The organism is Marinobacter sediminicola (assembly GCF_031157525.1).
Classification (GTDB): Bacteria; Pseudomonadota; Gammaproteobacteria; order Pseudomonadales; family Oleiphilaceae; genus Marinobacter; species Marinobacter sediminicola.
Map to the genome: position 1 here is coordinate 1 of NZ_JAVIXR010000008.1, position 189,413 is coordinate 189,413.

The window sequence follows — 189,413 nt, forward strand, 5'->3', positions numbered from 1 at the left end:
GAAATAGTTCCGCCAGGATTCGAAAGTTTCTCTTCTTCGCACTGGATACCCTTCTGAAATCATTCACACATGAGAATTTCGGGGAGGGCTTCATGACATCCGTTAACGCCGCAACTTGGATCGGATCGATTTCCGTTCTGTTATGGGGCACTTTGGCATTGCTGACCAAGCTTTCCGGTGGTGAGATTCCAGAGTTTCAGCTCATGGCCATGACCTTCGGCATCGCTTTCCTGTTGATGTGCGGTCGTTGGATTCTCTCGGGGCATTCTGGTGTGCGTTATTTACGGCAGTCGCCACTTGCATGGTGCATCGGCATCGTTGGCTTGTTCGGATATCACTTTGCCTACTTCAAGGCCATGACACTGGCGCCGGCCGTCGAAGTCAGCCTTCTTGCTTACCTATGGCCGCTGCTGATCGTCCTATTGTCGGCCTTCCTGCCGGGCGAGAAACTACGAGCTCAGTACATCTTTGGGGCTCTAGTTGCCCTAGCAGGTTGCTGGTTGTTGATCAGCCGTAATGCAGACGGATTTGCCTGGGAGAACCTGCCGGGTTACCTGGTGGCTCTGTCCTGTGCACTGATCTGGTCATCTTATTCCGTTCTTAGCAGACTGGTTCGCTCGGTACCGACCGATGCAGTGGGCTGGTTCTGCGGTGTTACGGCCATTCTGGCGTTGATTTGCCACCTTTTGTGGGAGGAATCGGTATGGCCAGAAGGCCTACTCCAATGGACTGCAGTGATCGGGCTGGGCCTCGGACCGGTGGGCGTAGCGTTCTTTACCTGGGACCATGGTGTAAAACACGGAAACATCCAGTTACTGGGAGCCCTGGCATACAGTGCGCCACTCATTTCAGTGATCCTGTTGATCCTTGCCGGATTCGGCGAGGCTACATTTGCCGTGTTGAGTGCCAGCATTCTGATCGTCATTGGTTCTTTGATCGCGGGTCGTGCGAAAAGCCGGGCGGTTGCCGAGCCAGAAATGTTAAAAGACTAACTACCTCGAAGGAGCAGCGTGATGATTACTTGGGACGATTTTGAAAAAGTTGAACTGCGGATCGGACCCTTTTTATCGGAGTGCCTGGTCACTGGTGTGCAGACGGAGAAGGGCGCAGTTACTCTGGTAAGACCGGAGGCTCCAGTGGATAACGGGGAACGCTTGTTCTGAGTTTTGGCGGATTACACATCACTGGCCAAAGTCTCTTGTGCTGCAAATGGTGAGCAGATAGCTCACCGTTGCCGCGCTCCAAAAAACTTTCCGCCGATTCGCTGCCCCAAAAAAGTCGCAAAGCTCCGTTTACTAGACCAATGCAAATGTCCGCTTTGCGACCAAAGCGCCCAACTCATGGTGCCAAACTGTGGTCAACTTATGATGTAATTGCCTGCACGCCGGTAGCTTCCCGGGCCGGAGTTTACGGAGAAATCCCATGGAAACGTTGTTGATAATTCTCGCTGTTCTGTTTGTGGCGCTTATCGTTATTTTGCCGCTCGTGGAAAAGTATGCACCGAAAGATGATGGCCAAAGCTACGGCAACCTGACGCGGTATATTTTCCCGTTGGTGGCGGTGTTGATTATTGCGCAGATTGTTCGCTACTACTTTTTTTAAGGAAGTTCGTGAAGGCAACACTCGTCAGCCTTTTTTACACATTATTCAGCCGCAGTGCGGCTTGCGGCTCGCAAGTTCTAGCCGCTAACGCATAAACAAGCTTCCGGAACGAATATCGCATGCATCAGTGCAGGATCAGCCTGAAAGGATGCACGACTCATGAGCCAGTTCCACCCCATCATTTACGTTCGTGGCTATGCCATGACCGCCAGCGAAATTGCCGATACTGTCTCCATGCCCTATATGGGCTTTAACCTGGGCGCCACCAAGGTGCGCCAGTCATGGGACGGAAGTGTTTACAAGCAGGTTTTCGAATCCCCGATGATGCGCCTGATGAAAGACTACGGTTATACAGATGCGTTTTCCGATGGCGCTGAGGTCGACCGGGACATCACCCCCAAAACCGTTGTTATCTACCGTTACTACGATCAGGCAGACAGGGACTTTGGCGAAGGCAAACCGCTGTCTATTCCCGCAGCGGCGCTGCAGCTGGGGGATTTGATTCTGAGTATTCGTGATCAAATATGTGGTGACGACCAGAAGCTTAGGGCGGCATTCAGGGTAAATCTGGTGGCGCACTCCATGGGCGGCCTGGTGTGTCGGTGCCTATTGCAGAATGGTGGAATCAGTAGCCCCGCCGTTCGGCAGATGGTGGACAAGGTGTTTACCTATGCCACTCCACACAATGGCATTGAAATGGCCGGTATCAACGTGCCGGCGTTTCTCGGGCTTTGGGATATCAACAACTTCAACCGCGCCACCATGGCCGACTACCTGGGTTTTGACGGCAAGCCTTCCCGTGTGGACTCCCTGGATGGCAAATTCGATCCGGACCGGTTTTTCTGCCTGGTGGGAACAAACCAGCAGGATTATGGCGCGGCCAAAGGTGTATCCAAGTGGCTTGCGGGCAAGATGAGCGATGGACTGGTTGCGATCGAGAATGCGGCCGTTCAAGGTGCACCCAGAGCCTTTGTATATCGCAGCCACAGCGGCCCCTATGGCATTGTTAACTCTGAGGACGGGTATCAGAACCTGGTGCGGTTTCTGTTTGGGGATGTGCGCGTAGATGGGGTGATGGATGTGGAGTCCTTGCCACTGCCACCTTCAGTCGAAAAGGCCAGAAAGGAAGGTCGCCGGGTTCGTGCCTCTTATTATTTTGAAGCGACAGTGTCGCCCCGGGGGGCGCGCAGTTTTCGGCTGACGGAAAGGCGCAAGGAAACCTTCAGTGCGGTGTTGCGCAAGTTCGATGAGATGATGAAGCCACAGCAGGCAGGGTTGAATTCTGCTCGCTCCCCGGTATTGTTTTCTACCTTTCTTGATAGCTCGAAAATCACGGTTGACCGGGGGCGAACCATGGTTATGACCGTTGAGCTTGCCGTTTCCGCTACAGATTACTTTGTTGATGGAGCCCTTTGGACAGAGCACCGGGTGGAAGGAGAGTATCTTTACCGCGATACGCTCACGCTTAAAATGACGCCAACCGAAGATGGCTGGAACCTGCGTTATGTCACCACGGATGAACAGTGGAGCGAGCGCGGTGGCAGTAAGGCCGAGCAGGATGGCGACAGCTATCTGATCCCTTTGTCGTCAAAGAAAGGTTTCAAGGGCCAGTTGCGGATGCAGCTCCGGCACAGAGGCTGATGAACCGGGCAATAAATGTGCTCAGAGTGAATAATGATTTGTGGCTGCAGGCATAAGCTGGCAAAGTTCTGCGAAATCAGACTAATCCCCACCAAGAGGAAACGCCGGTGACCGACTTAGTAAGCTACTCACTCAATGATGGTGTTGCGACCGTAGTGCTCAACAACGGCAAGGTAAATGCCCTGAGCCACGACGTGTTTGAACAGCTGCACAAAGCCCTTGATCAGGCAGAAGAGGATAAAGCAGTCGTTATCCTGACCGGACAGCCTGGTATTTTTTCCGGCGGCTACGATCTGAAAGAAATGCAAAAGGGCATGAAAGAAGCGGGTGCCCTGGTGACAGCGGGCTCAAAGTTCACCCGCCGTCTGGCGGCATTTCCATACCCCATTATTGGTGCTTGCAGTGGTCATGCCCTCGCCAAAGCAGCGTTTGTTCTGCTTTCTGTTGATTACCGTGTAGGTGTTGAGGGCAGCTTCAAGCTGGGCCTGAACGAAGTGGCGATCGGCATGACCATGCACCATGCAGGTATTGAGATTGCCCGCCACCGCCTGGCGCCAGCGCACTTTTACCGTTCGGTGATCAATGCCGAAATATACAACCCTGAAGGTGCTGTGGTTGCAGGATACCTGGATGAAGTGGTTGCTCCGGACCAGCTGATGAACCGTGCGAACGAACTCGCCCAAGGCTTCCGTAAACTGAATATGAGAGCCCACGCCCAAACAAAAGTGAAAACCAAAGCGGGTTATCTTGAGTTGCTGGACCGCAGCATCGAGAAGGACGCGCAGAGCCTGGGCCTTAACGGTTAAAATTTCGCCGCGCAGGATCAGCTTGGGGCCAACGCTCCAGGATCGATTTTGTAGAAATCCCGCAGTAGGTCATACACTGCCGGCTGCTGTTCTTTCAGATGTTGCGGCTGCTGATAGAAGGTTTCTGTCAGCACCGCAAAGAACTCAGCTGGCTTTGTTGCGCCATAAGGATCAAGCCAGCTTGTGCTCCGATGCATCAGGGAGTGGCGAAGGTTGTCGTAAGCAATGGTCATAGTCTCCTGCCACTCTTTGGCCTGCTCGCCGCCAAGGGGCGGAGCACCATCTGCTGATCCATCCAGGTAATCAAGTTGATGGGCAAATTCGTGCAGAATCACATTGTGTTCGCTGCCAGCACGCATCGCCCCGTTTTCACATTCCGACCAAGCTAATACTACCTGCCCCAATGATGATGCTTCCCCGGCCCTGATCTGATCGCTTACGCCAACCACCATGCCATCGCGCTCTGATGTCTGCGCTCGGTATACATCCGGGTAAACAAGGATGCTGCGAACATCATCAAAGTCCCCATAAGATCGCTTCACCGTGAGAAGGCATGCGTGCCCCGCAATGGCTACGCGAACGCGATCGTCTACCTCAAAACCGTCGCACCCGTAAAAGTTCTTTTCGGCGATGAATAGCTGAACCTGATCCCTTAGGGCTTTCTGCAGTGGTGTTGGCAACTGGCGATACAACGGCACCGTTGATTGAAGGTGTTTTCGCCAAGCTTTGGGGAAGGGCTGTTGCAGTTCTCGCTCGCGGCGCCAGGTGCGATAGAAGAACAGATAGAACACGGCCAGTGCGATGAAACCCACGGCGAATAGTGCAAATACAGAGGCTGACGACATTGTCTTGGACCTGCTTCGTGCGTATGTGCCGGCTGATTGCTGTAATCTCAAACCTGTAGTGTCGGATCAGAGCAAATTCAGGCTGCGGAAAAACTCTCGGATTGCTAGCATACGCTAGTTGGCGAGATGCTTAAATCGCACCTATCATCAAACACTTAATCGTAAAAATAACGATGGCACAGCGGCAGTAGCAGGGGTGACATGCTTCACGAAATGAGTCTTGGTGGAATGCTGTTCAGCCCCTTTGTGCTGCTGCTGCCCTTGGCGTTCATTATGGCGGCGATCACGCGGGGTGTTTTGCACTATATGGGCCTGCGTACCTACATCTGGAAGAAAGCCTGGTTTGATGTGGCGATGTTCGTCTGCTGGTTGGCTGCTATTGTTTATCTGTTCGCGAATTAAAGGGCACTCATGGGAAAGCTAGGGCGTATTGGACTGACATTGCTTGTGGTGGCTGCCGCGGTTGTTGCCGGAACCTGGGTGTGGGATCACTATCTCTATTCGCCCTGGACGCGGGACGGACGAATTCGTGCGGATATCATCACCATCGCTCCCGATGTGTCCGGCTGGGTAACCGAGTTGAGCGTTAAAAATAACCGGCTTGTGAATAAGGGGGATCCTCTGTTCACAATTGACGACACTCGTTACCGGGCAAAATTTGCCGAGAGCAATGCGCGGCTTGCTCAGGAGCGAACGGGTTGGGACTTGGCCAGACATCAGTATGAGCGCCGACAGCGCATGGCTGATCTTCAGTCGATCAGTGAGGAAAGTCTGGAGGCTTACCGCATTCGCGCCGAGGCGGCGAAGGCCAGTTACCTGCTCGCACAAGCGGAACTCGATACGGCCCGGATTGATTTGGAACGCACTCAAGTGCTGGCGCCGGAAAGCGGCATCGTTAATAACCTTAGCCTGCGCCGGGGAAATTATGTGTCCAGAGGTGAGGCGGTTTTATCGCTCATCAATAATGATTCCTTTTATGTGACCGGGTATTTTGAAGAAACCAAGTTGCAGCAGGTGCACGTAGGGCAAAAAGCTCGAATTACCCTGCTTTCGGGCGGCGAAAAACTGAGCGGTGAAGTAGTCAGTATTACCCGTGGAATTGCCGATTCAAATACTACGAGCGACAGCCTGATGTTGCCGAAGGTGCAGGCAGCGTTTAACTGGGTGCGGCTGGCTCAGCGCATACCTGTTGATATTGCACTTGATCCCTTCCCGGAAGATCTCAATATCAGTGCGGGCATGACGGTTTCCATTTATCTGGAAACAGACATGGAAAAAGCGCCGGACAAAGAGTAGTAACGTGGCATCTCTGGCGCTCCCGCAACTTGCGACACAGCTTTTTACCCCGAACAGGCACGCGGTAATATTTGCCCTGAAAGGGGTGATATCCATGGCGCTGGCGTTGTTCGTGTCTATGTATTTGCAGCTCGATCGACCCTACTGGGCAGTGGTGTCTGCTGTCTTTCTGCAGATTCGCCCCGAAAGCGGATTGGTGATTGAGAAAGCCCTTTGCCAGATCTCCGGATCGGTGGTCGGCGGCGGCGCAGGGATTTTAATTCTGGCGTTGTTTATGCCGTATCCGCTGCTGGCGCTCGCCTGCCTCACCCTCTGGATAGGCCTTAACTCTGCAGCATCGTCTATGGTGCATAACGCCAACTTTATCTACGCCTTTGCCATGTCCGGAATGACGGCTGGCCTTGTCGTAATTATGGTTGTGGCGGATCCCAATGCGAACGATGGCCGTGCGGTGTTTGATATTGCCCAGTCCCGTATAAGTGAAATCAGTGTGGGTGCCCTCTGTGCCATGTTGGTTAGCCGCCTGCTGTGGCCGGTCACAGTTAAGGAAAGCCTTCGCGACCATGCCCGGAATGTCATTAACAAAACCCTTGAATACCTCTCGCTGGAACTGGACCCGAATAGTACCCATGAACAGCGCCACCAGCATGCGGATCAGATCCTGGAAACGCTGATTGTGCTGAACGATGACTCCAGTGCAGTCGCCTACGAAGGCCCGGAAGGGCCGGGACGCAGCCGGGCTGCACACCTGTTGGTTAACAAGGTGATGTCGTTGCTCGCGGTCACACAGATAATGGGGCGCTTCCCCCGTAACCATCCGGAACTGGTGTCGCCTGCATTTGGTGTGTTGCTCAAAGATATGCGGATGCTCTTCATCGCTATTGCCGAGGCCCCCAGTTACGAAGAATCCTACAACCAGGCCCAGGAACTCAGGCGGGCGCTTTTGGAACACAAGGCAGCCTATGTAAACGAATCTGCCATCGTTATACGCCTCACCCAGACCGCAGTGGAGTTGGTGGCGGATCTGGTTATGGTGCTGCGGGCTTATAATGCGCTGGAGAATCGCGACCAGACCCTGCTCAAGGCGTCCAAGCTGAAAACCCACAGAGACCCCTTGATAGGCGTTGTAAATGGTTTCAGGACCGCCGTTGTGTTCGCAGTTGGGGCCGGGGTATGGATGAGCACAGGTAGCCCGGCGGCCATAATGTTGATGATCATGCCCGTTGTGTTTTCCATTGTGTTTGCCCGGTTTTCGCTGGCGGTGTTGATTAACATGCTGCGGCGCCTGTTGCTCAGTGTGGTGGTGGCTATTCCGGTGGCGCTGATTTACGGGTTGGGATTGCTTGCAAAAAGCAGTGGGGATTTCGAAATACTGGTGCTGGTGCTTGCCGGCCCATTTTTTATTGGTTTGCTGGCCCTTGCAGAGCGGCCGACCTTGCCCTATGGCCTGGGCATTTGTATCCCGCTCACACTGATCGTTCAGCCTGGAAACCACATGGCATTCAATGCTGACACGGCCACCAGTAATGCTCTGGGGTTGTTCGTGGGCATCAGTATTCTCTACTGGGTGTTCAAGCTGATCACCCCTCTGGATGGGCAGTTCATGCAACGGCGGCTGCTGAAGGCAACGGCCCGCGACCTTACCAGCATTGATTATCAGAGACGCCCGGAGAACTGGCTTAATGGGCGCATGGGCGAGCGCCTGTTGCGGCTGGCCAATTACGATCAGGGGTCGGGCAATCCAAACCGTCACATGACAGACTTGGGCTTCACCGGCCTGAACATTGGCCACATGTCCATTCGCCTGAGAAGGCGCATCGAGAACCATCGTAGTGCTGAGGTAGACGCAAAACTCGCCGAGTGGCAGCAGGTACTTGCAGATACCTATCTGGTGAGTTCCCGAGGTAAAAAGAACCCTCGGTTTAGAGAGGTGAGTGCGGAGTTGTTGACGGCGATTCACGCCGCCAGAGAACCCGATGCACAAACTGCAACCGTTGAGGGCATGTTCGAGCGTATTGCGCTGACCTTTGAACGAACAGCGAAAGGCATTGCTGAAACCAAAAGCCAGAGCATTTAACCACCCGATTGAGGAGTGTTGCCGTGTCACGGTCAGAACAGTTTGCCAGCGATAATTACAGTGGTGTTTGTCCGCAGGCCTGGAAAGCCATGGAGGCGGCAAACCGCGTAGACGAGCCAGCATACGGTGAGGACAGTTGGACACAGCGGGCGGCCGATGGCCTGCGGGCTTTGTTTGATACAGATTGTGATGTCTATTTTGTATTTAACGGTACGGCTGCCAACTCGCTGGCATTGGCATCTATTGGGCAATCTTTCCATAGCGTGATCTGCCATGAGTTGGCGCACATTGAAACCGATGAATGTGGCGGGCCGGAGTACGCCTCCAATGGTGCCAAGCTATTGCTGGGGCAGGGTGAAAACGGAAAGCTGACCCCTGAAAGCATTGAACACCTGGTGACCAAGCGCACGGATATTCATTACCCCAAACCCAAAGCGCTGAGCCTCACCCAAGCAACGGAAGTTGGCACAATCTATACCCCGGATGAGCTTCGGGAAATCCGCACGCTGGCGGATCAGTACAAGCTGAATATCCACATGGACGGTGCGCGCTTTGCGAATGCAGTGGCGGCGCTGGATGTGCATCCATCCGAAATCACGTGGAAAGTGGGTGTTGATGTGTTGTGTTTCTCCGGAACCAAGAATGGTTTGGCCCTTGGTGAAGCGGTGGTTTTCTTCAACAAGGCACTGGCCGAGGATTTTGAGTGGCGCTGCAAGCAGGCAGGGCAGCTGGCCTCCAAAATGCGGTATATCTCTGCGCCCTGGTGTGGTTTATTGGAGAATAACGTGTGGCTGGACAATGCCCGCCACGCGAATGCCAGTGCAAAAAGATTGGCTGACGGGTTGGCGGGGTTGCCGGGCATCACGCTCCGATACCCACGGCAAATAAACGGTGTTTTTGTGGAAATGCCCGAGCCTCTGCAGGCGGCTTTGCGGGCAAAAGGGTGGCGCTTTTATAACTTTATCGGCGGTTGCGCTCGTCTTATGTGTTCCTGGGCGACAACCTCGGCGGTGGTTGACCAGTTTTTGGCGGATGTTCGGCAGCTACAGAAATAGGCTTGCGGTTTACCTGTCGGATAATTTCCACCACAATCGGCGCCATCCCGGATCAGGACTCATATCATGCTGATGTACTCAACAACTTCACAGGGGGCTATCTGATGAGGGCCCTTTTTAACAAGTATCTGAATTCCTCCCTCATTCTTCGCGTAAGCATAGCGTTGGTACTGGGCGTAGCGGTGGGTTTGATCGGTGGCCAGCAAGCGGCAGATTGGTTGGCGCCTTTCGGCGAGCTTCTGTTGCGACTGCTCAAGTTTCTTATTGTGCCTATCGTACTGTTTACGCTGATGGTTGGTATCAATCAGGCGAATATTGGAAGCATGGGGCGTGTAGGGCGGAAACTGTTCGGGTTTTACGTGATGACATCAGCCTTGGCCATTGTGGTCGGCTTGTTGGTGGCAACGCTTCTTGAGCCGGGAAGCGGCATTGCTCTGGACGAAAACGCTGAAGTAAACGTGCCGGACAACCCCGGGTTCGTGAGTGTGCTGCTGAGAATTGTGCCCGACAATATTTTCACGGCGTTTACTGAGCTGAACCTGTTGGGAATCATCTTCACTGCCATTGTGTTCGGTATTGCGCTGCTGAAGTTGCGAGAGAGTGAGGCACATGCAGAGCTTGGCGAGCATCTTTTTAAAGTTGTCGAAGGGCTCAACGAGATCACCTTGAAGGTTATGGCTGGCGTTCTTCAGTACGTCCCCATCGGTGTATTCGCGATTGTAGCCAAGACGGCAGGTGAGCAGGGTATGGCCACCATATTGGCGTTGGGCGACATGGTGATGGTGCTCTATATTGCGCTGGCTGTGCATCTGGTTGTTTACTGCATTTTGATGCGGTTTTATGGGGTGGGTATTCGCGAGTTCTTCCGGGCAGCTCGCACACCTATGGCTACCGCGTTTGCCACTCAGAGCAGTTCCGGCACGCTGCCGCTGACGCTGGATGCTGCAAGAAGCCTGGGCATACCCAAGCGAATATACGGCTTCAGTCTGCCGCTGGGAGCCACCATAAATATGGATGGAGCGGCCATTCGTATCGCGATTTCAGCGGTGTTTGCAGCCAATGTGGTGGGTATTCCATTGGACCTGGTGACCATGGCGGAGATTGTGCTTATTGGCACGCTTACATCCATAGGTACGGCAGGGGTGCCCGGCGCAGGAATTGTGATGATCGCGACGGTGTTTGCTCAAGTTGGGCTGCCTATTGAAACAGTCGCACTCCTGGTATCCATTGATGCCCTGGTTGGCATGGGCGCGACCGGGCTGAACGTGACAGGAGACCTGGTGGGCACTGCAATTGTGGCGCGGAGCGAAAACAAGCACCAGGATGAACCGACTGCTTCAGGAACGGAGCCTGCCGCCTGAGCAAAACCAGGGCTGGTGGTGTGATAGAGTACCTTTCAGGCTTTCTTTATGACTGGAGGGCACTTATGAGTAAGTCGCAAAGTAAACTGATCGTTTTCTATGACGGCTCATGTCCCGTTTGTGTCAGGGATCGGCGCTGGTATGAAAAGCTCGCAGGAAGAACCGGAGACTCGGTTGAGTGGCTGGACATCACGGGCCGTGATGAGGAGCTACGACAGCAGGGCGTGGATCCCTACAAGGCACTTCGCGAGCTGCATGTAAAAGATGATCAGGGTGAAATTCACCGTGAGATGGATGCCTACATACTGCTTATGTCGCGAGTTTTCTTGCTGAAACCTTTGGCATGGCTAATTTCCTTGCCCTTGATTCGGCCTACGCTGGCGAGGTTATATCATTCCTGGGTTGGGCGCCGCCTTGGTGAGCGCGCCTGAATCCTTTTCAGAGGTTTTTATGGCTCGCTTTGAGTTGCTAGGCACTGCGATTATTCCCGGAAAGGGCTCCGAGCTGCGACTTCTGCAGCGCAACGAAGAATTTTCTATCCGTATTGCCGGCAAGAGCGGCGAGCTTATGAACACCCGCTTGCACGGCTCCGAGGATGCGTTGGCCACACTGGCCTGCGAACGTATTGCAGATCATCCCGCACCAAAAGTGCTTATAGGCGGGCTTGGCATGGGGTTCACCCTCGCAGCCGCTTTAGAGTCTCTGGGCGATACCGCCGAAGTAACCGTTGCCGAGCTGGTGCCGGAGGTGGAACAGTGGAACCTCGGCCCTTTGGGTAGTGCTTCTGGGTATCCGCTCAAAGACCCTCGTGCCAAGGTGCATATTGGTGATGTGGTGCAGCTTATCAAGGCTTCACCTGCCAGTTACGACGCCATCTTGCTGGATATCGACAATGGCCCTGAGGGGCTGACGCGAAAAGAAAATGACTGGTTGTATTCAGCAGCAGGCATTGCCGCAGCACAAGAGGCGCTGCGGCCTGAGGGAATTCTGGCTTATTGGTCAGCCGGGCAGGATCCTGCATTTACCGAGCGCCTGAAGCGCGCCGGGCTTTCGGCAGAGGCAGTAACCGTGCGCGCCCACCGCCCTGGCAAAGGCGCAAAACACGTTATCTGGCTTGCCTGGTAAGAGTTTGGGTGACGAGGGTTAATCCTCGTCATCATCCAGCATGCGCTCTATTCGATCCCTTTCTTCTTCTTTAGCGGCGTCAATCACCGCCATAAGCTCTTCTACATCGGCGCTGGCAGTATCGTGCTCAAAGCAGCCTGTCAGTTTGCTTTCGGGATGCAGATCGCCGCTTTCATAAAGTGCCCAGATCTCTTTGCCATAATCGGTAACCAGTAGGTCAGGTGCGAACTTGGCGAAATAACGGCGCATGTTATCCACGTCCCTTTCCAGCATGCGCTCGGCGTTGTTGTTTCCTGCTGCGTTGACCGCCTGGGGAAGGTCAATAATCACCGGCCCATTGCTGTCGACCAGCACGTTGAATTCTGACAAGTCACCGTGGATCAGCCCGGCACTCAGCATCCGCACAATTTCTGCGATTATCCGGCCGTGGTAGTCCCTTGCTTCTTCCGGAGTGAGAGTTACGTCATCCAGCCGCGGGGCCGCTTTGCCGTCGGCATCGGCAATCAGTTCCATCAGCAACACGCCGTCTACAAAGCCCTTGGGTTCCGGAACGCGCACGCCGGCTTCCGCAAGCCGGTACAGGGCATCCACTTCGGCGTTGAGCCATGCATCTTCCTGTTCTTTCTGACCGTAGCGTGTCTTTTTACTCATGGCCCGTGCCCGGCGGGTGTTGCGCACCTTTCTGCCTTCCTGATACTCAACGGCCTGCTTGAAGCTTCGCTTTTTTGCTTCCTTGAATACCTTGGCGCAGCGCACCTGGTCGCCACATTGCACCACGTAAACCTGTGCCTCTTTGCCGCTCATAAGCTGGTAAAGCACTTCGTCCACCAGGCCGTCGTCGACCAAGGGTTGTAATCTCTTGGGTACTTTCATAACACCTTTCAGTTTAGCCGTCAGCGTGCCGACCATGCGTGGTGCGTTGGCCTTCAATCAGGCCAATGCAAAGACGATGGTCACAATGGTGCATAGCTTACATCAAATTGCTATTTCTTATGCGAATCTGCTTGTCGCCTCAGGAAGCTTTTAACTGAATGGCCTATAGTATCGGCTTGCCCTGTATCAGCAGGGCACGTCTGAGGGTAGAATTACCGGGTGTAAAGCACGCCGGCTTTTGCCCGGTATGGATGCGTTTCGAGATTGTTTTGGAGCTTTAAAAGATGCCTAGAGCAAGTGAAATCAAGAAAAACTCTGCAGTTGAATATGAAGGTCGGGTTTATTTCGTCAAGGATATTGATCGCTCTGTTCCCCAGGGCCGTGCTGGCGGCAGTCTCTACCGCATGCGTATGTACGATGTGGTAACGGGTAACAAGATCGACGAGACGTTCAAAGATACCGACATGCTGAACCTTGCCGATCTTGTGCGCAGGCCAGCTACTTTCTCCTATTCCGATGGCGACGAATACGTCTTCATGGATAGCGAAGACTTCACCCAGTACAGCCTGAACCGGGAAGCCATTGCTGACGAGCTGTTGTATATCACTGAAGATACCCAGGGCATTTTGGTGATTCTGATCAGTGATGCACCGGTTGCACTGGTACTGCCACCGATTGTTGAGCTTGATATTGAAGAGACAGACCCATCAGTAAAGGGTGGGTCAGCAACGGCTCGTACCAAGCCCGCAAGAATGGCAACAGGCCTGGTTGTCCAGGTTCCTGAGCATATCTCCACCGGCGATCGCATCAAGATCAACGTGGAAGAGCGGAAGTTTCTTAGCCGCGCCTAAGCACGTCACAAGGCCGGCAAAACCTGCCGGCCTGCTTTCTTTTTTCCTGCTCCCCAACTTCAAATGGTCAATAGCTCGATTGAATACCGAGATGCTTTTCCCTTAAGCGAGAGAAACACCTTGATGCTATGGTATGGATATACCTCAATCGGAGCTGCAATCAGTTATGCCCATTTCAGAAGGCGCGAAACATTACGTTTTGATGCTGATGCCCAGCCTGCTAGGCGATATTGAAAAGCTGGGGCTGCGCAGAATCATCCGCACTTCTGACTTCTCGGAGCAGAAGGTGACGGCTCTGTATTTCGAGTTTGTGTCTATAAAACGGGTTCTTCCCGATAATCCCGAATCCATTGAACCAGCTATTTGGGAGCACCTGCTCCATTGCGTGCGAGTGATGAGTTCGCTGGTGAACCTGGCCACAACTGAAGACCTGGAGCGAGCGCGGGAAGCAGCAGTTCGCCGGTATTTCCCCCACGCAAAAGAGCGGCTGAAAAACGAATACGAACAGATGCGGAGTGAGGGTAAGGTGGACTTTCGGCTCGCTGGTCTTCTGCGCCAGGGCGACTTGCCGGAAAATTCCGGGCAGGTGTGCATGGAGGCTATCAGGCGTGAGCGGCACCAGCGTGTAGAATCCATCAAACACCTCGGAATAGAGCATTTAACCAGCCACGAAGCCTTCGTTGTGGAATCTGCCAAGGCTTATGTCATTGCCCGGATTGACGATGCTCCGGAAGACTTCGGCACTCTCGATCTGGTTATCCGCCTTCTGGATTTACTGCGGCTGGTGCTTGTTCTGGAGTCTCGCTCAACCGGTGGGGCCAGTGCCGTCTCTTCCAACTTTACAGTGGAGAACATTGTGCTGGGTATCGGCAACGCGATGTATCGCGGCGAGTTGGGGTTAACAGTGTCTGCATTGGGCCTGGCCAGAGTGAACAAATAGGGCTTTCAAAGCCCGGCATCCTTCACATTCTCCATTACCACAAAAGTGCTGGTTTGCAGCACATGGGGCAGGGTGGAAATTTGCTCACCCAATACCTGTCGGTACTCGGCCATGTTGCGTGTTCGCACTTTCATCAGGTAATCAAAATTAGCGGCAATCATGTGGCACTGCTCAATGGCGGATATCTTCTTTACCGCGGTATTGAACGCCTTCAGCGCCTCGCTGCTGGTGTCGTTCAGCGTAACCTGAGCGAAGGCGATATGGCTTTGCCCTAACTTTGTCTGGTTAACCAGCACGGTGTAGCCGGTAATAAACCCCTGTTCTTCGAGCCGCCGCATGCGCACCTGACACGGAGTTTTGGATAAACCCACCTTCGACGCAAGCTCAGTAACCGTAATTCGCGCATTCTTCTGCAACTCACGAATGATGGAGTGATCTATTCGGTCCAGCTCGTTCATGTTGATCTGTCCTCTACAAACGTAAATCCGCGACTTTTGGGCAAGTCTTGAGCAGGGGCACTATGCTGAAGGCTGTAAATGCCACATGCCGCAAGGGTTTTGGGCTGTTCCAAGCCACCGTGTATGGTCGAATTGGCTGAAATTGTATTTCATGTCAGAGAATTAATACATTTATTAAGGTCAATATGGCCATATTGGCGGGTCACTTCGGCGCTTACAGTCAAACAGTCTATGCTGTTGTCGGTAGAATGCGGTAAAGACAAACAACTGAGAGGGTACAACTATGATATCGCAGCAATCATTGGCTCCCGAGCTAGCCAACAGCCGGCAGGCGGTTCGCGATTACTATCTCGAAGATGAGTACAAAGTCATCCACGAGATGATTGCTGATGCTCAGTTGTCTGAAGCCGATCGCAAAATGATTTCTGCCCGCGCGGCTGATTTGGTTCGCAGTGTTCGGGAGAGTGCCAAATCCACCATCATGGAAAAATTCCTCGCAGAGTACGGCCTTACCACTAAAGAGGGCGTCGCGCTTATGTGCCTGGCGGAGGCGCTGTTACGAGTGCCGGATAACACCACCATCAATGCGCTTATTGAAGACAAGATTACCTCTGGCAACTGGGGTGCTCACGTAGGTAAAGCCACCTCGGCATTTATCAACTCCACCACCGTTGCGCTTTTGATGACCAGCAACCTGTTGAAGGACTCTGATCGCCATACGGTAGGTGACACGCTGCGCAAGTTGGTTAAGCGCCTCGGTGAACCCGTCGTTCGCACCGTTGCTGGCCAGGCCATGAAGGAAATGGGGCGCCAGTTTGTTTTGGGCCGCGACATTGAAGAAGCCCAGAGCGAAGCTGAATCCTACATGGCGAAGGGGTACACCTATTCCTACGATATGCTTGGTGAGGCGGCGCGTACGGATGCGGATGCCCGTCGCTATTTTGAGTCCTACTCACAAGCCATCGATAGCATTGCCAAAAACTGTAAGGGCGATGTGCGTAAAAACCCCGGTATCTCGGTTAAGCTCTCTGCGCTGCTGGCCCGTTACGAATATGGCCAAAAAGAGCGGGTAATGAATGAGCTGGTTCCCCGCGCACTTGAGTTGGCCAAAAAGGCGGCCGCCGCCAATATGGGCTTCAATATTGATGCTGAGGAACAGGACAGGCTGGATCTTTCTCTGGATGTCATTGAAGCCATAATGTCCGATCCCACGTTGGCTAACTGGGAAGGCTTTGGTGTTGTGGTCCAGGCCTTTGCCAAACGCGCGTCTCATACCCTTGACTGGTTGTACGCACTCGCTGAAAAGCTTGATCGTCGCATCATGGTGCGTTTGGTAAAAGGCGCCTACTGGGATGCGGAAATCAAGCGCGCCCAGGTCATGGGCTTGTCTGACTTCCCTGTGTTCACCCGCAAGGCGTGCAGTGACGTTGCCTATATCGCTTGCGCTAAAAAGTTGATTGGCATGAGCGACCGCATCTATTCGCAGTTCGCCACCCATAACGCCCACTCTGTGTCCGCGGTTCGTGAGCTGGCCAGCGCTGCGGGCCTGAAGAATTATGAATACCAGCGTCTCCACGGCATGGGTGAATCCCTGCATAACCAGGTTCTCAGCGAAAGCGGAGTGCCCTGCCGAATCTACGCGCCGGTAGGCAAGCACAGCGACCTGCTGGCTTATCTTGTACGCCGTCTGCTTGAAAACGGCGCCAACAGCTCCTTCGTCAACCAGATTGTCGACACTAGCATCACCCCCGAAGAGATCGCAAAGGATCCGATTGATACGGTTCAGGAGCTTGGGAAGAACCTTTCCAGCAAGGCAATTGTGCCCCCAACGGAGTTGTTTGGTGCCAAGCGTCGTAACTCAAAAGGCTGGGATATTACCGATCCGGTGACCGTTGCCCGAATTGATGAAGGTCGCGGAGCATTCCGCAGCCATCTATGGACCGGCGGGCCGTTGATCGCCGGCACCGTTACCGGCACAGACGTGCTGGAAGTAACAAACCCGGCCAACCCGGACGATCTGGTTGGGCACATTACCCATGCCAATGAAGCCGATGTTAATGCAGCCATTACAGCGGCAGAACAAGGTTTTGCCAGCTGGTCAGCCACGTCTGCGGAAGATCGTGCTGCGTGTGTGCGAAAAGTAGGTGATCTGCTTGAAGAAAACGTACACGAACTGTTCGCGCTGACGACCCGGGAGGCCGGTAAATCATTGCTGGATGGTGTTGCTGAAATTCGCGAGGCGGTGGATTTCGCACAGTTCTACGCCAACGAAGGTCTGCGCAACAAAGATAATGGCGAGGCTCGTGGCATTATTTGCTGCATTTCGCCCTGGAACTTCCCGGTGGCCATTTTTGCGGGCCAGGTTCTTGCGAACCTGGCGGCTGGCAACGTCGTGGTCGCTAAACCAGCAGAGCAAACATCGCTGTTGGCTTTTCGTGTGGTTGAAATGATGTACGAAGCCGGTATTCCAAAAGATGCCATTCAGCTTCTTCCGGGCACAGGCGCAACTGTGGGTACTGCCCTCACGTCTGATTCGAGAGTTGCAGGCGTCTGTTTCACCGGTTCCACGGCAACCGCTCAGCGGATCAACAAGGTTATGACCGAGAACATGGCGCCAGACGCACCTCTGGTGGCAGAAACCGGTGGGCTCAACGCCATGATCGTGGATTCAACAGCGCTCCCGGAGCAGGTGGTTCGTGACGTTCTGGCATCGTCGTTCCAGAGTGCAGGCCAGCGTTGCTCCGCACTGCGGATGTTGTATGTGCAGAAAGACATAGCCGATAACCTGCTGGAAATGCTCTACGGAGCCATGGAGGAGCTGGGTATTGGTGATCCTTGGGCGCTATCGACAGATGTGGGGCCGGTGATTGATGAGGCCGCCCGCAAGAAAATTGTCGATCACTGTGAAAAATTTGAGCGCGAAGGTCGCATGCTGAAAAAACTTCCGGTGCCTGACAAAGGCCTGTATGTGTCACCGGCCGTGCTCAGAGTGAACGGAATCGAAGAGCTTGAAGAGGAGGTGTTCGGGCCGATCCTGCACGTGGCAACCTTTGAAGCCAAAGAGATCGACAAGGTTGTCGATGCCATTAATGCTAAAGGCTATGGCCTGACCTTCGGTATCCACAGCAGGGTTGATAACCGTGTTGATCAGATTGTCGCCCGCATTAAAGTTGGCAACACTTACGTTAACCGTAACCAGATTGGCGCGATTGTTGGCTCCCAGCCATTTGGTGGTGAAGGTCTCTCCGGCACTGGCCCCAAAGCGGGTGGTCCACAGTATGTTCGACGCTTCCTGAAAGGCGCCACTGTTGAGCGCCCGGCTGAGCCTGGTGCAAAAACAATTGATGGGACGAAGTTGGATGGTCTGATCGCTAGCTTGGGCAAGCTTGCCGTTGCTGCGCCGAAGGCCAGAGTGGATGCTATGGAGCCTGTTTTTGGTAAGGTCCCAGAACCTCTGGATGCCAAGGCAGAAGAACTGCCAGGGCCAACTGGAGAGCTTAACCGCCTATCAAATCACGCCCGTGGAATCGTGCTGTGTTTGGGGCCAGACAAGGAAACTGCCTTGGCACAAGCCGCCATGGCATTGTCTCAGGGCAATAAAGTGGTGGTTATCGCCCCAGGTGTTGAAGATGTTGTAGCGCGGGCTGCCCAAGCGGGGTTACCGCTCGTGGGCATTGATGGGCTTTTGGACCCGGAAGCACTGGCGAGTGCTGGTGGCTTTGAGGCTGTTGTAAGCTGTGCCGATCAGGCCCTGCTACGCAAGTATCGTGAGGCTCTGTCCAAGCGCGATGGCGCGTTGATCCCGCTGATCACCGAGCATATGCTCGATCAGCGCTTTGTGATTGAGCGCCATCTTTGCGTGGATACAACCGCGGCCGGTGGCAACGCCAGCCTGATTGCAGCCTCTGAGTAATCTTGAAGTGAATCCCGGAAGCTCCCAAGGATGGGGCTTCCGGTGATCTGATCAATTACTGGCATAGCGCTCGCGCAATATGCCGACCCGCTCAACGTAAGCCTTGGTTTCAGCATAGGGAGGAACCCCTCCGTAACGGCTTACGGCACCTGGCCCGGCATTGTATGCCGCAGTGGCTAACCGGGTATCACCCTTGAAGCGTTCCAGCATTTTTGCGAGGTAGGTAACGCCACCACGGATGTTGTCTGCTGCCACCATGGCATTCTGCACGCCGACTTCCAAAGCTGTGCCTGGCATCAACTGCATAAGCCCCTGAGCACCGACAGGGGAGAGTGCTTTTTCATTGAACGCAGACTCCGCATGAATCACCGCACGTACCAGTGCCGGATCAACACCATACTCTTGGGCAGCTGTTTTGATTTCTGCTTCGTAGCGGCCAGCGAATAACGGGGTTGTGCGCCAGTTCACCCGGGAATCCGGGTCGCAGGCATAGCAGTGGAAGCTGATAACGTCGAAGTTGGCCACTGAAGGCCGGGTGCTGGTGTAGGCAACGACGCCATTATCGTCTTTATAGCGGAATACGGTTTCGCTTTTGCTGGAGGCTCGCCCGGGGCTGTTACTTTTTACGTTGGTAAATTCAACTCTGCCATCGGGATGGACAATACGCTTGATGCTGTCTGCTGCAACGGGTGCAGCAGACAGCATCAATGCGATACATATCGGCAGAGCGAGTCGTTGTGGGCTTCTCATTAGCTACTCACGGAAAGCATAATCAATAGTCGTTCTGCTCATCATATTAAATCAGGCAGATTAGAGATTATACGGCGCTACCCGGCAGAAATGATATTACGTCTTGTCGCTGAAATGTTATCAGGAGAGGGGGAAGGCCCGGGCGTGATGATGTAGGTGCCCGGGCCGAAACGCTGATCAGATGCATTCACAACGCTAGATCTTTGGTCCCCGCCCGCGAACAGCATTGGCAACCAGAGTGATTACTAGAAGAATCAGAAAGATAAAAAACAGCACCTTGGCGATGCCCGCCGCTGTGCCCGCAATGCCTCCAAAGCCGAGGACACCGGCAATAATTGCTATGATAAGACAGACTACAGCCCAATAAAGCATAATCATTCCTCCTTGTTTGGCTTCCATTTAAAAATGGCACAAATTTGGGGAAATGCACAAATATCAAGCAATGCCCGATTCCTTAAGAGGTGTTTTTTATACACGCCTTACGGGTTTAAGGTTATGTTTTTATTGATTTAAATCGGGTTTGTTGCCACCTCATTAAGCTTTTATAAGATAAGCTGACCGTCGGGATATGGTTATGGTGGCTCTACTGCTATTCTTTAAGAATCGGGTATCGGAGTAATTTATGACTTTGAAACAAAGTATCTGACCACTAAACCAGACAAGGAAATACCATGCCATTTTCTCCAGACACAATTGCCGAGCTTAATCTGTTGTCGCAATTCGAATCATCCTCAGGCCAAGCTGGAATCAAGGTACACAAAAGTGATGCGGCCCCCGAGACCGTAGATGCCGCGGAGCGCCTTTTTGCCAAAGGCCTGATAACGCGGGATGACGGAGGTTACCTGACTCCTATGGGCAGTGAGGCAGTAGAGCTGACACAGAAACTGCAATCTATCCTCACGACATAATCGCCGCTGACTTATCCCTCGGAGCCACCTGTAATGGTGGCTTGGCCGGGTGCCTGTATCTGTTTTGTTTGCGATTCAGGCTCTAAACTGCACTTTGTTCCAGATACCTGACCCCGGCAGTCGTTTATGCGATCTTTCTTTTATTCGTTCTTTGTACCTGCTTTGTTTGTATGGCTGTGGAGTACTGGCTTTATTGGCGCAAAATACGGCCTGCCCTATGCCGAGCCATTCACCCTTCTGCTGATTCGGATGCTTCTCACTCTTGGCTTGCTTGTGGTGCTTGCAGGCCTCCTTAAAGCCCGCTGGCCTGGCTGGCGGGCCGCTGGGCATCTTACTGTAACCGGTCTATTGGTCCATGGCTGCTATCTTGGCGGTGTGTATTATGCCATCCAGGACGGAATGCCCTCGGGAATAGTATCGCTAGTGGTCGGTTTGCAGCCGCTGGTCACCGCGGGTGTTGCGGTTTTTGTATTGAAAGAAGCCATTTCATGGCGGCAGTGGCTGGGTTTGGGGCTTGGCTTGGTGGGTGTCACTCTGGTTTTGCTTGAAAAATTTGGTGAGGCAGGCAACCCGGGGGCGGCGTTTCCATTATGGACGCTGATATGGGCTCTGCTAGCGCTGGCCGGCATTTCGTTGGGTACCGTGTACCAAAAACGCCATGGAACAGGTGCAGACCTGGTGGCTGGCACCATCATTCAGTACGGCGCCGCCGCCTTGTTTTTCGCCGCTGGCGCGCTAATGCTCGAAACCCGCGAAGTAGTCTGGTCTCTGCAACTTCAGCTTTCTATGGCCTGGCTGGTTTTTGGGGTTTCTATTGGCGCGATTCTGCTTTTGATGTGGTTGATTCGCCGAGGCGCAGCTTCCCAGGTGGCCAGCCTGTTCTATCTTGTCCCCCCGGTAACGGCTCTGGAGGCCTTCTGGCTGTTTGATGAGCGCTTGGGCGTATTGGCGATTGCCGGGGGAATTGTCTCTATCACCGGCGTTGCTCTGGTGGTGTCGCAGAAACGCCCCGGCTAGGGGCGCTCCGGCTATGCAGGTTGGCCACTTATAGTGCGGAGTACCTGAATAATCTCATTCTTATTCAGATATTTAGGCACCGCGTAGGTTCCGTGAGCTTCTTTCATGGCCGCTTGCGCCATTACAGAGAAGTGCTTCTCATCGATACCTTTCACCTCACGGGATATCGGCAAGGTTGCAAGTAGCGAATTCACACGCTGGATGAACTTGTCGGTTGCCAGAGAGTCTGCCTCTGTATCTGTGGCAAGACCACACAGCCTGGCCAGTTTGGCCATTCGGGCGTGTGCGCTGTGCCGGTTCACCTCAAGTATGTGCGGCAGAACAATAGCGTTAGCCCGGCCGTGAGGAACGCCATATTGGGTACCAAGCTGGTGAGCAATCGCGTGCACATAGCCCAGTCCCGTCTTGTTCAGTGCCAGCCCACCGTAGTTTGCAGCCAGCGCCATTGCATCACGGGCTTCGTAGTCCTGTCCGTTTTCGCAGGCTCTTTCCAGGTATTTGAACACGAGTTTCACGCCGGCACCTGAGTACAACTCAGTTTCAGGCGAGGAGAAATCACTGATCCAGGATTCAAGGCAGTGGGTAAGAGCATCAATGCCCGTGTCTGCCGTTACCGATTTCGGCATGCCAGCCATAATCTCGGGATCCAGCGCAGCCGCTAAAGGAACCACTTTTGGGTCAATTACCAGATGTTTAATGTGTGTGGTTTCATCAGATATAACGGCGCCAATTGTGACTTCAGAGCCTGTACCCGAGGTGGTCGGAATCGCAAACAGCGGAAGGGATGGCTTGCGAGCTTTGAGAATTCCGACCAACCCCTGAGGCATTTTTTTGTTTGAAGCTGCCAGCGCCATCACTTTTGCAGCATCAATGGACGACCCTCCGCCAATCGCTAATACAGCGTCACATTCATTCTGGCGGAGCACTTCCAACCCTTTCTCGACCACAAGAAAACCCGGATCTGGCGTGACACCACGGTATACAACAGTTTTAACTCCGAGTTCGTTCAGGTGTTCCTCTATGGGGCTAATAACGCCCAACTTGAACAACACATCGTCGGTCACAAGCAGAACCCGTTTGAAGTCAAAATGCGCCATGTGCTCAGCCAGCCGGAGTCGGGACTGCGCCCCCAGGAACATGTTGGGAATCGGGCTTGGAATGAGTTTCGTTATCAGTTTCAGGGCTGCGAGCTGCGCTTTGGAACGCACAGGCGTGATCAGATCTGTAATCATTGCTGGTTCCCGATAGTGATGTTTAGTTCAGGAGTTAACTATAGTCGGACAATATAGCAGTTGGAAGCAGTTCCTGTGTCCTTATGGTAACGACCACCATGGCATGTTTGAGGTATCTTTGGTGACTTGAGGTTCCCGGCTTTTTTATTTTGTTACAGAGAGCATGATGGTATGACCTATTGGCTGGTTGCAAACCCTGCTGCAGGCGATGGCCAGAAGGGACAAGAATTTTGGCTTGAAAAGTTGGCGAATGCTGGCATCACAGGCCCGGAGTGTTGCGACCTTCAGGATCAGAGTTGGACGATGCAACTACAATCCGGCGACACGGTGATGGTGGCTGGTGGTGATGGATCAGTTAATGCCGCCGCCCAGATATGCCTTCAACACAACGCAACACTTGCGGTGTTGCCGTCTGGTACAGCCAATGATTTCGCCCGAAACCTGGCCTTGCCGGAAGATCCTGCCGCTGTATGTGAACTGGTCCAGCAAGGCACTACGCAAAAAGTGGACGTGGCGGAGTTCGGGGATAGAATCTTTCTTAATGTGGCACACATAGGCTTGGGAGCGTTGTCGGCCAGCGAAGCTAAGGGCGCAGCTAAAAAACTGTTTGGCCGCTTCAGTTATGGGGTGGCGTTGCTGAAAAAAGTGAATGCCAAGCGGGGTTTTACTGCGGAAATATCGTGCGACAAGGCGCTGGTTCGCGGCCGCTGGTTGTCGATTGCTGTGTCCAGTGGCGCATTTTTCGGGGGCGGGAATGAAATTCCACAAGCGACAGCAGATGATGGATTGCTTGATGTGATTGCGGTGAAGCCACGCCCTTTGTTGCAGTTGCTACTCACTTTCCTGCTGGTGCGGTTGAGTGGAAAGTCTCCTGATCGTACCAGCACAGTGGTGCACCTGAAGGGAAAGCGTTGCGACATTCTTACTTCAAAACCAAAAACCATGACGGTGGACGGAGATGAAGCGGGCAAAACACCGCTCCACGCTGTGTGCCGCCAACACTGCCTCCGGGTAATAGGGGCAAACGTTGTGCGCACGGGTGAAGCTGAAAACAGTCGGGCCGGGCGCTTAAATGGCTCGTAAATCACTTCCAAAGAGAGCGTTTCGTGGTTTTGCCTGGGTGTTCATTGCTCTGGTGCTGCTGTTCCTTTCGATGCTGCTCTTGTTTCGGTTTATAAACCCGCCCACGTCGGCATTCATGCTCAGCTACAGCCTGGCGAACCCACACAAAGAAGTGCAGCAGCAATGGGTTAATTTCTCGGATATCTCGCCCTGGATGCCAATCGCGGTGGTGGCCAGCGAGGATCAGCGGTTTCCCGATCATTGGGGTGTTGATTTTGTCGCGATTCGCAAAGCATTAGCGGAGTACCATGCTGGTGACGGGCTAAGGGGAGCCAGCACCATCACGCAGCAAACCGCAAAAAACCTGTTTCTATGGAATGGCCGAAGCTTTGTCCGTAAAGCTCTGGAAGCTGGGCTTGCGCTCGCCGTTGACGGGGTTTGGCCCAAGCGCCGAATTCTTGAGGTGTATCTTAATATCGCCGAGTTTGGCCCCGGCATTTACGGCGTTGAGGCTGCGAGCAAGGCGTATTTCGGTATTTCTGCACGGCAGTTGTCGGCCAACCAGTCTGCACGGCTGGCTGCAGTGTTGCCCAACCCGAAGGTGTTGAGCGTTTCTTCGCCATCGCCCTACGTGCGGGATCGTGTTTTCTGGATTCGAGGCCAGATGGATCAGCTATCCGGGCTACACTACCTCAAGGATTTATAGAGAATTCGCAAAATAAAGAGAACCTTATGAAAGTGTTATTGCTGGGTGCTACCGGGTTGACGGGTGGGTTGGCTCTCACTGGCTTGTTGGCCTGTGACGAGGTTGAACGGGTGGTTGTGCCTGTGCGGAAGCCGCTGGAACTCATTCATGCCAAACTGCAGCAACAGGAAATGGATTTTGATCGCATGGCAGATCATCCCGAGCTTTTTAAAGTAGATGTGATTATCTGTTGCTTGGGTACGACGATCAAAAAGGCCGGCTCTCAGGAACAGTTCAGAAAGGTAGATTACGGCTACTGCCTGCAAGCGGCTGAGCTTGGGCGAGCAGAAGGTGCCGGTGCATTTATCTTGATGTCTGCCATCGGATCATCATCTTCTTCGACCATTTTCTACAACCGGGTTAAAGGTGAGCTGGAAGACGCGGTGAAGGGCCTCGGTTACTCGTATTTGTCGATATATCATCCCAGTTTACTGTTGGGCGATAGGCCAGATCACCGCCTCGGGGAAGCGATAGGTGCCAAAGCGATGCCGCTGGTTAACCGCGTGCTGTTGGGCCCGCTGGAAAAATACCGGGCAATCGAGGCACAAACCGTTGCGTCTGCCATGGTTAACGAGGCTTGCAGTCTGGCTGCCAAACCAGTTGCCGAGCAGGTTGTTCAGGTTCGCCAGTATGAGGACATTGTTGCGCTGGCGGGCGCCTCAGCCTAGGGTGACATCCAGGAACATCATCACCACAAAACCGATCAGCAGTGCGAAGGTAGTTTGGGCCTTGTAGCGGCTCCTGTGGGTTTCGGGAATGATTTCGTTGCTGATAATGAACAGCATGGCCCCGGCAGCGAAGCCCAGAGTCCAGGGCATTATCGGTTCTGCCAGCGATACCAGAGCGGCACCGAACAGGCCACCGATAGGTTCAGCCAGCCCTGTCAGAAGGGCAATAGTAAAGGCACGAGCCCGCGAGTATTGGATAGCCACCAACGAAAATGCAACGGCTAGGCCTTCCGGAATATTCTGAATACCAATGCCCAGTGCCAATATGTAGCCGTTGCGTACATCGCCGCCCGCAAAGCCAACACCTACCGCCATGCCTTCGGGAAAGTTGTGCAGCGTAATGGCGATAATAAACAACCATATACGGCGAATATGGGCAGCGTCCGGCCCCTCTGGCCCAAGATTGAAGTGCTCGTGGGGCAGGTTCTGGTGCAGGTAATACAGAGCCCCCGCGCCGGACAGAACACCGAATATCACAAGCAGTGCTGCCATCCAGGTTGAGCCCAGCAGTGTTTCTCCGTATTCCAGCCCGGGGATCAACAAAGAAAAAACCGAGGCCGCCAGCATTACGCCGGCAGCACCTGCCAGCATGTAGTCCTGCAGCCGGGCAGAGAGATCTTTAACGAAGAATACCGCCAGAGCGCCAATGCTGGTGGCCAGCCCCGCTAACAGGCTTGCCAGCGCGCCGAGCCAAACGATACTGATGTCGGCAGTCATTCCGTTTTGTACGTGGGGTATATCGAGCGGGACAGCGTTGGCTCACAACCAACAACTTGCCTCGCTTGCTTGTGTGCATGCAGATACCAACGTTGACCCGATTTGGTAAAGGTATCCGGGGTAACCAGGAAGTCAGTTGTTTCCATGGTGACAGGGATAGGTGAGCCATCAGCATGGCGATACACACAACTGACACCAAGGGTGGCAGATTCAGCCGCAGGCAATTCTATGAAGCCATCATCGCGGATCGTTGGTGTGTCGCCGTCCACACTGATAATTTTAAGGCACGGGCCGTAGTGAACCCTGTTCTGTTCTTTCAGATGTTCGCTCAGGCAGTGTTGGGAGCTCAGTAAAATGGCGCCACGGCCTATTGCTTCCGTACTTTCGCCTGGCAACGACTGGCAGCCAGCCAATACAAGAAAACAGGCCAGAAAAAGCGTGACGACAGGCTTCATGGTGACTCCTTGTTGCATTGAACAAGTGGGATTGTTCGGGAACAAGGCGTTAGTTTAGCGTAGCTATCCCGTTGGTACACGAGTGGATTTTCGAGCCTTTACATTCCGGCATTGGTGCTCTCGAAAATCTTGTCGGCAGAGGCCGCAACAAACCCGCTGTATAGGTTGCCGTCGGGCTTCTGGTAGCGCAAGGCGAACTCATAGAAGCAGCTGGGAATCGTCACTTCGCGGTCGCTGAACTGAATAGGAACACGGTCGGCCATTGTGGATGACTGTTCAAGCAGCTCTTCGGCAGAACCCTTCACTTCGCCACCGGCCGAGTTCACTGAAAAGCCCTTCTCGATCAAGAGCTGGTTTATGTCGGCCACTGTTTCGAAGTTGTTCAGGTGGTTTACGCTCACCGTGAAATGATTCGCGCGGTAACCCCAGGCCGCGAGCCAGGCTGCATACTCGCTCTCTTCCAGCAATTGGCGGTAGGTGCCGGAATCCAGATCCCAATGCCGTCCTGAGTACAGAAAGTTGTCTGCGGTAACCTCCTCTTTTGTGATTTGCCCAACCAGCTTTTTCACCACAGTCTGAAGCTCTGGTGAGCACTGTTCTGTCAGTAACTCAGAAATAAACACCTTCGGTGCTTCGGGATCTGCGTGTTCATAATGCCGGGCATAAAGCTTCTTGCCTTCGAAGTGGTATTCACCACCTTCCCGGTACCCCAGCGCCAGAAAATGCGCCGCGAGAGCATCCAGTCCAACCGGCTGCAGGTTGAAGGTGCGCAGGGCGATATGATCGTTGATGATGGCATGGCCTTCTTCTGCACCCAGAATGCGATGGATTTTGGCGGCCGAGGGTGTAACAGCTTTATAGTCCTGCCAGAGATTTTCGAACAAGACGTTGCGATCAGTATGCATAGCTTAGCTCCGTAGCCGTGGTTCTGTTTCGTGCCGTCGATGCTGCATGGTTCAGGGGCAAAATGCGTGACGGATCGCCGTTTTCAAGGCAAAGCTGTTTCGCCAGAGAGCGTGAAATAATCAGCGCATCCGAACCTTCGGAAACCTCAGATGTGACGGTAGCCCGAAAGTTTGCTGTTCCTGTGTTTGCGATCAGCGTTGGTTCGTGTTGTTCGTGGTTGGTGCGGCCAAAGAGTGCATTGGGGCCTGCAACGTAATCATCCACTCTAACGCGGTGCTCGGATGAGGATCTGACGCTTAGTATCTCTGCCAAGGCGCACTCTACCGTTGGCCCCGCATCAAACAGGTCTATCAATCCTTTGTGCGTAAAACCCTCTGCTTCCAGAATCTTTAGGGCTGGCCGGGTGTTGTTATGCACCTGGCTAAGAACAGCTCGGGCCTCCGGGCTCATCAGGCACGTATAGAGTGGATGCGAGGGCATCAGTTCATCAATGAAATCTGTGTAACCTGCACCAACCAGGTGGGTTGCCTGGGCAAATTCCATGTCAACAAAGTGCGTGCTCAGCCAGTCCCAAAAGGGTGACCGGCTAGCGGCATCCGAAACACCGCGCATTTCGGCAATGATTTTGTGTGAGAAGCGTTCCGGGTGAAGTGCCATAAAAAGAAAACGCACCCGGGAAAGCAGTTTGCCCGCATTGGCCCGGCGAAACTCGGGACGCAAATAAAGAGAGCAGATCTCGGAATAACCTGTGTAGTGGTTGCAGCGGGTGAGGGTTTCCACGCTCTTGCGAACGTCAAGGTCCCGCGAGTGGTGGGTTACAGTGTTTCGTCGGAAATGGTAGAGCGGCTGGGTATGGCCGGTGTTTGCCTCAATACCACTGGTGCCAAGGATGTCGCCGGTGGCCTCATCTTCCAGCACAAACAGGTAGTGCTCATCGCCAGGGCTGGATACTTTGCGCTCGAAGCTTGCCATGGAGTGAGCAATCTTTTGTGCTAAAGCGTCCCTGTCGGGCATTAGTGATGTGAAACCCGGGCCAGACTCTTCGGCTATCTGATAAAGGGTATCCAGATCTTTGTCTGCAATTGGGCGAATAATCATGGGCTGCAACCTGGCGTTGTTTCCGGACATTATGCATTGAAGCTTTGTCGGATTGCAGGTGCAGTTTGCTCAAAATGGGTTATGATCTTATCAAAATAACGGAGATATTTAGCACAATGATGAAAAGCAAAGATCAAAAGCTGCTAATGCTGCTGCGCCAGAATGCCAGAGCCAGCATTACGGATCTGGCCAGAGCTTTGCAGTTGTCCCGCTCAACGGTTCAAAGCCGAATCTCGCGGCTGGAGGCCAGCGGGGTGATAGTCGGGTATGCGGTTCAGCTGGGGGGGGCGTTTTCTGCCAGCCAGGTGGAGGCTCATGTCTCTATTAAAGTGGCCCAAAAGTTAACAGCGCGAACAAACAATGCACTCGAGGGCATTAGCCAGGTAGTGCAATTATTTTCCGTAAGCGGAGAGTACGATCTGATAGCGATCGTGCAGGCTCAGTCTCTTGAGGAGCTGAGCGCAGTGTTAGACGAAATTGGTAACCTGGAGGGCGTCGAGCGCACTAACTCAGCCGTGGTGTTGGAAACCCGCTTCCGGCGTTAGGCGTTTGTTCGCAGCCTTTTGCATTGATGCCTCAGGTGCCCAGCATTCCGGAAAAAGCGCTGTATAGGAACGCGGCAGAGCCAAGCAGGATAAATGCCCAGGCTGGGAAGATAAGGACGGAGCGGGTTGTCGACTGCCTCATGGCGGTCTCCTCTGAGAGGTTAAATTCGATAAGCTTCGAATTTCACTCTAGACCAATCTTGACGGATGTCATACAAAAAATGATCAACTTTTTTGGCGCGTGACCAAAGATGGGATGGATTGGTCATTGAGTGGGGTGTTTAATGCCATTGAGCTATCGCTAAATAACACTACTATTTGTGAAGCTGAATGAAAGTGCATTAGAGTGAATGTGTATTCATGTATTGGCCGGAATTCGTTAACGATAACAATAACCAGGAGTTTTTCATGGCATTGGATCCTCGCAAGCAGACCTCTTTGCACTGTTTGTATTATTGGGCAGAGAAAAGCCCTGAAAGCACATACCTCACCCAGCCTTATCCAGATGGAACACTAGAGGACATTAGTTGGAAACAGGCTGCCGACCAGGTGTCGCGCATGGCTGCTCACCTGAATAGTCTTGAGCTCCCTGAACGAAGCAATATCGCCGTTCTGGGCAAAAACAGCGCGCACTGGATTCTGTCGGATCTCGCTATCTGGGCCGCCGGCCATGTATCTGTGCCGCTATACCCCACGCTCAACGGGGATGCTGCTGCCTATGTTCTTGAGCACTCTGAGGCAAAGCTGTTGTTTCTGGGTAAGCTTGATGGCCTCGCAGATGGCTGGAACGATATAAAAGGGCACATTCCCTCAGACCTCCCCGTTATATCTCTGCCCATGTCGCCGCGCGAGGACACCCCCAAGTGGCGAGATCTTATTGCCAGGCATGAGCCTGCTGCTCCGAAGTTACCGGACCAGGATGCACTAGCCACGATCGTGTATACCTCAGGAAGTACTGGCCGCCCTAAAGGGGTTATGCAAAGCTTCCGAGCCATGATGGCGGTTGCAGATGGTTTGCAGCAGATGTTCACAGTGTCATCCGAGGACCGCATGCTGTCCTATCTGCCGCTTGCACATGTGGCAGAGCGGGCAGCGGTTGAGACTCAGTCTCTGTATTTTGGCTTCCAGGTATATTTTGCCGAGAGTCTGGATACCTTCCAGCAAGACCTTCAGCGTGCCAGGCCAACACTGTTTTTCTCTGTCCCGCGCTTGTGGATGAAGTTCTACCTTGGGGTGAACGCCAAGCTGCCCCCCAAAAAACAAAAATTGCTATTCCGCATCCCGATTCTGCGTTCCGTGGTGAAAAAGAAAGTGCTTAAACAACTGGGGCTGGATCATTGCCGGGCCGCACTGACAGGGGCCGCACCTTTATCGGAAGAAATCATCCTGTGGTATCGAAACCTTGGGCTGGAGTTGCTTGAGGTTTATGGCATGACTGAAAATTTCGGATACTCCCATGCCAGCAGGCCAGGACGAGCCAGGATAGGATTGGTCGGCGAGGCCAATCCGGGTGTGGAGCACCGCATTGGCGAAGGTGGTGAGCTGGAGGTGAAAAGCCCGGGAATGATGATGGGCTACTACCAAAACGAAGAGAAAACCCGCGAGGATGTTACTGATGATGGATTTCTCAGAACCGGTGACATGGGTGAAATCGACGCAAGTGGCTATCTGAAGATTACAGGTCGTGTAAAAGACCTGTTCAAAACGTCTAAAGGTAAATACGTTGTGCCGGTTCCTATCGAGAACCGGTTTAACCATCCTTCGGTGGAAGTTGTTTGTGTGGCCGGCGCCAACCAGCCCCAGCCTTGCCTGATGATCCTTTTGTCAGAAGACGTTCGGGGAGCGCTTGCAAAGGGTATGGATCGTACGGAGCTTGAGCAGGAACTGCTGAAAGAATTGGACGCAGTAAACCAAGGGTGCGAAGCCCACGAAAAAATATCCTTCGTGGTAGTCGTGAAAGAACCCTGGACCATGGAGAACGGCATGCTCACGCCAACCATGAAGATCAAGCGGAACGTAATCGAAGATACCTATAACCGCAAAATGGACAGCTGGTTTGAGCAGAAAAAGAAAGTAATTTGGGAATTATGATCGGGTAATGCAAAACGCCGGTGGCTCTGAGATCAGAACCACCGGCGTTTTCAGTTTGGCTACTTGTTCCAGAGCTGCGTTATAGGGTGCAGCTCTTTACGTTGGCCTGACTGGAATCAGTGTCCGCCTTGCATCTGAACGATATCGGGCGTTGCTTCTGCAGCCTTCCGGTTGAATGACCGCAGCTTGCGGCTCATGAACTGGACCGCCATCTTCGCTGCCGCACGTGTGTGCTGGCTTCTCACTTCAGCACCATTGTGGAGGATGCTGGATGGTAGCGGTTTAACGGTTGCCATATGTCTTTGTGCCATAGCGACTTCCTCCTTTTGGTGAGTTGCTATTTGTGATCGGTTAAAAACTATTAACCTGAATTTACATTGAATTGTAAGGGTATTTTTTTGCAGCGTAAATACGTTAAACTCCGTACTCATGTTGCAAATATGCAGTAGCTATGGACTGGGATTATCTTCGATATATACACGCTCTGGCAATAGGCGGAACCCTCGCGAAGGCCGGAGAATTACTGGGCGTGCATCAAACTACCGTTTTGCGCCGACTCGACCAGATGGAAGAGACGTTGGGCGTACAGTTTTTTGAGCGCAACCGGGATGGGCTTCAGCTGACACCAGTGGGGGAAACCGCTTTCCGTAATGCGGAAAAACTGTCAGTAGAAATGGAAAATCTTGAGCGCAAGCTGGTTGGACAGGATGCCGCGCCTGTGGGCAAAGTACGGCTGGCAGCTGAAGACACGATGATGAGCGAGTTGCTCGGGTCGGTTCTGGCTGAACTGGTGCGTGAATTTCCCGACATTGAGCTGGAAGTGCTCACCGATAACGACGTTACCAATCTTACCCACAGGGAAGCCGACCTCACTTTGCGCCCCGAGAACAAGCCTCAGGCAACGCTGGAGGGTGAGCGCATAGCGGCCATTGAATCGGCGGTATACGGCTCTGCCAGCTACTGTCGGCGCCACCGCAATATGGATATTGAAAACCAGCCAGAAGACTGCCTCTGGATTATTCCGGATGACACCTTCAGCCACCTGGCAACCGGTCGGTGGTACCGCAAGCACCTGAAACATGCCACGTCGGTCATTCGCTGTAACAGCTTGCACGCCATGCATGCGCTGGCGCGGTCAGGCGCTGGCCTTGCGGTTTTGCCATGCTATTTGGGGGAGGGCACCAAAGAACTCCGCCGCCTGTCAGATCCGCTCGAAGGCGAAAGTGTCGACCTTTGGGTGCATGTAAGCCAGGACACTCAGCAAATGGCGAGAATTCGAATTGTAAAAGAGTTTCTGGTGGACAGGCTGCGGGCTCAGGCCTCAGCAATCGAGTTTAACCCGGCACCCTGATCACCGGAGCGTTTGCACTCAGCCACAGAATGGCCAGAACTGATACCACCGCCAGCATTGGAACTCCTGCTCGCAGGATTTGAGCTGATTGTCGTACCGGAAAGCCCGTGACTGCACCCGTGAAGCCAAGGCTGTAATAGAAGGCTTGCGGGCAAATGATTTGCGGGCGTAGCCGCCGCGGCCTTCGTGGTATGCCAGGTAAAGTTGGCGCGGGCTATGAAAGGGAATGCCGAGTTGGCGATGGGAGAGGTGGTTGTACCATCCCACAAAATCCAGCGCGTATTCCATATCCGTGCGCACGGTGAATAGGCCATCGCCGTTAGCAGCAAGGTATTCGCCCCAGGCCGGGTCCAGTGCCTGGGCGTAACCGTAAGCGGTGGTTGGACGGCTCCAGGGAATGAAGCCCCATAAACGGGTTCTCGGTGGCCGGGCATGACTGCGGAACGAAGACTCGTAGTACACGAAAGCCATCTGGGTAGCGATGGGTGTTCCCCAGCGTTCCTGGGAGTCTTTTGCGTAGTCGTACCAAATCGTGTGCTCCCGAAATATCTCGCACAGATGGTTCGGGTTGATGGGTGGTTCCGGGGCGAGCAAGCTGAAACGCAGTGTTGCCCATGTGCCGATGATCAAGCCCAGAACCGGAAGCCCGTACCATTTCACGCGGGATCGCCACCGATCACGACGGGTCTGGCGCTTTCTTTTGCGTGGACGGGATCGCGTCCAGAGCTTTCCTACCAAACTGTCATCTCCGGAACCCATGGATTGCTTGCTCAGGGGAGGGTGTGCGTGTCATAAACGCAGCATCCATCAAACAGGATGATAGTTAAATGAAGCTTGGTACCCTAGTTAAACCTCTTTTAATCGCCGGCCTGGTTCTGGCTGGCCCCGCCATGGCAGCGCCTAGCGCTCAGCAGGTGCTGACGGCATCGCCTATCGACGATATTGTTGAACGCTACCCTGCAATGATGAGCGAAGGCATTCGCGAAGGCTTGAAACGCAGTCAGCAGCTGCCTCCCATGGTTGCAGACACCATTGGATACGTTGTCAGCAACAGTTTTCGTGCGGCGGATATAGAGCAACAAATAGTGAGAAACCTGGAGCGCGACCTCTCCGGGAAGCAGCTTGAAGCCGTGGACGGCTGGTACAAGACACCGGTAGCCCGGAAAATCTCCGCTGCGGAGATTGCGGCTTCAGACCCGGCCGCGTGGCAAAAGATTCAAGCCAAGGCTGCGGAATTGAACAAAAAGTACAAAGGTACGGATCGTGCCCTGATGTTCGAGCGCTTTGATCGGGCGGCCCGAGCCACCGAAAGTGCTGTAGATACCACCATTGCTGTACAGCTTGGATTGACGACAGCCATGGCTGCATTCAGCTCTGACTCAGCAAACTACGAAGAGCTTAAACGGAAGATAGAAAGCCAGCGAAGTACCATACGGGGCGTTGTTGAGCAGCAGGTATACAACAGTTATCTGCATACTTATGAAAAAATAAGCACTCAGGAAATGGGGTTGTATATCGATTTTCTGGAAAGCGGGCCGGGTTCTGCATTTTCGAAAACTGTCACCCAGAGTATTCAGCAGGCTATTACCGATCCGATTGAATCCATCGGCAATCAGATGGTTAAATTCCTCGCCCCTCAAAAGTGAAAGCGGTGCTGAAGAGGCTGGCTTCTGAAACAATCAGAAGCCAGTTTGCAAGCAGTGCCGGGGCGCTTAGCTGCGGCTGGTTACTTCCAGAAGGTGGTAGCCAAACTGGGTCTTGACCGGCCCGAGAACCTTATTGACTTCACCGCTGAACACCACTTTATCAAACTCTGGAACCATCTGGCCGGGGCCGAATGAACCCAGGTCGCCGCCGTTACGGCCAGACGGGCAAGAAGAGTGCTGCTTCGCTACTTCCGCGAAATCCTTGCCACCTTCAATTTCTTTCTTCAGTTCTTCACATTTTGCTTCGCTGTCTACCAGAATGTGGCGTGCGGTTGCCTGTGTCATGAAAACGTTCCTTAAATAAAATGAATGGGTAACTCTGAAAAGGAATGCTGCCTTTCCCCCGCGCTCTAGGCAAGCCCTTTTTATGCGTGTTTCTGCGGCCTCACGGTTACCATCGCAAACCTGTACAATGCCGGCTTTATTTAGCCGGTGCTGCGCTGGCCCTTACTTCTATAGGTTTGTTTCTTGATCTCTACTGCCAATATCACCATGCAATTCGGGGCTAAGCCCCTATTTGAAAATGTTTCCGCAAAGTTCGGTAACGGCAACCGCTATGGCCTGATCGGGGCCAACGGCTGCGGTAAATCCACTCTGATGAAGATTCTCGGTGGTGACCTGGAACCGTCTGCCGGCCAGGTTATGCTGGAGCCGAATGTTCGTCTGGGTAAGCTGAGGCAGGATCAGTTTGCCTACGAGACCTGCTCCGTCATGGACACAGTCATCATGGGCCATGAAGAACTGTGGAACGTTAAAAAAGAGCGTGACCGCATCTATTCGCTGGCCGAGATGAGCGAAGAAGACGGTATGGCGGTGGCAGATCTGGAAGTTCAGTTCGCGGAAATGGACGGCTACACCGCCGAATCCCGCGCTGGCGAACTGCTTTTGGGCCTGGATATTCCACTGGAACAGCACGAAGGGCCGATGAGCAGCCTGGCCCCTGGCTGGAAGCTGCGGGTGCTGTTGGCACAGGCGCTGTTCTCTGATCCAGATGTATTATTGCTGGACGAGCCCACCAACCACCTGGACATTAACACCATCCGCTGGCTGGAAAACATTCTGGTGGCTCGCAGCAGCACCATGATCATCATTTCTCACGACCGTCACTTCCTGAACAGCGTGTGCACCCACATGGCTGACCTGGACTATGGCGAGTTGAGGCTATTCCCGGGCAACTACGATGAATACATGACCGCGGCCACTCAGGCCCGCGAGCGCATGCTCTCGGACAACGCGAAGAAGAAAGCACAAATTGCAGAGCTGCAGCAGTTCGTAAGCCGCTTCTCCGCCAACGCATCCAAAGCAAAGCAGGCCACTTCTCGCGCCCGTCAGATCGACAAGATCCAATTGGATGAAGTAAAGCCTTCAAGCCGCGTTAGTCCGTTTATCCGTTTTGAACAAGGCAAAAAGCTGCATCGCCAGGCGGTCACCATCCGGGATCTGACCAAAGGTTTTGATGGCAATACGTTATTCAACAAGCTGAACCTGCAAGTAGAAGCGGGTGAACGTGTGGCAGTAATTGGTCCCAACGGTATTGGTAAAACCACTTTGTTGCAGTGCCTTGCAGGTGCTTACGAGCCGGACAGCGGTGAAGTGAAATGGACGGACAGCGCCGAAGTGGGCTATTACGCCCAGGACCATACGGACGATTTTGCTGACGATGACACGCTGTCGGAATGGATGGCACAGTGGACTACCGGTGGTGAGCAATTGGTTCGTGGCACACTGGGCCGCATGCTGTTCTCCGGTGACGATATTGGCAAGTCGGTGCGGGTAATTTCCGGTGGTGAGCAGGGGCGCATGCTGTTCGGCAAGCTGATTCTGCAAAAGCCGAACGTAATGCTGCTGGATGAGCCTACTAACCACTTGGATATGGAGTCTATCGAGGCGCTGAACCTGGCACTTGAGAACTATCCGGGTACACTGATTTTCGTGAGCCACGACCGTGAGTTTGTGTCTTCCCTGGCCACTCGGATTATTGAGTTGACGCCTGAGGGGATTACGGACTTTAGTGGGACTTATGATGATTATCTTCGTAGCCAAGGGCATCTTTGATCTGACATAGCTTAGAGGCTGGGCCGGCTGGCAGGGCTGTCCAAAAACCGCTGTGGATACGTCCGTGTACGCTTGGCTCCGCCATCCATGGCTCCGCACATTTTTGGACAGCCCTGCCAGCCGACCCGAATTAGGCTTAAGAGGTTGGATCAACAACTAGAGGGATTGAGTGTGAGCGATGGAACGGTAGTTCAAGCGACCCGGAAATGGGTTGAAGACGTTGTTGTTGGTTACAACCTATGTCCGTTTGCCAAGCGCGAACTGGTCCGGGACCGGGTTCGGTTTGTGGTATCCGAGGCTGATAACGAGGATTCACTTCTCCAGGCCCTGCAAACAGAACTTCTGCGTTTGGACGATGAGCCGGAAATCGAAACCACGCTCCTGATTCACCCTCACGTACTGCAGAACTTTGCGGACTACAACGAGTTTCTGGGTGCTGCCGACGGGTTGTTGACCTATCTGGACATGGAAGGCATCTACCAGATCGCCAGTTTCCACCCCGATTATCAGTTTGCCGACACCGAGCCGGATGCCGCCGAGAACTACACCAACCGTTCCCCGTTCCCCATGCTCCACCTGTTGCGGGAAGCCAGCCTGGAATCTGCGATTGATAACCATCCGGATGTGAATGGCATACCACCGCGTAATATCGAACTGATGAACGAACTCGGCGCAGAAAAAATGCGGACAGTTTTAGCCAATTGCGCTAAAGCATCTGAGAATAAAGGGGAGTAGACAGTAGCGCTGGTGGGGGCCTCTCTCCCAAAAATGTGCGGAGCCATGGATGGCGGAGCCAAGCGTACACGGACGTATCCACAGCGTTTTTTGGGAGAGAGGCCCCCACCAGCGCTTGCACAGTGCAGATGTAATGCAGGCCTGACCTTAGTTAAATAAAGAAGAGGCACCACAGTGGGACGACTGTTCGCACAAATTGATAGCCAGCCCTCCGAGATCGGCGAAATCACACTCCGCCGCCGGCGCATCCCAGCACTGGGTGACCGGGATATATTCGAGGTAAAACTCGGCGAAGAATTCCTCATGTCCAGCATGTTCGTAGACGCTGAAGTCGCACTTTCAGACCTCGGGTTGAACGAAACGGAAGGCGACAACCTGAGCGTTGTCGTTGGAGGCCTCGGGCTAGGCTATACCGCCGTGGCCGCACTCAGGCACGATCGGGTAGGGGAGCTGCTGATCGTAGAATACCTGGAGCCGGTTATCCGCTGGCACCAGCAAGAATACGTGCCCCTTGGCAAAGATATTAACGCCGATGCCCGCAGCCGCTACATTCATGGCAGCTTCTTTGATCTTGCCATTGCCGATCCCGAGTGCGGCGGATTTGATCCACAAGCGCTCGGCAAAGAGTTTGACGCCATCCTTCTGGATATCGACCACTCGCCTCGCGCGCTGCTGAGCGACTCCAACGCCAGCTTCTACACCACCGAGAATATCAGCCGTATGGCTCGGCAACTTAAACCACGTGGTATCTTCGCTATGTGGTCTAATGAGGGGGAAGACGCCGTATTCATGGAAGTGCTACGGGAAGTATTTACCGAAGTGGTCTGCCATGTAGTGAGCTTCTACAACCCGTTCCAGAACAGGGAATCGTTCAACACTGTATACGTGGCCCGCAAACCGGGCTGAAATAGCCGGCGAGTGTAAGGAGAGCGTATGCCCGTGACAACCTACCGAACTCGACCCTTCAGTTCGAACCAGCGCCTCCCGGAGTTGGATGCGCCGCCGGTTTTACATGAACCGGCGCAGGCTGGTGAGTTGCTGGCAGATTTTATTCACCGTTATCCCAAGCTGATGATCCTGACAGGTGCAGGCGTAAGTACAGACTCCGGCATCCCCGACTACCGCGATGGCGAAGGTGCTTGGAAGCGAAAGCAACCGGTTCAGCATCAGGAGTTCATGGAGAACCATGAAACCCGCCAACGATACTGGGGGCGCAGCCTGATTGGCTGGCCAGTCATTCGCAACGCAAAGCCAAACCCCTCCCACTTCCATATCGCAGAACTTGAGATGCGTAATCACGCCAGCCTGGTGGTCACCCAGAATGTAGATCGTCTGCATCAAAAAGCCGGCACACAAGGGGTGAGTGATCTGCACGGCCGTGCGGATGAAGTATTGTGTATGAGTTGTGGTTACAGATGCCCCCGAGACGAAGTGCACGAGCGCTGTGCAGATCTCAATCCGGCGTTTCAGGGCTTCAAAGCGGAAGCTGCTCCAGATGGCGATGCTGATTTGAACGTGGATTTCACCGGTTTTCGCCTCGCAGACTGCCCAAACTGCAGCGGCATACTCAAACCGGATGTTGTGTTTTTTGGTGATTTTGTACCGAAGCAACGGGTGGAATTGGCGAAGGACACGCTCAAGGCCAGTGACGGGTTGCTGGTTATTGGGTCTTCTTTGATGGTTTACTCCGGCTTTCGCTTTTGCAGGTATGCAAAGGAGTTAGGTATGCCGATAGCTACCCTCAATCTGGGCCGTACGCGTGCCGAGGAGTTGGCGGAATTGAAACTGAATGCAAGAATCGGGGAGACCCTGAGGGCCTCCCTCGATCACCTATAGGTCGGGCGCTGCTTACGCCCCTACAAGGTTGTACACAAATACCGTACCTACAGCTACCGGCGTAATGAACCGCACGGTAACGTACCAAAGATTGAACATGGGCTTGGAGAGCGCCAGTTCTTCCTCCATGGCCTTGCGGGACATAATCCAGCCAGCAAATACTGCAACCAGCAAACCGCCCAAAGGCAACATGATGTTGGCGGTAAAGAAATCCAGCAGGTCAAAGATGGTTTTGCCTTCCAGCATGGTGATCCATCCCAGTGGTGCAAAGCCCGACCACAGGTTGAGGGAAAGGATCGAGGCAATGCCCAAAGCCCAGCACACAAAACCTGCCCCCAATGCACTTTTGATGCGATTCATGCCTTTTTGTTCTTCCAGCCACTCTACAATTGGCTCCAGTAGAGAGATGCCCGACGTCCATGCAGCAAAAATTAACAGCACAAAGAACAATGTTCCGAACAGGCTGCCCATAGGCATCTGACCAAAGGCCAGTGGCAGAGTTTGGAAGATCAAACCCGGCCCCGCGCCCGGTTCAAGGCCGTTCGCAAAGACAATCGGGAAGATAGCCAAGCCAGCGAGCAATGCCACGCCAGTATCAATCACGCACACGGCAATCGATGTTTTGGCGATGGAAATATTCTTTGGCAGGTAAGAGCCGTAAGCCATCATTACCGCCATACCCAGGCTCAGAGTAAAGAAAGCGTGCCCCAGTGCGACCAGCACGCCGGCGGTAGTGAGTTTGGAGAAGTCTGGTTGAAACAGGAAGGTTACCGCCCGCCCGAACTCGCCAGTGGTCATGGCAAAGCCAACCACTGCAAGCAGCAAAAGGAAGAGGGCGGGCATGAGAATGCTGACAGCCCGCTCAAGTCCTGCGCGAACGCCCTTGGCTACTACAAGCACTACCAGGGCCATGAACAGGGTGTGCCACATCAAGAGCGTTTTGGGGTCTGCCAGAAGGCTGGAGAAGAGTTCGCCAATGGCATCCGCAGACTGGCCCGTGAATTGCCCACTAGCGGCAGAACCCACATAGGATACGGCCCAACCACCAATCACTGAATAAAACGACAGAATCAGAAAGCCGGCGATAACACCGATTGCGCCAACGGCTCGCCAGGCAGGGTTCAGCCCTTGTTGTTTCGCAATCTGTTTGAGGCTGTTTACCGGGCTTCGGCCGCCGCGACGACCAATAAGTACCTCAGCCATCATGATGGGCAAGCCTATGGCGGCAATACACAACAGGTAAACCAATACAAAAGCGCCACCGCCGTTTTCGCCGGTAACGTAAGGAAACTTCCAGATGTTGCCCAGACCAACAGCAGAACCTGTGGCCGCAAGAATAAATGCAAAACGGGAAGACCAAAGCCCCCGTTTTTCGTTCGAACCTTCCATTGTGGCTGAGCTCGGACCATTAAAATCAGACATGATTGTCTCCTGCCAGATACTTGTTTTTGTTTGGAAGAACCGGGGCCCGGAGTTGCATAAGGCCCCGTTAAAAATGTCTACGACTATTCAGGCACCGGCAAACTGCTCGCTCGGTGTTTGAACCGCGCTTGCGCGTTTCCGGAAACGCTCTTCTGCCAAGGTGTTGGCAACCGCTCCGGTGGGAATGCCGCTGCTGTCAGAGCGTTTGAAGATCTCTGAAAGCGTCCGACCAATGCCTTCTACGTGAGCTCGCACTTCTTCTGAAGAGGCTCCGGTGCGCTCACAGAACACATCTATGATGCCACCTGCGTTAATTGCGAAATCCGGCGCATAGAGGATGCCGCGATCCGTAAGTGCCTGATCATGATCCGGGCGTTGCAGGAGGTTGTTGGCCGCACCCGCAATAACCGTTGCTTGCAGCCGGGGGATACTGTCGTCGTTCAATACTGCACCCATGGCGCAGGGCGCTACTACATCGACTGGCAGGAACAGAATGTCCTCGGCCGTTGCTGCATGGGCGCCGAGTTCGTCTACGGCACGTTGCATATTTTCCTGGTGAATATCGTACACCCAGAGTTCTGCACCCGCCTCTTTCAAATGCTGGGCCAGGCGGTAGCCCACGTTGCCCACGCCTTGAACGGCAACTTTCAAACCAGTCAGGTCCTCACGGCCGAGCTTGTGCTTTACCGCTGCTTTCAGACCAACAAACACGCCATAGGCTGTGGTTGGAGAAGGGTCTCCGTTACTGGGCAGACCATCAAAACCCATGTGCTCAACAATGCCGGCAACGTGTTTGGTGTGCCTACCCATCACTTTGAGATCGGGCACGCTGGTGCCAGAATCTTCAGCAGCAATGTACTGGCCACCAAGACCTTCCAGATGCTTACCCATGGCTTCCAGCAAGGCTTCGCTTTTTTGCTTGCGCGGGTCGCCAATAATGACGGACTTGCCGCCGCCCAGATCAAGATTGGCAAGCGCGGACTTGTAGGTCATGCCCCGCGAAAGGCGCAGAACATCGCGTAAGGCTTCTTCATCGCTGGCGTAGGGGAACATCCTGCAACCACCGAGAGCCGGGCCACGGGAGGTGTTGTGTATGGCAACAATGGCTTTGAGCCCGGTTTCCGGGTCACAGAAAAAAGACAGGTGTTCGTGGTTATCAAATTCGGGATGGCTGAATACAGTCATGGGATCACCTCTCTTCCTTGGCCCGAGCGGGCGCTAAGTTGCGGAAACTAAAGGCGACTATCTTAGCAGGTAGGAACAAATGTGCACTGCACATGACGTCTCGAAGACGTGCTGATATTGGCATGTTGAAATCCTCTCCACGTGGCCGGATCTCGGCGGCAGTGGCAGTGTTGTTTTTGTCGTCCGGCTTGTGGCCGGCGGTTTTGATTTCAGGTGCCCGGACCCCTCTCAGGGGGTAGCCCTTATGAGGCCGAGCTAAAGCTAAACTAATCGCTGTTGACGTTAACGTCAATTCGAAAAGCGGCGTGGCATTATCTAATCCATGGTGAAATATTAGTTGCATGTGCAAAACTTCCTGTCAGATCAACAACTCACACCTGCGGAAACTACTGATACGCCCGGCACGTAAATTTCCTTAGCTTGCGTAGATGAAAAATGCCGCATATCCCTACCAGTTTCAGCCCGCGAAGGTTCGTTCCGAACTGATTCGCATGCTCCCTATTTCATTGTTTGTTGTGGCATTTGGTGCTGCTTTTGGTCTTGCCGCCGTGCAAGAGGGGTTGGGGCCGATCGAATCGTTGTTGATGAGCACGCTGGTTTTTGCGGGTGCGTCACAATTTGCAGCCATTGATATGTGGGGGGCTGAGGTTTCGGTCATCCCCGTTATGGTTGTTGTGTTTGCCATAAACTCTCGCCACCTGTTGATGGGTGCGTCGCTTTATCCAATGTTGAAAGACGTTACCCCCGCTAAGCGGTATGGCATTTTATTGCTCCTCACCGATGCTAACTGGGCCGTATCTGCTCAGGAATACCAAAGTGGCAAGCGCAATCTTGAGGTGATTCTCGGGGGTGGCCTGGTGTTGTGGCTTGCCTGGATTGTTGGCACCTGGCTAGGCGTGTATTTCGGGGGGCTTTTGCAAAACCCGAAAAGCCTGGGGATGGACATGGTACTGGGATGCTTCCTGCTGGCCATGGCTCTGGGCGGCAAAAAGAACCCGCGAGTGCTGGTGGCCTGGACGCTGGCGGCTGTTGCTTCACTGGCAGCCTGGAAATGGTTGCCTGCTAACACTCATGTGGTGGCCGGAGCTCTTGCCGGCGGAGTTGTTGGGTATTTTTGGCTTGAAAAGAAACCTGAAGAAGAGCCGGCAGAGGGGGCCTCCACATGACCATCGAAACCACCACTGGCGGCGTTCTTGCACTCATACTGATTATGACCCTGGTTACACTGGCAACCCGGTTCGGCGGTGTGTTTATCATGTCCTTCGTGCGCATAAGCCCTCGTATTGAGAGCTTCATCAATACCATGGCCAGCTCTGTGCTGATTGCCATCATTGTGCCTATGGCGTTTGGTGGCGATGCCGGAGCGCTTGCGGCGCTCGCCGTAACGGCTGTTGTTATGCTAACTCTCAAGAAGCCACTGCCTGCGATTGCGGCGGGTATTCTGGCGGCAGCGCTGGTGCGGTATAGCTTATAGAGTAATCTGCTTTGGCTTCACCGGCGGCACATTCGCCAGTTTGCACAAAATTCATTCAAGTTCATTTCACCTGAGCCGTTAAGCCAGTAGGTGACTAATGAACTTGGAGGCAAGCCCGCGCCATGATTGTGTCCAGCCAGATTTCGTTCTTGCAGGAAAATTCCCGCCACACAACGGCCTTTGATCAGAGCCAGCTTCGGATTAACCAGCAGCGATTGCCCGGTGCTGGCAATGGCAATTCGGCTGGCAACGCACAGCTGAATGTTATACGCGATGCGGCCTACAGATACACAAGCCAGGAGCGATTGGGTTTCAGTAGTTCCAGCACAGTCAGTGGTGGCGATCGCGATGGCGTGTTCACCAGCGCCCAGCTGGCTGAGAAAACCACAGAACTGATGCTTCGTGGGCAACAGGCCATCAGTATTAGCCGCGCCGCCCTGGGTGGTGAAGCCGGAGAAGCCAAAGGCAGCATGACGGTTGAGGCCAGCCGCTATATGTTCTACTCCGAGAGCGAATCCCGTTCATTTACATCATCCGGCAGCATTTCTTTGGAAAATGGCGAAACCATCGATTTCACCTTGTCACTTCGCCAGTCGCAATCCAGAACCTATGAATACTCCGAAAGCCTGCGCATCGAAGAGCGCCCGATGACAGACCCTTTGGTGATCAACTTTGGCAACACCACGGCGAAGCTCACCGACACCTTGTTCGAGTTTGATCTGGAAGGTAATGGGAAAACCGGGCAGTTTGCCGCTCTCGACAGTGGTAGCGGCTACCTGGTATTTGATCGCAATGGCAACGGAAAGGTGGATGACGGCACCGAACTGTTTGGCCCCCAAAGTGGCTCCGGGTTCAGTGAACTCGCTAACTACGATGATGACGGCAATCTTTGGATTGATGCCAACGACGAGGTGTTTTCCTCTTTGTCTGTTTGGGTGCAGGGAGCAGATGGCGAGCAGACCTTGAGGTCCCTTAACGAAGTGGGCGTGAAGGCGCTTTATGTTGGCAGCGCAGAAGATAATTTCACTCTGACCAACAGCCAGGGCGTGCCGTTGGGAGAAATTCAGGCTTCAGGTATCTACCTGACCACCGATGGTGACGTGCGCACACTCGAAGAAATCAATCTGTCTGAGCAAAATTCTGTGGACGTTCCTCCGACACAGCAGCGTCTTGAGGGTGGGGGTGGCAGTGGCCGTGACGGAAATATGGGTGAGGTCGGCGGGCTTGAGGGAGCCAGAATAGAGGCCATTCGCGGCGCGCTGGAAAAACTCAATGAATTGCGAGAGAAGCAGAAAGCATTTATTGAGGAAACCAAGGATTTAGGTAAATCGGACTCACCGCTGGATGAGTACATGAGCATTATTGACCGGCTACGCCTTGAACTGCTGAGTAGCCAGAATGAGAAGCAGCAGGCTGCGAGCCGGTACCTGGAATTTGCCAAATCCTGACCTGATGTGGCCGTTACTTCCTGTTCCGCTTGTGATTGAACGTGTTGGCGTTGCTTGGAAGCTGGATTTTTGGGTTAACCTGTTTAAGTGCACCGTATAAGTTCTTTCGAGAATAGGGGTAGTTCATGCACAGTTGGTGGACTTCCCCGTTTTTCATTTGCACGTTTATGTTGGTCATATAGCCTGAGCCAATATTCAGCTTGTGCTCGATGGCTACAATATCCAGAGGACGGATTCTGAAGCACCACTCCTCAAAAATAGGGTGATGGCTATAGAATTCCTTTTCCGTAACGTAGATTTCGAATTTGTCCCTTCTTTTCAGCAGCCAAGCCAGAATTACGGCCAGGACGACTGCTACAGCAATAGCTCCTTTCTCAACCATATCGAATATTTCTTCGAAGTTTGGCTGGTCTTTAAAAAAGTGTTGAAACATAAAGAGAATAACGGGTATCGCCAGTATATTGAGGGCAACACTTACGGCTTGTCGGGTTTGGCTTTTTTTGTAGTGGAAGAGCATGGGCGAGCCTGTTTTGCGCTGGGTAAGTGATAAACAGAATACTTGGTGCTCGCCTGCGGATGCCAGTTTTTTTGGAAGGTGGGCGGGGAGTCGGTAGGCCCGAAGGCCTACCTGAAAAGGTTGGAATCAGAAACCGTCGACAGGTGCTGTCATCCACCCCAGGCCACCTGCGCTGCTTTCACTCGTCGGGTTGTCCATGATATGTGTGAGTGAGTTGTTTTCACGAGTATTCACGTAGATAACTTCGTATCGGTCATCGTTGTCATCTTCATAGGTTACTTGTATCAAACGATGCGGCCCCGGTGCGGAGCGCCCCATGGAGATACTCTCAGCCGTTTCTGACAGGCGGCCTAATATCACTCGGCCAGCTTCTGGGTTGTTGGCATCTACGGCAGCAATGAGCTTTCTGCTGCAGGCCATGAATACTTCACTTGGCTCAAGGCTGCTGAAGTTTCCTCCGGTATAGTTTGCTTTGCCAGAAGTGGATGCTCCAATCCAAGTGCAGTCCTTTAGCTCCACGCGCTTGCTGCCATCCGTCTTGATGGCTGTGGCATAGACAGAACTGTTGGCCTCGCGATTGTAGAAGAACCATTCCTGTTGGCTGACGACGCTCACGGGAGTACTAAAAGCACCATTCAATAAGTTACCGCCATTGTTGCTCCGGCCATCCAGCAGCACTTCGCTTTGACCATCCAGAGAAATGGCGATTAAACGTTCGTTTATTTCCCAGATAAAATGAGTGCCTGCATCGACCAGGAAGTCACCAAGGTTCGCTTCCTTGTCTTCCATTAGCTTGCCACCCTCGTGGTACACAGCTTCCCAGCCCACGTTGCCAGCGGTTGTGGTGATCTTGATTAAGGATGCGTGCGCTTCAATATCCGATGGATTCGGAGCTCCGCCCCCTCCAAGCAGGCTGCCAATACCGCCGTCACTGGCTGCCAAATACAGTGTTTCGCCGCCTTTACTAACGGTGCGTCCGGCTTCATTTGGCCCGAACATGGGAAGAGCAGTGGTTACCAGATTGTCTCCATTAGCATTCTTGAGGAGGTGCAACTTTCCTGAACTATGCTCATAAAACCAGAGTGTGGTAGTCACTTCCAACGAGGAACTATTCTGGTTCACCTCAGGAAGCGCCAGAACCGCACCGTTGTTTAAGTGGTAAACACCGGCAATATAATTGAATGTGTTGTCACTATCATCCTGACTGAATATTACTGGGCCAGTGCCATCATTGTTGGGAATGCAGGTGGCATTCATTAGATTGGTGCCAGATACGAATGCCAGGCAGTCGTTCTGGTTCAGATCGGCGACGATCCAGCCATATGCGCTGCCGGCTTTGGCACCCTGGGTTTCGAACAAGGGTGCTTGAACATTAAAACCGGCACCGAAATCCTGAACCGGCGTGCTCGAGTCCGCATCAAGCGAGGTGAGGCGGTACTGCCTGCTGGACATCGATGAGTTTTTAGCGGGAAATACATACTGTGTCCGGTTGGCGTCATCCAGGTTGAAGGACACTATCTGGTGAGCTACTGCAAATCCCAAGTCTGCAGATTGGCCGCTTTCATTAGTGACTTGTTCCGGCATGCTACCCACCGACACACCAACTCTCATAAGGGCTGACGGCATGGGGAATCCGGGTAGGTATTGATACTCCTCTTCCTGAACATAGGTCACGCCAGTTACTTGGTAGTGCTCGACTTCGCCAGTGTTCGTGTCAATAGTTGCTTGGTGAAGCGCGAGTGGAGAAACGGCGCTGTTTACGGAGCCGACACCTGCAAGCTTTGGGTCAATTGTGTGGTTGGTTTTGAGCGCTGGGTCGTAGGCCATTAGCCAAGCCCCGGCAGGCTGATTGGGGCCTGTTTGACCACTGTGGTCAGATGCATCGATGTAGAATAGGCGGTGCTCCTGGTTAGCGTCGGTAGTCAGCCCGTATAACTCCGCCAGATTGGTCGTTGTTGGAATATTGTCGGTGGTGCTGGGGCCACCGTAATTTGGATTGCCTCCGCCTCCGCCTCCGTCGTCGCCGTCACCTCCGCCGCCACAGGCCGCAAGCCCTAGTGCCGCAACACCGGCAACCAACAAGGTGCGTAGTTGGGAAAAAGGCGTAGCCAGAGCCTGGCTATGCTCCAATTTGATCGAGTTAGACATTCCATATCTCCTATCACCACTATGTGATCTTGTTGTGTCGGTCGAAAGCCCGTCTGCCGGCCAGCGTTTGTGATTCAGCGTGTCGCTGGCGTAGCTGCTGGCGGCAGTTGGTCAACCTTATTGTGGGCGCCTGCATCAGAGAGGGGTATCACTCAAACGGGGGATGCCCAGTGCGCACCTTTTTCACAAGCGGGGGGGCGATTGAATTTATGATCTGGTGAACATTTATCGAAATAAGCTGCAGTTTCAGTTTGTTGCGTTTGGCTTTTGCCGCTATTGTGATGCCCGGATCATTAACAAATCTTTACGCTTCGGAGGCCGTCCGGCCATGCTTGATTACATCGCACTCGGCATTTTGATTTTTGCCGCCATAACCGTCTTTTACGGAATCATCGTAATTCACGATATTCCCTACGATATTGCTGAAAAGCGACATCACCCCCACGCTGACGCCATTCATGTAGCCGGGTGGATCAGTTTGTTAACGCTGCATGTTATTTGGCCCTTTTTGTGGATATGGGCAACCCTCTACAGAGAGGACAGGGGGTGGGGCTTTAACAAACGTGCCGCGGTAGCACAAGCCGACCCTGAAACGGAAGCAGCCAGCACAACGGATGCGTCTATTGCCGGGCTCAAAGCTCAAGTATCCGAACTGAGTGCGCAGGTTGCGCAGTTACAGCAGTCTGCTAACCAGCCAGCGGGAGATGAACGCTAATGGATCTTTTGCTAGTTCTTACCTATACCGCGCTGTGCATTGCTATTTTTAAGATTTTCAGAATCCCGTTGAACAAGTGGACGGTACCTACCGCGGTATTGGGTGGTGTTGTTTTGATTGGCGGGCTGATTTTCAGCATGAATTATAATCATCCGTTTTCCGAAGCAAGTCGCGATTACTTTGTTACCACACCCATTGTGCCAACCGTTAGCGGCCGAGTAATTGAGGTCAAAGTTCAGGGTGGCGTGAAGGTAAAAAAGGACGACGTGCTTTTCGTGATCGACCCCGAGCCCTTTCAGTTCAAGGTTGACTCGATTCGTGCACAGTTAAAATCCGCTAAGGTTGACCAAAAGCGGGCGCTGGAGTTGGTAAGGCGCGGAGCTGGCAGTCAGCGCGCAGCCGACCTCAGTACTGCGCAAGCAGACACATTACAAGCTCAACTCGCTGAAGCGGAATTTAACCTGAGCGAGACCGTTGTCCGGGCGCCAACCGATGGCTACGTGGCACAGCTGGCTCTGAGGCCCGGCATGATGGCAGTCTCTCTGCCACTGCGGCCTGTCATGGTATTTGTGCATGCGGAAGACTTGTATTTTGTAGGATGGTATCGCCAGAACAGCCTGTTGCGCTTGCAGGCGGGCAATGAGGCGGAGGTGGCTCTGAACGGGCTTCCCGGCCAAGTATTTTCCGGCAGGGTGAAAAGCGTATTACCGGCACTGGCCGAAGGCCAGGTTCAGGCAAGCGGTAACTTGATTAACCCATTGGCAGCAGTTCATCCGGGGCGGATACCGGTGTTGATTGAAATTACGGATCCAGATTTCCAGCAGTATGTTGGCACAGTGCCTGGTGGTGCCTTTGGGCAAAGTGCGGTTTATAGCGAGCATTTTCATCACGTAGCGATCATGCGGAAAATACTCTTGCGGATGTCTTCTTGGGTTAACTACCTGTTCCCCTTCCATTAAAAGACTGTTGTCTGAGCAATGCCGCTTGTGATGATGTTTGTCCAAGCGGCATCGATGCTCTGCGGAGCAGTCTTAGTTTTCCATATAGTGCTGAATCTCCGTGAACACCTGGTCCATAAACGGTTGATCGAGGGGTAACAGATGCCCGCTTTCAGGCAGTATGATCAGTGATGCGTTGGGTATTTCCTGAGCAAGGTGCCGTGCAAATTCTACAGGGACAAAGGTATCTTTCTCTCCCTGATAGATATGCACCGGCACCTGAATATCTGCCAGATGAAAAGGCCAGGCAGCCCATTGCACTTCGAGGTCCTGAATAGCACCTTTCACTCCCTGCACCAATGCTTCCTGTTGGTTGCGCACAAACAGCTCAGAGCGCGCCTTGTCATCAAGGAGAGCTTGGTCTGAAGCGGGCATCTCGGCTTCTGCGACGGCCATATAGGCACCCGGTAGAGTCAGGTCCGCCCAGCGGGCTACTTTGAGTGCTTGCTTGAACAGCGCGGGATGCTCTTCTGACAACTCAGGGCCACGTAACCCATAGTCACTCATCGCCTGGAGAGCCTTATCGTACTCGCCGAAGTTGGTGTATCCGGATATCGAGATGGCAAAGCGAACGCGCTGGGGCAAATAGTAAGCCGTCGCCAGCACAGGTGGACCGCCACTGGACCAGCCCATTAAACCAAACTCGTCCAGCCCCTTTTCATCCGCCAGTTTTTCCATGTCAGCGGCAAAGTCCAGCAAGCCATAATTCGAGACGAAACTGGATGCCCCTATTCCTGGCCGGTCCATAACGATCAGGCGGATTCCGTAATCCTTGGCTTTGGCATCCAAAAACAATAGCTCCAAGCGGGATCCAGGGTTGCCATGGGCATAAAGTACGGGAAAACCTTGTGGGTCTCCGCGCTCCAGCCATGCGACACGGCGCGAGCTCCAGGTCGAAAATTGGGGAGTTCCTTCATCGGGCTGCTTTGTTTCAACAACGCTTCGATCCGCTTTCGTGGATGCGCAGCCGGGCAGCGCTGCCCACAGCGATATTGAAATCAATGTAAATAAAATCCGTGACACGTTGATTACCTCATACAAACCAGAACTTATTGTAGTTGTTGCGCAGTTATTCTGCTTATTTAAGAGAAGGACGGGCCTAGACGCCTGACTCTGTGGCGGACGAATAACTAGCTGAAAAAGGTTGTAAAGCGTCGCATTTACACCGGTATCACTCATTTGGGGGATATACAGCTTAAATTGACACTGCTAATTTCGAGCATTAAATATACAGGTTAATAATGAACACTCTTTGCAATTAATAGAGTGATCAGAAACGACAGGGAGAGGTTGGGATGTCCGAAATAGTCGACTCTAAGAGCAGCCATGCAACGGCGTCCGTGATGGGAGGTGCGCGCGGTGTGTTGATTGCTGTAGTTGCTTCGCTAGGACTTATCGCCTGTGGCGGAAGTAGCGATGGCAACGACACTGATGATCAAAATCCCACCACTGCTACCCCTATGTCGGGCAGTGCTCAAAAAGGGCCATTTCAGGCTGGCGGCACTGCGACGGCCATTCAGCTACAAGCCGACGGTTCGCTTGGCAGTGCTTCTGTTTCGGGTGATATAGCGTCCAATGGTGGTTTTAGTCTTACGGACGCCGACTGGGCGGGCCCGACCCAACTTGAAATGACGGGTGTGTTTTTTAATGAGGTTGTCAACAATTTCACCAGCGATAGCGCCACACTCCATGCCGCCATCACATTGCCGGATGATGCCAGTGCCAACGTGAACCTGTTTACCCACTTTGCTGCGGCACGTACCCAGACGCTAATGGCTGCTGGTGCTGATTTTGGCAACGCTCGCGCTCAGGCACGTGGCGACTTGAACGCCATCATAGGCATTAGTGCGGCCCCAACCTCACTTGATCTTCACGAGGACAACGGAAGCACTGCACACCAGAGTGACAGTGCGAACTTGTTACTGTTCTCTGCAGCGACATTGACTGCAGGTGTAGACCAGGCCGGGATCGATGCGATTGCTGAAGATTTTGCAGATGACGGTCAGATCAACGGTGTTGGGCAAATCAAATTCGACGAAATTAAGCAGGCGGCAGCGGATCATCCAGACTTGCTCGCCACCGCACGTGCCAATATGCAAGCAACATATAGCGTTGTTCCACCGGATAACGCCACGGGTCTGAGCCCCGTTTGGGTTCCCGGTGCGCCGCCTCTGCCTGTTGCATCGTTCACTTTCAGCGGATCTCTCAAAGCCGGCGACCCCCAGTCGTTTGACGCAGATACCTCAACTGGCGATACGCTGACTTACGCTTGGGAATTCGGCGATGGTGATACGGCCACCGGCGCACAGGCAACACATGTTTACGGGGATGCAGGTAACTACACGGCAGTGCTTACGGTTACAGACAGAGGCAATCGTAGCGACACTGAATCTCGTGATCTGGCCATTACAGAAGGTTCAACAACGCCGGCGCCACCAACCGCAGCCTTTAATGTCAGCGGTGATCAAGTAGTGAATCAGAATCTGACATTTAGCGCGGGCAGCTCGGTGGGTGCAGACTTGGTATACGCCTGGACGTTTGGCGACGGCAATATGGCCAATGGCGCACAGGCAACTCACGCCTACACCTCTGCAGGGGATTACAGCGTTGAATTGACGGTGACTGACAGTGCAAGCCAAACGGATACAAAAGCGCAGACTTTAACTATTATCGCGTCACCGAGTACGGTGCAAAAGGTATCCGCGAGCGACCTCACGGATGGTGATAGTTTCGGCGTTTCGGTCGCGATGGACGGCGATACTGCCGTGATAGGGGCGGAGTTCGCCGAAATTGGTCGCAACAGGGATGCTGGTTCAGCGTATGTATTCACTCGCGTTAACGGTGTTTGGAGCGAGAGTCAGCAACTTATAGCGAGTGACCAGTCGGCTATTGATTATTTTGGCTCCTCCGTTGCCCTTGATGGCGACACCATAGTGGTTGGTGCGAGAAATGCTGACGGCGGGGGCGCGGCCTATGTGTTCACCCGCTCGAATAGTGCCTGGAGCGAACAGGCCAAACTCGTGGCAAGCGATCGAGAGCCGGGAGCGAGCTTCGGTAGCGCGGTCGCTATTGAGGGCGATACCGTACTAGTGGGTGCGAGTGGGTACTATAAAAATGGTGCAGGGCTACAGGGCGCTGCGTATGCATTTACCCGGACAGGCAGTTCCTGGAGCCAGCAGGCAAAACTCACTGCAATCGGTGGTTCTGAGCCTGAAATTGCAAAGTTTGGCCACGCAGTCGCTCTCCAGGGTGACACCGCCATGATTGGCGCGCCTTTTACCCGTCTCAGTGGTAACAATGCAGAAGGTGCGGTCCATGTGTTTACCCGCTCGGGTAATAGCTGGAGCCATGATCAGATGCTGGCAGTCGGTGTTAGTGAGGGCAAGGCGTTATTCGGTTACTCGGTTTCTATCTCCGGTGAAACTGCTGTGGTAGGGCAAAGCCAAGGCACCGTCGGCACCAAAACGTCGCAAGGTTCGGCCTATGTTTACGATCGGGTTGCGGGTGTTTGGAGCGAGAGCCAGCGGTTGATTGCAAACGATGGCGAAGCACGCGATGTATTCGGGAGTTCGGTTTCTATTCTCAACGACACCATTTTGATTGGGGCGGGTTTCGCAGATGCCTATGCCCGACTATCAGGTGTGGCATATGTGTTTACGCGCTCCGGTGGTGCATGGAATCAGCAAGACAAACTATGGGCCGAGCCGGCTTCCCAGGACGATCGTTTTGGCTACGCAGTCACCCTTGATGGCACCGAAGGCTTGATAGGCGCTTATACCTCAGGCACCTCTTACATAGATCCAGGCAAAGCATATTTTTACGATTTCAGTGACTTGGTATCGCCGTGAATGGCTGAGTGCATTGGCAGCGACTGTGCAAGTGTGGAAATGCAGCGCTCAGGGCCTCTGACTTGTCTTGGCGAACGTCTGGCAGCCCACTATTCAGGCTGCCTCACCTTAACGTTATGGGTTTGAGGTTTGACGAAACGGCAGCGCCGTTTCGGCCTCCTCGTAATATCCCATAATCTGCTCTGCTTCTTCACGGGTAAACGCCGCAATGGCATCCCGAAAGCCCGGGTGGGCTATTCCATGCCACGAGTGGGTGATCACCGGCTCAAACCCCCGCACTAGCTTGTGCTCCCCCTGCGCGCCTGCATCAAACATTTGCAGGCCCAATTCGATAGCCAGTTCAATGCCCTGGTAGTAGCAAGTCTCAAAGTGCAGATGGCTGTACTCTTCCAGGCAGCCCCAGTAACGGCCGTAGAGTGTGTTTTGCCCGGCTAGAAACAATGCTCCTGCAATCATTTCACCGTCTTTAACCGCCACAATCACATGCAGGTGCTCTGGCATGGTCTCGCGCATTTGCTCGAAGAACAGCCGGGTAAGGTAAGGTTGTTGCCCGCGTTTCAGGTAGGTGGCCTGATAGAAAACATAGAAGGCTGCAAGAACTTGGTCGGATATGTTTCGGCCATGAAATCGGGCAAAGGTAATATCTTGCTCGGCTACTTGGCGTCGCTCTTTGCGAATGGATTTACGTTTGCGGGAGGTGAGCTGGCCCAGAAAGTCGTCAAAACTGCCATAGCCTTTGTTGCGCCAGTGGAACTGGCAGCCTATTCGATGCAGCTGAGTTTCGTATTGGAGCAGTTGCTGGTCTTGTTCGTTCGGAAACAAAAGATGCCACGAGTGAGCACCAAGTTTGGCGATAAGGGCGTCAAAAAGGTCGTGAATACTTTGGGCATCAAGAGCGCTGCGAAGCTGTGGATCAAGTAGTAACCGTGGTCCCTGGGACGGTGTAAACGGGACGGCAATCAGTAGTTTCGGATAATAATCCATGTCATAGCGCCGATAGGCATCTGCCCAGGCCCAGTCGAACACATACTCGCCCATGGAGTGGGATTTCAGATAGGCCGGGGCAACGCCGGCAATCTCGCCGCCCATGCGGAATATCAAATGGCTGGGCTTCCAGCCAGTTGCTTCACTGGTGCAGCGGGTGCTTTCCAGCGCTTCAAAAAACTCGTACCGGAGAAACGGGTTGCCGGTGCCTGCCAGCCTTTCCCAGGTATCCCTGGGGATATCGGACAGGGCATGACAGGCCTCGAGTGTTATAGAAGAAACTGCGGGTTCTGACATGGTTGGGGCGTACTCCTTGATCGCTCCCCCTACCTTACGTCAAAACCCGGCTTGTGATCACTTCTTCAGGTTGTCACAGCGCTTTTTCATTTTGTCCTGCATTTTTTTCATGCGCTTTTCGTGCTTCTGGCGATTTTCTTCGTGAATTTCATTCCAGATTTCGCGCTGTTTATCGGTTAGTTTCAGACGCTCAGCCATGGCCTCTTGCCGCTCAGCCATTTCTGCCTGGCGCTCGGCTTGGTCAAAGCGACCCTTGCCTTCGCGCATGTCTTCGCACATTTCTGTCATGTCGCGCTGGTTGCCGTGGTGGCCGCCCCCGTGTTTCCCAGTCGAGTTGCTTGCCATCAAGGCCGGGCTGGCTGCAAACAGAGCTGAGGCCAGAAGGCCGGCAGTAATAATTGAAGATTTACGTTTGCTCATGATGTTTCCTCGCGTTGTTAGCTGCTTTTCAGCAGAAGGTTGATTCGTATGACAGCCATGGTACCGCCCGGCTTGGTAAACGAGCGTCAATGCCATGTAAAGGTTCTGCAAAGGACCATAAGCCAGAGCCAGCAGACTCTCGGGGCCGTGATAGACTTCAGCTAACACTTCAGGCGCAAATCAGGCGTTCAAAACCGGGCAGAGAGTCAGAATGCAGAACAGGGTTCTTTTGGTAGAGGATGACGATGAACTGCGTGAGTTGCTTGCTCGCTATTTGAGCGGCCAGGGGTTTACCGTACGTGAAGCCGCCAATGGAAAAGATGGCTTGGCATTAGCGCTTGGGCAGCACTGCGATATTGTTGTGCTGGATATTATGCTGCCAGATATCAATGGGCTTGAAGTCCTGCGAGAACTGCGCTCCCAAACGCATCTGCCGGTGGTCTTGCTGACAGCCAGGGGAGACGAGACGGACCGAATTGTTGGCTTTGAAGTGGGTGCGGATGACTATATCCCAAAGCCTTGCAACCCTCGTGAGCTGGTGGCTCGTTTGCAAGCGATACTGCGCCGGGTCGCCTGGGATCAGAAGACCGAGGTGAAGGCTGAGCAGCGGTACGGTGATTTGCGCATTGAGACCAATCACCGGCGCATTTACCAAAATGATGAAGCGCTTGATTTAACAGCCACTGAGTATGAAATTCTTCAGGTGCTGCTGGCCCATGCGGGCAGTGTGGTTCGAAAAACCGACCTTATGCAATGGGCTTTGGGGCGACGCCTTGAAGCTTTTGACCGGACACTGGATATGCACATCAGCAATCTTCGTAAAAAGCTTGGGAGTGACGATTCGCCAAGAATTGAAACGGTGCGCGGTCTTGGCTACAGCTATCGGGTGTCCGAATGAACGCCCGCTTTCAATCTCGTCTGATAGTGCCGTTGTTTTGGCGGATTTTTGTTCTGATCTGGCTGGCCATGGTGGTAACGGTCATCGTGAGTAGCCTGGCTTCCCGTGTGTTGCTGGATCGTGAGCGTGCCGCCATCGAGCGTCAACTTGAGTTACGGGATCTTGGTTTTGAAGTGTCTGCAATACAGCAGACCCGAGGGCGTAGAGATGCACATAGGTTCCTCAGGGCGCAGGGGGATGAGCTGGGCCTGCATCTGATGATGATCAGTGCGGATGACGATAACCGTTTACCTGCGGCTATTCGCTCGCGAATAGATTCGGGTTGGTATCGGCAAAAACCTGCCATTGTTGACGTTGGAGATGGCTACCGTTTGGTTGCCTGGCCGAAAATGCACGGAGAGGGGTGGTTGGAGCCTCGGGTTTTCCGCTTTTTGGAAATAGGCTTGGCGTTCATTCTGATCACCCTTGCATGTTGGTTAATAGCGCGTTACGTGTCGCGGCCGATGCGGCACATGGAGTCTACGGCGAAGGCGATTGCCGGGGGTGATACACAGTTAAGGGTGAACGAACGTATTGCGGCCAGGCGGGATGAAGTGGGCCAGCTGGCGACGGCGTTTAATGCCATGACGGATCAGCTTTGCACCCTGCTGGATCGACAGAAACATCTTTTAAGGGATATTTCCCATGACTTGCGAACGCCGCTGGCGCGTCAGCGTATTGCGATTGAACTGGCCAGCGAAGGCGGCGTAGAGGAAGAACTGATGGGCAGCATCCTGCGCCAGAATGAGCGCCTGGATACCATGACAGGGCAAATATTAACTCTGTATCGGGTGACAGAGGAGGGCGGCGGTATCGCGCGTGATCCGGTGCGCCCGGTGGATCTACTGAACCAGGTTTTGCGGGATTCTGCAGACTATGCAGAACATCATCGGGTGGCCTGTAAGCTGGTCTCAATGCCAGAGAGCACCGGTGTGACCGTTCTGGGTGATGCGGGTCTGTTGCAGCGGGCGTTTGATAATATTCTGCAGAATGCTCTGGACTACACGCCGCCAGGCAAGATCGTCCATGTTTCTTTGGCGTTGTCTTCAGGTTGGATAAGCCTGACGATTGAGGATGAGGGGCCCGGCGTTGCAGGGGACATTCTGGAAAACCTCTTTGAGCCGTTTTTTCGCGCTGATAAATCCCGGGGAGGCCAGGGTTGGGGGTTAGGTTTGGCCATAGCCAAAGATATAATTCAGGCTCACGACGGCGACATTACCGCGCGTAATAGTGAACATGCCGGTTTGCAGGTTGTCGCCCGGTTGCCCGTATTTGCGGCGGATTAAAAAATTACAGGCAATTCCATGAAAAAAGATTATCCCGTTCCTGCCGGCTACCTTGAGCGGGAGACGGAAATCAAAAAAAGCCGCTTCATTGCCCGGATTGCGCCTGTAGCTTCCCGGGAGGAAGTGAAGGTTTGGCTTGAAAAAGCCCATCAAGACCATCCCGATGCCCGTCATATCTGCTGGGCTTATCAGATAGGTCGCCCAGGCTCTGCAGCGGAAGCCGCCATGAACGATGATGGCGAGCCTTCCGGTACCGCAGGCAAGCCTATCCTCAACGTGATTCAGCACAAGGATATGGGCGACGTTCTGGTTATGGTTATTCGGTATTTCGGTGGCATAAAACTTGGCGCCGGAGGGCTGGTGAGAGCCTACGCAGGCGCTGCTGAGAGTGTGCTTTCGGAGGTGGGCAGGGTATTTCACAAACCGCTTAGCACAGCCAACGTTGTGATGGGGTTTGCGGATGAACAGCCACTGCGGCATTGGTGTGATGTTAATTCTGTAGAACTGGAATCAGTTATTTATGGTGCTTCTGTCACCGCGCGGGTTCTTGTTCCGGAAGATCAGGCTAATACCTTTAGCGCCTTTTGTGATGCACACAAATTGGATTACAGTTTCGAAACATGAATCGGCAAAAATGCATCGGACAAGTGTCTTGCGCGTATACTGATGTCAGGATTCCAAGAAACCAAGGGGTAGGCAATGGCTCGTATTCTGATGGCAGCACTGGTGGCACTGGCAATAACTGGGTGCGCCAGCAATGTGGTTACCGATTACAACTCCGCCGCGGCGTTCAGCAATTATTCAACCTGGGACTTCGTGTCCAACCCCGGCGAGCCCTCGTTTATTTCTCTCGATGGAAGCCGTGTCCAGAGTGCGGTTGAGCGGGAGTTGAACCTTAAATCCATGACCAAGGTTGCAGAACCGGAAGCCGACCTGCTGGTTAGCTGGCGGATTGTAGAAGAGGAGCGTCTCGAGCAATCTGGCGTTGGCATGGGTTTAGGCTTTGGTACCGGTAACTTTGGTTGGGGGATTTCGTCACCGCCACCGGTGCGTGAAGTAAAAGAAGGCAAACTGGTGATTGAGTTAGTCGATACAAGCTCGAAGGAAGTTGTTTGGCGTGCAGCTAGTCGCCGTTACCTCAATGAAAAGCAGTCCCCTGACAAACGCGGAAAACTCATTGACGAAGTGGTTGCCGAGATGTTCACCAAGTATCCTCCTGATCTGGACTAAAAAATACAAAGGCCCTATGGAGGCATAGCTTCAAGGGCCTTGCATAGGGAGGGTAAATGGCTAAGCAATCTACAGGTGGGTTGGTATTTTCAACCGAGCAGGGGCGGATGTGTCCCGAGTGCCGAAACCCGGTTTCAGGCTGCACTTGCCGTGAGGCTCAACGCCCTGAAGGTGATGGTGTTGTGCGAGTGAGTCGTGAAACCAAAGGGCGCAAAGGCAAAGGCGTTACTCTGGTAACGGGTATCCCCATGGATGACAAAGAGCTTAAAGCTTACGCGAAAGTACTCAAGGCCAAGTGCGGCACGGGCGGCACAGTTAAAGACGGGGTAGTGGAAATTCAGGGCGACCACCGGGATGTGCTTGTGCCCCTGCTGGAGCAAAAAGGCTGGATTGTTAAGCGTTCAGGCGGCTGAAGGTATCGATACGAACTCTTTTTGAAAGGAGGCAGGCATGCACATACTGGTTTTGGGTGCGGGAGTTGTTGGAACAACCACCGCCTGGTTTTTGCAGAAGCAAGGACACCAGGTGACGGTGGTAGATCGGCAGGGCCAAGCAGGCCTGGAAACCAGTTATGCAAACGGGGGGCAGATTTCTGTTTCCCACGCCGAACCTTGGGCGAACCCCTCCGCACCGTTAAAAGTGCTGAAATGGCTGTTTAAAGCGGATGCCCCCCTATTGTTCCGCCCAAGGATGGATCCTGCCCAATGGCGCTGGGCCCTGTCTTTTCTGACGCAATGCACATCTGCAAAAGTCGCCCATAATATTCGCCAGATGGTGAATCTTGGCACATACAGCCGCAGCCAGTTACAAGCTTTGCGCCAAGAGGCTGGGCTTGAATACGACCAGGTAGAAAAGGGTATTCTGCATTTTTACACCAATCCTGAAGAGTTTGATGCCGCGCTTGAGCCAACTCGAATCATGTGCGATCTCGGGTGTGATCGACAGATTATTGATGCGGAAAAAGCCGTAGAAATCGAACCAGCGCTTAGTCATATCCAGCACAAAATTGCGGGTGCAACCTATACCCCTGAGGATGAATCCGGTGATGCGCGCAAGTTTACCCAGGCACTGGCGGAGCGGTGTCAGGACGCCGGTGTGGAGTTCTGCTACCAAACCGACGTTCTTGGTTTCGAGCGCGCGGGAGAGCGAATTCTTGGCGTTCAGGTGTTGAAGGATGGGCATCACCAAACCATGAGGGCGGACAGCTATGTACTCAGCCTGGGAAGCTTCAGTGCAGTGCTAGCTCGTCAGCTTGGGTTGTTCTTGAACATCTATCCCGCCAAAGGCTACTCCATAACGGTACCGGTGAAGAATGACGAGGCTGCATTCAATGTGAGCCTTACAGATGACGAGTACAAGCTGGTTTACTCGCGCCTTGGCGATCGTATTCGCGTTGCGGGAACGGCCGAACTGAGCGGCTATACCCGCGATCTTAATTACACCCGCTGTCGTGCCATTGTGCGTAGAACAGCAGAGATAATGCCTGAAGCGGGTTATTGGGATCAGGCCGAGTTCTGGACAGGCCTGCGACCAGCAACCCCCTCCAATGTGCCCTACGTGGGCAAAAGCCATTTTGCCAATCTGTATTTGAATACCGGCCACGGAACGCTGGGTTGGACCCATTCCTGTGGCTCGGCGGCTGCTCTGGCGGATATTGTTGATGGTAGGAAACCGGAAGTGGATTTCACCTTTTCAGGGCTTTAACGTTTCTTTCTGACGTACAGAACCTTGTTAACCCGGGCGACCAACTCGCCTTTTTCATCAACAATGTCTACATCCCACTCAGGTAGAAACTTATCGCCGCCCGCAGTGGCTGTACGAATTTCCTCCAGGCGTTCGCCAGTCAGCTCAAAGTGAGCGGTCACCTTGCCTTTGCCGGGGCGGATAAAATCGATACAGGCAGACTTGTCCCAAACTATGTAGTCATTCCCCAGGCTGTTCATCAGCAGCAACATATACATAGGGTCGACCATACTGTAGAGCGAACCTCCAAAGTGCGTACCCACGTAGTTGGTGTTGTACCAGCGCAGATTCATTTCGACGGTTGCTGAGCTGTAGTCATCCGCAATATGGATCACTTTAACGCCTGCGCCTGCATAGGGGCCGTATACATTCATTATCTTACGTACGCCGTTCGGGCTGGCTATCCAGTTACGCAGTTTCGACATCATAGCGGTGAGGCTCTTTTGCAGGAGAAAGTTTTGAGGCGTGGGATTATACGTTGAAAAACAAAAATGGCCCGCAGGAAAGCCTGACGGGCCATTTGGGTGTTAAACCGGATTACTGCAGTTGGTCTCGAATCAGCTTTTTGTTGATCTTGCCGACACTTGTTTTTGGAATGTCTTCAACAAAATCCATCTGTTGGGGTATCGCCCACTTGTTGATCTCGCCGCTTTCGACGTGTTTTTGAAGGTGAGCCTGTATATCTTCCAGTGATGCCTGAACACCGGGTTTGAGAGTGATGAGTGCATAGGGCCTTTCTCCCCATTTTTCATCGGGAATGCCTACAACGGCCGCACCTGCCACCGCAGGGTGCTGGCTGATCAAACTTTCCAGATCAAGGGATGAAAGCCACTCGCCGCCTGTTTTGATCACATCCTTGATGCGATCCTTGATGGTGAGGGTATTGTTTGGTTCGATGGAGGCGACGTCCCCCGTATGCAGCCAGCCGCCCTGCCAGAGTTCTTCACCTTTGGCAGGTTCTTTGAAGTAACTTTGGGTTAGCCAGGGGGCGCGGGCAACGACTTCACCCTGGGCTACACCATCGTGGGCCACCGGGTTGCCGGAAGGATCAACAATTTCCAGTTCCACCATCGGGACGGCAATGCCGGTTTTGATCCGTGTGGCCGTTTGCTGCTCCAGGGGCAGTTCCAGTTCTTCCGGTTTTAGGTGGGTGGCACTGAGCAATGGGCATGTCTCTGACATGCCGTAGCCGGTGTACATGCGAATGCCCAGTTTGGCTGCGGCGTCGCACAACCCCTTGGTCATTGCACTGCCACCAATCAGCACCTGCCAGTTGCTCAGATCGGCGGTTTTAATGGAGTCGGTGCCCATCAGCATCTGCATGATGGTTGGAACACAGTGGGAGAAAGACACCTTGTGTTCCTTGATCAGATCAACCAACAGCTCTGGCTCATAGCGGCCGGGGTAGACCTGCTTTATGCCCATCATGGTGGCGGCATAAGGAACGCCCCAGGCGTGAACGTGGAACATCGGCGTTACTGGCATATAGACCGACGAAGAGCGCAGCAGCGGCATCTCATCGTAGGCCGCAAGTGAGCCTGTCATGGCCAGAGTGTGCAGCACCAGTTGGCGATGACTGAAGAATACACCCTTGGGATTGCCGGTTGTGCCGGAGGTGTAGAAGGTGGTTGCCACACTGTTCTCGTCGAAATCCGGGAAGTCGAATTTTGTGGCTGCATCGGCTAGTAGTGCTTCGTACTCTCCAGTGGTGGTGAGCTTCGTGGCTTTGGCTGTCTTTTCATCGCTAAGCTGGATGTATGTCTTAACGGTTGTGATTTCGCTCTGTAAACCTTCCAGAATCGGCAGGAAATCATCGTGTACCAGAACCACGTCATCTTCGGCGTGGTTCATGGTGTAGACAATCTGTTCGGGTGACAGGCGCACGTTGATGGTATGTAAAATGGCACCGATCATTGGAATGGCGAAAAAGCACTCCAGATAGCGGGGAGTGTCCCAATCCATAACTGCCACGGTGTCACCCGGTTTTACACCCGCGTCGGTGAGAGCGTTGGCGAGGCGATGAATCCGCTCAACCAGATCCGTGTAGGTGTACTTACTGTGGTTGGCGTACACAATTTCTTGATCGGGCGAATACCTTGGCCCGGATAGCAGTAACTGCTTTATCAGAAGAGGGTACTGATGGGCATTTTCAGCTGCGGGTAAAATTCGTGTTTTTGCCATGTGTCGAATCCTTATTCCCTGTTTTTAGTGTTGTCTGAGAAGTTGGGTCAATCTGACATAAATTGTTTAGGATCGGAAGCTTGCAAGGTCTTTTAGCCTCAGGCGACCGGCAATAGCTATTGCTCCCAAGGCTTGCCTTCTGTGCCTTCCATTGTTTTCACACCTATGTGCATCGCTGCTTTCGCCAACATGTTGGCGCTCACCGGGGCAGTCATCAGCAAAAACACAGTGATCAGAATTTCGGAGATGCCGATGTCTTCACCCATGGCACTGAAATAAATAACCGAGCTGAGCATGATGGCGCCAACACCAACGGTGGTTGCTTTGGTTGGTCCGTGCAGCCGTGTGTAAAAGTCCGGCAGCCTTGCCAGGCCGATTGCACCGATCAAAGTAAAAGCGCCACCGAAAAGCAGCAGGGCCGAGATAGCATATTCTGCAAATGGGCTCATAAATATCTCCGGTTGTTACTCAATGACGCTGCCGCGCTTCAAGTATTTCGCCATGGCTACGGTGCTCACAAAGCCCATAACCGCAATCAGCAAAGCAGACTCAAGGTACATGCGCGTGCCCAGAGTGATGCCCAGCAGGATGATCAAGGCAATGGCGTTGATATAGAGCGTATCAATCGCCAGAACGCGGTCGGGCTCATCGGGCCCTACAATCAAACGGTATACGTTCAACAACGCGGCCAGAGTCACCATGGCAATGGTCACATACAGGGCGGTGGTGATCATTTGAACATCTCCATCAGCGGTTTTTCGTAGCTGTTGTAAATGGCGTCGATAACTTCCTGATCGCTACCTGCGTCCAGCGCATGGATAAGCAGGGTTTGGTTATCATCACTCACATCAGCGCTGACTGTTCCAGGCGTGAGCGAAATAGTACTGGCGAGAATGGAAATGGCCAGCGGGTGATCAAGTGTAAGTGGGTAGCTGATAAAGGCCGGTCTTGGTGTGCGGGGGCTCAGGATCAGCCAAGCCACCGAAAAGCTCGCCACTATAATGTCTTTTAGAACTCGCAGTATGTAACCCGGCATGCGCCAGGTTTTCACAAAGGCCGGGCGCTCCGGCCAGAACCCGTGAGTTATCTGCGGAATCACCCAAGCCAGGATAAGACCGAGTACAACACTGCCACCAGATACGCCATCGCTGAGTATCTGCCATGTGGCAAACAGAATCAGGCTCAGCCAGGGTTGAGGAAAGCTCAGGCGATCAAACATCAGTTTATCTCCCCCACCAGCGGGTTCTGAGGTACGTGCACAGGCGTTTGTAGAATGTTGATATAACCCTGGTTGTCGTGCAGCTGTTCTGCAGTCGCGCGGGTGTAGTCACTGAGCGGACCTGCCAATACCACGATTAGCATGGTCAGGCAGGTCAGGATGCCGGTAGATACGGCGACTCTGTTATTCATGGGTTCCGGGGTTTCCAGATGGCCATCTACGTTCCACCAGAAAACGATGCTGCCAGCGCGGCTGTATGCGATGAGCGTGAGGAGGCTGCCTACCAGAAGAACACCCCAAAGCCAGGCCATCTCAACGCCAGGCTCAACAGACTGGAGAATCAGCAGTTTCCCGAAAAATCCGCTCAAAGGTGGGAGGCCCGCAGCGGCCACAGCGCCAATAAGGAACAGCACGCTCAGGAAGGTTCTGTGGTGCATTTTGGGTGCGGTAACGATGCTGTCACCTGCCGCTCCCCTTTGGCTTGCAACCAGTTCAGACACCAGAAATAGCGCGGCAACTGTCCAGGTGGTGCTGACCAGATAAAACAAAGCGGCAGACAACCCCGCTTCTGATCCCAGCGCGATCGGCGCAAGCAGTGTTCCTACCGAAATAATAACCTGCCAGGCCACCAGAGTTTTGAGGTTATCAGCGCCCAAAGCACCGATAACGCCCATGCTCAATGTGACCAGTGCCAGAGGGAAGAGCCAGTCCATACCCAGGTTGGCGAGCTCGCCAGCGTCTTCTCCGAACATCAGCGGGTATATTCTCACAATGGCGTAAATGCCCACCTTGGTCATGACCGCAAACAGGGCAGCAACCGGCGCCGTTGCTCTCGCGTAGGCTTTGGGTAGCCAGAAACACAGGGGAAGGATGGCTGCTTTGAGGCCAAAAACCACCAGTAGCATCATGCCCCCAGCCTTAACGAGGTTCAGGTTATTGCCAGTCACCTGCGGGATTTTTACAGCCAGGTCCGCCATGTTCAGGGTGCCGGTAACGCTGTAGATCATGCCCACACTGATCAGGAACAGGGCAGAGCCTGCCAGATTCAGAACAACATAATGTAGCCCGGCTACGGTGCGGGAGCTGCCGCCGCCGTGCATGAGCAAGCCGTAAAAGGCAATAAGCAGAACTTCAAAGGCAACAAACAGGTTGAACAGGTCGCCGGTGAGAAATGCAATGTTCAGGCCCATTAACTGGAACAAAAACAAGGTGTGGAACTGGCGATTGCCTTCATCGGCACCGCCACTTGCATATATATGGCAGAACAGCCCGAGAACCGCGGTTAGCACCAGCATCAGGGCCGATAGCCTGTCGAGCACCAGAACGATCCCAAAGGGAGGCTGCCAGTTGCCGAACGCGTAAACGCGGTAACTGCCATCGCTGGCAAGCGCTAACAAAACAATCGCGGATACCAGCATCAGAACGGTAGTGGCAATTGCCAGAGTGCGGCGCAGGCTGATTGGGGCGTAGCCCATAAACACCTGCAAAATACCGCCGAGCAGGGGGATCAGAATCGGGGCGATAAGCCAATGAGTCATTTATCGCTTACCTCTTGCTCAAGTTTTGACGGTGGCGTGGCGGCTTCACGCCGACCATCCACATGATCGTTTTCGTTGTCCGCCAGATTACGCAGCGATAGAACAACCAGGAATGCCGTCATGGCAAAACCAATAACAATGGCGGTGAGCACCAATGCCTGGGGCAAGGGGTCGGAATAGCTCGCGGCGGTTCCGATGACGGGCTGCTGACCTGTGGCGAGTCGCCCGGAGGCGAAAAGGAACAGGTTTACGCCATAGGAGAGCAGTGTCAGCCCCATGATGACGGGGAAGGTGCGAGCACGTAGCAGCAGATAAACACCTGATGTCGTTAAGGCACCTATGACCAGTGCAAATAGCAGTTCCATTACGCGCCCTCCATTTTGCTTTTGATGGCCGAATGAGGCGACAGCCGGCCGATACTGACCAGCGCCAGCAAGGTTGCACCGATCACCGCCAGGTACACGCCCAAATCAAACACCAGCGCGGAGGCTACTTCGAATTTGCCCACCACGGGCCAGGTGATATAGCCAAATGAGCTGGTCAGGAACGGATAGCCAAAGGCCAGACTGCCGGCACCGGCGATAGTAGCAAACAGTAGACCGAGGCCAATCACGATGTGGTACCTGAATGGAATGCGATCCTCAGTCCACACCATGCCGCTGGCAATATACTGCAGAATCAACGCCACTGAAGTAATCAGTCCGGCAATAAAACCGCCCCCGGGCAGGTTATGGCCACGCAGGAAAATATAGGCAGACACCATCAGTGCCAGCGGTAGCATGGGGCGGGCAATTTGCCGCAGCATCAGCGGGTAGTGGTCCCGCGTCCAGGCATGTCCTAGCCCGTCTCCCGGAGGGGGAGTCAGTGCGGTATTCTTCAACATGGCGTAAATGCCAAGCGCTGCAATGGCCAGTACTGTTATCTCACCCAGAGTATCGAAACCACGGAAGTCCACCAGAATCACGTTTACCACGTTGGTTCCGCCACCGCCGGGTTTGCTGTTTTCCAGGAAGAATTCAGAAATGGAACTGAATGGCTGGGTCAGCATGGCGAGGGTAATCAGAGTCATGCCGGTACCCGCAGCCAGAGCAATCAACAGATCCCGAATGCGGCGCCCTTTAGAGCTTTCCATGGGCGTCCAAGAGGGCATGTAATAAAGTGCCAGCATCAGCAGAACAATGGTGACGACTTCCACCGAGAGCTGCGTCATAGCCAGGTCCGGTGCTGAGAAACGGGCGAACGCCAACGCCACTATCAGGCCTACAACGCTCAGAAGTACCAGCGCGTAAAAGCGCTCTCGGTGCCAGAGGGCGGTTGCCAGAGCGGAGACAATCAGCACACCAGCCGCAATGCCCGTAGGCCAGTCAACTGGGCTTAGTCCATTCTCACCAATATAAAAACCGCTCTCCACGAGCGGCATTATTGCTACTGCAATGACGCTTACCACCAGAAGCATGGCGTAGCGTTGCAAGGAGCCGTTTTCGAGCCATCCGGTAAAGGTGTGGGCCATGTCTTCGATTTTTGAAACGGCATACTCGAATACCGCCTTGCCATCCACTTCCCGGAGTTGCGCATGGAAGTCGAAAAAGCGTTGGCGTTGTGTGTACATCAGCAGGCCACCAAAGAAGGCCAGGAAGCTCATCAGCAATGGCAGATTAAAGCCATGCAGGATCGCCAGTTGATAGTCCGGTACTTCGCCACCAAGGGTTGCAGATGCTGCAGAATACAGCAGCGGCCCGACGGAAATGGTTGGGAATACGCCAACCATGATGCAGGCAAACACCAGAATCTCCACCGGGAATTTCATGTAACGGGGAGGTTCGTGGGGCGGGAACTTGGGAAGATCAACCGGCTTGCCGTTGAAAAACACGTCGTGAACAAAGCGGGCCGAATAGGCAACGGCAAAAATACCCGCCAGGGTTGCAACAATCGGAGGCACCCATGCCCAGAGGCCAGGCAGGTTGAGCTGCAGGGACTCAGCAAAGAACATTTCCTTACTGAGGAAACCGTTCAGCAAAGGAACGCCCGCCATGGAAGAGGCTGCCACCATGGCTAGGGTGGCGGTATGGGGCATATAACGCCAAAGCCCGTTGATTCGGCGCATATCGCGGGTGCCTGTTTCATGGTCAATAATACCGGCGGCCATGAACAGTGAAGCCTTGAAGGTGGCATGGTTGATTACGTGGAATATCGCAGCAACAGCGGCCAGTTGGGTGCCCATGCCCAGTAGCAGAGTGATAAGGCCCAGATGGCTTACGGTTGAATAGGCAAGCAGCCCTTTCAAATCGTGTTTGAACATGGCGATATAAGCGCCAAGCAGAAGTGTGGCCATGCCGGTGAAACTGACCATATAGAACCATTGTTCGGTCCCCGCCAAGGCCGGATACAAACGCGCCATCAAGAAGATGCCTGCTTTTACCATGGTGGCAGAGTGCAGGTAAGCCGAGATGGGGGTAGGCGCCTGCATGGCATGGGGCAGCCAGAAATGAAACGGGAACTGGGCTGATTTGGTAAAGGCGCCAAGCAATACCAGAGTCAGTGCCACGGGATACATGGCGTGGGCTTTGATTTGATCGCCCGCGGCAAGCACATCGTCCAGCTCAAAACTGCCAACAATATTGCCGATAATCAGAATGCCGGCCAACAGGGCCAGCCCGCCGCCACCGGTTATCGTCAGTGCCATCCGTGCACCACGCCGGGCATCCTGTTTATGGGTCCAGAAACTGATCAGCAGGAAGGAGGTCAGGCTGGTGAGTTCCCAGAAAATGAGCATCAGAAGCAGGTTGCCAGAGAGCACAATGCCCAGCATTGAGCCTTTGAAGCAGAGCAGCAGGGAGTAGAACTTGGCTACATTCTCCTTGGCGCTCAGGTAATAGTGAGAGTAGATGATGACCAGCAGGCCGATGACCAGTATCAGCAGTGCGAAAAGGAGTGCTAGACCATCAAGGCGAAAACTGAAGGAAAGCCCGAGTGTCGGCAGCCACTCATAAGTGTGAAGCACCGTGCCACCCGCCGAAAGAACAGACCAGTGGGGAAATAGCGCCGCCAGCGCAATCAGAGCAGGGACGGATGATGCTATTGCGATAGCCGTTCGCCCGCCCTGGGCAAATAAGGGTGCTGCTATGGCCCCCAGAAACGGCAGTAGTACAACCAGCGGTAGCGACATCGCAGCCTCGTTAGCGGTTTTGTTTTTAATGAATGAAAATGGTTTATGTGCTTGAGTCTAGTTCCCCATTGGCCACCCTGCACAGGTCGCTAGAGGCGATGTGGTCGGGCGACGGGAGATGGATCAGCGAAAGGCTGGTGGATCAGGGAAGTAGGGTAAGCGCCCGCGATGCCGCGCGATGTCGGCGGTAAGAGGGGGGCGTTTGATCTGCTTGCAGCCGACGGACCTTGCGGTCATGGTTGCTCCGTTAGTAAAACCTGGCCAATGATAATACGTGCCCGGGCTCGCAGGTCAAGTCGGCTTGTGATCGATCAATTGTATTTTGGTACTTGGATGCAAAGCAGAGGGGGGCCGCCAGCGCCCTGTTTTGCAGTCTCTGCTTTGGATTCCAGCGCTTTATCTGCCAAATCGCGACCGGTAGGCACCCGGCGCCAACCCTGTTTGTTTTCGAAAAAGACGGCTGAAAGAGCTGACATCTTCGTATCCCACCAGCCGGGTAACGTCCTCCACGGGCAAACGTGAGTTTTCCAGATGGCTGCGGGCAGCCTCTATTCTTATGGATTGGAGATAGCTTTTGGGCGTTTCACCCGTGGCGGCTTTGAATCTTCGCATCAGCGAGCGCGTTGTCAGGCCACTGAAAGCGGCAAGAGACTGCAGGTTTATGGTTTCCCCGTAGTGCTCCTCCAGCCAGTTTTGCAGATCCAGAATGACTGGGTCTGAGTGGTAACGCCTGGTTTGAAGTGCGCTATAAGGTGCCTGGCTATTGCGCCCGGCATCAATCACAAAGGCCTTCGTCAGTTCCCGGGCAACCTGAGCGCCTGCTCGCCGCTCTATGAGATGCACACCCAAATCCCACCAAGCCATACCACCGCCTGCACAGGCAATGTGGCCATCTACTGTTACGAGCTTTTCGGCATTCAGCTTTACTTGCGGGTAGGTCTGACGAAATCGGTCGCTGAACCCCCAGTGCGTGGTTGCTTCTTTATTATTCAGCAGGCCAGCCTCAGCCAGTAGAAAAGCTCCAGTGCAGTTGCTGGCCAACTGAACTTGCCCGGTGATGCTTTTGTTCGGAGTGCTGAACTGGGTGAGCCAGGTAACCAGATCCGGATTTGCAGCCAGCACCTGATCAATTGGCGCTCCAATAGTTGGCACGATTACCAGATCAGCACTGTTTGCATCCAGATCCTCCCAGCTCCCGTCTGAAACCAGCGTTATGCCGTTAATGCATCTGCAGTGATCGCCGTTGCGCGTAAGCAACTGCGTAGTGAAGTGTCGCTCAGGCTGTTCGCCATGAATCCGCGCCCAGGTAACGCCGGCCAACCGAAATAAATCGATCACACCAGTGATGGCACTGGCTAAAGCGCCATCAAATCCAATAATTGAAACCTTTTGCACAAGTTCTCCAAGTCGAGCAACCCTGTTAGGGCGGTACCACCATCACCCGGGAGCCAACGCTCATAGGTGCTTTGGCAGAATTGGCCATGATTATGTCATAAATGCCGGTTCCCAGAAAAACCCGGTTGTGAGAGCCTGTACACAATAAAGAGATGCTCCAGCCAATCAACAGGAAGCTGCACAAATGACCGACACCCTGATAGAACGCCGTGATCTGGCGTTCCAGCTCTACGAAGTGCTTGATACCGAAAGCTTGCTCAGCCGCGACCGCTTTAACGAGCACAACCGCGACACCTTCGATGCCGTCATCGAAACCGCCGACAAAATGGCCAGAGAGAAGTTCGCCAACCACAACAGTGCGGCCGACAAAGACGAGCCAAAATTCGTCAACGGCCAGGTGGAAATGTTGCCTGAAGTGAAAGAGGCGTTTGATGCCTACGCTGAGTCCGGGTTTATTGCAGGGCGTTACGATTACGAGCTTGGCGGCATGCAACTCCCTGAAACCGTTATGGCCGCCTGTAACGGCTTCTTCACAGCCGCTAACCCGGGAACCGCAGGCTATCCATTCCTGACCACAGCCGCTGCAAACCTTATCCGTGTGTTCGGGAACGAATCCCAGAAAACCAGCTTCCTGCCCAATATGCTCAGCGGCCGCTATAGCGGAACCATGGCATTGACCGAGCCCCATGCCGGGTCGTCCCTGGCCGACATTCGCACTTCAGCCACGCCAACGGATGACGGCCACTACCTGATTAAAGGCGCAAAAATCTATATCTCCGGTGGCGAGCAAAGCATCACTGAGAACATCGTTCACATGGTGCTCGCTAAAATCAAAGGCGCGCCGGCGGGAGTAAAGGGCATTTCCCTGTTCATCGTTCCCAAGTTCCGGGTCGACAGTGAAGGTAACGCCACCGATCGCAACGGCGTGAGCCTTGCTGGCCTGATTCATAAGCTCGGATATCGTGGTACCACTTCCACAGCACTCAGCTTTGGCGATGATGCACCTTGCCATGGCTATCTGGTAGGCGAACCTCATCAGGGCCTGAAGTACATGTTCCAGATGATGAACGAAGCCAGGGTAGGCGTGGGCTTTGGCGCGGCGGTGATTGGCTATCGCGGCTACATGCACAGCCTGGAATACGCGAAAGACCGTCTGCAGGGCCGCAAGGCTTCTGAAAAGAACCCGGAAAGTCCCCAAGTGCCGATTATTGATCACGCGGATGTGCGCCGCATGCTGCTGGCTCAGAAAGCCTACAGCGAAGGTGGTCTGGCACTTTGCCTCTACGGTGCGCGCCTGATGGACGATCAGCACACCCATCCGGATGCACAGAAACGTACTGAAGCCGGCAAACTGCTCGACTTGCTCACGCCGGTCATCAAAACCTGGCCCTCTGAACATGGTCCGAAAGCTAACGATCTGGCCATTCAGGTATACGGCGGTGCCGGTTACACCCGCGAGTATCCAGTGGAGCAATGCTGGCGCGACAACCGCCTGAACCCGATCCATGAAGGCACCACCGGTATTCAGGGGCTGGACTTATTGGGCCGTAAGATCTGGCAAGATCAAAGCCATGGCTTGCAGCTGTTGATGCAGGAAATGCAGGTTGATCTGGAAGGCGCGACTACCGATCGCTGCCAACAATGGGCGCTGTCCTTGAGCGAGACATTGCAGCAGGCGGTCAAGGTTACTCAAAGCTTGGGTAAATCCCTGATGAGTGGCGAAGTGGACAAAACCCTCGCCAATGCCTCCTGTTACTTGCACCTGTTTGGTCACATCATCGTAGCCTGGATGTGGCTGCGCCAAGCTAACGCTGCGGCCAGTGCGCTGGCTTCTGCCAACACTGACGACGAGCGCAATTTCTATCAGGGCAAACTCCAGGCCGCCCAGTACTTTTTCCACTGGGAGCTCCCAACAGTGGCGCAGGATTTGGTGTTGTTGCGGAACATGGATGACACTTGTTTGAACATGAAATCGGAGTGGTTCTGATGGCTTTGGTTAATGTTGAAAAGAAAGGTCATATCCTGCTCATAGGGCTCAACCGCCCGGAAAAAATGAACGCCATGAACCGCGCCATGTACCACGAAATCGCCGCGGCTTATTACCAGTTGGAGCACGACGACGATTTGAGGGTGGGCCTGATGTATGCCGAAGGCGACCACTTCACCAGCGGCTTGCAGCTGGATGATTGGGCAGGCGTATTTTCAAATGGTGAGGGAATAGAACCGAGTGAAGGCGAGCTGGATCCGTTCCATATAACCGGCGACGGCCTCAGCAAACCGGTGGTGTTCGCAGCTCAGGGAATCTGCTTCACCTGCGGTGTCGAGATGATGCTGAACACAGACGTTCGCGTAGCAGCAAAAGGCACCCGCTTTGCCCAGTTGGAAGTCAAACGCGGCATCTTCGCCTGCGGTGGCGCCACCATCCGCCTGCAACGTGAAATCGGGTGGGGCAATGCTCAGCGTTACCTTCTGACCGGTGATGAATGGACAGCAGAGCAAGCCTACAAATGGGGACTGATACAGGAATTGGTTGAGCCCGGAGAACAGTTCAACGCTGCTCTGGCGATCGCCAAGAAGATTGCCAATGCCGCACCTTTGGGTGTGCGAGGCAGCCTGAAATCTTCCAAAATCGCAGTAAGCGAAGGCCAAGAAGCCGCAAAAAAACGCTTGTTCCCGGATCTGCAACCAGTCATGGCAAGCGAGGATGTAAAAGAAGGCATTCAGTCTTTCCTCGAACGGCGAGACGCAGTGTTCAAAGGAAAGTAAGCCAGGTAGCAGAGGCTTGAAGCTGCCGGTGGGCTCTGTCTCCCAAGACTGTCGGCAGCATGGATGCTGCCGTCAAGCGTACAGGGATGTATTCACAGCGTGTCTTGGGAGACAGAGCCCACCGGCGGCCCACTCCAGAGTCTGAAAACTAGGCAGCCTTCTCCGAAGCCGAACCAGCTTCTTCCTCCCGGCGAGCTGCCGCCTTGGCAGCCACCTCAGCCGCGTAATCCGCATACCTGGCCATCAACTCAGCCTTACGATCCGGATCCCAGTTGATCTTGCTCAGGTCGCCCTCGTAGTGATCAATCACCCGCTTATCCATGGTCTCGTACCACCACTGCGGTACATAAGCCGGCATCAGCATCGATGCATAGCCACCAGGTAACTGCGGAGCATTCTCGAAGTGACGCAAAGCCTGATAGCTGCGCTGTGGGTGAGCGTGGTGATCAGAGTGACGCTGCAACTGATACAAGAACAGGTTCGTCACAATGTGATTACTGTTCCAGCTGTGCTCCGGCTGAGTGCGAACATACTTCCCATTCTTGTCTTTCTGACGCAGCAACCCGTAGTGCTCAATGTAATTCACACTCTCCAACAAGCTCGCACCATAAACCGCCTGAGCCGCAAGGAACGGAACCGCCCGCGGGCCGCAAACCAGAGTTGTTGCTCCGAAGAAGCCTGCACTCATCGCCCAGCCTTGCAGTAACTCGTTGTCCAAGGTCCAGAAACTCTTGCCCTTGCGAGCCAACCGCTCCTTCTCGATCTTCAACGCAGACTTCATGCCGCCAAACACCGTGCGCGGCAAAAACTTCCAGAAACTCTCACCCATACGGCTACTTGCGGGATCTTCCGGCGTTGCGACGCGCTTGTGGTGACCAAAATTATGTTCAACAACAAAGTGGGTATAACCCGTAGGTGCCAGCGCCGCCATGGCCATCAGCTTGTTGAACTTATTAGATTTGTGACCCAGCTCGTGAGCGGTGTTAATGCCAACACCATTGATGGCGCCAACCGTCAGAGTAAGGCCGATCTTGTCTTCAATGGGCGTCTTCTTTCGGCTGGCAAGCCAGGCACCCATTACCGTCATTGCGTACTGGGTAGGAATAAACGCCTTAACAATGCGGTTGTAATACTTGTCTTGCTCCAGGGAGCTTACTGCCGATTCAGGCGGGTTGCTCTGGTCCTCACCTATGGCGCGATCCAGCGCCGGAATAACACCATGCACCAGCGCCGGTCCCGTCCATGCCAGAAACTTGAGCTTTTTAGGTGCTATCGCATAGCCGGTCAGTGCCGCCAGACCTATGCCCGGCAGAGCAGGGCCCAACAGCCAGAGGTAACGCTTGGGGTCCTTCCATTTTCCAGCATCAGGGGTTTTGGCATTCATGGTGTTTCTCCGTTGCGGTACACATACATCAAATTTATGTCGGACAATATTGCAATGCAACAAGATAGGTTGTTGGGCGAGAGGTTGGCCTTGAATGACAAGGGGCCCGAGCAGCAAGCCTGGCAAGCCCGCAACGAAGTGCCTATATGGCTTGAGAGTGGCTGGTTAAACAAAGGGTAATTCGCAGGTAATTGTGTGACGCCCGACATGTCCGTATTCTGTTTAGCGTTACAAATGTTTACCAACAGAGGGATATGTTATGAATAAATTGACTCTCAGCGCTCTACTCATGTTTTTGACTTTAGGTCTTGCTGCTTGCAGTTCCGATGACAACGAAGGAGCTGATTTTGAAAAGGCTGCAGACAACGCGGGAGAAATAGTGGACGACGCAGGTAATTCTGTCGAAGAGACCTATGAAGAAGCCACGGGTCAGGACGAAGGCGTTGTAGGCGAAATGAAAGAAGGCGTCGAAAATGCCGGTGAAAAAATGGGTGAAGCTGCTGAAGAAGCGGGTGATGCCATGGAAGAAGGTTATGACGACATGACCAAGTAATCATGTCTCAGCTCTGGCGCGTAGCATTTGCGCCGGAGTGTTCCGGTCAAAGTTCATCAAAACCGTTAGTCTTTGCCAGTAAAGATTAACGGTTTTGTCGTTTAACTGTCTCCGCATTGTCATGTCTCCAGCTGAAACTGTCCTCTCGTCAACACCCGTTTGTTGAATATCGAGAGAGACAAAGCGAGACAAAATATGGCCAAGCACGACCTTGATTCCAATTATCTGGACCCCAACTACGAGCCCGTTGTAAACCACTCTGGCAACAGCGCATTCCAGGAAGTGCTGGCTGCACGCATGCAGCGGCGCACATTGATGAAAGGCGGTGTTGGTGCTGCTCTGGCCAGCATCATGGGTTTTGGGATCGCAGGCTGTGGAAGTGACAGCGATAGTGAGATTGATGGCAGCAATGGAAATGGAGACTCGGGTCAGGGCCGTGCAACGGAACTTGGCTTTGCAGCAATAGCCGTTTCCACAGCAAACAAAGTGGTCGTGCCCGCTGGCTATTCCACCAAGGCATTTTTGCCTTGGGGAACGCCGATCACCGGCTCCTATCCCGCATTTCGGGCAGACGCGTCTAACTCCGGAGCGGATCAAGAGCAACAGGTAGGCATGCACCACGATGGCCTGCACTTTTTCCCGATTGATTTTAAGGCTGGCGGTAACTCTTCCGATGAAGGGCTGTTGGTGATGAACCATGAGTACATCAATCAGGCGGCTCTTCACCCCGATGGTCCCACTTACAACGCAAATGGAATGCGGCCTGCCGATGAGGTGCGCAAGGAAGTGGCAGCACATGGCGTATCCGTGGTCCATATCAAAAAAGACAGCGCAGGTGACTGGGATATAGTATTCGGAAGCCCTTTCAATCGCCGGGTGACGGGTAACACCGAGATGGATATTCGTGGCCCCCTGCGCGGTTACCAGAAGCTCTCGACCCGTTTCAGCAAGAACGGCACCCAAACGCGAGGCACACTGAACAACTGTTCTATGGGCCCGACACCTTGGGGAACCTACCTGGCAGCAGAGGAAAACTGGCACGGCTATTTTGCCAATAGCGCGCAAACCCAGCCTCGGGAACAGACCCGCCATGGCGTTGGTGGTGCCAGCCGTTACGATTGGGAGCTTGCTGAGGGCGGGGATGATCAGTTCGTGCGCTTCAATATTACCCCCACGGCACAAAGCGCTGAAGACGATTACCGTAACGAAGCCAACACCTACGGCTACATGGTAGAAATTGACCCTTTCACGCCGGAAAGCAAGCCTCAGAAGCGCACAGCGCTTGGCCGTTTCGGCCACGAGGGTGTGATCTTTGCGCCGGTAGAAGAAGGCAAGCCGGTTGTGTGTTATTCCGGTGACGATTCCCGCTTTGAGTACATCTATAAGTTTGTATCTTCGCGGCCTTACTATGCAGCAACCGCCAGTGGCTATTTGCTGGATGAGGGAACTCTGTACGTTGCGCGTTATAACGAAGACGGCTCTGGCAATTGGCTGCCTTTGTCCCTTGAAGATGCAGGCTTTGCGGCCAGTGTTGAGGCAGCGCAAGGCTCATTGGTTGGTAACGTGCAGTTTGACGGATTCGAGAATCAGGCAGATGTGCTCCTGAATACCCGGCTCGCAGCCGATATTGCCGGAGCAACGCCAATGGATCGCCCGGAATGGGGAGCGGTAGACCCTAATACAGGTGAGGTCTATTTCACCCTGACCAATAACTCCCGGCGCACTGAGGAGCAGGTAAACGCTGCGAACCCCAGGGCAGAAAACCGCACAGGTCATATCATTCGCTGGCGTGAAGGCGGTGATGACTTTGCGGCAACCGAATTCCAGTGGGATATTTTCGTGTTTGCCGGAGAGCAGGGTACAGAAACAGTTGTGGATGGGGAGGTGGCTGTGTCACTGACTGATGACAACATCTTCAACAGCCCGGATGGTTTGTGGTTTGACTACAATGGCCGCCTCTGGATTCAAACCGATGGTTCCGACGCCCCGCCGTATCAGAACAACATGATGCTCGCGGCCAATCCCGTAACCCGTGATATCCGGCGCTTCTTTGTGGGCCCACAGGGTTGCGAGGTAACCGGAGTTGTGACCACGCCGGATGTTAAAACCATGTTCGTGAACATTCAGCATCCAGCCAGGGACTGGCCCTTCGGTAACGAAGGCGATCACCCACGGGATGCGACCGTAATAGTGGTCCGTGATGATAAGGGCGTGATTGGCGCCTGAGCTACAAATTAGAGTTAGGTAAGACCGGAAACCTGATCGCCTGAGCAGAAAGGCGCATCGGGTTTTCGGATTTTTCGTTTAAGAAAAGCTCAATGTGGCCGATGCCTTAATCAACTAAACCAAACTATGAGTTATAAAACCGTTTCAATTCCTTAGTCTCTAAATTGGCCGGATAATTGTGTACCTATCAGAAATAATAACAACGAAGAGGTTTCTATGGGGTTGCTTCATCGTGCAGCGGTATTTTGGGCGATCGCAATCGCCATTGTTCTTGCGATTACCTGTGTTTTGGTGGCGCCCTTGTTAGGTCTGGATCCGGTATCTCTCTCTATCGGGCTCTTGATCGGCCTTGTCGCAGCAACCGCTTTTTTGATTGTGAAGGTTTTGGCGCCAGTGGATCACGGTTTGGATAGCCTGAACGATGGAACTCTGGAGGGCAATCACCCACTGAGAGCCCGGTGCGAGAAGCTGCTTGCGGATGCTCAAGCGGGTAAGGCGCTGGCTGGTGCGCTTTCTGGCAGTGCAGATAAAAGTGCCATTTCTGCAGCGCAGGTTTCTTATGCGGCCGATCAGCTCAAGTTGCGGCTGGATCTTCAGGTTCAAGAAACTGCACAGATGGCAGAGTATGCAGGCCAGATTACTGAAACGGTCAGGGAGTCTTCGCAGCAGGCTACAGAAGCGGCCACTATGGCGCTGCAAAATCGTGAAGCCAGCACCGAAGGGCGTCAAGCGCTCACCAGTGCTATCGATAGCATACGCCTGGTGCATCAGCAGTCCGGTGAAAACCTTCGCTTGATTCAGGAGCTGAACGACAAGTCCAACAAAATCCAGGGTGTAACCAGCACTATCCAGGGCATTGCGGAACAGACTAACTTGCTGGCACTCAACGCGGCCATTGAAGCGGCTCGTGCGGGCGATCAAGGACGTGGTTTTGCGGTAGTGGCGGATGAAGTTCGGCAGTTGGCGGGCCGCACTGCTCAGGCGACCGGTGAGGTGGCAGAAACCCTACAGGAGATCCGTTCTGATACGGCATTGATCGTCACCCGTATAGAGAATCTTGCCCGAAGCGTAGAAGAGGGATTGGTGTCTGTAGAAACCGTTGGTGAGCGGCTAGACCAGATACGCGATCAGTCCGATCGGGTTCAACAGCAGATTGCCCGTATTGCAGAGATAGATCAGAACAACGAGCTCAGCTTGGGCCATGTATTCACGGCCATTGAAACCGTTCGGGATCAGATCTCTGAAAGTGACTCCAGCGTTGCTTCGCTTGCCGAACAGGCTGCCACACTGATGGAGCTTGCGGAAGTGGCCAACGCTGCGTTTGCCATGAATAGCGGCTCCAGCTACCACAGGTTTTTCTACGATCAAGCTCTTACCGGTGCTGCGCAGATTAGCCAGATTTTCGAGCAGGCTGTGCGTGATGGAAAATTGCGAGAAGATGCTTTGTTCGATAAAACGAGAAGGGTGATCCCGGGCACTCAGCCTGCCAAGTACTCAAGCAGCTTCGATGCCTTCACCGATCAGTATTTGCCGGAGGTTCAGGAGAAGGTAAAAAGCTCTCATCCTGCATTGGTGTTTTCGATAGCTGCGGCCCCGGATGGCTATATTCCCACTCATAATCGGGAGTTTGCTCATGCGCCAACCGGGGACTCCGCCACGGATTTGATGCGCAGCCGAAGCAAGCGTCTGTTTAATGACCGAACGGGGATTCGTTGCGGCAGCCATACCGAAGACATGCTGCTGCAAACCTACCGGCGTGACACTGGCGAAATCATGCACGACCTTTCAGTGCCGGTATATGTAAATGGACGGCACTGGGGTGGTTTCCGGCTGGGGTATCGTCCGGATAATCACTGATCGAATGAGGGCCAAATCGCTTCCGGCGCCTGTGTTAAGCTCTCAGTTCATATTGAAAAAGGAGAAGTGCCTTGGCTGACCCGGAATACATACCCGCCGATACAGAAGCGAATGAAGTGTCGCGCCGATCTGATCCCGCACGCAACCTGGCGGTGGTTGTTTACATCCTCCAGGGGTTGTCGTTTTTTCTGGGGGGTATCACCGGTTTGGTGGGCGTCATTATTAATTACGTGAAGCTCGATGATGTTCGTAACACCTGGGTGGAACCTCATTTCCGCTGGCAGATCAGAACCTTTTGGCTGGGCTTGTTGTGGACGGTTATTGGCGTTGTCACCAGCTTTATTATTGTCGGGTGGTTCATTCTTATGGGCGCCGCCATTTGGGTCATCTACCGCATTGTGAAAGGTGCCTTGGCACTGAATGATGGCAAGGCACCTGTTTAACGCATCTTGAAGAATGGCTGGGCGGCTGGAGGATCAGTCGCCGGTTACCTCTTTCAGGCGAATGGCACTCAGTGTTCCCGCCAGCCCCATCAACCCAAGTACCACAATCACTGCCGCGTTGGATATCAGCGACAGCAATGCGGTTAATCCGCCGGTGGCAAGCAGCAAAAAGCCGATCACTGTATTGCTCACGGCCGTGTAATCTGTGCGTTTGTTGCCTCCCGCCATATCCACCAGATAGGTTTTGCGGCCCAGTCTTACGCCTGCGTGGGCAATGCTTAGAGCGAAGAACGCCACTGGGTAGAACCAGCCGTTGCCTACGCCTGTCCCCGCGAACATGGCGGTCAGTCCTACGGATAAGCACACAGCACTGGCGATAGCTGCACCACGAATCATTACCCGTCGGCTGGAAGTATCTGCCATCCAGCCCCAAAAGCTGGCGGATACGGAGCTGGCCAAACTACTTGCCAGAAGGAACACCCCAAGCATTAAGCCGGTATCAGATTCTTTCTGAGCCAGAACCACGAAATAGGGTGATGCCAGAGCCGAGCACAGCAAGAGGGCGCGGGTAATAACGAAGTTGCGAAATGGCGCGTCATCGCGCAGTAGTGACAGGCTTTTGAACGCTTCGGTGAGAGCGTTGCCGCCACCCCCGGTTTCACCTTTATGCTCTTCCACTCCGGCGAACAGGAGCCCTGCAATCACCCAGAGAGCGGCCGCAAGCAGGAGCAACAAGCTGTAAAATGCGAGTGTCGGGTCGCCCTGGTTCCTGAATAGAACAACGGTCAGTAAAACGGTTGCGGTGCCCCCGATGGTGGCGGCAAGACCGGAAAGTCTGCCCCTGCGGGTTTTCGGAATGCACTTTCCCTGAACATCTTTCATGGCCACGGAGCAGAAACCCCGTGACAGAGAGAATACAATCAGCGCAGCGACAATGCCGCCGCCGGCCGTATAGCCCTCAAGAAACCAGACGCAAGCAGCCATGGCAGTCACGCTGATGGCCTGTCCAAAACTGCCAAGCGTCCAGAACCACTTGCGCACCGGTTTGCGGCGAACCCAGGCTGCAATCATCATCTGGGGAACCATGGAGCCGGATTCCCGAATGGGAACAAGCCAGGCCACCAGAGCCGGCGCGCCAATGGCGCTCATGAGCCAGGCAAGCACGGTTTTCGGGCTGATTAACAAGTCACCCAGCTTGGTCAGTACGTTGGCTGCCAGAATCAGGAAGAAGTTGCGTGGCACCACATTGCAGGCTTCGGCTGGGATGTCTTTGCATACCCGGGCGTCTTCTTCGTTGGCGATCAGGCTGTATAGCCGGTCAACAGGTCGTTCGAATAGCCCGTTACCTGTCTGGTCGCTCGCGTTGGAAGAGGAGTTTTTCTGAATTGGTGTTTGTTGCTTGGACAAGCCGCTGCCCTCCGTAAAATGGATAGCCAAGGATACCAGCCGGGCCGGCACCCCAGTACCTCGGAATGCAGATTAGCGATGGTTCATACCAGATGATGATCCCACTGAACCGGCATGCCGGCAATTTCTTCCGCCGGTTTTCCCTTGCCCATGCGAACCAGCTTGCCGCGGCCTGAAGATACTAAAAAGTCTCCCCCAGCCAAAGCTTCAACACCGGCACAGTCCGGGATGGCAGCCTTTGCAACAATTTCACCAGAGTGGCCGTTGAAGAGCAAAGCTGTCCCACCTATCGGGGAGGCAATGGCAACCAGATCATTCTCCGGGTGAGCCACTATGCTGGCAATGTAATTGCCCAGCTCCCGGTGAACGGTCTCACCAAAGTCGATCTCTTCGTAGCGTCCGTTGCGGTAACGCGCGACCAGTGGTGGCAGCTCATGAGCTGGCCCTTGATATTGGTAGCCCGCATAAACAGTGCCCTCTGGTGCTACATCCACATGCCGGGTACTGAGTTGGTGGTGCGATGGCTGTAATCGGGCGAGGACTTCACCGGAGAGCCTGTCCATCATCACCAGTGCGGGTTTCATAGTGGGCAGGTTGAGCTTGATACGATCGTAATCCGGGTGGGTCCGAATGCCGCCCAACCCAACGATCAGTGTTTGGCCATCGGGGTGCATGGTGATCTGGTGCGGGCCTATGCCGTTCAGCTCAAAGGTGTTGGCTCGTTGATAGCCGCGCTGGCTATCGTACACCGCAATAATACCTTCCCCGGGTTCATAACGATTGGCTGGAGCGTACAGGAAACGGCCATCAGGTGAGAAGACACCATGGCCCACAAAGTGTTCGCCTTCAGCGGCTTCAATGCGGTGCAGCCGATCGCCTGATTCGCTATTGAAAACGTAGAAAGCCCAGCCTGGCCGGCGCTCAAAGAACACCACTTGTGCGGTATTCGGTCGGTTGCACCCACTGTGGCAGCGAGCGCCTACCGGGGATTGCCATAGCATCTTGCCATCCGGCGCTATGGCGCCTACAGCGAAGCGGTTGTCGGGCAAACCTATAGCGCCGGTGTATTGCTGAGGGCTCTGGCCACCCGCTTTGCGGGCCAGCAGGGTGCAGCCGGAAAGGGTGATGGCAGCACTGCCAGCGAGGACGGATTTAATGAGGCTTCGGCGAGTCAGCTCAGTCATTGGCCTCTCCTCAGTCTCCGTCGCTGGAATTAAAGCCACGTACCACACCAAGCTCAACGGCTGCCCGGTCATTCACCAGGGAGGTTAGCTGTGTGAGGTCGATATAAAGGCTTTGCAGTAATTTGTAGCCGTTATCGTCGGCAAGCAAGGGCGCCATCGGGCGATCGACTTCCGGAAAGTTAGCCAGCACTTCGTCAAACTGCTGTGCAATATGCTCAGCCAGATCGGACTGTTTGCGATCTGTGAGGAGTTTGGAGAATGCCGGCAGAAAACTCTGTTTGATTCCTTGAACACTGGCACCCATGGCAGCCAGGCTGGCTCCGCTTCGCCAGGCATCGGCGCTGTAAACTGAGCGCTTACCGTTACCGCGCAGCCCCATTGGCGTAGCCAGGCGCCGCTCCTCAAGAATCTCCAGCCCGGCCATGGCAGAGCGGATGGTTGTATCTGTGTACTGATCACTGCCAAGGTAGTTGCTCTGAAAGCCCTGCCAGTCATTTGCCAAGGATTGACCGTTGTCGGCGATATGTCGGGTTACGGCTACCAGTAGTTTACAGCTGCGCCCGGCTGGCAGCGCTTCTTCGCCGTTTGCGAAGGCCTGGTCGTACAGCAAATACTCCGCCATTGGGAAGCCCTGAACGGCGACGCCGGATTCACTGACTTTTTCAGGTGTGATCTGCGCTTCGTCTTTAAGCAGGTAGGAAGCCTTGCGGGCTACGAGGTTTTTCGGGTCCGGCCAGAACTGGAATTGCCAGGCCCGATTTCCTTGCTCTACCGGGCCAAAATCCACGAATCGAACCTCCTGCCAGGCTAAAAAAGCCTCCAACCAGGCCTGTTTTGTTTGCTCAAACCCTTCAGGCGAGGGGGCCTGACAATAGCCCGCTGCCTGGTTGGCCAGAGTTTGGCCTTGTGTCGCCAGGTTCTGATAACCGGTGAGAATGTCGCTGTGCCATTGCTTTCGGTATTCAGCGGTTTGCCTATCTACCGTATTGGCAGGTGCCGCCATCAGCGGAGAAGCGGCCACCGATGAGGCGAGTAAGAAGGTCAGTGTCAGTCGCGTCATGTCGGGCTCCATCAAAGGGAATTCAGAAAATCGATCAATGCCTGTCGGTGTTCAGCGCTGAACTCGCTGAAGCGCGCCACCGCCGGTGCGGCTTCTCCACCATGCCATAGGATGGCCTCTTCCAGAGTGCGCGCTCGCCCATCATGTAAAAAGCCGGCTTGCGGATTAACGGTTTGCGCCAGACCAATGCCCCACAGCGGTTGAGTGCGCCACTCGTTGCCATTGGCCAAAAACTCATCGCGACCATCGGCAAGGGCAGGGCCCATATCGTGTATCAGCATGTCGGTATAGGGCCAGATGGTCTGGTCGCTCAGGTCTGGGCGCTCGGGGTCTGTTCCTGTGATATGCCGAGGTGTGTGACACCCGGCGCATCCGGTTTCGTTAAATAGCTGGGCGCCCTGTTGCACTGATGGGCTTTCCATGTTGCGTCGTGCAGGCACAGCCAGACTTTTTGCATAGAAAGTAACAAAGTTAGCGATCTTGTCGCTGACTTCCGGCTGGCCTCCGTCGGAGAAGCGGTCACATTTCTGTTCAGGGGTGCAATCGGTGGTTGGTTTAAGGCTGGAGGTCAGCCCCATATCGCCGGCAAACGCGCCCATGCTTTGCTGGTGCACATTGGGTTCGGCGGCTTTCCAGCCAAAACGGCCGGGTACTGTCTGGTTGGTGGCAAGATCCCACACCTGATTCAGCTTGCCGGAAATGCCATCGCCGTCGTTATCTTCAGGGTCGGCCAGAGCCTCTATGTCAGCAATGGGAATGGCTTCAAGAAGTCCCATCCCTATCATGGGCGGGGCAACCCGGGGGGAGGTCAGAAGACCGTCGGGCAGAGGACCATAGTTGGGATTCTCTATTCGGTATACGGGCTCTCGCAGTTCCACTTTGGTGCCGTCGGCCAGGGTCTTGGTTACTTTATTCCACGTCAACACCATATCTGCTTCTGGCTTGGCTCCGGGCAGGGCGGCAGTTTGCAGTTGGCTGCCGTAAACCGGTGCTGGTTTAAAACCGTGGGTAAGTAAAATGTCTGCGTCTTTTTCCGGGTCGGCGGGAACCGCAAGGCGCAAGAATAGAGATACCGGTGGTTCATCAACTCCGGGCGGGTGGCCGCGGCCGTCTTTGATATGGCAGCCCTGACATGAGTTGGTGTTGAACAGAGGGCCTAAGCCGTCCCGCGCCGTGGTACTGGCCGGTGCTTCAACCCAGGGATTGCGGAAAAAACTGTTCCCAACGCTGAAATCCAGGCGTTTGGTCATGGAAAGATTGCCCTGGGGTAGGGAATAGGCGTTAGTGTCGAATTGCTCCACTGTGCCGTCACCGCCGGTGTTGGGGGTGTCCTGCAATGGAAAGTCTGCATGGGAGCCGGCATGAACGGGCAGGCTGATACCTAAAACCAGTAGCCCTGTTATAAGTCGTGTCCTGGACATTAATTTGTTCCACATAATTGAATAAGCCATGGAAAATCCGCTCTACTCAAAGCGGGCTTTCCATGGCTATATCTTGTTCCTTGTTGACCGGGGGCGGTGTTCGCCCCCGGGTATCGGTGTCTTTCTGGTTTACTGTCAGAAAGAGTGGCCCGCGTCGTCTGGCGAAAGGGCTTCTAGACCAAGTTGGCGAGCTGCTTGCTCAATGGAACCGGTTTGCTCTACCAGTGCCATAATCGCGCCGTTCACAATCTTTGCTCCTTTTGCATTGCCCGGTGCGATCATCATATCAAACGGCATGGGGTTCTGGCTTGATTCGGCCTTGGCCTTCATCATTCCCAATGCATTCATGGATGCCTCAAGCTGTGCATTCAGGCGGGCGTCCAGCTCGGGGTTGCTTTGTGCTACCAGGTCAGACAGGGACGGGCCGGATACCAGGCTGCCGTCTACACGGCGGTAGTTGCCGGTATAGACGTTCTGAATGCCCTGGCCATTGTAGTAGTGGGAATTGTGAGTGTTATCACTGAAACAGTCGTGCTCGTCTTCGTATGAATTGGCTTCAAGAGCTACCTTCATGCGCTCGCCCGCCAGTTCGCCAAGCGACAGAGAACCCATGCCGAACAGCATTTTCTGCACGCCTTCGTTGGCGTCGGCATTCATAAGTTGGCTGCGGTAATTCTCAGAGGCATTCGGAGCCCACTGGGCAGCCATCCACTCCAGATCAGACACCAGAAGGTCAGTTACCGCGTCGAGGAATTCACCCCGGCGCTCGCAGTTGCCGTTAGTGCAGTCGACGCCGGTAGCGTAATCAGTAACAGGCCGTTCGCCATTGCCTGGCTCAAAGCCTTGCAGGTCCTGCCCCCAGAGCAGAAATTCAATGGCGTGGTAGCCGGTAGCCACGTTTGCCTCTGAACCACCGATCTCATTCAGGTTGGCAAGCAACTCTGGCGTAAGGTTTGTCACATCGAGGGTCTCGCCCCCAACGTTGATGCTGTTGCTGCCAATGATATTGGCGGTTGCGCCTGCATTGCCCAGTTCATACTGGTAATCGTCGGCCTGCACGTAGTCGATCAGCCCTTCATCTAATGGCCAGGCGTTCAGCTGGCCTTCCCAGTCATCCACAATCGCGTTGCCGAAGCGGAAAACCTCTGTTTGCTGGTAGGGCACACGGGCTGCTAACCAGGCTTCCTTGGCGGCTTTCATGTTGGCTTCTGTAGGGTCAGAAATTAAACGGTCGGTAGCCTTGTTCAGCGCTTTGGCAGTAATCAATGCGTCTTCATATCCGGCGTGTGCTATGTCCGCGTAGTGCTCTACAACTGACGCTTTGGTGGCAGGTTGAGAGTCTGCTGCATCTGGAGAGGTGGTGTTGGCACAGCCAGCACTCATTAAGGCCGCAACAGTGAGCGCGAGAGGGGCCGGTCGGAAAAGTGTCTTCATTGAAAACTCCGGGATTGTGGAAATGAGTATGGTAATGGGAGGCATTATCGTTCGCAATTATGTTTTCTGAGTCGTCTCAGCGCAAGGGTTTTTTGTTTTGAGTCACGGTGTGATTTACAGAGGGCTTCTTGCGCTGAGCGTGTGTGCTCGGGCTTAATAGCTCCTGTTTATCGGGAGCTGATTTATGTTGAGTTATCTTCACGCCTTTCACGCCGGGAATTTTGCGGATGTCCAGAAGCATGCGGCGTTGACACTTGCTCTTACCATGATGCAAGCAAAGTCTTCGGCTATTGCTTGTTTTGATACCCACGCAGGCAGTGCCATTTACGACCTTGAGAGTGAGTGGGCACGAAAAACGGCAGAAGCCGATGCGGGCGTGCAAAAATTCTGGGCTAGCCGTAACGGTTTAGTTACCGAAGATTGGCAGCCGGTTATAAATGTCTTGTCGCGCTTGAACGCGGGTTCCGGCCGCTTGACGGTTTATCCTGGATCCCCCGCCTGGTTTCGCCAGTTCCTGCGCCCGGGTGATTCGCTGACAGCCTTCGAGCTGCATCCCGGCGAAAGCGGTCAGCTTGCCGGTTGGGCCGCAGAGCAGGGCGTGCGAGTTATGCACGAAGACGGTCTGAAAGGGCTGCTGAGGCGGCTGCCTCCGGCGCAGCCCAGACTGCTGGTGCTGATTGACCCCTCCTACGAGATCAAATCCGAGTACGCGGATGTTGCCGAGACCTTGCATAAAGCATGGCTGAAGTGCCGTCATGGTGTTTATCTTGTGTGGTATCCCGTGCTTACCAGCGGCTTACAGGCTACTTTGAAACAAGCGGTGAAGGATAACCCGCTGCGCAAAGTGTGGTGCAGTGAAGTTCACCTGAAAGCACCCCCGGAGCGAGGCATGACAGGTTCTGGCATGCTGGTTGTTAATCCGCCATGGGGGTTTGAAGACCGTTTTTCTGCCATGATTGACGATATTGCAGGCGAATCTGTGCTGGGCCTTTCCCACGAACACGGCTGGCTGGTGCCTGAGTAAACAAGTTAACCGTGGCCATGCAGGAGTTGTTTTTTGACGGACAAAGCCAACGACAATACAGCCGATTCATGCCTCCCCGGCGGGCTAATACCGGCTGAACAGTGGGCTCAGCCGCAAACCTCTGTGCAGCGCTCACTTAAAGATGCTGTCCGGCATGTTCTCACGCAACTACAGGCCGGGGTTTCTCAAGCTGAAGAACCGTTCGAAAGCATGGACGATTTACCAGAGCTGTCTGCCGCTCAGCAGAGCCGGCTCGCACCTGAGCCGGATTACTCGCGGCAGGTTGAAGCGATTGCCTGTAGCCTGAAACAGGCCCGCTCCGAGGGGGCGCTAAGCCGGGAGGTGGTTTGTCTGGTGGCGCCACCTTTTTCCGGGCTTCAGCAGGCGCTTGGCCGATTTCCAGAGATTGGAAAACCAGGGGTTGCTGACAGCGATGGTGAAGGGTGGAGCATTATTGAACCGCCGCATACGCTCTCATTTAGTGATCATGATGCCGGTGAATGGTGGGATGGTCGGGATTTGTCTCGCCCCTGGGTGATTCCGGAACTTGCCGATTTCTGGTTGCGAAGCCTGTCTGGCCTGGCGTTGGTTCGGGAGCTTTTTCGCAGGATCGCAAATGGTGATACAGGGCCAGGCATAGTGGGGTGCTCGAGTTGGTGCTGGCGATACTGGGGACACTATCTTGAGAACGCCCAGATGTCACCATGGACACCCGCAGCCATGGATGCTGAGCGTCTTGGTGTTTGGTTTTCGTATCTGGCATCGGGCAATGGGAAGTCACCAGTGGTTGCACGGATGACTGGTGATGGCCTGTATGTACTGCCCCCTGCTGAGGCGGCTGAAGTGGAAAAAACCAAAGGCAATAAAAAGCGCAAGTACAGCACGTTTTTGCGTGACTTGGCTGCCACCTCCCGCGGTAATCCCGGTGTGGCCCTCGCCATTTGGCAGAGATCTCTGCGTGCCCAGCCGGATGATGACACCAAGCTGGAGGAAGCCGACGATAAATCAAACACGCAGAACAAGGCAGCTGATTGCTGGATTGTGCCGCTGGGGCGCCTAAGCCTGCCGAGCATGCCCCAGAGTAAGGAAAGTGTCACCGGTTTTGTGCTGCATGGTTTGTTGTTGCACAACGGCCTTGATATGGACTCACTGGAAGCCGTTACGGGTGTCTCTGCCTATGAATTGAGCCTGGTGCTTTCACGGTTGAAGCGTGCTGAGTTGGTCACTTGCGATCAGCCCGAAGGGCGTTGGCAGGTAACACCTATCGGATACCCGACTGTCAGGCGCCACCTGCAGAGCTGGGGCTTTCCGCTTGATCAGTTCTAGGAGGTTTTATGATTGAAGACCTTGGCATCAAGGCTGCCTTTGCCTCGATAACCGGGCAGGCGCTGTTGAACGCGCTGCTGGTTATCGTCATCGCCTCCCTGATTACGGTGGCGGTTCAAAAAGTTCTTCCCCGGATTGCTGAAAAACTGGGCGGTAAGCCGCGGCTGTACTTGCTGGCTTCGGTGCCGTTGCTTCGGCTGTTAATTATTCTCGCCACGGTTGTGATTGTGGCTCCGATTTTGGTGGAGCCTTCATTTGAGAACATGGTGGCCATTTTCGGCGCTCTTGCTCTGGCGTTGGGCTTTGCGTTCAAGGATTACGCCAATAGCCTGATTGCCGGTATTGTTACACTGTATGAAATGCCTTACCGGCCTGGTGACTGGATTGAGGTTGATGGCCAATACGGCGTAGTGCGCGCCATCGGAACACGGGCTGCGGAAATTGTTACGCCGGATGATACGGTTGTCATCATTCCCCACAACAAACTGTGGAACTCTCTGATAGCCAACGGAAACGACGGCACGGATAACCTTATGTGCGTGGCTGATTTTCATCTGGAAGCCAATCACGATGTCAGCCGGGTGCGTGAATTGCTCCGAGACGTAGCCTTTACCAGCCCACGAACCAAAACCTGGCAGCCGGTGTTGGTGATAGTGTTCAACAAGCCCTGGGGCATGCACTATCGACTGAAGGCCTATCCATTTGATCCCAAAGAACAATTCCAGTTTATTTCTGAGCTTACGGCGCGGGGTTCGGCGGAACTGGCTCGCCAGGGAGTCAAGTTTGTTTCCGTTCCGGTTTCAGTGAGCTGAGCAGAAAGATAGCGGAACCGCCTGCGCCACAATGCAAAAAGCCCCGCTAGGCGGGGCTAAACTGACGAGCAGTTTGTCCGGAATCGACCGACGCTTACATTAGCGCGTCAACACGGTTGCGTACCTTTGGTTCGCTGCTGTAGGCGGTTGCGATAGCGTTATAGGTTGGGATGTCCATGCCTGCATCCTCGATAACCGATACCATTTCATCGTTGGCTTCAGTCTGCAGTTTCTGAGCTTCCTGCTGGGAATCTGCAGATTCAATTTTCTCGATATACTCTTCACGCACTTCCGAAATGCCTTCCTGCGCTTCAATGAAACTTTTCAGCTCGGCGTCGTTGTAATGGGTGTTCTGGGTACCCGCTGCGGCAGGGTTTGAATAGCCCTCAGAGTCTCCGGTGGCTACCGGGTTTTGCTCTGCCATGGCAGGCGCTGCCGCCAGTAAGGCGAGGGATGCGGTAATGGATACGAGTAGCTTGTTCATGTTCATAATCAACTTCTCCTGTCTGATTTGCGTTCACTAGAGACATAACAAGCGCCGTGCCAGCTTTCAGATTTATCTTTTTTTGTATATAAAACAGTAAGTTATTGGTTTTCTCTAGTTAATCTCACGTAATGAGTGTTGTGGCGAAATGCCACATGTGGCAAAGATGTGTGGCAATTATGCTAATGGAGCTTGAATGAAACCGTCTCTCAGAAGCGCCGGCCAAGTATTCGGGTCGATACAAATCACCCTGGTGTTGAGTATTGTTGTCCCCTTGCTGGCCATCAGTGGCCTGGCTATATATCTCGGGTTCGGGGCCGTAGAAAAGGCTCTGAATGAGCGCTTACAGGAAGATCTGGAACTGGTGGCTCGCGCTGCCAGCGGCCCGCTTTCCCGCGCCATGCAGGAAAAAGATGAGTTGGTTATTGGCGATTCTTTGAAATCGATCTTCCGGATTGGTCGCGTGTCCGGAGCATCGGTGTTCGATAAAGACGGAGCCCGAATTGCCAGTCTGGGCTTGGCGGACACAGACGTAGGAAACAGCGCCAGTGCCGAGCAGGTTATTAATAGTGGCGAGCTTGGAGGAGCCTTTCGGCGTGTGGATGGGCAATCCGTATTCTCGCACTTTACGCCCCTGGTGGCCGACGATGGCCGAATACAGGGGTTGCTGCAAATCACCCGCAAACGTAGCGATTTTCATGAGTTGCTGACCTCAAGCCGCCTTTGGGCCGCCTCTATCTGGTCGGCCCTTGCGATCACAATCATTCTGGTGGTGGTGCTTGGGCACTACGGGACTGTCGGTCGCCATGTCAGTCGGCTATTGGGTGCCATGGAAGAGCTTGCACCTGGTCACTGGCAGCTTCATGCGGAGCCCTCTGGCCCCCGTGAGTTGCGGCAAATTTATGGTGGTGTGCGGGACATGGGGCAGCGCATGGCCAGAGCAGAAGAGGAAATACAACAACGGGTGATCATTGAGCGTCAACTTGCTGAACGCCTGGAATATCAGGAAAAAATAGCCATGATCGGGCGGGTGGCTGGCGGGGTGGCCCACGAACTGGGCGCGCCTTTGAACGTGATTCAGGGGCGAGCCAACATTTTGGCCCGTCATGAACTGACAGATGAGCAGCGGCGGCAGTTGGACGACATCAGCTATCAGGTGGGGCGCATGACCACCATCATTCAACAGCTTTTGGACTGTTTCCGCCATGTGCCAGATTCAAGGCGGCCGATCAGTCTTGATACTGTCCTCAAGGATGTACTGGCGCGTGCGGGTGAAGATGAGAAATGCCGCGGGAAACGCATGCTAAGTCAGGGCTTTGATGTGGATGCTCGGGTCAGGGCTGAACCTGTGAGATTGGAATTAGCCTGCCTTAATGTGGTGCGCAACGCCTGTCAGGCCGCTCGCGCCGAGGTAACTGTGTCGTTGCATCGCTGTGGTAACGAGTGGGAAGTGCGGGTCGAGGATGATGGTCCGGGCATCGCAACGGAGAAGCGAGATGCGGTGTTTGAACCGTTTTACAGTACCCGGCCCGCCGGGGAAGGCACAGGGCTTGGGCTGGCGATGGTTAGCAGTGTACTTAAAGAACACAGTGGCCGGATTGAAATCGGAAGCAGTGAATCGGGAGGATGCAGAATGAGCCTGTACTGGCCAGAGGAGACAGTAGTATGAGCCAATACAAAGCAAGGATTCTGCTTCTGGAAGATGATGCCAGCCTCGGTCTGCTATTGAGTGAAGAGCTTGCGTTGGATGGTTACAGCGTAAGTCGCGCCGGAACCGTAAACGAGGCCTGTGGGATGCTACGCGCAGAAACGCCTGATTTGGTTGTATCAGATCTGCGCCTGCCGGATGGCGATGGGTTGGAGTTGCTCAAGGCGGCTCAGGCCGAGGGGCTCAGTCTGCCTTTTATCATCATTACCGCTTTCGGAACCGTTGATCAGGCCGTTGACGCATTGCAGGCAGGAGCGGATGACTTTCTCACCAAGCCTTTGTCTACTGATCATCTGCGCCTGAAAATAAGACGATTGCTCACACAGGCGGACCTCACAAAACAGCTGCAGCAGTTTCTTGCGAACAGTAACACCGATGAATCCCTGGGCCTGATTGGCGACCATGAAAGCATGGCGCGGCTCCGGTCCGAAATTCGCCAGATTGCTCGCAGTGAGGCCGCAGTATTGATATGCGGCGAAAGCGGAACCGGTAAGGAATTGGTGGCAAGAGCGATTCACCGCGTCAGCGAGCGCAGCTCCAAGCCGTTTGTGGCGGTGAATTGTGCGGGTATACCGGCAGAACTCATGGAAAGTGAGTTTTTCGGACATGAGGCGGGTGCTTTTACCGGGGCGCGCCAGGCTCGGAAGGGCCTGTTTGCGGAAGCACACGGTGGCACTTTGTTGCTGGATGAAATTGGCGAGATGCCTCTGGCCTTGCAGGCAAAGCTGCTTCGGGTATTACAGGAGGGAATGGTGAAACCAGTGGGCTCGGACCAGGAAGAGCCCGTGGACGTGCGAATTCTGGCAGCCACCCATGTAGATCTTCAGAAAGCTGTGAGTGAAGGCAGCTTCCGGGAAGACCTCTACTATCGATTGGAGACTCTGAGCCTGCGCATTCCGGCGTTACGTGAGCGGGGTGATGATGTTGACCTGCTTGCCATGCACTTTCTAAGGGAAGCTGCCCGTCGGCATCAGCGCGGATTTTTGAAACTGAGCGAGGTAAGCTCTCGCACTCTTATGGATTACCCGTTCCCAGGCAATGTTCGCGAACTGGCCAGCGCGATCGAGAGGGCAGTAACCTTTTGTGAAGGCGACACCATCCAGCCCGATCATCTACCAGAACGAATCCGCAAACGTCAGGGAGCTACGGTATCGTCACAGGCTCCATTAAGTGCCGATAGCATTTCGAAATGGCCAACACTGGATACCCTCCAGCAAGACTATGTGAGTAAGGTGATGAAGGCAGTGGGTGGTAACAAGCGCCGAGCCGCCCAGATTTTGGGTATAAATCGGCGCACCTTGTACAGATGGCTGGCCGCGGATGATCCTGGCCCTGAAGCAGGCGATGACACCGACGTGGTGAGCAGTGGTGTAAACGTGACTAAAGGAGGCGTGCAATGAAAGACCAGAAAACAGCCATGATGTACGGGCTGGGCACTGTGTTGCTCTGGTCTACTGTTGCCACGGCTTTCAAGCTGGCCTTGGCAGATTTGGAACCCGTGCAAATGTTGCTGGTCGCTTGCTCGGCGTCTGTGGTGGTTATGGCGATTATCCTGATGCTGCAAAAACGTTGGCATCTGGTATTTTCGCTAAAGAGGAAACAATACATACAATCGTTTGGCATGGGCTTGATAAACCCTTGTCTATACTATTTCTTTCTTTTTGGTGCATTCGATCGGCTACCTGCGCAAGAAGCCCAGCCGTTAAATTACACCTGGGCGCTGGTATTGGCGTACCTGTCGGTGCCATTTCTGGGCCATCGCCTGCGTAGGCTGGATATACTGGCGGGCCTGGTGTGCTATGCGGGCGTTGTGGTGATTGCCACTCGGGGTGCCGTGACCACCCTGAGCTTCTCAGACCCAATCGGGGTTGCTCTGGCCATAGGCAGTACTCTTGTGTGGGCGTCCTATTGGATTATTGCTACCCGTGATACCCGGGATCCGGTGGTTGGTCTGTTCCTGAATTTTTTGTTCGGCCTCCCGGTGATAGCTGTAATCTGTTGGTGGACAGAAGGCCTGCCCCTGCCGGTTACCGGCTCTTTGGTTGCCGCTATGTACGTAGGCATATTCGAAATGGGTATCGCCTTCGTGCTCTGGTCTTACGCTATGAAAAAGGCAGAAAACACCTCCAGAGTGAGTAACCTGATTTTTATTTCGCCATTCCTGTCACTCGTGTTCATTTATTTTATTCTGGGCGAACAGATTCTACCCTCGACCTATATTGGGCTGGTGTTGATTATGGCGGGGCTTTGGCTGCAGCAGAAAAAAGTGAAAGAACGTGAGCAGGGGCTGGCTGATGGCCAGTGATTGGTTTGTCTACATAATTCGCACCGCCCGTGGTGCACTTTATACGGGCATAACCACAGACGTAAATCGCCGCTTTGCCGAACATCAGGCCGGCGCGCCCAAAGGCGCGCGGAGCTTGAGGGGTAAAGGTCCGCTGGAACTGGTGCTAAGCTTGCCTGCAGGTGATCGCAGCCGGGCATCAAGGCTGGAGTGGCACATCAAGCAATGGCCAAAACAGCGTAAACAGGCGCTTGTTCAGGGCAAGGTCAGTCTGCCAGATGCTTTTTGATATGCTTGCCAGCGGCTTGCACTGCAGCGGAGGCTCGGCTTAGTTGTCCGCTATGCACCTGGAATACGTGCCAGAGGCTGTTGAACACCTCAAGTTGGGTATCTACTCCCGCATTTCTCGCCACACCTGCCAAACGCTCAGCATCGTTAAGCAGAATTTCCTGGCTGCCGACCTGTATCAGCAGAGGGGGTAATCCCTCAAGGTTTCCGAAAACCGGAGAGATAAGAGGGTTGGTCAAGGGCTCTCGCCCGGCGTATAGCTTTGCTGCCTTCTCTGTCCAGCGGGCCTGCAGCACAGGTTCGCATTCGGGGGAATACAGGTTTTTTTGGGTCAGATCTGTCCAGGGTGAAAAAACCGTAATCGAAGAGGGGAGTGGTTGATTGCTGTCACGCAGGCGCATGGCCAGAGCAATGGCGAGGCCGCCGCCCGCTGAGTCACCTGCTATAGCAATCTGCCCAGGCGTAAATCCTTCCTCGATGAGCCCCTGCCACGCCGCTTCTGCATCATCCAGGGCTGCTGGGAAAGGATGCTCGGGAGCAAGGCGGTACTCTGGCGTAATCACCATGCAGCCAGTGGCTTTGGCCAGGTGGCCGGTAAGGCCCTTGTGCGTGGTTGCAGAGCCGATGATATAACCACCGCCGTGCAGGTATAGCACAGCACCACGTGTGACTTTCCCGAAAGAGCTTTTGATTGTTGAAAGGCCTGCCAGAGTGTCTGTCTGAAAGCGGCAGTCACGGGGCGGAACAGAGCTCCGGTAAGCCTGGCTTATTAAGGTGCGCTGAACTGAAACCGGAACGGCCGGATGAAGGGCTGGCCTGACCAAACGAGTCATTGTTTGGCGTAGCGCGGTCTCAATTAGGTGTTGCAACATCTGTGTTATACCCCCGCTATGGGTTAGGATTGTGCATCTTAATTTGTATTATCTATTCATGACAGGCGTTTAACTCTACGTGTACTGGAAAACAGATACCATAGAAATACCTGACTGGGATCGCAGCTCTCTTTTGAAGAGGTTGGAGCCTTTTGATCCGGGTGGGCGTGAAAAACTCAGCGATGAGATGGTGGCCTATTGCCGCTTTTATGGCCTTGATCTTTGGGTAGAGCATCCCGAGGTTGCGTACCATCAAGGCTATGTGACGGCAGGCGAGCATGAGGTCATGGTGCACTATTTCAGGCTGCCGGAACCTCGGGTGAATCGGGGTACCGTGTTCATTTTGCACGGCTATTTTGATCACGTCGGCTTGTATAGTCAGTTGATCGACCGTTGCCTTGGGGCCGGTTTTGATGTGCTGGCGTATGACCAGCCAGGGCATGGGCTTTCCAGTGGCACACCCGCTGCTATCGGCAGTTTCCTGGAATACCAGGGAGTCTTGTCAGAAGTTCTCGCTCATGTGCGGGATAAAGTCCGCGGGCCCTGGTTTGCAGTAGGGCAGAGTACGGGAGGAGCCATATTGATTGACTACCTTCTGTCTAACCATCATTCCACGGAGACGTCGGAGTTCCAGAAGGTGGTTTTACTGGCACCCTTGGTGCGCCCCGCAGGATGGCTTGGTGCCAAAGTTCTGCACACGCTGGTTAAGCCATTTATGACCCGGTGGCAGCGTGTATTTGCGGCGAACAGCGGCAATACACGCTTTTTACGTTTCCTGCGTGAGTATGACCCACTGCAGGCGAGGGCTGTTCACGTTGATTGGGTGAGCGCACTACGAACATGGATACCGCACATTGAATCGGCTCGCCCTGTGAACTTTCCGGTAACGGTTGTTCAGGGCGAAAAAGATCAGACAGTAGATTGGCAACACAATCTGAGAATCATCCGCAACAAGTTTGCAGCGGTCGAGGAGGTGAGAATCGCCAATGGCCGCCATCATTTGGTAAACGAAGCCAAAGATCTACAGGCAACTGTGTTCAATACAATTATAGATACGTTTGAGCGTTCAATAACAGGCGCTTCCGAAAACTCCTGACGCCGTGACCTCAAGGCACTTGAGCAGGAAGGGTTCTCGTTGAGATGCGTTTGTAGAAAAACCGCTATAGGAGACATGTATGAAAAAAACAATGCTTGCACTAGCTGTGACGACCATGGGCCTTGCCGGCTGCATGACGTATGACCCTTATACCGATGAAGAGAAAACGTCGAATGCCACTAAAGGCAGCATTATTGGCGCCCTTGGTGGCGCTGCTATCGGTGCTGCAACCTCAAGCAAAAGCGACCGCGGCAAAGGTGCATTGATTGGTGCGGCCGGCGGCGCAGCGGTTGGTGGTGGCATTGGCTACTACATGGACAGGCAGGAAGCGGAGCTAAGGCATAAGCTGAAAGGTACCGGCGTTCGTGTTGTTCGCAACGGCGATCAGATTGAGCTGGTAATGCCTGGTAATATCACATTTGAAACGGATCAGACGTCCATTCGTTCTGGCTTCACAAGTACGCTTGAATCCGTTTCATTGGTGTTGAAAGAGTTCGACAAGACCATTATCCAGATTGAAGGTCACACCGACAGCACGGGTGCCGACAGCTACAATCAGCTGCTCAGTGAGCGCCGTGCCGGCTCTGTGCGCGACTTCTTGCTCAACCAGGGTATTGAGCCCAAGCGCACCCGCGCTGTTGGCTATGGCGAGCGCTACCCGATTGCCTCCAACGATACGTCAGCAGGGCGGGAGCAGAACCGTCGTGTGGAGTTGACCTTGGTGCCGATGCAGTGATCGGCGAATAGGCGGGGCCCCGGACATATCGGGGCATAAAAAAACCGGAGCAGCTGCTCCGGTTTTTTTATTGGCACTTGCTGCTTAAAACAGCACGCGAGCGCGTATGGTGCCTTTCACCTGGAGCAGCTTCTCCAGTGCAAGTTCACCGTAGGCTTTGTCTACGTCAATTACCACATAACCAATGTCCTGCTTGGTTTGTAGATACTGACCGCAAACGTTTATGTCGTTGTCCGAGAATACTTTGTTGATCTCGGACATTACGCCTGGCACGTTCTCGTGAATGTGCAATAAACGGTGCTGGTTCGGATGTGAAGGCAGAGCAACTTCCGGGAAGTTGACAGACGATACAGACGTACCGTTATCGCTGTACATTGCCAACTTCTCAGCCACTTCGCGCCCGATGTTTTCCTGAGCCTCGATGGTGGATCCACCTACGTGCGGAGTCAGGATAACGTTGTCGAACTCGCGCAGTGGAGATACGAATTCCTCATTGTTCGATTTGGGCTCGACCGGGAAAACGTCAACCGCTGCACCCAGCAACTTGCCGCTTCTCAGGGAGTCTGCGAGCGCATCGATATCAACAACCGTGCCCCTTGAGGCGTTCATCAGGATAGAGCCAGGCTTCATTTGCGCCAGTTGCTCGGCCTTGAACATATACTTGGTGGCCGGCGTTTCAGGAACATGCAGGCTCACAACATCGGAGATGTTGAGCAGTTCTTGCAGGCTGCCTACCTGAGTGGCGTTGCCAATGGGTAGTTTGGAAACCACATCATAGAAGTACACATCCATTCCCAAGCCTTCAGCCAGAACGCTGAACTGGGTACCTATGTTGCCGTAACCGATGATGCCCAGTTTCTTGCCGCGAATCTCGTAGCTGTCTTTGGCGGATTTTTGCCACTCACCACGATGTGCTTTGGCGCTCTTCTCGGGAACGCCGCGGAGCAGGAGAATGGCCTGGGCCAGAACCAGCTCAGCAACACTGCGAGTGTTGGAGAAAGGTGCGTTGAAAACCGCGATGCCACGGCGGGTAGCCGCTTGCAGATCCACCTGGTTGGTACCAATGCAGAAACAACCCACAGCAACCAGCTTCTTGGCTGCTTCAAAAACGTTTGCAGTCAACTGAGTACGTGAGCGAAGGCCGACAAAGTGCGCATCGGCAATTTTCTCAATCAGGTCTTCCTCGGCCAGAGAGTGACTGAGGTACTCAATGTTGGTGTAACCTGCGGCATTCAGGGTGTCCAGTGCGGACTGGTGCACGCCTTCCAGCAGCAGAATCCGGATTTTGCTCTTTTCGAGGGACGTCGTTGACATGGGCTTTGCTTCCGAACCTTTCGTGGCATGAAATCACCTGCAGCCAGTGATCGTCGGGGCTGGCTCACAGAACAGGAGCGGTATGATACCATAAAAGCAACTTTTCACAGTGCGCCGGTTCGCCTGGATCAATTGAATTTAAAATTCGTACCCAGAGCCGCCTGCCCAACCCTGACGAGACCGCCACACACATGAACACCGAACAGATCATAGCCTCCCTGAAAGAACTGTTAGCCACCGGTGACGCACCCGGAAAGATTCTGACTGACCCGGCTGATCTGGAGAGTTACGGCAAGGATTGGACGCGTATATACGCACCAAATCCCATTGCCATTGCTCTTCCGAAATCTACCGAACAGGTTCAGGCACTGGTGAGGTTTGCCAACGAAAGCCAGATTGCGCTGGTACCCTCCGGTGGCCGCACTGGCTTGAGTGCCGGTGCTGTGGCTGCCAATGGGGAGGTGGTGGTTGCGTTCGATAACATGAATCAGATCCTGGATTTCAGCGCCAGCGATCGACTGGTGCGTTGCCAGGCGGGTGTCATAACGGAGCAACTTCAGAACTTTGCTGAAGAGAACAGCCTTTACTACCCGGTGGATTTTGCTTCTGCAGGCTCCAGCCAGCTTGGTGGCAACATCTCCACCAACGCAGGCGGCATAAAAGTCATCCGCTACGGCATGAGCCGCGATTGGGTAGCAGGCCTTAAAGTAGTCACGGGCAAAGGCGACATCCTGGAACTGAACAAAGATCTGGCAAAGAACAACACAGGCTACGACCTGCGCCATCTATTTATCGGCGCCGAAGGCACCCTGGGTTTTATTACCGAAGCCACCATGAAGCTCACGCGCCAGCCCAACAATCTCACGGTACTGGTGCTTGGCCTGAACGACCTTGGCAACACCATGGACGTGCTGAAAACCTTCCAGAGTGGTCTGGATTTGACGGCCTATGAATTCTTCTCCCACGAAGCCATGGGCCACGTACTGGCTCACGGGCAGGTGCAGGCTCCATTTGAAACCGAAGCGCCCTACTACGCATTGCTGGAATTCGAAGCCACTTCGGATCAGGTAATGGACGACGCCATGAGCTTGTTCGAGCAGTGCATGGAAAATGGCTGGGTTCTGGACGGCGTAATCAGCCAGAGCGAAACCCAGGCCCAAAACCTGTGGCAGCTCCGCGAGCGCATTTCTGAGTCCATCGCGCCTCGCACGCCCTACAAAAACGACATTTCCGTTGTGGTTTCCAAAGTCCCCGGGTTCCTCAAAGAAATTGACGAACTGGTGGCAGAACAATACCCGGATTTCGAAATCATCTGGTTCGGCCACATAGGTGATGGCAACCTGCATCTCAATATCCTCAAGCCTGAAGACATGGCCAAAGAAGACTTCTTCGAAAAATGCCAGCAGGTGAACAAGTGGGTATTTGAAATCGTCGAAAAATACCAGGGCAGCGTCTCCGCCGAACATGGCGTAGGCATGACCAAAAAGCCCTACTTGCACTACACCTGCAGCGAAGCGGAAATTGCCTATCTGAGAGGGATTAAGCAGGTGTTTGACCCCAACGGTATCATCAACCCCGGCAAGATATTCGACTAATGCAACGGCATATCGTAGTACTCACCGGCGCTGGCATCAGCGCCGAAAGTGGTCTCTCCACCTTCCGCGATAACGGCGGGCTATGGGAGCAGCACAGCGTATACGATGTTGCCACCCCAGAAGCCTTCGCTCGAAACAAAGAGTTGGTACTGCGTTTCTACAACGAACGCCGCCGCCAACTCGCCAATGTGCAGCCAAACCGCGCCCACACATTGCTGGGTGAGCTGGAACAGCATCACCGCGTAACGATCGTTACCCAAAACGTAGACGACCTGCACGAACGCGGCGGGTCCAGCAACGTAATCCACCTCCACGGCGAACTCACCAAAGCCCGAAGCTCGGTTAACCCGGAACTGGACTACGACATAGGCTATCGCGACATAGAACTAGGCGAAACCTGCGAACACGGCGAACAACTCCGCCCCCACATCGTCTGGTTCGGCGAAGAAGTTCCCATGCTCGAAGCGGCCGCCGACATAGTTCGCACCGCCGACGACCTGCTGATCGTAGGAACCTCGCTGCAGGTTTATCCGGCTGCCGGGTTGGTTCACGAGGTGGAGCGAGATGTACCGATTACGGTGATCGACCCCGGCGAAACGGCGGGTGTTTCCCGCGCAAGGGTTATCAGAAAAGGTGCAGGAGAGGGCGTTGCAGAATGGGCAGCGAACTTTTTAGTCAGATAGGCAGTGTCAGGGCATTGTTCCCAAAACTGTGCGAAGCCATGGATGGCGTAGCCAAGCGTACATGGACGTATTTACAGCGTGTTTTGGGAACAATGCCCTGACACTGCCGTTAGCACTAAAGTAAGAGGCTAAGATGCCTCAGCAAGGTACTTCCGAAGCTCCTCACCAAAAGCAGCCTGAACCCCCAGGCGCTTCAGCATCCAATAGTGCCCCGCAATCATCCGATCAATAAAAATACTCTCTACCGGCGGCTTGAACGAATCCAGATACTTGAACACCGTACTTGTCTTCGCCGCCACACTCTTGTGAATACTCGACTCACCAAAATCATAGGGCTGCTCAGAATCAAACGGCACCACAAGAATATCCCGCCACATGGCGTAATAAGCCTCATCAATAGCCGGCTGACTCCCAACCCGCGCACCCAGATCAATCAAATAAGAATCCAGTGCCTTATAGTCCTCAGCCAGCGCCGCCGTAACCGCATTACGATACGCCTCAACAATCTCCGGCTTCAGCTTCTTAACACAGCCAAAATCGTACATCACAACACTGCCATCCGGCCGATAGGCAAAATTCCCCGCGTGTGGATCACCATGAATGCACTGAAAGCGGAATAGCTGATCCGCCATGGTCGTAAACATACGATGGCCGATCAGATTGATCGTAGCCTGATCGTAGCGCTCGGGCGTCACCTCGCTCACATGATCGCCTTCCTCAAGAATCAGGGTGAGCACATGGCGCGTTGAGTGACTGGGGATTACCGAAGGAATAACGACCCACGGGTCATTTTTGTGGAATTCGCGGAACAGACCAATGTTGCTGGCCTCATTCTCATAATCGAGCTCTTCCCGCAGGCGTTCGCGAATCTCATTGAACAGTTGATCAACCGACTCTTTCGGCATTTTCAGCAGGCCACCGAGCTTCAGCGCCAGCCGAAGTTGTTTCAGGTCTGAATCGCAGGATTCATCCACGCCCGGGTACTGTACCTTCACGATCACATCCGTGCCGTCATGCAGGCGGGCTCGATGCACCTGGCCAATGGAGGCTGCAGCGTAGGGATTTTCCTGCAGGTACTCGAACAATTCACCAATCGGCTTGCCCAGCTCTGTCTCTATCTGTTCAAGAATAATCTCGAACGGCATGGGCGGTGCCTCTTTCTGCAGTTTCTGAAGCGCATCGGAGAACTCGCGGGGCAGGAAATCCTGGGTCTGGGAGGCAATTTGCCCCACCTTCATGGCAGCACCTTTCATCTCACCGAGGGTATCGGTGATGCGGTTGGCCATGCGCGTGTAGCTTTCACTGCGAGCGCCTTCGTCGTTTTCCCCGTTGAACAGGCTGCGAGCTTTCTGGCCGGCATATTGCCCTGCCACCGAGGCAGTCATGCCAGCAAGCTTGAAGAAACGACCACTGCGTGAGGTAACCGGTTTTTTTGCCATGCCTGACTATACGAGCTCTTTATAAAGAAAGATTGTGTCAGCCAACGTTAACCACTTTGGTGGAAACGGACAACTGGTCTTCCAACTGTAACGCCAGCGTCTGCCCTGAAACCAATGGGCCAACACCCTTGGGCGTGCCTGTGAGCACCACATCGCCAGGCATCAGTGTGAAGTGACGGCTTATATGGGCAATCAGCGGAATGATAGGGAAAAGCATGTCACGGGAATCACCGCTTTGCTGGCGCTGCTCGTCAATATCCAGACTGAAGGTGATGTGGTCGTTGCGGAAGAGGTCTGCCGCTACAAAAGGAGACAGAGGGCAGGCGCCATCAAAGGCTTTAGCTCGTTCCCAGGGGTGTCCTTTTTCTTTAAGCTGGCTTTGCAGATCCCGAAGGGTTAAATCCAGCGCCAAACCGTAACCTAGAATGGCCGCCTGGGCTTCGCTGGCAGATGCATTGGTCAACGGTTTGCCGATCAGCACCGCCAATTCAGTTTCGAAGTGCACTTCGCCATGACTGGCCGGGAACTCAAGGGGGCGTGTTACATGGGCTGCCGAGGTGGCGGGTTTGATGAACAACAGAGGTTCAGAAGGCACCGGGTTATTGAGTTCTTTCGCGTGCTCCGCGTAATTGCGGCCAACGCAAACAATCTTGCCCAATGGCAGGTGCACCGGAGTGCCGTCTTTCCAGTGGTGCTGATAAGAATCCATGACGACCTCCCGGTGCTCTTATAAAAATTGAGGCTCAGTCTCTATTCGCCCTCAAACGAGCATACAGTATAGACCTTGAGGCCCTCTTCTTGCAGCTTGGCAGATCCGCCTAGATCGGGAAGATCGATCATGGCAGCCACTTCGATAATTTCTGCACCAATACGGCGAATCAACCGGCTGGCGGCGAGCATGGTGCCACCGGTGGCGATCAGGTCGTCCACCAGTATCACTTTGTCGCCGGGTTTGAACGCATCCTGGTGTAGCTCTACTGAAGCGGTTCCGTATTCCAGCTCATAGTCTTCCACCAGGGTATCGAACGGTAGCTTGCCTTTCTTGCGTACCAGTACCAGCGAGGCGTTTAGCTCATACGCCAACGCCGAACCGATGATGAATCCGCGGGCATCCACCGCAGCCACAGCATCAATATCGTGGCCATGGTAGCGGTGTACGAACGCATCAATCAGCTTTCGGAATGCAGTTTTGTCCTGCAGAACCGTGGTTATATCCCGGAAGTCGACGCCGGGCTTTGGCCAGTTTGGCACTGTACGGATGGCTTGCTTGATGCTTTGAGAAAAATAATCCATAAAAAGTCAGGCTCTCAGACTGGGCGTAGATTAACCTGCGTCCAGAAACATGAATTTCAGGATGAAAACAACAGAGATCACAATAACGCTCACATTCAGGTCAGACCAGCGTCCACTCAGAGCTTTGATCACGGCGTAAGTAATGAAGCCTAGCGCAATGCCATTAGCGATTGAGAAGGTCAGCGGCATTACCAGAGCGGTAACCACAGCTGGCGCTGCATCCGTGATGTCGTCCCAGTCTATCAGCTTGAGACCGCCGGTCATCAGCACAGCCACGTAAAGCAGAGCGGGTGCAGTGGCGTAGGCTGGAATAATGCTCGCGATGGGTGCCAGCAGCAGGCACGCCAGAAACAGCAGAGCCACAACCACAGCCGTCAGGCCGGTGCGCCCACCCGCAGAAATACCTGCAGTGGATTCAATGTAGCTGGTGGTAGTTGAGGTTCCGAGAGCGGCGCCAGACATGGTCGCAACAGAGTCAGACATGAGCGCGCGGCCCAGGCGTGGCAGCTTGCCATCTTTGTCCAGCAGACCACCGCGCTGTGCAGCACCGATCAGTGTGCCTGACGTATCGAAGAGGTCCACAAACAGGAACGCGAACACGATGCTGATCATGCCAACGTTCAGTGCGCCCGCTATGTCCATTTTCATGAAAGTGGGTGCAAGACTTGGTGGGGCAGAGACGAAGCCATTGTATTCCACCATGCCGAGCATCATGGCGATGGCGGTCACGGCAATAATGCCAATCATCACCGAGCCGGTTATGCGGCGGAACGAAAGTGCGCAGATCAGGACAAAACCACCAAAAAACAGAAGACTCTCGGCTGACTTCAGTTCGCCCAAGCCAACCAGTGTGGCTGGGTTGTCTACCACGATACCCGCATTTTTAAGTGCAATCAGTGCCAGGAAGAAGCCGATACCCGCAGAAATTCCGAAGCGCAGGGACAGGGGAATGCTGTTGATGATCCATTCGCGGATCTTGAAAATACTCAACAGGAAGAAGATCAAACCAGAGAGGAAGACCGCGCCAAGTGCAACTTCCCAGCTATACCCGAGGCTGCCCACAACAGTGAACGCGAAAAAGGCGTTCAGCCCCATGCCCGGAGCGAGCGCAATTGGATAGTTAGCCCACAGCCCCATGATCAGGGTTCCAATAGCAGCTGCGAGACAGGTTGCTACAAATACCGCACCGTAGTCCATTCCGGTGGTGGACAGCATGTCCGGGTTGACCACGATAATATACGCCATGGTCAGGAAGGTGGTGATGCCCGCTACCAGTTCTTTACGAACGTTGGTGCCGTGGGCCTGAAGTTTGAACAGTCGTTCGAGCATGACGGGTGTCTGCCTCTCAGGATGCCAATGAGTGTAAGGTTTGGGAGCGCGTTAAGAACGGAAAACAGTTGATATTCGAAAAAATATGCGTGAAAAAACGGTAATCTTACCGGTTGAAGGTGATCCCGCCAAGTAGTGATTGGCGTATTGGATCACGAGCCGCACTGGTGCTTCAGTTTTGCGCTGGATCGCGTTGTAACCGAATATCGAAACGTACGGCAGCCATCCGCACTATCACAATAAACAGAAGGCCAATGGTCAGCGCCAGAGTTTCGCTTTCAAGTGACCACTGACAGAGGAAATAGAGCCAGCAACCCGCAAATGAAATGGATGCGTAAATTTGATCCTTGCGGAAAATGAAGGGAACTTCGTTACAAAGAGTGTCTCGCAGAGCCCCGCCGAATGTGCCGGTCATAACTCCGAGCATGGAAGCGATAAACCACGAATGCCCCAAGTCCAGTGCCAATTGCGCACCCAGTATCGAGAAAATGCCTAGCCCTATGGCGTCTGGAAACACAATCCAGGATTCGCGCATACGTTCAGAGCGCTTCCAGTAGCTGAATACAATCGCCATGGCGAGAATCAGAATCGGCTGTTCTTCATGCTTGATCCAGTAAAGCGGGTGGTTTGCCATAATGAGATCGCGCAGGGTCCCGCCCCCCAGGGCGGTGATAAAACCAATAGCAAAAACACCGACCGGGTCCATGTTTTTGGATCGGGCAACCAGCATGCCTGAAATGGCAAAGGCAACAATCCCTATCATTTCAAGCGAATAGATTATATCTGGCATAGCGAACCCTGAAAGGTAGGCGGGTGGTTTTTGAACAGCTCATATCAGGAGCGCGAAGAATAACGGAAATTAGCGCTTGATTCATCTCTAAGACGGTGTCGAAGTTAAGAAGTGTATAAGCCGTGTTTATAGATATGGATAAAGGTTCTTTATTTGCTTCATGATGAGAGTCTGTTTAGCTTGATGTCATTCAATAAAAACAGATTTTTATCAAAAGGAGTCCCCATGAAAGCAATCCTCTGTAAAGAATATGGTCCTGCCTCGAGTTTGGTCATTGAGGACGTGCCTAGCCTGGAGGCGAAAGGTCGCGGTGTGAAGGTGCGCGTTAAGGCAGCCGGGCTGAACTTTCCCGATACGCTTATTATTGAAAACAAGTATCAGCTTAAGCCAACCCTGCCATTTTCCCCTGGTGGTGAGTTGTCTGGTGAAGTGATCGCGGTGGGAGATAAGGTCACCCGCTTTAAGGTTGGTGACAGGGTTGCTGGCCTGACGGGTTACGGTGCTTTTGCTGAAGAAGTAATTGTGCCTGAGCATAACTTGCTGCCGATACCGGAAGGCATGAGCGACGAAAAAGCGGCCGGCTTTACCATGGTTTATGGCACGTCTTATTACGCCCTCAAGCAGCGCGCAAACATTCAGCCGGGAGAAACACTGTTGGTGCTTGGTGCCAGTGGTGGCGTAGGCCTGGCAACGGTAGAGCTTGGCAAGGCTATGGGGGCTCATGTTATTGCTGCTGCCAGCTCCGCTGAGAAGCTTGAGGTTGCCAGGGCGGCTGGTGCAGATGAGTTGATCAATTACACAGAAGAGTCTGTGAAAGACGCTGTAAAGCGCTTGACCAGAAGCAAGGGCGTAGATGTCATTTACGATCCTGTAGGTGGTGATTTCACCGAGCAAGCTGTGCGAGCCATGGCCTGGAATGGTCGCCATTTGATCGTAGGCTTTGCTGCCGGCGATATCCCGAAAATTCCGGCAAACCTGACTCTGTTGAAAGGCTGCTCGGTTGTTGGTGTGTTCTGGGGCAGCTTCACCCAGCGTGAGCCGGAAGCGAGTGCCCAGAATATGGTGGAGCTGATGAAGCTCTACGCTGGAGGCAAAATTGATCCAAAGGTCAGTGAAGTTTTCGAGTTTGAGGATTATGCCAAGGCATTGGGTGCTCTGTCTGAGCGGCGGGCTACCGGGAAGGTAGTGCTTAAAGTTGGTTCCTGAGTACCGTAGCCTGATTTTTTGAGTGCAGAGCCGTGGCTGACAGGCCTCCCCAAAAACCGCTACGAGCACATCCATGTGCGCTTGTCGGTGGCCATCCTTGGCCACCGGCATTTTTGGGGAGGCCTGTCAGCCACGGCTATCCGACTTCTCAGATATATCAAAGATCAAATGAATTTGGCTTATGAAGCTCGTAGCGGTTTTTGGGAGGGGGTTCCCACCAACGCAGCCCCTCAAGCTTTATAGGCGCGGGCAGTAATAACTAGCCGGCACCACCATAATCAAAAACTAAACTGCCCAGAATCAATATCCGATACCAGCTCCGGAGTCAGCAGCGTGTAACCCTCAGTTTTAGGAAGCCACGCATAAATCGCCTCATCTGAACGGTTCAGCGAGTAACCGGCTTTCTGGATATCCACCTTGCGGTACTTGAAGGTACCCGTTTTCTCAATAGCGTCAGTCACACGCACAAACACAGGCACTGCATAAGCAGGCAGGTTCGTTCGCATATAGTCCAGCAGCTTGGCAATATCGAAATTGCTCATATCCGGAACCAGAGTCACCATACCGGCCTTGCCGTTGGTCTTCGGGATTTCCACACCATAGACAATGGCTTCTTCCACCATGCCGGAGCCGTCGATGATGTTCTCAACTTCGTTGGTCGAGACGTTTTCGCCTTTCCAGCGGAAGGTGTCGCCCATTCGATCCACAAACTGTAGATGTCCACAACCGATGGATTTCAAAACATCACCCGTGTTGAACCAGGCGTCACCTTTTTTGAAAGCATCCCGAATGAGGGATTTTTCGGTGGCTTCTTTCTGGGTGTACCCTTCAAACGTCCATTTTTTGGTATTTTCACCAATAAGCAGGCCTGGCTGGCCTTTTTCGGCTTCTTCCAGTGTCCCCTTCTCATTGCGAATCGGGTCGCGGGTGCCATCGTGGAATTTCACCAGTTTGTACGGCGCTGTAGACAGGCCGACGGTGTTATCCAGGTTGAAGAAGTTACTGAAGCCGATGTTGCCTTCACTGGAGGCGTAGAGTTCCGACACGGTTTTAATGCCAAAACGGTCTTTGAACTCATTCCATATGGAAGGCCGTAAACCATTGCCAAGCATTTTCGTCAGGCGGTGGTTGCGATCCTGATCACTTGGCGGATGATTCAGCAGGTAGCGGCAGAGTTCGCCAATGTAGCCGAAGGCCGTTGCATCGTAGCGGCGCACGTCGTCCCAGAAGGCGCTGGCGGAGAACTTCCGGCGCAGGGCGAAGGCAGATCCTCCCGCCAGGGCAGTACTCCAGCACACCACCAGGCCAGTACCGTGGTACAGGGGCAGGGTGCAGTAGAAGACGTCGTCCGGCGTCATTGAAAGCGCCATCATTCCAAAGCCGCCGTAGGCTTTTACGAACTTGGTGTGTGATCCGGGTGCGGCCTTGGGCAGGCCAGTTGTGCCGGAAGTAAACAGATAAATTGCAGTATCTCCGGTTCTGGGCGGGTCACTCAGCTCCGGATTGTTGCTGTTGAAAGTACTGACCTGCTGCGCCAAGTTGGCGTAGCCCGTGGGCGCATCACCGAAGGCATTAAGAGTGTTGGTGTCAGCAAGAAATAGATGGGGCGTGGGGTGGTCAAGCTGAACGCCGGCTTTGATGTCATCAAATGCAGATACCAGCTCCTCGCCAACCACGATCATTTTCGGTTTAATCAGATTGATGCTGTGTTCCAGCACTTTTCCTCTTTGGGAGGAGTTCAGCATGGCACAGGCAACGCCAATCTTGGCCGCGCCTGAAACCACTGCCAGAATCTCCGGGCGATTCTCAAGCAATACTGCAATTGAATCGCCCTTTTTCAGACCCTGAGCCTGAAGATAAGCCGCAATGCGATTGGACCAGGCATTGAACTCGCCCCAGGTTATGCTGCGATCCTCAAACAAAATAGCCGTTTTTTCCCGGTATTTTTCGGCATTCTTCTCTACGAGAGTTCCGAGGGTGAGAGGTTTGCGCGCATCCTTCACTGAGTAATAGTAATAGCCTTTGGCAATTGCCGGGAGTCGTTTGAAGACTCCTGGCAGGCTGCGCATCAGGTCCATCCCAGTAACTTTATCTTGGCTCATAGTCTTTCCGTCTGGTGTTATTATAAGTTTGGGCTAGTCCAGATAGAGGTCTGGCAACAACGGCTTGTCATTGGCCTCATAACGGTAGCCTTCAAAATCGGTTACGCCGTCCTGGCGCAGCACGTCTTCGTCTATCAGGTTTTGGCCTGTCATCTCTTCAATAGAGTGATTCAGGATGCTTACCGCTGCATCTGCCATGATCTCGGGAGTCCGGCCTTGTGCCATCATTTGCGCTCCGCCCGCTTCATGCTCAATGGCCGCGGTCGAGATAAGCGTTTTCGGCCAGAGCGTGTTAACGGCGATACCGTAGCGTTTAAACTCCTGGGCCATGCCAATGCTGATCATGGTCATGGCGTATTTTGTGGAGGTGTATGGCCCAAACTGAGCAAACCATTTCGGGTCAAGGTTCAGCGGCGGTGACATGCTCAGAATGTGGGCGCGCTTGGATTTTTTGAGCCAGGGTAGGGCGGCCTGACTGCAGGCAAGCACAGCGCGGGCATTCACTTGATGCAAGAGATCGAAGCGACTTACCTTCAGATTCTCTACGCCAGTCAGGCGAATGGCGCCGGCGTTGTTGATCAGGGCGTCAATGCCGCCAAAGTGTTCAGCGGCTTCATCGATACGCTGCTTGATCTGATCTTCATCGCGTACGTCGAGTACCACCGGCAGCGCCTGGCCACCGGCCGCACGAACTTCTTCCGCTACGGTGTGGATGGTGCCTGGCAGCTTGGGATGAGGTGTGTCTGACTTTGCCGCGATAATCACGTTTGCGCCCTGGCGTGCACAGGCGAGGGCGATGGCACGGCCGATGCCCCGGCTGGCGCCGGTAATAAATACGGTTTGGTTTTTCAATGTGTTCACTGTTGATTCTCCTGTTCGGATGCTTCGCCGGTGGTCACTTCCACCAACAATTGATTACGCTTGACCTGGTCACCTTTGGTGGTCAGTACCTGAGCTACGACACCGTCGCAGTCGGCTTTGACCGGGTGTTCCATCTTCATGGCTTCGAGTATGACGAGGGTGTCGCCCTGGCTAACGGTTTGGCCGGGTTCTACCAAAACGTCGATAATGGCGCCGTCCATAGAGGCCTGAATGCGCCCACTACCGGCACCATTAGCACCTGCCGCAGGCTGGTGAGTGAGATCAGTGACCGACCACGACTCTCCGAACGCCTGCAAATATAGGGAATCCCCAGCGCGGTGATATTGGCAACGCTGACGAATGTTGTTGTCGATAATGCATAAAATGCCGTTATTCAGGCTGGTCACGACCAATTCGTGATGTTCGTCACCGAGACTGCAGGACACTTTGTTGCCGCTGCTTTGTACCAGTAGCTCAACCGTTTCGTCGCCGACGGCCAACTTCATGGGTGTGTTCGTGGCGGGTGCGTTGCTCCAGGCTTTGTTACCGGCTGTATCGTGGGCCAGTACACAGGCTGCAATGGCAAGCTGGCGGATTTGCAGTTTGGCTGGCTGCAGTGACGGGTCTTCACTGAAGCCCTGTTGCAGGAATGCTGTGGTTGCTTCACCGGCGCCAAAGGTGCTGTCGGCAATGATGCGGCCGAGGAAGTACCGGTTGGTTGTGACACCAAATACGGTTGTATCTTCCAAAGCGCGAATCAAGCGGCGGCGTGCTTCATCCCGGTTTTCACCCCAAGCGATGACTTTTGCAAGCATGGGGTCATAGTGCGGTGTAACTTCATCACCGGAGCGCACCCCTGTGTCATAACGCAGGCCTTCGCCTTCCGCAGGCTGGAAAATATGCAGTGGGCCGGTCTGGGGCGTGAAGCCGTTGGATGGGTCTTCCGCGTACAGCCGGACTTCGATGGCGTGGCCGTTCAATTCGATGTCATTCTGAGCCAGGGGCAATGGCAGGCCTTCGGCAACGGTAAGCTGCCAAGCGACCAGATCCTGCCCGGTGATCAATTCTGTAACCGGGTGCTCTACCTGCAGGCGGGTGTTCATTTCCAGGAAGTAGAAGTTGCGGTCTTTGTCGACGAGGAATTCGACGGTGCCTGCGCCTTCGTAATTACAGGCCAGCGCCGCTTTTACGGCAGCTTCGCCCATGGCGACCCGGATTTCCGGTGTCACGAAGGGGGAGGGTGCTTCTTCAACGACTTTCTGGTGGCGACGCTGTACGGAGCAGTCCCGCTCGCCGAGGTATACGGCATTGCCGTGCTGATCGGCGAACACCTGAATTTCTACGTGGCGGGGTTCGATTACCGCTCTTTCGAGTATCAGTTCGTCGTCGCCGAATGCCTGCTTGGATTCGGAGCGCGCCCGTTTGATGTTGTCGGCCAGTTCGGATTCGCTGTGCACAAGACGCATGCCCCGGCCACCGCCGCCGGCAGAGGCTTTAATCATCAGCGGGTAGCCGATGTCAGCTGCTGCAGCAATGAGTTCCTCGTCGCTGGCGTTGTCGCCTTCGTATCCGGGAACAACCGGTACGCCGGCTTTTTGCATGGCGATTTTAGAGCGTCGCTTGCTGCCCATGAGTTCGATGGCGCCCGCTGGGGGGCCTACGAATACGATGCCAGCTTCTTTACAGGCGTCTGAAAAGCCTGAGTTCTCGGAGAGAAAACCGTAACCCGGATGGATGCAGTCGGCGCCTGTTTTGCGGGCGGCATCGAGTATGGCGTCGGCGTTCAGGTAAGACGCGGATACTTGGGCCGGCCCTATGCAAACGGCTTCGTCTGCCAGTTCGGTGTGCATGGCATTGGCGTCAGCCTCGGAGTATACGGCGACGGTGCGGTATCCGAGGGCTTTGGCGGTGCGAATAACGCGGACTGCGATTTCGCCCCGGTTTGCTATTAGTAACTTTTTCAACATGGCTTATTACTCTTAATCGGTGCTAGGCCGCAAGTGAGAGGGAAAGAGGCTTCCAGAAAACCGCTACGAGCACATCCATGTGCGCTTGTTTCCGGCCGTCCTTGGCCTCCAACATTTTCTGGAAGCCTCTTTCCCTCTCACTCGCTCCGCAATCATTTGAATCGGTATGCCTGATCGTGAATGGCCGACGGCATTTCCTGAACGCTCGCCCACCGGCACTCACTCCCACGAGCCTACTTCGTGTCTGCCCAGGCTGGTGGACGCTTTTGCATGAATGCCATGGTGCCTTCGTTGCCTTCATTGCCTCTAACGGCTGCGGCGAACATTTCGGCGGCGCTGTCGAGTAACCCGCTCATGGATTCGTGTCCAACTCGGTGAAGCAGAGCCTTGGTTTCAGCTGTGGCATTTGGTGCGCAGTTGCGAACACGCTCAACAGCGTGCGCCAGCATGTCCTCCAGCTCTACATCGGATGATGCGACCTGGTGAACAATGCCCAGTGAACAGGCTTCTTCGGCACCAATTCTCAAACCGAGAAGGGAAAGCCGGCGGGCCTGGGTGAGGCCGATTCGCTCTACTACAAACGGTGCGATCTGGGCCGGGATGATGCCGAGGGAGGTTTCCGGCATGCCGAATTTTGCGGTGGGCCCCGCGATAGCAACGTCGGAGACGCAGGCCAAACCAAAACCGCCGCCCATTACCGCACCTTCGGTGACGGCGATGACGACTTTGGAGGATTCGTTCACTTGCTGAATCATCGCCCCAAAGGCGCGGTTCAGAACATAGAAGGGGTCGGCCTCGCCTTCGCCGGTTTTCTGGCTGCGGGCACCGGCTAAATCCTTGATGTCGCCACCAGCACAGAAATGGCCGCCGGAGCCGCGGATGACCACGGCGCGGATGCTGGGATCAGATTCCACTTCGGTAAAGATTGTGGACAGCTCTGCCACCATTTGCAGGCTCATGGCATTCCGGGATTCCGGCCGGTTGATGGTGACGTGCAGGGCTGGGCCCTGTTTTTCCAGAAGCAGTGTTTCGCAGTGAGGCAAGGTTTCCATAAAACGACTCCAAGAAGAATGTCTGGAGCTGGCGGCCCGGCACGGCTGTTCAGGACTGTTGAGGGCCATGGATGGCCCGATTCAAGCCCTACAAGGATGTACTTGTGGGCGTGTCCTGAACAGCCGTGCCGGGGTGCCAGCTGTGCTCCGTGATTCAGCCTTTGGGCTTGCCAGGCAAGATGCCCATCATCTTGCTGATGATACCCAGCATGATTTCATCGGCGCCGCCGCCGATAGACACCAAGCGAACATCGCGGAATGCACGGGATGCCGGGTTGTCCCACATGAAGCCGTTGCCGCCCCAGTATTGCAGGCAGCTATCGGTAACTTCACGGCCCAGACGACCGGCTTTCAGCTTGGCCATGGAGGCGAGTTTGGTTACGTCTTTGCCTTCAACGTGCAGTTCGCAGGCTTTGTAGGTCAAGGCGCGCAGGGCCTCTACTTCTGTCTGCAGCTCGGCCAGGCGGAAGTGAATGACCTGATTGTCGATCAGCGGTGTACCGAAGGTTTTGCGCTCACGGCAGTATTCAATGGTCTGGTCGATGCAGTTTTCCAGCGCTTTGATAACGTTGGCAGCGCCCCACATGCGCTCTTCCTGGAATTGCAGCATCTGCATCATGAAGCCGGTGCCCTCGGCACCAATGCGATAACGCTGTGGAACACGAACGTCGTCAAAGAAGATCTGGGCAGTTTCCGAGGAGCGCATGCCCAGCTTGTTCAGGTGTGGGCTCATGGTGATGCCCGGGGAATTCATGGGTACGATGATCAGTGATTTATTCTTGTGGGGCTTGTCATCACTGGTGTTGGCCAGCAAGCAAATGAAGTCTGCCTGAGGGCTGTTAGTGATCCACATTTTGGAGCCGTTGATGATGTAATCATCGCCGTCTTTCTTGGCTGTGGTTTTCAGGCCTGCCACGTCGGAACCAGCACCTACCTCACTCACGCCAATGCAGCCGATCATGTCGCCGGTAATGGCCGGCGCCAGAAAGCTGCGCTTCAGTTCGTCTGAGCCGAAGCGGGCGATAGCAGGCGTGCACATGTCAGTCTGAACACCAATTGCCAAAGGTACGCCGCCACAGTTGGCCATGCCCAGTTCTTCAGCTGCAACGAGGTTGTAGCTGTAGTCCAGCCCCATGCCGCCATATTCCTCAGGTTTCTGGATGCCTAGTACACCAAGGTCGCCCAGTTTTTTGAATATTTCCCGGATGGGGAATTGGCCGGCTTCTTCCCACTCGTCGCAATGGGGGTTGATTTCTTTTTGCACGAAATCGCGGACGGTTTTTCTCAGAGCTTCGTGTTCGGCTGTAAATTTCACGGTGTTATTCTCCTGCTGTTTTTTGGTTCGTGCCTTCGTTCGTTTGAAGCACGTGTTCTATCTTTTGATTACCAGTATGTCGTCAGTCTGGATTAGCGCCGATCAGAGTCGGGCTACGCCAAAGGTGTTGGGTCGGAGCTGGCGCGTATCGGCTTCCCGGAACATGTCGAGTACCAGAGCCACAACTCTTCGGGTATCCCGTGGATCGATCAGGCCGTCATCCCATAACCGAGCTGTACCAAACAGGGCTGTTGAGCCATCTTCCAGTTTTTTGGCAGTGGCTTGTTCCAGGAAATCGAGGGTTTTGGGATCGGGCTCGACGCCGCTGCGGCGCTGTTTATCTTCCGCCACAATGCGCATAACCTTGCCAGCCTGGGCTGGGCCCATAACGGCGGTTCGGCTGTTGGGCCATGCGAAGATGAAGCGGGGGTCAAGGCCGCGACCACACATGGCGTAGTTGCCCGCGCCGTAGGAACCGCCAATCACAACCGCAACTTTAGGCACGCGACAGTTGGCAACCGCCTGGATCATTTTCGATCCGTTTTTAATGATGCCGTTCTGCTCGGAATGCGTGCCCACCATGAAGCCAGTGGTGTTGTGCAGGAACAGTAGCGGGGTGCCTGCCTGGTCGCAGAGCTGGATAAACTGTGCTGCCTTTGCGCTACCGGCCGGGGTGATCGGGCCATTGTTGCCAATGATGCCGACAGCGTGTCCTTCTATGCGAATGGTGCCGCATACGGTCTGGCTGTCGAACTCATTTTTGAAGTCCATGAACTTGGAACCATCACCGATGCGCGCCAGAATTTCGCGCACGTCGTATGGCTTTTTGGAGTCTGAGGGGATAACGCCCAGCAGCTCTTCAGCAGGGTAAAGAGGCTCATCCCATTTTAGTTCGCGCATAGGGGGGAGCAGTTCGTTCCATGGAAGGGCTTCCATGACGTTCCTGGCTTGGCGGATGCCATCTGCGTCGTCCTCGGCCAGATATTCAACGGTACCGGCAACCTGTGCGTGCATTTCTGCACCACCAAGCTCCTCGTCGTCGGCTATTTCACCGGTTGCAGCTTTTAGCAGCGGTGGGCCGGCCAGGAACATTTTGGCCTTGCCACGGATAGCGATTACGTAATCCGACAAGCCGGGCTGGTAGGCGCCGCCGGCAGTGGCGTTGCCATGTACAACGGTAACCTGCGGAATGCCCGCAGCGGACATACGGGCTTGGTTAGCGAAGCCCCGTGCACCCTGCACAAAAATATCCGTAGCGTAATTTAGGTTGGCGCCACCGCTTTCGGAAAGTGAAACAACCGGAAGTTTGTTCTCTTTGGCAATCTGCTGCAGGCGCAGGGTTTTATCCAGGCCTGCTGGCGTAATCGTGCCGCCTTTGATGGCGCTGTTGCTGGCGAGAATCAGGCAGCGGATGCCGCTAACGGTACCTATGCCTGCAATGATGCCGCCACCGGCCATGCTGCCGTCTTTGTCATCGTGCATTTTGTAGCCGGCTAGAGAGCATAGCTCCAGGAAAGGCGTGCCACGATCCAGCAAACGGTTGATGCGATCCCGGGGCAGGAGCTTTCCGCGCTTGGTGAACTTTTCCCGTGCTGCTTCTGCCAAGTCGAGAACTTTTTGTTCTACATCACGGAAGGTCCGGATGTGTTCTTCCATAGCCTCGGTGTTACCACGGAATTCATCCGATTGCGGGTTAACGCTGGTTTCCAGTGTTTGCATAAACGTATCCTCAATCCTCGCTGAGCACTTTGGGCGTTACAGCCCGGTGGAAGCCATTGAAGGGCTCATTGTTTTTTGCTTTGGGCAGTGGCCATATCCGGGTGCCTTGGGAGGCAGCGCCATCAATGCGCAGGCAATCGCCACTGATGAAGGACGCGCCGGGGCTAAGCAGGAAGCAGATCGCCGCACTGATTTCAGATTCAGTGCCCATGCGCTTGATGGGCACGTTATCGCCAAGGCTGCGAATCCACTGCTTCATGTGCTCGGGGTAGTTATCCATGCCGCTGGAGGCGATCCAGCCTGGCGCAACCGCATTCACTCGAACGCCGGAGGTGCCCCATTCCACAGCGGCGGTCTGGGTGAAGTTCACCATGCCCGCCCTTGCCGCACCTGAGTGACCCATGCCGGGCATGCCGCCCCACATATCTGCCACAATGTTCACGATGGAGCCGCCTGTTTTTGACAGGGCTTGGGTGTAAGCTTCTCGTGCCATCAAAAAGCCACCGGTGAGGTTGGTGCGAACCACTGTCTCCCAGCCTTTCTGGTTAATGCCGGCCAGAGGTGAGGGGAACTGGCCGCCAGCGTTATTCACCACACCGTGCAGGCCGCCGTGCTCTTCAATAATTGCCTTCACTGTGGCTTTAACCGACTCTTCTTCACGGATGTCGCACACGTGGGCCGAGGCAGTGCCACCGTCTTCAAGTATCTCTGCTTTTACAGCTTCAACTTTTTCGACTTTACGACCTACAAGCGCAACGTTGGCGCCCAGAGACGCGAGTTCGTGGGCCGTGCAGCGGCCGATGCCAGAACCGCCACCGGTTACGATAAAAGTCTGGCCCTTGAATAGGTCAGGGCGGAAAACCGATTGATAGCTCATAATTCCAAATCCTTCTTGACGACTCAGGAGGCCAATAGCCCGGCAGGCACTGGCACTGGAAACTCCAGTAACTGTTGAGCAAATGCCTTGCCTTGCGGATCAATGCGCAGGCTGGCTACGCCACCTCCGCCCAGGCTGTGCTCCAGCAGGAAGTTGAATGCGTAGAGCCCGGGCAGTGTCCAGCGGGTAACCTTGCCGGTTTCAGGGTTGAGTGTGTGAGCCATCCACTCCGCCACAGCTTCTTCACTCAATGCGGCTGCAATAAAAGGAACGAACTCAGGTTTGCGAGCAATAACGCCAATGTTGCTGTGGTCGCCTTTGTCGCCGCTGCGTGCCCAGGCCAAATCAATCAGGGGCACAGTGGTATCGGTCGCCGATGCGGCTTCGATTGAGGCTTGATCCTTGATCAGACCGGGCTGGAAGCCACCTGTGGAATCGACAGCAATGGGTGTTAGCTGTCCGTTCACATCAACAGAAACCGTTACGTCGCTCTTGGGGACCAGGCAGGAATAGAGGCGGATTTTGGGCCAAACGGCTGGCCGCCCACCCACGATGCCAGTCAGGCCAGGTGCCATGCCGGTAGCGGCTTGTGCGATCTCTCGGGAGAACAGCACCAAGGCTCCCTTCTTTGCGTGGGCTGCACTGATTTTCACAATGATTTCCCGCGTGCCCTGGCAGCGACCTTGCTTGCCATACGTGGCTTCCGTGCCCAGCAGTTCGATACTGGTTTCGGTGTAGTCTGGCAGGCCGCGCTCCTGGAACAGGCGCGATGTTTTCGTGAGAATGGCTTCGGCCACTGCCTGGGCTTTCTTAGGAGCATCAATGCCAGCAAGCAGGAAGGTTGCGGTGCATTTGAAGCCATCGGGCCAAGTGCCGGATACCTTGTAGCTGTCGGTGGGCGGCAACCCGCGGGCGCCACGAACGGTCACACGGTCCGGGCCGCTTTCGATCAACTCTACATCCGTAAAATCGCAGGTGACATCTGGCAGTAGATACGCGCGGGGATCGCCAATTTCGTAAACCAGTTGCTCAGCGACCGTGCCACGACTTACCAGGCCACCCGTGCCATCCGGCTTGGTAACAACGAACTCACCATTTTCGCTGACTTCAGCAATCGGGAAGCCCATATCGGCGAATCCATCAGCAACGTCTTCCCAGTCGGTAAAGTTACCGCCGGTAGATTGCGCTCCGCACTCCAACAGGTGGCCGGCAAGGCTGGCTTGCGCCAGTTTGTCGTAGTCCTTCCAGTCCCAGCCGAATTCGTGAACCAGAGGCGCGAGCACCAAAGCGCTGTCGACCACCCGGCCAGTAAGAACAATGTCTGCGCCCTGATCCAAGGCAGCCGCCAAACCAGATGCACCAAGGTAAGCGTTCAGGCTAACCATCATTGCGGGCATAGGTGCGCCGGTGGCCATTTCGGTAATACCCGCTTTGCTCAGGGCCTGTTTCTGGGGTAGCAGATCATCCCCGAGAACCAGAGCAATCTTCATGTCTACGCCGGCCTTTTCGCATAATGCTTGCAAAGCGTCACGGCAAGCGACCGGGTTCACGCCGCCGGCGTTGGTCAGTACGCGAATCCCTTTTGCTTTGATGTCAGCAAGGAGAGGGCCCATGACTGTTTCAACGAAATCCCGTGCATAGCCCTGGCTGGGGTCTTTCATCTTCTGGCCGGCCATGATCGACATGGTAACTTCGGCCAGATAGTCGGCGACCAGATAATCAATACCACCTTTGTGAACCAGTTGCGCTGCGGCCGTTTCAGTGTCGCCCCAGAAAGCGGAGGAACAACCAATCCGGATAGTCTTCGGTGAATTCGTCATGTCTGTGCATCCTGTAGCTGTGTTGCCTTGGGTATCACGGATGTGTGCCGGCAACGGTTGAACCGTTAACCAAACAATACCAAGCAAGCGCTTGGTTTGTAAACAGGCAAATCTCAGGTAGAATGCAGTTTCTCTGTAAAGCCGCTGGATACGCTCGTGAATCAAGAAAAAATACTTCAGTCACTTATCGCCGATAACCTGGTATCAGCATCAGACAGTGCCCGCGGACGGCTGCTTCGGGAAGCCGCGCGCCTGTTCCGTGAAAAAGGTTATGAGCGCACCACAGTGAGAGACCTGGCCGCTGCGGTGGGCATTCAGTCGGGGAGTCTTTTCCACCACTTCCGAACCAAAGAAGAAATTCTTAAAGCGGTTATGGTCGAAACCATCAGGCTGAACACGGCCGTGATGCAGGCCGCCATGGGTGAAGCGAAATCCAATCGGGAAAAACTCAGAGCACTCATAAGCGCAGAGCTGGAGTCCATTAACGGCCAGACGGGGGAGGCCATGGCCGTTCTGGTGTATGAATGGCGCAGTTTGTCTGAAGCCTCTCGGACTGAAGTGTTGGAGCTTCGGGATAGATACGAAGCCTTGTGGCTGGATGTATTGACCGGCCTTGAAGGAGAGGGCGCGCTAAAAGCCGATCCATTTGTGGTGCGCCGTATGTTGACGGGAGCCCTTAGCTGGACCGTAACCTGGTACCGCCCGGATCGTGGCGGCTTGACCCGGGATGGGTTAACCGACCAAGTGGTGGCAATGCTTGGCATGGGCTAGCGCCAGAATTGGCACTTTGTAGTGACTGCATGCATTTTGTGAGTAAATTAATTTCAAGGTGTGTGCAGGCGTATATTTTCGAAGTTATTGTTTTAAGTCAAAATATCACCAAAAAGAACCGGACATTTCAGGCCATTGGCCTGATCGGCATGGGCCTGCCGGCAAACGAGCCATTTTTGTAGGACAGCTTTCAACGCACTCTTGCTTCCGGAATGACAGAACCAACTGCATTCCACCCAGATAAAAACAAAGCAAAGCAGAGTGATTTAACATGTCCATATTGGCAACGTATGCAGGTCGTCTTGCGGCGACGCGCAACAAACTGGTTTTAATGGCAACGGCAGTAATGTTTGCAGGGTGTTCCGCAAACCCCATACACAAAGTCACTGGGACTGTGCTGGCGGGTTACGCTGAGAGTGAAGCCACTCCTTACGTTATGCAGATGTCTGACCCCAAAATGGCCTGTGCGCTAGGGGAAGGCGTTGACCCCCTGATCTACTCCTTTTCGCGAATCAACGATGCGCCAGATACGAGCGGGTCGTTGTTGATGCTGTTAGCGGCCAATTGCATGGAGTACCGTGCGTGGGAGGCCGAGCTTGATTACCTGCGGGCGGATTATGAAGGCGATGTGCCTTTAGCCAAAGACTCCCGCGAACGAGCCAAACGCTTATACGCCCTCACTGCTGAACGCCGCTTGATGGCTTTCAATAGAGCTATGGCGGCCTACGATTTCGACCCGGCCAAAGAACCCCTTGAATGCCCGTTCCTGTACAGCGAACAAGACGAGATTACGTTCCTTCTTGGCCTGTTGACCGGTTTGCAGGCCGTTGTAAATGATGCCAACTCAGGTGCCCGTGCTGGGATACCACGCAATATAGCTCCTCAGGCTGAGCGTGCAGCAACCTGTATTGATAACGAAAAAACAGGTGGGTTGCCCAATGCCGTTCGCGCCATGGTTTGGCTGCTGCTGCCAGACACCCGTCCGGATTTGTCTCCCGATCCCTGGGAAGTACTCGAAAACAGCTCTGCTATGGGCGTAAAAGCGGGTATGCGCGCGTCAATGGCACTTGAAGCTGTTGCCGCAGAAACTTTTGGGCGCACGGATGTTCTGGCTGACGTCATCCACCGCTTTGCAGAAGCTGACGACACTATTGAGGTGTGGGAAAAGTATCGCCTGGCTGACCATGTGGCTCGCGCCATCATCCAGTTTTCCTCAGACAAATACTGGACTGCCGAGTATGGCTATAGAACACCACAGGCGTTCTTCGGGAAAATGAGCTCTGAACGAAACAACGAAAACATTGAGACCATGAGCCTGGATGGCCTGCTCTGAGCGAGCAACTCCGGCGTCCATGGTCGGTCGCTTAATGAACTCACTATAAACACAACAATGAACCGGAGATTGTTATGATCCGCAGATCCCTCACCGCTCTTACTCTTGCTGCCATCGCACCCCTGGCATCGGCCCAAACCGTAAAAATGTGTGTTTTCGATGTGATTGGCGCGAACGGTGACATGTTTAATATGGTTAAGGACTATGCGCTTGAGATGAAGTCGCACGGTGTAGACTTTGATCTGAAACCCTACACCGATGAGGGTGTTGCTGTAGGCGATTTCAACGCTGGCCAGTGCGATGCCGTTGCCGCAACCGACCTGCGCACCCGTCCATTTAACGGTTTTACCGGAACCGTTAGTGCTGTTGGCGCACTCCCGACCTACGACGATCTCGAAACGCTTCTGGCGACACTGGCGCAAGCAAAAGCGGCACCGCTGATGAAACAGGATGGTTACGAGGTGCTAGGAATTGTCCCTGCCGGCGCCGGGTACTTGTTTGTTAACGACCGTAGCATGGATACCGCAAGCGCTCTGGCAGGCAAGCGAATGGCGACTCTGGACTACCAGAAAGACGCCATTCACATGGTGAACTACCTCAAGGCAACGGTTGTTCCTTCAGATATCACCAACTTTGCCGGCAAATTCAATAATGGCTCTGTTGATACAGCTTACGCACCTGCTTTTGCATACGAAGCACTTGAGCTATACAAAGGTATAGGCAGCAAGGGTGGCATTGTCGATTATCCCCTGGCGCAGCTGACGATCCAGGTTATTGCTCGTGAAGGTGTTCTGGACGATCAAACCGCTCAGGCGTCCCGACAGGTTGCCTGGGACATGTTCCCACAAGCTATGAACCTGATTAAAAAGCAGGAAGCGGCCATCCCTGAAGAAAAGTGGGTTCGTATTCCTGAAAAAGACATTCAGGGATATCAGGAAATGTTCCGCCAGAACCGGATTGAAATGCGCGACGGCTTGAATGGCGCGCCTGACGTGTACCACCCGAAAATGCTGGGTTTGCTGAGCAAAATTCGCTGCTCCAGTAATCCGTCTGCCTCGGAATGCACCTCGGAAAACCGGGAATAACAGGGCGGAATACGCATGAACTGGCAAGCGTTAACTGCCCCTGCTGTAAGAACTCTGTACCCCGTGCGGAAGATGCACGGGGCTATTCTTCTGTTGTTGCTGTTTGTTACCCTTTTGCTGGGAATGGGGAATTCTCTCCACTCCCGCCTGCTCTGGGTTGGCGAGCAGACATGGCCGAATTATTACTTGCTCAATCCAGATGCGATAGAGCCTTCATGTCGTATGGAAATGGATATTGAGGCAGAGGTCCGTAAGCGGGTAGACGCGTACAAGCCAGATCCCGACGACCTGTTCGATTCCCCGCCTAACCCGCAAGCCATTCGTACATCGCTGGAACGAAACCTTGCACTGTGTGCTGAGAAACATGCTGCTTACCAAAGTAATCTTGAGCATGCGACGCCTGCGCTGGGTGTGTTCAAAGCCTTTGAGGGCGGGCTGGCGACGTTTCTGCTGGATAATATCGAGCTGACGAAGTACCTGTTCATTGCGATTTTTGCGATGGCAGCGGCAATAGCAGCCATGGATGCCGATCATATAGCGCTTCGGCTGCCCAGAAACCGGTCCGAGTGGCGACTGAGCCAAGCTGTGCAGCTTATGGTCAATGGCATGATGGTGTTCTCCATGAATGCCTATCTGGGCCGGCTCGCCAGTTCGCCCGGGGCTGAATCTACGGTCATACTTCAGTATGCCTGGACGGTCGTGTTTGGCCTGTTCATGGTGATAAATACTCTGCGTTTTCTGAAGGTTCCCAAGCACGTAAGAGCGGGTGGGCTGGCGCTGTCTTCGGGTTTGGTTGTGCCGCTGTATTGCACCATGGGCCTGATTGCCATGGGCTACTTTTTCTTTGTAGATGGCTACGCTTCCGGGCTCGCGATCTACTTCGGCATGATGTCCAACCTGTCTTCGATGTTTATCAACATCGGGCTCTATGTTCTGGTGGGTATGGTTCTGAAGCAGACTCGTTTGCCAGAGTTGCTGTTGAACGTAATCAAGCCATACAACCTGCCGGCACCCATGTTGGCTTCCGTCATTATCTTTGCGACGGCTTTCCCGACCGCCTTTACCGGCGCATCCGGCATCTTCATTCTTGCCGTCGGTGGCGTGGTTTACGATGAGTTGCGCCGAGCCGGTGCAGGGCGGCAGTTGGCACTTGCGACGACCGCGATGTCGGGAAGCCTTGGTGTGGTGCTGAACCCGTGCTTGCTGATTGTCGTCGTTGCGGCTCTGAACAAGGAAGTTACCACCACGGAAATGTACGGCTGGGGCTTCTGGGTATTCATAATGTCAGCCTCGTTGTTCTCAATCATCGTATGCAAAACGGAAGGTAACTGGCGGCCACGTCCGGCTCCGGGTGCGTTCCGGGCATCGTTGCAACAGCTCAAACCCTTAATGCCCTATGTGGCCCTGGCTGTGGCTGTCATATTCGCTATCTATGTGGTCCTGGGGCTGTCGTTCAACGAGTACAGTGCGCCGATGATTCTGCCGTTGGTGATGCTTGCGCTCGTGTTCCTTGATGCCGATAGCAGCAGCCGTGAAGACAACGAATCTCGCGTACAGGCGTTCTGGGGGCGAAGCTGCGCAGCTGCCAGTGATTCGGCGGTGCACATTGGGGCTTTGCTGGCGCTGATTGGTTTCTCAATTTGCCTTGGGGGGATTCTTGAGCGGTCTGATATTGTTCACGCCCTGTTCCCGGAACACCTGACCAGCCCGTGGCTTGCCATGCTTGTGATTGTGCTTCTGTTGACGGTGATTGGCATGGTGATGGATCCTTTCGGCGCAGTCATACTGGTATCGGCAACCGTAGCCCAGCCAGCCATACAGTTGGGCATCGATCCATTGCACTTCTGGATTGTATGTCTGGTGGCGTTTGAGCTGGGCTATCTAAGCCCGCCAGTGGCGCTGAACCATCTGCTTACCCGACAGGTTGTGGGGGAGAGTGAAGTATTGGCAGCAGAGCGTGTTGGTTCTTTCTGGCATCGTTACGAGCGGTTGTTGTTGCCCGTAGCCGTCATGGGGCCAACGCTGCTACTGGTGGCCTTTGTGCCTATGCTGTTTTACGCCCTTTAAATAGAGTTGGTAACCCCCGTTCTGAATCCGAACTACAATGAGAGTGCGAGTATCTCATTAGATCGCGATTCGGAGCGGGCGTTATGGCGTATAGAACTAATCGGGTAGCTTCTGTCCTTGCAATCTCGCTGACATTGGGTGCCTGCGGCAGCTCATCGCCGCCTGATGAAAGTGGCGGTGGAGGCAGTGATGTTTTGCTACCCCCGGCCAGAATAGTTGTAGCCGGTTCCATCGATATTGAGGCCAATACCCGGGTTGACGCTGATACAGCGGACGGCCTTATTCTGGGTAGGCTCCCACTGACGGAGCCCCAGCTGCTTCCTGCTTCCTTCATACTCGCGGGATATGTCAGTTTTAAGGAAGATTCCCGTGGCACCAGCAGCCCTTTTGATGATTTCCCAAAGGATCCGGAAGACCACTTCCGGGTACCGTTCGAACCGGGTGAGCGTTTGTCCCTGCGCACCTTCAGCGAGGACGCTGACGGTCCCCTTGTAACACTGACATTGCGGCGCCTGGATGGGACAGAGCTGGAGTCGCAAACTACTGATCCGATTAACAAGCTACTTTCGGCCAGCGTTAGTCTGCCAGTAACCGAGACTCCAGGTGACTATATTGTGGTGGTGTCCGCCGGCGATTTTGACCCTCCGCCAGTCCGCTATGTACTTTCAAAAACAGCCGGTACTCAGTCTTTAGCGTTGAATCTTGATTGGCCTCGACATGCCTTTGTTCCGGGAAGAGCCATTGTCGCCATGGCTGGCCATGAAGGCACGCGCGTGTCCGCATCCAGCCAGGTCCCAGGTAATGCTGTCCGGTCGCTGGATCATCAGCATTGGCTGGTAGCTATGCCCGCCAATCGCCTGTCAAAGCAATCTGTAAACGAGCAGGATACCCTGGGCTGGATCGATACACTGAGACAACAACCCGGAGTTGTGAGTGCGACACCGGACTATCTCGTGTCGGCTCAAGGACCGCTTGATGAGCCGCTGTATCCGAAACAGTGGCATTACGATCTGATCAATATGCCCGCTGCCTGGCAGCTTGCTCCCGGCGGAGGGACAGGCATTAAAGTGGCGGTGCTGGATACCGGGCTGTTCAAAGGCGCTTCTGGCTGGCACCCGGATGTGGCAGCCAATGTGGTGGCCCCAGTCCCCGCCGGAGCTGATTTCGTGTCAGCAGAATTCGACAACGATGTTCCGCCAGGCCGGGATAACGACCCAAGGGATCCAGGCAACGCTGCGGGTAACAATGTGTTTCACGGGACTCATGTCGCAGGTACAGTTGTCGCCAGTGCCACGAACCAACTCGGTGGAACTGGTGTAGCCTTCGGCGCTGAACTCTTGCCAGTCAGGGTTCTGGGGGAAGGTGGTATCGGATCGTCCACTGACCTGATCGATGCGATCCGCTGGGTTGGCGCTAGCACACCGGTGAAGGCAGATATCATTAATTTAAGTCTCGGCGGTTTGCCGAAAATCCCAGCGTTGCAGAGTGCTATTGATGACGTCGTCGCCAATGGCGTGATTGTGGTGGCGGCAGCGGGTAATCAGGCAAGCTCTTCGCCGGCATACCCGGCTGCAGCGGAGGGCGTGTTTTCGGTAAGTGCAGTGGATGCGGGTGGCAGTCTTGCCAGCTATTCCAATTTTGGCTCCTGGATTGACCTCGCAGCGCCCGGGGGTGATGTGCGCAGGGACGCAAACCTCGATGGTTTGGCTGATCTGGTCATCAGCGCAAGCGCAAGCCTTGGGCCCGATGGGTTTGAGCCAGATTATACCGGCCTGCAGGGTACCTCCATGGCGGCCCCGCACGTTGCTGGTGTGTTTGCGCTCATGAAAAGCCTCAAACCTGATCTGAATGCCGGAACACTGGCTTCCTGGCTCGCCGCTGGCCAGCTCACCACGCCTGTTGCTGGAGGTCGGTCAGATGCGCTGGGGTATGGTGTAATTGACTCGGGCAAGGCAATATTGGCCGCCATCGAAAATCCTTCTGTTACCATTTTGTCCGCATCGCCTGCAGCAATCAGCTTGTCGTCGGAAACAAGGCCATTTCAGACCATTGAGTTGCAGGTGTTGGGTGACCAAACCAATAGTCTGGCCATCAATCCGGCCATTGCGAGCCCTGCATGGCTTGATGTGACTCTTTCTTCGGTCCCGCCGTTTTCAATTACTGTGGCGCTTGATGAGCAGGCACTCGAACCGGATGTTCCGGTGCGCACCAGACTGGAGGTGAACTACACAACCGATAGCGCGCGAGTTCTCGAAATTCCTGTGGTGGCTGAGCTGGTAACGGATGAAAGTGCACGCAACGCGGGCCGGCACTTCGTGTTACTGGTATATACGGAACCGAATGCGCAAGGTCAGCTTGAAGCGGCCGCTCAACTTTCCATGACGGCCATAAATGGAACGTATCAGTTTGGTTTTCGTCTGGATGATGGGCGGCAAGGCGCTAGTTTTGCGGATGTGCCTCCGGGCGATTACTATCTGGTAGCAGGTACAGACTTGGATAACGACGGTATCATTTGTCAATCAGGAGAGGCATGTGCAGAGTATCCGGTAACGGGCATGCGAGAAGTGATTACGGTCGATGAGAGTACCGACTTGACGGGTATCCGTATGGCAACAGGCTATTTTCGCCCGACTATTTCGGCTGCAACGCCTGATGTACTCCCCCGTCCCGGATTTACCGGTTACAAATTGAAAGAGCCACATTCGAATGATGTGGTTGCACCCAAAACAATCGGAGCTGAACGTTGATAGCAGTATGCAGAAAGGTAGGGTCAGGCGTGCCTGTGGTCATTTTGTTGGCCGGATATTTGTTGATGGCGGGCTGTGCATCTTCAGACGTTGTTGAAACCGAGCCCGGCGAGCTTTTGGCGCGACAGGTGATCCAGTCAGCTCATTGTGGCCTGAGCGGGCCCGGACTGGCTTATGTACAGACTCCCGAACGATTGCAACAGTTACTTGATCTACCGGCTCAGAATATAGCTGTTCAGCAGTTACGGCAGGTTGACCTTGAAAAAGAACATCTGCTGTTTGTCACCTTGGGTGAGAAACCAACCGGTGGTTACAGTGTTAGCCTGGTTTCGGCCAATGCTGAGAACACCAAGAGCCCTCTTCAGCTTTCCGTTGTCGTTCGCTCCCCGGCGCCGGGCACTATGACCACTCAGGTTATTACATCGGCCTGTGTGGTGGTGGCAGTTCCGGCGCATGATTGGCCGGAAATTCGGGTGTCAGGCATTCGGGACAAGGATCTGGTTTTAAATCCTTGAGGTTTCGTTTCCGGGTGCTAACTGCAATCAGCCGTTGATCTTTGGCTGTGAATCCATAAGCTAAGGACACGATTTTTTTCCTGCGGAGTCACGTCCATCCTATGAGTGAGCAACAATACAACGCCGATGCCATTGAAGTACTGAGCGGCCTGGATCCAGTGCGTAAGCGCCCTGGCATGTATACAGATACCAGTCGCCCCAATCACCTGGCCCAGGAAGTCATCGATAACAGTGTGGATGAAGCCCTGGCGGGGCATGCCCGCCGTATTGATGTAGTGCTTTATTCAGACGGATCCTTGAGTGTTGAAGACGATGGCCGAGGTATGCCAGTTGACCTTCACAAGGAAGAAGGACTCTCAGGGGTTGAGCTGATTCTCACCCGGCTCCACGCGGGCGGTAAGTTTTCTCAGGGTAACTACAACTTCTCCGGTGGTTTGCACGGCGTTGGGGTGTCGGTAGTTAACGCATTATCACGGCACCTTGAGATCAGCGTAAAACGTGATGGCCAACTCCACCACATGACGTTTGCCAATGGCGATAAGGCCACTGAGCTGGAAGTTATCGACACAGTTGGCAAGCGCAATACCGGTACGCGCATCAAATTCACGCCCGATGCCAAGTATTTCGACAGCCCGAATTTTTCTGTGAGCCGCCTGCGCCACAACCTGCGCGCGAAAGCGGTGCTTTGTCCTGGTCTGACAGTAACCTTTACGCAGGAAAAAACCGGCGAAAAAGATGAGTGGTTCTATGAAGAGGGGCTTCGTGATTATCTACGCTCTGCCTTGGTAGATGTAGAGGTGGTTCCTCTGGAACCCTTTATCGGGAGTTTTTCCAGCAAGAATGAAGCGGTTGACTGGGCCATTCAATGGCTTCCGGAAGGCGGCGAAGCGGTTATGGAAAGTTACGTAAACCTGATTCCAACTATTCAGGGGGGCACCCATGTAAACGGCCTGCGTACTGGTCTGCTCGAAGCTATGCGGGAGTTTTGTGAGTTCCGTAGCCTGTTGCCAAGAGGCGTTAAGCTTTCTCCTGAGGATATCTGGGAAAAAGCGGCTTATGTGCTTTCCTTTAAAATGCAGGAACCGCAGTTTTCGGGGCAGACCAAAGAGCGGTTGTCGTCGCGGGAGGCTGCAGGGTTCATTTCCGGTGTGGTAAAGGATGCCTTCAGCTTATGGCTGAACCAACATACTGATGTGGCTGAAGTGCTGGCGGAGCTGTTTATCAGCAATGCCCAGCGCAGGCTAAAGGCCAGCAAGAAGGTGGCCCGTAAAAGGGTAACTTCCGGCCCGGCTTTACCGGGAAAGCTGGCGGACTGCTCTGGTGGTGATACCGCTCGCTCTGAACTGTTTCTGGTTGAAGGGGATTCTGCTGGAGGCTCTGCAAAACAGGCCCGCGATCGTGAGTTTCAGGCGGTGATGCCTTTGCGCGGTAAAATCCTGAATACTTGGGAGGTGGATTCCAGCGAAATTCTGGCTTCCCAGGAGATCCACGATATTGCTGTCGCCATAGGCGTAGACCCCAACTCGGATCAGCTTGGCGGCCTGCGTTATAACAAAATCTGTATTCTTGCGGATGCCGACTCTGATGGTCTGCACATCGCAACCCTGTTGTGCGCGCTGTTCCTCAAGCATTTCAGGCCCGTTGTTGCTGCAGGCCATGTGTTTGTTGCCATGCCACCGCTTTACCGTGTGGATCTCGGTAAGGAAACCTTTTATGCCCTCGACGAGCATGAGAAACAAGGAATACTGGATCGTATTGAAGCCGAGAAGCGCAAAAGCAAAATTTCGGTCACCCGCTTTAAAGGACTGGGTGAAATGAACCCCTTGCAACTCCGCGAAACCACCATGGCGCCCGATACCCGTCGGCTGGTTATGCTGACCATTGAAGACGGCGACGACACAGACAGCCGGATGGATATGCTTCTGGGCAAGAAACGTGCGTCAGACCGAAGAGCCTGGCTGGAGGCATACGGCAATATGGCGGATGTCGGCGGCTAATTACCTTATATTCTATTTTAACCTATAAAAAGATGTAGTTATTCTTTTTAATTGATCTTCAGGCTCGTTATCCTGCCGGTTTTCTGATCGGGAAGAACCGTAATGGACTGGCAGGGATGGTTTGCGCTCGGCATGGCCGGCGCCGCGCTTGTACTTATGAGCTCAGGACGCTACGCGCCGCATCTGGTTCTGATGGTTGTGCTCATTGTGCTCAGTGCCAGTGGCATTATTTCGGCTGGCCAAGCCCTTTCGGGGTTTAGTAATACGGGTCTGATTACGGTGGTAGCTCTATTTGTAGTGGCCGCAGGTATTCATCATTCTGGCGGGGTTGATTTGCTGGTCAGGCACCTGCTCCGAAATCCCAAAACTGTTCGCTCAGCACAAGCGCGCATCACGCTGCCAGTTGCACTGTTGAGCGGCTTCCTCAACAACACCCCCGTTGTGGCCACCATGATACCGGCGGTTCATGCCTGGTCCCGGAAGATTGGTATCCCGCCGTCCAAGCTGATGATTCCGCTCAGCTACTCCGCCATCCTTGGTGGCACGCTGACCATGATTGGCACCAGCACCAACCTGGTTGTTAACGGCCAATACGAACAGCTCACCGGCGACGCCGGGCTGTCCATTTTCTCTATCACCGCGGTTGGCTTGCCTGTGGCGGTTCTGGGAATCGCCGCAATCTTGCTGTTCATGCCGCGGGCACTTCCAAATCGGGAAGACCGGCATAAATTTGGCTCCATGAGAGAGTTTACTCTGGAAGTGGCAGTAGCCATTGATGGACCATTAGTAGGCAAAACTGTTGGTGAAGCGGGCCTGAGAGAACTTGAGCGGCTCTACTTGGTTGAGATAGAGCGTGTTGGCAGCGTGGTGACGGCGGTGCCTTCTGAGGAGCGTCTGTGCGGAGGTGACCGACTCGTGTTTGCAGGGGATACCCAGGCAATCTCCGATCTGCTTCGAATTAACGGGATTGTACCTTCCGAACACGCGGATGAACCCAGTCTGAGTCAGCATCGTGCTGAGCGTTGCTTAATGGAGGCGGCTTTGTCTCCCCAGTCAGAGGTGCTGGGATTGACCATTCGGGATGCGCGGTTCCGGGAGCGTTACGGGGCGGTTGTTCTGGCGGTCGCTCGAGGCGGGGCACGCGTTGCAGGCAACCTTGGCAATATACGGCTCCGACCCGGCGATGTGCTGTTGCTGGAGGCCCGACCGGCGTTTGTAAGTCGTCAGCGTTACAACAAGGATTTTCTGCTTATTAATGATCTGGAAACTGAGGCGCCCAGGCACAACCGTGCCTGGCTGTCCTGGGGTATCCTGGTTGTGCTGGTGGGGTTGGCGGCCTGTGGTGTTCTCAGCATGCTGAACGCTGCTTTGCTGGGCGCTGCGCTGATGATTATGAGCGGATGTTGCTCTATAGGGCAGGCACAGAAGTCAGTGGACGTTCCGGTAGTGCTTACTATCGCTGCTTCCTTTGCGTTGGGTGCCGCATTGCAGGAGACAGGAGCGGCCACTTTCGTTGCAGGGGCTATTCTTGGCCTGAGTAAAGGGCATGTTCTGTTGGCTCTGTTCCTCGTCTATTGTTCCGTATCCGTGCTTACAGAGGTGATCACTAATAACGCGGCAGCTGTATTGGTCATTCCGGTAGTACTTTCAATGACCGGCACCATGGGGGTTCCGGCTGAGCCTTTTGTGATTGCGGTAATGATGGCAGCGTCGGCCAGTTTCGCCACACCGCTAGGGTATCAAACCAATATGATGGTGTTCGGCCCGGGGGGCTATCGTTTCGGCGACTTTGTTCGTGTCGGTTTGCCAATGAATGTGTTTGTTGGCCTGGCATCGGTGGCGGTGATTGCGATGGTGTATGGAATCAGCCCGGGTTGGTAGTCGCTACAGAGGGGCGTTTGCCAGAATGTCGCAGCAAAGCACCCGCTGTTTGTTGCGGTGGGTAAAACACAAGGACAATGTTACGCACATATAGGCGCCCGTTACACACAGGTAGGGGGTGGTAACGTGAAGCTTGCCAGGCTGAGCCAGCGCCTGCCGGAGATACTGCTGCCGGTACCAATCTGCCTTGCTGGTATTTTCCAGGGGCCTGAAGCGCGGGTCCAGCCCCCGGGTTCCGGTGTCAGATATCAGCGTATCTTCTAACTGAACCCCTTGGTCATCCGCAAGGTAACAGCGCGATACAGGGCTGTGATTCAACAGATCGTTGCACGCCTGGGCCATGGGGGTGTCAGCCTGCAGTAATTTAGTGACGTTCTGAAAGTCGTTCCAGAAGAAATCCGACAAATAGCGGGCCGGGTCCTGGGTGATTTGGTGTCTTGCTTTATAGTCTTGTAGCAGCTTATCGAAATCAGTGGGTGCATTTGAGAGGCTGGCCAGATCCATACTGGGCCGGCAGAAGTAAAATCCCTGAACAAAGTCCACGCCGGCATCGATGGCAATCATCGCCTGATCGTTGGTTTCAACACCTTCCAGCAAGACCAGACATCCTGACTGATGCAACAATGAAACAATGCCGTTCAGAATCTGTCGCGCCTTATGATCTTCAGTGGCCCGGGTTAGCAGTTTGCGATCCAGCTTCACTATGTCGGGTGACAAATTCCAGATGCGTTCAAAGTTTGAGTGTCCAGCACCGAAGTCGTCAATGGCTGTAAGGCAGCCAAGCTTTCGGTAATAGGCGACGGTTTCGCGCAGGCGGTCAGCGTCGTCGGTTGGCTGTTCAACAATCTCGATTACGATCCGGTGGGGTGGCAGCTTCGTCTTCGCCAGAAGGTTGCCGAAAAACGAATCTGTTTGGCTGCCGCTAGTGACAACCCGAGGAGAAACGTTCAGGAACAGCCAGTTGAGTTGATCTTCGATGCCGCTGTAATTCTGCATATGCAGGTATCGGCAGAGCCGGTCAAGTAGCAGGTTTTCCGCATCGGAAGAGGGTAGTTCGAACAGGTGTATTGGTAGAACGTTTGAAAGGTCCGGGTCCTGTGCCCGTATCAGTGCTTCGTAGCCAATGGTTCGCTTGTGTGAAATGCTGTAGATCGGCTGAAGGGCCGTTTTCAATATAAGGCCACGGAAGCACGCGGTCCAAGAGTCGCCGTCTCTTTGGAGCATCTGCGATATCAGATCAACCTCGGGATCCGTCAATGTTTCCGGGATGGTTGCTGGCTGCATAGTGTATTTCGAATCATTGAACGAATGCATCAAGTGCTGTTGCAAAACGCACTTGAACGATCACTGACCAGTGTTGGCTATGAACAGAAAAAGCCAGAGTAAACTGATAGTTGGAGGAGATTGCCAAAAAAAGCGCAGTATTACCACCGTTTCATGAATAAATCTGAAACAGGCTGTAAGCTTTGTGGAGTCATTGTTGTTGCAGGTGATTTTGGCGGCCCTTTAAAACAAGAGCCGCCGAATAATCAGTTGTTGCTAGGGATTACAACGGATTCGTCGAATTCGAGTTCCATGTCCTGTTCTCCATATTCAATGTGATCCCCCGCAGGGGCGTTCCAAGTATGAGGAAAGTGTACTCGATTCATGGAGTTCGACAATCCGTACAATCCGTATGCGACCAAAGTCAAGACTTTTTTCACGGCCGCGAAGGCATCATCAAAATATTTGATGATGGAGCGCAAAACATTCCGATTTCCTTTAAAGACGTGGCTTCTTATACTTTTAATCACAAACTGATAGCGTGGATAGGGAGGCCGTGGTTGCTATGCAAATAAGAAATACGTCTGCTGGTTATGGGTGGCTGGCTATTGTTGCCCACTGGGTTGTTGCTTTGGCGGTTTTGGGCTTGTTTGCTTTGGGCTTCTGGATGGTTGACCTGTCGTATTACGACGAGTGGTACCGGCGCGGTCCAGACATTCACCGCAGTGTCGGTATTCTGTTATTTGCACTGATGGTGTTCCGATTGCTTTGGCGGTTGGTTACCCCATCACCGGATTCGATTTCGGCGCACAAACGCTGGGAAGTTTTGAGTGCCCACGCAGCTCACGGCTTGTTGTATGTTCTGATTTTCGTAGCCATGGTGAGCGGCTATCTGATTTCAACCGCCGACGGTTCATCCATAAGCGTATTTGGCTGGTTTGAAGTGCCGTCGGTCACGGGCCAGATTAAAGGCCTTGAGGATACCGCAGGGTTGGTGCACTACTGGAGCACTTGGGCTTTGGTTGGGCTGGCCGCTTTGCACGCTGCTGGCGCCCTGAAACACCATTTCATGGATCGGGACGAAACCCTGCGCCGGATGTTGGTTCCGGCGCGACGGAATGATTGAATTTTTCGATGCTGCTCTGAGTTGGCGCATTTCTTTTTACTTAAAGGAGAATTTTATGAAGAAGTTACTGCTCGCATCTGCCGTTTCCATGGCTATGGTGGGAAGTGTTCAAGCAAGTGAAGCTAGTGGAACCTATGCTTTTGACAAAGAAGGTGCCCATCAGTTCATCACATTCAAAATCTCCCATCTTGGATACAGCTGGCTCTATGGCCGCTTCAACGATTTTGATGGTCAGTTCGTTTACGATGCAGAAAACCCCGAAAACAGCACGGTGAATGTAACTATCGATACTGCCAGCCTGGACTCCAACCATGCCGAGCGTGACAAGCACTTGCGCAGCAAAGACTTCCTGGACGTGAGTAAGTTTCCAGAAGCGAGCTTCACGAGTAAGCGAGTTAATGTTGATGAAGATGGCGAGGCGGATATTGTGGGTGATTTTACGCTGCACGGCGTAACCCGCGAGGTGACCTTGGAAGCGGAAATGTTGGGCCACGGAAAAGATCCCTGGGGCGGCTACCGCATGGGCTTTGAGGCAGAAACAGAATTGCGCCTTGAAGACTTTGGTATCCCTGCAAGCCTTGGCGAAGCCTCCGAGACTGTAGAGATTACTATCTCTATCGAAGGCGTTCGTCAGTAAGTTGTAGTCGTACTCCTGCCAAGGCAGGTTCCGGGGCTAAACCCGGAATCTGCCTGTTTGTTTCTCCAGCTCTCGTGCGTACCCGTCAAGTGATTGGCTGATGCCATCAATATCTTTTGATCTTGTCGCGCTTTCAGATGCCAGATCGTTGATTTCTGTGATGCTGCGGTTGATCTCGTCAACCACCTGGGTTTGCTCTTCGGTTGCTGAGGCAACGCTGGTGTTCATGTCGGTGATTCTGGTCATTGCTTCGAGGATAGCATTTAACTGATGCTCGGCTTCCGATGCCAGTTTTACGGTTTCTGTTGCTTCCCGGCTTCCGGTTTCCATCACTGACACGATATCGGCAACGCCGGTTTGCAGTGCCTCAATCATAGCCTGAATGTCCTCTGTGGATTGTTGCGTGCGCTTTGCCAGGGTGCGAACTTCATCTGCAACCACTGCAAATCCACGCCCCTGATCGCCCGCTCGGGCAGCCTCAATGGCTGCGTTCAAAGCCAGCAAGTTTGTCTGTTCCGCAATGCCCCGGATTACGTCGAGTACCGAGGCAATATTGTCGGAGTCATCGGAGAGTTTGCGAATAACATCTACCGCTTTGGTGATTTGCGCTGACAGGCGACGAACCTGATCTGAAGACTTTCGGATAATGTCTGCGCTGGTATTGCCTTTGTTCTCTGCCTCTCTTGTGACATCGGCAGCCAAAGAGGCATTGCCGGCCACCTCTTCTATAGCACTTTGCATTTCGTTTATGGCCGTCGCAACCATTGAAATGGCACCGGTTTGCTGGCTTACACCTTCATTGTTGTCGTTTGAGGCCTGACGCAGACTGTCTGCGCCCTGACTCAGTTCTATGGTCAGTTGTTGTATCGATGCCACCATGGACTGGAGGTTTTCCAGAACCTGATTGAAGCTCCTCGCCAAGGCGCCGAGATCGTCGTCCGTTTCGACAGGAATGCGGTGGGTCAGATCGCCTTCGCCTTGCGCGATGTTGTCCAGATGCTCCCTGAGCGTTGATATAGAGCGGATGATCATCCTCAGGACGACAATGAACAGCGCGATGCTGCCTGCAATTGCGATAACGGTAATTGTGAGAATTGCCACGGAGCTATTCTGGCCCTCATTCGATACAGCCAGTGCGCTTGCCTGAGCTTGATCATCTGCATGAGCACCGACTTGGTCAAAATAGTTGCGGAGGGCTTCGAAATGCCTGGTGGTTTCCGTTGCTGCAAGGCTTCTGGCTTTTTCCGGCTGGTCTTCTGCGGCCAGTTTGATGACGCTGCGTGCCGATTGCTCCCACTTCTTGAATGCAGTGTCAAAGCCCTGCTCAATGGCGGATACGCCCGTGCCTTCAAGTTGCTCCACGGTTTTCTCAAAACGCTCTCTGGCCTGGCCAGCATTTTCGTTAAACGCCGTAAGAAATCGGGAACCATCTTCGTTGTTGATTCTGGCGTCCACATACGACATTTGAGCCACCAGAGCCTGATAGAGGTCGCGATCTCCATTCAGGATGCGGCTAACGGAAGTCAGGTAGGTATCGGCTATTCGTTCCGTACCCGAGACGAGGTTGCGAGTGGTACTAACGCTAAATAACCCTATAAAAATAAGGGCAATAGCGGTGGTGGCGAAAGGGAGGGCGATTTTTGAGCGTAGCCCGAAGCGATTGCCGGTGGTCATAGTGAGCTCTTGTGTCTGCTGATGATTTATTCAAATCATAGCAGCGCTGAGCCGGGTGTCAGGGTTTAATTGAGATGCAGATTGGGATAGATCGAGCTTTCAGGGGGTCAGGCGTCGGAATGCAGGCTTTGGTGTGGGTTTGCTGGTGCTTCCTGGTCGGTGCTGCAAGAACGGCAAAGGTGGCGTTGACGCCAGAACTGAGCAGCAAAAATAACAAGTCCTATAAGCAGGCCAGCCCAAAGGTAGGGTGCAGGAACCTGAAAGCTGCCACTGATTGCAAACTCAACAAGGAGCATCAGTACAACGGCTAATGCCGCATTTACTATCGCCGTAGTCAGCGCTTGCCCGCAGGCCTTTAGATTGGGTTTCATAGTGTTCCGCTTGTTTGAAGGGAAAACGGTCTTCTATTCATCAGTGGTTAGGAGCATACGGTGCACCTTACAGACTCTCCATGCGGGAATTCCGCTATTGGAAGGGGCCATATAAGGCGCGCAAGAGCTGTTCTGGCCAATATATCTGCAGGTTGTTGGTGTATCAGCTCTGCGCTCCATATAATGTCCCACTGCACCGGCCCCGTGATTATTCCGGGTGCACAGGGTAGCATCACGAACGTATTTCAAATCAGGCAATACAGGCAACAAAAGAGGCATCCATGCCAGAGTTTCAGACCACGGATGAAGGCTTTGAGCGGGTATCACTCAGGGATTACACCGAAAAAGCCTATCTCGACTACTCCATGTACGTCATTCTTGACCGCGCGCTTCCCAATGTCGGGGATGGGCTGAAGCCGGTTCAGCGGCGCATTATTTACGCCATGTCAGAGCTGGGCCTCAAATCTACGTCCAAATACAAGAAGTCGGCCCGTACCGTGGGTGATGTTCTTGGTAAGTTCCATCCCCACGGAGATAGCGCCTGTTATGAAGCCATGGTGCTTATGGCGCAGCCTTTCTCATATCGCTATCCGCTTGTGGATGGCCAGGGTAACTGGGGGGCGCCAGATGATCCCAAATCCTTTGCGGCCATGCGTTACACAGAATCCCGGTTGGCACGTTTTTCTGATCTTTTGCTCACAGAGCTCGGGCACGGAACCGTAGACTGGGTGCCAAACTTCGATGGCACCATGGATGAGCCCTCAGTACTGCCTGCAAGGCTGCCCCATGTGCTGCTTAACGGCACTACTGGCATCGCCGTGGGTATGGCGACAGACATACCTCCCCATAACGTAAGGGAAGTCACCGCGGCTTGTATCCGGCTGCTGGACGAGCCTGAGGCAACGGTTGAGCAACTGTGTGAGCATGTTAAGGGGCCGGATTTCCCTACTAACGCGGAGATCATTACACCTCGAAAAGATCTGCTCCAGATGTACCAGACCGGCCGTGGCTCTCTGCGCATGCGTGCCCGTTGGGTGCGGGAGACCGGTGAGATTGTGGTAACCGATCTGCCGCATCAGGTTTCCGGGAACCGTGTTCTCGAGCAGATTGCTCATCAAATGCAAACCAAAAAGCTGCCCATGGTGGCGGATCTCCGTGACGAGTCAGATCATGAGAACCCGACCCGGCTGGTGATTGTGCCGCGCTCGAATCGAGTGGATCTCGACGGGCTCATGGCGCACCTGTTTGCCAGCACTGATCTTGAAAAAAACTATCGCGTGAACATCAACGTGATCGGCAATGATGGCCGCCCCGGTGTTAAAGGTCTGCACCAGATGCTTACGGAATGGCTGGCGTTCCGGCGTACCACCGTGACCCGTCGATTGCAGCACCGCCTGGATAAGGTTCTGGCGCGCTTGCACATTCTTGAAGGCCTGTTGATTGCCTACCTGAATATTGATGAAGTTATTCATATTATCCGTACGGAAGATAAGCCCAAGCTGGTGTTTATGGAGCGATTTGGATTGTCTCCGGAACAGGCTGAGTCGATCCTTGAGCTGAAGTTGCGGCACTTGGCGAAGCTTGAAGAAATGAAAATCCGCGGCGAGCAAGACGAGCTGGCCGCGGAGCGGGATGAGCTCCAATCCATTCTGGGTTCTGAAACTCGCTTAAGTGATCTGATTAAAAGCGAGCTGCTGGCCGACGCTGAAGAATATGGCGACGATCGCCGTTCGCCCATTGTTGAGCGTGAAGAGGCGAAGGCATTCAGTGAGAATGACCTGGTATCCAACGATCCGGTTACCGTTGTGCTGTCTGATAAGGGATGGGTGCGAGCGGCCAAAGGCCATGACATAGACCCGGACGGACTGAGCTACAAATCGGGAGACGGCTTCGCTCTGGCGGCCCGAGGGCGTAATAACCAGCAGACTATTTTTATCGATTCTACTGGCCGAGCCTACTCATTGATGGCCCATAGCCTACCATCGGCGCGGGGGCAGGGCGAACCGCTTACGGGCAGGATCAATCCACCATCGGGGGCCAGCTTTTCAGGTCTCTTGATGGGTGATCCGGCTCGCAAGGCGCTGCTGGTGACCGATGGTGGTTACGGCTTTGTGACGTCGCTTAATGACATGATCAGCAAAAACCGGAACGGCAAGGCGGTAGTCAGCGTGCCAAAAGGCGCCAAAATCATGTCGCCGGTCGTCATTCCTGCTACTGACAAAATGCTCTATCTGGGTGCAATCTCCAATGAGGGCAGGATGCTTGTGTTCCCCCTCAGTGAGCTACCGGAACTGAGCAAGGGCAAGGGCAACAAAATTATCAGTATCCCCTCCGCACGGGTGCAGAGCCGCGAGGAATATGTCGTAGCTGTAGCTGTGTTCGCTGAGGATGATCAGCTGGAAATTCGGGCAGGCAAGCGCAAGATGGGGCTGCAGTTTGCCGATCTTGAGCACTATATTGGGGAACGCGGCCGGCGCGGGCATAAGTTGCCCCGTGGCCTGCAGCGTGTTGATGCGATTGAGGTGATCCCCTCTGCCGCCCGGGCAAAGGAAGAAGAAAGCTCCAAGCTGGAGAGTTCTGAAAATGGAGATTTCCAATCGTGAGTGAGCTCGTTCTGATTAACGTATCCGGGCGCGACAAGCCCGGCCTTACGTCGGAAATTACCGGGATTATGGGGCGTTATGACGTACGGATTCTCGACATAGGCCAGGCGGTAATCCACGACCACCTTACCTGGGGCATTCTCATCGAGATTCCGGACGAGTCGAAATCCTCGCCGGTGATCCGTGATCTGCTGTTCCGCTTTCACGCTCTGGATCTTCAGGTGAGGTTTGCTCCGATTACCATCGAGGAATACCAGAACTGGGCTGAAGGCCGCAATCGAGCCTGCTATATCGTTACCCTGCTTTCCCGAGACATCAAGGCCGAACAGATTGCCAGAGTATCTGCCATTACCGCCCGGCATGGATTGAATATTGATAATATTTCCAGGTTGTCGGCCAGGCCATCACTTAACACGTCGAGTGACGGGATTGCCTGCGTAGAATTTTCGGTGCGAGGCACGCCATTAGACCTTGAACAGCTCAGGGCTGATTTCCTGCACATAGCAGGCGAGATGAATGTGGATATCGCATTCCAGGAAGACTCTATCTTCCGTCGTAATCGCCGCTTGGTTGTGTTTGATATGGACTCCACCCTGATTGAAGCCGAAGTGATCGATGAGTTGGCTCTTGAGGCAGGTGTGGGTGAGCAGGTCGCGGAGATCACCGAGCGTGCGATGCAGGGTGAGCTGGATTTCAGCCAGAGCTTCGCAGAGCGCCTGGCATTGCTTAAGGGCCTGGATGAATCTGTGTTGGAACGGGTTGCCAGCCGACTGAAGATGACAGAAGGTGCGGAGCATCTGATCCGGAGCCTGAAAGCCTTGGGCTACCGCACCGCAATTCTCTCCGGTGGCTTTACCTATTTCGCCAAGCACCTGCAGAACAAACTGGGCATTGATTATATCTATGCCAATGAACTGGAGATCCGGGATGGCAAGGTAACCGGTGAGGTTTCCGGCCAGATTGTTGATGGCAAGCGTAAAGCAGAGCTTTTACTGGAAATTGCGGGTAAAGAGCATATCTCCCGGGAGCAGGTTATTGCTGTGGGGGATGGTGCCAACGATCTTCCTATGTTGAGCCAAGCTGGCCTGGGCGTTGCCTTCCGGGCAAAACCCCTGGTTAAGGAGTCTGCCCGGCATGCTATTTCAACGCTTGGCCTGGACGCTATTCTCTATCTGATTGGGTTTCGTGAAAGTGAAACCAACCAAGGGTTGAAGAACGCCGGTTTGTGAGCCGGCGCCCTTCAGGCTCAGTGATCGCCGAAGTCGTAATTCATCTCAGCGGCAGGGGCTTGCAGGTAGTAGCCCTGAATGTAGTTCACGCCCGCCTGCCATAGGGTGGCAAGAATGCTGGCATTCTCTACCAGAGGGATAATGGTGAGTTTGCCCGCGCTTTGCAGGCTCTTTACCAGTTCCTTCATGTGCTCCTTGGCTTTGTCACTCTTCTGCAGTTCTTCCGTAAACGAGCCGTCTATTTTCACATAATCCGCATTTATGTGTTTCAGCGTCAGGAAAGGATCCAGTGCGCAGCCGAACTGGGCAATAGAGACCTTGCAGTGAAGCTCGTGCAGGGCTTTGGTTAGTTCCTTGGCCTGCCTTGTATAGTTGTTGGCATCGCCCTCGCGGATCTGAAAAATCAGTGCATCGCCAGGCAAGCGTGCTGCTTTCAGTGCCACGCTCAGCCAGGGTGTAAATGTTTTGTCTTGTATTGTCTCGGCCGTCACGTTAAGGAACATGCGCGTATCCTTGCCTCTGGCGCGATGGCTGGCCAACTGCTTTACGGACTGCAGGATAACCCATCGGTCAATTTTGATGGCGGTATCGCTTGGCCCCATAGGGGGAAGGAAATCGTAGGGTGAGACTTCTTTCTCATCCTTGTCGAGCATTCGAACGAAGGCTTCGTAATGCTCTTCGCCTTCACCGCGAAGGTTTATAATTGGCTGGAACAGGAGCTTGAACCGGTCTTCGTCCAACGCCTTCAGGATGGCGTCAATGGAGTTGCTGTCATCCAGTGATTCGTGATCTATTGGATTGTAAACCCCGATGCCATTGCCTTGAGAGCGGCCTTCCTGCTTGCGCACTTCTGAAGACGCAACATGGGCCCGCGCCAGAAGCTCTTCCGTTTTAGGTGAGTTTTCGGTAATGGATGCAATGCCAATGCTGACACTCAGTGGAACAGTACGGCCGTTAATATCGAACAGGTGCTCATCCACAGCTTTGCGGACTTGTTCACACCTGGCGATCATCGATTTTTCATCGCAGGGAAGACTCAGTAAGCCAAACGCGTCATCGCTCAGGCGTGCCAGCATGAAGTCGTCTCCAGCCTGCTCTTTAAGAAGGCTGGCCAGATCCCCTAGCAGTAGGTCAGCACCGGAGATGCCCACGTCGCTTTTCATGGACATAAAGTTGTCGAGAGCGATGTAGGCCAGCGCGCCGGTTTCATTGTCCTTGCCAGCTATGGCAATCGCCTGCTCGAGTTCTTTCATCAGGTATTGGCGATTAAACAGGCCGGTAAGAAGGTCCTGACTGCTGATCTCCCTCAGTTTCTCTTCCAGTTCCGCATCGCTGTGCTCGGGCTGAAGAACAATCTGGGTGCAGGTTTCACCGTCGTAGGTTGCCGCAGACACTGACATGGTTACATTCAGCTCATGGTCATCGCTGCGCCTGGTTGTGCAGTTAAGCGTCATGCTATCTTCGCTGTTCTCGGTAAACGACTTCATGAACGACCTGTAGTCTGCCTGGCTCTCGGACGTCAGAGTGTCCAGAACCGGGGTGCACATCAAATCATCAATATCGTCGTAGCCGAGAAATTCCAGATAGGACTGGTTGGCATAAATATGCATGCCGTCATTAATATAGGCGATAGCGTCTTTAGAGCTTTCCAGAAGGAGTTGGCACCGCTGCTCCGCTTCGCGCAAGTGAGACTCTAACGCCCGGCGGCGGCGGCGGTCTTCAAGGGCCCTCAGTTCGCGCTTGACCGTGAGCACAAGAAGATCGCTGTGCTCAAACTGTACAGTTCCCTGAGCGCCGGCCTTCATGACAGCAACGGTTCTTTCACGGCTTTCCTCTGCGGTCAGAACCAGGCAGGGGATGTCTTTGTCCATGCGTTTTATCATGGCCAAAGTATCGTCTGCTGTGAATTCCTGCTCCAGATCCCGGGCTAGTAGCAGATCCCAGTTGCCGCTTTTGAGGGCTTCTTCCAGATCCTCTTCGGACGTAATGCGATGTGCTCTTGTGGCTTTGCCTGCGTTTCTCAGCAGACTAATCAGAGATTCTGCATCATTCTGAGAAGGGTCGAGAATCAAGAGGTGTACGGTCGGGTTCTGTTTCTGCATTCCTTAGGCGTCTCGTCATACAGGTTGGCGGGGCCGGCCACGGCAGAAGAGTAATCTACCCTGGATACAGTATCTTGTTGGAAACTGTGAACTGGTGCTGCGAGACCGGACTATCACTATAGCTATCGCTGAATGATGCAGGGGTTGTGGCGTAATAACAAGTCTCCGGCGGATTGCTGGGCAACCCGCCGGAAAAGATTACAGAGATGGCCACAGAGAATCAAAATCGTCTTCACTGGCACCTGCCGGCGATGAAGTGCTGGCAGGTGCGGATGCGACGGTGTTTTTCTGCAGTTTAAGTTCAAATTGGCTGATGCTACCGGTCGATGATACTTTTTTAATTAGCTGCCCTTGGTCTTCCCGGCCATCGTGCAGCATGGAGATCCGGCTGCCGGGCTGAAAAGGCAGTCTGGGTGTAATGAGCGTAGCAGCCTGGTTGACCACACTGATCTCCGGAAGCAGAAGCCCGCGCAAATACTCGCTGCTGTTCCCGACCTTCTGAAGAAGGCGGACACCGCAGGGCGATCCGCTGGGGGCAAGCAGTTCAATGCCGATTTGAGTTCCCTGATTCTTGACCTGCCGAATCCAGCGGACCACCGCAATACTCCAGGGGTGTGAGCGCTGCTCCCGAACACCAAGAATCTCTCCGGCCTGCATGGAGGGCGGAACGCTGGCCTCCCATGAAACGCAATAACCGCCGGGGCTGGTGTTTACCAGCAGCGTGGAGTGTGACTTTGGCCGGTTTTTATCGGTTGTGGTTGTGGGGGTATTTCCAAAGCTGCCGCGAAAGTTTATTGGTGAGTCTGCTGCGTGCAGGCGGTCATCGCTCGGCGCTACATCGTGAGCGCTGCCCCAGGCATCTGCGCGCTTGCGGGATGAGCGAATAAAAACGTTCTCCTCATCCTCCGGGCCGTTGTCATTGCCGGACACGAACTCTGTAAACGATTTTTCTCCTGCAATGAAATAGTGGGCAGCAGTCAGCCCCACGCAAATCTCGAGCGTTCCCTGGCTGGCAATCCGGTTGAAATTTCTCTTCGCCAAAATGCCCAGAGCCTGGCTCAGGTGAGTGAGCAGTGTGTCGCTAACGTTGCCCGGAATCTTTAGTGTCTCCGGGGCTGGCTGCTGGCGGAGCCTTGCATCAAGACTCTCGGAAATCATGGTAGCCAGCTCTCTGGTGTCAAAACCAAAGCTTTCCTCGCCAGGTTTGTGCTCTAGCAGGCTTCTGTATACCGGAGAGTTGTCCCGCTCCAGGTTGACGACAAAAAGGCTGTCTTCACTGATGTTGGTTCCACATTGAGAGTGCTCTGTCCAGCCCTCAAAAAGGTCGTACGCTTGAAGCAGTTCTGATTGCCTGAGCTGGTTGGGTCTGGCGCAACCGAGGAGCAGTAGGCGTTTGTAGCTGTCTGCGACAGTGCTGGCTTGCCTCTGTTTGAGGGTGCTGTCTTCTACCGCTATGTCGGCAAGCTTGTTGCGATGAGCAAACCGGAACATGCGGTGGCACTCAAGCCAGCTCTGTGCGGGGCTGGGGCAATAGAGTTGGTGCGAGCGCAGAACGGTCGAGGCAAGCTCAGAGGTAGCTCGATGAATGGCAGTCGCAATCAGCTTGCGGTTTTTATCCAGCCCGCCGTCGTCAAGCGCTTCCAGAAGGCAAAGCTTGTAACCACTGGCGAGATGCAGTTGAAGTGCCTGAGACAGATTGGCAATTTTACGTTGTTTCTCGGGCAGGGCGATCGCGAGTCCCAAATAATGGCGTGACAACTCCTCGCACACGAAGTGAATCTTGTCACGAACCAACTCAAGAAACTGGAGGCGTTGCTGGGGCGCAAGAAACAGGTGGTTGAGCTCGATAATCGCGTGATAGAGCTGGCGCGATACTTCGCCAATGTTGGCCATAGGGAGCTGGCCAATCCAGCCCTTGAAAGCCTTGGGCGTTGTATCGCAGAACGACAGACTTGCCGTTTTCTGTTCGGGAACACGGAGATCGGGTTTGAGGATCGTGCCTTCCATGAATATGCGCCAATATCAGGACAAGGTTTGGTAATACGGCCCCGCTTAACCCGCGCAGCAACGGCTGCTGTAATGTGTCGGTTAGTCAGGAAAACGCCGTAAATACATATTTCTACAATTTAGACAGTACTGGACTTTAAAATAGCAAACTAGTGTAAGAAAGCTAGAAAATCACATGTTGACAATATTTGACATCTTAGTTACAGCCCGTTCAGATATGTGGCCTCAACGGCCATCGACAAAGAGGTCAATGGGTGTTTTTGCCGGCTTTCCCGGAATTTCGCGAACCAGTCTTGGTACCAGGAAACCGGGTAGTCTGGCGAGTAGATCCTTAACCAGTAGTCGGGCTTCTTCATCCGTAACGTCAAAATGCTGCGCACCAGCGACCGGATCAAACGCATGAAGGTAGTAAGGCATAATGCCAGCGTCAAATAGAGCTTCGCTCAGGCTCTCCAGCACCCCTGCGTCATCGTTGACCCCTTTGAGAATAACGCTCTGGTTGAGCAGGGTTACGCCGGCTGCGCGAAGGTACCCCATAGCGCGTCGTGTTGGTTGATCGATTTCTGCGGGGTGGTTGATGTGCAAAACCATCACAACTTGCACCGGCGTATTACTGATCCACTTAAGCAATGCATCACACACACGCTGCGGAATGACCACAGGAAGTCGGGTGTGGATGCGAATGCGACGGATGTGAGGGATGCTGCTGATGGCAGAGGCCCACTGGGATAGCAGTTGATCGTTCACCGCCAGAGGATCGCCGCCGCTGAATATGACCTCGTTGATTTCCGGGCTTGCGGCAAGTGTATCCAGCACCTGTTGCCGATCCGCAGGGCTCAGGCGTTGTTCGTCGTAAGGGAAGTGCCGACGAAAGCAGTAGCGACAGTTGATAGCACACTGGCCCGTTACCATCAGCAGGGCACGGCTGCGGTACTTGCGGATCAAGCCTGTGGTCTGGATGGCTCCGTCTTCCTGCAGAGGATCGGTAACGAAACCTCGTGCCGCAACTGTTTCGGCGTGAAGCGGAAGAACTTGCCGCAGCAGCGGATCTGCCGGGTTGCCTTTCTCCATTCGCGCCAGAAACGGCTCGGGCACCCTTAGCTGAAACAACTGGTGCCCCGCCTCAGCACCAGCCAGCCATTGATCCGCGGGCAGATCCAGGCGCGACAGCAATTCCCATGGTGAAGTGATCGAGTCAGAAAGCAGCTGTTGCCAGCTCCGATTGTCATCGTCTGAAAGCCGGGCTTCTATAGAGGTAGGGGTTCGCTGTATCATAGAGGCCTTTGAGAATTAAACAGCATTTTGGCAGGTGGACATTTCATGGCTTCATATTCTACCAACGAATTTCGCGGCGGTCTTAAAGTATTACTGGATGGCGACCCCTGCATAATCGTAGAGAACGAAATTGTAAAACCCGGTAAGGGGCAGGCGTTTAACCGGGTCAAGCTACGCAACCTGATGACTAACCGCGTGTGGGATCGCACCTTCAAGTCTGGCGAAAGCCTCGAAGCGGCCGACGTGATGGATCACGATATGGAATATCTCTATACCGATGGAGAATTCTGGCACTTCATGCTTACCGATGGCTCTTTTGAGCAATACGCTGCAGACGCAAAAGCTGTGGGCGACACTATCAAGTGGCTCAAAGAGCAAGACGTATACACAGTTACGCTCTATAACGGTGCACCGTTGACAGTCACTCCGCCAAACTTTGTTGAGCTGGAAGTGGTTGAAACCGACCCCGGCATGAAAGGCGATACAGCGCAGGGCGGCTCCAAGCCCGCAACGCTCTCTACTGGCGCAGTTGTAAGCGTGCCCCTGTTCATCACCATCGGTGAAGTACTGAAAGTCGACACCCGTTCCGGTGAGTACATGAACCGGGTGAAAAGCTGATTCCCACATGAGAAATCAGCCTGATTGGCAGCCCACTGCCACCCGGGCAGCCTTGAAAAGCCGCGCACAACAGTCAGCCTTTGTGCGTGGCTTTTTTGCCCAGCGCGACGTATTGGAAGTCGAAACCCCGATACTGGGCCGCTGCGGCGTAACCGAACCCAATCTTGATGGCATATTTGCGCAGTTAGATGCTCAGGGTATTAAAGGCGGCTGGTTACAAACTTCTCCGGAATACCACATGAAACGCCTGCTGGCCGCAGGTTCCGACTCCATCTACCAGATATCAAAAGTCTTCCGGAACGGCGAGCGTGGCAGCCGCCATAACCCTGAATTCTCGATGTTGGAATGGTACCGCACAAGTTTTAGCGACAAAGCCCTGATGGAAGAAGTCGCCGACCTTGTATGCGGTTGGCTGCAATGCCCCAGGCCACAGGTAATAAGCTACCGTGAAGCAATGATCACCTGGGCCGGAATCGACCCCTTTGTGGTCTCAACAAAAGATCTGCACCAGCGTTGCCGTGAGTGGCTAGAGCCCGAGCAGCTGGAAGACCTCAGCCGCGACGGTTGCCTGGACCTGCTAATGAGCTTCGCCGTCGAGCCCAGCTTGGGCACTGAAACGCCCGTATTCATAAACCAATACCCTGCATCACAGGCCTCATTGGCCAGAATCTCCAGCGTAGACGGCTTCGACGTAGCTCACCGTTTCGAGCTTTATATCGACGGCATTGAGCTATGTAACGGCTACTGGGAACTCACCCATCCAGACGAACAACGCGCCCGCTTTGAGGCAGACAACCGTTTGCGAATCGCTAATGGGAAGCCTGAAATGGAGATCGATGAAGCCTTTCTGGCAGCAATAGAGCACGGCTTGCCAGACTGCGCCGGCGTGGCCCTGGGGCTTGACCGCCTGCTGATGTTGAAAGTGGGGACTCGCAACATAGCAGACGTATTAGCATTCCCGCTAGAGAGAGCTTGAGAGCTCCCCAAATGCTTCACCCATGCGAACCACTTTCTCCGCCACCTGATCCGCATTCCAGCTAACACTGCCCTTAGGCATAACCATCACCACCGTAGAGCCCAAACGGAAGCGCCCCATCTCCTCGCCTTTGGCAAACGAAACAGCACTCTCGCCCTCATAGGTAATCGCCTTAACGCCACTGCTATTGGGCGCCACAACCCCTGCCCACGGTGTCTCCACACTACCCACAATCATCGCGCCCACAAGCACCAGCGCCATTGGCCCGGCTGCTGTATCAAACATACAAACTACCCGCTCATTCCGCGCAAACAGATTAGGCACATTCTCCGCAGTAGCCGGGTTTACTGAAAACAGCTTGCCAGGAACATAAATCATCTCCCGAAGCGTACCCGCTATTGGCATGTGAATACGGTGGTAATCCTTGGGCGAAAGATAAATAGTAGAAAACTCGCCTCCATGGAAAGGTTCGGCGCGCTGAGCGTCGCCGCCTAGCAGTTCTAACAGGCTGAAAGACTGGCCCTTCGCCTGAAAAACCCGGTCTCCAGCTACCTGGCCAATCTGGCTGATAGCGCCATCTACCGGGCTGACAAACGTACCTTTGCCCTCGGCGACAGGGCGCAGGCCCGGCTTGAGTGCGCGGGTAAAAAAAGCGTTAAAACTCGAGTAGGCAGTTGGATCCTGCTCCGCGGCTTCGCTCATGTCTACGCCATAGCGTTTCACAAACCATTTGATGACCCGGTTTTTGAGCGCAGGGGAGCGATCATAATCCGCCAAACGGCCTGCAGTGCGGGAAACCGCAAGCTGCGGAGTGACGTATTGACTCAGAATAAACAGCTTGTCGAACATTTAAATGAGATCCTCTGTACTCGAAGACGCGAAGTTTACCAAATACTGCAGCAAGAGTGTTGCGTAGGCGCGATCATGTATAGAAATTGTGTCATGGCTTCGCGGATACTGCAGAGGCTTGCTATCATCTGTCCAGAAACGCTGTGATCAACACCGGCGCTAGCCTGTAACCACAATATAAAGGCGTACGTTTTACCCATGCTACTTATTATCGGCTCAGTCATTGTTATCGCCAGCGTTCTTGGTGGCTACGTTCTCCACGGCGGCAACCTTATGGTGTTGTGGCAGCCGACAGAGCTGATCATCATTTTTGGTGCAGCTATTGGCTCGTTCATCATTGCCAATCCGCTGCATACCGTGAAGGAGGTGTTCGCTGGTATATTGCGCCTCCTGACAGGCTCTCCGTTCAATAAATCCTATTACATGGATTTATTGAGTTTGCTCTATGAGATATTCGATAAGTCCCGCAAGCAGGGTGTTATGTCCATTGAGGAGGATATTGATAACCCTGAGTCCAGCGAGATATTCAGCCGTTACCCAGCCGTTATGAAATCGCGGGCGCTGCTCGACTTTATTACAGATTATCTGCGCATCATCAGTGCCGGTAACATGGCCACCCACGAATTGGAGGGCATGATGGAGAACGAAATTGACAGTCGCCAGCATGAACTTGAAGAGCCCGCCCACGCCGTAAACAAAATTGCGGACGCCTTGCCTGGTCTGGGTATCGTTGCGGCGGTCCTCGGTATAGTTATCACCATGAACTTCCTGAGCGAAGGGCCGGAGCGCATTGGCTTGAGTGTTGCTGCTGCCCTTGTGGGTACCTTCCTCGGCATCTGGATGGGCTACGGCTTCGTTGGGCCTACCTCCATCGCCATGGAGCACGCGGCAAAATACGAACTCAAGGCCTATGAATGCGTCAAATCCGCTATTGTTGCGACGGTCTCAGGGCAGGCGCCTCAAATGGCCATCGAATTTGGTCGAAAAGCATTACCTACAGACAAGCGACCTGGGTTCCAGGAACTGAACGATCATGTGCGTGCCAAATAACGCAGGCTGAGCCCGGAGTATATTTGTGGAACAGCAGCCGATAATCATCAAACGGAAAAAAGTCGTCGCCGCGGGCCATCATGGTGGTTCCTGGAAGGTAGCATTTGCCGACTTTGCGACAGCGATGATGGCGTTCTTTCTTGTGCTCTGGCTCACCGCAACTGCCTCACCTGAGCAGATTAAAGCAGTTGAAGGTTATTTTCGCGATCCTGTCGGGTTTACCGAAGGTGGTACGCCCAACCCCGTAGACCTGGGAGGCAGTGCTTCTGTTGTTAACGAGTCCAGTCAGGATATTGAAACAAATCCCATTGTGATTGCTGACGAGGTGGTTGATACGCTGGCAGAAACCCTCGAGCAGCGCCGCATGGAAGAATTGTTCCAGGAGTTGAAGCAGCGAATCGAAGAAAACGAAACCCTGAAAGAGTTCAAAGATCAGCTTCTGATTGATATCACGGATGAAGGTCTGCGGATCCAGATTGTGGATCGCTCCGGCCGCCCCATGTTCGACAGCGGCAGGGCCGAACTAAAGTACTATTCACAGGAAATCCTGTTTGAATTGGCAAAAACTCTGGGGGCTGTGGACAACAAGCTCAGTATTACCGGTCATACCGACGCCACCCCCTTTGGTGGCCGTCCAGGTTATACCAACTGGGAGCTTTCAGCAGACCGTGCGAACACCGCGCGCCGGGCATTGGTAGCGGGCGGCGTGCGCGCTCAGCAGATTGCGAGGGTCGTCGGACTGAGCGATTCCGTGCTGTTTGCTCAAGATGAACCAACAGCGCCCATCAATCGCCGTATTTCCATCATTGTGCTTAACAAGAAAACCATAAGCAGCATCCACAGCAGTGCCAGTGCCAAGGGCGCGCCCCTGATTGATCTCACGGTTCCTTCAGAAGAAGAGCAGAAAAAGGCCATGGAAAAACTGGAAAGTGGCGACTGGCAGAAAGAAAAAGAAGAGCCAGCACCGGGCGAGCTAAACTGGTAAATCGCCCGGTAACCTGGGTTCAATCGGCTTTTAAACCCCGCGACTGCTGCTCCGCCATGTCCTGAAGAATACGATGAAAACTGCGCCGCCGCTCCGGGCTAAGCGTGCCCGATTCCACAGCTGCATCAATAGCACAACCTGGGTCCCCCAGGTGACGGCAATTGCGAAATTTGCAGTATCCCATCACCTCGCGAATCTCCCGGAACCCGTATTCAATCTCCTGTGGTGTCATATGCCACAGACCAAATTCCCGGATACCCGGCGAATCGATCAAATCGCCACCCATTGGCAGATGGAACAGCTTGGCTGTGGTAGTAGTGTGCACCCCCTTGCCGGTGCTCTCCGAAACCGCACCCACACGAATCGCCTCATCGGGCATCAGCGTTTGAATAATCGACGACTTACCAACACCTGACTGCCCCACAAACGCACTGGTTTTGCCCTTAACCAGCGCCTCAACCTCCGGCGCAGGCGCGCCATCGAACTGCACGGCAGACGTGCGCACAATCTCATAACCCAAGGCCGCATAGCGCGCCAGCAGAGCATCAATCTGTTCCCGGTTTTGATCGGTGATCAAATCCGTCTTGTTCAGCAAAATAACGGCGGGAATATCCGTAATCTCAGAGGCCACCAGATACCGGTCAATCAAATTGTCGTGGGGCTCCGGCTCTGGTGCAATCACCAGAATAATATGATCAATATTCGCCGCGACCGGCTTCACCGCTCCAAAGTTATCCGGTCGCTGCAGTAAATTATCACGCTCGCAGCGGGCAACAATCACCCCGGTTTCATTCTTGCCCGGCCGCCAAACCACCCGATCTCCCGTCACCAGGCTGTCGATATTCGCCCGAACGAAACAACGTACAACATCGCCTTTGCGCTCACCTTCCAACGCCTCAACATCCAGCTGTTGCCCGTAGTGAGCAATAATCAGCCCTTCCTGCTCAGGCCCCAGCTCACCTGCATCGGCCTGCGCCTGAACTGACTTTTCTTTACGAGCTGCGCGTGCTGCCCGTTCCTCCTGAATCTTTTTGATCCGGAATTGCTGTTGCTTGTTCAGTTGCCGTTTTGCCATAAGGTCTCTGTTAACACGGATGTAAGTGGTGACGTTGCTATGCCATCATACGGGAATAAATTTTGTGCGGCTTTAATATGGCTGTTTCACTTGCGATATAACGCCAGATTTTGGGGTGGGGCTGCCTTCTACCTACCGGGAATGCCGGCGGCCATGGATGGCCGACGACAAGCGCACATGGATGTGCTCGTAGCGGTTCCCGGTAGGTAGAAGGCAGCTCCACCTACCACCGATGTTTGATGAATAATGAGGAAAAAAGAATGTCAGCAGGCAACCACCTGGTTTGGATCGATCTGGAAATGACCGGCCTTGATCCGGAAAAAGAACGCATTATCGAAATGGCCACCATCATCACCGATTCCGAACTGAATCTGGTGGCTGAAGGCCCGGTTATTGCCATCCACCAACCCGACAGCCTGCTCGAAGCCATGGATGAATGGTGCACCCGCACCCACGGCGAAAGCGGCCTCACCAAACGCGTTCAGGAAAGCAAGGTTTCAGAAGCCGAAGCCGAGCAGCAAACCATCGCCTTCCTCAAAGAATACATGGAAAAAGGCCAGTCCCCCCTGTGCGGCAACAGCATAGGCCAGGATCGCCGCTTCCTCGTCAAATACATGCCCGAGCTTGAAGACTTCTTCCACTACCGCAACCTCGACGTCTCCACCGTAAAAGAGCTGGCTCGCCGCTGGCGCCCGGATGTACTCGAAGGCGTCAAAAAGAAAGGCAGCCACCTGGCATTAGACGACATCCGCGACTCTATTGAAGAGCTGCGCCATTACCGCGAACACTTCTTCAAACTATAAGCCGTGCCGGGCTAACGCCCATTGAACATGCTCGCGGACCATCTCGGAAGGGTGGTTCGCGCGTTGTTTAAGCGCCTCGATCACCGGAATAGTCGAAGGCGCATTGCCTAGCCCAACCGCCAAATTTCGCAACCAGCCCTCATACCCCGTGCGGCGAATAGCTGAACCCTCAGTGCGCTTCAAAAACTCTTCCTCAGTCCACAAAAATAGCTCAGCCAAAGAGCTGTTGTTCAGCCCGTGCCGTGGCTGAAAGTCATCCTCCTGCGTCGGCTTCTTGAATTTCTGCCATGGGCATACAAGCTGACAGTCATCACAACCAAAAACACGGTTGCCCATGGGTGCTCTCAAGTCTTCCGGAATGCTTCCTTTCAGCTCAATGGTCAAGTAGCTGATGCAGCGTCGGGCATCAAGTACGCGAGCGCCCACGAAAGCGTCGGTTGGGCACTTATCCAGACACGCAGAGCAACTGCCACAATGATCGGTTTCAAAGGCAGGGTCTATCGGCAGTGGCGCGCTGGTGAATATTTCCCCCAGAAAAAAGAACGAGCCCGCTTTCGGATGAATGAGCATGTTGTTTTTGCCGATCCAGCCAAGCCCCGCTCTTTGCGCAAGTGCTCGCTCCAGAACAGGAGCGCTGTCTACAAAGGCCCTGTGGTCATAGCCGCTTACCGAATCGTCAATCTTCTTCGCCAGAGTCGCCAGCCGTTTCCGGATCAGCTTGTGGTAGTCACGGCCAAGGGCATAGCGAGTAATATAGGCACCTTCCCGGTTAGTAAGCGCTTCTTTCGGGCTGTCTGGCGTAGGCATGTAATCCATGCGTACAGATATAACGCGGGTGGTTCCAGGTACTAGAGAGGCCGGGGTATAGCGCTTGTCCCCGTGGTGGCCCATGTATTCCATTTCCCCTTGATAGCCTTTGTCGAGCCAATCCTGCAGGCGCTGGGCATGCTCACCGGTATCTGCCGTTGTAATGCCCGCATCGGAAAACCCGAGTTCTTTAGCCCACTGCCGGATAAGTTCAGGTAAATCAGCCAGTTCCGGCGCTGGGGACGTGTCCTTGCCTATTGTGCTCATAAGTACCACTGACGTACCCGCCGTTATTAGGCTGAGGGTACAGATATTTAATTTGATTAAGTTATGACCTTTTCCACGGTTTTGCTATGCTTTACAGATAGCTGGCCAATTTTCTTAAACCGGTTTCTGTAACGGGAGCAAAGGCTCATGCCACAGCACGCTGGAGGCAGTTTATCAGATGCGCTGTTTTCCGCCGATTCTGTGCGCCGTATCGATCAGCATGTTATCGAGCAGCTGGGTGTTGATGGGTTTGACTTGATGCAGTCTGCCGCTCATGCAGCGTTCCGCAGACTGGTTTTGCGCTGGCCGCGGGTGGAGTCCTTGCTGGTTCTGTGTGGTGCAGGCAATAACGGCGGTGATGGGTACCTCGTAGCGGCAAATGCCCTGCGGGATGGTTTGGCTGTGGACTGTATTGCGGTTGCCTCCACGGAAAAACTGAGCGGAGATGCTCGCAAGGCCTGGCAAAAGGCGGTTGCTGATGGCGTAGAGGTGCGGGCGTTGGCAGATATCGGCGAACCTGGGCTGGATAGTTTGTTTGAACGCTCCGGGCTTATTGTTGATGCCATGCTGGGTACCGGTGCCTCTGGCGCCCCGAGAGAGCCCTTTGCCGGCATTATTGCTCGCAGTAACCATGCCGGGCTTCCGGTGTTGGCAGTTGATGTGCCTTCCGGACTGAATGCCACAACAGGTGCCGCTAAAGGTGAAGTGGTCCAAGCCACCATGACCGTTACGTTTATCGGCCGCAAGGTCGGGCTGTATACCGGGCAGGGCCCGTCGGTATGTGGTGATGTGGTATTCGAGGCATTGGGTACAGACACACATGCCGGAGAAGCCCCGGTGGCCACACTACGGAGCTGGAGAACTGTTCAGAGCTGGCTGCCCAAGCGCCGGGCTAGTGCCCACAAAGGGCAGTTTGGGCATGTTCTGATAGTGGCAGGGGATCGAGGCTTCGGCGGCGCAGGTATATTGGCGGCTGAGGCCGCGGCCCGCTCTGGTGCGGGATTGGTTTCATTGGCAACACGCCCCGAGTATGTAACCGCTGCGCTTGCGCGATGTCCATCGGTGATGGTTCACGGGTTGATACACGGCTCGGAATTGCCTTCGCTGCTGGCCGCTGCAACGGTTGTCGTTTGTGGCCCCGGTATGGGGCAAAGCGCATGGGGGCAGCAGATGCTGCAACAGGTTGTAGAAAGTGGGAAGCCGCGAGTTCTGGACGCAGATGCACTGAACCTGCTTTCAACACGAGTGGCCGTTCCAGCCAACAACCAGATATTGACACCGCATCCGGGCGAGGCCGCCAGACTGCTGAATTGTCTGGTCCCGGAAATAGAAGCAGATCGCGTGGCTGCGGCCGCTAGACTGCAATCCCTATATGGCGGTGTGGTTTTGCTCAAGGGCGCGGGTACGGTTATCGCCTCTGGCGAGGCGGCGGTGGATGTTGCCGGTGGCAGTAACCCTGGTATGGCTACGGGAGGCATGGGCGATGTTCTATCGGGGATTATCGGTGCACTTTATGCACAAATGATTGAGTCGCCCGCTCAAGCTGCCGCAATGGGCGCAGTTGTACACCTTGAAGCTGCAACCAGAGCATCGGTAGATAAGGGGTATATGGGGTTGATACCCACTGACGTAATTGATGTCTTGCCGCAGGTCTTCCAGGAAGCTGAGTCGGGCGTTAGCTGCGACAAGGAGGCGGAATGACTGTTTTCGGGAATGAGCGCCGGTTTTTTCTGGACGGTGAGGTTGAAACCGAGGCCTTGGGTCGTGAACTTGCCCGCCTGGCGAAAGAGTCAGGTCAGGGGTTAATCGTATTCCTGGAAGGTGACTTGGGAATGGGTAAAACCACGCTCAGTCGCGGAGTTATTCGGGCCCTTGGGCATGAGGGTGCTGTGAAAAGCCCCACCTATACATTGGTTGAGCCATACGAAGATTTGACGCCTCCCGCCTACCATTTTGATCTTTACCGGTTGGGCGACCCAGAGGAGTTGGAATACATGGGTATCCGGGATTATTTCACCGGCCAGAGTGTTTGTCTTATCGAATGGCCAGAGCGTGGCGAAGGCCTGCTCCCGGACGCGGATCTCGAAGTCCATCTTGAACATCAGGGCGAAGGGCGGTCGGCAGTGGTTCGGGCCCGTTCCGAGTTGGGTGCGTCACTATTGAATGAACTGGAATTGATTGGGCCGGACCATTAACCGGCCGAAACTGGACAGCAGAATAAACAGGCACGCTGTATGAAAAGACATAAGCTTACGATAAACGTAATGGTGGCCTTGGCGTCCATCTGGCTGCTGATTGCATCCCTCCATGTGCAGGCTGGCACACAGGTGGAAGGTATTCGCATCTGGCCAGCCCCGGATCACACGCGGCTGGTTCTGGATACCGAAGGCAAGGTTGAACACAACATGTTCGCGTTGAGCAATCCTTCGCGGTTGGTGATTGATCTCAAAAATACCCGGCTGAGAACAGATTTCGACAAGCTCGATCTGGCTGGCAGCCCCATCCGTCGCATTCGAAGTGCGCCACGGAACGGCACCGACCTGAGGGTGGTGCTCGATCTGGCTAGCGACATCAAGCCCAGGAGTTTTCAGCTTGAGCCCAACCAACAGTATGGCCACCGTCTGGTGTTGGATTTGATTGATGAGAGTGGCAGCCGCCTCGATAAAGCGACCCAGCCAACGGTCACTCATGATTCGGCGGGAAAGCGCGACGTGATTGTGGTTATTGATGCAGGCCACGGGGGCGAAGACCCAGGCGCTATTGGCCCAAGAGGTACCAGAGAAAAAGACGTGGTGCTGAAAATGGCCCATATCCTAAAGGATATGATCGACAAACAGCCGGGCTATACCGCAAAGCTGACCCGCACCGGCGATTACTATATCGGTTTGAGAAATCGTACCATTCTGGCCCGCAAGTACAGTGCTGATCTGTTTGTATCTGTGCACGCAGATGCCTTCCGCACGCCGCAGCCCAAGGGGGCTTCCGTATTTGCCCTCTCTCAGCGCGGTGCAACGAGTGAAACGGCACGCTGGTTGGCCCAGAGCGAAAACCGCTCTGACTTGATCGGTGGCACTGGAGGAGTGTCGCTAGACGGTCGCGATGACATGCTGGCAGGTGTCCTGCTCGATCTTTCCATGACGGCCAGCATCAATGCGAGCCTTGGAGTCGGCAGTTCGATACTGGGCGAGCTGAATGGTGTTGCGCACCTGCACAAGCCTGGCGTGGAACAGGCAGCGTTTGCGGTTCTCAAATCTCCGGATATTCCTTCCATTCTTGTCGAGGCGGGCTTCATCTCCAATCCTCAGGAAGAGAAAAATCTGTCTACAGACTGGTACCGCAAAAAGCTCGCAGGAGCCATCGTGAAAGGTATTAATCAGTATTTCCAGAAAACGCCTCCGCCGGGCACCTTGCTCGCGTGGCAGAAACAGAATGGCCAAGGCAGCGGGCGCATCAGCAAGTATCGGGTGCGAAGCGGCGATACCCTGTCAGGGGTGGCTCGTGACAACCAGACAACGGTAAGCGAACTGATGCAGTTTAACGGCCTGAGGGATGACCGTGTTATGGTGGGTCAAACCATTCGTATCCCCTCATCCTGATTTAAGAGGTAGCCCCGAAACATGCCCTCCATCCGATTACTCTCGCCGCGGCTGGCAAACCAGATTGCTGCCGGTGAGGTGGTTGAGCGCCCCGCATCTGTTGTCAAAGAACTGGTTGAAAACGCACTCGACGCTGGCGGAGACCGCGTCGAGGTTGAGGTAGAGCAGGGCGGTGTAAAACTGATCCGGGTTCGTGATAACGGCTGCGGTATTGCCGAAAACGACTTGCCTTTAGCGCTAAGCCGCCATGCTACCAGCAAAATTGCCAGTCTTGATGATCTGGAATCCGTGGCATCTCTCGGGTTTCGTGGCGAAGCCCTGGCCAGTATCAGCTCCGTGTCGCGGCTCGCCCTGACGTCGAAAACCGAGGGGTGTGAGGCAGCGTCCAAAGTGGAGGTAGAGGGCCGGGAAATGGACGCCCGAATCTCTCCGGCTGCGCACCCTGTCGGCACCACCGTTGAAGTGCGGGATTTGTTTTTCAACACACCGGCACGGCGTAAATTTCTGCGTACCGAAAAAACCGAATTCAATCACGTGGAAGAGTGCGTGCGCCGCCAGGCCCTCAGCCGGTTTGATGCAGGTTTTACCTTGCGCCATAACCAGCGGGTTGTGCACAACCTCCGGCCAGCGGATTCCGTGCTCGACAAAGAGCGTCGCATTGCCGCCCTATGCGGGCAAAAGTTTATTGATAGTGCGGTAGTGATTGATGCTGAGGCCACTGGTTTACGCCTTTGGGGCTGGGTCGCATTACCTACGTTTTCCCGCAGCCAGGCTGATTTGCAGTATTTCTTTGTTAATGGCCGTGTAATCCGTGATCGCCTTGTCGCCCATGCTGTGCGTCAGGCATACCGGGATGTGCTTTACAACAACCGCCATCCTGCTTTTGTTCTTTACCTTGAAGTCGACCCCGCTACTGTTGATGTAAACGTGCACCCGACCAAGCACGAAGTGCGCTTCCGTGATGGTCGACTGGTGCACGATTTTATCTTCCGAACTCTGCATAAAGCCTTGGCCGACGTGCGGCCGGATGACCACTTTCGCGGCGCTGTGGCGCAGTCGTTCGGTCGTGAAACGGCCGGGCAAGGCGAGGTGGCCGGTGCTGGTTCCGGGTATGGGTCGCAACAACCCTGGAATGGGCAGCCTACCATTCCGTCAGCAGGCGAACATGCGCCAGCATCCGGGTTTGGCGGGCAGTCAGCGCCTCAACAGGAGTGGCGAGCCAGTGACCAGATGGCCTTCTACAATTCCCTCGGTGGCGGTGGTGTCAGTGGTCCGCAAGAGTCGGTGTCGTTTGGCGCCACGGCGGCTGCGCCGCTGGATCAGTCAAGCGGTGAGGGCAGCAACGAAGAACCACCTCTGGGGTATGCCATTGCCCAATTGCACGGCATTTACGTTCTGGCCCAGAGCAGCGCCGGAATGATCGTCGTGGACATGCACGCCGCCCATGAACGCATTACTTACGAACGAATGAAGCGAGCGCTGGCTGAACAGGATCTCAAGAGCCAGCCGCTGTTGGTGCCCTTATCGCTTGCGGTCAGCCAGAAAGAAGCCGCCTTGGCCGAAACCCATGGTGATAATTTGCAGCAGTTAGGCTTGCAGATTGAGCGTATCGGGCCAGAAACCCTGGCCATCAGGCAGGTGCCGGCGCTTCTGCGAGGCGCTGATACAGAACAGCTCGTAAGGGATGTGTTGTCTGATTTGATCGAGCATGGCCAGAGTGATCGCGTTGAAGCGGTTACCCATGAACTGCTTGGTACCATGGCCTGTCACGGGTCGGTGCGAGCCAATCGGCAGCTAACCGTTCCGGAAATGAACTCCCTGCTGCGGGATATGGAAGCGACAGAGCGCAGCGGCCAATGTAACCACGGGCGCCCCACATGGACACTGGTTACGCTTGGGGAATTGGACAAGCTGTTTCTGCGGGGGCGCTAGATTTTCATTGATGGATACATCCAGTACGCCTCAAGCCTCAAAACCACCAGCTATCTTTCTGATGGGGCCGACTGCGTCGGGTAAAACCGACCTGGCCATGGCGCTTTGTGATCAACTGCCTTGCGACATTATCAGCGTCGATTCCGCGATGATCTACCGGGGGATGGATATAGGCACAGCCAAACCCTCAGCGGATGAATTGGCCCGGGCCCCCCATCGACTGATTGATATCTGTGATCCTGCCGACACCTATTCTGCTGCCGATTTCCGCAGGGATGCGCTGTTTGAAATGGATCGAATTTCCCGCGCAGGCCGTATACCCCTTCTGGTGGGCGGTACCATGATGTATTTCAAGGCGTTATTGCATGGTATGTCAGGGTTGCCTTCTGCCAGCCCGGAGCTCCGCAAAACCCTTGAGGCCGAGGCGGAGCGGCTTGGGTGGTCTGCGTTGCATGCAGAGTTGGAGGCCCGCGACCCGGTAGCGGCGAAATTGATTCACCCGAACAACCGGCAGCGTCTTTTGCGCGCACTGGAGGTTATACGTCTCACTGGCAGGCCGATTTCGGCTCTCTGGGAGGCGGATGCCAGCCAGCAGCCGACGCAAGATGCAAGTCGGGAAGGCATTGAGGATTACACCTACTATACTCAATGGCAGGCAGACGAAACTTCATCGCTTCCGTATACTGTTACGCAGCTTGCCATAGCGCCCCCTGAGAGGGTCGTGCTTCACGACAGGATACAGCAGCGCTTCCTCAAGATGCTGGAGATGGGGTTTCTGAATGAAGTTCGGGGCTTGATGGCCAGAGGCGATTTACACCCGGAACTTCCTTCCATGCGCTGTGTCGGATATCGCCAGGCACTGAGTTATCTGAGCGGTACCGATGATTATGACGTATTTGTAAGCAAAGGCGTTGCGGCCACCCGGCAGTTGGCAAAACGGCAGCTTACATGGCTTCGAAAGTGGTCTGATTTGAATTGGTTGAACAGCGAAGACGGATTTATCGTTGAAGCAGCCTTGAAAACGGTGCGACACCACACCACATTTAACACTCAATAATTACTATCTGCATTTACTAAAAAACAGGAGAACACACATGTCAAAAGGGCACTCGTTACAAGACCCTTACCTCAACGCCTTACGCAAGGAACGCATTCCGGTTTCTATCTTCTTGGTTAACGGTATCAAACTGCAAGGGCAGATAGAGTCTTTTGACCAATTTGTTATTTTGCTGAAAAACACTGTCAGCCAAATGGTCTACAAGCACGCAATCTCAACCGTTGTACCTGCTCGGAACGTTCGCCTTCCCCAGCAGAACCCGGCGGGAGAGGATGAGTCTGAAGACTGATTTGTTCAGGGTCTTGGTGTTACCACCCGCGTTCCTGAGGGGCCTCTTGGCTCTGATGGCCGCGGGTGTTTGTTTTTATAATTCCAACAAACCGATTCTAGCGGAGTTGATGCCCATTGTTTGATCGCCCGGATGTAGGTGAGCGAGCGATACTCGTCCACATCGAATTTTCTTCCCACGACGGCACTGAAGATCCGGAAGAGTTCCGGGAGCTGGTTAGTTCCGCTGGAGTCGAAGCGGTTGGGATTGTGACCGGTACCCGAAAGCAGCCCAGTCCCAGGCTTTTTGTGGGAGAAGGCAAGCTCGAAGAGATTCGGGATGCAGTAACGCTGCATGAGGCCGACATTGTTCTGTTCAACCATGCACTTAGTCCCAGCCAAGAGCGAAATATTGAGCGAGAGCTGAAGTGTCGTGTATTGGACCGCACTGGCGTAATTCTTGATATTTTTGCCCAGCGCGCTCGCACTCATGAAGGTAAGTTGCAGGTAGAGTTGGCGCAGCTCGATCACATGTCGACGCGACTGATCCGGGGATGGACTCACCTTGAACGTCAGGGTGGTGGAATTGGTCTTCGTGGCCCGGGTGAAACCCAGCTCGAAACCGACCGCAGACTATTGCGCGAACGAATGAAGTCTATCTACAAGCGGCTTGAAAAAGTTCGCAAACAGCGTAATCAGGGACGGCGTGCCCGTAAACGCGCTGATATCCCAACAGTGTCGCTGGTTGGCTATACCAACGCCGGCAAGTCCACGCTATTTAATCGGATTACCACGTCTACCGTTTACGCCGCGGATAAATTGTTCGCGACCCTCGATCCCACCATACGGCGTTTGGAACTTCCCGATATCGGGCCGGTCGTAATGGCGGATACTGTAGGCTTTATCCGGCATTTGCCCCACAAGCTGGTTGAAGCATTCCGTGCGACGCTGGAAGAAACCACCGAAGCAACTATTTTGCTGCACGTTGTTGATAGCCACGACAGCCGGCGTGATGAAAATATTGAGCAGGTAGAAGGGGTGCTGGCGGAAATTGGTGCCGATGAAATACCGGTTTTGCAGGTGTTTAATAAAATCGATCTGTTGGATAATTTTGTGCCAAGGGTTGAACGCAATGAGGACGGCGTGCCTGTGCGCGCCTGGGTGTCGGCGGTTACGGGTGAGGGCCTGGAAGGTCTTTACGATGCTATTGTTGAACGCTTGGCTGAAGATGTTGTCCACCACTTCGTTTTGCTCGGGCCTGCCGATGGCAAGCTCAGGGCGCTGCTGCATGAGGCCGGATCGGTACTGAGTGAAGACCACCGTGAAACCGGCGATACAGTACTTGAAGTTCGACTGCAATACCGGGACTGGATGCAGCTTCTGAGCCGCGCCGGGATGAGCGAAGAAATGGTACGCCTGGATGAAGGGCAAGCCTGAAACCATGCAAGCTATTGCCGGGACGAAGATAAATCCCTAGTATTTGCAGCCATTCGATATCTTAGGAACTTGGAGAGCACTATGGCCTGGAATGAACCGGGTGGAAACCGCAACGATAAAGATCCCTGGGGAACTGGTGGTCGTCGCGGTAATGATCAGGGTCCACCAGACCTCGACGAGGCGCTGAAGAAGGGCCTCGATAAGCTGAACAAAATGCTGGGAGGCAAGGGCAAAAAGTCCGGTGGCGACAGAGGCAGCGGTGGTTCAGGTGGAGCAGGCAGCTTTGGTGCCGTTCTCGCCCTGGCAGCTATTCTTGTTGTGGGCTATGTCATTTTTCAGTCGTTCTACACGGTAAACGAGCAGGAGCGCGCGGTTGTTTTACGGTTTGGGGAATATGCCAAAACGGAAAGCCCGGGCCTGAGGTTCAAAGTGCCGTTGATTGATGATGTGACCAAAGTACGCGTGACCAACGTCAGAACGGCCCAGTCCAGCGGCCAGATGCTGACTCAGGACGAGAACCTGGTAACGGTTGATCTGCAGGTGCAGTATCGTGTGAACGATGCTCGGGATTACGTGTTGAACGTTCGGGATTCCAACCAGGCGTTGGCATTTGCAACCGACAGTGCGCTGCGTCACGAGGTGGGCAGTTCAACTCTCGATGACGTGCTGACCGAAGGGCGTGCCGAGTTGGCCGTTCGTGTTGAACAACGGCTTCAGGGCTTTTTGCAGGAATACGGCGCCGGGCTTGGGATTGTTCGGGTGAACGTTGAAAGCACGCAACCACCCGCTGCAGTGCAGGACGCCTTCCGTGAAGTTCAACGTGCCCGTGAAGACGAGCAGCGTGTGAAGGAAGAGGCGGAAACCTACCGGAACAAGGTTGTTCCAGAGGCTCGTGGTCAGGCTCAGCGCATGATTGAAGAGGCGAGTGCCTACAAGCAGGAAGTCATCGAGCGCGCTCGTGGTGAAACTGCGCGTTATCTCGAGTTGTTGGCGGTGTATCAGATGGCACCTGGAGTCACTCGTGAGCGTATGTACCTGCAGACGATGGAAACTGTTCTTTCCAACAGCAGCAAGATTCTTGTGGATACCGAAAGCAGCGGCAATATGATGTATTTACCGCTGGATCGTCTGACCCAGGGGGCGTCGTCAAGAAGTGGTAGCCAAACCTCTGGAGCCGGCGGCCAGGCAGATATTCAAGCGGTAACTGACCAGGTGATTCAAGAACTGCGAACCAGGCAGGATACTAATACGCGGAGGAGCAGATAATTATGGGACCTAAAAGTGTAGTGGGTCTTGCAGGCGCTCTTATCGTTGTCCTGCTGGTACTGTCGAGTGTTTTTATCATTCCGGAAACCCACCGCGGAGTTATGCTGAGGTTTGGTGAGTTGGTCGAGACCGACATCAAAGCGGGTATTCACTTCAAGGTACCGGTTATCGATCAGGTTCGGGAGTTTGATATCCGCGTGCTGACCATGGATCTGCCTTCAAGGCAGTATCTGACGGTTGAAAAGAAGCCGCTCGATGTTACCTCTTACATTGCTTGGAAAATCCGCGATGTGGATCAGTTTTATCGTGCAACCGGCGGGGATGAGTTCCGTGCCCAATCTCTACTGCAGTCCCGTGTAGACAACGGTTTGCGTAATGAGTTCGGTGTTCGCACTATGCATGAGGTGGTCTCCGGTCAACGTGACGAGCTTATGCATAATCTGCGCGATCAGGTTAACGAAACCTCTGTGAAGGAATTCGGGATTGATGTAAAAGATATACGCGTCAAGGCAATCGAGTTCCCGGGGCAGGTAAGCGAAAACGTATATCGCCGGATGGCGACAGAGCGTGAGAAGCTGGCTCAGGAATTCCGGTCACGTGGGCGCGAGTTGGCTGAAGGTATTCGCGCGGATGCCGATCGTCAGAAAACAGTTACACTGGCAGAAGCATTTGCATCGGCTGAAGAAACCCGTGGTGAAGGGGACGGTGAAGCTGCGCGCATCTACGCAGAGGCCTATGGCTCTAACCCGGAGTTTTACAGCTTCTATCGTAGTCTTCAGGCATACCGGAATACCTTCTCCGGTAAAGACGACCTGATGGTTATCGATGCCAAAAGCGACTTCATGAAATTCCTGAAGGATTCGAAGGGCGGGAGCTAAAACCTGCTCGATTGACCGAAAAACCGGAATGCCAAGGTATTCCGGTTTTTTTGTGTCTGCCAACAGTGTAAAATCCCTCAGGTTTTGGTTCGGGTTTTTCTGCCCTGAATGTCACCCTAAAAACCTGCGCGCTTATTCTGTATTAAATACAGGGGTGTGCGGGATGGACAACGGAATCTCATGACAGTATCTGATCGCTGGTTACTGCCGGACGGGGTGGAGGATATCTTGCCGCCACTGGCCGGACAGATAGAATCCCTGCGCCGGGATGTAATGGATACCTGCCAGCGTTGGGGCTACCAACTGGTAATCCCACCGCTCATTGAATACCTCGAATCCCTGTTTACCGGAACCGGACACGATCTGGAGCTGCAAACCTTCAAGCTGACCGATCAGCTGACGGGGCGCATGATGGGTGTTCGGGCCGATATGACACCTCAGGCTGCGCGCATCGACGCCCACACACTGGGGCAGGAAGGCATTACACGTCTGTGTTATGCCGGCCATGTTCTGCATACCCGCCCCAAACACATGCTTGCCAGCCGCACGCCTATTCAGGCTGGCTGTGAGATGTTTGGCAGTGCTTCTGAATCTGCAGATCTGGAAATCATCAGTTTGATGCTCGAGGCTCTGCGTGTTGCCGGCCTGTCTCGTGTGCATCTGGATCTGGCTCATGTGGCCATCTACGAAAGCCTGATCGGTGAAGCCGAGTTTGATCGCGATACAAGTGCTGCTATCTTCGACGCCATGGGGCGCAAATCAGTACCTGAGCTGGACAGACTTCTGGGCGATTGCCCCAAGGGCTCTGCGGGCGCTCGCCTCCGCGAGCTAGCGCGGGTTAGCGGTGGTGCGGAAGCATTGACTGAAGCGCGCAGAATCCTGAGTGGTGCCTCCGACAACCTTAGCGCGGCACTGGACCAGCTTGGCCGGGTTGCCACGATGCTTGAAAGGGACTTCCCCGAAGTCAGTTTCGGGTTCGATTTCTGCGAGTTGCGTGGTTACAACTATCACACAGGCCTGGTGTTTGCAGCCTATGTGCCTGGCCATGGTGACTCGATTGGCAAGGGTGGCCGATACGATGCCATTGGCAGCGATTTTGGCCGGGCTCGCCCCGCCACCGGGTTCAGCCTGGATATACGGGCATTGGTGTCGTTGGGCTCACGCCCTGTCAATCCCCGCAAAGCTGTGTGGGCGCCTGCTGAAGAAGACTCAGAGTTGGAGCAGGCGATTTCGGAACTGAGAAGGACAGACATTGTCATCCGGGCACTTCCGGAAGACATAAAGGCAGATCCCTCTACCCGGGGATGTGACCGGAAGCTGGTAAAACAGGGTGATCGTTGGGTCGTACAGGGGCTGGGTTGATCTCAGCAGGCTGCTACGAACACATGAAGGTACATTTGCCAAATTTGCGAGACGCACGCTCTATCGTGTGCGCATTGAGAGAGAATCATGGGTAAAAACGTTGTTGTGCTGGGCACCCAGTGGGGTGATGAAGGCAAGGGTAAGATCGTCGACCTGTTGACTGAAAAAGTTGCAGCGGTGGTTCGTTTTCAGGGAGGCCATAACGCGGGCCACACTCTGGTTATCGACGGCAAAAAAACGGCTTTACACCTGATTCCTTCCGGCATTCTCCGGCAGAACGTTCAGTGCCTTATTGGTAACGGTGTTGTGGTATCGCCGGAAGCTTTGCTGAAAGAAGTCCGCGGGCTGGAAGCATCTGGCGTAGACGTTCGTGACCGACTGCGTATCAGCCTTGCGTGCCCGATTATTCTGCGCACTCACGTGCGTATCGACCAGGCCCGTGAGCGAGCCAAAGGTAATGACAAGATCGGCACCACAGGCCGTGGTATCGGGCCTGCGTACGAAGACAAGGTGTCTCGTCGCGGTGTTCGGCTTGGGGACCTGCACAGCCCGGCAGACTTCGAAGAGAAGCTGCGGGAACTCATGACCTATCACAACTTTGTTCTGACAGAGTATTTCAAGGAAGAAGCCGAAGACATCGATGCGGCTCTGAAAGAACTGTTGGAGATGGGCAAGGAAATTCTGCCCATGGCGGCAGACGTAACGGACTTGCTTCACGGCTATCGCAAGCGTGGCCAAGACATCATGTTCGAAGGCGCCCAAGGCTCCTTGCTGGACATCGATCTGGGCACTTATCCGTTCGTCACATCTTCCAACACCACAGCGGGCGGCACAGCCACGGGTTCCGGTTTTGGCCCACTGTATCTGGACTATGTTTTGGGTATTACCAAGGCCTACACTACACGTGTTGGCGCAGGTCCCTTCCCTACAGAGCTTTTTGATCAGACAGGTGAGCACCTGGCCATCAAAGGCAATGAGGTGGGTACGACAACAGGCCGCTCCCGTCGATGCGGTTGGTTTGATGCGGTTGCGGTACACCACGCCATTGAAATTAACAGCGTGTCTGGTATTTGTTTGACCAAGCTGGACGTACTTGATGGATTGGAAACGGTTAAGGTTTGCGTAGGTTATAAAACGCCTGCAGGTGAAATGACTCGCCCGCCCATCGGTTGTGACAGCTACAAAGATATTGAGCCAATTTACGTTGAATTGCCGGGTTGGAGCGAAAGCACCTTCGGGCTAACCAAGCTCGAGCAGTTGCCGGAAAACGCCAGAGCTTATATCAAGTTCCTGGAAGAGCAAATTGATGCGCCTATCGACATCATCTCTACTGGCCCTGATCGGGTTGAAACCATTACCTTGCGCCACCCGTTTGATGAGTAAGTGGTAAAAGGTTGAAAAAGCCGCCCTACCTCTAATGGTACGGCGGTTTTTTTATCAGGGTTTTTCGGCAACGATGGTGGCGCGCTTGGGGCCGGGATAACCTTCAATGGTTCTTGTGGGGTCGTCCGGATCGAGAAAATCCTGGAGCGAGTTGAAGCGCATCCAGTCTGTGCTTCTTTGTTCATCGGTGGTGGTCTCAGACACATCTACAACCCGGGCGTTACGAAAGCCGGTGCGGTCGAGCCACCGAAGCAAGGTGTCGCAGCTTGGTAAAAACCACACGTTACGCATCTGCCCATAGCGGTCTTCGGGCATCAGGCTATAGCCTTCAGGGCCATCCACAACCAGAGTTTCCAACACCAGTTCACCACCCTGTCTCAGCGTACCTTTAAGCTCCAGAAGATGGTCGAGCGGCGAGCGGCGATGGTAGAGAACGCCCATGGAGAAGGTGGTGTCAAAGCTTTCAAGCCCTTCCGGCAGGTCTTCCATACGTATAGGTAGAAGATCGATGGGGGCTTCGCCCACGTAGCGTTTCACGCTGAGGAACTGGAACATGAATAGAAGCCCTGGATCGATACCGATCACACGCTTTGCACCTTCACCCAGCATGCGCCAGCAGTGATAGCCTGAGCCACAGCCAACATCGAGAATGCGCCGCCCGGAAAGGTCTGAAATATAGGGTGAAACCCTGTCCCACTTCCAGTCAGAGCGCCATTCGGTGTCGATATGAGTGCCGAAGAAGTCGAACGGCCCTTTGCGCCAGGGCATAAGGCCCCGCAGGCCGCTCTCCAGCGCTTGTTGTTGGCTTGGATTCAGGCTCACGGGGGACTCGATGGTAATCGCAGAGGAGTTAAGTTCGACGGCTGCACCGGAGACATCAGGAAGGTTGTCCATCGCCGACTGCCAGCGCCCGAGATCGCCGTGGGGGGTGTCGTCAAAACGTTGGGTCAGCTGAGCCTGGATAATCTCTGCCCAATTGCTTTCGCCACTACTTTTCAGCTCTGCAAGCAGCTGCCCGAAATAGCTGCGCCAGTCAAAATGCGCCATGATCTGTTTGTCCTGCGGGTTTGTTCAGTCGGCCTTGATGGCCAGCATGGATACGAAGTTAAAGCACTGGTACCAGATCATTACGCGATCAAAGCCCGACTCCTTCAGGCGCTGCGTGTGGGCGCTCAGTGTTTCCGGAATCAGAACCTGTTCAATCGCACTGCGTTTCTGGCTTATTTCCAGATCGGAATAGCCGTTGGCGCGCTTGAACTCGTGGTGCAGGCGGGTTTGAGTGTCTTGTTCTTCTTCTGATTCAAAACGAATTTTTTCCGAGAGAATCAGCACTCCGCCGGGGCGTGTGGCTTTCGCGATACGGCTTAAAAGGGCGCTGCGCTCTTCGGGAGGGACAAATTGCAGCGTGAAATTTAGAGTCGTAACAGAGGCGTCTGACAGTTCAGTATTCTGAATGTTTTCGCAGCGAAGGCTCACGGGGAGTGAGTGATCGTCGAGCGCGATATAGTGCTCGCAGCGCTCGATCATGGCAGCGGAATTATCAATGCCCACCAGAGCGCAGTCGCCAAAAGGTATGCCGTGACGCATAGCCAGTGTTGAAGCGCCAAGGGAGCAGCCCAGGTCGTAGCAGTTGGAGCCGGCTTGTGCGTACTGTTCGGTAATGACTTCTATCATCGGGATGATGGTGGTGTAGCCAGGTACCGATCGCCGGATCATATCCGGGAAAACGCGGGCTACTGCAGCATCAAAACGAAAATCCTCCGGTTGCCGCTCTGTTGCGAAGAGGCGATCCGTGAGGGATTGTGTTGGTCGGTCGGACTTACTCATTGCCCACCTCCGGGGCTGGCGAAGAGCAGCGCACGCCGCGCTTCTTGTAATCCACAAGGATGCCGCGGAAAGTCGGGTCAGTGTCAGCTGCGATAGCCATGTAGCCATTCTCGCAAACTGCGTGGAGCTCCGAGGACTTCGGGGACATGCGGAACGTTTCGCCCGGCTTTATATGAATCGCCTGGAATTCCCCCAGTGGTACATGATCCTTGTTGTCCGAATGCGTGATTTTTCCGCTTAGTTCCAGCACCAATACGGTGCCGACAATTGCGATCAGGGCGGTCACTAAAAGACTGCGGATACTGTAGTTGGCCTCGTTCTGGCTCATGCCTACCTCGTTTTGAATGTGAGTGAGTGGTCAGTACTGACCGGGGAGTGTAATGGAGGGCGCCTGCAGTGCTCCCAACTGTTCTCTCAAGGACAAGATCTGATCTGACCAGAATCTGGGCTGGCCAAACCAGGGGAAAAAGCGTGGAAATGCGGGGTCGTTCCAGCGTTTCGCAAGCCAGGCGCAGTGGCTGATCTGGCGATAGCACCGCAAAGGCTCAACAAGGTGTCGTTCTCGCCGATTGAAATCGCGGAAGGTTTCATAGCCTTCCAGTAATTCGCCCAGTTGGGCACCGCGCTCGTGATCATCGCCGTTAAGAAGCAGCCACATATCCTGCATGGCGGGCCCAGCGCGACAGTCGTCCAGGTCCACAAACAGCATCTGCTCGTCCCTGCACAATATGTTTCCGGCATGGCAATCGCCGTGCAGGCGAATAGTTTCAACCTCACCGGCATCTTCAATTCGGGCGCGGCAGTATGTCAGCAGGTCTGGAATCAGGCTATCCCAGGCGGGCCTGAGGTCCTTCGGGATCCAGTCTCCTTCCAGTAAGAGTTGGTTGCTTGTCTCAATGCCATCCATGGGCGATAAGGCCACGCGATGACGAAAGGGCTTGAGAGCCCCGATGTTGTGAATCTGCCCCAGCCACTGTCCCAGCCTGTACAGGGTGTCGGTAACACTGGTGTCTGGCGCCTGCCCGCCCCGCTGGTTAAACGCGGCAAACATGAAATCACCGTGCTTTCCGAGTGTGTCACCGGAAGGCATCACCAGTGGTGCCACAACGGGAATATCGGCGGCCAGCAGTTCACGGGTAAACTCGTGCTCTTCCCGCACCTGCTCCTCGGTCCAGCGGCCTGGGCGATAGAACTTGGCGATCACCGGAGCGCCTTCATCCAGTCCCACCTGATACACCCGGTTTTCATAGCTGTTCAAGGCAAATAGACGACCGCTGACTGCGAAACCGGCATCCTCCATCGCATCCAGAATGGCATCCGGGGTCAAGGCATCGTATGGATGGGCTGAAACGTTCATCATAAGGCGAGGCCATGCTGGTAAATGTTGGGCCCAAGTATACCTGCTTGGAAGCGCTCCCGTAATGCGAGTGCGGGATGTTCCTATGGGTTCCGGCATGGCAAAGATTGGGTTAACGTAAACGGTCTCGGTTCCCATTTTCGGGACAGGTTAATTTACAGGCAGCAGGGGCAGTCGGTGGAAAGCGATCTTCTGGAAGTGGATACCCTGGTTGTCGGGGCTGGAGTGGTTGGCCTCGCGGTGGGCAGAGCTATGGCGCAAGTCGGGCACGAGGTGATTGTGCTGGAGGCGGGAGATCATTTTGGTGAAGGTATCTCGTCTCGTAATAGTGAAGTCATTCACGCAGGAATCTACTACCCGGACAACTCCCTCAAAGCCCGGCTTTGTGTTGAAGGTCGGCGTCAGTTGTACCAATACTGCGAGAGCCATAAAGTCGGGTATCAAAAATGCGGCAAGTGGATTGTTGCTACCAGTGAGGCGCAAAATACCGGGCTTGAAAATATTCAAGCTCAGGCGTTAGCCAACTGTGTTCCTTTGGAGTTGTTTGACGGTCCCACCGTTGCTCGGCGGTTGCCTGAAGTTTGCGTCAGTGCCGGGCTCTGGTCGCCGGAAACCGGCATAGTTGACACCCACGGCCTGATGCTTGCACTGTTGGGTGAGTTGGAAGATGCGGGTGGCTCGCTGGTGCTACGTTCGCCGGTTGAGCGCATAGAGTCAGGGGGCGGAACGCATGTTTTATGGGTTGGCGGTGCTGAGCCATTAAGGGTCAGGGCGCGCAATCTTGTAAATGCCGCTGGCTTGGGTGCGGTGCCATTGACCCGGAACTGGGTAGGGCTTCCCGATGTGCAGAAGCCCTCGCAATGGTTCGCCCGGGGAGTCTATTTTAGTTACGGCGGTCGTCACCCATTCAAAAACCTGATTTATCCGGTTCCGGAACCGGGTGGGCTGGGTGTTCATCTCACCCTCGATCTTGCCGGTCAGGCGCGCTTTGGCCCGGATGTGGAATGGATAGAGAGGGAGGATTACGGGGTTGATCCTGAACGGGTTCATTCCTTTGTGTCGGGTATCCGGAAGTGGTGGCCCGGCCTTGAATCAGCGCGTCTTCAGCCAGCGTATGCGGGGATCCGGCCAAAGCTGAAAGATGCGGGGGGCGGCTTTTTTGATTTCCGGATTGATGGCCCGCAGGAGCATGGTGTTCCAGGGCTGGTAAACCTGTTTGGTATCGAGTCGCCTGGCCTGACATCCTGTTTGGCCATTGCGGGTTTGGTGAGGGACAAACTGGCGTAACAGCGAGGAAATTTTACCCCGGCGTTCTGGCCAGAGCCCAAACCTGAATCTCTTTTGCGCCTGCGTCCTGCAGAGCAGACGCGAGTATTCTTACGGTTGCTCCGGTCGTCACCACGTCATCCACAATGGCAATCCGTTCTGGTACCTTCGCACACACCTCAAATACGCCGCGTAAATTTTGCAGTCTGGCTTCTCTGCTCAGACCGCGCTGAGCCTGCACTTTTCGAACCCTGCGGACAATCCCTGCATCAACCGGAATATCCAGAGCATCCCCCAGCCGTTCGGCTATATCCCGGGCCTGATTGAACCCGCGCTCACGACGGCGCGCATAAATCATGGGTGAGGGAATGAGCACCTGCGGTTTTTCATGGGTTTGATCCCGGAATGTCGATTCGAGGTGGGCCGTAAGGCCTGCAATCAGAGGTCGGGCAAACTTATGCTGCCGGTTGTATTTGTATCGGCTGATCATGCCGTCGACCGGATACTGGTAGCGCCAGGGTATAAATGAGCGATCGAAGGGCGGCGGTGATATCAGGCAGTGGCCGCAAGCCAGCTCATTGGCGACGTGCGACATTGGTAGGGCACAGCAGCGACAGTGCCACCGGTTAACCGGAAGATCGGCCTGGCAAAATTCGCATAAACCATTGTTGGCATTAGAAGAAAGGCAGCCGACACAGTCGCCTTTGCTTTTCTCGCTGTTAACCAGTTTGGAATTTAAGGTTGACAGCCAGCTCAGTCCCTTTATCATCTGATTCATCCGTAAACCCAGAGACCGAAAAAGGTTAACAGGACTTCTGCATGACTGCCACCGCATTACGTCACGATTGGACGCTTCAGGAAGCACGCTCACTTTTCGAGCTTCCGTTTAATGACTTGTTGTTCCGTGCTCAGTCGGTTCACCGGCAGAACTTTGATCCCAATGAGGTGCAGGTAAGCACTCTGCTTTCTATCAAGACAGGCGCATGCCCGGAGGATTGCAAGTACTGCCCTCAGAGCGGTCACTACAACACCGGGCTGGAAAAGGAAAAGCTGCTGGAGCTTGAGAAGGTGGTTGCAGAGGCCAGGGCTGCGCGGGAAAAAGGCGCATCACGCTTTTGCATGGGCGCTGCATGGCGTAGCCCAACGGCGAAGGATATGCCGTATGTTCTGGATATGGTGCGGGAGGTGAAGTCGCTGGGCCTCGAGACCTGCATGACGCTGGGCATGTTGAAGCCTGAGCAGGCGGCAGAGCTGGCTGAGGCCGGTCTGGATTACTACAACCATAACCTGGATACATCCGAGAAGTACTACAGCCATATTATTACTACTCGTACCTATCAGGATCGCCTGGATACGTTGGAAAACGTGCGTAATGCCGGTATGAAGGTGTGCTGTGGCGGCATTATGGGTATGGGGGAAGATGAGGATGATCGGGTGGGCATGCTGGTTCAACTGGCCAACCTTCCGCAGCACCCTGAAAGTGTGCCGGTGAATATGCTGGTGAAGGTGAAGGGAACTCCCATGGAGAATGTGGAAGATCTGGATCCGTTTGAGTTTATTCGTGTGCTTGCGGTTGCTCGTATCATGATGCCGGCGTCTCATGTGCGTTTGTCAGCGGGTCGGGAGACGATGAATGAGCAGATGCAGGCGCTGTGTTTTCTGGCTGGAGCGAATTCGATTTTTTATGGCGAGAAGTTGTTGACGACTTCGAATCCGGAGGCGGATGCGGATATGGCGTTGTTCCGCCGGTTGGGTATTCGGCCTGAGAAGCGGGAACAGTGTGCTTCTGAGGAGCAGGATGAGGAGGCGATTGTCGACGCTTTGGAGTATGAGGCTAATCGGCATTTGTTTTATGACGCTACTCGGGAAATTGCTTAAACAAACACCGAGTAGGCGGCGGGTGGGGGCTTCTTCTCGGGATACGCTACGAGCACATCCATGTGCGCTTGTTTCGGGCCGTCCTTGGCCCTCTACAATCCCGAGAAGAAGCCCCCACCCGCCGCTCATAGTCCTCAGTTGCCTACCGCTCAATCATTTCCAGGCCAATAAATATTTACGTTGGTCATTTTTCTGGATGCTTATTTGTGCGTGACTTCACCGCTGAACTGGAACAACGAAAACAGGCTGGGCTATATAGAACGCGCCGGCATATTTCCGGCCCTCAGCAGCCGGTTTTAACTGCTGATGGTAAGCGGTTACTTTCGTTTTGCAGCAACGACTACCTTGGCCTTGCTAATCATCCTTCCAATCTTGAAGCCCTCAGAGATGCCTTGCCCAAAACAGGGCTGGGCGGTGCGGCTTCGCATCTGGTTTGTGGGCACCATGAGGCGCATCACTTTTTGGAAGAGCGTCTTGCGGCGTTTACCGGGCGAAGTTCCGCGTTGTTTTTCTCTACCGGTTATATGGCCAATCTGGGTGTGATTTCTGCGTTGGTGGGGCGTGGGGATACGGTTTTTTCGGATCGTCTGAATCATGCCTCCATTATTGATGGCTGTATTCTGAGCCGGGCGAAGGTGCGTCGGTATGGCCATGGGGATGTAGGGTCGCTTGCGGCCATGCTGGCTGAGACGTCGGGCCACAAGCTGGTGGTAACAGACGGTGTGTTCAGTATGGATGGCGATGTGGCGCCGCTGCGGGAACTGGCGGCGGTGTGTCGCGAGCACGGTGCGTTGCTGGTGGTGGATGATGCTCACGGTTTTGGTGTGCTTGGACCGCGCGGGCAGGGGAGTGTGGCGGAGTTTGGTTTGTCTGAGGAAAATGTGCCGGTTCTTATTGGCACTTTGGGCAAGGCCGCCGGTACCAGTGGGGCGTTTGTGGCGGGGCCTGGGGTGTTGATGGACTATTTGGTGCAGAAGGCTCGTACCTATATTTACACCACGGCCATGCCTCCGGCGCTTGCGCTCGCTACTTGTAACAGTATTGATTTAATAGAACAGGATGATAAGCGGCGAATTCATTTGCAGGGTCTGATTGACCGGTTCCGATGTGAAGCCAAAGCTTTGGGCTATTCGCTTATGTCCTCTCGCACGCCTATTCAGCCCATTATGGTGGGTGATAACTGGGCTGCTCTGGCGCTGAGCCGGGCGCTTGAAGAACGGGGGTTGCTGGTGACCGCCATTCGTCCGCCAACGGTGCCAGCCGGTGAGGCGAGGTTGCGGGTTACCTTTAGCGCGGCTCATTCCCATGAGGATCTGGACAGCTTGATGCAGGCGCTGGCGGATTGTCGGCACCTGTTGGCTGGCGAGGGTGTTGCGGTATGAGTTTTCCGCGAGAGGGCGGGCGCCTTGTTGTCGTTGGGGGCTGGGGCGTGCGTGCAGAGATGCTGGAAGATCTGTACCGGTCCTGGCCGGGCAGGGTTGAGGTGGTGTCGCTGGATGATGATCTTGTAACACGCTGCGATTCTGTGGCGGATGTGGCCGACGTGCTTTTACAGCGGTATCCTGGGCCCTCTGTCTGGATGGGGTGGTCTCTCGGTGCGCAGGTTGTTATGGCGGCCGCGAGTCGGAACGCGAAGGCAGTTTCTGCTGCGATCACACTTGCGGGTTTTCCCAAGTTTATTGCTGATGAACGCTGGCTTAACGGCATGTCTGAAGAAGAGTTTGGGGTGTTCAGCCGAGGCTTGAGTCGTGAAACTGAACGCTATTGGATGCATTTTCTGCTGCTGATGATAAATGGCTCAGCAAGCGCTTTGGCGGAGCGCCAGCGGCTTAAACCCTGGCTTGGTCAGGGCGCCCCCGTATCGTCACCAAATCTGGTTAAGAGTCTTCGCTGGTTGGAGCGAAGCGATCAGCGTCTGTTGTGGTCCCAAGTGAATGTTCCTGTTCTTCATATAACTGGTGCCTGCGACCAGGTGGTGGCGACCTGGGTTGGCGCTTTGGAAACTCAGCCATCTTCCATTGAAATCAGCATTCCCGGCATGGCTCACTGGCCGGGCGGTGTGTTTGCAGATGAGTGCATAGCGGTAATTGAGCGGTTTCTTGGGTCTTCCACTGGTATGGCGTCATGAGCTCTCTTGCGGTGAATGCTTCCTGTCCGGCAAGTAAGAGGGATATAGCTCGGGAGTTCGGCAAGGCTCGAGCCACCTATGAGAGTGCGTCCCGGTTGCAACGGCTTATGGGCAACGAGATGCTCGAGCGGCTGGAAGGCCAAGCTGATCCAGATTGCGCCCGTGTTCTGGATCTTGGCTGCGGCACCGGTTGGTTTACCCGCATGTTGGCCAATCTCATGCCCCCGGGGAGTGTGACAGGCATGGATCTTTCGCCCGGCATGGTAGAGCACGCGATTGCACACAGCGCCCCTAACACTGCGTGGATAGTTGCAGATGCCGAGGCTATTCCGTTGCCTGACCAAAGCTGTGATCTGATTTTCAGCAATCTCATGATCCAGTGGTGTGCGACACCAGCAAAAGTTCTGCAGGAGTGTCGGCGGGTGCTCAGGCCCGGCGGTAAATTGATGATCTCAACGCTTCTGGAGGGGACCTTGAGGGAGCTGGATCAAGCCTGGCAGAAAGCGGACCCCGGACAGAGTCATATCAACCGGTTTGAGACGGAAGCGGCGTTCAAACGCGCAGTGCTGGATGAGTTGCCTGGGGCGCATGTTGAAACGCGTACTTTGCTATTACCCTATGCTTCTCCCCTCACTCTCGCCGCGGAGCTGAAGCAGTTGGGTGCGGGCTACAAACATGCCGGCAGGCGGCAAACGGCTACAGCGCCAAGCCGATTTCGCGCCATGTGCCAGCATTACCCCACAGCTCCAGAAGGCGGTGTTATCGCAAGTTATGAGGCGGCCTGGGTCTACTGGTCATGCCCTGATTCCGATAGCAAAACACTGATTGATTAAAGGGTAGGTTGACTGGCTTTTATGGCTAAAAAAACATTTTTTGTGACAGGTACAGATACCGGCGTTGGCAAGACCATGGTGTCTGCAGCAATTCTGGAAGCCGCGAAAGCGACCGGCAAGCGCACCCTGGGTATGAAGCCCATTGCCTCGGGCTGTGATAACACGCTTGAGGGGTTGCGAAATGACGATGCGCTGATGCTCCAGCGTGCGGCCACGGAATCTCTCGCTTACGATCTTGTAAACCCTATCGCTCTGGAACCGGCCATTGCGCCCCATGTCGCAGCTGTGCAAGCCGGGCGAGCTGTAACCGCTGCACGGTTGATTGGCTTTTGTCGTGGCATGCAGATGCGGCCCGCGGATCTTTTGCTTATTGAAGGTGCGGGTGGATGGCGAGTGCCGCTGAACGATCGGGAAGTATACTCTGCCGTGCCTCGTGAACTGGGGGTGCCGGTAATTCTGGTGGTTTCGCTTAAGCTGGGGTGTATTAATCATGCCTTGTTAACGGCAGAAGCAATTCTTAACGATGGCTTGGTGTTGGCAGGGTGGGTAGCTAACCGCACCGAATCTGCAGCAATGAGTTGTGAGCAGGAAACCCTGGACTATTTGAAGGGGCAGCTCCCAACCCCTTGCCTTGGGGTCATGCCCTGGTTCGAGGATGTCGATCCCAAAACCTTGAGCGCCTACCTCAATACTAATTCATTGTTTGAAAATTGATCAACAATATGCCCTAATAGTGTCAATTAATGGTCACCGGAAACTGCAGTTATGATCAATAATACACTCGCAATTGGCATGCAAGGTATTCAGGACGGCATGTACGGCATGGAAAATGCCGCCCGCAAAATTGCCCGTGCGGGTGCGGATGGCCCTCAAGGTAGCGCCGAAACCGGAAGCAGCCTGATTGAGCCGATCATCGACCTGAAACTCTATGAGCGTAGCGTAGAGGCGTCGGCACAGGTGGTAAAAGTTGCCGATGAAACCCTTGGTACGTTGCTCGACATAATGGTCTGAGCGCTGATTCGGTGAGCCCACTTTCTCCACTCCCCCCTTTATCAACCTACTCTCCCAAGAGTGGCGCTGGCAGTCCTCCGGCCACTGAATCGTCTGGCCCTCTATCGAGCCCGACCAATAATCCTCTGGCCCCGGCCGTCCGTGAATCGCGCAACACTGGCAGTGCGAATGGTGAAGTGCCGGCAGAAACGGGCAGCCAAGCCGTTCGTGCTGCAGATGAAAATGAGGCTGCGGGCGCAAACCGCAAGTCTGTAGAAGCGGATGCCACGGATAAAAAAGTCGGCGGTCTGGATGAGGCGGAGCTGAAGGAACTTACCGAGCTCAAAGCCCGGGATCGCGAAGTGCGTGCCCATGAAGCTGCGCATCAGGCAGTGGGTGGCCAGTATGCGGGTGCGATATCACTTTCCTATCAGCGAGGGCCCGATGGTGCCCAATACGCGGTGGGTGGCGAAGTGTCGATTGATATGTCACCCGTCAACGGCGATCCTCAGGCAACCATCGAAAAAATGCGGGTGGTGCGCTCAGCGGCCATGGCGCCGGCAGAACCTTCCGGTCAGGATCGCGCTGTGGCCGCTCAAGCCATGCAGGTTATGCTGCAGGCCCAGTCCGAGCTAGCCCTGGAGCAGAAATCCTCTGACTCCAATGCAGATAAGCCGGCGGCTGCGAGTGAAGGTGACGCAGCATCATCTGGTGCCGAGCAGGGTGAGCGCTCTCAGAGTGGCGCTGATCAGCCATTGCCCAGATCTGCGCAGCAGGCCAGGAATTCCTATCAGAATATTGCAGCATTTGGGCCAGAGTCGGCCTCCTCAGGGGATGGGTTTCTACCCATTTCAGTCTGAATTTATCATCTGTTAGCCTGCTATTTACTTGAGCCTCTCCCGTTACAAATCCATAAATGCCTGAATCGATTTGAGTGCTGGCTAACCGCTGGTGCCCGCTGGGTTTTCAGGTTTGGGTTGAGCCGCTGAAGAGTGCGCTGGTGACCAAAATCTACACAAATTATTCGCCCGGCTATTGACAATTCTGTGCCTCTAAACGTATGTTTCAAACAAGTGTTTAATTAATGCTGCAGCGCACCCTGTTGCAGTGTCTGAGCAAACCCAAGGCCGCGAGCTGTTATTACTTTTTCAGCCAAGACCGAAAACCGAGGTGGTTTAAATGCCTGAGTACAAAGCGCCCCTGCGTGATATCAAATTCGTAATGAACGAGCTGCTCGACAGCGAGGCCCACTACGCCAATCTGGAAGGCGCTGAAGACGCAACTCCGGATATGGTTGATGCCATCATCCAGGAAGGTGCAAAGTTTGCTGAGCAGGTACTGTCACCGCTGAATCCGGTAGGCGACAGAGAAGGCTGCACATGGAGCGAAGACGGCGTTAAAACACCGGCTGGCTTTAAAGAAGCTTACGACCAGTATGTTGAAGGTGGCTGGCCGTCACTGGCAGCTGATCCCAACTACGGTGGTCAAGGCCTGCCAGACTCGCTGGGTATTGTGATGAGCGAGCTGAATGGCACCGCCAACTGGTCCTGGGGTATGTACCCTGGCCTGAGCCACGGCGCCATCAACACTGTGGAAGCGCATGGTACTGAAGAGCAGAAGCAAACTTATCTTACCAAAATGATTAGTGGTGAGTGGACAGGTACCATGTGTCTGACCGAAGCCCACTGCGGCTCGGATCTGGGCACCCTGCGTACCAAGGCAGAGCCTAATGCAGACGGCTCTTACAGCATTACCGGCACCAAGATTTTCATCTCGGCCGGTGAACACGACATGACCGACAATATCATTCACATCGTTCTGGCTCGTCTGCCGGGCGCACCTGAAGGTACCAAGGGCATCTCCTTGTTTATCGTACCCAAGTGCCTGCCTGCTGCAGACGGATCTGCTGGTGAGCGTAACGCCGTTTCCTGTGGCTCTATTGAGCACAAAATGGGTATCCACGGCAATGCTACCTGTGTGATGAACTTCGATGGCGCCAAAGGCTGGCTGATCGGGCCTGAGAACCGCGGTCTGAACTGCATGTTCACCTTCATGAACGTGGCCCGTATCGGTACTGCTATTCAGGGCCTGGGTGCTGCAGAAATGGGCTTCCAGGGATCGCTGGCATACGCCAAAGATCGTCTGGCCATGCGCTCACTGAGTGGTCCAAAAAATCCGGAAGGCTATGCCGACCCGATTATTGTGCACCCGGATGTGCGACGCATGCTGCTGACACAGAAAGCCGTTGCAGAAGGCGCCCGTGCACTGATCTATCTGACTGCACAGAAGGCGGATCTCGTTGGACGTGGTAAAACAGACGAAGAGCGCAAAGAAGCAGACGAAGCGCTGGGCTTCCTGACTCCGATCGCTAAGGCGTTCCTGACCGAGATCGGTTATGAAGCGGCCAACCTGGGTATGCAGGTGTTTGGTGGTCACGGCTACATCTCCGAGTGGGGTATGGAGCAGAACGTACGTGATGCTCGTATTGGTATGATCTACGAGGGTACTACCGGTATCCAGGCGCTGGATCTGCTGGGTCGTAAGGTTCTGATGACTCAGGGCGAGTCGCTGAAAGGCTTCACCAAGCAAGTTCACACCTTCTGCAAGGAAAATGCCGACAACGAGCAGCTGAAGCAGTTCGTAGAGCCGCTTGCGGCGCTGAACAAAGAGTGGGGCGATCTGACCATGAAAGTGGGCATGACCGCCATGAAGAATCGTGAAGAAGTGGGTGCTGCCTCTGTTGATTATCTGATGTACTCCGGTTATGCAGTCTTTGCATATCTGTGGGCGCGCATGGCCAAGCTTGCGCAGGATAAGCTGGATGCCGGCACAAGCGAAGAGGCCTTCTATAAGGCCAAACTGCAGACTGCACGCTTCTACTTCACCCGCATGCTGCCGCGTACCAAGACTCACGCAGTAACCATGCTGGCAGGGGCTGATACTCTGCTGGATATGCCGGAAGAATCCTTCTCGTTCTGATTTATTCGAGCGATTAAGGTTAACCGGTAAGAGAAAGCCCGCGCTCCCAGGAGCCGGGCTTTTTTCATGAGTTGCAGGTGGTTTTAAGGTAGAATACCTGCCAGATTTTTTGTGGAACCTGGAGAGTTTACATGGCCGATTATCAGGCGCCTTTGCGCGACATGCGATTTATTCTGAACGAAGTTTTTGACGCACCTGCACTCTGGGCATCCCTGCCCAAAGTTGCTGAGAACGTAGATCCGGACACCGCCGATGCGATTCTGGAAGAAGCCGGAAAAATCACCAGCGGCGTACTTGCTCCTCTGAATCGTGAAGCAGATGAGCAGGGCAGCCAGTGGAATGACGGTGAAGTGACCTCGCCGGATGGCTTTAAAGAAGCCTACCAGACAATCGTTGAAGGTGGCTGGAATGGCCTTGGTGGCAATCCTGAGTTTGGTGGCATGGGCATGCCTAAAACTCTGGTGGCACAGTTTGAGGAAATGATGCAGGGCGCTAACATGTCCTTCGGCTTGGCACCTATGCTGACAGCGGGGGCTTGCCTTGCGCTGGATGCACACGGCAGTCAGGAGCTGAAAGAAAAGTACTTGCCCAATATGTATTCAGGTGTATGGGCGGGCGCCATGGACCTCACAGAGCCTCACGCAGGAACCGATCTCGGCATTATTCGAACCAAAGCTGAACCGAACGACGACGGTTCGTTTAATGTGACTGGCACCAAGATCTTTATTACTTGGGGCGAGCACGACATGGCGGAGAATATCATTCACCTGGTACTGGCGAAGCTGCCGGGCGCCCCAAAAGGTCCAAAGGGTATTTCCCTGCTGTTGGTTCCCAAGTTCATGGTGAACGACGACGGTTCCTTGGGTGAGCGCAACAGCTTCAGCTGTGGCTCCATCGAGAAGAAGATGGGTATCAAAGCCTCCGCAACCTGCGTGATGAACTATGACGGAGCAAAAGGCTGGCTTGTAGGTGAGGAGAACAAAGGTCTGAACGCCATGTTCACCATGATGAACTACGAGCGTTTGGGCGTGGGCATCCAGGGTATTGGTGCAGCGGAAGCTTCCCTGCAGAACGCTGTGGAATATGCCAAGGATCGCATCCAGAGCCGCGCACCTACCGGAGCACAGCAGCCGGAAAAAGCAGCAGACCCGATTCTGGTACATCCGGACGTGCGGCGCATGTTGCTCACCATGAAAAGCTATGTTGAAGGCGGCCGTGCTTTTTCTACCTACGTGGCGCAGTGGCTGGACATTTCCAAGTATGCCGATGCTGCAGAAGTAGATCGTCGCAAGCATGCAGAGGGTATGGTTGCCCTGCTGACTCCGGTTGCAAAAGCGTTCCTGACCGACCGTGGTCTGGAAGCCTGTATCCTGGGCCAGCAAGTATTTGGTGGGCATGGCTTTATTCGTGAATGGGGTCAGGAGCAATTGGTTCGTGACTGCCGGATTACCCAGATCTACGAAGGCACTAACGGTATCCAGGCACTAGACCTGATGGGTCGTAAGGTGGTTGGTAGCCAGGGTAAGCTCTATGAACTGTTTGCAGAAGATGTGGCCAGCTTCATCGAAGAGAACAGTGGTGAGGAAAGTCTGCGCCTTTATCTGGAACCACTTGCAGCGGCGTTCGAGCGTTTGTCTGACGTAACTGAGCACGTCATCAAGCAGGCATCAGATAATCCTGACGCCGTTGGCGCTGCCTCTGTTGACTATCTCGACCTGTTCGGGATGACTGCTGTGGGTTATATGTGGGCGCGTATTGTGAAGGCCGCAGCGCCGAAAGCCAGCGATGACACGTCCGGCTTTTATAGTGGCAAGCTGAAAACTGCGCGCTTCTATTATGATCGTCTGTTGCCGAAGACTGTTTCTCTTGCGGAAAGTATTCGCAGCGGAAGTGACTCTATGATGGCGCATACCGCCGATGAGTTCTGATTGCTGATGGCAAGAAGATGAGGCGCCACTTTAGGTGAGCGCCTTCCGGTGAATAAAAAAAGCAGGCCCCAGGGCCTGCTTTTTTTATAGGCGCTCCATTCGGCTTGGGTCGGTAATATAAGGATTCTCATTACCCTGAATCTCTGCCACCCGCTTATGCCGGGAGAGTTCCCTGTCATCCGGTGGGTCGGATCGGTTCCAGCCTTGAAATACCTGGGGCGATCCTAACCAGGGAAGGCCGTAGGTGCCAACCATGTAACCCATGCTCCGAGCGACATCGCCTTTCACTTTTGGAGGTGGCTCAAAGAGGATGCTGCTTTCCCGAATGCCACAATCATCTGCCTTGATCAATGCGCCCAGTTCCTCGTAGCGGGCATTGCGGCGCCGGAGTTCTGTGCGGTTGCGCACGGGAATCATGTTGTGAAGGTCGGAGGCAATCTGTCGGTATCGGTTATCTTGTTCGCATTGGCGAGTTGTACCGCAAGACAAAGCGTTCCGTATATCTGCGAGCGGGTATATATAGCCCTGAGTGAGCATAAAACCTTTGGTGGCGAACTGCTCGTCGCAGAAGAATGATTTGCCGCCATCTGCGTACAAATTACCCCAGAATTGTTCCTCAATGACGGTCTTCGGGTCACTGAAGCGGGTGTTCTGACCAATAACGAAGGTTGCGGTCAGCAGGAGCACGGATGTGCTAAGAAGAAGAAAAATCTTTTTCATATATCATTCATACCTCGCAGTGTCTGTAAGCGTGTTTTTGTAAAATTTATGACGCTCAGCTCACTTATATAGGATTATGACATAACTGCCTTTAGCACAAGGGGCCTTACCGTAAACAATTGTAGCCATGTGTTAACGGCTTAACACTTTCAGGGGGGGTTGGCGAGTTCTTTGGTGTCTTGATCGCCGAGATGTACTTACGTGTCCATCAGGCTCTGGCGCTCAAAAGTGCAGACATGTCGCGCAGGTAATGCCAAGGGGAAAGTTCGTCATAGCCTTTTGCAGCGCGATCGATCTGGCTACATAGTTTCAGGGCTTCATGCAACTGCAAGGGATTTAATCGTCTGGCTGCCTGCTCCAACGCCCGGGCTCGCTGTGGCTGAAATACGCCACGCTTCTTAAAGAACGATGAGGGGGTTTCAGATCGGTTCTCACCGGTCTTCAATTCGAGCAGCAGGTTGAGGTCGCGAGTCAATACCGCCAGCAGGCCCAGAGGGTTTTCGCCTTCCTGCTGCAGAACACCGATTACCTTGCCAGCGTGGGCGGCGCGGCCAGTGAGGAGTTCGGTTACCAGTTCAAATCCGTTAAAGCGGGAGCTGTCCTGAACGGCTCGTTCTATTGTTTCTTCATCAATAGTGTCGCCATTGGTCAGGAGGGCTAGCCGGTCGAGCTCCTGACTGGCGGCTAGCAGGTTACCCTCGAGCCTTTCCGCCAGCATTGAAAGGGCTCCGCGGGTCAGGCTCAGCCCCTGTTTTTTTGCTCGCTGCTGCAGCCATCCCGGGAACTTGTCGGCGTCCACTGGCCATACCGGCACATGGACTCCTGTGGATTGAAGTTCTTTGTACCATTTTCGCCGGGTTTCTGCGGCGTCCAGGCGGGTGCTGATCAGCAGGACGATAATATCTTCGGGCGGCTGAGCAAGAACCTGTTCCAGAACCGCGCGGCCATCTCCCAGCTTTCCCGTGGGCAGTCGAATTTCGATTCGACGCCGATCAGAGAACAGTGACATGGCACTGAATTCATCGGCTACCATGTTCCAGTCGAGTTGCTGGTCAGCGTGGAAGGTCAGGCGATCGATGAAGCCGGCTTCTTTGGCTGCACTTCGGATCTGATCACAACATTCCTGTACCAGCAAGGGCTCGTCTCCGGAAACCAGATAAACCGGTGCCAGGCCTTTCTGGAGCAATTGTGGTAGTTGGCCCGGATTGGTTTTCATGGTTTGGCAGATTGCGAGTCGGGCGGAGTATCGGTGCTCTGATGATTACTCCGAATTTCCTGTAGCCGCTTTTCGGTAATCGGCGCAAGGCGGAAAATAATCTGTTGAGCCAAACGATCGCTCAGCTGTTGCTGCAGGTTTTCCTCCTCTCGCTGTTTGGCAAGCACGTTCGTTTCGTCGTACCTGTAACTCTCAGTCGTTGTGAGCCGAGTACTGGCGATGATCGGAATGCCGTCTTTGCTGACCAATTCGAGGTCGACGGACTGCCTGAGGGTATATTCTGCAGCTGCGGCCTGAACGGTGATTGCTGTGGCGCGGCGGTCCTGCGCAAAGTCACGGATTCTGAGCCGGTAATTTGCGTTCTGCTCTGTCGCGAGTTCCACTCCGCCCAGTTCAAGCTGCTCCCGTACAGACTGACAAAGCGAGGTAGGCACCGGCGTTTGGCAAACCAGTTCAAGAGGCTCTAGCGCTGATGAAACTGGCGGAGCACCCCGCAGATGAAAGCCACAGGCACTCAGGCTGGTAGCCACAACGAGTGTGGCAATCAGCTTGATAGTGTCTGGCTGCAGGGTGCGGAGCCTCATGTCAATTAGCGACCACGTTGACTAGCTTGCCTGGCACAACAATAACCTTGCGAACTGTCGCGCCTTCGATAAAACGAATAACATTTTCGTTGTTTAGTGCCTCGGTTTCCAGATCAGCCGAGTTGATGTCTGCGGGCACGTCGATTTTGGCGCGTACTTTTCCGTTAACCTGCAGTACCACCTGAATCTGGCTGCGAACCATGGCCGATTCATCGGCGACCGGCCAGGGCGCATCAACAACCGGATTGCTGTGGCCCAACGCGTACCAAAGGGTGTGGCAGACATGAGGCACGATCGGCGCCAGCATCACCACGGCTGCTTCCAGGGCTTCCTGACGAACAGCGCGGGTTTGTGGCTCGTCATTGTTGAGACGGCTAACATCGTTAAGCAGTTCCATCACTGCCGCGATAGCGGTGTTAAACGTCAGGCGGCGGCTGATATCGTCGCTCACCTTGGTAATGGTTTCATGGGTTTTGCGGCGCAAGTCTTTCTGGGCGTCATTCAGGGCGCTCAGGTCCATTGCAGGCGCGGCCCCACCTGCAACTTGTTCGTTCACCAGGCGCCATAGGCGCTTGAGGAAACGGTGAGCGCCATCTACAGCGCTGTCTGACCACTCAAGAGACTGTTCAGGCGGAGCTGCAAACATCATGAAAAGGCGGACTGTGTCAGCGCCATGGGCATCAATAATGGATTGTGGGTCGATGCCGTTGTTCTTCGATTTGGACATCTTGGTTACGCCACCGGCGATAACAGGTTGTCCATCTTCCTTGTGTACCGCGCCAATGGCGTGGCCTTTGTCATCCCGTTCTACAACGACGTCTGCCGGGGCAATCCAGATCTTGCCGCCCTTATCGTCTTCACGATAGTAAGTGTCTGCCAACACCATACCTTGGGTCAGCAACCGCTTGAAAGGCTCTGAACTGTTTACCAGGCCAACATCCCGCAGGAGCTTGTGGAAGAAACGCGCGTACAGCAGGTGAAGGATGGCGTGTTCTATACCGCCGATATATTGATCGACCGGCAGCCAGTAGTTTGCCGCAGCCGGGTCCAGCATGCCTTTATCGTAATTCGGGCTGCAGAAGCGGGCGTAATACCAGGACGACTCCATGAAGGTGTCAAAAGTGTCGGTTTCGCGGGTGGCCGGCTGGCCTTCAAAACTGGTTTTGGCCCATTCGGGATCTGCTTTGATCGGAGATTGTACGCCGGTCATTTCGACGTCTTCGGGTAGCCGGACAGGCAACTGGTCGTCCGGAACCGGGTGCTGGGAGCCGTCCGCCAGTGTAACCATGGGAATAGGCGCCCCCCAGTAGCGCTGGCGCGATACGCCCCAGTCGCGTAGACGGTAGTTGATGGTACGCTTGCCGATCCCCGTCTGTTCGAGATGATCCGCAATGGCCTCGAAGGCCTCATCACTGGTCAACCCGCTGTATTTACCCGAGGACACGAGCACGCCTTTTTCCGTGAATGCCTGTTCCTGTACATCAATGTCAGGTTTGTCACTTGCGGAAATAACCTGCTTGATTGGCAGGCGATACTTCAGTGCAAACTCATGGTCACGCTCGTCGTGGCCAGGTACGGCCATCAGGGCGCCGGTACCATAATCAGTGAGCACAAAGTTGGCCACCCACACTGGAATATCTTCCTGGGTCAGGGGGTGCACGACCTTGAAACCTGTGTCTATACCCTTTTTCTCCATGGTCGCCATATCGGCTTCTGCAGTCTTGCTGTTGCGACACTCATCCACAAAACGTGCAACGTCCGGATGACGCTCAGCAGCTGCTTTTGCGAGCGGGTGCTCAGCGGCGATCGCCATGTAGGTGACCCCCATCAGGGTGTCCGGGCGGGTGGTGTATACCGTCAAACCTTCGTCGCCGTCTTTTAGCGGGAAGGTAAGCTCAGTGCCAACAGACTTGCCGATCCAGTTTCGCTGCATGGTCTTGACCTGTTCGGGCCAGCCATCCATATCGTCCATGTCGTTCAGCAGTTCTTCGGCATAATCGGTAATGCGGATAAACCACTGGGGTATGGCTTTCTTTTCCACCAGCGCACCGGAGCGCCAACCGCGACCATCAACCACCTGCTCGTTGGCGAGAACGGTCTGATCCACCGGGTCCCAATTCACGGTGGACATTTTCTTGTACACCAGGCCTTTTTCGTAAAGGCGAGCGAAGAACCACTGTTCCCAGCGATAATAATCCGGCTTGCAGGTCGCCAGTTCGCGGCTCCAGTCGTAGCCAAAGCCCAGCTGTTTGAGCTGGTTCTTCATGTATTCGATGTTGGCGTAAGTCCACTTGGCCGGTGCCGTCTTGTTGGCAATGGCTGCGTTCTCTGCAGGGAGACCAAACGCGTCCCAGCCCATGGGCTGCATAACGTTCTTGCCTTGCATGCGCTGGTAGCGGGAAATTACGTCGCCGATGGTGTAGTTGCGTACGTGCCCCATGTGCAGCTTGCCGCTGGGGTAGGGGAACATGGACAGGCAGTAGTATTTGGGTTTGTCCGGATCTTCCCTGACTTCAAAGGTTTTGTTCTCGTCCCAGAAGGTGCGCGCATTGTGTTCAACGTCACGGGGATTGTAGTGCTCGTCCATACCTGCCATTACCAAAGTTACCCTGTATCAAAATGATGTGCGGAGCGGCCGGACATTCTAACGCACACAAGGCGTAACAGGTAGTCCGTCATGGTATGGCCTAGAGCCTTGGAGCTGTCGCATGTGGCCGGAACAGCTCCCAGGATACGCCGCAAGTACGTCCATGTAGGCTCGGCTCCGCCATCCATGGCTCCGCACGATCCCGGGAGCTGTTCCGGCCACATGCTTGTCGGGCTGCAGGCGATGGCCCACAATGAGCTTATGGCATCCATAAAAGGAAAACGTGATGACAGCGCCGGAAAGAAACCACCTCTCAGGAAAAGCTCTCGAGGTATACGACCGCATGCTCGAGCGGGTGCAGACCCGTTTAAAGGCAATACAGGAAACCTCACTGGATACCCTGGAAGAGGAGGTGGAGAAGGCAATTGAGGTTGAGCAAGAACTGGAGGAAATGACCAAGGACGAGATAAGCCTCCTTGGCACCTACCTTCAGAGAGATCTGGAGCATCTCCTGAGCTTTGTAGATGAAACAGGCGAGGGGCTTGCGGAATGGTTGCAGCTCGATATGTCATTGCTGGAACAGCAATTGACCGAGCGCTTGTTGTCGGTTGCCGACCAAACATTGGTAGATACCTTGGCACTGCGACAGAAACTCGAAAGCCGTGAAGCGGGGCAATACATTGCGGGTGAAGTAGCAACTGCAGGCATGTTCCAGTGCTTGAATTGTGAGCACATGCTGTGCCTCACATCGACCAGCCATCTGGAACCCTGTGAAGCCTGTGGTTCGCAATACTACAAGCGGGTTACCAGTCACTGGCCGAGAAAAGAGAGCTGATTCGAGGCTCTTGGGTGAGCTGTTGGGGAAGACTCCTCCAGAGTTCGGGTGGTCGTGGCAGGGACGGTGTTCAAAACCGTGCGGAGCCATGGATGGCGGAGCCGAGCGTACAGGGAGGTATTTACAGCGTGTTTTGAACACCGTCCCTGCCACGGCCGCTTTCGCCAAAGTGCAGTCAGTTCTTAGGAATAACCCTCTCCCGCACAAACACAATTAAAATCAACGCCAGCGTCAGAACCGGCCAGGAAGCCGCAACCATGTACGGCGTGCTACCACTGGCCTTGAACACCTCACCAGTCAGAACCGCCCGCTCAAACTGCGGAATGCGCGCCGTAATCTGCCCCTTGTGATCAATAATCGCCGTAACCCCATTGTTGGTCCCGCGAATCATATAACGTCCGGTTTCCAAAGCCCGCATGCGCGCAATCTGCAAATGCTGCAACGGCCCCACAGAATCCCCGAACCAACCATCGTTACTGATCGTCAGCAACAAATCCGAATTCACCGCATTGCGAGCAAGAAAGTCCGGGTAGGCTACTTCATAACAAATAAATGGCATCACCTTTGTGCCATTGGCGTTCAGAGGGGACTGGTTCTTCGGGCCACGGGTAAAGCTCGACATGGGCAAATCAAAAAAGCCGATCAGCCCCCGAAGAACACCCTCAAGGGGAACATACTCCCCAAAGGGCACAAGCTTCTGCTTGTGATAAATGCCCTCGCCATTGCCCATGGCCATAATGCTGTTGTGGTAAGTGAAGCCGTCCGCGCGCTCGCTGAAACCATACCAGGGAATACCTGTTATCAGCGTGCTATTGTCACCGAGGTTGCCCTCAATATGATCAATAATCTTCCCTGCTTGATCCTGAGGAATGGGGATTGCCGTCTCCGGCCAAAGAATCAGATCGGTATCCCAGTAGGGCTCAGTCATACCTAAGTAAGCCACAATCTGGTCTTTCAAAAATTCCGGGTCCCACTTGATCAACTGCGGGATATTGCCCTGCATGGCCGCCACAGATGTTGGTTCTGTGCTGATGTCTGTCCAGTCAACCCGGTTCAGTGACGGGGCTGTCAGCCACGGGATCAGCGTTACAACAGCAACAATGCCGGCGCTGGTATGGCGCTGCCTGGTTAATAGCCAGCCTGCAGCAAAAATAGCGGCGCCGCTGGCAGTGATCAAAAAGGTAAGGCCGTGAACACCTATTATCGGCGCCAGCCCTGCCAGAGGTCCATCAGTATGGGCAGTGCCAAGATAGAGCCATGGGAAGCCAGTTAGCAGCCATCCGCGAAGCCAGTCCCCAAGAATCCAGATAGCGGGGAACAGAATGAGGCGCCGTATGGCACTGACCTTCGCCAGCTTACCCCAAAACCAGAATGCGATACCTGGAAAAAGAGCCAGCACTGCCACAAAGGCAGCAGTGAGCAAAACTGAAACCGGTATGGAGGTGTTGCCGAATTCGCTGATGCTGATGTAAACCCAAGTGGCACCCGAGCCAAACAGGCCCAAGCCCACCAGTAACCCCGCAAAGAAAAGCTGTTTGGCCGGCAGTGGAATGCAGGCCAGCAAAATCAGAAATGCGGAAATTGGCCCGAGCCACCAGAAGTGGAAAGGCGAGAAGGTCAGCGTTTGCAACGCGCCGGCAACCAAAAGGGTTGCCGCGCTAAACCAGCGGTTGGAAAGCAATGACAGTGCTGGGGCAGTAGAGGGTGTTAAATGCTCATGGCTCACTACGGGTTACCTGTAACAGACGGATGACACGGTTATCGGCGTTGGCTATGGTAAAGCGCAAGCCGCCAAATTCAACCGTTTCGCCTCGTCTGGGCAGGTGACCGAATTCCTTTAGAACGACGCCGCCAATGGTATCGAACTCTTCTTCATCGAAACCTGTGCTAAAAAATTCATTGAAATCGTCGACTGGCGTTACTGCCTTCACGGCATGGGAGCCATCCCCTCTGGCTTTGATATGGGTCTCTTCGTCGAAATCGTGTTCGTCTTCAATTTCCCCGACGATCTGCTCGAGTACGTCTTCAATGGTTACCAGGCCTGCTGTGCCACCGTATTCATCCACGACGATAGCCATGTGATTACGGTTTTCCTTGAACTGTTTAAGCAACTGGTTCAGGCGCTTACTTTCCGGGACAAACGTAGGCGGGCGAAGAAGCTCGCGAACATGAGACCAGTCCATATCATCATCAAGGGCCAGCGGCAGAAGATCTTTGGCGAGAAGAACACCAATGACATCATCCTGGCTGTCGCCAATCACAGGAAAGCGGCTGTGTGCAGATCGGATGATTTCACCCAGATATTCTTTCGGATCCTGAGATGCGCGAACGGTGACCATCTGGGAGCGTGGGATCATGATCTCATCCACCCGCATGTCTACCACTTGCATGGCGCCTTCGATGATGCTCATGGCATCTACGTCGATTATGCCCTCAGATTCGGCACTTCTTAAGATTTCCAGCACGTCCTCGATAGATTCTGGCTCGCTGGAGAAAGCATGTGATATACGCTCCAGCCAAGACTTGCTTGAGCCTTGACTGTGACTCGACTGGTCGTCGCTCATGAGTCTTTTACCGTTTCCTCTGCTTCGTAGGGATTGCCGAACCCAAACTGCGCCAGCAATCGAATTTCCAGGGCCTCCATGGCCTCTGCGTCTTCGTCGTCAATATGGTCATAGCCTTGAAGGTGCAACATGCCGTGTACCACCATGTGAGCCCAGTGGGTAGACGGTTCTTTGTGTTGCTCCAGGGCCTCATTTTCAACGACCGGGGCGCAAATAACGAGATCTCCTGCTAATGGCACCGTTATACCGGCTGGCGCTTCAAATGGAAAGGACAACACATTCGTGGGTTTGTCCTTTCCCCGATACTGGTGGTTCAGTGCCTGGCTTTCCTCGGTATCGACAATACGAATCGTGACCTCGGATGGCTGCTCCCCCAGCCAGGCGGCCTGAGCCCATGCCTGAAACCGGGATTCCTTAGGTACACCGGGCCCATCGAACACGTTTTGGAAATCAACCGTCAGCTCGTTCACTGTGTACGGTGGCTCCCTTTGCTGTTGCCTTCATCAAGTGAATCGTAAGCTTCCACGATCCGCTGAACCAGTGGGTGGCGGACAACATCTTTGGCTTCAAAGCGCGTAAAGCTGATGCCGGTAACGTTTCTCAAAACGCCTGCGGCATGAATCAGCCCTGAGTTCTGGCCGCGGGGCAAATCCACTTGTGTGGTATCGCCAGTAATCACGGCTGTGGAACCAAATCCAATTCGCGTCAGGAACATTTTCATCTGCTCGCGAGTGGTGTTCTGGCTTTCATCGAGAATGATAAACGAGTTGTTCAGGGTGCGGCCACGCATGAAGGCCAGTGGTGCAATCTCGATCACGCTTTTCTCTATCAGCCGTGTGACATTCTCAAACCCGAGCATTTCATAAAGTGCGTCGTACAGCGGGCGTAGGTACGGGTCCACCTTTTGCGCGAGATCGCCGGGCAGAAAGCCGAGCTTCTCGCCCGCTTCAACCGCCGGGCGAACCAGAAGAATCCGCTTCACTTGCTCGTCTTTCAGGGCTTCTACTGCGCAGGCTACGGCAAGCCAGGTTTTACCTGTACCGGCGGGCCCAATACCAAAGTTAATGTCGTGGGAGCGAATGCTGTGCACATACTTCTGCTGATTCCCACCGCGAGGTTTGGCTGTGAGCTTCGGGGTTTTGATGAGGGTGACTGAGCCGTCGAACGGAATCTCTTCTGGCAGTCTCTCAAGCCCGGTTTCCCGGATGTACAGGTGCACGGTATCCGGAGAAATATCGTCGGTCGCCTCGGTTTCCCGGTAGAGGTGTCTGATCACTTCCACAGCAGCGGCGACGTTTTCAGTAGCACCTTCAACCCGGAAGTGATGGCCTCGGCGGGTGACGGATACTAGCAGGCGCCGTTCGATGTGTTTCAAATTCTCATCAAACTGTCCGCACAGGGTGGTGAGCCTGCGCTGGTCTGCCGGGTGTAGATCGAATTGTCTGGAATCGTTGGTGTTCAAATTTTCTCCGTTTTACTCTCGTTTACTTTACGGGAGTACGTATGGCTGGCTTTGGTGCTTTCGGGGCGGAGCAGGAGCCCCTATTCAAACTATGTGCTGCCCGAAAATATAAAAACAAGTGATTGGTAGCAATTTGATGATTTGGCTGTTTAAACCTGAAGCCGGGTCAAATGCGTTGAAAATAATATTGCATGCTGTGCCGAGCTTTGCAGAGAGCGGTGGTGGCTTCCTCCCAAAAATGTCTGCGGCCAAGGATGGCCGCAGTCAAGCCCACATGGATGTGCTCGTAGCGGTTTTTGGGAGGAAGCCA

Annotated in this window: 170 protein-coding genes; 97 read left to right on the forward strand and 73 right to left on the reverse strand. The window is 54.2% G+C overall.

The window, feature by feature from the left end:
• Positions 1-92 precede the first annotated feature (92 nt).
• The 5 genes from yddG to RG807_RS11930 all read left to right on the forward strand — a co-directional run bounded on the left by yddG (position 93) and on the right by RG807_RS11930 (position 4,049).
• Positions 93-992 (forward strand): aromatic amino acid exporter YddG, encoded by a 900-nt coding sequence (yddG, locus tag RG807_RS11910; protein WP_309045083.1) that lies wholly within the window; start codon positions 93-95, stop codon positions 990-992.
• 21 nt (positions 993-1,013) lie between these two features.
• Positions 1,014-1,163: a hypothetical protein gene (locus tag RG807_RS11915; RefSeq protein WP_298448661.1), complete on the forward strand. Its 150-nt coding sequence runs from the start codon at positions 1,014-1,016 to the stop codon at positions 1,161-1,163.
• 259 nt (positions 1,164-1,422) lie between these two features.
• Positions 1,423-1,602: a hypothetical protein gene (locus RG807_RS11920; RefSeq protein ID WP_298448659.1), complete on the forward strand. Its 180-nt coding sequence runs from the start codon at positions 1,423-1,425 to the stop codon at positions 1,600-1,602.
• Positions 1,603-1,761: 159 nt separating this feature from the next.
• Positions 1,762-3,243: an esterase/lipase family protein gene (locus RG807_RS11925; RefSeq protein WP_298448657.1), complete on the forward strand. Its 1,482-nt coding sequence runs from the start codon at positions 1,762-1,764 to the stop codon at positions 3,241-3,243.
• A 107-nt stretch (positions 3,244-3,350) separates the two neighbouring features.
• Positions 3,351-4,049 (forward strand): crotonase/enoyl-CoA hydratase family protein, encoded by a 699-nt coding sequence (locus RG807_RS11930; protein ID WP_298448656.1) that lies wholly within the window; start codon positions 3,351-3,353, stop codon positions 4,047-4,049.
• A gap of 17 nt (positions 4,050-4,066) precedes the next feature.
• Here the strand turns inward: RG807_RS11930 and RG807_RS11935 are convergent, their stop codons facing one another.
• A complete protein-coding gene (locus RG807_RS11935; RefSeq protein WP_298448654.1) occupies positions 4,067-4,894 on the reverse strand; it encodes a M90 family metallopeptidase in 828 nt (275 codons plus the stop codon).
• A gap of 201 nt (positions 4,895-5,095) precedes the next feature.
• On the opposite strand from RG807_RS11935, the gene RG807_RS11940 reads away from it, so the two are divergent.
• The 7 genes from RG807_RS11940 to RG807_RS11970 all read left to right on the forward strand — a co-directional run bounded on the left by RG807_RS11940 (position 5,096) and on the right by RG807_RS11970 (position 11,808).
• Complete coding sequence (locus RG807_RS11940; RefSeq protein ID WP_298448652.1) at positions 5,096-5,296, forward strand: DUF1656 domain-containing protein; 201 nt, start codon at positions 5,096-5,098, stop codon at positions 5,294-5,296.
• Positions 5,297-5,305: 9 nt separating this feature from the next.
• On the forward strand, positions 5,306-6,190 hold the full coding sequence (locus RG807_RS11945) for an efflux RND transporter periplasmic adaptor subunit (RefSeq protein WP_298448650.1): 885 nt from the start codon (positions 5,306-5,308) through the stop codon (positions 6,188-6,190).
• 4 nt (positions 6,191-6,194) lie between these two features.
• Positions 6,195-8,267, forward strand: a complete 2,073-nt coding sequence (locus RG807_RS11950; protein ID WP_298448648.1) for an FUSC family protein — start codon at positions 6,195-6,197, stop codon at positions 8,265-8,267.
• A gap of 23 nt (positions 8,268-8,290) precedes the next feature.
• Positions 8,291-9,322 carry a threonine aldolase family protein gene (locus RG807_RS11955; RefSeq protein WP_298448646.1) on the forward strand — a complete coding sequence of 344 codons (1,032 nt, stop codon included), beginning with the start codon at positions 8,291-8,293 and terminating at the stop codon, positions 9,320-9,322.
• Between the two features lie 104 nt (positions 9,323-9,426).
• Positions 9,427-10,683, forward strand: coding sequence for a dicarboxylate/amino acid:cation symporter (locus RG807_RS11960; protein WP_298448644.1), 1,257 nt, complete (start codon positions 9,427-9,429; stop codon positions 10,681-10,683).
• 65 nt (positions 10,684-10,748) lie between these two features.
• Entirely contained in the window at positions 10,749-11,114 is a 366-nt protein-coding gene (locus tag RG807_RS11965; protein ID WP_200202692.1) for a thiol-disulfide oxidoreductase DCC family protein, read from the forward strand.
• Positions 11,115-11,133: 19 nt separating this feature from the next.
• The gene (locus RG807_RS11970) at positions 11,134-11,808 is read left to right on the forward strand and encodes a spermine/spermidine synthase domain-containing protein (protein WP_298448641.1); all 675 of its coding nucleotides are present in this window, start codon (positions 11,134-11,136) and stop codon (positions 11,806-11,808) included.
• 18 nt (positions 11,809-11,826) lie between these two features.
• Here RG807_RS11970 and RG807_RS11975 read toward each other — a convergent pair whose 3' ends face one another.
• Positions 11,827-12,681 carry a PA4780 family RIO1-like protein kinase gene (locus tag RG807_RS11975; protein WP_298448639.1) on the reverse strand — a complete coding sequence of 285 codons (855 nt, stop codon included), beginning with the start codon at positions 12,679-12,681 and terminating at the stop codon, positions 11,827-11,829.
• A 284-nt stretch (positions 12,682-12,965) separates the two neighbouring features.
• Between RG807_RS11975 and efpL the strand changes: the two genes are divergently transcribed.
• Positions 12,966-13,532 (forward strand): elongation factor P-like protein EfpL, encoded by a 567-nt coding sequence (gene efpL / locus RG807_RS11980; RefSeq protein WP_298448637.1) that lies wholly within the window; start codon positions 12,966-12,968, stop codon positions 13,530-13,532.
• A 166-nt stretch (positions 13,533-13,698) separates the two neighbouring features.
• On the forward strand, positions 13,699-14,472 hold the full coding sequence (locus tag RG807_RS11985) for a hypothetical protein (RefSeq protein ID WP_309045084.1): 774 nt from the start codon (positions 13,699-13,701) through the stop codon (positions 14,470-14,472).
• 5 nt (positions 14,473-14,477) lie between these two features.
• On the opposite strand, the gene RG807_RS11990 is transcribed toward RG807_RS11985, so the two are convergent.
• Positions 14,478-14,930, reverse strand: a complete 453-nt coding sequence (locus RG807_RS11990) for an Lrp/AsnC ligand binding domain-containing protein (protein ID WP_309045085.1) — start codon at positions 14,928-14,930, stop codon at positions 14,478-14,480.
• Between the two features lie 283 nt (positions 14,931-15,213).
• Between RG807_RS11990 and putA the strand changes: the two genes are divergently transcribed.
• Entirely contained in the window at positions 15,214-18,843 is a 3,630-nt protein-coding gene (gene putA / locus RG807_RS11995; RefSeq protein ID WP_309045086.1) for a bifunctional proline dehydrogenase/L-glutamate gamma-semialdehyde dehydrogenase PutA, read from the forward strand.
• Positions 18,844-18,894: 51 nt separating this feature from the next.
• On the opposite strand, the gene RG807_RS12000 is transcribed toward putA, so the two are convergent.
• Complete coding sequence (locus RG807_RS12000; protein ID WP_309045087.1) at positions 18,895-19,593, reverse strand: lytic transglycosylase domain-containing protein; 699 nt, start codon at positions 19,591-19,593, stop codon at positions 18,895-18,897.
• A gap of 195 nt (positions 19,594-19,788) precedes the next feature.
• A complete protein-coding gene (locus RG807_RS12005; protein ID WP_309045088.1) occupies positions 19,789-19,965 on the reverse strand; it encodes a DUF1328 family protein in 177 nt (58 codons plus the stop codon).
• 299 nt (positions 19,966-20,264) lie between these two features.
• On the opposite strand from RG807_RS12005, the gene RG807_RS12010 reads away from it, so the two are divergent.
• Both RG807_RS12010 and RG807_RS12015 read left to right on the forward strand, forming a co-directional pair.
• Positions 20,265-20,501 (forward strand): TIGR02647 family protein, encoded by a 237-nt coding sequence (locus RG807_RS12010; protein WP_298448624.1) that lies wholly within the window; start codon positions 20,265-20,267, stop codon positions 20,499-20,501.
• Positions 20,502-20,627: 126 nt separating this feature from the next.
• Positions 20,628-21,518 (forward strand): DMT family transporter, encoded by an 891-nt coding sequence (locus RG807_RS12015; protein WP_309045089.1) that lies wholly within the window; start codon positions 20,628-20,630, stop codon positions 21,516-21,518.
• Between the two features lie 11 nt (positions 21,519-21,529).
• Here the strand turns inward: RG807_RS12015 and RG807_RS12020 are convergent, their stop codons facing one another.
• The gene (locus tag RG807_RS12020) at positions 21,530-22,750 is read right to left on the reverse strand and encodes an iron-containing alcohol dehydrogenase (protein ID WP_309045090.1); all 1,221 of its coding nucleotides are present in this window, start codon (positions 22,748-22,750) and stop codon (positions 21,530-21,532) included.
• A gap of 171 nt (positions 22,751-22,921) precedes the next feature.
• On the opposite strand from RG807_RS12020, the gene RG807_RS12025 reads away from it, so the two are divergent.
• From RG807_RS12025 to RG807_RS12035, 3 genes are read left to right on the forward strand one after another with little or no spacing between them, the layout of a single operon-like run.
• Entirely contained in the window at positions 22,922-23,833 is a 912-nt protein-coding gene (locus RG807_RS12025) for a diacylglycerol/lipid kinase family protein (RefSeq protein ID WP_309045091.1), read from the forward strand.
• A complete protein-coding gene (gene mtgA / locus RG807_RS12030) occupies positions 23,823-24,518 on the forward strand; it encodes a monofunctional biosynthetic peptidoglycan transglycosylase (RefSeq protein WP_309045092.1) in 696 nt (231 codons plus the stop codon). The genes RG807_RS12025 and mtgA overlap by 11 nt, the downstream gene beginning before the upstream one ends.
• A gap of 26 nt (positions 24,519-24,544) precedes the next feature.
• A complete protein-coding gene (locus RG807_RS12035; protein WP_309045093.1) occupies positions 24,545-25,225 on the forward strand; it encodes a Rossmann-fold NAD(P)-binding domain-containing protein in 681 nt (226 codons plus the stop codon).
• On the opposite strand, the gene RG807_RS12040 is transcribed toward RG807_RS12035, so the two are convergent.
• The 4 genes from RG807_RS12040 to RG807_RS12055 form a co-directional block, all read right to left on the reverse strand.
• Positions 25,217-26,002: a ZIP family metal transporter gene (locus RG807_RS12040; protein ID WP_309045094.1), complete on the reverse strand. Its 786-nt coding sequence runs from the start codon at positions 26,000-26,002 to the stop codon at positions 25,217-25,219. The two genes, RG807_RS12035 and RG807_RS12040, sit on opposite strands and share 9 nt — an antisense overlap.
• Entirely contained in the window at positions 25,999-26,457 is a 459-nt protein-coding gene (locus RG807_RS12045) for a hypothetical protein (RefSeq protein ID WP_298448610.1), read from the reverse strand. The genes RG807_RS12040 and RG807_RS12045 overlap by 4 nt, the downstream gene beginning before the upstream one ends.
• A gap of 98 nt (positions 26,458-26,555) precedes the next feature.
• A complete protein-coding gene (locus RG807_RS12050) occupies positions 26,556-27,362 on the reverse strand; it encodes a DUF1338 domain-containing protein (RefSeq protein WP_309045095.1) in 807 nt (268 codons plus the stop codon).
• Positions 27,352-28,461: an arginine N-succinyltransferase gene (locus RG807_RS12055; RefSeq protein WP_309045096.1), complete on the reverse strand. Its 1,110-nt coding sequence runs from the start codon at positions 28,459-28,461 to the stop codon at positions 27,352-27,354. Before RG807_RS12055 ends, RG807_RS12050 begins: the two co-directional genes overlap by 11 nt.
• Positions 28,462-28,577: 116 nt before the next feature.
• Between RG807_RS12055 and RG807_RS12060 the strand changes: the two genes are divergently transcribed.
• Positions 28,578-29,006 (forward strand): Lrp/AsnC family transcriptional regulator, encoded by a 429-nt coding sequence (locus RG807_RS12060; RefSeq protein ID WP_309045097.1) that lies wholly within the window; start codon positions 28,578-28,580, stop codon positions 29,004-29,006.
• A 408-nt stretch (positions 29,007-29,414) separates the two neighbouring features.
• Positions 29,415-31,097 (forward strand): AMP-binding protein, encoded by a 1,683-nt coding sequence (locus tag RG807_RS12065; RefSeq protein WP_309045098.1) that lies wholly within the window; start codon positions 29,415-29,417, stop codon positions 31,095-31,097.
• A gap of 116 nt (positions 31,098-31,213) precedes the next feature.
• On the opposite strand, the gene RG807_RS12070 is transcribed toward RG807_RS12065, so the two are convergent.
• Complete coding sequence (locus RG807_RS12070; protein ID WP_200369013.1) at positions 31,214-31,408, reverse strand: hypothetical protein; 195 nt, start codon at positions 31,406-31,408, stop codon at positions 31,214-31,216.
• Positions 31,409-31,548: 140 nt separating this feature from the next.
• Between RG807_RS12070 and RG807_RS12075 the strand changes: the two genes are divergently transcribed.
• Entirely contained in the window at positions 31,549-32,448 is a 900-nt protein-coding gene (locus tag RG807_RS12075; RefSeq protein WP_309045099.1) for a LysR family transcriptional regulator, read from the forward strand.
• Between the two features lie 18 nt (positions 32,449-32,466).
• On the opposite strand, the gene RG807_RS12080 is transcribed toward RG807_RS12075, so the two are convergent.
• Complete coding sequence (locus tag RG807_RS12080; RefSeq protein ID WP_309045100.1) at positions 32,467-33,108, reverse strand: transglycosylase SLT domain-containing protein; 642 nt, start codon at positions 33,106-33,108, stop codon at positions 32,467-32,469.
• A gap of 167 nt (positions 33,109-33,275) precedes the next feature.
• Here RG807_RS12080 and RG807_RS12085 point away from each other — a divergent pair, with 167 nt between their 5' ends.
• Positions 33,276-34,094, forward strand: a complete 819-nt coding sequence (locus tag RG807_RS12085; RefSeq protein WP_309045101.1) for a DUF2059 domain-containing protein — start codon at positions 33,276-33,278, stop codon at positions 34,092-34,094.
• Between the two features lie 66 nt (positions 34,095-34,160).
• On the opposite strand, the gene RG807_RS12090 is transcribed toward RG807_RS12085, so the two are convergent.
• Complete coding sequence (locus tag RG807_RS12090) at positions 34,161-34,439, reverse strand: peptidylprolyl isomerase (RefSeq protein WP_303596297.1); 279 nt, start codon at positions 34,437-34,439, stop codon at positions 34,161-34,163.
• 183 nt (positions 34,440-34,622) lie between these two features.
• Between RG807_RS12090 and RG807_RS12095 the strand changes: the two genes are divergently transcribed.
• The 4 genes from RG807_RS12095 to RG807_RS12110 all read left to right on the forward strand — a co-directional run bounded on the left by RG807_RS12095 (position 34,623) and on the right by RG807_RS12110 (position 38,780).
• Positions 34,623-36,209 (forward strand): ABC-F family ATPase, encoded by a 1,587-nt coding sequence (locus tag RG807_RS12095; protein WP_298448597.1) that lies wholly within the window; start codon positions 34,623-34,625, stop codon positions 36,207-36,209.
• 171 nt (positions 36,210-36,380) lie between these two features.
• A complete protein-coding gene (locus RG807_RS12100) occupies positions 36,381-36,944 on the forward strand; it encodes a DUF1415 domain-containing protein (protein ID WP_298448595.1) in 564 nt (187 codons plus the stop codon).
• Positions 36,945-37,118: 174 nt separating this feature from the next.
• Positions 37,119-37,850 (forward strand): polyamine aminopropyltransferase, encoded by a 732-nt coding sequence (locus RG807_RS12105; protein WP_309045102.1) that lies wholly within the window; start codon positions 37,119-37,121, stop codon positions 37,848-37,850.
• Between the two features lie 27 nt (positions 37,851-37,877).
• On the forward strand, positions 37,878-38,780 hold the full coding sequence (locus tag RG807_RS12110) for an NAD-dependent protein deacetylase (protein ID WP_298448591.1): 903 nt from the start codon (positions 37,878-37,880) through the stop codon (positions 38,778-38,780).
• Between the two features lie 12 nt (positions 38,781-38,792).
• Here the strand turns inward: RG807_RS12110 and RG807_RS12115 are convergent, their stop codons facing one another.
• Together RG807_RS12115 and RG807_RS12120 are read right to left on the reverse strand one after the other, a co-directional pair.
• On the reverse strand, positions 38,793-40,202 hold the full coding sequence (locus tag RG807_RS12115) for a sodium-dependent transporter (RefSeq protein WP_298448589.1): 1,410 nt from the start codon (positions 40,200-40,202) through the stop codon (positions 38,793-38,795).
• Positions 40,203-40,289: 87 nt separating this feature from the next.
• Positions 40,290-41,387: a Leu/Phe/Val dehydrogenase gene (locus RG807_RS12120; protein WP_298448587.1), complete on the reverse strand. Its 1,098-nt coding sequence runs from the start codon at positions 41,385-41,387 to the stop codon at positions 40,290-40,292.
• Positions 41,388-41,815: 428 nt separating this feature from the next.
• Between RG807_RS12120 and RG807_RS12125 the strand changes: the two genes are divergently transcribed.
• From RG807_RS12125 to RG807_RS12135, 3 genes are all read left to right on the forward strand, one after another.
• Positions 41,816-42,553 carry an AzlC family ABC transporter permease gene (locus RG807_RS12125; protein ID WP_309045103.1) on the forward strand — a complete coding sequence of 246 codons (738 nt, stop codon included), beginning with the start codon at positions 41,816-41,818 and terminating at the stop codon, positions 42,551-42,553.
• Positions 42,550-42,861, forward strand: a complete 312-nt coding sequence (locus RG807_RS12130; RefSeq protein ID WP_309045104.1) for an AzlD family protein — start codon at positions 42,550-42,552, stop codon at positions 42,859-42,861. The genes RG807_RS12125 and RG807_RS12130 overlap by 4 nt, the downstream gene beginning before the upstream one ends.
• A gap of 122 nt (positions 42,862-42,983) precedes the next feature.
• On the forward strand, positions 42,984-44,309 hold the full coding sequence (locus RG807_RS12135) for an SPM autocatalytic domain-containing protein (protein ID WP_309045105.1): 1,326 nt from the start codon (positions 42,984-42,986) through the stop codon (positions 44,307-44,309).
• A gap of 13 nt (positions 44,310-44,322) precedes the next feature.
• Here RG807_RS12135 and RG807_RS12140 read toward each other — a convergent pair whose 3' ends face one another.
• Entirely contained in the window at positions 44,323-44,826 is a 504-nt protein-coding gene (locus tag RG807_RS12140; RefSeq protein ID WP_309045106.1) for a hypothetical protein, read from the reverse strand.
• 126 nt (positions 44,827-44,952) lie between these two features.
• The gene (locus tag RG807_RS12145) at positions 44,953-46,974 is read right to left on the reverse strand and encodes a hypothetical protein (protein WP_309045107.1); all 2,022 of its coding nucleotides are present in this window, start codon (positions 46,972-46,974) and stop codon (positions 44,953-44,955) included.
• 328 nt (positions 46,975-47,302) lie between these two features.
• Here RG807_RS12145 and RG807_RS12150 point away from each other — a divergent pair, with 328 nt between their 5' ends.
• Both RG807_RS12150 and RG807_RS12155 read left to right on the forward strand, forming a co-directional pair.
• Positions 47,303-47,689 carry a DUF3302 domain-containing protein gene (locus RG807_RS12150; RefSeq protein ID WP_309045108.1) on the forward strand — a complete coding sequence of 129 codons (387 nt, stop codon included), beginning with the start codon at positions 47,303-47,305 and terminating at the stop codon, positions 47,687-47,689.
• Positions 47,689-48,648 carry an HlyD family secretion protein gene (locus RG807_RS12155; protein ID WP_309045109.1) on the forward strand — a complete coding sequence of 320 codons (960 nt, stop codon included), beginning with the start codon at positions 47,689-47,691 and terminating at the stop codon, positions 48,646-48,648. The genes RG807_RS12150 and RG807_RS12155 overlap by 1 nt, the downstream gene beginning before the upstream one ends.
• A 72-nt stretch (positions 48,649-48,720) precedes the next feature.
• Here RG807_RS12155 and RG807_RS12160 read toward each other — a convergent pair whose 3' ends face one another.
• Entirely contained in the window at positions 48,721-49,866 is a 1,146-nt protein-coding gene (locus RG807_RS12160; RefSeq protein WP_309045110.1) for an alpha/beta fold hydrolase, read from the reverse strand.
• Between the two features lie 116 nt (positions 49,867-49,982).
• Here RG807_RS12160 and RG807_RS12165 point away from each other — a divergent pair, with 116 nt between their 5' ends.
• The gene (locus RG807_RS12165) at positions 49,983-52,535 is read left to right on the forward strand and encodes a PKD domain-containing protein (protein WP_309045111.1); all 2,553 of its coding nucleotides are present in this window, start codon (positions 49,983-49,985) and stop codon (positions 52,533-52,535) included.
• Between the two features lie 114 nt (positions 52,536-52,649).
• Here RG807_RS12165 and RG807_RS12170 read toward each other — a convergent pair whose 3' ends face one another.
• Both RG807_RS12170 and RG807_RS12175 read right to left on the reverse strand, forming a co-directional pair.
• Positions 52,650-53,816, reverse strand: coding sequence for a GNAT family N-acetyltransferase (locus RG807_RS12170; RefSeq protein WP_309045112.1), 1,167 nt, complete (start codon positions 53,814-53,816; stop codon positions 52,650-52,652).
• Positions 53,817-53,873: 57 nt separating this feature from the next.
• A complete protein-coding gene (locus tag RG807_RS12175) occupies positions 53,874-54,236 on the reverse strand; it encodes a Spy/CpxP family protein refolding chaperone (protein WP_309045113.1) in 363 nt (120 codons plus the stop codon).
• 211 nt (positions 54,237-54,447) lie between these two features.
• Here RG807_RS12175 and RG807_RS12180 point away from each other — a divergent pair, with 211 nt between their 5' ends.
• The 6 genes from RG807_RS12180 (at position 54,448) to RG807_RS12205 (ending at position 59,393) form a co-directional block, all read left to right on the forward strand.
• Positions 54,448-55,134 carry a response regulator transcription factor gene (locus tag RG807_RS12180; RefSeq protein ID WP_309045114.1) on the forward strand — a complete coding sequence of 229 codons (687 nt, stop codon included), beginning with the start codon at positions 54,448-54,450 and terminating at the stop codon, positions 55,132-55,134.
• A complete protein-coding gene (locus RG807_RS12185) occupies positions 55,131-56,459 on the forward strand; it encodes a sensor histidine kinase (RefSeq protein ID WP_309045115.1) in 1,329 nt (442 codons plus the stop codon). The genes RG807_RS12180 and RG807_RS12185 overlap by 4 nt, the downstream gene beginning before the upstream one ends.
• 18 nt (positions 56,460-56,477) lie before the next feature.
• Positions 56,478-57,083: a YigZ family protein gene (locus RG807_RS12190; protein WP_309045116.1), complete on the forward strand. Its 606-nt coding sequence runs from the start codon at positions 56,478-56,480 to the stop codon at positions 57,081-57,083.
• Positions 57,084-57,158: 75 nt separating this feature from the next.
• Entirely contained in the window at positions 57,159-57,689 is a 531-nt protein-coding gene (locus tag RG807_RS12195; protein WP_309045117.1) for a DUF4136 domain-containing protein, read from the forward strand.
• Positions 57,690-57,745: 56 nt separating this feature from the next.
• Positions 57,746-58,102 carry a translation initiation factor Sui1 gene (locus RG807_RS12200; RefSeq protein WP_309045118.1) on the forward strand — a complete coding sequence of 119 codons (357 nt, stop codon included), beginning with the start codon at positions 57,746-57,748 and terminating at the stop codon, positions 58,100-58,102.
• Positions 58,103-58,139: 37 nt separating this feature from the next.
• Positions 58,140-59,393, forward strand: a complete 1,254-nt coding sequence (locus tag RG807_RS12205) for a D-amino acid dehydrogenase (protein WP_309045119.1) — start codon at positions 58,140-58,142, stop codon at positions 59,391-59,393.
• Here the strand turns inward: RG807_RS12205 and RG807_RS12210 are convergent.
• The 9 genes from RG807_RS12210 to RG807_RS12250 all read right to left on the reverse strand — a co-directional run bounded on the left by RG807_RS12210 (position 59,390) and on the right by RG807_RS12250 (position 68,931).
• A complete protein-coding gene (locus RG807_RS12210; RefSeq protein ID WP_309045120.1) occupies positions 59,390-59,860 on the reverse strand; it encodes a DUF4442 domain-containing protein in 471 nt (156 codons plus the stop codon). The genes RG807_RS12205 and RG807_RS12210 overlap by 4 nt on opposite strands.
• A 109-nt stretch (positions 59,861-59,969) precedes the next feature.
• Complete coding sequence (locus RG807_RS12215; protein WP_309045121.1) at positions 59,970-61,613, reverse strand: fatty acid--CoA ligase; 1,644 nt, start codon at positions 61,611-61,613, stop codon at positions 59,970-59,972.
• 116 nt (positions 61,614-61,729) lie between these two features.
• Positions 61,730-62,062, reverse strand: coding sequence for a Na+/H+ antiporter subunit G (locus RG807_RS12220; protein ID WP_309045122.1), 333 nt, complete (start codon positions 62,060-62,062; stop codon positions 61,730-61,732).
• Between the two features lie 15 nt (positions 62,063-62,077).
• A complete protein-coding gene (locus RG807_RS12225; protein ID WP_309045123.1) occupies positions 62,078-62,347 on the reverse strand; it encodes a K+/H+ antiporter subunit F in 270 nt (89 codons plus the stop codon).
• Positions 62,344-62,832, reverse strand: a complete 489-nt coding sequence (locus RG807_RS12230) for a Na+/H+ antiporter subunit E (RefSeq protein WP_309045124.1) — start codon at positions 62,830-62,832, stop codon at positions 62,344-62,346. The genes RG807_RS12225 and RG807_RS12230 overlap by 4 nt, the downstream gene beginning before the upstream one ends.
• Positions 62,832-64,370: a monovalent cation/H+ antiporter subunit D gene (locus tag RG807_RS12235; protein WP_309045125.1), complete on the reverse strand. Its 1,539-nt coding sequence runs from the start codon at positions 64,368-64,370 to the stop codon at positions 62,832-62,834. Before RG807_RS12235 ends, RG807_RS12230 begins: the two co-directional genes overlap by 1 nt.
• Entirely contained in the window at positions 64,367-64,735 is a 369-nt protein-coding gene (locus RG807_RS12240; RefSeq protein ID WP_309045126.1) for a Na+/H+ antiporter subunit C, read from the reverse strand. Before RG807_RS12240 ends, RG807_RS12235 begins: the two co-directional genes overlap by 4 nt.
• The gene (locus tag RG807_RS12245; protein WP_309045127.1) at positions 64,735-67,536 is read right to left on the reverse strand and encodes a monovalent cation/H+ antiporter subunit A; all 2,802 of its coding nucleotides are present in this window, start codon (positions 67,534-67,536) and stop codon (positions 64,735-64,737) included. Before RG807_RS12245 ends, RG807_RS12240 begins: the two co-directional genes overlap by 1 nt.
• Positions 67,537-67,932: 396 nt before the next feature.
• A complete protein-coding gene (locus tag RG807_RS12250; protein ID WP_309045128.1) occupies positions 67,933-68,931 on the reverse strand; it encodes a GlxA family transcriptional regulator in 999 nt (332 codons plus the stop codon).
• A gap of 184 nt (positions 68,932-69,115) precedes the next feature.
• Between RG807_RS12250 and RG807_RS12255 the strand changes: the two genes are divergently transcribed.
• Both RG807_RS12255 and RG807_RS12260 read left to right on the forward strand, forming a co-directional pair.
• The gene (locus tag RG807_RS12255) at positions 69,116-70,918 is read left to right on the forward strand and encodes an acyl-CoA dehydrogenase (RefSeq protein ID WP_309045129.1); all 1,803 of its coding nucleotides are present in this window, start codon (positions 69,116-69,118) and stop codon (positions 70,916-70,918) included.
• The gene (locus RG807_RS12260) at positions 70,918-71,697 is read left to right on the forward strand and encodes a crotonase/enoyl-CoA hydratase family protein (RefSeq protein ID WP_309045130.1); all 780 of its coding nucleotides are present in this window, start codon (positions 70,918-70,920) and stop codon (positions 71,695-71,697) included. The genes RG807_RS12255 and RG807_RS12260 overlap by 1 nt, the downstream gene beginning before the upstream one ends.
• A gap of 148 nt (positions 71,698-71,845) precedes the next feature.
• Here RG807_RS12260 and RG807_RS12265 read toward each other — a convergent pair whose 3' ends face one another.
• Positions 71,846-73,081 carry an alkane 1-monooxygenase gene (locus RG807_RS12265; RefSeq protein WP_309045131.1) on the reverse strand — a complete coding sequence of 412 codons (1,236 nt, stop codon included), beginning with the start codon at positions 73,079-73,081 and terminating at the stop codon, positions 71,846-71,848.
• Positions 73,082-73,340: 259 nt separating this feature from the next.
• Here RG807_RS12265 and RG807_RS12270 point away from each other — a divergent pair, with 259 nt between their 5' ends.
• From RG807_RS12270 to RG807_RS12285, 4 genes are all read left to right on the forward strand, one after another.
• A complete protein-coding gene (locus tag RG807_RS12270) occupies positions 73,341-73,634 on the forward strand; it encodes a hypothetical protein (RefSeq protein WP_298448542.1) in 294 nt (97 codons plus the stop codon).
• A gap of 195 nt (positions 73,635-73,829) precedes the next feature.
• Complete coding sequence (locus tag RG807_RS12275) at positions 73,830-75,860, forward strand: PhoX family protein (RefSeq protein WP_309045132.1); 2,031 nt, start codon at positions 73,830-73,832, stop codon at positions 75,858-75,860.
• A gap of 216 nt (positions 75,861-76,076) precedes the next feature.
• A complete protein-coding gene (locus RG807_RS12280) occupies positions 76,077-77,717 on the forward strand; it encodes a methyl-accepting chemotaxis protein (protein ID WP_309045133.1) in 1,641 nt (546 codons plus the stop codon).
• Between the two features lie 71 nt (positions 77,718-77,788).
• Positions 77,789-78,160: a DUF4870 family protein gene (locus RG807_RS12285; protein ID WP_309045134.1), complete on the forward strand. Its 372-nt coding sequence runs from the start codon at positions 77,789-77,791 to the stop codon at positions 78,158-78,160.
• Positions 78,161-78,193: 33 nt separating this feature from the next.
• Here RG807_RS12285 and RG807_RS12290 read toward each other — a convergent pair whose 3' ends face one another.
• From RG807_RS12290 to RG807_RS12310, 5 genes are all read right to left on the reverse strand, one after another.
• Positions 78,194-79,465, reverse strand: coding sequence for an MFS transporter (locus RG807_RS12290; protein WP_309045221.1), 1,272 nt, complete (start codon positions 79,463-79,465; stop codon positions 78,194-78,196).
• A 185-nt stretch (positions 79,466-79,650) separates the two neighbouring features.
• A complete protein-coding gene (locus RG807_RS12295; protein ID WP_309045135.1) occupies positions 79,651-80,751 on the reverse strand; it encodes a DUF1513 domain-containing protein in 1,101 nt (366 codons plus the stop codon).
• Positions 80,752-80,761: 10 nt separating this feature from the next.
• Positions 80,762-81,811: an imelysin family protein gene (locus tag RG807_RS12300; RefSeq protein ID WP_309045136.1), complete on the reverse strand. Its 1,050-nt coding sequence runs from the start codon at positions 81,809-81,811 to the stop codon at positions 80,762-80,764.
• A gap of 11 nt (positions 81,812-81,822) precedes the next feature.
• Positions 81,823-83,232 carry a di-heme oxidoreductase family protein gene (locus RG807_RS12305; RefSeq protein WP_309045137.1) on the reverse strand — a complete coding sequence of 470 codons (1,410 nt, stop codon included), beginning with the start codon at positions 83,230-83,232 and terminating at the stop codon, positions 81,823-81,825.
• A gap of 135 nt (positions 83,233-83,367) precedes the next feature.
• The gene (locus RG807_RS12310; RefSeq protein WP_309045138.1) at positions 83,368-84,666 is read right to left on the reverse strand and encodes an imelysin family protein; all 1,299 of its coding nucleotides are present in this window, start codon (positions 84,664-84,666) and stop codon (positions 83,368-83,370) included.
• A gap of 184 nt (positions 84,667-84,850) precedes the next feature.
• Between RG807_RS12310 and RG807_RS12315 the strand changes: the two genes are divergently transcribed.
• The 3 genes from RG807_RS12315 to RG807_RS12325 are packed head-to-tail and all read left to right on the forward strand — an operon-like array spanning position 84,851 to position 87,828.
• Positions 84,851-85,690: a 23S rRNA (adenine(2030)-N(6))-methyltransferase RlmJ gene (locus RG807_RS12315; RefSeq protein ID WP_309045139.1), complete on the forward strand. Its 840-nt coding sequence runs from the start codon at positions 84,851-84,853 to the stop codon at positions 85,688-85,690.
• 33 nt (positions 85,691-85,723) lie between these two features.
• Positions 85,724-87,016 (forward strand): hypothetical protein, encoded by a 1,293-nt coding sequence (locus RG807_RS12320; RefSeq protein ID WP_309045140.1) that lies wholly within the window; start codon positions 85,724-85,726, stop codon positions 87,014-87,016.
• A gap of 8 nt (positions 87,017-87,024) precedes the next feature.
• Positions 87,025-87,828 (forward strand): mechanosensitive ion channel family protein, encoded by an 804-nt coding sequence (locus RG807_RS12325; protein ID WP_309045141.1) that lies wholly within the window; start codon positions 87,025-87,027, stop codon positions 87,826-87,828.
• Between the two features lie 94 nt (positions 87,829-87,922).
• Here RG807_RS12325 and RG807_RS12330 read toward each other — a convergent pair whose 3' ends face one another.
• Positions 87,923-88,318, reverse strand: coding sequence for a DUF4168 domain-containing protein (locus RG807_RS12330; RefSeq protein ID WP_298448529.1), 396 nt, complete (start codon positions 88,316-88,318; stop codon positions 87,923-87,925).
• Between the two features lie 190 nt (positions 88,319-88,508).
• On the opposite strand from RG807_RS12330, the gene RG807_RS12335 reads away from it, so the two are divergent.
• Genes RG807_RS12335 through RG807_RS12350 form a run of 4 tightly spaced genes read left to right on the forward strand, consistent with a single transcriptional unit; the run spans position 88,509 to position 92,593 of the window.
• Positions 88,509-89,981 carry an ATP-binding protein gene (locus tag RG807_RS12335; protein ID WP_309045142.1) on the forward strand — a complete coding sequence of 491 codons (1,473 nt, stop codon included), beginning with the start codon at positions 88,509-88,511 and terminating at the stop codon, positions 89,979-89,981.
• A complete protein-coding gene (locus tag RG807_RS12340) occupies positions 89,978-91,420 on the forward strand; it encodes a sigma-54-dependent transcriptional regulator (RefSeq protein WP_309045143.1) in 1,443 nt (480 codons plus the stop codon). Before RG807_RS12335 ends, RG807_RS12340 begins: the two co-directional genes overlap by 4 nt.
• A complete protein-coding gene (locus tag RG807_RS12345; RefSeq protein ID WP_309045144.1) occupies positions 91,417-92,325 on the forward strand; it encodes a DMT family transporter in 909 nt (302 codons plus the stop codon). The genes RG807_RS12340 and RG807_RS12345 overlap by 4 nt, the downstream gene beginning before the upstream one ends.
• The gene (locus RG807_RS12350) at positions 92,315-92,593 is read left to right on the forward strand and encodes a GIY-YIG nuclease family protein (RefSeq protein WP_309045145.1); all 279 of its coding nucleotides are present in this window, start codon (positions 92,315-92,317) and stop codon (positions 92,591-92,593) included. Before RG807_RS12345 ends, RG807_RS12350 begins: the two co-directional genes overlap by 11 nt.
• Here RG807_RS12350 and RG807_RS12355 read toward each other — a convergent pair.
• Positions 92,571-93,464, reverse strand: a complete 894-nt coding sequence (locus tag RG807_RS12355; protein WP_309045146.1) for an alpha/beta hydrolase — start codon at positions 93,462-93,464, stop codon at positions 92,571-92,573. The two genes, RG807_RS12350 and RG807_RS12355, sit on opposite strands and share 23 nt — an antisense overlap.
• Before the next feature lie 79 nt (positions 93,465-93,543).
• On the opposite strand from RG807_RS12355, the gene RG807_RS12360 reads away from it, so the two are divergent.
• Positions 93,544-94,560 carry an alpha/beta hydrolase gene (locus RG807_RS12360; protein WP_309045147.1) on the forward strand — a complete coding sequence of 339 codons (1,017 nt, stop codon included), beginning with the start codon at positions 93,544-93,546 and terminating at the stop codon, positions 94,558-94,560.
• A gap of 79 nt (positions 94,561-94,639) precedes the next feature.
• The gene (locus tag RG807_RS12365; RefSeq protein ID WP_309045148.1) at positions 94,640-95,296 is read left to right on the forward strand and encodes a YiaD family glycine zipper/OmpA-like lipoprotein; all 657 of its coding nucleotides are present in this window, start codon (positions 94,640-94,642) and stop codon (positions 95,294-95,296) included.
• Positions 95,297-95,380: 84 nt separating this feature from the next.
• On the opposite strand, the gene serA is transcribed toward RG807_RS12365, so the two are convergent.
• Positions 95,381-96,610 carry a phosphoglycerate dehydrogenase gene (serA, locus tag RG807_RS12370; protein WP_309045149.1) on the reverse strand — a complete coding sequence of 410 codons (1,230 nt, stop codon included), beginning with the start codon at positions 96,608-96,610 and terminating at the stop codon, positions 95,381-95,383.
• Positions 96,611-96,801: 191 nt separating this feature from the next.
• Between serA and RG807_RS12375 the strand changes: the two genes are divergently transcribed.
• Positions 96,802-98,205 (forward strand): FAD-binding oxidoreductase, encoded by a 1,404-nt coding sequence (locus RG807_RS12375; RefSeq protein ID WP_309045150.1) that lies wholly within the window; start codon positions 96,802-96,804, stop codon positions 98,203-98,205.
• Entirely contained in the window at positions 98,205-98,888 is a 684-nt protein-coding gene (locus tag RG807_RS12380; RefSeq protein WP_309045151.1) for an SIR2 family NAD-dependent protein deacylase, read from the forward strand. The genes RG807_RS12375 and RG807_RS12380 overlap by 1 nt, the downstream gene beginning before the upstream one ends.
• 128 nt (positions 98,889-99,016) lie before the next feature.
• Here the strand turns inward: RG807_RS12380 and RG807_RS12385 are convergent, their stop codons facing one another.
• From RG807_RS12385 to RG807_RS12405, 5 genes are all read right to left on the reverse strand, one after another.
• Complete coding sequence (locus tag RG807_RS12385; RefSeq protein WP_309045152.1) at positions 99,017-100,327, reverse strand: ABC1 kinase family protein; 1,311 nt, start codon at positions 100,325-100,327, stop codon at positions 99,017-99,019.
• A gap of 37 nt (positions 100,328-100,364) precedes the next feature.
• A complete protein-coding gene (locus RG807_RS12390) occupies positions 100,365-101,036 on the reverse strand; it encodes a fumarylacetoacetate hydrolase family protein (protein ID WP_309045153.1) in 672 nt (223 codons plus the stop codon).
• A 41-nt stretch (positions 101,037-101,077) separates the two neighbouring features.
• Entirely contained in the window at positions 101,078-101,620 is a 543-nt protein-coding gene (locus RG807_RS12395; protein ID WP_298448492.1) for an adenine phosphoribosyltransferase, read from the reverse strand.
• 30 nt (positions 101,621-101,650) lie between these two features.
• On the reverse strand, positions 101,651-102,949 hold the full coding sequence (locus RG807_RS12400) for an NCS2 family permease (protein WP_298448489.1): 1,299 nt from the start codon (positions 102,947-102,949) through the stop codon (positions 101,651-101,653).
• Positions 102,950-103,121: 172 nt separating this feature from the next.
• Positions 103,122-103,739 carry a trimeric intracellular cation channel family protein gene (locus RG807_RS12405; RefSeq protein WP_309045154.1) on the reverse strand — a complete coding sequence of 206 codons (618 nt, stop codon included), beginning with the start codon at positions 103,737-103,739 and terminating at the stop codon, positions 103,122-103,124.
• A gap of 225 nt (positions 103,740-103,964) precedes the next feature.
• On the opposite strand from RG807_RS12405, the gene RG807_RS12410 reads away from it, so the two are divergent.
• Positions 103,965-104,945: an NADPH:quinone oxidoreductase family protein gene (locus tag RG807_RS12410; protein ID WP_309045155.1), complete on the forward strand. Its 981-nt coding sequence runs from the start codon at positions 103,965-103,967 to the stop codon at positions 104,943-104,945.
• Positions 104,946-105,223: 278 nt separating this feature from the next.
• On the opposite strand, the gene RG807_RS12415 is transcribed toward RG807_RS12410, so the two are convergent.
• From RG807_RS12415 to RG807_RS12450, 8 genes are all read right to left on the reverse strand, one after another.
• Entirely contained in the window at positions 105,224-107,047 is a 1,824-nt protein-coding gene (locus RG807_RS12415) for a long-chain-acyl-CoA synthetase (protein ID WP_309045156.1), read from the reverse strand.
• Positions 107,048-107,080: 33 nt separating this feature from the next.
• On the reverse strand, positions 107,081-107,908 hold the full coding sequence (locus tag RG807_RS12420) for an SDR family oxidoreductase (protein WP_309045157.1): 828 nt from the start codon (positions 107,906-107,908) through the stop codon (positions 107,081-107,083).
• Positions 107,905-109,875: an acetyl/propionyl/methylcrotonyl-CoA carboxylase subunit alpha gene (locus RG807_RS12425; RefSeq protein WP_309045158.1), complete on the reverse strand. Its 1,971-nt coding sequence runs from the start codon at positions 109,873-109,875 to the stop codon at positions 107,905-107,907. Before RG807_RS12425 ends, RG807_RS12420 begins: the two co-directional genes overlap by 4 nt.
• A gap of 233 nt (positions 109,876-110,108) precedes the next feature.
• On the reverse strand, positions 110,109-110,927 hold the full coding sequence (locus RG807_RS12430; protein ID WP_309045159.1) for an enoyl-CoA hydratase/isomerase family protein: 819 nt from the start codon (positions 110,925-110,927) through the stop codon (positions 110,109-110,111).
• Between the two features lie 154 nt (positions 110,928-111,081).
• Positions 111,082-112,242, reverse strand: coding sequence for an acyl-CoA dehydrogenase family protein (locus RG807_RS12435; protein ID WP_309045160.1), 1,161 nt, complete (start codon positions 112,240-112,242; stop codon positions 111,082-111,084).
• A gap of 102 nt (positions 112,243-112,344) precedes the next feature.
• Positions 112,345-113,961, reverse strand: a complete 1,617-nt coding sequence (locus RG807_RS12440; protein WP_309045161.1) for an acyl-CoA carboxylase subunit beta — start codon at positions 113,959-113,961, stop codon at positions 112,345-112,347.
• Between the two features lie 10 nt (positions 113,962-113,971).
• Positions 113,972-114,838 (reverse strand): SDR family oxidoreductase, encoded by an 867-nt coding sequence (locus RG807_RS12445; RefSeq protein ID WP_309045162.1) that lies wholly within the window; start codon positions 114,836-114,838, stop codon positions 113,972-113,974.
• A gap of 23 nt (positions 114,839-114,861) precedes the next feature.
• A complete protein-coding gene (locus tag RG807_RS12450; RefSeq protein ID WP_309045163.1) occupies positions 114,862-116,658 on the reverse strand; it encodes an acyclic terpene utilization AtuA family protein in 1,797 nt (598 codons plus the stop codon).
• Positions 116,659-116,814: 156 nt separating this feature from the next.
• Between RG807_RS12450 and RG807_RS12455 the strand changes: the two genes are divergently transcribed.
• The 8 genes from RG807_RS12455 to RG807_RS12490 all read left to right on the forward strand — a co-directional run bounded on the left by RG807_RS12455 (position 116,815) and on the right by RG807_RS12490 (position 129,054).
• The gene (locus RG807_RS12455; RefSeq protein WP_309045164.1) at positions 116,815-117,429 is read left to right on the forward strand and encodes a TetR/AcrR family transcriptional regulator; all 615 of its coding nucleotides are present in this window, start codon (positions 116,815-116,817) and stop codon (positions 117,427-117,429) included.
• A 331-nt stretch (positions 117,430-117,760) separates the two neighbouring features.
• Positions 117,761-118,762 (forward strand): hypothetical protein, encoded by a 1,002-nt coding sequence (locus RG807_RS12460; RefSeq protein ID WP_435404676.1) that lies wholly within the window; start codon positions 117,761-117,763, stop codon positions 118,760-118,762.
• A gap of 74 nt (positions 118,763-118,836) precedes the next feature.
• Positions 118,837-119,847, forward strand: a complete 1,011-nt coding sequence (locus tag RG807_RS12465; protein ID WP_309045166.1) for a putative solute-binding protein — start codon at positions 118,837-118,839, stop codon at positions 119,845-119,847.
• Positions 119,848-119,862: 15 nt separating this feature from the next.
• Positions 119,863-121,914 (forward strand): TRAP transporter large permease subunit, encoded by a 2,052-nt coding sequence (locus RG807_RS12470; RefSeq protein WP_309045167.1) that lies wholly within the window; start codon positions 119,863-119,865, stop codon positions 121,912-121,914.
• Positions 121,915-121,997: 83 nt separating this feature from the next.
• A complete protein-coding gene (locus RG807_RS12475; RefSeq protein WP_309045168.1) occupies positions 121,998-124,661 on the forward strand; it encodes a S8 family serine peptidase in 2,664 nt (887 codons plus the stop codon).
• 65 nt (positions 124,662-124,726) lie between these two features.
• Positions 124,727-125,176 (forward strand): protease complex subunit PrcB family protein, encoded by a 450-nt coding sequence (locus RG807_RS12480; protein WP_309045169.1) that lies wholly within the window; start codon positions 124,727-124,729, stop codon positions 125,174-125,176.
• Between the two features lie 101 nt (positions 125,177-125,277).
• Entirely contained in the window at positions 125,278-127,173 is a 1,896-nt protein-coding gene (gene parE, locus RG807_RS12485) for a DNA topoisomerase IV subunit B (RefSeq protein ID WP_309045170.1), read from the forward strand.
• Positions 127,174-127,275: 102 nt separating this feature from the next.
• Positions 127,276-129,054 carry an SLC13 family permease gene (locus RG807_RS12490; RefSeq protein ID WP_309045171.1) on the forward strand — a complete coding sequence of 593 codons (1,779 nt, stop codon included), beginning with the start codon at positions 127,276-127,278 and terminating at the stop codon, positions 129,052-129,054.
• 3 nt (positions 129,055-129,057) lie between these two features.
• Here RG807_RS12490 and RG807_RS12495 read toward each other — a convergent pair whose 3' ends face one another.
• Positions 129,058-130,338 (reverse strand): EAL domain-containing protein, encoded by a 1,281-nt coding sequence (locus RG807_RS12495; RefSeq protein ID WP_309045172.1) that lies wholly within the window; start codon positions 130,336-130,338, stop codon positions 129,058-129,060.
• Positions 130,339-130,882: 544 nt separating this feature from the next.
• Here RG807_RS12495 and RG807_RS12500 point away from each other — a divergent pair.
• Positions 130,883-131,443, forward strand: a complete 561-nt coding sequence (locus RG807_RS12500; RefSeq protein ID WP_309045173.1) for a cytochrome b — start codon at positions 130,883-130,885, stop codon at positions 131,441-131,443.
• A 55-nt stretch (positions 131,444-131,498) separates the two neighbouring features.
• On the forward strand, positions 131,499-132,080 hold the full coding sequence (locus RG807_RS12505; protein WP_309045174.1) for a YceI family protein: 582 nt from the start codon (positions 131,499-131,501) through the stop codon (positions 132,078-132,080).
• A gap of 36 nt (positions 132,081-132,116) precedes the next feature.
• Here the strand turns inward: RG807_RS12505 and RG807_RS12510 are convergent, their stop codons facing one another.
• Both RG807_RS12510 and RG807_RS12515 read right to left on the reverse strand, forming a co-directional pair.
• Positions 132,117-133,754 (reverse strand): methyl-accepting chemotaxis protein, encoded by a 1,638-nt coding sequence (locus RG807_RS12510; RefSeq protein ID WP_309045175.1) that lies wholly within the window; start codon positions 133,752-133,754, stop codon positions 132,117-132,119.
• Between the two features lie 107 nt (positions 133,755-133,861).
• A complete protein-coding gene (locus RG807_RS12515; RefSeq protein WP_200202584.1) occupies positions 133,862-134,125 on the reverse strand; it encodes a hypothetical protein in 264 nt (87 codons plus the stop codon).
• A gap of 281 nt (positions 134,126-134,406) precedes the next feature.
• Here RG807_RS12515 and parC point away from each other — a divergent pair, with 281 nt between their 5' ends.
• Together parC and serB are read left to right on the forward strand one after the other, a co-directional pair.
• Complete coding sequence (gene parC / locus RG807_RS12520; RefSeq protein ID WP_309045176.1) at positions 134,407-136,728, forward strand: DNA topoisomerase IV subunit A; 2,322 nt, start codon at positions 134,407-134,409, stop codon at positions 136,726-136,728.
• Complete coding sequence (gene serB / locus RG807_RS12525; RefSeq protein ID WP_309045177.1) at positions 136,725-137,957, forward strand: phosphoserine phosphatase SerB; 1,233 nt, start codon at positions 136,725-136,727, stop codon at positions 137,955-137,957. Before parC ends, serB begins: the two co-directional genes overlap by 4 nt.
• Before the next feature lie 17 nt (positions 137,958-137,974).
• On the opposite strand, the gene RG807_RS12530 is transcribed toward serB, so the two are convergent.
• The 3 genes from RG807_RS12530 to epmB form a co-directional block, all read right to left on the reverse strand.
• Entirely contained in the window at positions 137,975-140,059 is a 2,085-nt protein-coding gene (locus tag RG807_RS12530) for an EAL domain-containing response regulator (RefSeq protein WP_309045178.1), read from the reverse strand.
• Positions 140,060-140,257: 198 nt separating this feature from the next.
• Positions 140,258-142,066 carry a cyclic-di-GMP receptor FimW-related protein gene (locus tag RG807_RS12535; RefSeq protein WP_309045179.1) on the reverse strand — a complete coding sequence of 603 codons (1,809 nt, stop codon included), beginning with the start codon at positions 142,064-142,066 and terminating at the stop codon, positions 140,258-140,260.
• Positions 142,067-142,291: 225 nt separating this feature from the next.
• Entirely contained in the window at positions 142,292-143,341 is a 1,050-nt protein-coding gene (epmB, locus tag RG807_RS12540; RefSeq protein ID WP_309045180.1) for an EF-P beta-lysylation protein EpmB, read from the reverse strand.
• 45 nt (positions 143,342-143,386) lie between these two features.
• On the opposite strand from epmB, the gene efp reads away from it, so the two are divergent.
• On the forward strand, positions 143,387-143,959 hold the full coding sequence (gene efp / locus RG807_RS12545) for an elongation factor P (protein ID WP_309045181.1): 573 nt from the start codon (positions 143,387-143,389) through the stop codon (positions 143,957-143,959).
• A gap of 7 nt (positions 143,960-143,966) precedes the next feature.
• Complete coding sequence (epmA, locus tag RG807_RS12550; RefSeq protein ID WP_309045182.1) at positions 143,967-144,935, forward strand: EF-P lysine aminoacylase EpmA; 969 nt, start codon at positions 143,967-143,969, stop codon at positions 144,933-144,935.
• Here the strand turns inward: epmA and asd are convergent.
• On the reverse strand, positions 144,921-145,784 hold the full coding sequence (gene asd, locus RG807_RS12555) for an archaetidylserine decarboxylase (protein ID WP_309045183.1): 864 nt from the start codon (positions 145,782-145,784) through the stop codon (positions 144,921-144,923). The genes epmA and asd overlap by 15 nt on opposite strands.
• Positions 145,785-145,982: 198 nt before the next feature.
• On the opposite strand from asd, the gene motA reads away from it, so the two are divergent.
• Together motA and motB are read left to right on the forward strand one after the other, a co-directional pair.
• Positions 145,983-146,834, forward strand: a complete 852-nt coding sequence (gene motA, locus RG807_RS12560; RefSeq protein WP_298448398.1) for a flagellar motor stator protein MotA — start codon at positions 145,983-145,985, stop codon at positions 146,832-146,834.
• A 25-nt stretch (positions 146,835-146,859) separates the two neighbouring features.
• Positions 146,860-147,819 (forward strand): flagellar motor protein MotB, encoded by a 960-nt coding sequence (motB, locus tag RG807_RS12565; RefSeq protein WP_309045184.1) that lies wholly within the window; start codon positions 146,860-146,862, stop codon positions 147,817-147,819.
• A 19-nt stretch (positions 147,820-147,838) separates the two neighbouring features.
• Here the strand turns inward: motB and rsgA are convergent, their stop codons facing one another.
• The gene (gene rsgA, locus RG807_RS12570; RefSeq protein ID WP_309045185.1) at positions 147,839-148,894 is read right to left on the reverse strand and encodes a small ribosomal subunit biogenesis GTPase RsgA; all 1,056 of its coding nucleotides are present in this window, start codon (positions 148,892-148,894) and stop codon (positions 147,839-147,841) included.
• A 260-nt stretch (positions 148,895-149,154) separates the two neighbouring features.
• Here rsgA and orn point away from each other — a divergent pair, with 260 nt between their 5' ends.
• Positions 149,155-149,697, forward strand: a complete 543-nt coding sequence (gene orn, locus RG807_RS12575) for an oligoribonuclease (RefSeq protein ID WP_309045186.1) — start codon at positions 149,155-149,157, stop codon at positions 149,695-149,697.
• On the opposite strand, the gene queG is transcribed toward orn, so the two are convergent.
• On the reverse strand, positions 149,692-150,771 hold the full coding sequence (queG, locus tag RG807_RS12580; protein WP_309045187.1) for a tRNA epoxyqueuosine(34) reductase QueG: 1,080 nt from the start codon (positions 150,769-150,771) through the stop codon (positions 149,692-149,694). The two genes, orn and queG, sit on opposite strands and share 6 nt — an antisense overlap.
• A 147-nt stretch (positions 150,772-150,918) precedes the next feature.
• On the opposite strand from queG, the gene RG807_RS12585 reads away from it, so the two are divergent.
• The 11 genes from RG807_RS12585 (at position 150,919) to RG807_RS12635 (ending at position 163,949) form a co-directional block, all read left to right on the forward strand.
• Positions 150,919-152,472: an NAD(P)H-hydrate dehydratase gene (locus tag RG807_RS12585; protein ID WP_309045188.1), complete on the forward strand. Its 1,554-nt coding sequence runs from the start codon at positions 150,919-150,921 to the stop codon at positions 152,470-152,472.
• Positions 152,469-152,966, forward strand: coding sequence for a tRNA (adenosine(37)-N6)-threonylcarbamoyltransferase complex ATPase subunit type 1 TsaE (tsaE, locus tag RG807_RS12590; protein ID WP_309045189.1), 498 nt, complete (start codon positions 152,469-152,471; stop codon positions 152,964-152,966). Before RG807_RS12585 ends, tsaE begins: the two co-directional genes overlap by 4 nt.
• Before the next feature lie 69 nt (positions 152,967-153,035).
• Complete coding sequence (locus RG807_RS12595) at positions 153,036-154,367, forward strand: N-acetylmuramoyl-L-alanine amidase (protein WP_410803615.1); 1,332 nt, start codon at positions 153,036-153,038, stop codon at positions 154,365-154,367.
• Between the two features lie 21 nt (positions 154,368-154,388).
• Positions 154,389-156,299: a DNA mismatch repair endonuclease MutL gene (gene mutL / locus RG807_RS12600; RefSeq protein WP_309045191.1), complete on the forward strand. Its 1,911-nt coding sequence runs from the start codon at positions 154,389-154,391 to the stop codon at positions 156,297-156,299.
• 10 nt (positions 156,300-156,309) lie between these two features.
• Positions 156,310-157,356 (forward strand): tRNA (adenosine(37)-N6)-dimethylallyltransferase MiaA, encoded by a 1,047-nt coding sequence (gene miaA / locus RG807_RS12605; protein WP_309045192.1) that lies wholly within the window; start codon positions 156,310-156,312, stop codon positions 157,354-157,356.
• 37 nt (positions 157,357-157,393) lie between these two features.
• The gene (gene hfq / locus RG807_RS12610) at positions 157,394-157,645 is read left to right on the forward strand and encodes an RNA chaperone Hfq (RefSeq protein WP_309045193.1); all 252 of its coding nucleotides are present in this window, start codon (positions 157,394-157,396) and stop codon (positions 157,643-157,645) included.
• Between the two features lie 116 nt (positions 157,646-157,761).
• A complete protein-coding gene (hflX, locus tag RG807_RS12615; RefSeq protein ID WP_309045194.1) occupies positions 157,762-159,060 on the forward strand; it encodes a ribosome rescue GTPase HflX in 1,299 nt (432 codons plus the stop codon).
• A gap of 81 nt (positions 159,061-159,141) precedes the next feature.
• Positions 159,142-160,326, forward strand: a complete 1,185-nt coding sequence (gene hflK, locus RG807_RS12620) for an FtsH protease activity modulator HflK (protein WP_309045195.1) — start codon at positions 159,142-159,144, stop codon at positions 160,324-160,326.
• Positions 160,327-160,328: 2 nt separating this feature from the next.
• Positions 160,329-161,204: a protease modulator HflC gene (gene hflC / locus RG807_RS12625; protein ID WP_298448360.1), complete on the forward strand. Its 876-nt coding sequence runs from the start codon at positions 160,329-160,331 to the stop codon at positions 161,202-161,204.
• A gap of 180 nt (positions 161,205-161,384) precedes the next feature.
• Entirely contained in the window at positions 161,385-162,566 is a 1,182-nt protein-coding gene (locus RG807_RS12630; RefSeq protein ID WP_309045196.1) for an ATP phosphoribosyltransferase regulatory subunit, read from the forward strand.
• A gap of 87 nt (positions 162,567-162,653) precedes the next feature.
• Positions 162,654-163,949 carry an adenylosuccinate synthase gene (locus RG807_RS12635; protein ID WP_309045197.1) on the forward strand — a complete coding sequence of 432 codons (1,296 nt, stop codon included), beginning with the start codon at positions 162,654-162,656 and terminating at the stop codon, positions 163,947-163,949.
• 54 nt (positions 163,950-164,003) lie between these two features.
• On the opposite strand, the gene cmoB is transcribed toward RG807_RS12635, so the two are convergent.
• The 4 genes from cmoB to RG807_RS12655 are packed head-to-tail and all read right to left on the reverse strand — an operon-like array spanning position 164,004 to position 167,136.
• The gene (gene cmoB / locus RG807_RS12640; protein ID WP_309045198.1) at positions 164,004-164,996 is read right to left on the reverse strand and encodes a tRNA 5-methoxyuridine(34)/uridine 5-oxyacetic acid(34) synthase CmoB; all 993 of its coding nucleotides are present in this window, start codon (positions 164,994-164,996) and stop codon (positions 164,004-164,006) included.
• Between the two features lie 24 nt (positions 164,997-165,020).
• Positions 165,021-165,776, reverse strand: a complete 756-nt coding sequence (gene cmoA / locus RG807_RS12645; protein ID WP_309045199.1) for a carboxy-S-adenosyl-L-methionine synthase CmoA — start codon at positions 165,774-165,776, stop codon at positions 165,021-165,023.
• Positions 165,769-166,104, reverse strand: coding sequence for a PA3694 family proteiin (locus RG807_RS12650; RefSeq protein WP_309045200.1), 336 nt, complete (start codon positions 166,102-166,104; stop codon positions 165,769-165,771). The genes cmoA and RG807_RS12650 overlap by 8 nt, the downstream gene beginning before the upstream one ends.
• A gap of 30 nt (positions 166,105-166,134) precedes the next feature.
• Positions 166,135-167,136 (reverse strand): serine/threonine protein kinase, encoded by a 1,002-nt coding sequence (locus RG807_RS12655; RefSeq protein ID WP_309045201.1) that lies wholly within the window; start codon positions 167,134-167,136, stop codon positions 166,135-166,137.
• A 21-nt stretch (positions 167,137-167,157) separates the two neighbouring features.
• On the opposite strand from RG807_RS12655, the gene RG807_RS12660 reads away from it, so the two are divergent.
• Positions 167,158-168,420: an NAD(P)/FAD-dependent oxidoreductase gene (locus RG807_RS12660; protein ID WP_353962128.1), complete on the forward strand. Its 1,263-nt coding sequence runs from the start codon at positions 167,158-167,160 to the stop codon at positions 168,418-168,420.
• A 13-nt stretch (positions 168,421-168,433) separates the two neighbouring features.
• On the opposite strand, the gene RG807_RS12665 is transcribed toward RG807_RS12660, so the two are convergent.
• Positions 168,434-168,994, reverse strand: a complete 561-nt coding sequence (locus RG807_RS12665) for a ComF family protein (RefSeq protein ID WP_309045203.1) — start codon at positions 168,992-168,994, stop codon at positions 168,434-168,436.
• A 224-nt stretch (positions 168,995-169,218) separates the two neighbouring features.
• Here RG807_RS12665 and bioB point away from each other — a divergent pair, with 224 nt between their 5' ends.
• The 9 genes from bioB to RG807_RS12710 all read left to right on the forward strand — a co-directional run bounded on the left by bioB (position 169,219) and on the right by RG807_RS12710 (position 179,135).
• Entirely contained in the window at positions 169,219-170,277 is a 1,059-nt protein-coding gene (gene bioB, locus RG807_RS12670; RefSeq protein ID WP_309045204.1) for a biotin synthase BioB, read from the forward strand.
• A 206-nt stretch (positions 170,278-170,483) separates the two neighbouring features.
• Positions 170,484-171,659 (forward strand): 8-amino-7-oxononanoate synthase, encoded by a 1,176-nt coding sequence (bioF, locus tag RG807_RS12675; RefSeq protein ID WP_309045205.1) that lies wholly within the window; start codon positions 170,484-170,486, stop codon positions 171,657-171,659.
• The gene (locus RG807_RS12680; protein WP_309045206.1) at positions 171,656-172,405 is read left to right on the forward strand and encodes an alpha/beta fold hydrolase; all 750 of its coding nucleotides are present in this window, start codon (positions 171,656-171,658) and stop codon (positions 172,403-172,405) included. Before bioF ends, RG807_RS12680 begins: the two co-directional genes overlap by 4 nt.
• On the forward strand, positions 172,402-173,238 hold the full coding sequence (bioC, locus tag RG807_RS12685) for a malonyl-ACP O-methyltransferase BioC (protein ID WP_309045207.1): 837 nt from the start codon (positions 172,402-172,404) through the stop codon (positions 173,236-173,238). The genes RG807_RS12680 and bioC overlap by 4 nt, the downstream gene beginning before the upstream one ends.
• 21 nt (positions 173,239-173,259) lie before the next feature.
• The gene (gene bioD, locus RG807_RS12690; protein WP_309045208.1) at positions 173,260-173,952 is read left to right on the forward strand and encodes a dethiobiotin synthase; all 693 of its coding nucleotides are present in this window, start codon (positions 173,260-173,262) and stop codon (positions 173,950-173,952) included.
• Positions 173,953-174,003: 51 nt separating this feature from the next.
• Positions 174,004-174,249: a flagellar biosynthesis protein FlgE gene (locus RG807_RS12695; RefSeq protein ID WP_309045209.1), complete on the forward strand. Its 246-nt coding sequence runs from the start codon at positions 174,004-174,006 to the stop codon at positions 174,247-174,249.
• Between the two features lie 11 nt (positions 174,250-174,260).
• Complete coding sequence (locus RG807_RS12700) at positions 174,261-175,088, forward strand: putative metalloprotease CJM1_0395 family protein (protein WP_309045210.1); 828 nt, start codon at positions 174,261-174,263, stop codon at positions 175,086-175,088.
• 319 nt (positions 175,089-175,407) lie between these two features.
• Positions 175,408-177,207, forward strand: a complete 1,800-nt coding sequence (locus RG807_RS12705; protein WP_309045211.1) for an acyl-CoA dehydrogenase C-terminal domain-containing protein — start codon at positions 175,408-175,410, stop codon at positions 177,205-177,207.
• Positions 177,208-177,338: 131 nt separating this feature from the next.
• Positions 177,339-179,135 (forward strand): acyl-CoA dehydrogenase C-terminal domain-containing protein, encoded by a 1,797-nt coding sequence (locus RG807_RS12710; RefSeq protein ID WP_309045212.1) that lies wholly within the window; start codon positions 177,339-177,341, stop codon positions 179,133-179,135.
• 84 nt (positions 179,136-179,219) lie between these two features.
• Here the strand turns inward: RG807_RS12710 and RG807_RS12715 are convergent, their stop codons facing one another.
• The 4 genes from RG807_RS12715 to leuS all read right to left on the reverse strand — a co-directional run bounded on the left by RG807_RS12715 (position 179,220) and on the right by leuS (position 184,242).
• On the reverse strand, positions 179,220-179,855 hold the full coding sequence (locus tag RG807_RS12715) for an endonuclease (RefSeq protein WP_309045213.1): 636 nt from the start codon (positions 179,853-179,855) through the stop codon (positions 179,220-179,222).
• A 208-nt stretch (positions 179,856-180,063) separates the two neighbouring features.
• The gene (gene holA / locus RG807_RS12720; protein WP_309045214.1) at positions 180,064-181,071 is read right to left on the reverse strand and encodes a DNA polymerase III subunit delta; all 1,008 of its coding nucleotides are present in this window, start codon (positions 181,069-181,071) and stop codon (positions 180,064-180,066) included.
• A complete protein-coding gene (locus tag RG807_RS12725) occupies positions 181,068-181,655 on the reverse strand; it encodes an LPS-assembly lipoprotein LptE (protein ID WP_309045215.1) in 588 nt (195 codons plus the stop codon). Before RG807_RS12725 ends, holA begins: the two co-directional genes overlap by 4 nt.
• A gap of 1 nt (position 181,656) precedes the next feature.
• On the reverse strand, positions 181,657-184,242 hold the full coding sequence (leuS, locus tag RG807_RS12730; protein WP_309045222.1) for a leucine--tRNA ligase: 2,586 nt from the start codon (positions 184,240-184,242) through the stop codon (positions 181,657-181,659).
• A 286-nt stretch (positions 184,243-184,528) separates the two neighbouring features.
• Here leuS and RG807_RS12735 point away from each other — a divergent pair, with 286 nt between their 5' ends.
• The gene (locus RG807_RS12735; protein WP_309045216.1) at positions 184,529-185,077 is read left to right on the forward strand and encodes a zinc ribbon-containing protein; all 549 of its coding nucleotides are present in this window, start codon (positions 184,529-184,531) and stop codon (positions 185,075-185,077) included.
• Positions 185,078-185,252: 175 nt separating this feature from the next.
• On the opposite strand, the gene lnt is transcribed toward RG807_RS12735, so the two are convergent.
• Genes lnt through RG807_RS12755 form a run of 4 tightly spaced genes read right to left on the reverse strand, consistent with a single transcriptional unit; the run spans position 185,253 to position 189,103 of the window.
• Positions 185,253-186,803, reverse strand: a complete 1,551-nt coding sequence (lnt, locus tag RG807_RS12740) for an apolipoprotein N-acyltransferase (protein WP_309045217.1) — start codon at positions 186,801-186,803, stop codon at positions 185,253-185,255.
• Positions 186,793-187,641, reverse strand: coding sequence for a CorC family transporter (locus RG807_RS12745; protein WP_298448303.1), 849 nt, complete (start codon positions 187,639-187,641; stop codon positions 186,793-186,795). The genes lnt and RG807_RS12745 overlap by 11 nt, the downstream gene beginning before the upstream one ends.
• Entirely contained in the window at positions 187,638-188,111 is a 474-nt protein-coding gene (gene ybeY, locus RG807_RS12750) for an rRNA maturation RNase YbeY (RefSeq protein WP_309045218.1), read from the reverse strand. Before ybeY ends, RG807_RS12745 begins: the two co-directional genes overlap by 4 nt.
• Positions 188,108-189,103 carry a PhoH family protein gene (locus RG807_RS12755; protein WP_309045219.1) on the reverse strand — a complete coding sequence of 332 codons (996 nt, stop codon included), beginning with the start codon at positions 189,101-189,103 and terminating at the stop codon, positions 188,108-188,110. Before RG807_RS12755 ends, ybeY begins: the two co-directional genes overlap by 4 nt.
• Between the last annotated feature and the right edge of the window lie 310 nt (positions 189,104-189,413).

Coding starts and splice junctions, on each gene's coding strand:
- RG807_RS12075 (WP_309045099.1), top strand. CDS start 31,549: ATGGACTGGGATTATCTTCGATATATACACGCTCTGGCAATAGGCGGA.
- tsaE (WP_309045189.1), top strand. CDS start 152,469: ATGACTGTTTTCGGGAATGAGCGCCGGTTTTTTCTGGACGGTGAGGTT.
- queG (WP_309045187.1), bottom strand. CDS start 150,771: ATGAGCACAATAGGCAAGGACACGTCCCCAGCGCCGGAACTGGCTGAT.
- RG807_RS12440 (WP_309045161.1), bottom strand. CDS start 113,961: ATGCAAACACTGGAAACCAGCGTTAACCCGCAATCGGATGAATTCCGT.
- RG807_RS11990 (WP_309045085.1), bottom strand. CDS start 14,930: ATGAACGAGCTGGACCGAATAGATCACTCCATCATTCGTGAGTTGCAG.
- mtgA (WP_309045092.1), top strand. CDS start 23,823: ATGGCTCGTAAATCACTTCCAAAGAGAGCGTTTCGTGGTTTTGCCTGG.
- bioC (WP_309045207.1), top strand. CDS start 172,402: ATGAGCTCTCTTGCGGTGAATGCTTCCTGTCCGGCAAGTAAGAGGGAT.
- RG807_RS11960 (WP_298448644.1), top strand. CDS start 9,427: ATGAGGGCCCTTTTTAACAAGTATCTGAATTCCTCCCTCATTCTTCGC.
- RG807_RS12710 (WP_309045212.1), top strand. CDS start 177,339: ATGGCCGATTATCAGGCGCCTTTGCGCGACATGCGATTTATTCTGAAC.
- rsgA (WP_309045185.1), bottom strand. CDS start 148,894: ATGGCAAAACGGCAACTGAACAAGCAACAGCAATTCCGGATCAAAAAG.
- RG807_RS12050 (WP_309045095.1), bottom strand. CDS start 27,362: ATGCATACTGATCGCAACGTCTTGTTCGAAAATCTCTGGCAGGACTAT.
- bioB (WP_309045204.1), top strand. CDS start 169,219: ATGACTGCCACCGCATTACGTCACGATTGGACGCTTCAGGAAGCACGC.
- RG807_RS12585 (WP_309045188.1), top strand. CDS start 150,919: ATGCCACAGCACGCTGGAGGCAGTTTATCAGATGCGCTGTTTTCCGCC.
- RG807_RS12430 (WP_309045159.1), bottom strand. CDS start 110,927: ATGGAAACCTTGCCTCACTGCGAAACACTGCTTCTGGAAAAACAGGGC.
- asd (WP_309045183.1), bottom strand. CDS start 145,784: ATGTTCGACAAGCTGTTTATTCTGAGTCAATACGTCACTCCGCAGCTT.
- RG807_RS12465 (WP_309045166.1), top strand. CDS start 118,837: ATGATCCGCAGATCCCTCACCGCTCTTACTCTTGCTGCCATCGCACCC.
- RG807_RS12365 (WP_309045148.1), top strand. CDS start 94,640: ATGAAAAAAACAATGCTTGCACTAGCTGTGACGACCATGGGCCTTGCC.
- RG807_RS12245 (WP_309045127.1), bottom strand. CDS start 67,536: ATGTCGCTACCGCTGGTTGTACTACTGCCGTTTCTGGGGGCCATAGCA.
- RG807_RS11965 (WP_200202692.1), top strand. CDS start 10,749: ATGAGTAAGTCGCAAAGTAAACTGATCGTTTTCTATGACGGCTCATGT.
- RG807_RS12180 (WP_309045114.1), top strand. CDS start 54,448: ATGCAGAACAGGGTTCTTTTGGTAGAGGATGACGATGAACTGCGTGAG.
- RG807_RS12515 (WP_200202584.1), bottom strand. CDS start 134,125: ATGAAACCCAATCTAAAGGCCTGCGGGCAAGCGCTGACTACGGCGATA.
- RG807_RS12680 (WP_309045206.1), top strand. CDS start 171,656: ATGAGTTTTCCGCGAGAGGGCGGGCGCCTTGTTGTCGTTGGGGGCTGG.
- RG807_RS12660 (WP_353962128.1), top strand. CDS start 167,158: ATGTTGGGCCCAAGTATACCTGCTTGGAAGCGCTCCCGTAATGCGAGT.
- RG807_RS12220 (WP_309045122.1), bottom strand. CDS start 62,062: ATGAGCCCATTTGCAGAATATGCTATCTCGGCCCTGCTGCTTTTCGGT.
- RG807_RS12480 (WP_309045169.1), top strand. CDS start 124,727: ATGGCGGGCTGTGCATCTTCAGACGTTGTTGAAACCGAGCCCGGCGAG.
- RG807_RS12025 (WP_309045091.1), top strand. CDS start 22,922: ATGACCTATTGGCTGGTTGCAAACCCTGCTGCAGGCGATGGCCAGAAG.
- RG807_RS12065 (WP_309045098.1), top strand. CDS start 29,415: ATGGCATTGGATCCTCGCAAGCAGACCTCTTTGCACTGTTTGTATTAT.
- miaA (WP_309045192.1), top strand. CDS start 156,310: ATGGATACATCCAGTACGCCTCAAGCCTCAAAACCACCAGCTATCTTT.
- RG807_RS12470 (WP_309045167.1), top strand. CDS start 119,863: ATGAACTGGCAAGCGTTAACTGCCCCTGCTGTAAGAACTCTGTACCCC.
- orn (WP_309045186.1), top strand. CDS start 149,155: ATGTCAGCAGGCAACCACCTGGTTTGGATCGATCTGGAAATGACCGGC.
- RG807_RS12055 (WP_309045096.1), bottom strand. CDS start 28,461: ATGATTATTCGCCCAATTGCAGACAAAGATCTGGATACCCTTTATCAG.
- RG807_RS12735 (WP_309045216.1), top strand. CDS start 184,529: ATGACAGCGCCGGAAAGAAACCACCTCTCAGGAAAAGCTCTCGAGGTA.
- RG807_RS12020 (WP_309045090.1), bottom strand. CDS start 22,750: ATGATTACAGATCTGATCACGCCTGTGCGTTCCAAAGCGCAGCTCGCA.
- RG807_RS12655 (WP_309045201.1), bottom strand. CDS start 167,136: ATGATGAACGTTTCAGCCCATCCATACGATGCCTTGACCCCGGATGCC.
- RG807_RS12200 (WP_309045118.1), top strand. CDS start 57,746: ATGGCTAAGCAATCTACAGGTGGGTTGGTATTTTCAACCGAGCAGGGG.
- RG807_RS12260 (WP_309045130.1), top strand. CDS start 70,918: ATGGCTTTGGTTAATGTTGAAAAGAAAGGTCATATCCTGCTCATAGGG.
- RG807_RS12350 (WP_309045145.1), top strand. CDS start 92,315: ATGGCCAGTGATTGGTTTGTCTACATAATTCGCACCGCCCGTGGTGCA.
- efp (WP_309045181.1), top strand. CDS start 143,387: ATGGCTTCATATTCTACCAACGAATTTCGCGGCGGTCTTAAAGTATTA.
- RG807_RS12085 (WP_309045101.1), top strand. CDS start 33,276: ATGAAGCTTGGTACCCTAGTTAAACCTCTTTTAATCGCCGGCCTGGTT.
- RG807_RS12090 (WP_303596297.1), bottom strand. CDS start 34,439: ATGACACAGGCAACCGCACGCCACATTCTGGTAGACAGCGAAGCAAAA.
- bioD (WP_309045208.1), top strand. CDS start 173,260: ATGGCTAAAAAAACATTTTTTGTGACAGGTACAGATACCGGCGTTGGC.
- RG807_RS12405 (WP_309045154.1), bottom strand. CDS start 103,739: ATGCCAGATATAATCTATTCGCTTGAAATGATAGGGATTGTTGCCTTT.
- mutL (WP_309045191.1), top strand. CDS start 154,389: ATGCCCTCCATCCGATTACTCTCGCCGCGGCTGGCAAACCAGATTGCT.
- RG807_RS12140 (WP_309045106.1), bottom strand. CDS start 44,826: ATGCTCTTCCACTACAAAAAAAGCCAAACCCGACAAGCCGTAAGTGTT.
- RG807_RS12745 (WP_298448303.1), bottom strand. CDS start 187,641: ATGAGCGACGACCAGTCGAGTCACAGTCAAGGCTCAAGCAAGTCTTGG.
- RG807_RS12165 (WP_309045111.1), top strand. CDS start 49,983: ATGTCCGAAATAGTCGACTCTAAGAGCAGCCATGCAACGGCGTCCGTG.
- RG807_RS12445 (WP_309045162.1), bottom strand. CDS start 114,838: ATGAGCTATCAATCGGTTTTCCGCCCTGACCTATTCAAGGGCCAGACT.
- RG807_RS12175 (WP_309045113.1), bottom strand. CDS start 54,236: ATGAGCAAACGTAAATCTTCAATTATTACTGCCGGCCTTCTGGCCTCA.
- RG807_RS12400 (WP_298448489.1), bottom strand. CDS start 102,949: ATGCTCGAACGACTGTTCAAACTTCAGGCCCACGGCACCAACGTTCGT.
- parE (WP_309045170.1), top strand. CDS start 125,278: ATGAGTGAGCAACAATACAACGCCGATGCCATTGAAGTACTGAGCGGC.
- cmoB (WP_309045198.1), bottom strand. CDS start 164,996: ATGGCGCATTTTGACTGGCGCAGCTATTTCGGGCAGCTGCTTGCAGAG.
- holA (WP_309045214.1), bottom strand. CDS start 181,071: ATGAAAACCAATCCGGGCCAACTACCACAATTGCTCCAGAAAGGCCTG.
- RG807_RS12145 (WP_309045107.1), bottom strand. CDS start 46,974: ATGTCTAACTCGATCAAATTGGAGCATAGCCAGGCTCTGGCTACGCCT.
- RG807_RS12490 (WP_309045171.1), top strand. CDS start 127,276: ATGGACTGGCAGGGATGGTTTGCGCTCGGCATGGCCGGCGCCGCGCTT.
- RG807_RS12005 (WP_309045088.1), bottom strand. CDS start 19,965: ATGCTTTATTGGGCTGTAGTCTGTCTTATCATAGCAATTATTGCCGGT.
- RG807_RS12120 (WP_298448587.1), bottom strand. CDS start 41,387: ATGACTGTATTCAGCCATCCCGAATTTGATAACCACGAACACCTGTCT.
- RG807_RS12330 (WP_298448529.1), bottom strand. CDS start 88,318: ATGAACATGAACAAGCTACTCGTATCCATTACCGCATCCCTCGCCTTA.
- RG807_RS12630 (WP_309045196.1), top strand. CDS start 161,385: ATGACAGTATCTGATCGCTGGTTACTGCCGGACGGGGTGGAGGATATC.
- yddG (WP_309045083.1), top strand. CDS start 93: ATGACATCCGTTAACGCCGCAACTTGGATCGGATCGATTTCCGTTCTG.
- cmoA (WP_309045199.1), bottom strand. CDS start 165,776: ATGAGTAAGTCCGACCGACCAACACAATCCCTCACGGATCGCCTCTTC.
- RG807_RS12390 (WP_309045153.1), bottom strand. CDS start 101,036: ATGGATTCTTATCAGCACCACTGGAAAGACGGCACTCCGGTGCACCTG.
- RG807_RS12510 (WP_309045175.1), bottom strand. CDS start 133,754: ATGACCACCGGCAATCGCTTCGGGCTACGCTCAAAAATCGCCCTCCCT.
- RG807_RS12635 (WP_309045197.1), top strand. CDS start 162,654: ATGGGTAAAAACGTTGTTGTGCTGGGCACCCAGTGGGGTGATGAAGGC.
- RG807_RS12275 (WP_309045132.1), top strand. CDS start 73,830: ATGGCCAAGCACGACCTTGATTCCAATTATCTGGACCCCAACTACGAG.
- RG807_RS12310 (WP_309045138.1), bottom strand. CDS start 84,666: ATGAAGACACTTTTCCGACCGGCCCCTCTCGCGCTCACTGTTGCGGCC.
- efpL (WP_298448637.1), top strand. CDS start 12,966: ATGCCTAGAGCAAGTGAAATCAAGAAAAACTCTGCAGTTGAATATGAA.
- RG807_RS12335 (WP_309045142.1), top strand. CDS start 88,509: ATGAAACCGTCTCTCAGAAGCGCCGGCCAAGTATTCGGGTCGATACAA.
- RG807_RS12665 (WP_309045203.1), bottom strand. CDS start 168,994: ATGTCGCACGTCGCCAATGAGCTGGCTTGCGGCCACTGCCTGATATCA.
- RG807_RS12415 (WP_309045156.1), bottom strand. CDS start 107,047: ATGAGCCAAGATAAAGTTACTGGGATGGACCTGATGCGCAGCCTGCCA.
- RG807_RS12215 (WP_309045121.1), bottom strand. CDS start 61,613: ATGGCAAAAACACGAATTTTACCCGCAGCTGAAAATGCCCATCAGTAC.
- RG807_RS12210 (WP_309045120.1), bottom strand. CDS start 59,860: ATGATGTCGAAACTGCGTAACTGGATAGCCAGCCCGAACGGCGTACGT.
- RG807_RS12380 (WP_309045151.1), top strand. CDS start 98,205: ATGCAACGGCATATCGTAGTACTCACCGGCGCTGGCATCAGCGCCGAA.
- RG807_RS12060 (WP_309045097.1), top strand. CDS start 28,578: ATGATGAAAAGCAAAGATCAAAAGCTGCTAATGCTGCTGCGCCAGAAT.
- RG807_RS12010 (WP_298448624.1), top strand. CDS start 20,265: ATGCCATTTTCTCCAGACACAATTGCCGAGCTTAATCTGTTGTCGCAA.
- parC (WP_309045176.1), top strand. CDS start 134,407: ATGCCAGAGTTTCAGACCACGGATGAAGGCTTTGAGCGGGTATCACTC.
- serA (WP_309045149.1), bottom strand. CDS start 96,610: ATGTCAACGACGTCCCTCGAAAAGAGCAAAATCCGGATTCTGCTGCTG.
- motA (WP_298448398.1), top strand. CDS start 145,983: ATGCTACTTATTATCGGCTCAGTCATTGTTATCGCCAGCGTTCTTGGT.
- RG807_RS12375 (WP_309045150.1), top strand. CDS start 96,802: ATGAACACCGAACAGATCATAGCCTCCCTGAAAGAACTGTTAGCCACC.
- RG807_RS12240 (WP_309045126.1), bottom strand. CDS start 64,735: ATGGAACTGCTATTTGCACTGGTCATAGGTGCCTTAACGACATCAGGT.
- RG807_RS12280 (WP_309045133.1), top strand. CDS start 76,077: ATGGGGTTGCTTCATCGTGCAGCGGTATTTTGGGCGATCGCAATCGCC.
- RG807_RS12715 (WP_309045213.1), bottom strand. CDS start 179,855: ATGAAAAAGATTTTTCTTCTTCTTAGCACATCCGTGCTCCTGCTGACC.
- hflK (WP_309045195.1), top strand. CDS start 159,142: ATGGCCTGGAATGAACCGGGTGGAAACCGCAACGATAAAGATCCCTGG.
- RG807_RS12195 (WP_309045117.1), top strand. CDS start 57,159: ATGGCTCGTATTCTGATGGCAGCACTGGTGGCACTGGCAATAACTGGG.
- hfq (WP_309045193.1), top strand. CDS start 157,394: ATGTCAAAAGGGCACTCGTTACAAGACCCTTACCTCAACGCCTTACGC.
- RG807_RS12015 (WP_309045089.1), top strand. CDS start 20,628: ATGCGATCTTTCTTTTATTCGTTCTTTGTACCTGCTTTGTTTGTATGG.
- RG807_RS12110 (WP_298448591.1), top strand. CDS start 37,878: ATGCCCGTGACAACCTACCGAACTCGACCCTTCAGTTCGAACCAGCGC.
- RG807_RS12345 (WP_309045144.1), top strand. CDS start 91,417: ATGAAAGACCAGAAAACAGCCATGATGTACGGGCTGGGCACTGTGTTG.
- RG807_RS12170 (WP_309045112.1), bottom strand. CDS start 53,816: ATGTCAGAACCCGCAGTTTCTTCTATAACACTCGAGGCCTGTCATGCC.
- RG807_RS12705 (WP_309045211.1), top strand. CDS start 175,408: ATGCCTGAGTACAAAGCGCCCCTGCGTGATATCAAATTCGTAATGAAC.
- epmB (WP_309045180.1), bottom strand. CDS start 143,341: ATGATACAGCGAACCCCTACCTCTATAGAAGCCCGGCTTTCAGACGAT.
- RG807_RS12035 (WP_309045093.1), top strand. CDS start 24,545: ATGAAAGTGTTATTGCTGGGTGCTACCGGGTTGACGGGTGGGTTGGCT.
- RG807_RS12410 (WP_309045155.1), top strand. CDS start 103,965: ATGAAAGCAATCCTCTGTAAAGAATATGGTCCTGCCTCGAGTTTGGTC.
- RG807_RS12395 (WP_298448492.1), bottom strand. CDS start 101,620: ATGGATTATTTTTCTCAAAGCATCAAGCAAGCCATCCGTACAGTGCCA.
- RG807_RS12125 (WP_309045103.1), top strand. CDS start 41,816: ATGAAAAATGCCGCATATCCCTACCAGTTTCAGCCCGCGAAGGTTCGT.
- RG807_RS12725 (WP_309045215.1), bottom strand. CDS start 181,655: ATGAGGCTCCGCACCCTGCAGCCAGACACTATCAAGCTGATTGCCACA.
- RG807_RS12530 (WP_309045178.1), bottom strand. CDS start 140,059: ATGCAGAAACAGAACCCGACCGTACACCTCTTGATTCTCGACCCTTCT.
- RG807_RS12385 (WP_309045152.1), bottom strand. CDS start 100,327: ATGGCAAAAAAACCGGTTACCTCACGCAGTGGTCGTTTCTTCAAGCTT.
- RG807_RS11925 (WP_298448657.1), top strand. CDS start 1,762: ATGAGCCAGTTCCACCCCATCATTTACGTTCGTGGCTATGCCATGACC.
- RG807_RS12225 (WP_309045123.1), bottom strand. CDS start 62,347: ATGATCACCACCGCCCTGTATGTGACCATTGCCATGGTGACTCTGGCC.
- RG807_RS12070 (WP_200369013.1), bottom strand. CDS start 31,408: ATGGCACAAAGACATATGGCAACCGTTAAACCGCTACCATCCAGCATC.
- RG807_RS11935 (WP_298448654.1), bottom strand. CDS start 4,894: ATGTCGTCAGCCTCTGTATTTGCACTATTCGCCGTGGGTTTCATCGCA.
- RG807_RS11920 (WP_298448659.1), top strand. CDS start 1,423: ATGGAAACGTTGTTGATAATTCTCGCTGTTCTGTTTGTGGCGCTTATC.
- RG807_RS12255 (WP_309045129.1), top strand. CDS start 69,116: ATGACCGACACCCTGATAGAACGCCGTGATCTGGCGTTCCAGCTCTAC.
- RG807_RS11945 (WP_298448650.1), top strand. CDS start 5,306: ATGGGAAAGCTAGGGCGTATTGGACTGACATTGCTTGTGGTGGCTGCC.
- RG807_RS12475 (WP_309045168.1), top strand. CDS start 121,998: ATGGCGTATAGAACTAATCGGGTAGCTTCTGTCCTTGCAATCTCGCTG.
- RG807_RS12425 (WP_309045158.1), bottom strand. CDS start 109,875: ATGTTGAAAAAGTTACTAATAGCAAACCGGGGCGAAATCGCAGTCCGC.
- RG807_RS12115 (WP_298448589.1), bottom strand. CDS start 40,202: ATGTCTGATTTTAATGGTCCGAGCTCAGCCACAATGGAAGGTTCGAAC.
- RG807_RS12500 (WP_309045173.1), top strand. CDS start 130,883: ATGCAAATAAGAAATACGTCTGCTGGTTATGGGTGGCTGGCTATTGTT.
- RG807_RS12230 (WP_309045124.1), bottom strand. CDS start 62,832: ATGTTTGATCGCCTGAGCTTTCCTCAACCCTGGCTGAGCCTGATTCTG.
- RG807_RS12295 (WP_309045135.1), bottom strand. CDS start 80,751: ATGACTGAGCTGACTCGCCGAAGCCTCATTAAATCCGTCCTCGCTGGC.
- RG807_RS12150 (WP_309045108.1), top strand. CDS start 47,303: ATGCTTGATTACATCGCACTCGGCATTTTGATTTTTGCCGCCATAACC.
- RG807_RS12265 (WP_309045131.1), bottom strand. CDS start 73,081: ATGAATGCCAAAACCCCTGATGCTGGAAAATGGAAGGACCCCAAGCGT.
- RG807_RS12270 (WP_298448542.1), top strand. CDS start 73,341: ATGAATAAATTGACTCTCAGCGCTCTACTCATGTTTTTGACTTTAGGT.
- RG807_RS12235 (WP_309045125.1), bottom strand. CDS start 64,370: ATGACTCATTGGCTTATCGCCCCGATTCTGATCCCCCTGCTCGGCGGT.
- RG807_RS11985 (WP_309045084.1), top strand. CDS start 13,699: ATGCCCATTTCAGAAGGCGCGAAACATTACGTTTTGATGCTGATGCCC.
- RG807_RS12160 (WP_309045110.1), bottom strand. CDS start 49,866: ATGAGTGATACCGGTGTAAATGCGACGCTTTACAACCTTTTTCAGCTA.
- RG807_RS12315 (WP_309045139.1), top strand. CDS start 84,851: ATGTTGAGTTATCTTCACGCCTTTCACGCCGGGAATTTTGCGGATGTC.
- RG807_RS12505 (WP_309045174.1), top strand. CDS start 131,499: ATGAAGAAGTTACTGCTCGCATCTGCCGTTTCCATGGCTATGGTGGGA.
- RG807_RS11940 (WP_298448652.1), top strand. CDS start 5,096: ATGCTTCACGAAATGAGTCTTGGTGGAATGCTGTTCAGCCCCTTTGTG.
- RG807_RS12000 (WP_309045087.1), bottom strand. CDS start 19,593: ATGAGAAGCCCACAACGACTCGCTCTGCCGATATGTATCGCATTGATG.
- RG807_RS12205 (WP_309045119.1), top strand. CDS start 58,140: ATGCACATACTGGTTTTGGGTGCGGGAGTTGTTGGAACAACCACCGCC.
- RG807_RS12325 (WP_309045141.1), top strand. CDS start 87,025: ATGATTGAAGACCTTGGCATCAAGGCTGCCTTTGCCTCGATAACCGGG.
- RG807_RS12450 (WP_309045163.1), bottom strand. CDS start 116,658: ATGACGAATTCACCGAAGACTATCCGGATTGGTTGTTCCTCCGCTTTC.
- hflC (WP_298448360.1), top strand. CDS start 160,329: ATGGGACCTAAAAGTGTAGTGGGTCTTGCAGGCGCTCTTATCGTTGTC.
- leuS (WP_309045222.1), bottom strand. CDS start 184,242: ATGGACGAGCACTACAATCCCCGTGACGTTGAACACAATGCGCGCACC.
- RG807_RS12155 (WP_309045109.1), top strand. CDS start 47,689: ATGGATCTTTTGCTAGTTCTTACCTATACCGCGCTGTGCATTGCTATT.
- RG807_RS12495 (WP_309045172.1), bottom strand. CDS start 130,338: ATGCAGCCAGCAACCATCCCGGAAACATTGACGGATCCCGAGGTTGAT.
- RG807_RS12340 (WP_309045143.1), top strand. CDS start 89,978: ATGAGCCAATACAAAGCAAGGATTCTGCTTCTGGAAGATGATGCCAGC.
- RG807_RS12695 (WP_309045209.1), top strand. CDS start 174,004: ATGATCAATAATACACTCGCAATTGGCATGCAAGGTATTCAGGACGGC.
- RG807_RS12355 (WP_309045146.1), bottom strand. CDS start 93,464: ATGTTGCAACACCTAATTGAGACCGCGCTACGCCAAACAATGACTCGT.
- RG807_RS12535 (WP_309045179.1), bottom strand. CDS start 142,066: ATGGAAGGCACGATCCTCAAACCCGATCTCCGTGTTCCCGAACAGAAA.
- RG807_RS12460 (WP_435404676.1), top strand. CDS start 117,761: ATGGCAACGGCAGTAATGTTTGCAGGGTGTTCCGCAAACCCCATACAC.
- RG807_RS12185 (WP_309045115.1), top strand. CDS start 55,131: ATGAACGCCCGCTTTCAATCTCGTCTGATAGTGCCGTTGTTTTGGCGG.
- RG807_RS11975 (WP_298448639.1), bottom strand. CDS start 12,681: ATGAAAGTACCCAAGAGATTACAACCCTTGGTCGACGACGGCCTGGTG.
- epmA (WP_309045182.1), top strand. CDS start 143,967: ATGAGAAATCAGCCTGATTGGCAGCCCACTGCCACCCGGGCAGCCTTG.
- RG807_RS12650 (WP_309045200.1), bottom strand. CDS start 166,104: ATGAGCCAGAACGAGGCCAACTACAGTATCCGCAGTCTTTTAGTGACC.
- RG807_RS12045 (WP_298448610.1), bottom strand. CDS start 26,457: ATGAAGCCTGTCGTCACGCTTTTTCTGGCCTGTTTTCTTGTATTGGCT.
- RG807_RS12130 (WP_309045104.1), top strand. CDS start 42,550: ATGACCATCGAAACCACCACTGGCGGCGTTCTTGCACTCATACTGATT.
- RG807_RS12300 (WP_309045136.1), bottom strand. CDS start 81,811: ATGACGCGACTGACACTGACCTTCTTACTCGCCTCATCGGTGGCCGCT.
- RG807_RS12595 (WP_410803615.1), top strand. CDS start 153,036: ATGGTGGCCTTGGCGTCCATCTGGCTGCTGATTGCATCCCTCCATGTG.
- RG807_RS11970 (WP_298448641.1), top strand. CDS start 11,134: ATGGCTCGCTTTGAGTTGCTAGGCACTGCGATTATTCCCGGAAAGGGC.
- RG807_RS12190 (WP_309045116.1), top strand. CDS start 56,478: ATGAAAAAAGATTATCCCGTTCCTGCCGGCTACCTTGAGCGGGAGACG.
- RG807_RS12040 (WP_309045094.1), bottom strand. CDS start 26,002: ATGACTGCCGACATCAGTATCGTTTGGCTCGGCGCGCTGGCAAGCCTG.
- RG807_RS12305 (WP_309045137.1), bottom strand. CDS start 83,232: ATGTCCAGGACACGACTTATAACAGGGCTACTGGTTTTAGGTATCAGC.
- RG807_RS11915 (WP_298448661.1), top strand. CDS start 1,014: ATGATTACTTGGGACGATTTTGAAAAAGTTGAACTGCGGATCGGACCC.
- putA (WP_309045086.1), top strand. CDS start 15,214: ATGATATCGCAGCAATCATTGGCTCCCGAGCTAGCCAACAGCCGGCAG.
- RG807_RS12135 (WP_309045105.1), top strand. CDS start 42,984: ATGATTGTGTCCAGCCAGATTTCGTTCTTGCAGGAAAATTCCCGCCAC.